Origin of the sequence: Duganella sp. 1411, assembly GCF_017833525.1 — a bacterium.
GTDB lineage: Bacteria > Pseudomonadota > Gammaproteobacteria > Burkholderiales > Burkholderiaceae_D > Rugamonas.
On the sequence record NZ_JAFICD010000001.1, the window covers coordinates 2,648,793 to 2,828,646 of the forward strand.

The window sequence follows — 179,854 nt, forward strand, 5'->3', positions numbered from 1 at the left end:
GTCGTACCCCGTTGGGTACGACCCCGCTTGGCGGTGCGGGTAAAAAAAAACCCCCACCCGCGCTGAACACGGTCTTAACCGGTTCAGGCTGGTGGGGGTTTTTTCATGCCGGGAACTAGCTTAGAACTGCATGTTGCCCGTCATGTAGAAGGTACGGCCGAAGGTGTCGGCGTAACGCGGATCGTAGCCGACCTGGTGGCCCGACGAGGCGCGCAGCGACAGCGGCGGCTCGCGGTCCAGCAGGTTCTTGAAGCCCACGCGCACCGACGTCATCTTGGTGAAGGCGTACTTGCCCTGCCAATCCAGGGTCAGGTACGACGGCACGTGCAGACGGATGGTCTCGTTCTTGCCGCTGTCGATGTTACGCACCGAGGTTTCCGCGTCCTGGTAACCGTTACGGTAGTTCAGCGTCAGCGTGTTGCTCAGGGCGCCCGTGTCCAGCGTGCCGGCCAGGCGCACGATGTGGCGGAAGGCGACCTTGTTGTCCACGCCGAAGATGTTCAGGTTGCTGGTCCAATCGGCGTCGGTGCCCGGACGGGTGTAGTCGGCCTTCATCAGGTAGGTGCCGTTCAGGTTGGCGGTGAACTTGCCGAACGAGAAGTTATGGCGACCGATCATGTCGTAGTCGATACCCTGGGTGTGGGTGCGGCCGATGTTGAGCGACAAATCCTTGGTCGCCCAGTAGGTGTTGCCCGTGGCCGGTTCGGTGTAGGTCGTGATCAGCTCGCGGAACTTGACCGGATCGGCGAAGATCTGCTGTTCGCTGACCGACGACACGGCGTCGGTCATGCGCACGTCCCACAGGTCGGCACCGAACGAGAACGACGGCACCGGTTCGATACGGAAGCCGATCGAGTACTGCTTGGACTTCTCCGGACGCAGGTTTTCATTGCCGCCGGAAATCACGTTGTACTGCGACTTGCCTGGACGGCAGAACTCGTTGCTGGCGATCGGGCAAGCGTAGCTGCCGGCCGTGAAGCCGGCGTTGACCAGCGGCTGGGCGACGTCGAGCATGCTCGGCGCCTTGAAGCCGGTGCCGTAGGAGCCGCGCAGCAGCACCGTCTTGACCGGCTGCCAGCGCGCCGACACCTTGTAGGTGCTGGCCGATTGCTTGTGGCCCATCTCGGTGCCGGTCAGCTTGTTGTCGATGGCGTCGATGCTGTCGTAGCGGCCGGCCAGGCTCAGTTCGAGCGACTTGACCACCGGCAGCAGCAGCTCGGAGAACACGCCATAGCTCGAGCGCGTCATGTCGTAGGCCGGCGGCGCGTTCAGGTTGTAGACCAGGTTGTTGACGGCCGCGTCCGACGGCGTCTGCTCGTAGGCGTACTCGCGGTAGTCGCCGCCCAGGCCCAGCACGGCGGCGCCGCCCGGCAAGGTGAACAGCTCGCGCGAACCGTGCGCGTCCACGCCCTTGAGCGTGGTCGACGCTTCGCGGATGGAACCGTGGAAGATCGAATTGTCGATCAGCTTTTTGGTGGCGTCGCTCTGGTTGCCGATCGGCGCGAACGGATCGAACGAACGGTTGGCCAGCATGTCGCGGAATTCCTTGGCCAGCACATAGCCGCCCACGTAGCGCTCGTCGAGCTTGTTCTGCGACCAGGTCAGGCCGGTGCCGAAGCTCCAGGCGCCGATCTCGCCCTCGGCGCCGACCACGATGTGGCGCGCGTCGGTGATGGTCTGGCTGTCGCGGGTGCCCCAGTCGTAGGTGCGGTAGTTGCCCGACACCTGCTTGACGTTGGCCGCCTGCGCCGGCGTCAGGTACGGCAGCACGTTGGCGTTGTAGGAGGCCGAGCCCGGCAGGATCGTGAACGGCGCGGTGTTCGGCGCGATGCGGGCCGTCAGGTCCAGGCGCGACAGCGCCACTTCGGTGAACAGCGTGATGTCGTTGGTGGCCTTGAACTGGGCCTTGGTGAAGAAGCTGTCGCGCTTGTTCTGTGGAATGATCTCAACCGAGGTCACGAAGTCGAACGCGCAGTTCTGCGTGGTCGGCGTGTTGTTCAGGCTGATGTAGTTCAGCGTCGGGCAGCTGCCGTTCTTTTTCAGGTACGGGCTGAAGCCGATCGCCGGCAGGCCGCCGTTGAAGGTCAGCGCGACGTTGGCCGGCACGGTCGCGGTGCTGGTGCGGTCGTACACATAGTTCTTGCCGTTGTAGCCGAACGGCACATAGGCGGTGTCGGCGAACGAACGGTCGGTCGCTTTGATCGGCTTTTGCTCGTCATGGCGATAGCTGGCCAGGATGTTGAAGCGGTCCGTTTCCAGGTCGCCGAAACCGTAGGTGATGCTGGCGTTCTGGGCGCGGCCGGCGCTGCTGGCGGTCGGCTGCGAGTAGGTGCCCTCGACCGACAGGCCCTGGGCGTTTTTCTTCAGGATGAAGTTGATCACGCCGGCGATCGCGTCCGAGCCGTACAGCGCCGAGGCGCCGTCGGTCAGGATCTCGACGCGCTCGACCGCGCTCATCGGGATCGAATTGAGGTTGATGGTGCTGCCCGAACCGGTCGGCGCGATGCGGCGGCCGTCCAGCAGGACCAGCGTGTAGCTCTCGCCGATGTTGTGGATCGACGCGGTGGCGATGCCGCCCGAGTTCGAGCCGGCGGCGGTGGCGGAGATGCTGAAGCCCTGCATCGCCGGCAGCGCCTGGATCAGGTCGGCGACGGTGGTGGCGCCGGTCTTGGCGATCTGTTCCTGGCTCAGGCGCTGCACCGGCAGCGCGCCTTCGACGGCGATACGCTTGATGCTCGAACCGGTGATCTCTACCTTTTGGATAGCTTCTTCTTGCGCAAAGGCGTGGCCGGTCATCAGTACCGTGCCGGTCAGTACGCTCAGGGCTATGCGCACCGAGCGCACGCCGATTTTTTCTTGAAATACCATTCAAACTCCCGATTTATGGACGTGAAAATCGCGAGCAATGTGAGGGGTGTACTTGTGGTACGGGGACTGTGAGACCATTGCGACAATGCTAACGCTCGCCGGGCCGGGCCACGGCATGCAGTCGCGTCGGATGCAAGGAAATTCAGGGAGCCGAAGTTATCAACATTGCTCTTCGATAATCAATTATCGTGGCAATCGGCAAGCTTGAAGAGAGTTAGTTACGACATTTCGCGGCGCCCGGCCCGCAAATTCGCCACAAACAGCACAAGTTCGCTTGATACAATACTTTACAAAATTTTATATCGCCCATCCACCCCTCCGACAGGAATAAAACGTCGGTTTTTTACAACGACAAACTTATAAAAATGCACAGATTTAGTGCGTTGTATTAACACGTCAATAATTAATCGAAAAAATGACGAGGTACGTCAATAAACGTCGCCACCGGGTCACATCCGCTCACCGCTTGTTGGTCACCGCCACCGCGCCGCCGGTGCCGCCAGGAATGGTGTGCGGGCTCGGCAGTCGCATTGTGCGCGCTCAAAGGGCCTCCCGATCGTGCGCCTACCATGGTTTGAGCGGGCTCAGAAGCCGCCCGCGATGAGATACCGATCTCACACTTTCCAAGGAGATGAAAATGGCTACCGTATTCAAACCCGGCGACGAGCAATTGCAACAACTGGTCGCCGCGCGACGCGACGAGGTCGTGCGTCTGCAGCAATCCGAAGCGCTGCAACTTCAGGACATCGCAACCAAGGGCGAGGCCCGCGTCAAGGAAATACATGACGGCTTGCCCGCGGAACTGGTCGCGTTCATGGACCAGCAGAGCAAGGCGCAGGATGACGCCAGCACCGAGGCCAGGCGCGAGGTGGAGGAGATCAAGAACCAGCTGATCGCCGCGCCCGTCGCCGCCGAAGGCGAAACCGCCGTCCACCCGGGTCTGGCCGGCAACCAGTTGCTCGCGGCCAGCGCGCTGGGCTGGTTCTCCCCGTACTATGGCGTCCTGCACTGGTCGGACGGCACGGTGGTCTGGGAAGGCTACAATCCCGGCGACATCGACTTGTGGGACTGGGCCGAGGGCGCCGGCACGGGCAACGGCGGAACCGGTGCCGCGTCCAGAACGCTGATCATGGATTGGTGGTTCACCTACATACCGAGCAGCAGCGGCTATTACAACCATTACGTCTCGGTGCCGTACCACGGCTTTTACATCGTCCGGGCCTTCGACGATTGGTTTACATCCAAGGAAGCGCAGGCTCGGATCGACTTGTCGGCCGTCGGCTACCAATATGGCTACAAGGCCACGAGCAGCGTCAACCTGTTCAACATGCGCGGCACGTATATCAACACCTCCGGTCGCTTCGATGGCTCGCGCACCATGATCTATACGGACATGCTGGCCGCCGACCGGGCGTATTTGAGGGTATCGTCGTCCTTCAACGTCTACGCCCGCGGTAGCGGCTCGTACGCGCAGTTGAACTTCAACGACGGCGCCGCCAACTACATCGGCGTACCGTGGGTCTATGTCTACTAAGGGCGAACAAACGGGGCTCGTGACGGGTCCCGTTTTTATCCAACCGGCGATCGACCATCGCTGGTCGCCAAATTGATTTAATACACATCACGTTGGCAACGCTTTTTCACGCGCCCTTGGATGGCGCAATGCTCAACCTGCCCCCTGGGCCTCGAATGTCAGCATTGAGCCGAACTACCTGCTGCCCCCCGTGCCGTGCGAGCTGGTCCCTAGCGTCCGAACCTCGCCCGGCGTACAACGCAACGATTTAGCTCGTCTATAGCACAGTCAAGCTCGAAAATACATACGAGTTGGTCGTCCGTGCAATGGAAAAGCCCGTGTGCGCCTTCGTCGGAATCTGAACTTGAGCCACTGTCCGCGAAAGACTCAGGGTCCTGAAAGTATAGAAGCGTATCTCCATGCTTCAGCGCATCGCGTCCTATGAAGATCAGTGTTCGCAAATCTGGGATAAGCAGTTTCTCGTCAAAGTAATTCAACATGAAATAGGCTTTCCCCACCTCAAGATCTAGCGCCACAACCGGAACTGGAAAAGTATTCGTAGTATTCATATTTACCCTATCGAGTTACCGCGCCGCCCACGACCAGCGCCGGGACTGTTATTTCCGGCGCTAATATCAATCCGCCGATCACCAGTAAGCATGCACCCGTAGTGCAAGTGGCAGAATTTCTTTGACAAAAATTTTTCTCGGGCCGTTGGCAGCTGCAGCTCACTGGACCATCGACCCAACCTCGACCGGAAAGCCCACCTGAACTGGACTGAATCTTAAATGTTTGTGGAACTACACAACTCTCAACTGGATCTGGAGAGCATTGCTGTGTACAAGCGTTTAGCTCTGGAGCAGTGCAAGCTCTGAAGCGACGCGCAGGGTACTCCTTCGGCGGCTCGAGTCCAAGTGGATCAGTAGAGGTCAAGGGGTTATTCGCAACATACGCGTAGGTGTTGATACCACCCGCAAGCCCGATCGGATCGCTTTGCACATAACGCCCCGTCTGCGGATCATAATCCCGATGATAATTGTAGTAAAGGCTGGTTTCCTTATCATAATATTGGCCAGGAAACCGTAGATTGTAAGAAAATCTACCCTGTCCCCGCGAGATGTCGTTGGGCGGCGATGTGCCAAACGGATCAGCCAAGTCCCAGCGCCAAACGATATCATTGTCTGTGGAGTTGGTTATGACGCGCGGCGTGTTTATTTGGTCATTGTAGATGTACTATACGCCGGAATTCATTGGTTCGCTTATATTCCCGCTTTTCAATATAGCTATCGGCAAGTTTCCAAGATATACCGTTTCCTCGATCATCGTTCCATCCGAGCCATATTCACCGATTAATTGACCAAACTCGTCATAAATGAAGTGCGTTGTTTCGCTGGGGGCCTTGTCGGAGGAGCCAATTTTAACTATTTTTGATGCACGTTGATCCAATCCATTGTGCCGATAAGTGCCGCTGACCGTGCCGGATTGCGCCGACTGCAACCGGCCCCGAGCGTTGTAAATATAGTTGATCGTGCCATCGGTGACGAGATTGCCCGCCGCGTCATAGACGTTGGTTTTGCTCGGCAGCGGGCCGGTGGTGTTTTGCAGTTGATTGCTCGACGGATTGATCGTATTGAGGATGGCTTGCCCGCCATACGCCAACTGCGTGCGGTTGCCACTGGCATCGTATTGATAGCGCGCGGTGGTGCCGTTCCCGATGAAGGTGGTCAAACGATCCAGATCGTCATAGGCGTAGCTTTGGTTAAGGCTCGCCGTCAAATCACCGGGAAGTCCGCTGCCGACGTGTTCGGTTTTCGTAATACGCCCGCCAGCATCGTATGTGATGGTACGAATCGCGCCGCCCTTGAGTACATTGCCAAGTGGGAAGCGCGTGAGGCGTCCGCTCAAATTAAACTCGCGGAAGTAGCGGTTCGGCATCGCGGCGCTATGATTGCCCCATTGCCATGACCGCACCGGGCCAAAGGGTTGGTATTCGATTTCGCTCAATAACGCCACAGGCGTGGTCGCGCCGGCCTTGAGCACTGACATGGCGGAGGCACGGCCATCCGCGCCATATTCGATGGCAACGTGGTTGCCGCTGGGGTAGGCGATGTCGACAACTTTGCCGTTGGCGGGGCCGCTCGCGCCGTAGACGTAGCCGACGATGAAAGACTTCTGGCTGCCCCCGCTGACGATCGCCGTTTTGCTGATCAGACGACCGGCGTTGTCGTACATGTAGCTCGTGTGCCCAGACTCATCGATCATTTTACTCAGGCGGCCGACCGCCCCGGCCGACCCCGCGTCGTATTCGAATGTACTTGGCACGCCGCTGGCGTAGGCGACGCGGGTAATACGGCCCAACGCGTCGTGGTCGAAGGTTGTCAGCTGTCCGCGCGCGTCCCTGGCGGACGTGAGGTTGCCCGCCGCGTCGAATGTTCTTGCGGTGACGCCCGTATCCGGGCTGGCCAAGCCCGTTTGATTGCCCAAACCGTCGACCGTGTACTGCGTCGACAAATTTCGTGGATCTCTTACGCCTGTGAGCTGATTGCTCGCATCGTGGCTGTATGCGATCACCGGCGGCGACGCCCCCGCGACAGGCGCGGGAAGCTGCCGCTGCACTAGACGATTCGATGTGTCGTAGCGCTGGGTGGTAACGCGGCCCAGCGGATCGATAATACGGGTGACGTTGCCGTTGGCGTCGTATTCATATCGGATGGTGGATGCTTGTGGTGTTTGCGCGGCCGCGTTCGCGCAATTCGTTGTCAGTGCCCAAACCGCCGTTGCCAGAAGGAGGAACAATCTCTTGAAATGACGCGCTATCGTTTTGAAGATGAATTTAGGTGTGCTGAACATATGCTTCCTTCGAATCCATGGATCGACCAGCCATGCAAAGCGGCTGGAGGTTCGCATCCGGGCGAGAAGGACAACCATCCCAACAATCAGATGCCAGGATAAGGCTAGATTTCTTTTCAGCGAGTATGTTGATTAAAGATTAATAAAAGTTAATTTACCACACACCGTTTGTTTATTATCAATCAATACAATATGCATTTATTTCTCAATAAATAATAATTGCTAGAGGCAATATTGCAGGCCATAAGTCAATAAACATCACGTTGGTAACGCTTTTCGGTTACCAATTCATCTAATTGCTCACGCCCTAAAATCGCCTCGAGCGCCTGATGGACGCCGGCCGCCATGCCCTGCAAGCTGCCGCAAACATAGATCGCGGCGCCGTCGGCCACCCAGGCGCGCAGCCGGTCGGCGCGGGCGGGCAGCAGGTCCTGCACATAGCGCGCGGCGCCGCCGTCGCGCGACCACGCCAGGTCCAGTTCGAGCAGGCCGTCGCGCGCCCACGCCTCCAGCTCGTCGCGGTAGTGGAAGTCGTGCGCGGCGTTGCGCTCGCCAAACAGCAGCCAGTTGCGGCCCTGCCCGGCCAGCGCCCGCGCCCGCAAATGCCCGCGCAGGCCGGCGATGCCGCTGCCGTTGCCGATCAAAATCAATGGCCGCGCCGCGTTGTCCTCGAGCCGGAAACGGCGGTGCTGGCGCAGCCGCAGCCGCACCGTCTGGCCCGGTTCGGCCTGCCGCGTCAGCCAGCCCGACGCCACGCCGTGGCAGCCGTCGGCGTGGCTGTGCAGGCGCACCAGCAGATGCACCTTGCCGTCGGCCGGAACCGAGGCGATCGAATATTCGCGCGGGCGCGCCGGCTCGGCCGGCGCGGCGATCTGCACCAGATCGCCCGACTCCCACGCCGGCGCCGCGCCGTCCGGCGGCGTCAGCTCCAGATGGTAGACCGGCGCGCCGGCGCTGCCCGGGTTGAGCGGCACGCGCGCGCTCAAGCGCCAATCCTCGAACGCCGGCGCGTCCCAGTCCGGCGCGTCGCTGGTGCCGGCCAGGTGGCTCAACTGCTGGCGCCAGCGCGCGATGGCGGCGTCGGCGCTGCGGTCGACCTCGACGCGCGGGAACAGGCTCTGCGCGCCCTGCCGCTGCAGCCAGCCGTCCAGCGCGCGGCCGAAGGCGCAGAACTGCGCGTAGGCGCTGTCGCCCAGCGCCAGCACGGCGTAGTGCAGGTGCGCCAGCGGCAGCGCGCCGGTCATCAGGCGCGCGGCGAAGGCGGCGGCGGCGTCCGGCGCGTCGCCCTCGCCGTAGGTGCTAACCAGGAACAGCACGCGCTCGGCGCGGCGCAGGTCGTCGGCGCCGAGCTCGGACAGCTCGCTCAGCTGGGCGGCGATGCCGGCCAGCCGCAAGGTCGCCAGGGTTTGCGCCGCCAGCGCCTCGGCGTTGCCGGTCTGGCTGGCGTAGGCGACGATCCATCCGGGCGCGGCCGCCGCCTCGGCGCGGGCGCGCAGCGTCGCCTGGCGTTTGCGGCGGTGGCGCAGCCACGGCATCAGGCACACCAGGCCGTAGCTCGCGCCCAGGGCGGCCACCAGCATCAACCGGGTCGGGTCGTCGGTCCAGATCATTCGTCGAGCATGCCGCGCAGATGGCTGGTCATGTGTTCGGTGTAGCCGCCGTCGGCGCCGCGCGCGACGAAGCGCGCCGCCAGCCCCTGGCGCTCGGCCAGCGCCAGGCCCTGCTCGGCGCCCAGCACCGTCAGCGCGGTGGACCAGGCGTCGGCGGCCATGCACTGGCCGTGCACCACGGTGACCGACGCCAGGTTGTTGGCGATCGGCATGCCGCTGCGCGGATCGATGGTGTGCGAATAACGCCGGCCGTCCAGTTCGAAGTAGCGGCGGTAGTCGCCCGAGGTGGCCACCGCCAGGCCGTGCAGCGCCAGCACCAGCGGCGCCGGCACTGATTCATGCGCGTCGGTCCCGGGCACCTCCTCCAGCGCCACCCACCACGGCTGGCCGTCCGGCTTGACGCCGGCGCCGCGCAACTCGCCGCCGACCTCGACCAGGTAATGGCCGACGCCCTGGGTCTTCAAATAATACGCCAGCCGGTCGACGCCGTAGCCCTTGGCCACGGCCGACAGGTCGAGCTGCGCGCCGCCCGGCTGCAAGGCCTTGCGCCCCTCGCGCTCGATCCGCACGCCGGCGGCGGCCAGCTGGGTGCGCGCGACGGCGATCTCGTCGCGCGACGGCGGCGTGAACGCGGGCTGGTCGAAGCGCCCGTACGGTCCGAAGCCCCACAGGTTGACCAGCGCGCCGGCGCACGGGTCGTAGGCGCCGCCGGAATCGCGCGCCACCTCCATCGCGAACGACAGCACGTCGAAAAACGCTGGCGGCAAGGCCTGCCAACTGCCGGCCTCGGCGCGGTTGAAGCGGCCCAGGTCGGAATCGGCTTCCCAGTGGCTCATCTCGGCCACGATGGCGTCGAGCTGCTGTTGCAGGCCGTACTGCAAATGGTCGAGCGCCTCGGCCGGCGCGGCCACCAGCCGCACCGACCAGCTGGTGCCCATGCTGCGGCCGGCGAAATCGCGGATGGCGCCGCCCGCCGGCGCCGGGTCGTCGGAAATATGATGAGGCAGGAGGACCCGGCGCATGCGTGCGGTTTATTCCGGCAGGATTTCAACCGTCGCCGCATAGGTGGCGCGGCGCGGCGCCATCTGCGGCGGCTGGCCCGGCACCTGCGGCGCGGCGGCCGGCCAGCTGGAGCTGACCATGTACATGCCGGCCGCCGGCAAGGTGAACGTCAGCTCGCCCTTGGCGTCGGTGTTCTGGCGGATCTCGCCCAGGGTGCCGCGATAGCGCACGCCGCCCGGGATCAGGCTCACGCCCTGGTTGGCGGCCGGTTTGCCGTCAAGCAGGAAACGCCAGGTCGCCTTCTCGCCGGCGCGCAGGTCGTTCGGATGGGTGACGGGCACCATCTCCAGGCCGACGCCGGTGGGCTTGAACACCGCCAGGTCCGGCTCGCCGGTCGAGACGAAGGTCTCCAGCCGGCTGTCGATGCGCGACAGCTTGACGTCGGTGGCGTCGGCCGGCACGTCCTTGGCCAGGCTTTCCTCGGTGCCGCGGAAGCGCTTCATGTCGCCGGCCTTGTCCTTGTAGCTGCCGAACACGCTCTTGGACACCAGCTCGATCTTGTAGGTGCCCGGCTTGGGCAGCTTGAGGTCGAAGCTGTTGCGCATCTTGCCGTTGGCGACGTTCTGCTTGTCCAGCTTGGCGCCGTCGGGACCGGTGATGACGACCGTGTCGATCTTCAGCGGCTGATGGTCGACGTCGAACAAGCCTTCCGAGATGGCGGCGTCGATGGTGACCCAGGCTTCCTTGCCTTCGACAATGGTCGACGACGGCAGCAGCCACGGCTTGTGCGCGTGCGCGCTCAGCGCCAGGCCGGCCAGCGCCAGCGCGACCAGCGATTTGTTTAGTGTAGACATGTCCCCTGCTTTCTTATGGTTTCAGTTGTACAACCACGGCGCCCAGTTCTTCCTTGCCCTGGCCGGTCAGGTTTTGCGCCGACTTCGGCGGCCACTGCAGCGGCACCTTGACCACCTCGCGGCCGCCGGCCTCGCGCGCGGCCTCCACCAGCAACGTGTAGTTGCCGGCAGGCAGCTTGTCAAGCGCGGCCTTCGCGCCCGGGAAGGTCAGCGCCACCTCGCCCGGCGCCTTGGTGGCGCCGCTGACGCCGTCCATCGGCATGGCGACGTCACGCCCGCTCTTGCGCCACCACTGGCGCATGTCCTTGAGCCACTTGGTGCCGGCGTTGTCCTTCTTCTTGGTGTCGTACAGCACGGCCAGGTTGGTCACCACCTTCTGGTCGGCGTTCTCCAGCCACGCGGCGATGTAGGGGCGGTGGTATTCGGCGACGTTCAATTGCGGCACGTCGAGTTTGAGGGCCAGGTCGGCGCCCATGGCCGAGGCGCTGGCCAGCGGCAGGCTCAACGCGATGGAATAACGTAATTTCATGGAGTACCCGAGGTTGTGCGGATTAATGGATGAACAGCAAAGCGATAACAAACGGAATCAAAATACCCAGGCCCACCATCGGCCAGGTGAACGGCCGGTTGGCGGCGTGGAACTTCAGTATCAATAAACCGGTGATGCAAAACACCAGGCAGGCGCCGGCGAAGATGTCGATGAACCAGTTCCAGGCGGCGCCCGTGTTGCGGCCCTTGTGGACGTCGTTGAGCCACGAGATCCAGCCGCGGTCGGTGTTTTCGAACTCGGCCGCGCCGTCCTCGAGCGCGATGCGCACCCAGGCGTCGCCGCCGGCCTTGGGCATCGGCAGATAGACCTCGTCGGCCGCCCACTCGGCGGCGCGGCCGCCGGCCTGCACCTTCCAGGTGTCGCGCAGCCATTGCTCGGCGGCGGCCGGCAGCGGCTCCTTGGCGCCGTCGTGGGCGCCGGCGTAGGCGCGCAACTGCGCCGTCAGCGCGGCCGGCAAGGTGGCTTGGCGGCGTTCCACCGACGGCTTGGCCTCGATCTGCGACGCATGGTTCAGGGTGATGCCGGTGATGCTGAACAAAAACATGCCAAGCAGGCACAAAGCCGAGCTGATCCAGTGCCACTGGTGCAGGTTCTTCAGCCACACCGCACGGCTGGCATTGCTGGCTTGTTGCGCGCCCATTCACGTCCTTGGTTAAAAATAATTGCCTTTGAGCCAGGCACGATGGCAAATGATAATAATTATCATTTGCGTTGTCAACCTGTCCAATGTAACGCCTGTGTAAAGTAGCTTGTGTAAGGTAGCGTGTGACCGCGTACAGAGTGCGCGTGGGCCGTGGGTTAAGCTCGACGCAACCTCAAACCCGCACCCCGAACCAGGGGTCGGACCCCGTGGGGTCCGACCCCGCCGACGGAGCGGGGTGCGGGTTTTCCGGGTCACCTTTTATCATGGAGGCGCATCATGCCGCTGTATTCGCAAGATCAAATCAACACCATCGCCGCCAAGATCAAGGATGTGCGGTTTGGCATGTTCACCACCTTCGACTCCGGCCACGCGCTCACCAGCCGGCCGCTGACCACCCAGCAGCTCGACAACGAGGGCAACCTGTGGTTCTTTGCCTCGGACGAGGCGGCCTTCATGTTCGACCTGCCCAAGCACCCGGACGTCAACATCAGCTACTCGGCCCCGGAGCGCAACCTGTACCTGTCGATTTCCGGCCGCGCCTACGTGCTCAAGGACCGCGCCAAGGCGCGCGAGCTGTGGAGCGCGGCCGCGCGCAGCTGGTTTCCCGAGGGCGTGGACGATCCGCACCTGACCCTGATCCGGGTGCGCATCGAGTCGGCCGAATACTGGGACGCCAGCTCGACCAAGATGAAACAGCTGGTGCAGATCGCCCGCTCGGCCATCACCGGCCGCGCCAACATGGCCATGACCCGCCACACCACCATCTGCCTCTAGCCCCTCCGCTGGGCCTTGGCGGGGCGCCGGAACCAAGCCGGCGCCGCGTGGTCTGAACCGGACGGGCGCGCGTGTGCGCCCCATGGGGAGGAACAATCATGGGCAAAACCATCGGTATCGATTTGGGCACCACCAACTCCTGCGTCGCCGTCATGGAGGGCGGCCAGGCCAAAGTGATTGAAAACGCCGAGGGCGCGCGCACCACGCCCTCGGTGGTGGCCTATCTGGACAACGAAATCCTGGTCGGCGCCACCGCCAAGCGGCAGGCCGTCACCAATCCGAAAAACACCCTGTACGCGGTCAAGCGGCTGATCGGACGCAAGTTCGACGAGGCCGAGGTGCAGAAGGACATCCACCTGATGCCCTACACCATCATCCGCGCCGACAACGGCGACGCCTGGATCGAGGCGCGCGGCAACAAGCTGGCGCCGCAGCAGGTCTCGGCCGAGGTGCTGCGCAAGATGAAGCAGACCGCCGAGGCCTACCTCGGCGAAAAGGTCGCCGACGCCGTCATCACCGTGCCGGCCTACTTCAACGACTCGCAACGGCAAGCCACCAAGGACGCCGGCCGCATCGCCGGGCTGGACGTCAAGCGCATCATCAACGAGCCCACCGCCGCCGCGCTGGCGTTCGGCCTCGACAAGACCACCCAGGGCGACCGCAAGATCGCCGTCTACGACCTGGGCGGAGGCACCTTCGACATCTCCATCATCGAGATCGCCGCCGTCGAGGGCGAAAAACAGTTCGAGGTGCTGTCGACCAACGGCGACACCTTCCTCGGCGGCGAGGACTTCGACCAGCGCATCGTCGACCACATCATCGGCGAGTTCCGCCAGATCAGCGGCGTCGACCTGGGACGCGACCCGATCGCCCTGCAGCGCATCAAGAGCGCCGCCGAGCGCGCCAAGATCGAGCTGTCGTCGACGCAGCAGACCGACATCAACGAACCATATATCGCCATGGCCAACGGCACGCCGGCGCACCTGGGCCTCAAGCTCACCCGCGCCAAACTCGAATCGCTGGTCGAGGACCTGATCGCCCGCACCGTCGCGCCGTGCCGCACCGCGCTCAAGGACGCCGGCCTGGAGGTCGGCCAGATCGACGACGTGATCCTGGTCGGCGGCATGACGCGCATGCCGCGCGTGCAGCAGGCCGTGCGCGAGCTGTTCGGCAAGGACGCGCGCAAGGACGTCAACCCGGACGAGGCGGTGGCGGTGGGCGCGGCGATCCAGGCGTCGGTGCTGTCGGGCGAGCGCAGCGACGTGCTGCTGATGGACGTCACCCCGCTGTCGCTGGGCATCGAGACGCTGGGCGGCGTGATGACCAAGATGATCCCGAAAAACACCACCATCCCCACCCGCCTCAGCCAGGTCTACACGACCGCCGACGACAACCAGCCGGCGGTGACGGTCAAGGTCTACCAGGGCGAGCGCGACATCGTCAGCGGCAACAAGCTGCTGGGCGAATTCAACCTGGTCGGCATACCGCCGGCGCCGCGCGGCACGCCGCAGATCGAGGTCAGCTTCGACATCGACGCCAACGGCATCCTGCACGTGGGCGCCAGGGACAAGGCCACCGGCAAGGAAAACCAGATCACCATCAAGGCCAACTCCGGCCTGACCGAGGCCGAGATCCGCAAGATGGTGCAGGACGCCGCCGCCCACGCCGACGAGGACCGCCGCGCGCGGCAGCTGGTCGAGGCCCGCAACGCCGCCGACGGCCTGCTGCACACCACGCGCAAGAGCCTGCGGGAACACGGCGACCAGCTGGCCGCGCCGGACCGCGAGCGCATCGACGCCGCCATCGCCGCGCTCGACGACGCGATGAAGGGCAACGACCAGGCCGATATCGAAGCGAAAGCGGCGGCGCTGTCGGCGGCGGCGCAAAAGCTCGGTGAGCAGGTCTACGCCCACGCCAACGGCGCCGGCGGCGCGGAAAGCGCGGCCGCGCCGGGTGCCGAGACGGGCACCGGCCAGCCGCCGGAGGACGTGGTCGACGCCGACTTCAAGGAAGTGCGCAAATAGTCGATCAACCCGTGTGCGGTGAGCGATATGCCAGCGCTACCTCTTAGGGGTCGTACCCCGTGGGGTACGACCCCGCGTGGCCATGCGGGTTAAAAAAAAAGATCCGCGGGCGCGGGCCCACGGATCCTAAAACGGCGCGGCCTCAGAGGATAAAACCGCGCCGCACATCAAGCGCCGCATCAAGATTTGGAGCCGGAGCTGCCGGAGGACCCGGAGCGGTTGCCGCCGCCGCCGCGGCCGGCCTTGGCGCCGCCCTCGTCCTCGCCGCGGGCACTGCCCTTGTTGCCGCCGCCGGAGCCGGAGCGCGAGCCGCCGGAAGCGCTCTGGCTGTTGGGATCGTTCTTGTGGCTCATCGCGCCGGCGCGCCGCGCCTCTTCGGAAGTGAATTCGTGGGCCGTGCCTTTTTCATGGGCCGCGCGGCCGCCTTCGGCCGCGATCTGGCGCTGCTGTTGCGGATCCATCGAAGCGAAGCCGCGTTTTTTAGGCTCGCTCTGTTCGTTGCCGGATTTTCCGCCCTGCTTGCTGCCGCTCTTGTCGTTCGTCGCCATGGTCGTCTCCTTGGATCAATCTGCATCATTGCTGGCATGCCGCGTGTGGCCGATGACGCTGCGCTCATCCGCCCCACGTGGTTCATCATCCTGCTTGCGTCACAGGTGGAGCCATCGTAGTGCACAGCACAGCCGCGTAATATAGGACATGCGCAGCAGCGCATGTAGGACCATTCCCTGTACCGATGGTCGGACCATTCACCCCGGCGTGGCATGCGTTTTGACAGGCACCTCGACCACGGTGTCACCGCTGCTGACGAACAGCCGCTCGCCCGGCTCCGGCAGCACCGGATGGCCGCCGGTGAAGGCGCCGAACGCCGGCAGCACCACCCGGCCCTCGCCGACCAGGAAGCACGGCAGCAGCAGCGAATCCCAGCCGGCGCGCAGCCGGTACACCGGATGCACGTGGCCGGCCATCAGGTAACCAGGCACCAGCAGGTCGGGATGGTGGCAGAACGCGAACGGCGCCTGCCGCAGCGGCTCGTCGACCATGTCGATGCCGAGCCGGGCCGGCGGATCGCCGGCATGCGCGTCGTGGTTACCGCGCACCACCGTCAGCTTCAACGACGGCCGCGCCAGGCGCCAGCCGTGGATCGCCGTCATCGTCACCTCGGCGTGCGCCGCCTTCGCGTGCAAAAAGTCGCCCAGGAACAGGATCTCGCGCACCGCGTGGCGCGCCAGCAGCGCGTCGAGCGCGTGCAGGTTGGCCGCCGTGGTCCCGCCCGGCACGGGCACGCCCAGCGCGCGGAACGAGGCCGCCTTGCCAAAGTGGATATCGGCGATGATCAGCATTTTTTCGCGCGGCCAGTACAGCGCCTTCTCCGGCAGCAGCAGCACCCGCTCGCCCGCCAGCTCGATCGCCAGCGTACCCTGCGTGCCGGCTTCTTCAACGTGTTGCGCCTTGTCGATTGCAATCCTCATGGTCCGGCCGCCTTTTCAAGTTCGCGCACCAGCCTGGCGACGCGATCCGACAGTTTTTCGGTACTGAGCTTTTCGCGGAAGCGCTCGACCATCAGCGCGAAGCCGAACGGCGTCGCCCGCTTGGTTCCATGATAACTGACTTGGCGCGACTGCAACGCCTCAAGTGTGGCGCGCAGCCGGTTCAATTCCAGTTCCTGTTCCAGCACCTCGCGCTGCGCCTGGGTGAGTAGCAAGTTGCCAGCGTCGTGGCGGCTGAAGACGGTGAAAAACAGCGACGACGACGCCTGCAGCTGGCGCGCGCTTTTGGGCTGGCCCGGGTAACCCTGGAACACCAGCCCGGCGATGCGGGCGATCTCGCGGAAGCGCCGCTGCGACAGCTCGGTCGCGTTCAGGCTGGCCAGCACGTCCTCCAGCAGATGCTCGGTGCTGAACAGGCCGACGGCCGCGCCGCTGCCGCCCGAGGCCGTGCCGATCAGCGCCGCCCAGTCGATCTCCTGCGGCGCCAGCAGCTCGAAGCCGTAGTCGTTGACGGCGATCGAGAATGTCGCCGGCGTCATGCGCCCGACCCGCCACGCCAGCAGCGACGCCAGCCCGATGTGCACCGAGCGCCCGGCGAACGGGAACATGAACAGGTGCCGGCCCTCGCGGCTGTGCATGCTCTCGACGACGGTGGTGTCGGGCGTCGGCAGCGCCGACCAGCGCCGCTGGATCTCCAGCAGCGGCTTGATCGCCTGCATCTCCGGGCCGTCGTAGCGGTCCAGGGTGGCCATCCGCAGCTGCTCGAGCGCCGCGTGCGCCAGCTCCGACGACATCGGCATCTTGCCGCCCTGCCAGCGCGGCACCGCGCCCTTGGCGCCGGTGGCGCGCCGCACATAGGCGGTCATCTCGTGCAGGCGGACGAATTCCAGCACGCGCCCGCCGAACAGGAAATGGTCGCCCTTGCGCAGGCGCGAGATGAACGATTCCTCGACGCTGCCGATGCGCCCGCCGGTGAGGAATTTGACCTGCAGCGAACTGTCGGAAACGATGGTGCCGATGCCCATGCGGTGGCGCCGTCCCAGCGCGGCGTCGGGCACGCGGTAGACGCCCTCCTCGTCGGGCAGCACGCGCCGGTATTCGGGATAGACGGCCAAGGTCTGGCCGCCGCGCGCGACGAAGTCCAGCGCCCACTGCCACTCCCCGGCGCTCAGGTCGCGGTAGGACCAGGCGCCGCGCACCTCCTCATACAGCGCCTCGGAGCGGAAGCCGCCGCCCAGCGCGATCGTCACCAGGTGCTGCACCAGCACGTCGAGCGGCTTGTCGGGCACCGGCCGCGCCTCGATGTCGCGCGCCGCCACCGCCTGGCGCGCGCCGGCCGCCTCCAGCAGCTCCATGCTTTGCGTCGGCACCAGGGTCAGGCGCGAGACGCGTCCCGGCGCGTGGCCGCTGCGCCCGGCCCGCTGCAGCAGGCGGGCGATGCCCTTGGCGCTGCCGATCTGCAGCACGCGCTCGACCGGCAAAAAGTCGACGCCCAGGTCCAGGCTCGAGGTGCACACCACCGCCTTCAGCCGTCCCTGTTTCAATCCCTGCTCGACCCAGTCGCGCACCTCCTTGTCGAGCGAGCCGTGGTGCAGCGCGATCAACCCTGCCCAGTCGGGACGGGCCTCGAGCATGTGCTGGTACCACAGCTCCGCCTGCGAACGGGTGTTGGTGAACACCAGGGTGGTGGCGTGCTGTTCGATCTCCGCGATGACCGGTCCGAGCATCTGGATGCCCAGGTGGCCGCCCCACGGAAAGCGCGACGGATGGTCGGGGATCAAGGTGTCGACCCGGATCTCCTTGGCCACGTGGCCCTCGACGGTGACGCCGCCGGGCATCAGCGCCTGTTTGGCCTGCGCCAGGTTGCCCAGCGTGGCCGACAGCCCCCACACCAGCAGCGCCGGATTCCACATGCGCAGGCGCGCCAGCGCCAGCTGCGTCTGCACGCCGCGCTTGTTGCCCATCAGCTCGTGCCACTCGTCGATGATGATCATGTCCAGCTGGGCGAACTGGACGGCCGCCTCGGCCTTGCTCAGCAGCAGGGTCAGGCTTTCCGGCGTGGTGATCAAGGTGTCGGGCAGCTTTTTGTTTTGCCGCGCGCGCTGGGCCGAGCTGGTGTCGCCGGTGCGCGCCTCGACCTGCCAAGCGGTCTTGCCATCGGGCGCCAGCGCCTGGGCCGACTCCTGCAAGGCGCGCAAGGTGTCGGCCGCCAGCGCCCGCATCGGCGTGATCCACAGCACCTTGAGTCCGGCCTTGGGCCGCGCGGGCGCCAGCGCGGCCGCGCGCTGCAGCGCCGCGAACCACACCGCGTAGGTCTTGCCGGCGCCGGTGCTCGCGTGCAGCAGCCCGGAGTGGCCGGCCGCCGCCGCCGCCCACACCTCGCGCTGGAACGGAAACACGCTCCAGCCGCGCGCGGCGAACCAGGCCTCGGTTTGCGCGACGGCCTTGGTGGCCTTCGGCGCCGCGCCCGGCCGCCCGCTCATGATGTCGCCAGCAGGCTTTTCAGCGAGTCCAGCGTGTCGGCCTCATCGATTGATTTGTCTTCGCGCTGGCGCAGGATGCGGGGGAAGCGCACCGCGATGCCCGACTTGTGGCGCGGCGAGCTGGCGATGCCCTCGAAGCCGATCTCGAACACCATGCTGGGCGTGACGCTGCGCACCGGGCCGAATTTCTCCACCGTGGTCTTGCGGATGGCCTGGTCGACCTTGGCGATCTCGGCGTCGGTCAGGCCGGAATAGGCCTTGGCGAACGGCACCAGCTTGCGCTCGCGGCCGTCGTCCTCCCATACGGCAAAGGTATAGTCGGTGTACAGCGAGGCCCGCCGGCCGTGGCCGCTCTGCGCGTAGATCAGCACCGCGTCGACGCTGAACGGATCGATCTTCCATTTCCACCAGGTGCCGACGTTCTTGGTGCGGCCGACGCCGTAACGGGCGTCGATGGCCTTGAGCATCATGCCCTCGACGCCGCGCTCGCGCGACTCGGTGCGGATCTGCGCCAGATGTTCCCAGCTGTCGGCGGTGATCAGCGGCGACAGGCGCAGCTGCGGCGCCGCATGCTGCGCGCGCAGCGTGCCCACCAATTGTTCCAGCATGCGCCGGCGCTCCGCCTGCGGCAACTCGCGCAGGTCGCGCCCGTCCATCTCCAGCAGGTCGTAGGCCACCAGCACGGCCGGCAACTCGCCCAGCAGGCGGGCCGACACCTGCTTGCGGCCCATGCGTTTTTGCAAGTCGGCAAACGGCGCCGGCGCGTTGCCGCCATGCCAGATCAGGATCTCGCCGTCGAGCACCACGCCGTCGGGCAGGCGCAGCGCGGCCAGTTCCGGGAAGCGCTCGGTGATCAAATCCTCGCCGCGCGACCACAGCCAGTTCTTGCCCTCGCGGCTGACCAGCTGCGCGCGCATGCCGTCGTACTTCCATTCGACCTGCCAGTCCGACAGCGGCCCCAGCGAGGCCGGCTCGCGGTCCAGCAGCGCGTGCGCCAGGAAGAACGGATACGGCTGGCCACCGCGCTGCGCGTGCTCCTCCGGCGTGTGGGCGGCGATCAGCTGCAGGAAGCCGGCCGCCGTCGGGCTGACGCTGCCGTCGGTCCAGCCCATCAGGCGCTGCGCCACCAGCTTGCTGTCGAGGCCGGCGATGGCGCTGAGCGCGCGCGTCACCAGCAGCCGCGAGACGCCGACCCGGAAGCCGCCACCGATCAGCTTGGTCAACAGGAAGCGCTCGCGCGTGTCGAGCTGGTCCCAGTACAGCAGCAGCGCCGACCGCACCGCCTCGGGCGCGGCGCCGCGCAACGGCGCGATGCCCAGCTCGATCCAATCGGCCAGGCCGATGTCGCTCGGCTGGCTCGGCGGCGGCAGGATGTGGGCGATGGTCTCGGCCAGGTCGCCGACCGCGTGGTAGCACTCGTCGAACAGCCAGTCGTCCAGGCCCGAGTATTCGATGGCGAACTGGCGCAGCAGCTTGGTCGGCACCGCCTGGCGCGGCTTGCCGCCGGCCAGGAAATACACGGCCCAGGCGGCGTCCTGCGGCGCCGCGCTGCTGAAGTACGCCTGCAGCGCCGCCAGCTTGCGGCTGGTGGAGGTGGTTTCGTCGAGTTCCGCGTAGAGACGGGCGAAATCACGCATCGGCGGCTCCTTCCGTTTCGGTGGCGCGGGCGGCGGCGGCGCTGGCCTCGGTATCGGCGGCGGGACCGGCCGCCGCCACTTCGTCGGCCTCGTCGTCGCCGTATTCGGTGTCGAAGCCGCTCGCCTGCAGGCCCTGCTGCTGCAACCAGCGCACCAGCACCGGGATCGAACCGTGGGTGACGATCACCCGCTCGGCACCGGTGGCGGCTATGGCCTGCATCAGCCCCGGCCAGTCCGCGTGGTCCGACAGCACGAAGCCGCGGTCGACGCCGCGCCGGCGGCGCGCGCCGCGCAGCTGCATCCAGCCGCTGGCGAAGGCGTCGCTGAAGTCGCCGAAGCGCTTGATCCACGGCGACCCGGCGGCCGACGGCGGCGCGATGACCATGGCGCGGCCGATGTCCTGCTTGTCGACCTCGCCCACCATGACGGTCGGCGGCAGCGGCACGCCCTCGTCGCGGTAGACCTGGTTCAAGGTTTGCACGGCGCCATGGCAGATGATCGGGCCGATCTCCGGGTCCAGCCCGCTCAGGATGCGCTGCGCCTTGCCGAAGCTGTAGCACTGCATGACGCTGGCGCGCCCCTGCGCGGCGTTGGCGCGCCACCAGTCGTTGATGTCGTCATACACCTCCTGCTGCGGCTGCCATTGGTAGATCGGCAGGCCGAAGGTCGACTCGGTGATGAAGGTATCGCAGCGCACCGGCTCGAACGGCGTGCAGGTGCTGTCCGCCTCGACCTTGTAGTCGCCGGACGCCACCCACACCTGGCCCTGGTACTCCATGCGCACCTGCGCCGAGCCCAGCACGTGGCCGGCCGGATGCAGCGAGATCGCCACGCCGTTGTGCACCACCCGCTCGCCGTAGGCCAGGCCCTCGATATGGACCGGGCCCAGGCGCGACTTGACCACGTTCACGCCGGTCTCGGCGGTCAGGTAGTGCTGGTGGCCGCCACGCGCGTGATCGCCGTGCGCGTGCGTGATGACGGCGCGCTCCACCGGCCGCCATGGGTCGATGTAGAACTGGCCGGGCACGCAATACAGGCCTTCCTTGCGGACTACCACCAAGTCGGATGCGGCGGATACGGGTGTGGACACTGGCAAAGACATAGGCAGGCTTTCAGAAACGGCTTTCAAAATACGATAGCCGATTCTGTCGCCGTCATATGCCTCCGTCTGTCAGGCAGCGCACCCTCATCATGGATCGATGAACTCCGCCATGAAGCTGACATTGTCATCTTCGTGGGCGTCGATGACGACGTGTTCGTCGCCTATCATCAACATGGCCGCGAGGTCGTTGGCCCTCACAGATGGGCTAGGCTGTGTCGGCTTGCCCTCGCTGCCGGTGTGTCGTTGCTGCGGTTGTTGCTTGTCATTGTTTTTTGGCTTGCCCTGACGCGGTAGGTCTGCGTTCTTTTTTCTGGTCGACATAAGTTTTCCGTTTAGATGGTAAAAGACGCGTCCCATAGAAGTCGTGACGCACTGCGACAAGAGTAGCCTGCATGGCGGGCGCGCGCCATCGGAGACTGCCTACATTTGGCGTAGGAGGGACGCGGCCCGGATCAGGCGTTTACGCCCCTGCCGCGCCCGCCTCGCCCCGCAATATCGGCCCCGCGCGGATGGGCCCGTCTATTCCCGGTGGCAAAACGGCGCTGTAGTTTGGCTCCACGCGCCAGCGATAAAGCGGGCGCGGCCGGCGCGGTTTTTGAAACCATGATACCTTTTCGGTATCATGAGAAAACTCGATACCCACGCGCTGCAGATGTTTGTCGCGGTCGCCCAGTGCCTCAATTTCCGCCAGGCGGCCGAACGGCTGCACATGACGCAGCCGCCGCTGAGCCGGGCCGTGCGGCAACTGGAGGAGCGGCTGGGCGTCAAACTGTTCGAGCGCGACACCCAGCGCGTGACGCCGACGGCCGCCGCCACCGCCCTGCTGCCGCGCGCGCTGCGCATCCTGGCGCTGCTGGACGAGGCCGAACTGGCGCTGCGCACGCTCAAGCCGGCGCCGCCCCGGCCGCTGCGCCTGGGCCTGACGCGGTCGATGGAGTCTGACCTGTTCCGCGGTTTCACCGAGGCGCTGTCGGCGCAGACCGGCGCCGCGCCCGACATCGTCGTCGACGACTCGCCCCGGCTGGTGGCGCGGTTGCGCGCGCGCCGGCTGGACGCCGCCGTCATCGCCCTGCCCACCAAGACTTTCGACCTGCAAGTGCAGGGTCTGGGCAGCCAGCCGATGCTGGTCGCCCTGCCCAGCCGCCACCCGCTGGCCCGCCGCCGCGCGCTGTCGCTGGCCGACCTGCGCGACCTGCCGGTGTACTGGTTCGAGCGCGCGCGCCAGCCGGCCTACTTCGACCACTGCCACGCGGTGTTCCGCGAGCACGGCTTCGCGCCGGCCTTCCTGCGCGAGCCGGCCGACCATCACGTGCTGCTGAGCGAAATAGCGGCCGGCTACGGCGTCGCGCTGCTGCCGGCGTCGTTCGCCGTCATCGCCCGCGCCGGCGTGGCCTACCGCAAGCTGGCCGAGGGCGAGCGCCTGGCCACCGGGCTGGGCCTGATCGTCGCCGACGAGCATCCCGCCGCCGGCACGCTGCGGCGCCTGGCGGCGGCCACGCTCGGCTGAGCCGCTGCGCGCGCGGCCCGCTTGGGCTACCATAGCGGCTTGGCCGCCGCCCGTCCGGGCCCGGCAACCACTCAATCACGCGAATATCATGACTTTCACCCTCAGCGACACCGCCTACAGCACCGACACCCCAGCAGCCAAGCGCGCCATGTTCGACGACCTGCGCTCGCAACTGACCGGTTTGGTGCACGGCGAGAGCGACTTGATCGCCAACACCGCCAACTTTAGTTCGCTGGTGTTCAACAGCATGCCGGGCCTGAACTGGGCCGGGTTTTATTTCCTCAAGGGCGATGAGCTGGTGCTGGGACCGTTCCAGGGCAAGCCGGCCTGCATCCGCATCAAGAAGGGACGCGGGGTGTGCGGCACCACCGTGGTCGAGGGTAGATCGATTGTCGTGCCGGATGTGCATGCGTTTCCGGGGCATATCGCCTGCGATGTCAATTCGCGCTCGGAGCTGGTGGTGCCGGTGCGCGGCGCCGGTGGCGAGATTGTTGGCGTGTTCGATTTGGACAGCCCGTTGCCGAACCGTTTCGACCAGACCGATGCCGATGGTATCGAGGCGCTGGTGAGGGTGTTGGAGGCGACGCTGGTGGGGGCGTAGGCGGCAATCGTTCAACCCGCAACCCGGCGAACGGGGGTCGTACCCCGTGGGTACGACCCCGGCCTTTTCGGGTTGCGACCCGGCTCAATCCACCAGCCCCAATCCGGCGGCGCGGGCCAGTAACAACGTCTTTTCGCGTTCGTTGCGCGTCAATCCGGCGGCGCGCTCCAGCTCCGCGCGCGCCTCTTCATTGCGTCCCAGCTTGGCCAGGAAATCGCCGCGCACGCTCGGCAGCAGGTGGTAATTCTTCAGCGCCGCCACCTCCAGCAGGCCGTCGACCACCTCCAGCCCCGCCTCCGGCCCGAACGCCATCGATACCGCCACCGCCCGGTTGAGCTCGACCACCGGCGACGGCGCCAGCTGCGACAACGCGTCGTACAGCGCGGCGATCCGGCCCCAGTCGGTCTGCTCCGCCAGCCGCGCGCGCGCGTGGCAGGCGGCGATCGCGGCCTGCACGCCGTACGGCCCCAGCCCCCGGCCGGTGCGCTCGGCGCGCGCCAGCGCCGCCAGCCCGCGCCGTATCAGCAACTGGTCCCAGCGCGACCGGTCCTGTTCCAGCAGCAGGATCGGCTCGCCGCTCGGTCCCACGCGGGCGCGCGCGCGCGACGACTGGATCTCCATCAGCGCCACCAGGCCGTGCACCTCCGGCTCGTCCGGCGCCAGCTCGGCCAGGATGCGTCCCAGCCGCAGCGCCTCGTCGCACAGCGCCGGCCGCATCCAGTCGGCGCCGGCGCTGGCCGAATACCCTTCGTTATAAATCAGATAGACCACCTGCAGCACCGACGCCAGCCGCTCGCCCAGCTCGTGCGCGCGCGGCGCCTCGAACGGCACCTTGGCCTCGGCCAGGGTGCGCTTGGCGCGCACGATGCGCTGTGCCACCGTGGCCTCCGGCACCAGGAAGGCGCGGGCGATCTCCTCGGTGCTGAGGCCGCCCAGCAGCCGCAGCGTCAATGCCACCCGGCCATCGGTCGGCAGCACCGGATGGCAGGCCACGAACACCAGCCGCAGCAAGTCGTCGCCGATGTCGTTTTCCAGCGCGTCGGCCACCGCCGCCTCCAGGTCCGGCGCGGCGTCCTGCAGCATGCCCTCGATCTCGTAGCCGAGCGCCGCTTCCTTTTCCTGGTGCAGCTGGCGCCGCCGCAGCACGTCCAGCGCGCGGTTCTTGGCGACCGTGGTCAGCCACGCGGCCGGCTGCTCGGGCACGCCCGCCTCGGGCCAGCGCTCCAGCGCCAGCACCAGCGCGTCCTGCGCCAGTTCCTCGGCCTGGCCGACGTCGCGCAGCATGCGCGCCAGCACGGCGATGATCTTGGCCGATTCCATCCGCCACACCGCTTCGACGATCCGGCTGACGTCAGAGGCCACGGTTTTTCTTGGCGAGGGCGCCGCGCAGGCCCGCTTCGAGCAGCTCGGCGCGCAGGCGCTCCTCGGCCGCGCGCATCTCGGGCGTGAATTCGCGGTGCTCGAGGCGCTCGCACGCCTCGCGGATTTCCAAGGTCAGGTCGCCCGGGTGCGGATACGGATAACCCTGGGCCCAGCCGATGGCGTCCTCGCGCGAGGCCGCCTGCACCATCCAGTAGCCGGCGATCAGTTCCTTGACCTCGGTGAACGGGCCGTCGACCACGGTGGTTTTGGAATTGGCGAAGTGCACGCGGGCGCCGGTGGCGGTGCCGCGCAGGCCGGAGCCGGCCAGCAGCACGCGCGCGCGCACGCCGGCCTCGTTGGTGTCGTTCATGCGGTCGATCACCTCCGGCGGCGGGATCAAATCGGCCTCCGCCTCCACGTCCGAGCGCAGGAACACGACGTAGCGCGTCAACGCCACGTCGCGCTGCGGCACGTTGCCCAGCACCGTGCCACGCTCGTCGAAGCTGTGGCACTCGCCGGCGCAGCCGGGATCGCGGATTTCATAGACCGCGCCGCTGTCGAACAGCGGCCACCAGCGCACCTGCTCGATGACGTCCTCGCGCGAGGCCGCCTCGACCAGCGTGAAGCCGGCGATCAGCTCCTTGGGCGGGAACGGGCCGGTGCTCTGCGACCAGACGCCGTCGCGGCGCGTCAGGCGCACCGCCTCGGTGCTCGGTCGCAGAAAAACACCGGGCTCCAGCGCCGGCGGCTGCTCGCCACGCTCCGTGCTCTGGTTGGCCCGGCGCAGTACCATGAATTCCATCACTTGCTCCTGATAAAGATTTAGCGTAAAGGTAGCAGCTTCACAGGCGTGCGCGCAAGGATTCTTCCATCGCCTTGACCTCCGGCGTGGCCGCCTCGCCGAAATCCTCCATCTCGAACACCTGGCGGATTTCGATCTCGGACGGGCCGTCGAACGGATTCGGGCAGCGCTTCATCCATTCGATCGCCTCCTCCTTGGACTTGACCTGGATCAGCCAGAAGCCGGCGATCAGCTCCTTGGTCTCCGAAAACGGGCCGTCGATGACGGTGCGCTTGCTGCCCTCGTAGCGGATGCGGGCGCCCTTGGAACTGGGCTGCAGGCCCTCGCCGGCCAGCAGCACGCCGGCGTTGACCAGCTCCTCGTTGAACTTGCCCATCGCCGTCAACAGCTCGGCGCTCGGCATCTTGCCCGCCTCGGAATCCTCGGTGGCTTTCACGATGATCATGAATCTCATGATTGTGGCCCGCATTCCGGTTTCATCGACGCCATCGCCTCTTTCATCTCTTCCGGCGTCATGTCCTTGACGTGGGTGGCCAGCGACCAGTGGTGGCCGAACGGGTCGATGACCTGGCCGTAGCGGTCGCCCCAAAACTGGTTTTCGACCGGCATCTTGACGGTGGCGCCGGCGGCCACCGCCTGCGCGAACACCTGGTCGACGTTCGGCACGTACACATGCAGCGTGACGGGGCTGCCGTTGAGCTTTTTGGGGCCGACGCTGCCATAGTCGGGGAACTCGTCGACCAGCATCACGTTCGAGTCGCCGATGCGCACCATCGCGTGCATGATCTTGCCGTCCGGCGTCTGCATGCGGGCCGCCTCGACGGCGTTGAAGGCGCGTTTATAAAATTCGATGGCGGCAGCAGCGCCGTCGCAGACCAGGTGCGGGGTGACGGTGTGCATGTCCTTGGGGATGGCTTCTACTGGTGCGCTCATGGTGATCTCCTTTGTGTGGGTTGAACCGAGTGAGTCGTCTCACTCTACCTCCACGACGAAGCGGCACAAACAAAATCGACAGCTTTTTTTAAATATTTTTGGATTTTTTAAACCACAGGAAAAAAGTGGTGCTCGCGCCCGGCACGCTGTCCACCCAGATTTTGCCATCATGCAATTCCATGATGGCGCGCACGATGGACAGGCCCAGCCCGGCCGAGTGGGCGTGGTCGGAGCGGGCCGGGTCGGCGCGGTAGTAACGGTCGAAGATATGGGGCAAGTGCTCGGCGGCGATCCCGGGACCGGTGTTGCTGACCGCCAATTCGACGCCGTCGGCCGTCGCCCGCGCCGACAAGCCCACCGCGCCGCCGGCCGGCGTGTGGCGGATCGCGTTCGACAGCAGGTTACCGACGGCGCGCTGCAACAGCACCGGGTCGAGTTCGGCCCGCAGCGGCGGCGCCGCCACCGTCAGCCGCACGCCGACGTCGTCGGCCAGGATCTCGAAATAGTCGTGGATGCGGCGCAACTCGGCCTCCAGGTCGACCGATTCGCGCCGCAGCGCCAGTTGGGCGTTGTCGACGCGCGCCAGGAACAGCGTGTTTTCGATCATGCGCGCCAGGCGCTCGTACTCCTCGGAGTTGGAGACCAGCAAGGCCTGGTACTCCTGCGCCGTGCGCGGGCGCGACAGCGCCACCTGGGTTTCCACCATCAAGGTGTTGACCGGCGTGCGCAGGTCGTGCGCCAGGTCGGCGGCAAAGCCGGACAGGCGCTGCACGCCATCCTCCAGGCGGTCGAGCATGGCGTTGAAGGCCTGGCCCAGCTCGCGCAGCTCGACCGGCGCGTCGTCCACCGACAGGCGCGTGTTCAGGCGGCTGGTGTTGATGTCGTTGGCCTTGCCGATGACCGAGCGCAGCCGGCGCATGCTGTGGCGCACGATCGCGTAGCCGAGCAAGGCCGCCAGGGTCGCGCCCACGCACAGGGCGACGAACAGGTCGACCGCGTAGTTGCGCATGATGCGCAGCCGGTCGGAGCGCTCGCGCGCCAGCGTGATGCGCACCGGCTGGCCGTCCGGGCCCACCAGCCCGTCGGCGCTGACCATGCGGCCGACGCCCACCGCCGGCGTCCAGTCGTGCACGTCGTCCAGGGTCGGCGCGCGCAGCGGCGGCACCCGCTCGACCTGCGGCAGCGGGCGCGACGTCAGCGAGGTGCGCAGCAGCGGCGCGCCGTCGGCGTCGCGCACGCTGAGCATGAAATCGTCGTGGCCGAACAGCGCGTCCGTCAGCGGACGGGGATTTTGCGCGATCGCCGCCGCCGACGGCAGCTCGGCCAGGATGCGGCGGATCTGCGTGACCTTGCCGATCAATTCGATATCGTCGCGCTGGGCCATCTGGCTGGCCAGGGTCTGGTACAGGTAGGCGCCGACGGCCAGGAAGGTCGCCACCGCCACCGCCGACAGCAGCAGCGCCACCCGCAGCGTCAGCGACAGCGGACGGCGCCGGCGCGCGGCCGCCTCGCCCATCAGGCGCGCTCCTCGACCAGGTAGCCGATGCCGCGCACCGTCTGGATCAGCTTGAGCGGATACGGGTCGTCGATCTTGGCGCGCAGCCGGCGGATCGCGACGTCGACCACGTTGGTGTCGGAATCGAAGTTCATGTCCCACACCATCGATGCGATCTGCGGGCGCGACAGCACCTCGCCCTGGCGCTTGGCCAGCAGGTGCAGCAGCGCGAACTCCTTGGCCGTCAGTTCGATGCGGCGGTCCTGGCGCGTCACGCGGCGGCGCGGCACGTCGATCTCCAGGTCGGCCACGCGCACCACGTCGGCCTCGCGCACCGGGCCGCGCCGCATCAGGGTCTTGATGCGCGCCAGCAGCTCGGCAAAGGCGAACGGCTTGACCAGGTAATCGTCGGCGCCCAGCTCCAGCCCCTTGACGCGGTCGGCCACGTCGTCGCGCGCGGTCAGGAACAGCACCGGCGTCTGCTTGCGCTCGCGCAGTTTGGCGAGCACCGCCCAGCCGTCCATTTGCGGCAGCATCACGTCCAGCACGATCAGGTCGTGGTCGTGCGCCAGCGCCTGCGCCAAGCCGTCGGCGCCGTTGCGCGCCAGCTCGGCCGCGTAGCCCGCCTCGCGCAAGCCCTTGATCAGATAGTCGCCCGCTTTGGGCTCGTCTTCCACCACCAGTATTTTCATGATGCCCATTGTCGGATGTTTGACGGCGGATGTGGATTACAAATCCGTCATTTACTGCACATGGCAAGGATACAGCATGCGCACACGGCTCAAGCCCCCGCCAGCGCGACGCCGTCCAGGCCCGGCGTGGCCGCGAACACCGCGGCGATATGGTCGATGAAGACCTCGGCGCGCAGCGGCAACAGGCGCGCCGCCGAATAGACGGCGTTGACCGGCGCCGGTGCGGTGGCATGCTCGGGCAGCACCGTCACCAGCGCGCCGTCGCGCAGCTGCCCGGCCACCATCCACATCGGCAGGTAGCCGATGCCCATGCCGTCCAGCGCGGCGTGGCGCACCGCCACCAGGCTGTTGACGCGCAGGCGTCCGCGCACGGCCACCTCGCCGTCCCTGAACGGCCAGGCGGCGCCGCCGCCCAACAGCGTGTAGAGGATGCACTCGTGCCGTGCCAAATCGGACGGTTGCAGCGGCGCGTCGTGCCGCGCCAGATACGCCGGGCTGGCGACGTACACGCGCTCCGAACTGCCGACACGGCGGGCGCGCAGCGCGCTGTCCTTCAGCGCCCCGCCGCGTATCGCCACGTCGATGCCCTCGGCGACCAGGTCGACATACTCGTCGCCCATGCGCAGCTCCACTTCGATGTCGGGATAGCGCGCCAGGAAGGCCGGCAAGGTGCCGAGGATGGTCTCCGTGCCCAGCGTCGGCGAACAGGCCACGCGCAGCAGGCCGCGCGGGTTGCGCTGCCCCAGCACGTCCGCCTCGGCCTGCGCGATCAGGTCGAGCGCCTGGCGCGCCTGGGCATAGTAGCGCTGCCCCTCGGGCGTGGGCACCAGCTGGCGCGTCGAGCGGTGCAGCAGCAGCGCGCCCAGGTCGGCCTCCAGCGAGGCGATATGCCGGCTGACGTTGGGCTGGCCGATGCCCAGCTCGCGCGCGACGGCGGAAAAGCTGCCCGTCTCGACCACCCGCACGAAACACCGCATCCATAGCAATTTATTCATTCCAAGACTCGCACATGAAGGTTTATGCAATTAAAGCATAAATCATATGCGCCGCGCCTGTCTTATCGCGGCGGCGGTCCGGGCGCACACTGGATTCCGTCGTCTTTTAACGAAATCAATCGCAAAGGAAAACATCATGTCTCAGAAACTCGCAGGAAAAATCGCCGTCGTCACCGGTGGCACCAGCGGCATCGGCCTGGCCGTCGCCAAGCGCTTCGCCAACGAGGGCGCGCACGTCTACGTCACCGGCCGCCGCCAGCCCGAGCTGGACGCGGCGGTGGACGCCATCGGCGCCGCCGCCAGCGGCGTGCGGGTCGACTCGGCCGACCCGGCGCAACTGGCGGCGCTGTTCGAGCGCGTCAAGGCCGAACACGGCCGGGTCGACGTGCTGGTGGCCAACGCCGGCGGCGGCTCGCTGCTGCCGCTGGGCCAGATCACCGAAGCGCACTTCGACGATACCTTCAACCGCAACGTCAAGGGCACCTTGTTCACGGTGCAGGCCGCGCTGCCGCTGCTGGGCGCCGGTGCGTCGGTGATCCTGACCGGCTCGACGGCGGCCAGCGGCGGCACCGAGGCGTTCAGCGTCTACGCCGCGTCGAAGGCGGCGGTGCGCGCCTTCGCCCGCAACTGGATACTCGACCTGAAGGGACGCGGCATCCGCGTCAACACCATCAGCCCCGGCCCGATCCGCACGCCCGGCCTGGTGGAGCTGGCCGGCCCGGACGCCGACAAGCAGCAGGGCCTGCTCGACTTCTTCGCCACGCAGATCCCGATGGGGCGCGTGGGCGAGCCCGACGAGATCGCCAAGGCGGCCGTGTTCCTGGCCTCCGACGACGCCAGTTTCGTCAACGGCATCGAGCTGTTCGTCGACGGCGGCCTGCAGCAGATCTGAGCGGCGGCGGGCCGCGCCTCAGCCCTCGAGCGGCCGCGGCTCGCCCAGCAGGTAGCCCTGCGCGTAGTCGACGCCGATCTCGGCCAGCTTGGCCAGGGTGTCGGCGTCGTTGACGAATTCGGCGATCGTGCGGCGCCCCATGATGTGGCTGATGTCGTTGGTGAAGCGCACCATCTCGAAATCGACCGTGCTGCTGGTCATCATCTGGATGAACGAGCCGTCGATCTTGACGTAGTTGACCGGCAGCTGCTTCAGGTAGGCGAACGAGGCCATGCCGGTGCCGAAGTCGTCCAGCGCGAAGCGGCAGCCCAGCCGCTGCAGCGCCAGCACGAACGACAGCGTGTTCTGCAGGTTGGCGAAGGCGCCGGTCTCGGTGATCTCGAAGCACAGCTTGTCGGCCGGCACCGACATCGCCTCGATGCGGCCGACCGCGTACTGCTTGAAGCCGGGATCGGCCAGCGCGCGCTGCGACAGGTTGATGGTGCACAGCTCGAGCTCGGCGACGTGGCCGGGATGGCCCTCCAGCCACGCCAGGCTGCGGTCGAGCACCCAGCGGTCGACCTCCTGCATGATGTCGTAGCGCTCGGCGGCCGGCAGGAAGCTGGTCGGCCCCACCGGGCCGGCGGCGCCGTCCTTCATGCGCAGCAAGATCTCGTAGTGCAGGCCGCCGCCGCCGGCGCCGAGCGCGCGGATCGGCTGGTGGTACAACTGCAGGTCGTCGTTGCGGAAGGCGTCGCCGAGCCGCTTGAACCAATACATGTCGTTACGCCGCTGCGCCATCTCGGCGCCGCCGCCCAGTTGCAGGAACACCCGGTTGCGCCCGCTCTCCTTGGCGATGTAGCAGGCGTGGTCGGCCTGGCGCAGCGCCTCCTCCATCGTCGTGGTGCTGCCGTCGAGCGGCGTCAGGCCGATGCTCACGCCCAGCCGGAACACCTGGTTCTTGCAGATGTAGCGGAAGTTGCGCGTGGTCTCGAGCAGTTTGTCGGCCACCACCCTGGCCTCCTGCACCGTGCAGTGCTCGACGATGAGCGCGAACTCGTCGCCGCCGATGCGCGCCAGCGTGTCGCGCTCGCGCACGTGGGCGCCGTAGGCCACCGACAGCTGGCGCAGCAGGTCGTCGCCGGCGCCGTGGCCGCAGGTGTCGTTGACGATCTTAAACTGGTCCAGGTCCAGGTACAGCAGCGCGCTGTTGCTGGCGCCGGGCTGGCCGGTGCGGTCGAGCGCGCGCTGCAGCCGGGCGCCGAACTCGCGCCGGTTCACCAGCCCGGTCAGCACGTCGTGGCTGGCCTGGTAGCTCAGGTTCTTGAGCAGCCCGCGCGACTCGGTGACGTCGTTGAGCACCAGCACGGCGCCGCTGCTGCGGTTGTCGGGCAGTTGCAGCGGCGTGGCCGCGTATTCGATCGTATGGCGGCCGCCGCTGCGCGAGTGCAGCACCGCCGGCGCGGCCGACGTCACGGTGCGGTTCTCGCGCATGCAGCGCAGCACCGGGTCGCAGCCCGCCGCCGGGGCCGGCTCGGAGGCCTCGGCCGCCGGCTCCGCCCGCAGCCGCAGCACCTCGTCGAGCGGCACGCCGAACGCCTGCCGCTCGCTCCAGCCGGTGAGCCGTTCGGCGGCCGTGTTCATGCTGTCGACGCGGCCGTCGAGGCCGGTGGTGATGACGCCGTTGCTGATCGCGCGCAAGGTCACCTCGGCGCGCTCCTTCTCGGCCCGCAGCGATTCCTGCGCGCGCTTCAAGTCATCGATGTCGTTGGCCACCGCGACGGCCAGCCGGTGCTGGTCGCCGTCGGCCAGCACCGGCGTGGCGCCGATGCGGAAATAGCGCGGCGCCGCGCCCGGCCGGTGGAACACCAGTTCGCGCGCCGGCACCGGCTCGCCCGTGATGATGGCCTGCGCCAGCGGAAACTCATGCGCCAGCAGGCGCCGGCCGTCCGGGTCGCGCAGGTCGACGCGGACGTAGTCGTGGTAGGTGGCCAGCTCGTCGAGCGGGGCGCCGAAGATGCGCCGGGCCTTGCGGTTTTGGTACAGCATTTTGCCCGACGGCACCTGCGCCACGAACACGCCGGACGGCATCTGGTCGATGATGGCGCGAAAGCGCAGGCGCATCAGTTGCAGCTCGTTGAGCAGGCGCTCGCGTTCCTCGGCCAGCAGGCGCATATCGTGGATGTCGACGCACACGCCGCTCAGCTCGCTTTGACCCTCGGCCGGGCGGGTCCAGTCGGCGCGCACGAAGAACCAGCGGCAGCTGCCGTCCTGGCGGCACAGCCGCAGCTCCAGCGCCAGCGGCTGCGCCGGCACGGCCGTCAGCGTGGCGCGCAGCCTGGCGCACACGGCCGGCACGTCGCGCCGATCGACCAGCGCGCGCCAGTCGCTGGCGTCGGGCGCGGCGCCGTTGCCGTCGTAGCCGAGCAATTGCTTGAGCGCGGGCGACAACGCCAGCCGGCGGCCGGCGACGTCCCATTTCCACGTGCCGGCGTTGGCGGCGGTCATGATGCGGCGGTTCTCCTCCTTTTCGTCCAGGCATTGTTCGAGCAGCTTGTGCCGCGTCAAGTCCATCGTCACCTTGGAAAAGCCGACCAGTTGGCCGTGCTCGTCGCGCAGCCCCGTCAGCGCGATGTGCGCCCAGAACAGGCTGCCGTCTTTTTTGCGGCGCCAGGTTTCCTCGCTGTAGAAGCCGTGCTTGGCGGCCTCGCCCAGATTGTGGTCGGCCCAGCCGCGCGCCCGGTCCTCCTCGCGGTACAGCAGCGACAGGTGCTGGCCGACCACCTCGTCGGCGCGGTAGCCCTTCATGACCTGGGCCGCGCGGTTCCAGCTGGTGATGACGCCGCGCGGGTCCATCAGGAAGATCGCGCATTCCTTGATCTCCTCGACCATCAGGCAGAACATCTCGGCGGCCTGGTGCGGCAGCGGTATCGATGGTTTGAAAGACGGCGGCATGGCTGGTCAACCGGATCGTGCGGCGCGACAAAATAAAGCCTATTTTGCCGGATTTTCGCCGCGCCGTTTGGCCGCGTTTCTACCGTATCACCCTTTTTTGACGGGGCAATACGGTAGCGTCGACCGCCCTCCCGCTCAGCGCGCCGACGCCAGCCTGCGCAGCACCGCGATCAAGCGGTCGATCTCGTCGAAGGTGTTGTAGAAAGCCAACGATGGCCGCACCGTCGTCTCCACGCCGAAGCGGCGCAGGATGGGCTGGGCGCAATGGTGGCCGGTGCGCACGGCGATGCCCTCGTCGTTGAGCGCGTGGCCGACCTCTTCCGTCGTGTAGCCGGCCAGCACGAACGACATCACGCTGGCCTTGTCGGCGGCGGTGCCGATCAGGCGCACGCCCCGGATCGCGCCCAGCTCGCGCATGCCGTACACCAGCAGGTCGTGCTCGTAGCGGGCGATGTTCTCGATGCCGACGCGCGTCACGTAATCGATCGCCGCGCCCAGGCCGACGGCGTCGGCGATGTTGCCGGTGCCCGCCTCGAACTTGTTGGGGATCGGCTGGAACACGGTTTTCTCGAACGTCACGTCGGCGATCATATTGCCGCCGCCCTGCCACGGCGGCATGTCCTCGAGCACCTCGCGCTTGCCCCACAAGACGCCGATGCCGGTCGGGCCGAACAGCTTGTGGCCGGAGAAGACGAAGAAGTCGGCGCCGATGTCCTGCACGTCGATGCGCATGTGCGAGACCGATTGGGCGCCGTCGACCAGGGTGCGGGCGCCGGCGCGCTTGGCGAGCTCGACGATTTCCTTGACCGGCGTGACGGTGCCCAGCGCGTTCGACACCTGGGTGACGGCGACGATTTTGGTGCGCTCGTTGAGCAGCTTGCGGTACTCGTCGAGCAGTACCTGGCCGGAGTCGTCGACCGGGATCACGCGCAGCTTGGCGCCCTTGGCGGCGGCCAGCTGCTGCCACGGCACGATGTTGGCGTGGTGCTCCAGCTGAGAGACGATGATCTCGTCGCCCTCGCCCACGTGCTGCCCGCCCCAGCTCTTGGCCACCAGGTTGATCGCCTCGGTGGTGCCGCGCACGAAAATGACCTCGTTGACGTCGGGCGCGTTGAGGAAGCGCCGCACGCGCTCGCGCGCGCCCTCGTAGGCGTCGGTCGCGCGCGCGGCCAGCTCGTGCGCCGCGCGGTGGATGTTGGAGTTCTCGTGCGCGTAGAAATACGCGATGCGGTCGATCACCGACTGCGGCTTGTGGGTGGTGGCGGCGTTGTCGAACCACACCAGCTGGCGGCCGTTGACCTTCTCTTGCAGGATGGGAAAGTCGCGCCGCACCGCGTGCACGTCGAACGGCGGATGGCGGTCGCCGCCGGCCAGCGGCACGGTGCCGTGCGGCGCCGGCTTGGCCGGGGTCACGTAGCCGCCTGGCAGCACCACCGCATCGACGAAATAATACTGCGGTGCCGACGGCGCGGCAGGCGCGGACGCGCCCGGCAAGCCGGTGGCGGCGGGCGCCAGCGACGGCTGGGCCACCAGCGGTGGCGCCGGCCACGATGCATCCTGTGGCGGCCGCTGCGGCGCGGGCGCGGCGGCGCCGGCCGGCTGGCCGTAGCGCTCGCCCAGGAAGTAGTACGACGACGCCTCGGCCGGCGGCTGCGCGCCGGCGGCCGCTTGCGGCACGCCGAGCACGGCGCCGCCGTTGCGCGGCTCGTAGGCGGACATCGCGCCGAACGCCTTGTCGGGCACGCCGTTGCCGGCCTGCGCGGCCGGCAGCAGCGCCGGCGCGCGGTTACCCAGCGACAGCACCTGGGTCGGCGACGCCGGGATCAGGTTGGTGCCGGGAATCTGGCCTTGCGGGATCGGCGTGCCGGGCACGCTGGGACCGAAGCCGGCCGGGCTGACCAGGGGCGAACCGGGCGGCGCGATGTTGGCCGGCGCCTGCACGCCCGGCACGCCGAGCTGGCGCGCGAACGGCGGCGCCGTGAAGAACTCGTTGGCCAGGCGCGCCAGCGCGGCCGGATCGAACGGCGCGCCCGACGGTTCGGGTGCGGGAACGCCGGCGGCGCGCCGCCGGCAGGGAGATGGGGGGCGAAAGAAGGCTCACGGCGCGGGCTTATTTGTAGGTGTCCGGATAGTCGTGGTACTTGCCGATCTCGACGTCGTCGAGCACGGCCAGCGCGTCGGAGGTCAGCACCGCCAGCGAGCAGTACAGCGAGATCAGGTACGACGAGATCGCATGGTTGTTGATCCCCATGAAGCGCACCGACAGCCCCGGGCTCTGCTCGCCCGGCAGGCCCGGCTGGAACAGCCCGACCACGCCCTGGCGCTTGTCGCCCACGCGCAGCAGCAGGATCTTGCTCTTGCCGTCGGCCACCGGCACCTTGTCCGACGGGATCAGCGGGATGCCGCGCCACGTGATGAACTGCGAGCCGAACAGGCTGATGGTGGGCGGCGGCGTACCGCGCCGGGTCGCCTCGCGGCCGAAGGCGGCGATCGCCAGCGGATGGGTCAGGAAGAAGGCCGGCTCCTTCCACACCTTGGTCAGCAGCTCGTCGAGGTCGTCCGGCGTCGGCGCGCCCGTCAGCGGGAAGATGCGCTGCTCGTCGCTCACCTGGGCCAGCAGGCCGTAGTCGGGATTGTTGATCAGCTCGCTTTCCTGGTTTTCCTTGATGGTCTCGATGGTCAGGCGCAGCTGTTCCTTGATCTGGTCGTGCGGGCTGCTGTACAGGTCGGACACGCGGGTGTGCACGTCGAGCACGGTCGAGACGGCGTTGAGGAAGTACTCGCGCGGATTCTCCTCGTAGTCGACATAGGTGCGCGGCAGCTGGTTCTCCTCCTGGCGCGCGGTGCAGGTGACCTTGATCGCCTCCGGATTCTTGACCTTGTTAAGGCGATAGATGCCCGCCTCGACCGGCACCCATTGCAGCAGGTGCGTCAGCCAGCGCGGGCTGATGGTCTCGAGTTGCGGAACGGTTTTTGTCGCGTTCGCTAATTGCCGTGCTGCGTTATCGCCCAGCGCCGTGGTACCGCCTACAGTTGCCGACATCGTGACTCCATTTCAGTAAGGTGAAAAAAAAAGGTTATGCGCTTGCGATGCCGTTGGCGAAGGCGCCCACGCGCGATTCGGCCTGGGCGATGCGTCCGCCCGGCGGCACGTCGTGCGTCAGCCAGACGTTGCCGCCGATGATGGCGCCCTTGCCGATCGTGATCAGCCCGAGCACCGTGGCGCCGGCGTAGATGACGACGTCGTCCTCGACCACCGGGTGGCGCGGCAAGCCCTTTTGCAGGTTGCCGTCGGCGTCCGTCGGGAAGCGCTTGGCGCCCAGCGTGACGGCCTGGTACAAGCGCACCCGGGCGCCGATGACGGCCGTCTCGCCGATCACCACGCCGGTGCCGTGGTCGATGAAGAAGCCGGCGCCGATGCGCGCGCCGGGATGGATGTCGATGCCGGTGGCGCCGTGCGCCAGTTCCGCGACGATGCGCGCCAGCAGCGTCAACCCCAGCGTGTAGAGCTGGTGCGCGATGCGGTAGTGGATCATCGCCAGCACGCCCGGGTAGCACAGCAGCACCTCGTCGACGCTGCGCGCGGCCGGGTCGCCCTGGTAGGCGGCCATGACGTCGCTGTCGAGCAGCGAGCGGATCGCCGGCAGCGCGGCGGCGAAGGCGCGCACCGCGGCCAGCGCGTCGTGGTCGATGTCGTTATCGACGCTGTGGTCGGCGGCCAGTCCGCGCAGGCCGGCGTTGTATTTCAACTCGCGCCGCACCTGCTTGAGCAGCGCGTGCAGCGCGCCGTCGAGCGCGTGGGCGACGTGGAAGTCCTCGCTTTCCTGGCGCAGGTCGGGCGGCCCCAGCCGCATCGGGAACAGCACGCCCTTGAGGCTGTCGATGATGGCCGCCAACGCGTTGCGCGACGGGAATTCCCGCCCGCCCGGCTCGCTGGCGCGGCTTTGCTCTTGGCGCCAGCGGTGGCGCGCGTCGTGCAGCGATTGCACGATGGTGGTGATGTCGAAGGTGGCCATGCCGTCAGTCCTGCAGCCACGGCAGGCCGTGGAAGCGCCAGCCGTCGGCCTTGCCGCGCTGTTGGCGCTCGTCGAGCTCGCCCTCGAAGCCTTCGAGCACGTTGAAGACGTTGCCCAGGCCGGCCTTGGCGGCCGCCTCGGCGGCCAGCGCCGAACGCTTGCCGCTGCGGCACAGCAGCAGGACCGGCGTGTCCTTGCCGCCGATTTTGCTTTCCAGCTCGCGCGCGAAACGCGGGTTGCGCGTCAGCGCGGTGCCGGTGGCCCAGGCCACGTGCAGGCTGTCGGGCACGTGGCCGACGAACTTGCGCTCCTCGCCGGTGCGCACGTCGACCAGCAGCACGTCGCCGGCGGAAAACAGTTGCCAGGCGACGGCCGGAGGCACGCCGCCGGCATACGGCAATTGGGACGCGGCCGCTTCGGCCTTGATCGATGCCAGCACGGGAGGCAGTGCCGGCGAGGGGACGTCAACTGACATAAAGAGACCTTATGGTGGCTTGAATGGCGGGAACTTGCGGACCGGTTGATGGCGATGGACATCAACGGCTTGCGGAATGAAATATACGTTTAGCTGAAGTGAAACAAAACGAATAAAAACAACTTCGCAAAGACGAAAACCGTCTATGCGACGGAAAGGATGACCTACACGGTCGACAGTTGGTCAGCGAGGGGAATGCGGAACCGGGGATGGAGGACGCCGCCGGAGCCGGCGGCGTCCTGTGCTGCAAAGGCCGCTAGGCGACCATCAAACCGCCGACGGCACGGCCTGGCGCCGGCGCAGCGCCGCGATGCCGGCCAGGCCGGCGCCGAACATCAGGTAGGCCGACGGTTCCGGCACGCTGGAGACGACCACCGTCGCCGGCCCGTATCCGACCGCGATATCGTTCAGGGCCGAATTCAAAAACAGCACGTCTCCAAAGTTGAGCACGGTGGTGCCGGCGCCGACGACGTTGAAGCTGAAATGCGCCAGGCTGCCGCCGCCGCTGGCGCCCGGCACCGCGCCGAGCAGCGAGGCGAAGGCGAACGAGATGGTGCCGGCGGCGTTGTCGACGGCGCCGCCGTCGGCAAAGACAGGCCCGGCAGCCGACAGGAAGCCGCCGGCGCCGTAGCCGCTGGCCTGCAACACGGCCGGATCGAACGACAGCGAGAACTGGTAGGCGTACAGGTCGGCGATGTCGGCCACGCGCACGTCCAGTTCCAGCGTGGCGCCGGGCTTGACCGGATCGGGCGTGGCGACGATCGACAGCGCCGGCGCGGCCAGCGCCGCCGACGCCGTGCCGGCCGCCAGCAGCACGGCGGCGGCCAGGCGCCGCGCCAGCGCCAGCGTGGCGTTGGAGTTGTTTCGGTATCGCTTATTCAAATTCAGCATGATGAGGTTCTCTCGGTTGGGGGTTATTGGCACACGCTGCCGGCGGGCAGGCCGCGCGATACGAGGGCGACGTCGCGCACGTCGACCACCTTGTCGCCGTTGACGTCGGCGCGCGCGTTAAAGCCGCCCTGGCCGCCGCGCTGGCCCAGCGCCGCCTTGGCCAGGGCCAGGTCGGCGCAGCCGACGCTGCCGTCGCCGTCGATGTCGCCGGCCAGGGCCGGCGCGGTGATCGTGAAGTCCGCGTCCGAGATGTCGAAGAACACGTTGCCGATCGCCTCGACCTTGACGCGCGCCTTGGTGGTCGCCAGCGCCGGCACGGTGACGGCGCGGCTGCCGGTGTTGGGCGCGCTGGCGGCGAGCACGATCGGATACGTCAGGCCGCCGTCGGTCGACAGGCTGATCTTGACGTTGGCCGTGCCCACCGGCGCGGCGCTGGTGTTGGCCACGTTCCAGGTCACGGTCTGGGTGCTGGCGCCGGCCCAGGTGACGGCCGTGTTGGGCGCCGTCACCAGGAACGGGCCGGCGCCGGCGGCCAGCAGCAGGCGCGTGGCGGCGCCGCCGACGCCGCCCCGGCCGTCGCGCGCGGTGAGCCTGAAGTTCAGCGCGGCCGGGCCGGCGTTGCCGCCGAAGCCGACATAGGCGGCCGTCGGCAGGAACTCGGCGTAGCACTCGGTGTTGGCCACCGTCGGCGCGCTCGTCACCGGGCAGGCGCCGCTGGCGGCGTTGGTGTTGTTGGCGATGATTTGCGCCAGGTCCGGGAACACCCGGGTCGGGTCGGTGCCGGTGTGGTTCTCGCCGGCCGAGTTGTACTCGATGCTGTCATCCTCGCTGACGGCGGCGCGCACGCCGAACTGGCGGAACAGCGGGCCGTCGACCTTGTTGTTGCTGATCAGGCCGGTGCCGTTGGCGCTGCCGCGGTCGTTCTGCTCCCACAGGTAGGTCAGCGCGTCGCCGTCGGCGTCGGTGGCCGTCCCGGTCAGCGCGAACGGCGTGCGCAGCGGGATGGTGTAGGCCGGCGCCACCGTCACCACGGGCGCGCTGTTGCCGCTGGCGGCGACGGCGCCGCCGCGGCGGGTCGGCCCGCCGGCGGCGATCTCGCCGATGTAGCCGCCGCAGCCGCCGCTGCAATTGACCAGCTCGAGCGGGGCGACGTTGGTGCCGGCCAGCGCGCCGCCGAACGTCAACGTGAAGGCGTTGTCGCTGACGGCGCTGGCGGTGACGGTGGCGCCGGACGGCCAGCCGGGGATGGCCTGCACGGCGGCGCGGATGCCGGCGGCCGTGTAGTTGGTGCCGCGCACGATGGCCGGCGAGGTGGCGCCGTTGTAGCGCAGCTGGAACTGGCGGCCGTTGGCGCTGAAGCCGGTCAGCGCGGCCACCTGCACCTCGTTGATATTGTTCTCGCCCGAGGAGGTGTAGGCGACGATCTCGTCGAAGCTGCGCTGCGACCAGTAGGCGTCGCTGTGCGGCTGCAGGTTGTCGCTGCCGCAGATGCCGGCGTAGGCCATGATCGACGAGCCGCTGCCCGGCTCGACCGAGGTTTCATCGTTGCGGTTGCCGCCCGAGCAGCTGCCCGTCACGCCGTTGAAGGTGTGGTTGCCGGCGAACTGGTGGCCCATCTCATGGGCCACGTAGTCGACCGCGAAGACGTCGCCGACCGGCGTCGGCACGCCGGTGCAGCCCTGCGCCTTGGCGCCGGTGCCGACCACGCCCAGGCTGGCCACGCCGCCGCCGTCGAGGCCGAAGGCAATGTGGCCGACGTCGAAGTTGCCGGCGCCGGCCAGCAGGCCGGTGACGATGCGGTTGCGGGTCAGCGTGGCGCCGCCGCAGCCGGCCGCCTGGCTGGTGGTGAAGCAGGCGGCGCCGCCGCAGGGGCCGTTGGCGCCGGTCATCTGGGCCGGCGTGTCGAGGTTGAGCGCGTCGGTGGCGTTGATCAGCACCAGCCGGATCGCCGTCTCGTCCTCGTACACCTGGGTGACGCGGTTGATCAAGGTGACCTTGGCGGCGGTGACGTTGGCCGGGCCGCCGAAGTAGCTGGCGTAGGACGGGTCGGTGACCAGCGCCAGCCGGTAGGTGCGCAGCTGCTCGCCGCTGGCGGCGGCCGGCTCGGCGGCGTCGTCGACGACCACGTAGTTGACGCTCGAGGTGGCGCGGCCGTCGCTGGCGCTGACCTCGTAGGCGCCGGTGTTGCCCGACGGGTCGGCCTTGAGCGAGGCGCGCACCACGCCCTCGGCGTCGGCCGTCACCACCACGCTCTGGCGCGCGGCGCCGTCGGCGGCGCGCACCGCCACGCTCACGCTGGCGCCCGGCGCGAAGCCGGCCCCGCGCACCTCGAGCGCGTCGGCGGCGTGGTAGAAGCCGCGCGGCAGCGCCAGCCGCGGCTCGCTCAGCGGCGCCTCGCGCAGCGGGCCGTGGACGTTGGGCAGGTCGCGCCGGTGGTAGCTGCGGTAGACGCTGTCGTCAAGCGCGGCCTGCGGATCGACGTACCACGCGCCGTTGGGCGAGCGCACCGACGCGTGCAGGCCGAGCGGGGTGATGTCCATGCGCAGGCTCGCGCCCGGGTCGTCGATGCCCTTGCCGGCGAAGGTTTTGATCTCGGGGTGCTTGGCCGCCAGGCCCGGCTCCATCACCGACGAATCGACGATGGCGAAGCGCTGGTAGCCGCCGTCCGGGTGCGGCAGCGAGATGATCAGCGGCGTGGCGGCGGCGCTGGCGCTGCGCTCGCGCGGCGCGCCGGCGGCCAGCGCCTGGATGCCGGCGCGGTTCAGTTTGGCCGCGTGGTAGCGCCGCGGCGCCGGCGTCGGCACGCGGCCGTCGGTGCGGGATGCCGCCGCGGCGGCGGTGGCGGCGTTGCGGTCGGCGGCCACGATCGGCGTCGCCGACAGGCTCTGCCAAAAGTCGCCGGTCGGCTGCACGGCCGGCGCGCCCTGGGCGGCGGCGGCGCCGCACAGGCTCCAGCCTAGCGCCAGGGACAACAACAGCAAGCGGGGTTTGAGACGGGGATGCTGGGGGGAAGTGGCCGGACGTTTCATGTGCGCGATACCCTTGTATGGTGGGAGAGATCACCAGCCGGCTGATACCGGCCGAACAAGATAGTTGCTGGGCGCCACCATTATCAAGTAGGCATGCAAAAATCTTAATTTAGTATCGAGCAATTATTTTAATTTAACAAGTTTTTTCTCCTCCGGTGCGCTCCGCCCCTGCGGCCGGCGTCACATGGCGTCCAGCGCCGCCACGGTGGCGGCGTCGAGGCGCAGCGCGCCGGCGGCGACGTTGTCGCGCAGATGCGCCACCGACGAGGTGCCGGGGATGACCAGCATGTTCGGCGCGCGCTGCAACAGCCACGCCAACGCGACCTGCATCGGCTGCGCGCCGAGGGCGGCGGCCACGCCGTTCAGCACATCGGACTGCAGCGGCGAGAAGCCGCCCAGCGGGAAGAACGGCACGTAAGCGATGCCCTGCGCCGCCAGCGCGTCGATCAGCGCGTCGTCGCCGCGATGGGCCAGGTTGTAATGGTTCTGCACGCAGACGATAGGGGCGATCGCCTGCGCCTCGGCCACTTGGCGCGCGCTGACGTTGCTCACGCCGATATGGCGGATCAGCCCCTCCTGCTTCAGGCGCAGCATCACCGCGATCGCCTCGCCGATCGGCGTATCGTCCGGGCCCTGCAGGCCCGGGGCGCGGTAGTTGACCACGTCGAGCGCCTCCAGTCCCAGGTTGCGCAGGTTGTCGTGGACGGCCTCGCGCAGTTGTTGGGCCGACGCCGCCGGCAGCCACGACTGGTCGGCGCCGCGCACGAAGCCGATCTTGGTGGTGATGGTCAGGCCGTCGCGGTAAGGGTGCAGCGCCTCGCGGATGATCTGGTTGGTCACGTGCGGGCCGTAAAAATCGGCGGTGTCGATGTGGTTGACGCCCAGCTCGATCGCCTCGCGCAGCACGGCCACGGCGGCGGCGCGGTCCTTCGGCGGCCCCCACACGTGCGGCCCGGCCAGCTGCATCGCACCGTAACCGACGCGGTTGAAAACGATGCCGCTGCCGGCGGGGGTGAACTGGTCGCTCGATGGGGAATAAGTGTTCATGTGTTGCTCCTGTTGAGTGATGGGGAAAGCGTGAACACATGGTAGCGGGGCCGGCGCTGTGTGATAATGGGGGCAATGCCGCACGGGCTGTACGAAATTTTGCACAATCGAAAGCACCGATGACCACCGACTCCCCCTCCATGGCCGACCTGGCCACGTTCGCGCTGGTGGCCCAGCACGGCGGCTTCCGGCAGGCGGCGCGCGCCGGCGGGCAATCGGCGTCGGCGCTGAGCGAGGCGCTGCGGCGGCTGGAAAACCAGCTCGGCATCCGCCTGCTGCTGCGCACCACCCGCAGCGTCACGCCGACCGAGGCCGGGGCGCTGCTGCTGGCGCGCCTGCAACCGGCGTTGAGCCAGGTGGCCGGCGCGCTCGACGTCCTCAACGAGCTGCGCGACAGCCCGCGCGGCACCCTGCGCCTCAACGTGCCGGTCAGCGCGGCGCGCTTTTTCCTACAGCCGCTGGTCGACCAGTTCATGGCCGCGTACCCGGACATCGTGCTCGACATCGTGATCGACAATAACTTCGTCGACGTCGTCGCCAGCGGCTGCGACGCCGGCATCCGCTACGGCGAGCGGCTGGAACAGGACATGATCGCCCTGCCGATCGGCCCGCGCACGCAGCGCTTCGCGGTGGCGGCCGCGCCGTCCTATCTGGCGCGGCGCGGCGTGCCGGCGCATCCGCGCGACCTGCTGCAACACGCCTGCCTGCGCGGCAAGTTCCTCAGCGGCGCCATCTATCCGTGGGATTTCGAGCGCGACGGCCAGACGCTGACCGTCGATCCGACCGGCCCGCTGATCGTCACGCCGACCGTGATCGACCTGGCCGTGAGCGCGGCGGTGGCCGGGCACGGCGTGATCTACCTGTTCGAGGAGTGGCTCGATCCCCACATCGCCTCGGGCGCGCTGCGGCCGATACTGCGGGACTGGTGGCCGAGTTTTCCCGGGCCGTTTTTATACTACTCGGGCCGGCGGCACCTGCCGGCGCCGCTGCGCGCGTTCGTCGACTTCGTGCGCGCGTCCGGGTCCGCGCCGGCCGCTTAGCCCTCGGGGCGGTAGATGGCGTATCGGGGCTGCTCTTGACGATAGACGGGACCGGGCCAGAAACCCAACTGGACGAAATCCGAGATCCAGTTTTTGCCATCATAGGCCTGGATGTGTCCCGACTTGCTGCCATTGGCGGTGGGCTGGATGACGACGATATCGCCCCTGGCCGGCACGTACGCCGCCAGCGACGGCGGCTTGAATTCGCAAAAGCCGTTCCGCAGCAGCGTCGGCCCGTAATCGCGCGCGTCGACCGGATGGCCGCTGGTGTCGGCGCCGCCGGCTTCCAGCGCCTGGCGAACGTAGGCCGCGCATTTGTGCGTGCTGCAGCTTGCCGCGTGTTGGCGCAGGTGGGTGGCAAAGCGCTCCGTATCGATACACATGATGTCCCTCTCCTATGCGGTTCGACCTGTTGCGGGATCACAAGCGACCATCGGACCGCCCCGGCGCCAAGTAGACGAAATGATTATTTATCCATGCGGGCCGGGCGGGTTTGTGGCCGCTCAAGCGGCGGCGGGCCGGGCGCCGACGACGCCCCACCTTAAAAAGAAACTAAAATCTCCATGGCATAATCGCCGGCAAGCCCGACCCACCAACCCAAACGCGCCCCATGCAACTCCTGCTTGTCGAAGACGACCCCATGCTGGGCGAGACCATCTGCGCCGGCGCCCGGCTGAGCGCCTGGCGCGTCGACCACGTGTGCGACGCGGCCTCGGCGCGCGCCGCGCTGGTCAACCACGCCTACTCGGTGGTGTTGCTCGACATCGGCCTGGCGGGCGAGTCCGGCCTGACGGTGCTGCGCGCGATGCGCGAGCACTACGACGCGACCCCGGTGTTGATCCTGACCGCGCGCGGCCAGTTGAGCGAGCGCATCGCCGGCCTCGACGCCGGCGCCGACGACTACCTGGTCAAGCCGTTCCAGTTCGACGAGCTGTGGGCGCGCGTGCGCTCGGTGATCCGCCGCAGCCAGGGCCGCGTGATTCCGGTGGTCACCTACGGCGACGTGCGGGTCGACCGCGGCCGCCGCGTGGTGCACCGGGGCGAGGCCGAGGTCGTGCTCAGCGCCAACGAGTACCGCACCTTGCTGGCGCTGATGGAGCGTCCCGGCCACGTGGTCACGCGCGACCACCTGCACGACCTGGTCTACGGCACCGCCAGCGCGGTCGAGAGCAACACCATCGCCGTGTTCATCCACCAGTTGCGGCGCAAGCTCGGCGACGATCTGATCCGCACGGTGCACGGCCTCGGCTACGTCATCGGCCAGCCCACGGCATGAAGCCGCGCTCGATCAACACGCAACTATTGCTCGTCATCCTGGGCGTCACCGTGCTGTGCTGGATCGTGGTGGCGACGGTGGTGGTGGCCTATTTGTCGCTCAACCGCGCCAGCACGTGGGACGAGAAACTGGAGGCGATCGCCACGCAGCTGCTGGTGACGATCCCCGCCAGCAGCCGCTTCGAGCGCAAGGCCGGTCCCGGCCTGACATTGCCGGCGCCGGCGCAGCGCGCGCACGATCCGCTGGTGTTCCAGATCTGGATAGCACGCGCCAGGCTGGTGGCGAACACGCCCGGTGCGCCACGGCTGCCGCTGCAACCGAGCTTCGTCGAAGGCGCCGCCTCGACCGTCGTCGAGGGCAAGAAGTGGCGCGTCTACAGCGTCTCCGACCGCGACGGCCGCGTCACCGTGCAGGTGGGCAATCTGCAAAGCGTCGTCGACGCCGACCTGCGGCACACGGCGTGGCACGCGCTGGGGCTGGCCACGGTGCTGCTGTTGCTCGCCGGCGTCATCATGTGGTTCGTGGTGCGCGGCTCGCTCCAACCGGTGCGGGCGTTGGGCGCGGCCATGCTCAAGCGGCGCAGTTTCGATCTGGCGCCGCTGCCGCTGGCGCGCCTGCCCAGCGAGCTGCATCCGCTGGTCACCTCGTTCAACCATGTTTTGAAGCAGCTCGATGACGCCATCGAGGGCGAGCGCCGCTTCATCGGCGACGCCGCCCACGAACTGCGCACCCCGCTGTCGGCGCTGCAGGCGCAAGTCGAGATCGCGCTGCGCGCCGACGATCCCCGCACCACGCGGGAGGCGCTGGAGAAACTGCTGCTGATGGCCAGGCGCAGCACCCGCCTGTCCGAGCAATTGCTCGACCTGGCCCGCCTCAACGCCGGCGCCAAGGCGCTCAAACAGGTGGAGACGGACTTGAGCCGGCTGGTGGAGCACGTCGCGCGCGAATTCGAGGTCTGCGCCGCGCAGAACCGGCGCGCCATCTATTTGAACCTGCGCGCCTGCCCGATCCGCTGCGACATCGACGAAATCGGCATCCTGCTGCGCAACCTGATCGACAACGCGCTGCGCTACACCGGCGCCGACGGCAAGGTGCTGGTCAGTTGCGGCCACCTGGCCGCCGCGGAACCCGGCGCGGCGCCGCAACCGTATCTTGAAGTGGCCGACGACGGGCCCGGCGTGCCGGTGTCGGAACGCGCGGCCATCTTCGTCCGCTTCCACCGGGTCGCGGGCAACCCGATGCGCGGCAGCGGCATCGGCTTGTCGCTGGTGGCCGGCATCGCCGACTTGCACCAGGCCGTCATCGAAACGGACGACGGCCTCGATGGCGCCGGCCTCAAGGTGCGGGTGTTGTTTCCCGCCGTCGCCGGCGCCGCTTAAAGAATTCCTAACAATTCTAAAATGCCGCTAATCCCCGCTTGCTAGCATCCGGTCCCGAGCCTGTCATTCGACCGGCCGTGAACAAGGACCAACTTATGTCGCAACTGCAAAACACCTCGCCGATCCGCCTGCCATCCCTCCACGGCTGGCTGTCGGCCATCGCGCTCGCCGCCGTCGCCGCCGCGCCGGCGTTCGCCCAATCCCAAGCCGAGCCCGGCCGCCCGGCATGGGCGGTGGGCGCCGGCGCGGCCTTGATCGACAAGCCGTACCGCGACGTCGACCGCGAGACGCGCGCGCTGCCCGTGATCGCCTACGAGAACAAATGGGTCGTGGTCGGCCTGCCGACGGCGGACGTCAAACTGTTTTCGACCGATGCCGTGTCGATCCGCTTGCGCGCGCGCTACGCCGGCGACGGCTACGAGGCCGGCGACGCGCCGGTGCTGGCAGGCATGGAAAAACGCAAGGGCAGCCTGTGGGGCGGCGGCGCGCTGATCTGGAAAACCGGCGTGGCCAATCTGTCGGCGGAATTACTGGCCGACACCATGGGCAACAGCAAGGGCACCCGTGCCCGCGCGCAGGTGGACCGGCGCTTCGCGGCGGGCAAGTTCGGCCTCACGCCACGCCTGGCGGTCGAGTGGGTCGACGATAAATACGTCGATTACTACTACGGCGTGCGGCGTTCGGAGGCCACCGCCAGCCGCGCCTTTTACGAAGGCAAGGCCACCACAGTCGTGCATGCCGGCCTGCGCGCTGACTATACGCTGTTCAACCGGCACACCATATTCACCGACCTGAACGTCAGCCGTTTCGGCAGCGCGGTCAAGGACAGCCCGCTGGTGGACAAGCCGAACCAGACCTTGGTGGCGGTGGGTTACATCTATCGTTTCTGATCCGGGCCAACCTGGATGATGGACCCGAATGGTCATGTCTTTCCTTTTCAGCGTTGGGTAGGTCGAAACGACCCCGATTTATAGCACACGGGGTGTTCGATAAGGAAAGTTGGCCGAATCCGCGCCGCCGCCTAAAACTGCTCCCATTCCTCCACGTCGTGTTTGAGCGCCGGTTTTTTCGCGTTGCGTGCGGCGGGCGCCTGTAGTGCGGTCGTGCGCCGCGCCCTCGCTGGTGAAGCGATCGCGCGCGCGGCCGGGGGCGAGGCGGTTTTACCGGCGGCATTGTGCGCCACCTTGAAAACGCTGACGACCTGGGACAAGTCCTTGGCCTGCTCCTGCATCGAGCTGGCGGCGGCGGACGCCTGCTCCACCAGCGCCGCGTTCTGCTGGGTCACCTCGTCCATCTGCGAAATCGCCGAATTGATCTGTTCGATGCCCATGGTTTGCTGCACGCTGGCCGAGGCGATTTCACTGACGATGTCGGTCACGCGGGTGATCGACTGCACGATATCGGCCATCGTCACGCCGGCGTGGTCGACCAACTTGCCGCCGGCATCGACCTTGGTGACGGAATCGTCGATCAGGGCCTTGATTTCCTTGGCGGCGGCGGCGGAACGGTGGGCCAGGTTGCGCACCTCGGTGGCGACCACCGCGAAGCCGCGGCCCTGCTCGCCGGCCCGCGCGGCTTCCACGGCGGCGTTGAGCGCCAGGATATTGGTCTGGAACGCGATGCTGTCGATGACGCCGATGATATCGACGATCTTCTTCGACGAATCGTTGATCGAGGCCATGGTTTCGACCACCTGCGCCACCACGGTGCCACCCTTGACCGCCACCTCCGCCGCCGAGACGGCGAGCTCGTTGGCCTGCCGCGCGTTGTCGGCGTTTTGCTTGACCGTGCTGGTGAGCTCTTCCATCGACGACGCCGTTTCCTCCAGCGAGCTGGCCTGCTCCTCCGTGCGGGCGGACAGGTCGAGGTTGCCCGCCGCGATCTGGTTCGAGGCGGTGGCGATGGTGTCGGTGCCGCTGCGGACCCGGCCGACGATTTCCGCCAGCTGGTTGCGCATCAATTTCATGGAGGACATCAGGTTGGTGTCATCGCCTTCCCGCACCTGGATGTCCGTATCCAAGTTACCGCTTGCAATTTCTTTTGCGACGGACATGGCGTAAGTGGGTTCGCCGCCCAATTGTTTCAAAATACTGCGGGCGATAGCGAAGCCGGCGGCGATCGAGGCCAGCACGCCAATGATGGAGATAATGATTATCAATATTCTGCTGGCGGCATATTGATTATGGGCATCGCTGGCCGTTTGATTGCTGGTTTTTATTTCGTAGTCTCGGAACTCGATCAGCGTATTCACCCATTTATCCAGGGCCGGCCCCGTCTCGCCCATCAATAAATCAGGCGCTTGGGGATCGTTGGCAAAGCCCAGCTCGAACGCCTTTTTAATCATGGGCAACGCGGCGGTTTTTGCTTCGGCCATTTTCACCAAATAGGCTTTTTCCTCGGCGCTCGTATTGGGATCTGCATCGAATATCTTATTAAGATCGGCGGTGTGTGCGTCGTACGTTTGCAAACTCTTTTCGAATGCCTCTTTCTCCTTGGTCATTCTCGGAACATCGGTCAGGACAATCACGTTGCGCATGGCGGTGGAGGCTTTTTGCGCCTCGCCCAGCGCCTGGGAGAGAAGGTTGGACTCCGTCCCGTTGAAATCCACCGTCACGATGAGCGACTCGTTTAAGGCCGCCAGTTTGCTGATGCTCAATACCGACACAATGATCAAAATCACAAGCCCGATACCGAAACCGACCATGAGGCGGGTTCGGATTGTTAATTTGGAAAATATCATGATAGTATTCCATGGAGTTAAACGGTCGTTGCACTGGATAAATGACATTCCAACGTATTCTATTTGGCATAAGCGTACTATGCCGGCCGTAATAACTGCAATGGTGAACTTCAAATGGATTGCCGGGCGCCGCGCGGGATAATTCTTTTATTTAAATATTTTTACGAAAAAGAAAATATTTACTGCGGTTGAAATGGAATGGACGGTGGCCTTGACTTTCCGTCCGGAGCCGGCCTTTTCCTTTGTCGCCTGATATGACTGAATGTCGGGGAAAGACTATTATTTTAAAAGGATAATTTAATAGTCTCTCCCGCCCACGCCTAGGCGCCGTTCGCATGGTTTCCGCTGAGGGACGATTCGGCAACATCCAGCGACGGCGATGCCACGGCATCGAACGGTTCCGGTGTGGCCGGCGCTGCCTTATGGGCAGACTGGCAACCGAGAGGCTGACAACTACCCGTTCCGCGTGAACCGGGCGCGCCGCATTTCAGCCCACTCGATCAGCGCTTGCATGGACGGGCCCAGCGCATAGCCCATGTCGGTGAGTTCATATTCAACCCGTGGCGGCACTTGCGCGAACACTGTCCGAAGCACGATACCGTCCTGCTCCAGCTGCTTGAGCTGCTGTATCAGCATCTTTTGGTTGACGCCAGCGATCAGCCGTTCGAGATCGGAAAACCGCAACGGTGCCTTGGCGGCAAAGAGTTGGCAGAGAATGATGCCGGCACCATGCGCGCCGCGCTCGCGGCCGCCGTCAAGGGTGATGCGGCCGGCAAGCGCGATCAGATGCCGGCGCGGTTCGCTGAACTCGGCCCAAGCCCCACCCATGCCGACATCATCGCAATGAATCGCAAGCTGAATTCCTCGACTAATAACTGAAGCTAATACCTCGTCGGCCGCTTTCAGTGCATTGCCACCGCCCCGGATGGCGCCGATTTCAACCGCTCTATCATCGCGTGAACGGCCTTCATTTGTGGACCATTCTTGAAGGCATAGCTGGGGCCTGTGTAGCCAACCCAGTCCCAGCAGCCTTTCGGATTCAGCGGCTCCGATTTGTTCACTTGGGGATATAACACGATAATGCCGTTGTTGTCGGCCCAGTCGTTATAGCTGCTCTTGCCGTAGAAGTCGTCTTGCACATACTGCGCCGACTGTAGGCATCCATGAAACGCCACGTGCACTTTGCAACTCGTCCCCGCCGAGCAGCTAGCCGGGACATAGACATAGGCGTCGTCTGCCATGCTAGTTGAGTCAGCCGCAAACTCTCGCTGATTGAAGGTCAACAGCTGGCCGGTGCGCGTCTTGGCCGGCGGATTGAGTTTCCCATAAATGTGCGTGAAGATTGCCCCGGGTTGGTCGTACGCCTGTTCCTTTACAGTACATCGGCTAATATAGGGCGTGTCATTTACAGCGCAGCGATTCCCGAATGCTGGAGTCAGCAAGGCATGTCCGGACGGGACTTTGTTTACATAGACCAGATTCGCACTCGCTACGCCTATGCCCTTAAGAAAAGCGACGGTCGAATTTACTGCTGGTTGATATACAACCTTGTCGTTGGTACCGCTGAAAACGTAGATGCGGCGCTTTTTCAGGTTCGCTATCGGGTCGATGTCGCCGTAAGCCGAGAAACTTCGCGTAACTGCCACCATCCATGGCGTGTAGAGTGGCGTGGTAAACGGCGTTCCCATGCAACTGCCGATATTGGCGATATTGCTATATACCTGGCCTGCCGCGCAGTAATACGGCCCGCCAGCCACTATTCCGGCCCCTATCACCGATGCCGAATAGGCGACTTGATATTGCTCCGCCATAAACGCACCTGACGACAGGCCAGAGACCGATGTGCCATCCGCACTCGCGCCCATTGCAAGTAGCGTGTTGCTTGCTTGAGCCCGTGCGGCAAGCGCGAAAATGACGACGACGGCTAGAGAAGAAAGTGGTTTCATTGCAACCCCTACGGCTTGGTTCATAGGAATGAAGGCCAGAATCAATGCCTTTCATTGTGGAATTGACGCACCGCACAATACGTGCATTTGCGATACTCCCACGGTTGAGATGCCTAATGTTCGACCTTTTGAGGAAGTTGTAAAAATACAAATACCCCTCGGAACCAGCCATTGCTGTCGCTGCCTCCTCCGCTGTGAAGCAACCCCTGTTCCGCCGGCCGCTCCGGCAGGATTCAGGACGATGCAACCGCTCCATCGACAAGGTGCGGCCGCATGAGGATGGCGCTGGCGATAACCTGGAACAGATGGTCGACGCGCGCGGCGAACGGCGGCTGGTCGTTGAGCCAGGCGACCATGCCTCGGGTGGCGCCGGGGGAAGTCCTGATCAAGGTGCACGCGGTCGGCGTCAATCCCCCCGACTGGTACCTGCGCGAGGGCTACAAGATGTTGCCGCCCGAGTGGCAGCCGCAGGTGTCCTTTCCGCTCATCCCGGGGACGGACGTCTCGGGCGTCATCGCGGCGGTCGCCGATGACGTGACGCACTTCCGCGTCGGCGACGACGTGTATGCGATGGTACGGTTCCCTTCCGGCCTGGCGGGCGATAGCCGGGCATACGCCGAATACGTCAGCGCGCCGGCGTCGGAGGTGGCGGTCAAGCCGGCCGGCATCGACCACGCGCACGCCGCCGCCGCGCCGATGTCCCTGCTCACCGCCTGGCAGTTCCTGGTCGAGCTTGGGCATGACGTCCAAAACCCGCTGCAGCCGAACCAGCACCAGCCTGTGCCGCTGAAGGACAAGACCGTCGTCGTCAACGGGGCGGCCGGTGGCGTCGGCCACTTCGCGCTGCAAATCGCGAAGCGGCAAGGCGCGCGCGTGATCGCCGTGGCCTCCGGCGAACACGCGCAACTGCTGCGCGATCTTGGCGCCGACCAATTCATCGACTACACCAAGACCGCCGCCGAGGATATCGTGCGCGACGTCGACCTGGTGGTCGACGCGGTTGGCGGCCCGAAGGCCGGCCGCTTCTTACGCACGCTCAAGCGCGGCGGCGCGCTCTTTCCGATCTTCCCGCTGGGCTTCTCCGGCGCCGACGAGGCCGCAAAGCTGGGCGTGACGGTGTCGTCGACGCAGGTACGTTCAAGCGGGCAACAGCTGGCGCAGCTCGCGCCGCTGCTCGATGCGGGCACGATCCGCGCTGTTATCGACAGCAGCTATCCGCTGGCCGACGCCCGGCGGGCACATGAGCGGGCCGCCGGCGGGCATATTCGCGGCAAGATCGTCCTCACGGTGGTTTGATAACGCTGGCGTGGGAGGCCTGAAGGCGCGGCTTATTGCGCGACATACCTCGATGCGAACTGCTTGGCTCGCGCCGCAAGATCTGCATCTTCCGCACGGGACAGGCGGTTCAACACATCATCCAGCCGCTGCGACCAGGGTAGACCCAAGTCCTCCAGCGCAACCAATAGCAAATCCAACCCGGGCGTGACAGTCCCTTCCAGCCGCGTAAGTATCGTCTGCCCCGCAGCCTCCGGATAAAACACTTTAATCAAATGCGCCACGCCGCCAAACCCGTATCCATGGCACTGCTGCCAAAGCTCGGTAAGGCGATCCAGCGAAACCGCCGGAAGAGCCGCCAGGATATTGCTTGCAGCAGCAACCACCCAGCGCGCCGGATGGGCAAGCGCCGCTTCCAATCGAGGTCGATTGATTTTCAGTCCGGGCGCCAGCCCCCAATCAGGGGCGATATCAAGCCCCATTCCAGGAATCCAACGGTAGGGATCACGCTCAGGCTGATTCAGAACTTGTTCGGCATCTGCTGCCAATTGCCCGCTGTCTATCCCCGACAGGGACAACAGAGCCTTGAGAACCTCCTCCACAGCATCCACATCGCTATGCGGCTCCAGCCAAGCCAAGCTATCGCCGCCGCTGGACTCCAGTAGCCCCGTGACCTGTACAAATGCACGCCAATATTGAAGCGATCGGCGCGGCGAGTGAGTCTGCGGTTGCGCCGCCGCGCGCTTCGATACCGCCACGCGCAAAAGCAGATTCATTTCAATCCGTTTGGCTGCAACATATTTCTGCGGCGGGCTCAAGCGGCGCATCAGCGCCTCCGGATCAAGCCAGGGCGAGCGCACCGTGAAGCCTTTATGTTCGGCATATGCTGCCACATCCATGGCGATACGCAAACTTAGCGTGGGATTGGCGGCCAGCGCCTCCAGATACGCCTGCGCATCTGCACGAGACCGGCTGGCGACTATCCTCGATACCATCCCCAGCCGCAGACGGTGCTCGATGTCATGGACCAGCGTGTCCTGTGCGCGCGTCGCCCCCGGATTTTTCAGTTGAAACGCTTGGCCGCCGGGAAGATCCAAGCGATCCAACACAAGTTCTATCTCATCTAGTATCTCGCCATCGCGGCCCGCTTCCAGCGCGCATAAACAGGCGATGGCCCGGGTCCAGCTCTGCCCGGACCTTCGTAAGGGCAGGAACCGCTCTTCCGCGACTGGCATGGCGCGGCAGACGTCACCGAGCGCAAGACCGATGGCATAAGTGTCCTCGTGGTACGGCGTTTGGACCAACAACTTCGTCCGCTCCAGAAGAGCTTCCTGCAAATGCGGGCTCACGTCGGCGCCATTGTCTGCAAGAATGAACAATGCGCGCTCAATTGCAGATGGACTAGCATCGGCACGCGCCAACAATGCAGCGACCAACTCGTTCGCTAAACCGAGTCCTGCCGCAAAACGGAACACCTCTACCCACGCAGGATCGTCGAGGGAACGTTCGATGGCCACTGCCCTCTGCTGGGGGGCCATGTCGGCCAGTCGCCTGGCCGCGCCAAACTCGGCGAAGGTTTGATGGCTGGCAGCGATCAACTCATTGAGGCCGTAATGCAGCGTCTCGAGGATGCCAAGCTGTTCCCAGTGCGCCAGGCATTTCACCGTTGCGTCCATCGCCTCAAGCCTCGCGCCCCTGAATTCAGGCGCCAGCGCGGCGGCGCAGCGCTGCTGGATATCGTCGGCACAGGCCATGGGATCGAGCGTGATTTCCCAGCATATCAAATCAAAAACCAGATTACGCAGCAAGCGCGGCTCGTGAATCTGCCCCGTCCTTGCGTTCATCTCTTTTTCCAGCAGGCTGAAGTAGTTCTTGTAGATTTGAACTTTTGTACGTCCAAGTTGGTATCCATGGCAAATCAATCCGGTCGCCATGCCAAGCAATTGCGGGGTGCTCAGCGTGTCAAGCACCGCCTCGCCTCCGCGCAAACTATCAGCGACACGGCTTTGTACCTCCTTCACGGTTTTAATGGCGGGATCCGCGGCACGCAGCAATTGGCAAAGATTGTCGATGCCCTCGCGTGCGTCCCACCGCAGCAACTCGTAATGAGACCATTCGGCCAACAGGCCGGTCGTATAGCCGATCGGACGCGAAGTCACCACGATGCGCGCCAGCGGATAGCCGGCGGCGAACTTGACCAACGCCTCCGCCAGCTCGCCCTGATGCGCGCGCGTTTCGTCCAAGCCGTCACACAGGATTACCCATTCGCGCAAGTCCGCGCGCAAGACGTCGTTCGCCAGCGACGACGGCATACCTTCCAACCCGAGATCAAACACACTGTCGGCAAAGTTTTTACCGTTTTTCATCTCGACCACAACCCGCTTGAGCGACACCTTCAATACCGGATAGCCTTCGGCCGCATAGCGGTGCGCCAGCCTGGTCATCAATGTGGTCTTGCCCATGCCCGGCCCCGCCAGCACAACGGCCCTGGGCCGGAAATAGGCTGTCCACTCCGCGTCAAACAGGGGCGCGCCGTCGTGCCTTGAGGGCCGCTCGCCAGTATCGCGATAGCGCTGCAAAAGCTGCGGCAAGTCGTTGGGATGATCGGCCCAGTCCGGAAAGTGCCGCATCTTCAAGCCTATCCACGCATCCCGAACCGACAAGGCGACGTTAGTGGCAGGAATGGAGAATTTATCGTTGCCCGCGGCTGTCCATTCCACCAGCCTGGCTAATATCGCCGATGCCGCGCTTGCATCTTGGGACAGCCTGACACCGGCGGCCATCAACACCCGCGATAACGATTCCAGCGTCCACCGCCCGCGCTTTTCGGGAATGAACGTGGCCTCGCGGTAAAGCCGATCCCATGCGGCCCCCTTGTGCTCACCGCACAATTGCGACAACATGAACTTGGCTGACACAACATGAGCACTATCATCGGCACGCGCATGAACGGTGACCACGCGCAAGCGCGCGCAGACATGTTCCGGGTCGAGGTTTTCCTTGCGCAGGCGATCCATGAATTCACTGGAAATGTCATGCACGCTATCCGTGCGCCCTTCGCCAATGCGGTGCACATCCGTCGCCAGCTCTTCAGTAATGGTTCCGCTACTGGTTCCCGACACCGCTAACGCACCGTAGTGTATCGACTTTGACGTGACGGCCCGGGCCAGACTAAGTAACGCATCCCAAAGGTGGGGGCCCCTTGTCAGCCCCTTCTTGACTTGGATTTCCGCGACCACGCCCCCGCTCAATTCGAGCCGCAAGTCATCGCCCGCTCCGCCGGTTTCGGACCACACCGCCAGAGGTTTGTCATCAACGATGCCGTCTAGCCAGTCTAAGGCATGCCCGGCCAACATATGTATGCCGGCAATCGCCGTCACGGCGGCCTGAAAATTCATGCCGCCAGCCGTTGCGGAGCCGCCGCCGGGGTCCCGTTGTCGTTTTACGCCTGGCGCCGCCGTCGAGGCCCGCTTCTTGCCGGTTTTTTGATTCACTCCGCACTCCCTATGCTCATAGGAAACATTCTATACACACAGCACATGGGGTGTCCATCGCAGCGGCAGGGGCATCTTGCGTCGTCAGCCCAACGTGGTTACAGCAAGCTTGGGATAGCAGATCGCGGGGAGCGCGCGCCGGATATGCCGGATCCGTCCCTAAAACCGGTAGAATGTCGGGTTACGCGCCGTGGTCGTTGTGCCCCGGCAAAACCAGACTCATCGCACCGCAAAAAAAGAACCAATGACCACCGTCCCCAACGAAATCAACGCCGCCGCCGTCAAGAACAGTCCCACCGAAAAAGTCACGCCGATGATGCAGCAGTACCTCAGCATCAAGGCCGAGTATCCCGACATGCTGGTGTTCTACCGCATGGGCGACTTCTACGAGCTGTTCCACACGGACGCGGAGAAAGCGGCGCGCATGCTCGGCATCACGCTGACGGCGCGCGGCTCGTCGGGCGGCCAGCCGATCAAGATGTGCGGCGTGCCGTTCCATTCGCTCGAGGGCTATCTGGCCAAGCTGGTCAAGATCGGCGAGTCGTGCGCGATCTGCGAGCAAATCGGCGACCCGGCCACCAGCAAAGGCCCGGTCGAGCGCAAGGTGATGCGCGTGGTCACGCCGGGCACCCTGACCGACGCCGACCTGCTGCCGGAAAAGGCCGAGCGCCCGCTGCTGGCGATGTGCATCATCAGCCAGCGCAAGGTGTGCACCGCCGGCCTGGCGTGGCTGTCGCTGGCCAGCGGTTCGCTCAAGCTGATGGAATTCTCCGGCGACAGCCGCACCGTCAACACCCGCATGCAGCAGGAACTAGAACGCATCGCGCCGGCCGAGATCCTGCGCGGCGATAACGCCGACCTGTTCGAGGAGGCCGTCAACTGCCACGTCAACCGCGTGCCGGACTGGCACTTCGACGTCGTCACCGGCCACAAGTCGCTGCTCGATCAATTGAGCGTGGCGACCTTGACCGGCTTCGGCGCCGACGGCCTGGGCGCGGCGTTCGGCGCGGCCGGCGCGCTGCTGCGCTACGCCCAGTCGACCCAGGGCCGCGGCCTGCAGCACGTGCGCAGCCTGAGCACCGAGACCGAGAGCGAGTTCATCGGCTTGGACGCGGCCACGCGCCGCAACCTGGAGCTGACCGAGACCATACGCGGCCAGGAGTCCCCCACGCTGTTCTCGCTGCTGGACCACTGCCGCACGGCGATGGGTTCGCGCCTGCTGCGCTACTGGCTGCACCACGCGCGCCGCGACCAGGCCATCGCCCGTTCGCGCCACGAGGCCATCGCCGCGCTGGCGCGGGCCGACGCCACCGGCGCCCTGTCGCACACCTTGGCGCAGGTGCCCGACATCGAACGCATCACCACGCGCATCGCGCTGCTGTCGGCGCGCCCGCGCGACCTGGCCAGCCTGCGCGACGGCGTCAAGCAGTTGCCGGCCTTGCGCCACGGCCTGCAGCGCGCGCTGTCCGATCCGGACGGCCTGCTCAACGCCATCAACACCGACCTGGCCTCGCCGGAGGAATGCCTGGACCTGCTGGTGCGCGCGGTGGCGCCGGAGCCGGCCAACATGGTGCGCGACGGCGGCGTGTTCGCGCGCGGCTTCGACGCGGAGCTCGACGAGCTGCGCGCGCTGTCCGAGAACGCCGGCCAGTTCCTGGTCGACCTGGAGACGCGCGAGCGCGCCCGCACCGGCATCGCCAACCTGCGCGTGGAGTACAACAAGGTGCACGGCTTCTACATCGAGGTCACGCACGGCCAGACCACCAAGGTGCCGGACGACTACCGCCGCCGCCAGACCCTGAAAAACGCCGAGCGTTACATCACGCCGGAACTGAAGGCGTTCGAGGACAAGGCGCTGTCGGCGCAGGACAAGGCGCTGGCGCGCGAGAAGATGCTGTACGACCAGCTGCTGGCCGACCTGGCGCCGTTCATCGGCTGCCTGCAGACGATCTCGAAGGCGCTGGCGCAGCTCGACGCGCTGGTGTCCTTGACCGACCACGCGCTGCGCCACAACTGGTGCGCGCCGCAGCTGGTCGACGGCCCGTGCATCAACATCGTCGAGGGCCGCCATCCGGTGGTGGAGAACCAGATCGAGCGCTTCATCGCCAACGATTGCCGCTTCGTCGACGACCGCCGCCTGCTGCTGATCACCGGCCCGAACATGGGCGGTAAGTCGACCTTCATGCGCCAGGTGGCGCTGATCACGCTGCTGGCCTACGTCGGCAGCTACGTGCCGGCCACCAGCGCGACGATCGGCCCGATCGACCGCATCTTCACCCGCATCGGCGCCACCGACGATCTGGCCGGCGGCCGCTCGACCTTCATGGTGGAGATGACCGAATCGGCGGCGATCCTCAACGGCGCCACCGAGCATTCGCTGGTGCTGATGGACGAGGTGGGACGCGGCACCTCGACCTTCGACGGCCTGGCGCTGGCGTGGGCGATCGCGCGCCACCTGATCGACACCAGCCGCAGCTTCTCGCTGTTCGCGACCCACTACTTCGAGCTGACGCAGCTGCCGGAAAGCCATCCGACGGCGGCCAACGTGCACCTGTCGGCGGTCGAGCACAAGGACAGCATCGTGTTCCTGCACGCGGTGCAGGACGGTCCGGCGTCGCAAAGCTACGGCTTGCAGGTGGCGCAGTTGGCCGGCGTGCCGCAGACGGTGATCAAGGCCGCGCGCAAGCATCTGGCGCGGCTCGAGGCGCAGGCGCTCGACGCCACGCCGCAACTCGATTTGTTCGCCGCCCCCACCGCCGACGCCAACGACGAGGTGCACGAGGTTCCGGCGACCGGCACCGCCGCCGGCCCGACGCCGGCCATGCGCGAGCTGCTCGACGCGCTCGACGATCTGGACCCGGACGCGCTCACGCCGCGCGAGGCGCTGGACCGGCTGTATCAGCTCAAGCGCCTGACGGAGACGGCACAGGCATGACGCGCGCCGCCTCCAGGTTGGCGGTCACGCTGTCGCTCGCGCTGGCCGTGGTGGCGGCGGGCGCGCACGCGGCGCCGAACGGCGGCGGCTTCCAGTTCGCCGTGATCGGCCATCCGTTCAAGAACGGCGCCGACGAGGCCACGCTCAAGCGCGCCATCGCCGCCGCCATGCAGGCCAATCCGGCCTTCATCGTCGCCACCGGCATCAAGGCCGTCAACGAGCCTTGCAGCGACAAGCTGTACGCGGCGCGCCACGCGCTGCTCGACGTCGCGGCCGCGCCGGTGATCGTCTCGCTGGCCGGCAGCGACTGGAGCGCCTGCCTCAATTCGGCCGGCCGCTCGAACGCCATCGAACGCTTGAACCGCCTGCGCGAACTGTATTACGGCGAGCCCGAATCGCTGGGCGCGAAACGCTTGCCGTTGACGCGCTTGTCGAGCACCGCCAAGTTCCGCAGCTACGCCGAGAACGCGCACTGGGAGTACGGCAAGGTGCTGTTCGCAACGATCAATCTGCCGGCCAACAACAACCACTTCCGGCCCGAGGCGGGCCGCAACAGCGAATACGAGGACCGCCTGGTGGCCAACCGCGCGTGGCTGCACCGGTTGTTCACCTTGGCCGCGCGCCAGAAGCTGCATGGCCTGGTGCTGTTCTCGGACGGCGCCGTCGGGCTGCAGGAGGAGGAAGGGTTTTCGCTGTTGCCGCGTTTCGAATCGAAACAGGATGGCTTCGCCGAGCCGCGCCGGCAGATCAAGACGCTGGCGGGTAAATTCAAGGGCAAGGTGCTGCTGGTGGACACCCAGGTGCTAAGCCCGGCCGCCGGCAGCGGCAAGTCCGAGCCGGCCATCGATTGGCGCGGCAACGTGGGGCATTTGAGCGTGGCCGCGGAATCGGCCGAGGTGCGCGTCAATCCCGACACCGCCGCCCTGTTCACCATCAAGGGCGGCGGCGCCGAGACGACGCCTTGATCGACTAGATTAGTGGATCGGGTGGATGGCGACGTGGTCGCCCTCGTCGCCTTCGTCGTCCTCGTCACCGTGGTGGTGGCCGTGGGCGCCGTGCACGTGGCCGTGGGCGATTTCCTCGTCCGACGCTTCGCGCACTTCGGTGACGTTGAGCGAGAAGCGCAGCGCCATGCCGGCCAGCGGATGGTTGCCGTCCAAAACGACCTTGTCGTCGGCGATGTCGGTGACGGTGAAGATCATCGCCTCGTCGGCGTCGTCGCCGTCCGGCATGCCTTCGAACTGCATGCCCACTTCCAGCGGCTCCGGCAGGCGGTTGCGCGGCTCGACCTTGACCAGCGCGGCGTCGTAATCGCCGAACGCGTCTTCCGGCTCGATCTGGATGATCGACGAATAGCCGACTTCCTTGCCATCCAGTTCTTCTTCGATTTTCGGCAGGGTGTTCTCGTAGCCACCGTGCAGGTAGACCATCGGTTGACGGCCGTCTTCGATCAGATTGTCCTGGGCATCGGACAGTTTGTAATTCACAGTCACGACCGTGTTCTTGGCAATCTTCATTGGAATTTCCTTTCTGTTATGAGCAGGCAGATTATACCTTTAATCGTGGGCGCGCCAGATCCGCACGGCGCACGCCCCCGGGGTCGGACCCTGTCGGGTCCGACCCCTCTGATTGGGGTGCGGGTTTATAATGCGGTATGAAAAAATTACCGCTCCTCGGCGACATCACGCCGGCGCAGTTTCTGCGCGACTACTGGCATAAAAAGCCACTCCTGATCCGTAACGCCATTCCCGGCTTCAAGTCACTGCTGAGCCTTGACGCCTTGACCAAGCTGGCCTCGACCAACCACGCCGAATCGCGCCTGATCGCCGCCGTCGACGGCGAGTGGTCGATGCAGCACGGCCCGCTGGAGACCCTGCCGCCGCTGACGCAAAAGGAATGGACCTTGCTGGTGCAAGGCGTCAACCTGTTCGACGCCAAGGCCGACGCGCTGCTGCGCCAGTTCCGCTTCATCCCCGACGCCCGCCTCGACGACCTGATGGTCAGCTTCGCCACCGACGGCGGCGGCGTCGGTCCGCACTTCGATTCCTACGACGTGTTCCTGTTGCAGGCGCAGGGGCAGCGCCGCTGGCGCATCGGCCCGCAGAAAGACCTGAGCCTGGTCGAGGGCCTGCCGCTGAAAATCCTCGCCAACTTCAAGCCCAACGAGGAGTTCATCCTCAATCCGGGCGACATGCTGTACCTGCCGCCCCACTACGCCCACGACGGCGTGGCCATCGGCGATTGCCAGACCTATTCGATCGGCTTCCGCTCGCCGTCGTACCAGGAGCTGGGCGAGGCCTTCCTGCAATTCATGGCCGATTCGATCGACCTGCCGGGCCGCTACGGCGATCCGGAGCTGGAAGCGACGTCCAAGCCGGCCGAGATCCCGCGCCACATGCTGAGCACGATCACCGAGGAGATCAACAAGGTCCGCTTCACCGAGGAGGACGTGACCATCTTCCTGGGCGAATACATGTCCGAGCCCAAGCACAACGTGTTCTTCACCGGGCCAGCCAAGCCGCTGGCGGTGGGCAAGTTCGGCGAGGCGGCCGCGAAAAAAGGCTTGTCGCTGTCGCGCAAGACGCAAATGCTGTATCGCGGCAAACACGTGTTCATCAACGGCGAGTCGTTCGGCGTCGGCCGCGCCGACAAGGTGGCGCTGGAATTGCTGGCCAACAATCGCGCGCTGAGCGGCGCCGAGCTGGCGCAGGCGTCCGACGACGTCATGGACGCGCTGTACACGTGGTACCAGGACGGCTGGGTCGAACTGGGCCAAGGCTAATCAACCTGCGGAGGCCAGATGGACAGGCAAGTGTTTCCCTTCACCACGAGGAGCGGGTTCGCCGGGCAACTGGCGGCCTGCCTGGCCCGCGCCGAGCACACGCTGCGCCTGTTCGATCCGGACTTCGCCGTCTGGGAGCTGGGCAGCAGCGCCAGCGACGCCACGCTGCGCCGCTTCCTCAAAGGCGGCGGCCGCCTGCAACTGGCCGCCCACGACGGCAAGCCGGTGGAACGGGACGCGCCCCGCTTCCTGCGTCTGCTGAAGGATTACGGCCACGCGATCGAGGTGCGCCGCACCAGCCAGCCGCTGCGCCAGTTGACCGACTCGTTCTGCATCGCCGACGAGCGCCATATCGTCCGGCGTTTCCATTCCGATCATTTCCGTGGTGAAGCGGTTTTCGACGGTCCGGCCGATTTAAAGACGTCTTTGGAACGTTTCCTTACAATTTGGGACGAATCCGGGCCCGGATTGTATGCAAACTCAACGGGATTATGAGCCGGATAGGGGTAGAATGCGGTGTTCGAAGCGAACGCCGGAGCCGCCGGCTCCACTAAACTGAAGTCGAAAGCGTAATGTTGCGATACCGCAAAATAGTTGTGAGAACGGCTCTTTGTCCTATTGCGACGCAGTAAAAATCGCTATAATATTCGGTTAGGAAGTTTCCGTTGTCTGGCAGGCACCATGTCAGGTACGAAAAGCCTTCGAAGACGACCTAATGAGCGATAATTACCGGTAATTATTAATCGCAACACTGTGTTCAATTTTGTATTAACTAAGGAAAATTCATGAAAAAATCCCTGCTGATCGTTTCCCTGCTGGCCGTTGCTGCTCTGACCGCTTGCTCGAAAAAAGAAGAAACCACCGTTACCCCAGCTCCAGTAGTTGCTCCAGAAGCCGCTCCAGCTGCTGCTCCAGCCGCTCCAGCCGCTGACGCTGCCGCTCCAGCCGCTCCAGCCGCTGACGCTGCTGCTCCAGCCGCTGCTCCAGCTGCTGACGCTGCTGCTCCAGCTGCTTCGGCACCTGCTGCTTCGAAGTAATCAGTAAGGAAAAGCCCGTCGGCGCCTCCGGCGCGGGCGGGTTTTTTTTCGCCTGACGCTTTTGCATCCAAATGGGAAATCCCCATTTATTTGCAGATATAAAAAAACCGGCGCGCGCCGGTTTTTTTATGCCCGGATATTCCCGGGGTATTAGAACGCGGCGCCATCGGCGCCGCTTTCGCTTATTTCAACTGCTCGTGCAGCAAGGTCAGGATCTTATCGCCGACCGGGCTCACTTCCGGTTTGCCGGCATTGCTCAGCACGGTGACGGTGCTGCTGTTACCGGCGCCGGCCTTGACGGAAATACGATAGCGCTGCGCTTCCTTATCCGCTTCCGACGACGAACCCCAGCTGAACAACTTGCTGAAGAAACCCTTGGTCTCGGCGCTATCGTCGATGTAGCGGACGAAATAGGTGCCGGTGGTGCGGTCGCGGTCCTCGACGGTGAAGCCGGCGCGGTCCAGCGCCAGGCCGACCCGGCGCCAGGCGCGGTCGAAGCCCTCGTCCACCTGCACGGCGCGCTCGGCGCCGGCGCCGACCAGCGACGCGTGCTGCGGCTGGACGATGGCCGAGTCGACGGCGGCCTTGGCCGGCGAGGTATCGTCGCCGCCGTTGCCCAGCTTGTTCATCATGCGCGCCAGGAATTCGGCCTCCAGGCCCGGATCGTTCGGGCGCGGGGTCCAGATCGTCGATTCCTTCTGGGCGCCGGTGACCACTTCCTGGGCGCCGCGGTGGCTGACGTAGATCTCGCTGGCGCCGTCGGCGCGGCGCTCGATGCGGGTGCGGAACTTGTCACGCTCGCCGCTCGAATAGACCGAGTCGAACACCTTGCCGATGGTGTTGCGGATGAAATCCTGCGGGATCTTGGCGCGGTTCTCGTTCCATTCGGTTTCCATGATGCCCGCCGTCGGCAGCTCCTGCGCCAGGGTGAAGCCCGAATCCTCCCAGAACTGCTTGAGCTGCGGCCACAGCTGCTCGGGCGTCTGCTTGACCACCAGCCAGCGCTGGTTGCCGTCGCGCTCGACCTTGATATCGTTGACCGTGGTCGGCACCACGGTGCCGGCGGCCGGCTGGCCCGGCACGACGATGGCGCCGGGACCGACGCCGGCGGCCGCCGCCGCGCCTTTGGCGGCGTTGTAGCCGGAGGCGGTGGCAACGCCGTTGTTCGAGTCCGGCAGCGAGTAGCGGTTGTCCTTCTGCAATTGCGTCAGATCCGGCGGCACGTCCAGGGTGCTGGCCTTCTTGGCGGACTTGTAGTCCACCTTGTCATTGCCGACGACGGAGCTGATCATGCCGCAACCGGTCAAACTGGCCATCAAGGCGCCCAGTACCACGGCGCGCTGCGAGGAAATAGAAGCTGTCTTGCGAATAGTCATGTCGTTACTGTTTAAGAAGCTGGAATGCAGCAAAATGTGATCCGATCGGGTCGGGGCTTGTTGCTCCTGCAGGCGCGCCTGCCGGGGTTTTACAGGACGCCGGCCTCGCGCAGGGCCGCGCGCACCGCGTCGTGGCAATCGGCGCCCAGCGGCACCAGCGGCAGGCGTATGCCGGCGGGCATCTTGCCCATTTCGGCCAGCGCCCATTTGACCGGGACCGGATTCGGCTCGATGAACAGCTTCTGGTGCAGCGGGAACATTTGATTGTTCAGCGCCACCGCCTTGGCGATATCGCCAGCCAACGCCGCCCGGCACATGTCGGCCATGGCGCGCGGCATGACGTTGGCGGTGACCGAGATGTTGCCGGCGCCGCCGCCGAGCATCAGCGCCATCGCGGTCGGATCGTCGCCAGAGTAGACCGCGAACGATTTCGGCGCCAGGCGCAGCAGGTCGTAGCCGCGGCCGATGTTGCCGGTCGCGTCCTTGACGCCGACGATGCCGGGCACGGCCGCCAGACGCAGGATGGTCTCGTTGCTCATGTCGGCCACGGTGCGGCCCGGCACGTTGTACAGGATCACCGGCAAGTCCACCGCCTCGGCGATGGCCTTGAAGTGCTGGAACATGCCTTCCTGGGTAGGACGGTTGTAGTAGGGAACCACTTGCAGCGTGGCGTCGGCGCCCGCTTCCTTGGCGAAGCGGGTCAGCTTGATCGCCTCGGCGGTCGAGTTGGCGCCGGCGCCGGCGATGATCGGGATGCGGCCGTTGGCGTGGGCCACGGTGGTCTTGATCAGCGCGCAATGCTCTTCGACGCTGACGGTGGCCGATTCGCCGGTGGTGCCGGCGATGACGATGCTGTCCGTGCCCTCGGCGATGTGCCAGTCGATCAGCCGGTTCAGGCCGTCGAAGTCCAGACTGCCGTCCGGGTGCATCGGAGTGACGATTGCTACTATGCTGCCCTTAATCATAGGAAACCACTGCATAAAGTATTAAAACAACGATTGTAGACGATGACTCGCGCTTATGGTGCATTCAGGCCGACAATTCCGGCCTCAAAATGGCGGCAACAGGGCCGCCACGCGGGGAAAATCGGCCTTTACGGCGCATATCCGTTGCACCATGGAAGTTTTAGGGGCGTCGACGACGCCCTCCTCGAACGCCACCACGCGCAGGCCGTGCTCGCGCGCCCAGTCCAGCAGCTCGCCCGGCCGCAGCAGGAAATCCGGATTCGACGGCTTGCCGAATTGGGCGTTCCCCTCGGCGAAGGTTTCGTAGATCAACACGCCGTCCGGCGCCAGGCTGGCGATCATCGCGGCCGTTAGCGGACGATGCAGGTAGTTTGTGACCACGATGCCGGCAAAACGGGCCGGCCCGAACGGCCACGCGGCGCCCTCCTCCTCCAGGTCGATGGCCGAGGTGGTGATGTCGGGGCCGGCCGCCAGCGCCAGCGCCTCGGTGTCGCGGTCGACCGCGACCACCGAATGGCCCAGCGAGGCCAGGTGGCGGCTGTGGCGGCCGGCGCCGCAAGCCAGGTCCAGCACCGCGCCGCCGGGGATCAGGGGCGCGTAGCGCCGCACCCAGGGAGAAATGGTATCGCTCATGATGTCTTTACCGGAATTTACGAAGGGTTACAAATTAGGTGTAGGCCAGGCCCATGGCCTCGCGCACGTCGCGCATGGTCTCCTGCGCCAGCCGGCGGGCGGCGTCGTTGCCGTCGGCGACGATGGCGCGCACCAGCGACGGGTCGTCCAGATACTGCTGGGCGCGCTCGTGCATCGGCTCCTGTTCCTTGACGATGGCGTCGATCACCGGCTGCTTGCACTCGATGCAGCCGATGCCGGCCGAGACGCAGCCGCGCTGGACCCAGGCCTGGGTCGGCGCGTCCGAGTACACCTGGTGGAATTGCCAGACCGGGCAACGGGCCGGATCGCCGGCGTCGGTGCGGCGCACGCGCGCCGGATCGGTCGGCATGGTGCGGATCTTCTTGCCCACCGATTCCTTGTCCTCGCGCAGCGCGATGGCGTTGCCGTAGCTCTTGGACATCTTGCGTCCGTCCAGGCCCGGCAGGCGCGCGGCCGCCGTCAGCCGCGCCTGCGGCTCGACCAGGATCAGCTTGCGGCTGCCTTCCAGATAGCCGAACAGGCGCTCGCGGTCGCCCAGCGACAGGTTCTGGGCGTCGTCCAGCATGGCCTTGGCCTGCTCGAGCGCCTCGTCCTTGCCGTCGCGCTGGTACTCGGTGCGCAGCTCGCTGTACAGTTTGGCGCGCTTGCTGCCCAGCTTTTTGACGGCCTTTTCGGCCTTCTCCTCGAAGCCTTTTTCCTTGCCGTACAAGTGATTGAAACGTCGCGCTATCTCGCGCATCATCTCGATATGCGGCACCTGGTCGTCGCCCACCGGCACCAGGCTGGCGCGGTAGATCAGCACGTCGGCCGCCTGCAGCAGCGGATAGCCGAGGAAGCCGTAGGTGGCCAGGTCCTTGTTCGACAGGTTCTCGATCTGGTCCTTGTAGGTCGGCACCCGTTCGAGCCAGCCCAGCGGCGTGGCCATCGACAGCAACAGGTGCAGCTCGGCGTGCTCGGGCACGCGCGACTGGATGAACAAGGTCGTCTGCGACGGATCGATGCCGGCGGCCAGCCAGTCGATCAGCATCTCCCACGTGCTGCGCTCGATCACGCCCGGGTCGTCGTAGTGCGTGGTCAGCGCGTGCCAGTCGGCCACGAAGAACAGGCACGGCTGCTCGGCCTGCAGCTTGATCCAGTTTTTCAATGCGCCGTGGTAGTGGCCCAAATGCATGGAGCCGGTCGGACGCATGCCGGAGACGACGCGGTCGGGATACATGGCCGGCTCAGCCCAACAGCATGATCAGCGGCTTCACCAGCATGTGGAACACGCCCTGCACCAGGTGCATGCCGCCGATCAGGAAGCCGGTCAGCATGCCGAACTGCATCATCAGGATCAGGGCGATGAAGACGTAGACGCCGTAGCGCTCGATCTGCGCGTACTTGCGCGCCAGCGGCATCGGCAGGATGCCGGTGACGATGCGCCCGCCGTCGAGCGGCGGCAGCGGAATCAAATTGAACACCAGCATGGCCGAATTGACGCCGATGCCGGCCTTGGCCATCAGGATGAAGAAGTCGTCCTGGTCGACGTGGAACACGAACGTCAGCAGCACCCACAGCACCATCCAGCCCAGCCCCATGGCGAAGTTGGCGGCCGGTCCGGCGGCGGCCACCAGGGCCATTTGTTTTTTCGGATTGCGCAGGCGGTTGTAATCGACCGGCACCGGCTTGGCGTAGCCCAGCGCCGGCAAGGTCAGCAGGCTCAGTATCAGCGGCAGCAATACCGTGCCGAACGGATCGATATGGCGCATCGGGTTGATGCTCAGCCGGCCCAGGTCGGCGGCGGTGGAATCGCCGAAATAGCGGGCGACATAGCCGTGCGCGGCTTCATGCAGCGAAATTGCGAAAAGAACCGGGATGGCGTAGACCGTGATGGTCTGGACGATGCTATCTATATCCATGATGGGGGGATTCTACCAGAGGCTGCTAAGTGATCTTGCGGCGCCGTCGAAGGCCGGCGCGCTTGCCTTGTCGCGAAAGGAATGGATCAAAGTCCGAACAAGGCGGCGTCGCCCCGGCCCTGGCGCACCAGCTCGGCGTCAGGCCCGGTCAGGTCGATCACGGTGGTCGGCTCCATGCTGCAGGCGCCGCCGTCGATGACCAGCTCGATTTGCTTGCCGAGCCTCTCGCAGATGGTGTCGGCGTCGTTGAGCGCGTCCTGCTCGCCCGGCATGATCAGGGTCGTGCCCAGCAGCGGCTGCTGCAATTGTTCCAGCAGCGCCAGCACGATTGGGTTTTCCGGCACCCGCAGGCCGATGGTCTTGCGCGACGGATGGCTGAGCCGGCGCGGCACCACCTTGGTCGCCTCGAGAATAAAAGTGTACGGCCCCGGCGTGGCCGACTTGAGCAGGCGGAACTGGCGGTTGTCGACGCGCGCGTAGACGCCGATCTCGCTCAGGTCGCGGCACAGCAGGGTCAGGTGGTGCTTTTCGTCGATGCCGCGTATCCGCCGCAGCCGCTCGACGGCGCCCTTGTCGTCCAGGTGGCACACCAGCGCGTAGCAGGAATCGGTCGGCACGGCGACGATGCCGCCGCTGTCGATGATCTGCGCCGCCTGCTTGATCAGGCGGATCTGCGGGTTGTCGGGATGGACCTGGAAAAATTGACTCATGGTTGGCTGGCCCGGCCCGGCTGCGGCTGAGGATGGCTACAGCCGGCCGAGACCGCTATTAATAACATCAGGATTGTACGCTACGCAAGGCGGCGATGCGCTGCTCGAAAGGCGGGTGGGTCGAGAACAGCGCGCCCCAGCCGCCGCGGTTGGTGATGCCGGCCGCCGCGATCGATTGCGGCAAGGCGCCCGGCTCCATGCCGTTCAGGCGCGCCAGCGCGTGCTGCATCGGCACGCTGCTGCCGAGCAGCTTGGCCGAGCCGGCGTCGGCGCGGAACTCGCGCTGGCGCGAGAACCAGGCCACGATCAGCGAGGCGACCAGGCCGAACACCAGCTCGCAGACGAACACGGTGGCCATGTAACCGATGCCGGTGCCCTGGCGCTCGTTCTTGAGCAGCACCTTGTCGACAAAGAAGCCCACCACGCGCGCCAGGAACACCACGAAGGTGTTGACCACGCCCTGGATCAAGGTCATCGTCACCATGTCGCCGTTGGCGATGTGGGCCACCTCGTGGCCCAGCACGGCCTCGACCTCGTCGCGGTTCATGTTTTGCAGCAAACCGGTCGACACGGCCACCATCGCCGAGTTCTTGAAGGCGCCGGTGGCGAACGCGTTCGGCTCGCCGTCGTAGACCGCCACCTCGGGCATGCCGATGCCGGCGCGCTCGGACAGCGCCTTGACGGTGTTGACCAGCCACAGCTCGGTGGACGACGACGGCGTCTCGATCACGCGCGCGCCGGTCGACCACTTGGCCATCGGCTTGCTGATCAGCAGCGAGAAGATCGCGCCGGTGAAGCCGACCACCAGCGAAAACGCCAGCAGGCTGCCCATTTCCAGGTTGCCGCCCGCGCCGGGACGGCCGATGCCCAGCAGCGACAGCACGATGGACAACACCAGCATGACGGCGAGGTTGGTGGCGATAAACAGGACGATGCGTTTCATTGAGTGGTCTCCGGTACGGACAAGTTTGCCCAAATCATAAGGTATGACCGGCTCGACGCAAAATCAAGATGGCAATAACACTTACCGGCGGTAATCGTAGAGGAAAATCACCGCTGGTCAAACCCGACAGCTTTCAGCGATACGCATGCGTCACCGCTTAGGGTCGTACCCCGTGCGGGGTACGACCCCGGTCGGCAATGCGGGTTGGGCGTGCGGCGGCGCGGCTCAAAACCAATCGTGCCACACCGGCTTGACGTTGGCCGGCAACGGCGGCAACAACGCGAAATCGACCCGCGATTCGCCCGGCGCGTGGAAATCGGTCCCGCGCGAGGCGAGAAAACCGTAACTATTCGCCAACTGCGCGTACACCGGATACTGGTCCGGCGTGTGGCTGCCGGTGACGACCTCGATCGCCTCCCCGCCCAGCTGCTTGAACTCGTCGAACAACTGCCCCTGCGCCAGCTGGCTGAAACGATAACGCCCCGGATGGGCGATGACGGCGATGCCGCCGGCGCCGCGTATCCATTCGACCGAATCGGCCAGGCTCGCCCAGCAATGCGGCACATAGCCCGGCTTGCCCTCGGACAGGTATTTCTTGAACACGTCAGAAATACTGGCGCAGGCGCCGATTTCCACCAGATAGCGGGCAAAGTGGGTGCGCGACATCAGGTCCGGATTGCCGACATAGGTCAGCGCGCCCTCGTAGGCGCCGCCGATGCCAACCGCTTCCAGCTGGCGCGCGATCTCGCGGCCGCGGTTGTCGCGGCCGGAGCGCGTGCAGGCCAGCCCATTCACCAGCGCGGCGTTGGTCTCGTCGATGCGCAGGCCGACGATGTGCACCGTTTCGTTGGCCCACGTGATCGAAATCTCGACGCCGGAGACGAACTCCATCCCCTGCTGCCTGGCGGCGGCGCGGGCGGCGGGGATGCCGCCGACCTCGTCGTGGTCGGTGAGCGCCCAGACGTCGACGCCGGCCTTGCGCGCGTGGGCGGCCACGGCGGCGGGGGCCAGAACGCCGTCCGAGACGTTGGAATGACAGTGCAGATCGACTTTTAACATGCTGTCATTGTATCGCGGATGCGCGCGCCCCTGCATAGCAACTCCGCAAAGCGCGCGGGGTCGATATTCGAGCCGCACACCAGCAGCGCCACGCGCTTGCCCGCCAAGCGCTCGCGCAGCGGCCCGAGCAGCGCGGCCGTCGCCACGGCGGCGGCCGGCTCGGCCACCAGCTTGGCATCGCGGAACAGATACAGCATGGCCTGGCAGATCTGGTCGTCGTCGACCCGCACCACCTCGTTGACGAAGCGGCGGCAGACGTTGAAGCTGTACTCCATCGCATACGGCGCGCACAGGCTGTCGGCCACGGTGTCGACCCGTTCCAACGTTTCCGGCGCGCCCGAGGCGAAGCTGCGGTACAGCGCGTCGGCGCCGAACGGCTCGACGCCATACACGGCGCAGTGCGGATTGAGCTGCTTGACGGCGGCGGCGATGCCACCGCACAAGCCGCCGCCGCCCACCGGCACCACCACCGCATCCAGGCCGGGCACCTGCGCCATCAGCTCCAGGCCGACGGTGCCGGTGCCCTGCGCCGTCAGCGGGCCGTCGTAGGGATGCAGCATGGTGCGGCCCTCGTCGCGCTCGATCTCGCGGCCGCGCGCGAACGCCTGGTGTACGTCGGGCATCAGCAGCACTTCGGCGCCGAACTCGCGGCAGGCGGCGATGCGCGCCGGGCTCGCGTGGGCCGGCATGACGACCTTGGCGCCGCAGCCGGCCAGCCGCGCCGTATAGGCCACGGCGATCGCATGGTTGCCGGCGCTGACGGCCACCACGCCGCGCCGGCGCGCCGCCGCGTCCAGCGCCTCGATGCAGTTGAGCGCGCCGCGCAGCTTGAAGGTGCCGGTCTTTTGAAACAGTTCCAGCTTGAGCCAGACCTCGGTGGTGGGCAATTGTTCTTCGATGACGCCGGTTTGCCAGCGCCACACGGGCGTGTGCAGGATCTTGCCGTCAAGGCGCGCGGCGGTATCGCGGATCTGGGCCAGCGAGGGATAGGAAGATGTCATGTGGGTGCTCCATTAAACTATTCGGGGGGGATCGCGGGCGTGGCCCGCGCGCGGGAAGCGCTGGGGCTGGGGGCGCCGAGCACCGGCGCAGCCGCAGCTCAGCGACCCTGAATAATTCGAATAATGGAGTAGGACTGCCCGCAACCGGCGAACGCGGCCCGGCCGGCGTCGGGAGCGGCGCGGCGGTGGTTCGTAACGGTGGTGTGGTGCGGTTTCATACGGTCAATGATGCCAAAGAAATATAGCGCTGGCAAGAAGTTCGTACTTCGTAGGGCGGATTAGGCGGAACGCCGTAATCGGCCATCTATGAGCCGCCGACCACGCATGCATGGCCGATTACGCTGCGCCAATCCGCCCTACGTCAAGAATTCCTCGATATATCCCGCCAGCTCGACCGGCTGGTCGTGATGCAGCATATGGCCGGCATCGTGCACCATCTTGCGGGTGACATCGCGCAAATGCCCGAGGCGGCGGTCCAGTTCGACACGCCCGCCCGGCTGCGAACCGAGCCAGTCCCACATATTGGTCTGATCGGCCTCGACCCATAACACCGGTGCCGCGATGGCTTTCCAGCACGCCATCACCTCGTCGACGTTGTACGGCAGCGGGCCTTGCTGCTTATGCACCGGATCACCGAGGATTTCCCATTCGCCCTGCTCGTTCTGCGCCGACCAGTGTTGCGACAGGAAGGCCGCGCGCTCGTCGCTCAGGCGCGGATTGGTCTTCTGCAAGCGCGCCGCCACCGCCTGTTGCGACGGGTAGGTGCGCAGCTCCGGCTTTTCCAGCAGGCCGTCCATCCATTTGGCGTAGCGGCCGGGCGCCTGCTCGGGCTTGGCGGCGCGCAGGCCGGCGCCCTCCAGGTTGACCAGCTTGCGGATGCGCTCGGGCCGCGCGCCCGCGTACAGCCCCAGGATGTTGCCGCCCATGCTGTGGCCGACGATGTCGACCGCCCGCTCCGGCGAATAGTGCCGCAGGATCGCGTCCAGGTCGGCCAGGTAGTCGGGGAACCAGTAGGTGTCGTCGCCGCTGCGCTCGGACAGGCCGAAGCCGCGCCAGTCCGGCGCGATCACGTGCCAGTCGCCCTTCAAGGCGTCGACGACGAACTGGAACGACGCGCCCACGTCCATCCAGCCGTGCAGCATGAAAATCTTGGGCGCGCCTTCCCTGCCCCAGTGGTGCAGGTGGCAACGCAAACCGCGTATGGTCAGGAATTCGGAGCGGGAAGGTGTCGGCGTCATCATCGTGTCCTTAATACATGTCCTAAATACATGCCTTGAAAATGGCGTGGCCGGCGCAATATCGGTACATTGCTGGCCGCAAAGCAAAATAATAGCACGACCGTTCGCCGGCTGTGCGAGCGTAAAATAGCGCCATCCCGCCGTTCTCATCAGTCAACCGAAGGTTTCCAATGTCTATTTATCAACTGGGCGAACACGCGCCAGAGATCGATGCATCGTCATTTGTCGCCGACAGCGCGACCCTGGTGGGCAAGGTCACCTTGCACGCCAACACGTCGGTGTGGTTTGGCGCGACCTTGCGCGGCGATAACGAACGCATCACCATCGGCGAGAACAGCAACGTGCAGGAAGGCACGGTGATGCACACGGACATGGGCTACCCGCTGACCGTGGGCAAGAACGTGACCATCGGCCACCAGGCGATGCTGCACGGCTGCACCATCGGCGACGGCGCCCTGATCGGCATCCAGGCGGTGATCCTGAACGGCGCCAGGATCGGCAACGGTTGCTTGGTCGGGGCCGGGGCGCTGGTCACAGAGGGCAAGGAATTCCCGGATAACTCGCTGATCATCGGTTCGCCGGCCAAGGCCGTGCGCACCCTGACCGCCGACGACACCGCGCGCCTGCTCGCCAGCGCCAACAGCTATGTGCAACGCGGCCAGCTGTTCAAGACGCAACTCAAAAAGATCGGATAACACATGAGTATTACCCTGACGCAGGACGTCCTGCAGAAATTCATCTTCGAGAACGCCGCCGTGCGCGGCGAGTTCATCGACGTTTCGGCCACGTGGCGCGACGTGCTGTCGCGCCACACCAGCTATCCGGCGCCGGTCAAGAAGCTGCTGGGGCAGATGGTCGGCGCGGCGGCGCTGCTGTCGGCCAACCTGAAGTTCAACGGGTCGATCATCATGCAAATCCACGGCGACGGTCCGGTGCAGTTGCTGGTGGTCGAGTGCGACGCCGACCTGCGCCTGCGCGCCACCGCCAAACTGGCCGAGGACGCGCTCATCGCCGACGACGCCAGCTTGCCGGCGCTGCTGAACGTACACGGCAAGGGCCGCTTCATCATCACGCTCGACCCGGCCGACAAGGTGCCGGGCCAGCAGCCGTACCAGGGCATCGTGCCGCTCGACGGCGACGACGTGGCCACGGTCATCGAAAACTACATGCTGCGATCGGAACAGCTGGACACCAAGCTGTGGCTGGCGGCGGACGACAACGTCTCGCGCGGGCTGCTGCTGCAAAAGCTGCCTGACCACGGCGGCAAGGCCGGCGTCGAGCCGCTGACGCCGGAAGAGGCGCTGGAGACGTGGAACCGGGCGGTGATCCTGGGGTCGACGTTGAAGGAACAGGAGTTGCTGGAGACGACGGTCGACGTGCTGATGCAGCGTTTGTTCTGGGAAGAGACGATACGCGTGTTCGATCCGTTGAGCCCGTCGTTCCATTGCACCTGCACGCGGGAGAAGGTCGGCAACATGCTCAAGATGCTGGGCCGCGAAGAGGTCGACAGCGTGCTGGCCGAACAGGGACATGTCGGCGTCAACTGCGATTTCTGCGGCCAGCATTACGACTACGACAAGGTCGATTGCGCGCAGTTGTTCGCCAGCGACGAGCCGGTCGCGGCGTTGATACCGGCCAGCGACGTCAAGCATTGATAACCCGCACCCCGCAGGCCGGGGTCGGACCCCTCGGGGTCCGACCCCTGTGTCCGCTTTGCGGGTTGGGGGTTTCCTCTACTCGGGCCGCCTAGCGTAACGCTGCGCCAGCACCGCGCACACCATCAGCTGCAACTGGTGGAACAGCATCAACGGCAACACCACCGCCCCCAGCGCCCCACCGGCAAACAACACCTTGGCCATCGGCACGCCGCTGGCCAAACTCTTCTTCGATCCGCAAAACACGATCGCGATCCGGTCCTCGCGGCTGAATCCCAACCGGCGGCTCAACCGCGCGCTGATCAGCATCACCAATCCCAGCAACACCACGTCGATCAGCAACAGCCCGCCCAGCGACGCCCACGACAGCTGGTGCCACAGCCCCTGCCCGACCGCCTCGCTGAACGCGGTGTACACCACCAATAGAATCGAACCCTGATCGACCATCCGGGTCAGCGGCTTGTTGCGCTCGACCCAGGCGCCGATCCAGCGCCGCGCCACCTGCCCGGCAATGAACGGCAACAGCAGCTGCAAGGCGATCTGCAGCGCCGACTCCCACGGCGAGCCGCCCGTCATCTTCGCCGCCGTCAACAGGCCGACCATCACCGGCGTCAGGAAAATCCCCAGCAAATTGGAGGCCGAGGCGCTGCAGATCGCCGCCGGCACGTTGCCGCGCGCGGCGGCCGTGAAGGCGATCGACGATTGCACCGTGGACGGCAGCATGCACAGGAACAGGATGCCCAGATACAGGTCGGGCGTCACCAGCGGCATCAGCAGCGGCTTGAGCGCCAGTCCCAGCAAGGGGAACAGCGCGAACGTGCACAACAGCACCAGCAAATGCAGGCGCCAGTGCGTGATGCCGGCCACCACCGCCTCGCGCGACAGCTTGGCGCCGTGCAGGAAGAACAGCAGGCACACGGCGCCATGCGTGACGCCGTTGAACACCACCGCGCCCTGGCCGGTGCACGGCAACAGGCTGGCCGCGACCACCGTCGCGATCATCGCCAGCGTGAAGTTATCCGGCAGGAAGCGGGGACGGGTCACCATGTTTTCGCACACTTGATTTCGAGGATGTCGACCGCGCCCACCACATTGGCCGACGACTGGCTGCGGATCAGATCGACCCGTTCGACGCAGGCGCCGCGCGCCAGGCGTTGCTGCGTGCGGGTGCAAATGGTCACGCTGCCGGCGCTGCTGGTGTTGCAAGAAAAGTCCTCGACCCGCAGGCGCGTCACCGCCTGCTCGAGCGGCATGCCCGGTTGCACGGTGTCGGCGACGAAGTTGCCGAGCTTCGCCTGGTTGACCGTGTAGCAGCCGGCCAGTGGCAACGCCAACGCCAGCATCAGAAGTGTGCGCATCGTGTTTTTCCTTCTTGTTTCCATACGGCAGTGTAACGCATGGCGGTCATCATCCGGTCACAAGCGGTCACTATCATGCGCAGCGTTGCTATTCCCGTCGTCACTCCACCGATTATCAAGGCAGAACATGAACAAGAAATTATCCGCAGTGTGCTTCGCCGCGCTGAGCTTCCCGATGCTGGCCATGGCCGCCAACGTTGCCGCCGCCGTCGCGGAAATGGCCGCGCCGGCCAATGCCGCCGAGGCGCCGGCCGCTGCTGATACGGTCGATACCGCCGCGGCCGCCGCCGTGCCGATGGCCACCGTGGAAATCGCCACCCGCAAAACCCGCTCGTCGGTCGCGATGACCAAGAGCGATATGCAGAAAATCCTGCCGGGCATCAATCCGCTGAAGGCGCTGCAGACCTTGCCGGGCGTGAGCTTCCAGACCGCCGACCCGTGGGGCAACAACGAACAAAACACCTCGCTGTTCATCCACGGCTTCAGCGGCCCGCAGCTGGGCTACACGATGGACGGCGTGCCGCTGGGCGACCAGCAGTACGGCAACTACAACGGCCTGTCGCCGCAGCGCGCCGTCATCAGCGAAAACGTCGGCAGCGTGATCCTGTCGTCCGGCGCCGGCGACCTGTCGACCGCGTCCACCAGCAACCTGGGCGGCACCATCGAGACCTTCTCCAGCGATCCGCTGCAGACCCGCAACGTGGCGCTGCAGCAAACCGTCGGCAGCTACAAGACCTCGCGTACCTTCCTGCGCTACGACACCGGCAGCTTCGGCGACGGCAACAGCGCCTACATCGCCGGCGTGCACCACGAGCAGCGCGCCTGGGACTTCAAGGGCCGCCAGGGCGGCGACCAGTTCAACGCCAAGTTCGTCAATCAATCGGGCCTGGGCAAGCTGACCTTGTTCGTCAACTACTCGGACAAGATCGAGCCGAACGAGGACAGCACCGTGCGCTCGGCCAGCGAAAAATACCAGCCGTACACCCGCCCCTTCCTGTATCCGAACTTCCAGCAGGCGCTGGCCTACCTGTCGCCGACCGGCGCCACCCCGGCCGCCGAGGGCAACAACTACCGCAACTACTACAGCGACGCCCAGCGCACCGACTGGCTGACGTACGCCAGGTTCGACATGAACCTGGGCGAATCGACCACCTGGTCCAACCAGGTCTACTACCACAACGACGACGGCGTCGGCGTGGTGGCCGGCCCGATCGGCGTGGCCGGCCTGCCGGGCCTGTTCGCGGTCTACTTCCCCGGCCAGAACCTGAAGCAAGTGTTCGGCAACTCCGGCTACGCCACCCGCACCACCGAATACGTCATCAACCGCAGCGGCTACCTGTCGAGCCTGACCACCGAACTGGGCGACCACAAGCTGCAGGCCAGCCTCTGGCTCGAAAGCAACCGCTCGTCGGCCTACCGCCGCTGGTACGCGCTCGACGTCAACAATCCGAGCTCGCCGTACGACCGTCCAGCCGATCCGCTGATCACGCAGTACGGCAGCAAGATCGACAACAAGGTCGCGCAAATCTCGCTGCAGGACGAATGGCGCGTGCGCGACGACCTGGCGCTGCAGGCGGGCGTCAAATCGAGCCTGCAATGGGCCGACGGCCAGTTCCCGGTGCAGCCCAAGGTCGGCGCCATCGCCAACGGCTCGACCGCCCTGCCGGTCGGTAAGATCACCACCAAGAAATGGCTGCTGCCGCAGATCGGCGCGCGCTGGGACATCACGCCGCACGACCAGCTGTTCGTCAACGTGCAAAAGAACATGCGCCAGTTCGTCACCTACGGCGGCGGCGGCGCCTCGCCGTGGAGCCTGGCGAGCCAGCAGGCGTTCGACCTGTTCCGCGACACCGCCAAGCCGGAAACCTCGATCACCTACGAGGCCGGCCTGCGCACCAGCCACCAGCTCGACCTCGGCGGCGTGACCGCCATCGACGGCCAGGTCAACGTCTACCACGTCGACTTCAAGGACCGCCTGCTGCAGATCAGCCCGACGCCGGTGATCTCCTCCATCATTGGCGGCAACCCGGTGCTGGCCAACGTCGGCAGCGTCAAGACCGACGGCATCGACCTGTCGGGCACCCTGCACTTCGGCCGCATGTTCTCGCTCTACAACGCGCTGTCGTACAACCGCTCGGAATACCAGGACAACTACAGCAACGGCGCCGCCGTCGTAGCGACCGCCGGCAAGGCCGTGCCGGGCAGCCCGGAGTGGATGAACAAGACGGTCGCCACGCTGACCGTCGCCGACACCGAGTTCCAGCTGATCGGCGACTACGTGGGCAAGCGCTACGCGACCTACACCAACGACCTGTCGGTGCCCAGCTACTTCCTGATGAGCCTGGGCGTATCGGGCAAGCTGCCCTTCCTCAACGGCGGCTTGATCAAGAACGCCCGCTACCGCGTCAACATCACCAACCTGGCCGACCGCGAGGGCAGCCTCAACGTTGTGGTCGGCGCGGCCAGCGGGACGTACAATACCTTTCCGATCGCACCCCGCCAGGGCTTCCTGACTTTGATGGCCGACTTCTGATGAACAAATCGCATTTGCCCAACCCGTTACCTTCGCGGCTGTCGCGCCGCGGCTTTATCCGGACGGCCGCGCTGACGGCGGGCGCGTCGCTGCTGCCGGCATCGTCGCTGCTGGCCGCGACCGCCGGCCTGGCCGACCAGTCCGGCCTGCCGGGCATCGCCCCGGTAGGCGCGGGCGGCATCGGCGGCGGCAAGACGCCGCTGGTGTTCGGCCACCGCGGCGCCAGCGCGCTGCGGCCCGAGCACACGCTGGCGTCGTACGCCAAGGCCATCGCCGACGGCGCCGACTACATCGAACCGGACCTGTGCAGCACCAAGGACGGCGTGCTGGTGGCGCGCCACGAAGCCTTCCTCAGCGAAACCACCGACGTCGCCAGCCGCCAGGAGTTCGCCGGCCGCAAGACGCGCAAAACCATCGACGGCGAGCCGCACGAAGGCTGGTTCGTCGACGACTTCACCTTGGCCGAACTGAAAACGCTGCGCGCGGTCGAACGCATCCCGGCGTACCGCCCGGGCAGCGCGCGCTACGACGGCATGTTCCAGGTGGCCACGTTCGAGGAGATCATCGACTTCGTCGCGGCCGAGGCGGCGGCGCGCGGGCGCATCATCGGCATCGTGCCCGAGCTGAAGCACTCGACCTACTTCGCCAGCGTCGGCCTGCCGCTGGAGGACCGTTTCCTGTCCATCCTGGATGCGCACGACTACACGCGCCGCAATCCGGTCGAGATCCAATCGTTCGAGGTGGCCAACCTGAAATACCTGCGCGGCAAGCTGGGGCGGCGCGCCAACCTGCGCCTGATGCAGCTGGTGATCGGCCAGGACGTGCGGCCGATGGACGTGGCGGCGGCCGGCGGCAAGCTGACGTTCGCGCAGATGTGCACGCCGGCCGGCCTGCGCGACATCGCGCAGTACGCCGACGTGGTGGCGCCGCCGACGCGCTCGATCATTCCGCTGAAAAAGGACGGCAGCCTCGACGCGCCAAGCTCGTTCGTCGACGACGCCCACCGGGCCGGGCTGCGCGTGGAGCCGTGGACATTCCGGCCCGAAAACCAGTTTCTGGCGACGGACTTCCGCGACGGCGGCAGCCTGCAGGCGCGCAACGAAGCGGGCTCGATCGCCGAGATGAAGCGCTACATCGCCGTCGGGCTGGACGGCTTCTTCACCGACGACCCGGCGCTGGGCCGCGCCGCCGTCGGCAGCTAAAGCAACTCCGGGGTCAGGTCCAACATTTCTACACGAACTGATGTGTGGTGGCGCCAAATCCCTGGTAACAGCTGAGCACGTGTAGAAATGGTGGACCTGACCCCGGAGTTTTGGAAATTAACGGCTGGCTTGGCGCGGGGCGTCGTCGGCTTTCGGTAAGGCCGCGGTCATGTTGAGCCAGCTTTCGGGTTGCGGTTTCTTCGGTTCGCGGACGCCGAAGAAGCTGACCACCTGGTCGCTGTTGTGGTCGTAGAACTCGACCGACGTGATGCCGGCACGCTTGACCACCCAGCCGCTGGCGAAGGCGCTGTCACGCAGGTGCAGATTGAACTCCGGGTCGAGCACGTTGAACCAGCCCGGCGAGGCGGCGACCTTGCCAACCTTGCCGCTGAAGATTTGGATTGTGGAGCCGTTGCCCAGGAAGACCATGATGTCGATCTTTTGTTTTGCCGTCTCTTCCAGCAGCTGGCGCACCGCTTGCGGCGTGATGCGCGTGGCGGCGCCGGCCGGCGCCAGACGCATCGCTTGCTGGCGCGTGACGCCAAATTCCGTCAACAGGCGGTTGAACTGGTGGACGTCGTTGATTTCGTTCCACGCCAGCTGGAATTCCTTGACGTCGATCTCGCTGTCCGGCTTTTCCTGGGCCTTGACCGGTTGCGCGGCCACCTTCAGGTCGGCGCTTTGCGACGGCGCGCGGAAGTCGGCCACCAGCTTGTCGAACACCGGTACGCCGGCGTCGTTCTTCAGGTATAGCTTGTGCACGGCGTTGCCGCTGGCGTCGAAGAATTGCAGGCTGCGCGTGACCACGCCGTCCTTGCCCGGCTGCGTCACCGCGAACGCGTATTTCCATTTGTCGAACGTGAAGCGCAGGTCGATCTCGCCACCCAGGTAGCCGCCGGCGATGTTGCGCAGCCGCGCTTCGCGTTCCTTTTGCTTGTCTTCCTCGAGGCCGACGATGTCGTCCTGCGACTTGAGCTTGCTGGCGACGCCGGTGCGCTCGAGCACGCCGTTTTCGTTGCGCGTCAGCGCCAGCACCTTGCCCAGCTCGAGCGCGCGGCGCATGATTTCACGCGGCACGGTGTCCCCTTCCTTGAGGCGGACCACGGTCTTGCCCATGCCCGTCGCCAGCAGGTCCGCTTCCGAGACGCTGAGCGTTTTGGCGGCGTCGCGCGCGGCCAGCTTGGGTTGCTCGGCGCGCAGCGTCTCCCAGCGCTCGGCCAGGCTGGCGGCGCCGCCCGGCAACGCGGTGAACAGCAAGGCGCCGGTCAGCGCCAGGGTGAATCGGTGGTGAGGTTTCATGGTGGCTCCGTGGGTTGTTTAGTAGATGACTTTGAGATTGACGGCGACGTTGCGGCCCGGACGCGCCTGGCGTTCGATGTCGGCCAAGGTGGCGGCCGTGCTGCCCGCGACCAGACTGCGCGACGAGGCGTAGTCCCAGTACTTGCGGTCGGCCAGGTTGTACAGGCCGCCGCTGAGGGTGGCGTGTTGGTTGATGTGCCAGTAGGCGCTCAGATCCATGACGGTGTAGCCGGGCACGGCGAACATGCCGGTCGTGGCGCTGGTGAAGACGTCGGCGGTGGCGCGCTTGCCGCGCACCGTGCTGACGATGAAGGCGCCGCCGCCGCGCTTGGCCGGGTCGTCGTAGGCGAACGTGGCGTTGGCCTTGTATGGTTGCACCGAGGCCAGTTCGGCCTTCCTGCCGCTGTCCTTGTTTTCGGCCGTGCCGCGCGACATGCCGGCGGCCAGCGCCAGGCTGTAGCCCCGCATCGGCTGCCACCATTGGCCCAGCGCGAAGCGGCTGCTGACTTCGCCGCCACGGATCTTGGCCTTGCCGACGTTTTCCGGACGGAACAGGCCTTGCGTGATGGTCGGGTAGTTGACCGGGTCGGCCGGCTGCGCGGCGTATTCGATGAAGTTGTCGTAGCTGGTGTGGAACAGCGAGAAGCTCAGCTCGACGCCCGGCGTCGGCGCGCCCTTCAGGCCCACTTCGAAGGCATTGCTGGTTTCCTTTTTGAGGTCGGGGTTGCCCAGCACCGCGTAGCCGTTGCCGGCGCCCGTGTAGCTGAACGAGTCGTAGGTGCCGGTGCGCTCGGCCGCGCTCGGCAGGCGGGTGCCGCGCGTGTATTGCGCGTAGGTGCTCAGCTGCGGGGTCAGCTCGACCGAGAAGTTCAGGCTCGGCGTGACGAAGGTGTCCTTGTCCTCGCGGATTTCCTTGGCCGCGCTCGGCACGGCGATGACGTAGTTTTGCAGGTTCTTCGGCGACAGCTTGCGTTGCTCGGCGCGCAGGCCCGGCGTCAACGTGGCCTGGTGGCCGGCCAGGTTGAAACCGAACTCGCCGCGCACGTAGGCGGCCAGCTTGTCGGTGTCCATGTCGGCCATGCGGTTCTTCAGCGTGATCTGGTGGGCGCCCGTGCGCACCACCGTGCGGTCCTCGCGCCACGGACGGCGGCTTTCCAGTTCCTCGTACAGCACGCCGTAGCCGATCAGCGTGGACAGGTTCAGCTGTTTGATGGCGTCGAGCGACAGGCCCTTGCTGTCGTTGAAGTAGCCGGTCGTGATGTCGCGGATGTAGGGCTGGCCGCCGGTGACGTAGTTGGCGTTGGTGGCGTCCTCGACCGAGGCGGTTTGTTTGTAGAGCCTGGTTTCGAGTTTGTCGAACAGCAGGCCGTTGGCCGGCGTGTAGCGGTGCTCGACGCTGTAGCGCGTGCGCTCGGTGTTGGAGTTCTGCGTGGCGCCGGCCGGGTACAGGGCGCCGACCTTGTTGTTGTAGACGCGGTCGTGCTCGGCCTTGTAGTGGTCGACGGTGAAGCGCAGTTCCTGCTCGCGCGTGAGCTTCCAGTTCAGCTTGGCCAGCACGGCGTCGGACGACCAGTCGTCCGGATTCGGGACGGCGTCGCCTTCGGTCTTGGTTTCGGCGCCGTCGCGGTGCACGGCGACGATCATGGCTTGCAGCTTGTCCCCCAGCGCGGTGGCGGCGGTGACGGCGTGCACGCGCGACGCCTGCTCGGACGCGTAGCCGAACTTGTAGTCGGCGTAGACCTTGCGGGTGCCGTCCAGGTACATTTCCGGCGATTTCGTGACGAACGAGACCGCGCCGCCCAGGCCCGGCGTGCCGCCGCCGGCCGGGCTGGCGCCGGCGCCGATGCCGATGTAGTGCAGGGTTTCCGGATCGATGTAGTCGCGGCCGATGCCGAACGAGTTCATCGACGTGCTTTCCGGACGCGGCGCGGCGTCCGGCAGCGAGATGCCGTCGACTTCCAGGCTGACGCGGTTGCCTTCGACGCCGCGGATGTTGATGCCGGTGTTGCCGGCGCCGTCCCAGACGTTGGCGGCGCCGCTGGCGGCGGCCGGCACGCTGATCAACGGCGAGTAGCGGGCGATCTTGGCCAGGTCGATGGCGTTGTTTTGTTCCAGTTGCTCGGCGCCGATGACGGTGGTGGTGCCGTTGCGGGTGGAGGCGGCTTCGTCGCGCTTGGCCTGGACCAGGATTTCGCCGAGGGCCGGGGCGGACGGGGCGGCGGCCGCGGCGGCTGCTTGCGCTTGCTGGGCTTGGGCCGGCAGCATGGCGGCGGCCATCAGCGTGATCAGCGCGGAGTGCACGGCGACGCCCATCAGGCGCGGGCGCGGGGTGTGGGAGTGCTTGGGCGCGGCCGGTTGCCGGGCGCACGTTGGGGTGGTGGCCATAGAGTTCCAAGAGAGAGTTGTGGACGGCTGGCTCTCGGGACTACGGCGATTGCTGGCAAAAACGCATACTAACAATAATGATTCTCATTTACAAGTGGTGAACATGTAAAGATTGATTATTGTTATAGCGGGTATTGCCGAAAACCTGGGGAAATTTTGGGGCGCGGGCGGAGCTTGGCGGATTACGCCGTGCCGGCTAATCCGCCCTACGTGGTTTAGACGTTACTTCGGGCTGGTGGCCTTTTTTTCGGTTTCCATGTGGTTGTTCTTTACGCGGACGTAGTGCTCGGCCGAGTATCTTAAATAGGCGATTTCTTCGGCGCTGAGCGCCCTGACCTTTTGCGCCGGACGCCCCACGTACAAATGGCCACTTTCCAGCACTTTGCCTGGCGACACCAAGCTGCCGGCGCCGACCATCACGCGGTCTTGCACCACAACGTCGTCCATGATGATGGAACCCATGCCGATCAGGCATTCATTGCCAATCGTGCAGCCGTGCAGCAGCACCGAGTGGCCGATTGTGACGAAGTCGCCGATGATCAGCGGCGAGCCGTCCGGCTTGCCCGGGTGCTTGTGGGCGACGTGGCCCATGGCGAAGTCCTGCACGTTGCTGCATTCGCCGATGACGATGCGGTTGACATCGCCACGCAGGACGGTGTTGCACCAGACCGAGCTGTCACGGCCGATGCGGACGTCGCCGATCACTTGCGCCGTGGCGTGCAGATAGATGTCGTCGCCGAGGACCGGGCTGGTGTCGAGATACGGGGATAAGGGCATGGTTGTCCGGAAAGTCAGTGGGGGGAATAGGTGCCGTCGCCATGCGGCGCGGCGGCGAAGGGCGGCAGCGCTTCAGCGCGGCGCGACAGCTCGCTCAACAGCGGGTAGTCTGCCGCCGCCACCACTTCGGGCAGCATTTCTTGCATGAAGTGCCAGGTGACGGCCGTCATGACGGCGCCGTGGTCGGTGCCCGGGCCGCCGAGCACCAGCGGCCGCGCGCGCTGTTCCGCTTCGAGCGCGTCGAACGCCGACAGCATTTGCAGGGTCACGCGTTCGACCCACGGCTGGTGCAGCTTTTCGGCCGGGCGCACCTTGCGTTCGTAGACGATCTGCACGCCCTTGTCGCAGGCGGCCAGCGCCAGCCCCAGCACGCGCAACGAGCGCAGCAGCGCGGCCGGGTCGGCCGGGGTCAGGCGCCGCTCCGGCGCGGCCAGGGTTTCGGCGTATTGCAGGATCAGCGTCGAGTCCATCAGCACGGTGCCGTCGGCGGCGACCAAGGTCGGCGCCTTGACCACCGGATTGATTTGGCGGAATTGGTCGAAGGTGCGGAACACCGACAGCGACTGGTGCTCGAACGGCACGTCGAGCAGTTGCAGCGAGACCGCGACGCGGCGCACGTAGGGGGAATCGAGCATGCCGATCAGTTTCATAGTTGCTCCTTGGGGTCTTGGCCGAGCGCGAATTCGGCGGCCGCGCGGGCGTGGATGGCGGTGGTGTCGAACAGCGGCACGGCGGCGTCCGACGAGCCGATCAGCAGCGAGATTTCGGTGCAGCCGAGGATGACGGCCTGCGCGCCCCGCGCCACCAGCGCGGCGATGATGCGGCGGTAGTCGTCGCGCGAGGCGTCGACCACGTTGCCGAGGCAGAGTTCTTCATAGATGACGCGGTGGACGATGTCGCGCTCGGCCGCTTCGGGGACGATGACGTCCAGCCCGTGCAGCGCGCTGAGGCGCTCCTTGTAGAACGCTTGCTCCATCGTGAAGCGCGTGCCGAGCAGGCCGATCGTCGTGTGGCCGGCGGCCTTGATGGCGGCGGCCGTCGGGTCGGCGATGTGCAACAGCGGGATGGCGACGGCCGCCTCGATGGCCGGCGCGACCTTGTGCATGGTGTTGGTGCACAGCACGATGAAGTCGGCGCCGGCGGCCTGCAGCGAGCGGGCGGCGCCGGCCAGCAGCGCGCCGGCCGCGTCCCAGTCGCCGGCGCGTTGCAGCCGTTCGACGTCGTGGAAGTCGACGCTGACCAGCGCCACCTTGGCCGAGTGCAGGCCGCCCAGGTGCTGCTTGACCGTTTGATTGACCTGCCGGTAATACGGCACCGTCGATTCCCAGCTCATGCCGCCGATTAAGCCGATGGTCTTCATTCGATGCGTCCGGGAATGAAGCTGAGGAAGGAGAACTCGGCCTGGTAGCCGGCCTCCTTGGGGCTGCACGCGTACAGGCCGCAGGCGACCGAATCGGCGCCGGCGCGCTCGTGCAGGTGGGCCACGCGGATCTGCGTCCATTGTTCGCCGTCGAGCGACGATTCGACGATGCAGTCGTTGGCCTCGGCGCGCACGCGCAGCCAGACGGTGTCGATGTCCTTGGCCAGCGGCTGGGTCGACCAGTCCGAATAGTGGCCGTTGGTGACGACGGCGCCGAGCCGGTTGTCGCCGTCCGGCTCGAACTCGACCGAGGTTTTCAGCCAGCAGCCGGACGACAGCCGCACCATCAGCCCGGCCTGGTCGTACTGGTGCGCCGGGCGCGAGGTGACCTTGGTGGTGAGCACGAAGTCGCCGGCGGCTTGCAGGTGCAGGAAGTGGCCGTTGTCGGCCTGGAAGCCGTAGTGGGTGCGCTGCCAGAAATCGGTGGCGGCGTCGGTCTCGATGCGCAGGCGGTTGGACGCGTAGTCGACCTGCCAGCGCGCCGGCTCGCAGTGCCAGCGCAGACGCGGGTCGAGCATGGCGTCGAAGGTTTCGTGCAGCGGGGTGTCGCTCATCCGGTGTCCTTGTCTGATGGTGGCCGCGCGCGCGCGGTACGCGCCTCCGGCGGCCATTGTAGATCAGCTTAGCGGCAATAGGCGCGGATATCGTTGGCGGCAACCTCGCGGTCGTGCTGGTCGAGCGGCAGGTCGTTGACGTGGCCGACCGCGCCATCGATGACGGCGCGCGCCAGCGCGCAGCGGGTGGCGTCGGTCTCGGGCTGGCCGCCGCGATGGCCGGCGTTGGCGACGGCGACGGCGCCGCCGCCGGCCTCGCGCGGACGGTAGCCGGGCGCCATCAGCTTGTGCTGCTGGCGGCGCTGGAACTCGGCCTCGCGCTGGCGCCAGTCGCCGCCCGCCTCCGCCGCCGGGGCCGCCGCCGTCTTGAGCAGCTGGACGCGGGCGCCGCCGGCCAGGTCGGGGTTGTCGGTGTAGTTGGCGACGCCGTTGGCGTCGATCCATTTATAGAGGTCGGCGCGGGCGGCGCCGCCGGCGCCCAGCAGCGCCAGCGCCAGCGGGACGGCGGCAAGCAGTTTGGTCATGGCAGATTGTTCTCATGGGGAATCGACCAGCCGATTCTACGGATTATTTCCGCTCAGAATCTATTGAAATGTCACTAACCTTGCAACAACACCACGGCGCCGCGCGAGATGGCGCGCGCCACGGTTTGCACGTCCCAGTTCGTCAGGCGGATGCAGCCGTGCGATTGGGTCTTGCCGATCTTGCCCGGCTCGGGGGTGCCGTGGATGCCGTAGTGTTCCTTGCTCAGCTGGATCCAGACGGCGCCGACCGGGTTGTTCGGTCCGGCGGCGATGCGGGCCTTGGCGTCGCCGGCCTTGGCGTCCCAGAACAGCTTGGGGTTGTAGCGGTATTCCGGGTTGGCGGCGATGCCGCGCACTTCCCAGCGCCCCTGCGGCAGCGGGTCGTGGGCGCTGCCGGTGCTGGCCGGGAATTGCGCGATCGGCATGCCGCCGCCGTCGAGCAGGGTCAGGGTGCCGTCCTTGGCGTCGACCAGGATCGAGGCCGCCTTGGGCAGCGGCTTGGCCGCCGCCACGTTGGGCACCAGCAATTGCTCGCCGGCGCGGGCCAGCGATTTGCCGGGATTGAGGCGGCGCAGCAGCGCCGGGCTGCAGTGGAATTTCTCGCCCAGCGCCTCGGCCAGGCTGGCGTAGCCGAGCGCGGGCAGCTTGGCCTTGCCGGCCATCGTGGCCGGCACCGGCTGGTAGGGCCCGGCCGCGTCCTGGGCGGTGACGGTGTAGACGTCGAGCACCGGCGCGGTGTCGGCCGCCAGCACGGCCCAGGTGGCCGCGTCGAGCGCGCCCGTCAGCGGCAGCTGGTGCAGCTTCTGGAAGCCGATGACGGCCTGGCGCAGGTTGCCGCCGACGCTGCCGTCGATCTCGCCGGAGGAGAAATGGGCGCGGTCGAGCAGCACCTGCGCGCGCAGCACGTCGTGGCCGCCGGTGCCGGTGGCGGGGTTGGCGGCGGCGGGGTTCTTGGCGGCGCCGGCGGCCGCCAGCGCGAGGGCGAAAATAAATGGCTTCAACAATTCAGGCGGGCCGGTGGATGGCCGCCACGCGGCGGCCGAAGAATAGGGGATGGCGCATCAAAAAACCGGGTCGGTGGACAGGACCCGGATTCTACCAAATCGGCGGCTTTCCAGCCTTCCGGCAGCAGGAGGTTGCTGCGATGGGGCGGCGCCCGCTAATCGGCCTTGCGGTATTTCCGCATGACGTAGCCGAGGCGGCCGCGGTTGACGTCGAGCCAGGTCCACAGCGCTTCGACGTGTTCGCGGTGGGCGCGGTAGTAGGTGTCGTTGAAGGCGAGCCAGACACGCGTGTTGATCAGCGGTTGCGGCAGTTGCACGACGGCGCCGTGGTAGCGCGCCAGCGCGGCCTTCAGGTGGGCCGGGGCGACGGCGGCGACCACCACGCCGTCGACGCGGCCGAGGCGCAGCTTTTCGATGTTGCGCTCGAGGTCGCGCGCGCCGTCGTCGATCGTCAGGCCGGCCTCGCGCAGGCGCCCGGCGTAGCTTTGCCCCTGGGCCACGCCCAGCAGCTTGCCCTTGAAATGTTGCATCGGCTGGGTGCTGGCCGGCAGCTTGTCGCTGGCGCGCACCAGCACGATCAGCGCGTTGTGCATGGCGCGGTCGAGGTCGATATTGCCGGCCTTGTCGCGCGGCAGCGCGATCTCCGGCGGGTAGCTGGGCAGCTCGCCCAGCGGCGACATGTCGATGTCGCCGGCCGCCAGCGCCAGGCGCAGGCGGGCGATCGGCAGGCGCACCCACACCGGCGGGCAGCCGAAGCCGGCGCCGAGCACGGCGTCGCGCATCAGGTCGACGGCGGCGCCGGGCGGGTCCGGCACCTCGGCGCCCTCGCCCATCCAGTAGGGCGGGCGGTGTTGGTCCATGTAGCCGACGCGCACGGGGATGCAGGGGGTGGCGGCGCTCGCTAGCGTGTGGATGGCGGCCAGCGTTAGCGCGGCCGCGCATGTCCATAGCGGGCCGGGGCGGCGGCGGGTTGGGTCTTGGCGGTGGTGCGGGGCGAGGGTGTGGGGCATGACGCTGCGGGCGGGTGGCTGGGGACTCGTCGCTATCATATAATTTATTTCCATAAGGAAATCTAACGAAATGTCACGGGTGGGGTTCGAGTCGCCGACGGAGCTTGGCGGATTACGCTGCGCTAATCCGCCCTACGTGTTTTAGAGTGGTTTAGATTGGAGTGGTTTAGATTGGGGTGGTTTAGATTGGGGTGGTTTAGATTGGGGTGGTTTAGATTGGGGTGGTTTGGTTGGGCGTTTTGAACCCGGCCGGGCTTACTGGTCGGCCGGTGCCGGCGGCGGCGACGCCAGCGGCACCGCCGGCGCGGCCTGGCCCTTGCCGACGATCTGGATGAAGATTTCGTTTTGTTTGATCATGCTGAGCTCGTAGCGCGCGCGTTCCTCGACGGCGCCGGTGCCGTCCTTGAGGTCGCGCACCTCGGAGTCGAGCTTGGCGTTCCGGGCCAGCAGTTCGGCGTTCTTCTTGTGGGCCGCGCCCACTTGCGCCTCGAAGTCGGCCACGCGCAGCCAGCCGCCCTTCCCCAGCCAGAGCGGGTACTGTATCAGCAGCAGCAGCGCTGCCAGGGCGAGGGTGATCAGGCGCATGGTCGACGGGCTCAAGGACGGCCGGCGCGGCGGGCAAACCGCCCGCCGCGCCGCACTACCTTACTTCAGGTTGTAGAACGCGTCGCGGCCTGGGTAGGAGGCGATGTCGCCCAGGTCTTCCTCGATGCGCAGCAGCTGGTTGTATTTCGCCATGCGGTCCGAACGCGACATCGAGCCGGTCTTGATCTGCAGCGCGTTCAGGCCGACGGCGATGTCGGCGATGGTCGAGTCCTCGGTCTCGCCCGAACGGTGCGAGATGACGGCCGTGTAGCCGGCGCGCTTGGCCATTTCGATGGCGGCGAAGGTTTCGGTCAGGGTGCCGATCTGGTTGATCTTGATCAGGATCGAGTTGGCGATGCCCTTCGAGATGCCTTCCTTGAGGATCTTGGTGTTGGTGACGTACAGGTCGTCGCCCACCAGCTGGATTTTCTTGCCCAGTTCCTTGGTCAGGATCGCCCAGCCGTCCCAGTCGCCCTCGTGCATCGCGTCCTCGATCGAGATGATCGGGTATTTGTCGCACCAGGTCGCCAACAGGTTGGTGAACTCGGTGGCCGTCAGCGACAGGCCCTCGCCTTCCAGTTCGTACTTGCCGTTCTTGTAGAACTCGGAGGCGGCGCAGTCGAGGCCGATGGCGATCTGCGTGCCCGGCTCGTAGCCGGCGTCCTCGATGGCCTGGATGATCAGCTTGATCGCCTCTTCATGGTTGGCCAAGGACGGGGCGAAGCCGCCCTCGTCGCCGACGGCCGTGCTCAGGCCCTTCTTGTGCAGGATCTTTTTGAGGGTGTGGAACACCTCGGCGCCATACCGGACGGCTTCCTTGAACGACGGCGCGCCGACCGGGATGATCATGAATTCCTGGATGTCGAGGTTGTTGTCGGCGTGGGCGCCGCCGTTGATGACGTTCATCATCGGCACCGGCAGTTGCATCGCGCCCGAGCCGCCGAAGTAGCGGTACAACGGCAGGCCGGCTTCCTCGGCGGCGGCCTTGGCCACGGCCATCGATACCGCCAGCATGGCGTTGGCGCCCAGGCGGCCCTTGTTTTCGGTGCCGTCCAGGTCGATCAGGGTGCGGTCCAGGAAGGCTTGCTCATTGGCGTCGAGGCCCATGATCGCTTCCGAGATTTCGGTGTTGATATTTTCGCAGGCTTGCAGCACGCCCTTGCCGAAGTAGCGCTTCGGGTCGCCGTCGCGCAGCTCGATCGCTTCGCGCGAGCCGGTCGAGGCGCCCGACGGCACGGCGGCGCGGCCCATGACGCCCGATTCGAGCAGGACGTCGCATTCGACGGTCGGATTGCCGCGCGAATCGATAATTTCACGGCCGATAATATCAACAATAGCACTCATGTCATTCTCCAAAGTTAGACGAAAACGTGTTTGCCCATCGTGTGTTGCATGATGGACAATTTAAGGATAACGGGAATATAACCCGGCACAGCTGTGTTTGCCAACGCGCGCCGGGTGTTTGCCTGCGATTGCTAGTTGAAGCTGTTTTCCAGGAAACCAGCTTTTTTGGTGATGCGGTCCAGTTCGATCAAGGTCGACAGCAGTTCCCGCATGCGGCCCAGCGGCACGGCGTTGGGGCCGTCCGACAGCGCCTCGGCCGGGTTCGGGTGGGTTTCCATGAACAGGCCGGCCACGCCGACCGCCACGGCCGCGCGCGACAGCACCGGCACCATCTCGCGCATGCCGCCCGACGAGGTGCCGTTGCCGCCCGGCAGCTGCACCGAGTGGGTGGCGTCGAACACGACCGGGCAGTTCGATTCGCGCATGATGGCCAGGGAGCGCATGTCGGACACCAGGTTGTTGTAGCCGAACGAGGCGCCGCGCTCGCACGCCATGAAGACGTCGTCCGGCAAGCCCTTGGCCTTGGCGGCCGCGCGCGCCTTGTCGATGACGTTTTTCATGTCGTGCGGGGCCAGGAACTGGCCCTTCTTGATGTTGACCGGCAGGCCGGACTGCGCGCAGGCCGTGATGAAGTCGGTCTGGCGGCACAGGAAGGCCGGCGTCTGCAGCACGTCGACGACGGCCGCCACTTCGGCGATCTCGTCGATCGAGTGGACGTCGGTCAGCACCGGCACGCCCAGCTCGCGCTTGACGTCGCCGAGGATCTCGAGGCCCTTGTCGCGGCCGGGACCGCGGTAGGACGTGCCCGACGAGCGGTTGGCCTTGTCGAACGACGACTTGTAGATGAACGGGATGCCCAGCGCGGCCGTCATTTCCTTGAGCGCGCCGGCGGTGTCGAACGCCATCTGGCGCGATTCGATCACGCAGGTGCCGGCGATCAGGAAGAACGGCTGGTCGAGGCCGGCTTCGAAGCCACAGAGTTTCATGCCGCATCTCCTTGCAACGCAGGCGATTCAGAAACGGCGTGCGGACGGTTGCCGCCCGCGGCCTTGTGGGCCAGTGCCGCCTTGATGTAGGACGTGAACAGCGGATGGCCGTCACGCGGGGTCGATTTGAATTCCGGGTGGTACTGCACGCCCATGTACCACGGGTGCGCATTGTCGCCGCTGCGCGGCAGTTCCATGATCTCGCACAGGTCCTCGGTCGGCGTGCGCGCGGCCACCACCAGGCCGGCCGCTTCGACGCGCGGCAGGTAGTGGTTGTTGGCCTCGTAGCGGTGGCGGTGGCGCTCGGTCACGACGGGGCCGTAGATCTCGGCCGCCAAGGTGCCCGGCTTGATCGCGCAGGTCTGCGCGCCCAGGCGCATGGTGCCGCCCAGGTCGGAGTTCTCGTCGCGCTTTTCGACCTTGCCGTCCTGGCCCTGCCACTGGTCGATCAGGGCCACCACCGGTTGCGAGGTTTCCAGGTCGAACTCGGTCGAGTTGGCGCTGGTCAGGCCGGCCATGTGGCGCGCGTACTCGATCAGCGCGACCTGCATGCCCAGGCAGATGCCCAGGTAGGGGATCTTGTTTTCGCGGGCGAACTGGGCCGCCATGATCTTGCCCTCGACGCCGCGCTTGCCGAAGCCGCCCGGCACCAGGATGGCGTCGTACTTGGCCAGGGCCGCGCAACCGGTGGTTTCGATCTCTTCCGAGTCGATGTACTCGATGTTGACCTTCGATTCGTTGTGGATGCCGGCGTGGCGCAGCGCCTCGGTCAGCGACTTGTACGATTCGGTCAGCTCGACATACTTGCCGACCATGCCGATCGACACTTCGCTCTTCGGATGCTCGAGCGTGTAGATCAGCTTGCTCCAGACGGACAGGTCGGCCGGCGCCGGGTTCAGGTCGAGCGCCTCGCAGATGATGGCGTCGAGGCCCTGGTCGTGCAGCATCTGCGGCACCTTGTAGATGGTGTCGACGTCCCACACGGAGATGACGGCCTGCTCTTCGATGTTGGAGAACAGCGAGATCTTGGCGCGCTCGTCCTCCGGGATGCGGCGGTCGGCGCGGCACAGCAGCGCGTTCGGCGAGATGCCGATCTCGCGCAGCTTCTGCACAGAGTGCTGGGTCGGCTTGGTCTTCAGCTCGCCGGCCGAGGCGATGTACGGCACCAGGGTCAGGTGGACGAAGGCGGTGTTTTTGCGGCCCGCGCGCAGGCTCAGCTGGCGTGCCGCCTCGAGGAACGGCAGCGACTCGATGTCGCCGACGGTGCCGCCGATTTCGCACAGGGCCACGTCGTAGCCCTCGGCGCCGCGGCGGATGTAGTCCTGGATCTCGTTGGTGATGTGGGGGATGACCTGCACCGTCTTGCCCAGGTACTCGCCGCGGCGTTCCTTGCGGATCACCGATTCGTAGATCTGGCCGGTGGTGAAGTTGTTCACCTTTTTCATGCGGGTCGAGATGAAGCGCTCGTAGTGGCCGAGGTCGAGGTCGGTCTCGGCGCCGTCGTCGGTGACGAACACTTCACCGTGTTGCATAGGGCTCATCGTGCCAGGATCGACGTTGATGTACGGGTCGAGCTTGAGCATGGTGACTTTGAGGCCGCGCGATTCGAGGATCGCGGCGAGGGAGGCGGCGGCGATCCCTTTACCAAGGGAAGACACAACGCCACCGGTGACGAAGACAAATTTGGTCATTGCGGATAGTGCCGAACGGCACGTGCGGGAAATTGAAATTATACCCTAAAACGGTTATTTCTTCAGCATTGCCCCCCGAAAATTGCGCTTCGGCCCGGAACATTCCGCATGGCAAAGCTGCCAAAATGGCCGCTTTGGCAATCCGCCGCGACTGTGTCTCAGCGTACAGACCGGCTGCGGCGCGGCGGCCAGAATGGCCACTCATTCTTAGAGGAGGCCATCATGAGCTACACAGAACGCGATGCTTACGGTATGTATGTCGACAACGGCAACAAGGGTCCCGGCCCGGAACTGATGGGCGCGGACACGCTGATCGGCGACCACGTCCACAACCTGAAGAACGAGCACCTGGGCGAGATCAAGGAAATCATGCTCGACATGCGCACCGGCAAAATCGCCTACGCGGTGATGTCGTCCGGCGGCATCCTGACGATCGGCGAGAAGCTGTTCGCCGTGCCGTGGGAGGCGTTGACCCTGGACACGGTCAACAAGCGCTTCACCTTGAACATCGACAAGGAGCGCATCGACAACGCGCCCGGCTTCGACACCGACCACTGGCCGAACATGGCCAACCAGACGTGGGCCAGCCAGATCCACAGCTACTACGGCACCCGCTACGACAACCTCGACAGCGGTCCGCTGTGATGTCGGCCGCCCTCCTGATGGCCGGCGCGGCCGCGCTGACGGCGACGTTGATGGTGCGGGTGGCGCGCCGGCGCCAGGCGCAGGCGCGGCCGCCGGCCGGCGTGCCGGTGACGCTGGCGAGCTGGTCGGACGGTCAGCAATATCAGCTGGCGGCCCACCTGCGGCGCGCGAAACGGTGAACCTGGCGGGATAGCCACGGCCCGAGTTCACCGATGTAGTACGGCTTCGGCCGCCCGCGCGAGTGGGCGGCCGAAGTCTTTTTGATCCGCGAATTAATGGATGTCTTCCAGCTCATCGTATTCGCGACGGCTCTTGGGCAGGCGGCGCTCCAGCGTATTGCGCGATTGCAGATCCACGTGTTCGATCAGGACCAAAGCGGCGTTCAACGCGTTGCTCATGGTCTTGGCGGCGTTGGCCATCGCCTCGACCGGGGTCGGCGGCGGGATCGCGGCGCGCTTTTGCAGGCGGGCGCGCAGTTGCGCGGCGCAGGCCCAGTTCCTTTCCCCAGGGAAGCGTATCCACAGGTCGCGCCAGGCGTTGCGGCCGTCGCCCGCCACCTCTTGGGTTAGCTGATGCGGCGAGACGGGACGGCCCTGATATATCAGGTCGTCACCCGCCACTTCGGCGCTGTGCCAGGTTTCGTCGTATTGCATCCGCACACGCGTACCCTCGGGCAAAAACAGCATTTTCCAGTGATAACCCCGGGTAGGCAGGGCCGCCGCCCGCTCACGTTCGATCCACAGGTTGACGGCGGCCACCAACACCTCTGTGACCGATAAAGTGTTGCCGCTCTTGTGCAAGAATTCTTCTAGCAGGAGCTCCGTGGCGGGAGGTAGTAAACGAGTCTGTGCGGGATTCATACTCTTTCTCCTTGCGGGTTTTGTCGGTTTTTGTCTCTTCCTGTCTCATTAGACCGTGAGGCCGAGCTGGAGTTCAAAAAAGACAAAAAGAGACGGAAACCGACAGTCAAAAGAGTACCGTTCCCGCACGGAGTGGTTTGGCCTCACCCCACACACACCCTCTCAGGGCGTGGCGGACAGCCGCATCGGAATATAGGCGATGCCGTCGAACGCGAAGCACGCGGCCATAACAGAACAATTGCGCACGATCGCGCACCGCCGGCGCCGTACGTTGGCGCAACCGCCGCCTGGCACGTCGATGACGCTGCCGAGCTGGCCCGACGGCCGGAAATATCAGCCGGAAGCCCACTTGCGGCGGGCAAAGCAGCCGAAGTCTTTTGTAGCGATTAGATAAGCAGCAAACCAAGCGATACCGGAAGCGCAATAATGCATAAGAGCCCTTCGGCACATCGGCCAAGGCGGCGACTTAAGGTGAAAATGCGAATGGCCCACCGAGGTGGGCCATTCTAACTCTCATGTTTCCGGGGGGAGGCTCGCGCCAACAAGTCCCGGAACTCACCGATAAATTATATACCTTTCAGGGAAGCAGTACAGAATTTTACAGACGGTGGCTTATGACACTCCCACAAGACCAAGCCGATGCTATCACCGTGGCCATTTCTCCTGCACGGATGGGCACTTACCTCAATGCTACCGGCTTTGGAACTAGGGCGACTGCTCTCGATATTTATGTCTGGAACGCCTTGGTGTCCAGCGCTTTCTTCTCGACCCTACATATCGCTGAGGTAGTTGTGCGAAACGCGATCGCGCAAGCCTTAGAACTGAAGTACGGCGGCAACTGGCCCTGGAATGCCGGTTTCGAGCGCTCACTGCCGAAATGGTCCAAAGTTGAACTGCAGTCGGCAAAGCGAGGCGTTCCCTTCGGCTCCACCGGCAAAGTTATCGCTGAGCTGAAGTTTGCCTTTTGGTGCGGATTATTCACGAAAGCCCAAGACCAGCACATATGGAACGCGCACTTACATACGGTGTTTCCATTCCTTCCATTTCCTTTGACTGTGGCGGCAGGCCGAAAGATGCTTTACGACGACATGGAGGCGCTACGCGGATTCCGTAATCGCATCGCACACCATGAACCCATCATTGCATACCCGCTAGCATGGTTCCAAAATCGCATACATCGCTTAGTCGCGGTGCGCTGCGAGAAAACAGCAGCTTGGCTTTCTCAATGGGAAGTTGTAAGCGTAGCGCTGGCTGCGCGCCCATAATCCCCCCTCACGGCGCGGCGGACAGCCGCATCGGAATGTAGGCGATGCCGTCGTGCTCGGCACGCGGGGCTGACGCCACGAATCCCAGATGGCGGTACATCTGCAGCGCGAACGGCGACGAGTTGACGGTGAAGACCCCGTCCGCGTTCCCCGCCAGCGCGCGCTTCCTGGCCGCCTGCCACAACAGACGGCCGAAGCCCCTGCCCTGCCACCTGGCCGCCACGAACAGATGGAACAAGTGCGCGTGGTCGCGCACCGCCACCACGCCGGCCAGCTCATCGTCCACATGGCCGAGCTGATAATCGTAGCGCTGGTCCGCCAGCACCCGCGCGATGGCCGGCGCTTGCATGCTCTCGATGAATTTGCCGGCGCCGGCGCCGTCCGGCTCCAGGGTCAGCAACGGCAACAGCGGCGCGATCAGCGCGCTGACGGCGGCGGCGTCGCCCGGCCGGGCCTGGCGGATGGTCAGAGTATTCATCGATCCATTGTGCCAGAACTTCCGCCTCAACAAAAATCGCGGCTGATGGTCGGCAGCCGCCCCAGCAGATGCGACATGTCGACCAGCCGCTTGGCCACCAGGTGGCGCACGATGCCCTCCTGCTGCCAGACGCCGTACACGCCCAGCAGCGGCGCGCTCAGCACCTCCCTGCGCTGCTCCTCGACCAGCTTGGGCCAGATGATGACGTTGACGTTGCCGGTCTCATCCTCGAGGGTGATGAACAGTACGCCCTTGGCCGTGCCGGGCCGCTGCCGCACCGTGACCATGCCGCAGGCGCGCGCCAGCATGCCGTTGGTGTAGGTGTTCAACGTGGCCGCCGGCAGGAAGCGGTGCTCCAGCAGCTTGGCGCGCAGCAGCGCCAGCGGGTGGCGGCCCAAGGTCAGGCCGTGCGAGCGGTAGTCGCCGAGGATGTCCTCGCCCTCGCTCGGCGGTTGCAGCACCGGCACCTCCTCGTCCGGCGTGGTCGGGCGCAGCAAGTCCTTGTGCGGCGTGGCGCCGACCGCCTGCCACAGCGCCTGGCGGCGGTTGCCCGCCAGCTGCGCCAGCGCGTTGCCGGCGGCCAGCACCTGCAGGTCGTGGCGGTCCAGGTCGGCGCGCCGCGCCAGGTCGGCCACGCTGGCGAACGGCGCCCGCGCGCGCGCCGCTTCGATGCGCTGGGCGGCGCCGTCGCGCATGCCCTTCATCATCGACAGGCCGAGCCGTACCGCCGGCTGGCCGGCCTTGCCCGCCGGCTCCTCCAGCGACGAATCCCAGCCGCTGACGGTGACGTCGATGTCGCGCACCACCACGCCGTGGCGCCTGGCGTCCTGCACCAGTTGCGACGGACTGTAGAAGCCCATCGGCTGGCTGTTGAGCAACGCGCACAGGAAGGCGGCCGGCTCGTGGCATTTGAGCCAGGAGCTGGCGTAGGTCAGCAGCGCGAAGCTGGCCGCGTGCGATTCGGGAAAGCCGTATTCGCCGAAGCCCTGGATCTGGCTGCAGATGGCGGCGGCGAAGTCCGCGTCGTAGCCGCGCTCGGCCATGCCGTCCATGATGCGCTGCTGGTATTTGTCGACGCCGCCCTTGCGCTTCCAGGCCGCCATCGCGCGCCGCAACTGGTCGGCCTCGCCCTCGCTGAAGCCGGCGGCGATGACGGCGATCTGCATCACCTGCTCCTGGAAGATCGGCACGCCCAGGGTGCGGCCCAGCGCCTCCTCCAGCCCGGGCGGATACTGGACCAGCCGCCGGTCCTGGCGCCGCTGCAAATACGGATGCACCATGCCGCCCTGGATCGGCCCGGGCCGCACCAGCGCCACCTCGATGACCAGGTCGTAAAACACCTTGGGCCGCAAGCGCGGCAGCATGCTCATCTGCGCGCGCGACTCGATCTGGAACACGCCGATGGTGTCGGCCTGGCACATCATCGCGTAGGTGGCGGCGTCCTCGGCCGGGATGTCCTGCATGCGGAACGGCACGCCACGGCGCGCGCCCACCATGTCGAGCGCGCGCCGCAGCGCCGACAACATGCCCAGCGCCAGCACGTCGACCTTCATCAGGCCGAGCTCTTCGAGGTCGTCCTTGTCCCACTGGATCACGCAGCGGCCCTCCATCGTGGCCGCCTCGATCGGCACCAGCCGCGACAATTTTTCGTGCGAGATGACGAAGCCGCCCGGATGCTGCGACAGGTGGCGCGGAAAGCCCAGCAGCATCATCGCCAAGGTGGCCCATTGCTGCGCCAGTTGCGAATCCGGGTCCAGCCCGCACTCGGCCAGGCGCCCGACCAGGTCGTGCCGGCTGTCGAACCAGTGGTGCGACTTGGCCACCTTCTCGACGATGGCCAGGTCGACGCCGAGCGCCTTGCCGCTGTCGCGCAGCGCGCTCTTGGGCCGGTAGCTGATGACGACGGCGGCCAGCGCGGCGCGGTCGGCGCCGTATTTGTTGTAGATGTACTGGATCACCTCCTCGCGCCGCTGGTGCTCGAAGTCGACGTCGATGTCGGGCGGCTCGTCGCGCTCGCGCGAGATGAAACGGCCCGTCAGCATGTTGCTGCGCTCGGGGTCGACCTCGGTCACGCCCAGGCAGAAACACACGACCGAGTTGGCCGCCGAGCCGCGCCCCTGGCACAGGATGCCCTGGCCGCGGGCGTAGCGCACGATGTCGTACACGGTCAGGAAATACGGCTCGTACTTCAATTCGGCGATCAGTTCGAGCTCCTTCTCGATCTGCCCGCGCACCTTGGCCGACACGCCGGCCGGGAAGCGCCCCCGCGCGCCCAGATACACCTGCTGGCGCAGATAGCTGGCCGGGGTGTGTCCCGGCGGCACCAGCTCGTGCGGATACTCGTAGCGCAGCTCGGTCAGCTGGAAGGTGCACTCCTGCATGATGCGCAAGGTCTCGAACAGGGCCGCCGGCGGATACAGGTTGGCCAGCCGCAGGCGCGGGCGCAGATGCTGCTCGGCGTTCTGCGCCAGCGCGTAGCCGCACTCGCCGACCGGCTTGCCCACCCGCACCGCCGTCAACGTGTCGTGCAGCGGCTTGCGCGAGCGCACGTGCATGCACACGTGGCCCACCGCCACCACCGCCATGTGGTGCTGCAGCGCCACCTCGTCGATGCTGACGCGGTGCGCCTCGTCGAAGGCGCGCTGCAGCAGGTTCAGCCCCATCCACGCGCGGCCGGGAAAGGTGGCTTCCATCCACGCCGCCTGCGCGTGCAGGCGGTCGACGTCGCCGGGCTGGTGCGCCGGGTAGTGCGGCAGCAATATCATCAAGCAGTCCGGCAAGCCCCGCAAATGGGCGTAGGCCGGCGCCGGCGCGGCCAGGTCGGCCGGCGTCAGCAGATAACTGCCCTTGGCCACGCGGTTGCGGGCGATGGTGATCAGTTCGCACAAATTGCCGTAGCCGGCGCGGTTTTTGGCCAGCGCGATCAACGACAGCGCCGGCGTGCCGTCCGGGTTTTTCAGGTGGAAATGGCTGCCGATGATCAGCGGCAGGCCGGCCTCCTTGGCGGCCGCGTGCGCGCGCACCACGCCGGCCAGCGAGCATTCGTCGGTGATCGCCAAGCCCGCATAATCGAGCTCGACCGCGCGCGCCACCAGCTCCTCGGCGCGCGAGGCGCCGTGCAGGAAGGAGAAGTTGGTCAGGCAAAACAGCTCGGCGTAAGCCGGCAATCCCTGCGATGATGGTGGCGCGCTCATGACGAATCAAACCCATGCGTACTGTGTTTATGTACAGTATTTTACACCCAACCGCTTCGCCACCCAATATGAAGATTCAGCAACTATTGTGCTTCGGCACCGTCCCCGGCGGCGGCAACGCCGCCCTGGTCGTCCAGCATGACCATTCCAGCGCCGACCAGCGCCAGCGGTTCGCCCGCGAACGCCAGCAGCCGGCCTGCGTGTTCATCGACGCCGCGGTTGACGGCGAAGGCGGGCCCGCCTTCGTGCCCAACTTCGTGCTCGACTATTACTATCCGCACGCGCGCAGCCCGTTATGCCTGCACGCGACCCTGGCGGCGGCGCGCGTGCTGCTGTCGCCGGCGCGCCCGACGCTGGCGGTGCGCACGGCCGTGCGCGGCCAGCCGCTGACGCTGGCATTGCGCGACGACGGCGTCTACATCGAACTGGCGCCGCAAGCGCCGCCGCCGGTGGCCATCGGCGCCGATCTGCCGGCGCGCCTGCTGGCCGCGCCCGGGCTGGCGCTGGCGTCGCCGCCGGCCATCGCCTCGGTCGGCAGCCCCAAGCTGTTGCTGCAGGTGGCCGACGGCGCCACGCTGGCCGCGCTGCGGCCGGACCTGCCCGCCATCGCCGCCTGGGGCCGGGAACACGGCGTCAGCGGCGTCTACGCCTGGTGCCGCCGCGCCGACGGCGCGCTCGAGGGCCGCAACTTCAACCACCTGGACCCGGCCATGGAGGACAGCGCCACCGGCGTGGCCGCCGGCGCCCTGGCCGTGCTGCTGGGCGCCGGGCTGACCCTGTACCAAGGCGCCGGGTTGGGCCGTCCGTGCCGCATCCACGCCCGCACCGGCGGCGAACACATATTAATAGGCGGCGCCGCCGACTTCACCTGAGCCGCGCCCGCCTGCGTACCAGTACGTAGCCCGGGGCCCGGTGTGGCGCGTCAAAACAACAGTAAATAGTGTTTAAACGCAAAATTGGCAGAAAACCCATTTCAATATTAATTATTTGAATAGAATCAGATTTTTCATGGGAGAGATACGTGCCAGCCAATAACACCTTACGTCAAGCCGTCTTGTTCAGCCTGTACGGCGCCGCCGCGCTCGGCTTCAGCCCCGCCGTCCACGCGCAAGCGACCACCGACACCGCCGCCGCTCCCATGCAAACGGTCACCTTGGTCGGCTCGCGCCGCGCCACCTCGTCGGCCACCGACACCGTGGTGCCGGTCGATATCATCCCGATGAACAAGGTGTCCGAACAGGGCGGCCAGTTCGACCTGGCGCAATCGCTGACCTACATCTCGCCGTCGTTCAACTCGACGCGCCAGAGCGGCGCCGACGGCGCCGACCTGGTCGACTCGGCCGCGCTGCGCGGCCTCGGCTCGGACCAGACCCTGGTGCTGGTCAACGGCAAGCGCCGCCACACCACCGCGCTGGTCAACCTGTTCGGCGCGCGCAACCGCGGCAACACCGGCTCGGACCTGAACGCCATCCCGCTGCTGGCCATCAAGGACGTGCAGGTGCTGCGCGACGGCGCCGCCGCCCAGTACGGCTCGGACGCGATCGCCGGCGTCATGGACATCGGCCTCAAGAAAAGCCTCGGCTGCGAGGCCATCGCCGGCTACAGCCAGTACTCGGCCGGCGACGGCAAGAACTACCTGGGCTCGGCCTACTGCGGCTTCGCCATCGGCAACGGCGGCGTCGTCGGCGTCACCGGCGAGTATCTCGACCGCGGGCGCTCGAACCGCGCCGAGGCCGACAACCCGCGCATCATCGGCGACACCAAGACCGAGAACCAGACCATTTATGTCAACGGCGAACTGCCGACCACCGGCAACGGCAAGCTGTACTTCACGGCCGGCGCGCAAAAGCGCGACGGCTCGTCGGCCGCGTTCGCGCGCGGCGGCGTCGGCTCGGACGACATCCCGAGCCGCAACTCGGCCGCCATGTACCCGAACGGCTTCGTGCCGTTCATCGACGCCCGCATCGACGACCGCTACGCCACCGTCGGCCACCGCATCAAGCTCGGCGAGTGGAACACCGACTTGTCGCAGACCTACGGCTACAACAAGATGATGTACAACATCAACAACACGATCAACGCCTCGATCGCCAACCAGGACTTGCTCGCCGGCGGCGCCGGCAGGAGCCCCAGCGCCTTCGACGCCGGCGGCTTCTCGTTCCAGCAGCTGACCACCAACGTCGACCTGAGCCGCTACTACGACGGCGTGCTCGGCGGCGGTCTGAACGTCGCCTTCGGCGCCGAATACCGCAGCGAGGAATTCAAGATCTTCGCCGGCGAGCCGGGCTCCTACATCGACGCCGACGGCGTCGGCAACGGCGGCAACGCCGGCAGCCAGGGCTTCCCCGGCTTCCAGCCGGGCGACCGGGTCAAGGCCAAGCGCCACAGCGACGCCGCCTACCTCGACCTCGAGGCCGACCTGACGCGCGACGTCAAGGCGCAGGCGGCGCTGCGCTACGAGAAATTCAGCGACTTCGGCTCGACCGTCACCGGCAAGCTGGCCGGCTCGGTGCGCGTGGCCGACGCCGTGCTGCTGCGCGGCTCGGCCAGCACCGGCTTCCGCGCGCCGTCGCTGCAGCAAAGCTACCTGTCGACCACCTTCACCGACTTCATCGGCGGCGTGCCCAAGGAAGTGGTGCTCGCGCCCAACGGCGGCGTCGTCGCCAACGCGGCCGGCATCCCCAAGCTCAAAGAGGAAAAGTCGACCAGCTACACCTTGGGCACGACGTGGACGCCGAACCAGGCGCTGTCGGTCACGGCCGATTTGTACCGCATCAAGATCAAGGACCGCATCGTGCTGTCGGGCCGCTTCAACGCCGACAACTACCCCGACCTGGCCGACCGCCTGGCCGCGCTGGGCGTGGGCGAGGCGCAATTCTTCGTCAACTCGGTCGACACCAAGACCCAGGGGCTGGACCTGACGGCCTCGCACAAGGCCAACTTCGGCGCCAACAAGCTGACCACCTTCCTGGCGCTCAACGTCAGCAAGACCGAAGTCACCGGCATCCACGCGCCGGCCTCGCTGCGCGGCTTCGAGGACGTGCTGCTGTCGGAGAAGGAGCGCCTGTACATCGAACAGGGGGCGCCCAAGTCGAAGGTCACGCTCGGCTTCAACTACGCCACCGGCCCGCTGGAGACGGACTTCAAGATCATCCACTTCGGCCCGCAGACCCTGGGCACCTTCGACGGCACCGCCAATGGCGTGCCGAACCAGCACTACGAATCGAAGACCTCGGCCGACCTGAGCTTCACGTACGCGCTCAGCAAGAACATGAAGGTCACCGTCGGCGGCAACAACATCTTCAACGTCAAGCCGACCGCGCAGGACGCCAACCAGACCGACAACGGTTTCAAGTATGAAAGCGTGCAGTTCGGGCTGAACGGCGCCTCCTACTTCGGCCGCCTGTGGGTGCGCTTCTAATCCACGTTGATACGGCGCCTGCGGGCGCCGTTTTTCCCTGGATTTACGTTTGCTTACACTTCGCTAACGCCGTTCAACCCGATCGCGCCCTACACTAGTCTTTATTCTAGGCAACGGAGCACGCCATGCGCCACGCGATCGCCCTCATGTTATTCCTCACGCTGCTGCAAGGGGCGCTGGCCTACGCCGCGCTCGGCGGCGCGCCGTCCGACTTCGGCGGCGCGCCGGCGGTGAGCGCGCGCCGCTTCGCCGCCGGCGCCGCCGCCAGCACCGCCACCAGCGCCGCCGACGCCGTCTACACCGTCAGCCAGAGCACGCTCGACAGCGGCACCGTGGTGCGCGAATACAGCGACGCGGCCGGCAAGGTGTTCGCCGTCAGCTGGCGCGGCCCGACCTTGCCCGACCTGCGCACCCTGCTCGGCGACAAGTTCGCCGCCATGACCGGCGCGGCCGCCAAGCGCGCCCAGGCCGGCCACTCGCAGCTGGCGCTCGAGCGCGCCGACGTGGTGCTGGTGTCGACCGGCCACATGCGCTCGTTCGCCGGCCACGCCTGGATCCCGAGCGCGCTGCCGCCCGGCTTCGACACCGCCACCATCGAATAAGGGCCGCCGATGACAGCTCCGACACCCCGCGCCGCGCCGCGCGCCACCGCCGCCGGCCCGCGCCGCGCCGTCCGCCGGGCCGCCGCGCTGCTGTGCCTGGCCTTGGCCGCCTGCGGCGGTGGCGGCGGCGGGTCCTCGTCCGCCACCGCGGCCGCGAGCGCCGAATCCGCCACGCCGGTGGTCAGCATCGGCGCCACGCCGACCGCCACCACCACCGGCCAGGTGGTCACCCTGACCTGGAGCGTGAGCAACGCGCCGGCCGCCGGCTGCGCCGCCTCGGGCGCCTGGAGCGGCGCCGTCGCCGCCAGCGGCACGCGCACGGTCACCGCCGGCGCCGCCGGCACCGCCAACTACACGCTCACCTGCGGCGGCGCCAGCGGCACCGCCGCGGTGGTCGTGAGCACCCCGCCGCCGTCGCCCAGCACCAGTTTGACGTTGGCGCCGGCCAGCATCACCACCGCGCAAACGTCGGTGCTGAGCTGGTCGTCGGCCAACGCCAGCGGCTGCACCGCCAGCGGCGCCTGGAGCGGCGCCAAGGCCACCTCCGGCGCGGTGACGGTGGCCCCGTCCACCGCCGGCAGCTACACCTACAGCCTGACCTGCAGCGGCGACGGCGGCAGCGCCAGCGCCAGCGCCGCGCTGAGCGTGACGCCGGCGCTGTCGAACACCGTCCCCATCACGGTCGACAGCGGCCCGGCCGGCGTGGGCGGCGTCATCAACGTGCCCTACGTCAGCGTCACCGTGTGCCGGCCCGGCACCACGGTCTGCCAGACGGTCGACCACGTGATGCTCGACACCGGCTCGTACGGCCTGCGGCTGCTGGCCTCGGCGCTGGACGACAGCCTGGCGCTGCCGGGAATCAAGACCGCGTCCGGCGCCGACGCCGCCGAATGCGGCAAGTTCGTCAGCGGCTACACGTGGGGCGCGGTGCGCCAGGCCGACGTCAAGCTGGCCGACGAGGAGGCGGCCGGCATCTCGATCCAGGTCATCGGCGACGCCGGCGCCAACTTCGCCGCCACGCCGGCCAGCTGCAGCAGCGCCGGCAACAACCTCGGCTCGCTCGACGCGGTGGGCGCCAAGGGCATCCTCGGCGTCGGCCTGTTCAAGCACGATTGCGGCGACGCCTGCGCGCGCGCGGCCATCAGCGGCGTCTACTACGCGTGCGGTGCCGGCGCCTGCAGCGCCAGCGCCATGCCGCTGGCGGTACAGATCACCAACCCGGTGGCGTCGTTCGCGGTCAACAACAACGGCGTGCTGGTGAGCCTGCCGGCGGTGGGCACGGCCGGGCTGACGTCGGTCAGCGGCACGTTGACGTTCGGCGTCAACACGCAGGCCAACAACACGCTGGCCGGCGAAAAGCTGTTCAAGACTGACGGCAACGGCGACTTCAGCACCGCCTACCAGGGCAAGACCTACGGCGCCAGCTTCATCGACAGCGGCTCGAACGGCTACTTCTTCACCGACGCGACGATCCGCACCTGTTCGGGGGGCGACTTCTTCTGTCCGGCGGCGCCGCTGGCGCTGAGCGCCACCAACAGCGCGGCCGACGGCAGCGCCAGCGGCGCGGTCGACTTCACCATCGTCAACCTGGTGCAACTGCCATCGACGATCCGGGCCGCGCAGGTGGGCGGCACGTTGACGGGCACGGCCGGCTCGAGCAGCAGCGACGCCTTCGACTGGGGGCTACCGTTCTTCTACGGCCGCCGCGTGTTCGTGGTCATGGAGGGCAACACCGTCAACGGCAAGACCGGCCCCCTCTGGGCCTATTAAAACCGGGGGGTCAAGTCTAACATTCATACACGGGCTGATGCAGGATACGGCTGTGCTGGTGTATGAATGTTAGACTTGACCCCCGGGGTTGATGGCGCTTGTCACGGTGCCGTCATGTAGGTTGGTTAAAGTCCCCACCTTGATTTTTATATATGTCGAGGGTGCGATGAGAACGAATTCGGTGATGGTGGCGGCGTTGACGGCGGCCGGCGTGATGGGCCTGGCCGGTTGCGGCGGGGAGTCCAACCCGGCGCCGGCCATTCCGGAGGGCACCACCGTGACCCTGGCGCTGATGGAGACCACCGACATCCACGCCAACGTGATGAGCTATAACTATTACGCGCTGGCCGAGGACACCAGCCTGGGCCTGGAGCGCACGTCGACGCTGGTCGCCGCCGCGCGCGCCGAAAACCCCAACAACGTGCTGCTCGACGACGGCGACACCATCCAGGGCACCTTGCTGGGCGACCTGCAGGCGGCCACCAAGCCGATCCCGTGCGCCGAGACGATGGCCGTGCACAAGGTCATGAACGCCATGAAATACGACGGCGGCGGCTTCGGCAACCACGAGTTCAACTACGGCTTGCCGCTGCTGAGTCAGATCACCAACACCGACTTCGGCATCCCCGGCGTGGCCAAGCCGTCGGGCACCTGCGGCGGCCCCGCCTTCCCGTTGACCCTGACCAACGTCACCGGCGTGGCCAGCGGCAAGCCCATCGTCCAGCCGTACGTGCTGCTGCCGCGCACCTTCTCGGCCACGACGCCCGACGGCGGCAAGCTCGACGTCAAGATGAACATCGGCCTGCTGAGCTTTGTGCCGCCGCAAATCCTCGAGTGGGACCAGAAGAACCTGGCCGGCAAGGTCGCCGTCACCGGCGTCCAGGAGGCGGCCAAGCAATACGTGCCGGAGCTGCGCGCCAAGGGCGCCGACCTGGTCGTGGCGCTGTCGCACGGCGGCCTCGACCCGAGCCCGTACAGCCCGAAAATGGAAAACGGCAGCTACCACCTGACCAGCACCGGCATCGACGCGCTGCTGATCGGCCATTCGCACTTGATCTTCCCGAAAGGCAAGGAAGCCGGCGCCGCCGCGCTCGACGCCTCGTTCGCCGCCTTCCCGGCCGGCGCCAAGATCGACGCCGTCAACGGCTTCGTCAACGGCGTGCCGACCGTCATGGCGCAAAGCTGGGGCCGGCGCCTGGGCATCATCAAGATGACCTTGGCCTACACCGGCGGCAAGTGGGTGGTGCGCCCGGCCGCCACGACGGTCGAGTCGCGCGGCTTCAAGTACACCGACGGCGCCACCGTCGTCAAGGCCGATCCGGCGGTGGCGCCGCTGGTGGCCGCCGAGCACGCCGCGACCATCGCCTACGCCAAGCAACCGCTGGGCGTGGCCACCGACTTCGAGATGTCGGCCTACTTCGCGCTGGCCGGCGACGTCAGCGCGATCCAGCTGGTCAACCAGGCGCAGCTCGACTACGTCAAGAAATTCATCGCCGCCAGCACCGACGCCACCCTCGCCTCCTACAAGAACATTCCGGTGATCTCGTGCAGCGCGCCGTTCAAGGCGGGCCGCAACGGGCCGTCCGACTTCACCGACGTCGCGCCCGGCGCCAGCGCGGCCGCGCCGGTCGGGCTGCAGGTGCGCAACCCGGGCGACCTTTACCTGTACAGCAACAACAACCTGCAGGCGGTCAAGATCAAGGGCAGCGACCTGAAGGCGTGGCTGGAGACGGCCGCCAAGCAGTTCGCCCAGATCGACCCGGCCAAAACGGCCGAGCAGGACCTGGTGCCGAGCTACGGCACGATCTACAACTACGACGTGTTCTACGCCGAGAACAACGCCTTGACCTACCAGATCGACGTCACCAAGCCGGTGGGCGCGCGCATCGTCAACCTGAGCTACCTGGGCAAGCCGGTGGCCGACGCGGACGACTTCATCGTCGCCACCAACGATTACCGCGCCGGCGGCGGCGGCGCCGTGCCCGGCATCGACGGCAGCAAGACCATCATCAAGTCGCCGGACGCCAACCAGACCGTGGTGAGCAACTATCTGGCGGCGCGCGGCGCGGCCAGCGGCAAGGTCACGCTGGCCGACAACGGCAGCGCGCGCAGCTGGAGCTTCGTCAAGGCGGCCACCGCCGGGCCGGTGATCCTGCGCTCGGCGCCGGGCCACCTGGCGCTGGCCAGGAGCGCCGGCATCACCGCCGTCACCGCCGAGGGCGCGCTGGACGCGAGCGGCTTCGCCAAGTACACGATCGACCTGAGCAAATAGGACGGCGCCATGACATTCTCCCGCAATGGCATGGTGGCGGCGGCGCTGGCGGCGGCGTTGCTGTCGGCCTGCCAGATCCAGCGCGAGCCGCCCGATGCGGCGCAGATCGAAACGGTGGGCATGCAGGCGCTGCAGCAGGCCGACGCCGGCGCCGAGCGCAAGCTGATGGCGTGGGCCGGACAGAACAGGCCGGTGGCGCAGCGCGAGCTGGGGCTGCTGTACCAGAGCCGGCCGCGCCAGCGCGCCGAGGCGCTGCCCTGGTTCGAGCGGGCCGCGCGCGGCGGCGATGCCGAGGCCGCGTTCCGGCTGGGCGAGATGCTGCGGCTGGGCGTCCCGGCGCAACCGGCGGCGGCCGCGCCGTGGTACCAGCTGGCCGCGCAACAGCGGCACGCGCGCGCGGCGCTGGTGCTGGGCCAGCTCTACAAGAATGGCGACGGCGTCGCGCGCGACGACGGGGTGGCCGCGCGCTGGCTGACGGCCGCCAGCGAAGGCGGCAACGCGCACGCGATGTTTTTGCTGTCGTACTTCTACAGCGAGGGGCGCGGCGTGGCGCGCGACCCGGCGCGGGCGCGCGCGCTGCTGGAGGAGTCGGCCGAGCACGAGTATCCGCCGGCGCTGCAGGAACTGGCGCTGACGGTGCAGCTGGGCGACGCGCACAGCGCCCGCGACGAGCGCCGCGCCGGCTACCTGTTGAAGGAGGCGACCGAGCACCGCCACAACAACTGGAACCGTTTTTGATGGAGGTTTGATCTCGCGCATGGCCGGCGGGGGCTGCGTTGAACAACGCACAGACGCTCGGTGTTGGCGGACGTACGGTCAGCATCACGTGTCCCCCGTCCGCATTTCATTCGCCATGCAAGGAGCCGAGATGAAACAAACCACCCCATCCCAGGGCAAGATGCCCAAACCCATCCCCACCGAGACCGATCCGCAGGACGCCATCAGCCTGCTGACCGAGGGTCACGAGCAGGTCCGCTCGCTGTTCGAGCAGTACGAGGAGCTGGGCGACCGCGCCCACGCCAGCAAGCAGAAACTGGCGCTGAAAATCTGCGAGGAGTTGACCCGGCACACGACCATCGAGGAGGAGATCTTCTATCCGGCGATGCGCAGGGCGGCCAAGGGCAACGAGGACCTGGTCGACCAATCGATCGTCGAGCACGCCTCGGCCAAGGAATTGATCGCCCAGCTGATGCAAATGGACGCCGGCGACGATTTGTTCGACGCCAAGGTCAAGGTCTTGGGCGAGCAGGTGCTGCACCATGTCGAGGAGGAAGAGGAACGGATGTTCCCGAAGGCGCGCGGCGCCAAGCTGGACCTGATGGAGCTGGGCATGCAGATGGCCCGGCGCAAGGAAGAGGTTGCGTTGCCGAAGGCGTGAGCCGTCCCGTCAAACACGTAGGGCGGATTAGGCGGCACGCCGTAATCGGCCATCGATGAGCCGTCGGCGGCGCACGCATTGGCGGATTACGCTGCGCTAATCCGCCCTACGTGGTTCCGTGGTGCCGTGGTGCCGTTATGGATCCGTCGTCCGCCCCCGCCGCCCGCCGTCACATGAAATTACGGGTGTGCAGCGACGACAGGTGCCGCGCCGCGTCCGTGTCGAACCCCAGCCGCTCCAGGCGCGCCTGGCGCCCTTCGGCCATGTCGCGCATCAACTGCTGCACCTTCACATAGCCGGCCGCCACCGCCTCCACCGTCAACCCGCCGGCCGCCAGCAGGATCAGCGCGTCGAACACCTCCTCGTTCAGGCCCGACGTCGCCGACAGCGCGTCGTTGCGCGACTGCACCGCGTTGGCCAGCCGCGCGCGAAAGCCCGGATCGTCCGCCAGCCGCGCGGCCAGGTGCGTCATGCCGAAGGCCACGTGGCGCGCTTCGTCGCGCGCGGCCAGCCGGGCGATTTGCCGCGTGACCGGGTCGGGCGCGTGCTCGTGCAGGAAGTGCAGCAGGCTGACGAAGGTGCCCTCGCCCAGCACCGACAACAAAAACTCGGCCACCGAGAAGTCCGGCTCGTCGAGCAAGGTCTTGAGCGAGGCCTGGCCGCCGGCCGTCGACAGGCCCGGCTCGCGCCCCTTGAGCCGCACGCGGCGCGTGAACACGTCGATGTGGCGCGCCTCGTCGGCCACCTGGATCGCCAGCACCGCCTGCACCTCGCGGTAATGCGGATGCAGCTGGCCGAGGAAGCGCGCCGGCACCACCAGCGCGGCCACTTCGTTTTCGATCATATAGGTCAGCACCTGCACCACGGCGTCCTCGACGATGTCGGGCAGCTCGAACGGCGCGGCCCAGTCGATCGCCGTCTGCGGGTCCCACTGCGCGGCGGCGGCCTGCGCGTACAGGTCGGCGGCGCGCTCGCCCCAGACCTCGTCGCGGCGGTCGAGGCGGAAGGCGATAGCCGGCGAGCCGGCCTCCACCGTCGCGCCGCGCGCGGCCAGGCCCCAGCGGGGGTCGGCGCGTTCGGCCAGCGCGTCCGGCAAGGCCGGGTCGGCGTGGCCGGTGCGCAAGGCGCCGCGCCAGCGTCCGCCGGCGCCGGACTGGCCGGCTGCGCCGGCGGGATCGGCCCGCCGGCGCAGCGTGGCGACGTCCTCCTCCCCGCGCCGCGCGAACGCGCAGTCGTGTCCCTGCGCGCGGCACCACGCCGCCAGCTGGCCTTGCCAGTCGGGGGCGCGGCCGCGCACCAGCAATGCGTCGCCGGGCGCCAGCGCCGCCAGCGCGTGCTTGACCAGCACGTGGGCGCCGGCGTCGAAGCCGAGTTGCTCAATATCGATAGTCGCTTGCAATGATGTTCCCCGCCTGGTCGTAGAAATGCTCATCGTCGGTGGCGCGGATCAGCGCGTCGTAGCCGCTGGTGCGGCCCGGCAGCCATTGCCGCAAACCCTCCATCTCCAGCAGCGGCCGCACGTCGGCGTCGTCCCAGCGCATCGCCAGCAGCAGCTCGGTGAAGCGGGCGATGGGCTCGGCCGGCGCGCCCGGGCTGACGGTGAAGTTGCAGTGGTCGTAAGGGCCGGTGCGCGCCAGGATGCGGGTGGCGCCGGCGGCCAGCAAGCCTTCGCGCGAAAACGCCATGTGGTTGCCGTCGATCATCCAGGCGGCGTCGATCTCGCCGGCCACCAGCGCCTGTGCGGCGTCGCGCTCGCCGCCGATGTGGTCGCCGTGCTTGCCGCCCAGCACGTCGAAGTGGCGCGCCATGAAATCGCGCCCGGCCAGCAGGCCGTGGTGGCGCAGGTGGTCGAGCGGGATCAGGCGCGCCTGCGGCGAATCGATGGCGCCGAAGCCGATCGTCTTGCCGGCCAGCCAGGCCAGCTCGGTCACCGGCGAATCGGCGCGCGTGACCAGCACCGACGTCAGGTCGCGGTCGGTGTCGCGCATGGCCACCGTGTCCAGGGCCAAGCCGCGGGCGGCGGCCATGCGCTCGGCGCGCACCCAGGCCAGCGGCGAGTTCCACGCCAGCGCGATGGTGCCGTCGAACTGCGCCTCGACCTGGCGCTCGTAGTTGGAATAGAGGATGTAGTCGAACGCCAGGCCGTGGCGGCGGAAGTATTCCTTGAAGCCTTCCCAGATCGTCACGACCTTGGGCGCGTAGGCGACCGCGCCCATCATCAGTGCTGCTGTTGTCATGTGTGTCCCTTGTTGATTGGCTGGTTAGCCGAAAACCGGCATGCCGCACACGGCCTTGCCGATGAAGTCGTACAGCACGTCCGAGGTCGGCGCCATCACCGACGCCGCGCGGGCGTCGCGGAAATAGCGCTCGATGCCCAGGTCCTTGCGGAAGGCGGCGCCGCCGCACACCCGCATGGCCGTGTCGGTCACCTCCAGCGCCGCCTCGGCGGCGGCGGCCTTGACCTGCATCACGCGCAGCATGGCGTCGGCGCGGCCGCCCGCCAGCGCGGCGACGGTGTCGTCGCGCAGGGTGCGCGCCATGTCGGCCTGGATGCGGGCGCGCGCCAGGTAGGCGCGGATGGTCGGCAGGTCGGCCAGCGCGCTGTCGAGGTGTTCGAGCTTGCTGGCGGTGACGTGGCCGCAGGCGGCCTCCAGCGCCGCGTCCATCAGGCCCAGCGAGCACGACGCGCTCAACGTGGCGAACACCGGCAACACCTTGCCGACCATGATGTCGAAGCCGCCGCCGTCGGTGCCCAGCAGCGCCTCGGCGGCCACCCGCACGCCCGTGGCCGTCAGCGGCGACGAGCGGTTGCCGCGCAGGCCCAGGCCGTCGAAGAACTTGGCCTCGCCGAGGCCGGCGGCGTCGCGCCCGACCAGCCACAGGCTGCTGGCGCCGGCGCCGTCGGCCGGGCCGGTGGACCACACGTAGGAATCGGCCTCGGCGGCCGAGGTGACCATGGTCTTGCTGCCGTCGATGACGACCTCGCCGCCGTCGCGGCGCGCGCTGCCCATCGGCGCCCAGAAGTGGCTGCGCGAGCCGCTGTCGGACCAGGCCAGGGTGCCCAGGTGGCGGCCGGCGGCGATCTCGCGGCGCGTGGCCTCGGCGCCGAACTCCTCGATGACGACGGTGGCGCAATAATGCATGCACACCACCATGGCCGTCGACGGGCAGGCGCGGGCGATGCGCTCGACCACCCGGGCCGCCTCGGCCAGCCCTTTGCCGGCGCCGCCGACGGCCTCGGCGCTGATCAGGCCGAGCAGGCCGGCCTGGCCCAGCGCGGCGATGGCCGCGCGCGGGAAGGCGGCGTCGCGGTCGGTGGCCTGCGCGGCCGGGGCGATGGTGGAGAGCACGATGGACTCGAGTGTTTGCAGATATGGCATGACATCCCTTTACAACGACAATACGATGGGGACGCGGCCGGCGGGCGGCAAACAGACAGGCGGATGACGGCCGCCGCGGCCGGGGGGCGGCTGCGGCAAGACGCGGCGTACCTCGCATGTTCGGCCGACCCGCACGATGGCGGCGCTTGGAAACGGTACTGCCGCCGGATCGCGGGCAAGCCAGCCTCGCGGGGCATGGGGATGCGCGGCCGTCGGACCCGCCCGCTCCTGCAGGAGACGGGATCGGCGTTACGGCGGACCGGCTTGCGACAATCGTGACGGCGCGGCAAGTGTAGCACTCCGGGGTCAGGTCCACCATTTCTACACGGCCTAGGCGGTAGAACGGCTGACGGACGATTTATCCGTCCTGACAGTTCAGCTCGTGTAGAAATGGTGGACCTGACCCTGGAGTTGCTGGCGTTGCTACGGTTGCGCTTGTGTAGAATTGGTGGACCTGACCCCGGAGTTGCCGTCGGCCAGCGCGGCCATCTCGCGCCGCATGTTGTCGATGGCGCGCTCGTTGTAGGTGTCGGAGAAGTAGGCGTCGCCGAACAGTTGCCCGGCCTCGGCCTTGCGGCACAGGTGCGCCAGCGCGCCGCCGCGGTCTTGCCGGTATTTGACGTCCGCCAGGTGGCTGTATTCGCGCCGGATGCCGCGCGCGTAATTCTGATACACCTCGTCGTCCTGGCCGAGGATGGCCAGGTCGACGCTGAGCATGACGTCCTTGAGCCGGTGCGTGATCGCGGCCTCCTGGAAGTGGTCGGTGGCCCGTATCAGTTGCGCGGCGTCGTCCATTTGCTGCGCCAGGTGGCTGCCCAGCCACAACTGCGCGCTGGCCTCTTCGTTGGTCAATTCGTCGGCGCCGCCGCGGCGCCCGTAGTCGGCGTCGTGGAACCAGAACGCTTGCTTGACGATGTCGACGTCGAGCGGGTCCGGCTGCGTGTTGGCGGCCCAGGCGCGGATCTCGCACAGCCCGTGCACCAGGTGGTCGAGGTTGTGGTAGTGGCGCGCGGCGCCGCCGTACGCGCCGGCCCCGGTCAGCCGCACGAACCATTGGTCGGCGTGGGCGATGGCCGGGGCGTCGGCGTGCGCGTAGTCCCACAAGGTTTCCCATTCCTTGCGCAGCCAGCTGAGCACCCAGGCGTGGTAGGCCGGCCCCGGCACGAATTTCTTCATGATCCAGTTCCAGCCGATCGGCCCCTCGAGCGCCTTGACAAAGCTCGAGCTGACCGACCCCAGGTCGCGCGGCGGCATGACGAAGATGGTCTTGGCGCCCTGCAGCACGTCGACGTTGGTTTGCTGGATCAGGTTTTCATAGTCGAAGTCGGCGGTGGTGCGGATGCCGCGGATGAGGCAGTCGGCGCCGTGCTTCTTGGCCGCGCGCGCCGTGTAGTCGCCCTTGACGATGACCACCTGCACGTTGTCCCAGCCCTGCTCGGCGCAGCTGAGCGCGATGATGCTCTTGCGCTCCTCGGCCGTGAACTTGGGCTTCTTGGCGGTGTTCTCCGACAGGAACACCACCACCTCGTCCGCGATGGAGCGGGCCTCGTTGATCACCCACATGTGGCCGTTGGTGATCGGGTCCAGGGTGCCCGAAAAGCCGATCTTCTTCATACTCGCTCCGCCGCCAATGTCAAACTGGCATTTTAGACCGGAGTGGCGCTTGCAGTCTCGGGAAAATCGACTTTCACTTGCAAGCCGCCCAGGCGCGCGGAGCGGTCCAGGGTCAACGTGGCGCCGTGCGCCTCGGCGATCGACTTGATGATGGCCAGTCCCAGGCCGCTGCCGCCGGCCGGACTGCCGGGCACGCGGTAGAAGCGGCTGAAGACGCGCTCGCGCTCCTCCGGCGGGATGCCGGGGCCGGAATCCTCGATGGCCAGCACCACGCGTCCGGGCCCGCCCTTGGCGCCGGCGATGCGGCGCAGGTCGATGTCGACCGTGCCGCCGGCCGGCGTGTACTTGATGGCGTTGTCGACCAGGTTGCGCAGCAGGATGATCAGCGCGTCCGGCTGGCCGGCGACGCTGGCCTGGTCGGCGTGGTGCAGGCCGAGGTCGATCTGGCGCGCCTGCGCCAGCCCGGCCAGGTCGCCCAAGGTGCGCTTGACCAGCTCGGACAGGTCGAGCGGCGCCAGCTTGCCGTCGGCGGCGCCCTCCTGGCGCGCCAGCACCAGCAGTTGCTCGACCAGCCGGGTGGCGCGCTCGATGCCGGCCGTGACGCGGCCGATGGCCACCGCGCGCGCGGCCTCGTCCTGCGCCCGCTCCAGGCTCAGCACCTGCAGCTTGAGCGCGGCCAGCGGCGAGCGCAGCTCGTGGGCGGCGTCGGCGACGAAATGTTGCTGGGCCTCGAAGGCGGTGCGCACGCGGCCGAACAGCAGGTTCAATTCGTGCACCAGCGGCAGCACCTCGTCGGGCAGGTCGTTCTCCGACACCGGCGACAGGTCGTCGGCCTGGCGCGCGGCCACTTGCCGCTTGACGCGCGAGACCGGCGCCAGCGAGCCGCTGACCACCCACCACACCACCAGCATCAGGATAGGCGCCATGACGGCGATCGGGCCGACGGTGCGCAGCGCCAGGGTGCCGGCCATGCGCTGGCGCACCGCCATGTCCTGCGCGACCTGCACCGTCTGGTTGCTGGTCTGCACCGAGAAGATGCGGTAGGTGGTGTTGTTGGCCTTGACGTTGGAAAAGCCGAGCACGGCGCGCTGGGGCAGCGCCGCGCGCGACAGCGAGCGGAACACCTGGGCGCCGTCGGGGGTCCACACCTGCACCACCAGGTCGTCGTTCTCGGGGTCGGCGGCCGAGTCGGCGGCCTTGTTGGTCAAGGTCGCGCTCGAGCGCAGCGACATGGCCATTTGCTGCATGTGGTAGTCGAAGATCTGGTCGGCGTCGCTGAGCGCGCTGCGGTAGGCGATCAGCGCCTGGGCGATGGCCGCCATCGTGATGGCCGCCAGCAGGAACCACAGCAGGCGCCCGCGCAGCGAGTGCGTGACGACCGGCACCCGCGGCAGCTTGACCTTCACTTTCATAGCTTGGGCACCATGTAGCCGAGGCCGCGCACGTTCTGGATCAGTTCGGCGCCGAGCTTCTTGCGCAGGCCGTGGATGTAGACTTCGACGGCGTTGCTGTTGACCTCGTCCTTCCAGCTGTACAACTTCTCTTCAAGCTGATGCCGCGACAGCACGATGCCGGGACGGGCGATCAGCGCCTCGAGCACGGCCCATTCGCGCGCCGACAGGTTGACCTGCTTGCCGTCGGCGATCACTTCGCGGGTTTGCGGATTGACCGAGACGTTGCCGTGCTCGAACACCGGCTCGGCGCGGCCGGCCGAGCGCCGCAGCAAGGCGCGGATGCGCGCCAGCAGCTCGTCGAGGTCGTAGGGTTTGAGCACGTAGTCGTCGGCGCCGGCATCGAGGCCGGCGATGCGCTGCTCCTTGGCGTCGCGCGCCGTGGCCACCAGCACCGGCGTCAGCTCCTTGCGCGCGCGCATCGAGCGCAGCACCTCGAGGCCGTCCTTGCGCGGCAGGCCCAGGTCGAGCAGCACCAGGTCGTAGGTCTGGGTCTGCAGCGCGGTGTCGGCCATGGCGCCGTCCTTGACCCAGTCCACCGCGTAGTGCTCGGCCCGCAGCAGGTCGAGCACCACCTCGCCGATCATCGTGTCGTCTTCCACCAGCAGAAGTCGCATATTGTGTTCCTTTCTTTTTGTTGTCGCGTTTCCGCCGGTCGGATGGTACGGCCTGGCTTAGCCCAGACGCACCGGGATGAAGATTCTCTCATCTCCGCGCTGGATCAGCAACGCCACCGACTTGCCGGACTTGCCGACCACCTGGCGCACCTGGTCGACGCTGTTGACCGCCAGCCCGTTGACCGACAGCAGCACGTCGCCCGGCTGGATGCCGGCGTTGGCCGCCGCGCCGGCCGCGTCCTCGATCACCAGGCCGCCGGGGATGCCGGACTGGCGCTTTTCCATCTGGTCGAGCGGACGCAGCGACAAGCCCAGCCGGAGCTTGGCCGCGCCCTGGTCGCCGCGCTCGGCGTCGACGGCGGCGACCTTGTCGCTGGCGTTGCCCAGGGTGGCGTTGAGCGACACCAGTTTGCCGTTGCGCCACACCTCCATGGCGATCCTAGAGCCCGGCTCGGCCAGGCCGACCATGGCCGGCAGGTCGATCGAGCTGACGATCTTCTGGCCGTTGACCGAGCGCACCACGTCGCCCGGACGCAGGCCGGCCTTGTCGCCCGGACCGCCGCGCTCGACGTTGGCCACCAGCGCGCCCTCGGGCGTGGCCAGGTTGAACGAATCGGCGAAGCTCTGGTCGATCTCCTGCACCGTCACGCCCAGCTTGGCGTGTTCGACCTTGCCCTTGGAGACGATCTGGTCCTTGATCTTGGTGGCGACGTCGATCGGGATCGCGAACGACAAGCCCTGGTAGCCGCCGGTCTGGCTGTAGATCTGCGAGTTGATGCCGACCACCTCGCCGCGGGTGTTGAACAGCGGCCCGCCCGAGTTGCCGGGGTTGACGGCGACGTCGGTCTGGATGAACGGCACGTACGAGTCGTCCGGCAGCGAGCGGCCCTTGGCGCTGACGACGCCGGCGGTGACGGTGTTGTCGAGGCCGTACGGCGAGCCGATGGCCAGCACCCACTCGCCCACCTTCAGGTTGTCGGTCTTGGCCAGCGGCACCACCGGCAGGTTCTTGGCGTCGATCTTGAGCACGGCGACGTCGGTCTTCGGATCGGAGCCGAGCACCTTGGCGCGGAATTCGCGGCGGTCGGTCAGCTTCACGGTCACCTCGCGGGCGTCGCGCACCACGTGGGCGTTGGTCAGGATGATGCCGTCGGCGCTGATGATGAAGCCCGAGCCGAGGCCGTGGGTCGGCATCTCGCGCTGGCCGCGCGGCTGCTGCTGGCCCTGGAAGCGGCGGAAGAATTCGAGGAACGGGTCGTCGCCGAAGGCGTCGCTGCGGCCCATGCCCTGCGGGCCGTTGCCGTCGTACGCGGTCTTGACGCTGCCGGTGACGTTGATGTTGACCACGGCCGGGCCGTTGTGGGCGGCCACCACGCTGAAGTCGGGCAGCGAGATCGGCGGCGCCGGCACCGCCGCGGGCGCGGGCTGGCTGGCGGCGGGGGCGCTGGCGGCGGCCACCGGGGCGCTGGCCGTGGCGTTGTTTTGGTGGACGACAACGGCACCTCCCGCGCCGATCGCGGCCAGCACGGCCACGGCGGCGACTGCGCGCTTGGCGGTCTTCGATCCGGAAGAAGTAGTTTGGGACATATGCACTCCTGATTGAATGAGGTTTTTGTAGATGTATTCAATATGAGGCAAAAAACTTAGATGCCACTTAACATGTGTTGCGGATACAAATGCTTACGTTTTTGGTGATTTTTGCAATTTTTTCCGGGGCCGGTGGCGGCGCTTTGGCGGATTACGCTGCGCTAATCCGCCCTACGTGGAACCGTGGTTTGCTTGGGTTTGTGGTGCTGCCCGCCGGCGGCGTGGACGTGCAACTGGCCGGATTACCGGCCAGTTGGTCCTACTCATGTGCCACCGAAGGCGCACACCCTACATCAGGATCACGCCGCTTGGCGCTGCTCCAGGGCGGCGACGTTGTCGCTGCCATCGATCACGATTTTACGTGGCTTCAGGGCTTCCGGCACTTCGCGCACCAGTTCGATGGTGAGCATGCCGTTGTCGAAGGACGCGCCGGTCACTTTGACGTGGTTGGCCAGCTGGAAGCGCTGCTCGAAGTCGCGCGCGGCGATGCCGCGGTGCAGATAGGTGCGCTCGGTGGCGTCCTTCTGCTTGCGGCCGACGACCTGCAGCGAATCGCGTTCGAAGGTGATGTCGATTTCCGACCGGCTGAAGCCGGCCAGCGCCATCACGATCCGGTACTTGTCTTCGGAGACGAGCTCGATGTTGTAAGGCGGGTAGCTTGGTGCGGAATCTCCCCGCTGGGCATCGTTCAGCAGTTGTGCCAGACGATCAAAACCGATAGCGGAACGATACAGAGGAGTCAGGTCAAAAGTACGCATGATAAATATCCTTTTCAAGTTAAGCGATATGGAATCGTGGCCCCCAATCTGGGCAACCACTGAGTCCGATATAGGTCGCTTTTGGCGGCTTTCAAGGCCTTGAAAAACGCCTTCAACATCCCCAGCGGCACACTTTTTTTGAACATTTTTGGATTTTTTTGCGGCGCCGTCGCCAGCTTCATCAATTGCCCCCGTGCTAAACTCTTTCTCTTGTCCAACCTTCGTACGCCGCCTCATGCCCCTTACCCGCGCCGCAATTGCCATCCTGTTGGCCACCGCCTTCAGCGCCCAGGCAGAAACGATCTCCGAGCAGCCCTACCCGGGCACCATCGTGCTCAAAGTCGACGCCAGCAACTTCGCCCAGCAAATCTTCCGCGTGCGCCAGACCATCCCGGCCAAGCCCGGCAAGCTGACCTTGCTCTATCCGCAATGGGTGGTGGCCAACCACGGCCCCAGCGGCGCGCTCAACCAGTTCGCCGGCCTCAAGGCCAGCGCCAACGGCAAGCCGCTCGAGTGGAAGCGCGATCCGCTCAACGTCTGGGCCTTCGCCATCGACGTGCCGGCCGACGCCGGCGCGGTGGAGGTGGAATTCCAGTACCTGTCGCCGATCGAGGCCAACCAGGGCCGCACCACCTTCACCGCCGACATCCTGGGCGTGCAGTGGCAATCGCTGGCGCTGTACCCGGCCGGCTACCGCAGCCGCGACATCACCGTGCAGCCGAACCTGACCGTGCCGCCCGGCTGGCAGTTCGGCAGCGCGCTGGAGACGGCCGCGCGCGTCGGCGACGAGATCGCCTTCAAGCCGCTCGACCTGGAAACGCTGCTCGATTCGCCGCTGTTCGCCGGCCGCTATTTCCGCCGCATCGACCTCGATCCGGGCGCCAGGGTGCCGGTGCACCTGAACGTGGTGGCCGACAGCGCCGAGCAACTGGCGGCGACGCCGGAACAGATCGCGCCGCACCGCGCGCTGGTCCAGCAAGCCTACAAGCTGTTCGATTCGAAACACTACCGGCACTACGACTTCCTGTTCGCCATCAGCGACGAATTCGGCGGCATCGGCCGCGAGCACCACGAGTCGAGCGAGAACGGCGTCAAGACCGGCTACTTCACCGAGTGGGCCAAGTACGAGGCGCGGCGCGAGTTGCTGGCGCACGAGTTCGCCCATTCGTGGAACGGCAAGTTCCGCCGCCCGGCCGGCCAGGACGTGCCCAACTTCAACACGCCGCTCGACAATTCGCTGCTGTGGGTGTACGAGGGCCAGACCCAGTACTGGGGCGCGGTGCTGGCCGCGCGCGCCGGCCTGATCTCGGCCGAGCACACGCGCGACCTGCTGGCGGCCTCGGCCGCGCGGCTGGACCACGTCAAGGGCCGCGAGTGGCGCGCGGTGCAGGATACCACCTACGATCCGATCGTCAACGCGCGCCGCCCGCAGGTGTGGAACAACTGGCAGCGCGGCGAGGATTATTACCAGGAAGGCCAACTGATCTGGCTCGACGCCGACACCAAGATCCGCGAGCTGTCCGGCGGCAAGCGCTCGCTCGACGATTTCGCGCGCGCCTTCTTCGGCGTCGACGACGGCGTCCATGTCGCCAAGCACTACACGTTCGACGACGTGGTGGCGGCGTTGAACGCGGTGCAGCCGTACGACTGGGCGCCGTTCCTGCGCAGCCGCGTCGACGGCCACGGCCCCGGCGCGCCGCTCGACGGCCTGGCGCGTTCGGGCTGGAAACTGGTCTACACCGACCAGCAAACGCCGTTCCTCAAGGCCCAGGAGGAGCAGGGCAAATCGGCCAACTTCCAGTATTCGCTGGGCTTTTCGGTCGGCGCCGAGGGCAAGCTCGAGGCGTTCCAGTGGGAAGGCGTCGGCTTCAAGGCCGGCATGTCGGGCGGCTCGACCTTGCTCGCCGTCAACGGCCGCGCCTACAAGCCGGAGCTGCTGCGCGCGGCCGTCAGCGACGCCAAGGAGGGCACGGCGCCGATCCAGCTGCTGGTCAAGAAGGGCGCGCTGTACCAGACCTACGCGCTCGACTACCACGGCGGCCTGAAGTACCCGCGCCTGGAACGGGTCAAGGGCGCGCCGGACCGGCTCGAGGCGATCCTGCGGCCGCTGAAGTAAGCGCGACGCCAGCCGGTGGCGGCGGCGTGTTTTTCCGCCGCCATCCCGGTTATACTGGGGCATCCCCTGCCTCCGATGGATGCCATGCCCGACACGATCGACAGCACCGACCCCGGCGGCGCCGCGCCGGCCGCCGTCTCCCCGGCCGAACTCGAACGGCTGCGCGCGTCCGACCGCGTGTTCCGCGCCCTGCTCGACCACGCGCCGATATTGATCTCCACCAAGGATTTGCAAGGCACCTTGCTGATGGCCAGCCGCCACTTCGAGATCCTCGACGGCTACGACCCGGCCAAGTTCATCGGCGCCAACGTGTTCGACCTGTTCCCGCCCGAGATCGCCGAGCAGCTGTGGCGCAACGACCGCAAGGCGGCGCTGGAAAAACGCGCGGTGCACGAGGAGGAAAGCGTCTACCACCGCGACAAGACCTTGCACACCTATACGACGGTGAAATTCCCGCTGTTCGACGACCACGGCGAGGTCTACGGCACCTGCGCCGTCTCGACCGACATCACCGAGGCCAAGGCGGCGCGCTACGACAGCGTGACCGACGAGTTGACCGGCCTGAAGAACCGGCGCTACTTCAACATCCGCTTCACCGAGGAACAAAAGCGCGCGCACCGCGACCGCCGCATGCTGACCCTGCTGCTGATCGACGTCGACCGCTTCAAGCAATACAACGACACCTACGGCCACCCGCAGGGCGACCAGGTGCTCAAGGCGGTGGCCGACACGATGCGCCGCTCGCTGAACCGGCCGGGCGACCTGTGCTTCCGCATCGGCGGCGACGAGTTCGCCTGCCTGTTCGCCAGCGGCGGGCCCGACGAGAGCGCCGCGCTGGCCGAGCAGATCCGCGCCGGCGTGGCCGCGCGCATGATCGTGCACGAGGGCAACCCGCCGTCGGGCCACGTGACGTTGTCGCTGGGGCTGGCGTTCATCGACCCCGACTCCACGCTCGGCCAGGGCGCCATCTACGAGCTGGCCGACCAGGCGCTGTACCGGGCCAAGCACAAGGGGCGCAACACCGTCTCGCGCTGACCCCGGACGGCGCGCGCGGGCGGTTTCGGACGGTTTTGGTGTATGCTGGCGATATGAACAAAGACACCGACATCCAACTGAGCGGGCCCTTCAAGGCCACCGACGGCGCCGGCCGCGCCCACGACGCCAAGGCGATCCGCATCTTCGACGAGGGCTACGGCGCGATCGACGTCTACGTCGACTTCGCCGCCCCGATCAGCGGCTTGCACAAGGACAAATCGCTGATCGACGCCGTCGTCGCGCAGCTGCGCACGGTCGGCTACAAGGGCCCGGCGCTGACGGCCGGCGACCCGGTGCTGCAGGAGAGCAAGTTGCTGGTGCTCGAATCGCCCGACGAATTCAACACCTTCGCCGCCGGCAAGGGCTGGAAAGACCTGGCCGAGGAATTCGGCGACGAGTGATCTGTTAAACACCCCCGGCGCCTTGGGCGGTACGCCAGCCACGGCGTTTTGGGGTCGTACCCCACGGGGTACGACCCCGCCCGGCCGTGCGGGTTTGCCGGCCGCTCAACCCAGGTAGCGCCGGCTCCACACGGCGATCAGGTCGGCCACGTAGACGGCGTCCTCGCGCCGGGTCAGCAGGTGGTCGGCGCTGTCGAGCGAAACGAAGCTTTTCGGATGCTTGGCGGCCGTGAAGATGTCGACGGCGTTGCCGATCGGCACCGTGTCGTCGCCCGGCGCGTGCATCACCAGCAACGCGCGCCGCAGCGCCGCGATCTTCCCTTTTAAATTGTGCTCGGCGGCGTCCTCGATGAATTGCCGCTTGATGCGGAACGGCCGCCCGGCCAGTTGCACCTGGGCCTCGCCGTCGCGCGCGATGCGCTCCAGGTGCTCGCCGAACAGGCCCGTCACATGGGACGGATCGCTGGGCGCGGCGACGGTGACGACGGCGGCCACCTCCGGCATGCGCCCGGCGGCGGCCAGCACGGCCGCGCCGCCGAGGCTGTGGCCGATCAGCAGGCGCGGCGCCGCGTGGTGGGCGCGCAGGAAATCGGCGGCGGCCACCAGGTCGGCCAAGTTGGACGAGAAATTGGTGTTGGCGAACTCGCCCTCGCTCGCGCCCAGGCCGGTGAAATCGAAGCGCAGCACGGCGATGCCGTGGCCGGTGAGCGCCTGGGCGATGCGACTGGCGGCGAACACGTCCTTGCCACACGTGAAGCAGTGGGCGAACAAGGCGTAGGCGTGGACGTCGCCGTCGGGCGCGTCGAGGCGCGCGGCCAGCATGGCGCCGTCGGCGCCGGGGAATTCCTGTCGTTGTGATCGCATATAAGTTCCTTCGGTTGGCAGTGCCAAGAATACCCGAAACCCTGCGCAATATCTGAAACGCCATGGAACACCACTGCAACACAAGGGCGGATTAGCGCAGCGTAATCCGCCAATGCATGCGTTTCGACGACGCACGCATTGGCGGATTACATGTCTACCCGGCGTACAACCTCCACATCACCCGAACAAGCCATGCAAATACCAGCGCGTGACGGCCTCGGGGTCGTTGCCGTCGCGTTCGCGGTACAACCAATAATGCGCGTGGTCCCTGCCCTCGGCCATGAAATAATCGCGCGTCTGCATCTCCGCCCACCAGCCGGCCTCGATCTTCTCGCCGGTCGACACGATCGTCAGCGGCGACCCATAGAACGGCCGGTGCTCGCGCATCAGCAAGGGAATCGGCTTGGCCAGCAGCCACGCCGGGCGCGGCAGGCTGGGCAGGTCCGGCGGCAACTGCGCGCGGGCGTCGGCCGGCCGTATCTTCTGCTGCACGCCGACCCAGGCGTTGGCGTGCTCGGGCCGGTAATCGGCGCGCGGCGCGGCCTGCAACACGTTCTCCGGCCCCAGCCGCGCGGTCAGCAACTCGAGCAGGCGCTGCCAGTCCTCCTTGCCGCCGCCCGGCTCGGGGAACAAGCAATCGCTCGGCGGCGTCATCGGCGTCACCCTGGGCGCCTCCAGGCACAGGCCGATCACCGGCGCCTCGAGCACCTGCTTGGCCAGCCGCTCCTTGAGCAGGCGCACCAGATGCTCGTCGCGCCAGGTCGGCTCGGCCAGCACCACCTCGATCGCGGTGGGCGCGCGCGCGACGCGGCCGCGCTCGTGCTCCAGCAACAACACGACGCGCTCGACGGCGAGCTGGCGCGCGCTGAGCCAGCCGGTCAGTTGCAGCAGCAGGCGGCGCGCGCCGGACAGCAGCGCCTCGGCGTTTTCGACGCGGTCGAACAACTCGAGCTTGGCGCGGAAGCTGGCCGGCGCCGCCAGCCACTGGTGCAATTCCGGCCGCTCGCCGTGGGCGTCGTCCAGCATGTCGAGCAAGGCGCGGCCGCAGCGCCGCTGCAGGCCCGGGCGCGGCAGCGCGCGCGCCTGGCCCAGGGTCAGGCAGCCGATCCCCTCGAACCAGTCCAGGTAGGGCCGCGCCGGCGGCAACAGCCCGACCGGCAGGCGGCGCAGGCGCCGCGTCAGCGCCGCCATCGTCAGCGCGCGCCCGGCGTTGGCGCGCGCCAGCAGCCAGGCGCCGCGCGCGGTCGGCGCGCAACTGAGCGCGGCGGTGAAGCCGAGCGCGCGCAGGCTGGCGGCGATGTCGCGGCACAGCGCGCGCACGCCGCCGAACAGGCGCAGGCTGGCGCCCACGTCGAGCAGCAAGGTGGCCTCCTCGGCCTGCGCCAGTTGCGGCGTGTAGCGCAGCAGCGCCAGCGCCACCGCCTGCAGCGCCTCGGCCTCCCGCTGCGGCGCGCGCTGCTGGAAGCGCGCCTGCGGCGCCAGCATCAGCGCGCCGCCGCGGCGCATGCCCGGCTCGACGCCGGCCGCGCGCGCCGCCTCCGACAGCGCCGCCACGCGCTCTTGCTCGAGCACGACGGTGCACAGATCCTCAGACCAGCGCGGGCAAAATACCTCGAGCGGGAGCCGTGGCAGGTGTAGGGCGATCCAGAGGCGCATGGCGTTGTAGCAAAGAAGGCGTTAAGGGTAAGAACAAGGGGGTGTCGCGCTGCGGCCCGCGGCGCTTGACGAAACCGATGTCGACGCCGCCGGCGGCCGCCGTCAGCGACAGGCGCAGCGGCGCCGGCGACGCCTCGCGCGCCGCCGCCAGCGGCCGCAGCAGGCAAAACAGGGTGTCCGCGCTTTGCGCGGCCAGGTGCAGCCGGCGCAGGGTTTCGCCGCGCGCGTGCTGCTGCCACAGCAGCAAGGCGCCGCAACAGCCGCTGCGCAGCACCTGCTCGGCCGCCCACAGGGCGTCGCCACTTTTGGCGCCGCCGCGGATCCAGATCAGCTGCGACGGCTCCAGCCCCAGCGCGGCCAGCGCCAGCGCCTGCGGCGCGTGCGGCGGCTGCGCCAGCACGATGGGACGCTTGCCCAGCCCGGCCAGCGCCGGACGCAACAAGCGCAACTCGCCGATGCCGTGTTGCTGCAGCAGCAACTCGACCAAGGTGCCCAGCGGCCAGCCGCCGCCCGGCAACTGCGCCGACAGCGCGGCGAAGCCGGTGTCGACGCAACGCGTGGCGCTGTGCGCCAGTTGCGAGGCGCGCCACAACGACGGGTGGACGGCTTCGGGCGCGGCAAGGACGGCGGCCTGGGCGGCTGTGACGGGTGTGGCGGGTGTGGCGAGGCGGTTCATGGTTTCACAAGCGCATTTTAGCTTAAACACTGTACAAATACACAGTACTATCTCGCTGCGCTTTTGGCAAGGCCCAATATGTTTGGCGCGCGGCATGCTGTAACATGGCGTCAAAGAAACAATCTTCGGGACATATTTTGCAAACAATACAACTGGTGGGCGCGGTCGTGTTCGGCCTGGCCCTGCTCCACACGTTCGCCGCAAAATCGTTCGAGGTGCTGTCGCACCGCTACCCGCGCCATGCCGGCCTGTTCCACTTGCTGGGCGAGGTCGAGGTGGTGTTCGGCTTCTGGGCGTTTGTGTTGATCGCCGCCATGGCCTTGCTCAACGGCGCCGGCGAGGCCATCGACTACGCCGAGACGCGCCACTACACCGAGCCGCTGTTCGTCTTCACCGTCATGGTGGTGGCGGCCTCCCGCCCGGTGCTCGACATCGTGCGGCGGGTGCTGCTGGCGCTCGCCCGGCTGCTGCCGGTGCGCACCGAACTGGCGCTGGCGTGGTTCGGCCTGGGGCTGGTGCCGCTGACCGGCTCGCTCATCACCGAGCCGGCCGCGATGACGCTGGCGGCGCTGATGCTGGCGCCGCTGGTGTTCCGCGACGGCATGCCCGAATGGCTCAAATACGGCGCGCTCGGCGTGCTGTTCGTCAACGTCTCGATCGGCGGCACCTTGACCGCGTACGCGGCGCCGCCGGTGCTGATGGTGGCCGCCACCTGGCAATGGGACACCCTGCATATGGCGAGCCACTTCGGCTGGAAGGCGGCGCTGGCCGTCGGCGTCAACGCCACCGTGGTCGGCTTCCTGCTGCGTCCGCACCTGCGGGCGCTGGCCGAGCGCGCGCCGGCCCCCGCGCAGGCCGGCGCCGCCGCCGGCGACATCGCGCTGCCGGTGCCGCTGGCGGTGACCCTGATCCATCTCGTCTTCCTGGCCGGCGTGGTCATGCTCAGCCACCATCCGGTGCTGTTCCTCGGCCTGTTCATGCTGTTCCTCGGCTTCACGTCGGCCTACCAGCGCTACCAGAACCCGTTGATCATCAAGGAGGGCTTGCTGGTGGGCTTCTTCCTGGCCGGCCTGGTGGTACTGGGCGGCATGCAGCAATGGTGGTTGCAGCCGATCGTCGCCAGCCTGTCGCCGGTGGCGCTGTTCTTCGGCGCGCTGGGGCTGACGGCGATCACCGACAACGCCGCGCTGACCTACCTCGGATCGCTCATCCAGGGCATCTCCGCCCAGTCGCAATACATGCTGATGGCCGGCGCCGTGGCCGGCGGCGGCCTGACGGTGATCGCCAACGCGCCCAATCCGGCCGGCGCGTCGCTGCTGCGCCGCGGCTTCAACGACGAATCGATCGGCGCCGTCGGCCTGCTGCTGGGCGCGCTGGCGCCGACCATCGTCGCGGCGGCCGCCTTCCTGCTGCTGTGAGCCGCAAGGTGGCGCATGACGCCACCTTGTTAAAAAATGATGCCAAATCACTAAAATCGTTCTAGTATTCAACTTCACGGGTGCAACCTTGTCACCTGACAAACTTTAGTGATGGGATCGATCATGAGAACGACGCACCTGGGCGGCATGTTGCTCGCCTTCGCCGCCTGCCTGCCGCCGGCGGCGGCCACCGACGCCGCCTTCGCCCAACCGCAACTGCGGGTCGACATCGGCGGGCGCAAGCTCAATCTGCACTGCGACGGCACCGGCCCGACCACGGTGCTGTTCGACAGCCAGGCCGGCGACGCCGGCTGGGCGTGGTTCAAGGTCCAACCCGAAGTGGCCAAGCACACCCGCGCATGCACGTTCGACCGCGCCGGCTACGGCTTCAGCGACCCGGCCGGCCGGCCCAACACGTCGCAAAACGTGGTCGAGGACTTGCACAAGGGCCTGGCGGCGGCCGGCATCAAACCGCCTTACCTCTTGGTGGGCAACTCGTTCGGCGGGGCCAACGTCCAGGTCTACGCCTATCGCTACCCGGACGAGGTCAAAGGACTGCTGCTGATCGAACCGCAGACCGAGGACGAGACCGCCCGTGCGGACCGCGCCTCCGGCGGCTTCATCAAGCAAGTCTACGCGATGGTGGCGCAACACAACCAGCAGTGTCTGAAGGAAGCGGCCAAAGGCTTCAAGGCCGGCGGCAAGGGCATGGCCGAGTGCATCGGCGATCCGGCGGACTTTTACGGCCCGGCGCTCGGTCCGCGCGTGCTGGCGGCGATGAAGAAGAGTTCGTACTGGCGCACGGTGGTGAACGAATACCGGGGCTTCGACGCCAGCGACGCGCAGCTGCGCGCGTTGCGCAAGCCGTTCGGCGATCTGCCGCTGCTGGTGCTCACGCGCGGCGTCAGTCCGTACGCGAACCCGGACCAGCCGCAAAGCGCGGCGAACAAGGCGATGGAAGACGAGAACGAAAAGATCCACCAAGAGCTGGCGGCGCTGTCGACCCAGGGCGCGCAACGGGTGGTGCCGGGCGCCCCGCACAACATCCAAAGCGCGCAGCCGGACGCCGTGACGGCGGCCGTGCTGGAGATGCTCAAGCGGATCGACTAGGGAACGGCGTCAGAACGGCGGATCCTGGCGCTTGCGGCGGCGCGCCACCAGGCCGACGCAGGCCAGGCCGGCCAGCATCATCGCATAGGTATCGGTTTCCGGCACGGCGGTGATGGTCACCTGGTGCAGGAAGGCGCCGCGGTTGTCGCCGCCGAGGTTGTGGAAGCTGACGTTATAGACGCCGGTGGTGGTCGGCATGAAGGTCATCGTCTTGGTGGTGATGGGATCGGACTGGCCGATCTTGAAGGTCTGGTGGGTGCTGCCGAACGTGACCTCGACCGTGTCCGTGCCCCAGTTGCGCTGGTTGCCGGCGATATCAAAGCTCAACGTATAGAGGCCCCAGGCGCCGGCGGTGAAGGTATTGCTCAACACGCCCGCGCGCAGCGTCGAGCCGTCGAGGTCGACGTAATGGCCGTGGCCCGGCATCTCGTTGTGCACGAAACCGGTGCCGTCGACGTCGACGGTGCCGTTGCTCACGGTCCAGCCGTGGACGAACTGGGTGGCGTTGTTGGTCGTCTTATCCGCATCGAAATTATCCGAGAAAACAGTGATGGCGGCGTGGGCGGAAACGGTGGCGCCGAGCAAGGCGGCAGCGGCGGCGAAATTGCGAATAGACATTGGCATCCTTATGGTTTTTAACAACATGACAATATGAGCGCGGTGGCGACCACAGAATCATTGTACCGAAAGGAAACTATTATTTCAATAAAATAACTAAAATGAACCCAAAACAACTTTTTGTGTTGTTTTCATCGTTTTGTTAGACGCGGTGGTGGCGGGCGAAAAACTCCATCATCATCTTGCTGGCGTCCGGGCCGGCCTTGGCGTTGTAGGCCAGCGCTTCGTCGCCGCCGCTCCACGCGTGATCCAGTTGCTCGATGCGGGCCACCCGCAGCAGCAGCTTGCGGCCGGCGTAGAAATCGTGGATGCGGTGGGCGTTGTGGCGCCCGCCCCGCCCCTGCGCCCGCTGCGTGATCTTCGGCTCGGCCACCGCGCCGAGGCCGTTCAGCGCCATGCTTTGTCTCGCCAGCTGGGCTTGATTGATGGGGCGCACCACGCTGTCGCCCTCGCCCTGGATCAGGATCGTCGGCATGCCGGGGAAATGCGGCTGGCGCGCCATCACCTCCCGCACCGCCATGTCGGCGCGCACGCCGCCGCCGTGCTGCATGACGCCCAACGCGCCCATCGTGCTGTGGCCGGCGCCGTAGACGGGGCCCGAATGCATGCCGACGGCGGCGAACAATCGCGGGTGGTTGAGCGCGACGATGTTGGCCATGCCGGCCCCCGCCGAAATGCCGGCGATGTAGACGCGCGAGCGGTCGATCCCGTACTCGGTCATGACCTTGTGGATCATGCCGACGATGACCGGCACGTCGCCGCCGCCCTCCTGCGTGGCGCGGTCGTACCACTTCCAGCAGCGCTGCGCGTGCGAGCTGACCGGTTGCTGCGGATAGAGCACCGCGCAGCCCATCCGCTCGGCCCAATGGTTCATCCGCGTGCCCTGCGCGAACTGGGTGGCGGTCTGCTGGCAGCCGTGCAGCATGACCACCAGCGGCAAGCCCTTGCGCGCCGCCTGCTCGGTTATCTGATTGGGAAGGTAGAGCCAGTAGCTCATGCGCTGCGCCGGCTTGCCGACCCCGGCCGGCACCGGGTAGTGCGACGCCAGCCATTTGCCGGGCGCCGGTGGGACGTGGGACGCGGGCGGGGCGGGTTTGGCGGCGCGGGCCGCACGTTGCACCCCGGCGCCCGGGATCGCCCGGGTCGCGGGTTTCGGGGTCGGACCCCGTACGGGGTCCGCCCCCTTTTTGGCGGCGGGTTTGGCCACCTTGGCCACCTTGGCCGCCGGCGCCCGCTTGCGCTTGGGCGCGGGCGGCGTGGCGGCCTTGAACAGCGCCGTCATCAGCTTGTTGACGGATTTACTCTGTCGTGTGCCGGTACGAACCAGACTACGCAGCAAACCAGCGGCACTCTTCATTGGATAGACCTCCTGTTGCCATAAAGTCTACCCCGAAACGCCCTTCCGCCTGCGTTCGCCAACGCGCTTAACGCAACATCGGCGCCATCGGCGGCATCAGCGCAACATCGATTCCCACACTTTTTGCAGCCGCTTGGCCGACACCGGCATCGGCGTGCGCAGCTCCTGGGCGAACAGCGACACGCGCAACTCCTCCAGCATCCAGCGGAACTCGACCATCTTCGGATCGGTGTTCTTGCCGGCCGATTTGTCCTTGTTGACGCGCTGGTAAGGCGCCGCCGCCGTCTGCCATTCGGCCATCAGCTTGGCGTCGCGCGCGGGGTCGCCGCGCAGCTTTTCGATGCGCACGTTGATCGCCTTCAGATAGCGCGGGAAGTGCGCCAGCTGGCTGTAGTCGTTGTCGGACAGGAAGCGCTTGTTGACCAGCGCCTGCAACTGGCTTTGCATGTCGGCCGCCGCCGCCGCCGGCAGCCCCTGCAGCCGCTTGGGCAGCCCGTGGAACTCGGTCAGCACCTGCGACAGCAGCCGTGCGATCTCGTTCACCAGCAGCACCAGGCGCGACTTGCCCTCGTCCTTGCGCTTGGCGAAACCGGCGGCGTCGACCGGCAACGGATCTTGCAGGCAGGCGATGTCGAGCGCCTTGTTGATGATCTGTTCGCGCAGTTCCTCCTGCGTGCCCATGCTCATGAACTGCATGCCCATCTGCTGCAGGCCGGGGATGCCCTTTTCAATGAACTTGATCTGGTCCTTCATCTGCAGCGCGAACAGCCGGCGCAGGCCGATCCGGTGCGTGCGCGCCGCCACCGTCGGGTCGTCGAACACCTCCAGGTCGCAGTGCGTGCCCTTGTCGACCAGCGCCGGGAAGCCGATCAGGGTCAGCTTGCCCTGGACGATCTCGAGCAGCTCCGGCAGCTCGCCGAAGGTCCAACTGGTCAGGCCCGTCAAGGTGATGCCGCTGGTGGCGCTGGCCGCTTCCTTGGGCGCGCCGCCCTTGCCGGACGCCGACACCGCCCCGGCGTTGCCGCCGGCGGAGCGCGACGGCGCCGCCGATGCCGACGGCGCGGCGCCCCCGGTGCCCAGCGCGCGCAAGGTCACCCCTTGCGTGCCCGAGGTCTCGGCCATCTTCTGGAAGCTCTCGCGCGCCTGCGCGCCGAATTCGGCCTGCAGCGTGGCCAGGTTGCGGCCCATCTCCAACTGGCGACCGTGTTCGTCGATCACCTTGAAGTTCATGAAGTGGTGGGCCGGCAGCGTCTCCGGCTTGAAGTCGGTGCTCAGCACCGAGATGGTGATTTGCGAGCGGATGTCGGCGATGATCGCGTCGATCAAATCGCCCCGGCCGAAGGTGCCCGCCTCGTGGACCCGCTCGCAGAACTTGGCCGCGTAGTCGGGCAGCGGCACGCAATGGCGGCGCAGCTTTTGCGGCAAGGACTTGAGCAGCAGGTGCACCTTCTCCTTCAGCATGCCCGGCACCAGCCACTCGCAGCGCTCGCGCGGCAGCTGGTTGAGCGCGAACAGCGGCACGGCCATCGTCACGCCGTCACGCACGCTGCCCGGTTCGAAGTGGTAGGTCAGCGCCATTTCCAGCCCCGTCACCGACATCGTCTTCGGGAACAGGTCGGTGGTGACGCCGGCCGCCTCGTGGCGCATCAATTCGTCGCGGTTCAGGTACAGCAGCTTCGGCTCGGCCGCCGTGGCGTCCTTGTGCCACTTCTCGAAACCGGCGCCGTTGACCACGTCGGCCGGGATCAGCTTGTCGTAGAAGGCGGCGATCAGCTCATCGTCGACCAGCACGTCGAGGCGGCGCGACTTGTGCTCGAGGTTCTCGATCTCCTTGATCAACTTGTGGTTGTGGGCGAAGAACGGCGCGCGGGTGTCGTAATCGCCGCCGACCAGCGCGTCGCGGATGAAGATCTCGCGCGCCTCGGCCGGGTTGTGCAGCGCGTAGTTGATGCGGCGCTGGCTGTACACCACCAGCCCGTACAGGGTGGCGCGCTCGGACGCGCTGACCTGCGCCGTGCGTTTTTCCCAGCGCGGCTCGCCCCACGATTTTTTCAGCAGGTGGCCGCCGACCTTCTCCAGCCATTCCGGCTCGATGCGGGCGACGCAGCGCGCGTACAGGCGCGTGGTGTCGACCAGTTCGGCCGCCATGATCCACTTGCCCGGCTTTTTCAGCAGCGAGGAACCGGGCCAGATGTTGAACTTGATGCCGCGCGCGCCCAGGTAGCCGGCGCCCGGCTCGTCCTCGCTCTTGAAGCCGATGTTGCCCAGCAGGCCGGTCAGCAGCGCCAGGTGCAGGTTCTCGTAGGTGGCCGGCGTCTCGTTGACGCGCCAGCCCTGCTCCTTGACGATGGTCAGCAGCTGCGAGTGCACGTCGCGCCACTCGCGCAGGCGCAGTTGCGACAGGAAGTTGGTGCGGCAGTTGTCCATCAGCTGGCGGTTGGTCTTCTTATGCTCGATGGCGTTCTCGAACCACTGCCAGATCTTGATGTAACTGAGGAATTCGGAGCGCTCGTCGGCGAACTTCTTGTGCGCCTCGTCGGCCGCCTGCTGGTGCTCCATCGGGCGGTCGCGCGGGTCCTGCACCGACAAGGCCGAGGCGATGATCAGCACCTCGTTCAGGCAGACGTTGTCCAGCGCGGCGAGGATCATGCGGCCCACGCGCGGGTCCAGCGGCAGCTTGGCCAGCTTGTTGCCCAGGGGCGTGAGCTGGTTGTATTCGTCGACCGCGCCCAGTTCCTGCAGCAGCTGGTAGCCGTCGGCGATGGCGCGCGCCAGCGGCGGCTCGATGAACGGGAAGGTCTCGACGTCGGTCAGGTGCAGGGACTTCATGCGCAGGATGACGGCGGCCAGCGACGAGCGCAGGATCTCCGGTTCCGTGAACTTGGGCCGCTGCAGGAAGTCCTGCTCCTCGTACAAGCGGATGCAGACGCCGTCGGCGACGCGGCCGCAGCGGCCGGCGCGCTGGTTGGCGGCCGATTGCGCGATCGGCTCGATCTGCAGCTGCTCGACCTTGTTGCGGTAGCTGTAGCGCTTGACGCGCGCCAGGCCGGCGTCGACCACGTAGCGGATGCCGGGCACCGTCAGCGAGGTTTCGGCGACGTTGGTGGCCAGCACGATGCGGCGCGCGTTGGTCAGCTTGAACACGCGCTCCTGCTCCTCGGCCGACAGGCGGGCGAACAGCGGCAGGATCTCCACGTGCGGCGGATGGTGCTTGCGCAGCGCCTCGGCGGCGTCGCGGATCTCGCGCTCGCCGGGCAGGAACACCAGCACGTCGCCCGAGCCCAGGCGGCTCAGTTCATCGACGCCGTCGATCACCGCGTCCATCAGGTCGCGCTTTTCGCGGGCGGCGGCGGTGCGCTGGCCCTTGCCCTCGGCGTTGGCGATGGCCGCCGCGTTGCCCACCCGCTGGACGTCGCTCTCGATCGGCCGGTAGCGCACCTCCACTTTATACAGGCGGCCGGAGACCTCGATCACCGGCGCCGGTTTCTCCGGCGTGCCGAAGTGGCGCGAAAAGCGCTCGGCGTCGATGGTGGCCGAGGTGATGATCACCTTCAGGTCCGGGCGGCGCGGTAGCAGCTGTTTCAGGTAGCCGAGCAGGAAGTCGATGTTCAGGCTGCGCTCGTGGGCCTCGTCGATGATGATGGTGTCGTAGGTCTTGAGCAGCGGGTCGGTCTGGGTCTCGGCCAGCAGGATACCGTCGGTCATCAGCTTGACCGAGGCGCCCTTCATCAGGGTGTCGGCGAAGCGCACCTTGAAGCCGACCGTCTCGCCCAGCGGCGTGCCCAGCTCCTGGGCGATGCGCTTGGCGGTGGACGAGGCGGCGATGCGGCGCGGCTGCGTGTGGCCGATCAGGCCCTTTTGGCCGCGTCCCAGCTCCAGGCAGATTTTCGGCAGCTGGGTGGTCTTGCCGGAGCCGGTTTCGCCCGAGACGATGATCACCTGGTGCTTTTGCAGCGCCTCGGCGATCTCGTGGCGGCGGCCGGAGACCGGCAGGTCCTCGGGGAAGGTAATCGGCGGCAGCGGGTTGCGGAACGCCCGCTCGGCCTCGCGCGCGGCCTGCTCCTCGGGTGTCAGACGCGGCTTGGGCTCGCGGCGCGGCTGGGCGCGCGAACCGCCCTCGCCGTCCGGGCGCGGCGCGCGGGCCTGCTGCGGACGCCCGCCCTGCCCCGGCTGGGTGCTCTGGCGAGCCTCTCCCTGCGGACGTGGCTGGCCCTGCCCCTGCCGGCCGCCGGGCGCTGGCGGCGTGCGGGACGGGGCGTTTTGCGGGCTGCGGGGCTTGCCAGAGGGGCTGGACGGGCGGTTGGCGGCGGTTTTCGGTTTATTGCTGGCTTCTGACATTGTTTTTTACAAGATTGGAGCGCGGAACTCGCGCACCGAATTATAATGCGGCTAATGGAAAACCCTACCCAATTCGTCCAATGGCTGCGTTCCGTCGCGCCGTACATCCACGCCTTCCGCGGCAAGACCTTCGTCGTCGCCTTCCCCGGTGAACTGGTCAGCGCCGGCGCGCTGCAGGTGCTGGCCCACGACCTGTCGCTGCTGCACGCGCTCGACATCAACGTCACCGTCGTCTACGGCTCGCGCCCGCAGGTGGCCGAGCAACTGGCGCTGCGCAACGTCGAGGGCCGCTTCCACAACGGCGTGCGCATCACCGACACGGCCGCCATGGAGTGCGCAAAGGAGGCCGCCGGCGAGCTGCGCCTCGACATCGAGGCCGCCTTCAGCCAGGGCTTGCCCAACACGCCGATGTCGAACGCGGCGATCCGTATCATTTCCGGCAACTTCATCACGGCCCGCCCGCTCGGCGTCATCGACGGCGTCGACCTCGAGCTGACCGGCGTCACCCGCAAGGTCGACGCCGAGACGATCCACTCGATCCTCGGCTCCGACGGCCTGGTGCTGCTGTCGCCGCTGGGCTTCTCGCCCACCGGCGAGGCGTTCAACCTGACGATGGAGGATGTCGCCTGCAGCGCCGCCATCGCGCTGCACGCCGACAAGCTGGTGTTCATCACCGAGACCGACATGATGGTCGACGCCGCCGGCGTCGAGATCCGCGAGCTGTCGTCGCACCAGGCCGAGGCCGTGCTGCAAGCCGGCTTCCTGCCCGACGCCACCGCGTTCTACCTGAAACACTGCGTCAAGGCCTGCGACAACGGCGTCGAACGCTCGCACATCGTGCCGTTCGCGATGGACGGCTCGGCGCTGCTCGAGCTGTTCACCCACGACGGCGTGGGCACCATGATCTCGCACGAGAACCTCGAATCGCTGCGCAAGGCCACCATCGAGGACGTCGGCGGCATCATCAAGCTGATCGAGCCGCTCGAGGCAGACGGCACGCTGGTCAAGCGCGGGCGCGAGCTGATCGAGCGCGAGATCGACTATTTCTCCGTCATCGAGCACGACGGCGTGATCTTCGGCTGCGCCGCGCTGTATCCGTTCCCGGAGCAGAAAATGGCCGAAATGGCATGCCTGACCGTCAACCCCGAGGTGCAGGCCCAGGGCGACGGCGAGCGCATTTTGAAGCACATGGAGAACCGCGCGCGCGCCATCGGCGTGACCAAGCTGTTCGTGCTGACCACGCGCACGTCGCACTGGTTCCAGAAGCGCGGCTTCGTGCCGACCACGGTCGACGCGCTGCCCAAGGACCGCCAGCGCATGTATAACTGGCAGCGCAAATCCCAGGTCCTGATTAAATCTTTATAATCACCGTTTTATCGACAGTTTTAGGAGCAACAGATGGCCCGCACCGTGCAATGCGTCAAACTCAACAAAGAAGCCGAAGGACTGGACTTCCCGCCGTATCCGGGCGAGCTGGGTAAGAAGATTTATGAGTCGGTGTCGAAGGAGGCGTGGGCCGCGTGGCTCAAGCACCAGACCATGCTGGTCAACGAGAACCGCCTGAACCTGGCCGACCAGCGCGCGCGCAAGTATCTGGCGCAGCAGATGGAAAAGCACTTCTTCGGCGACGGCGCCGACGCCGCCATGGGTTACGTGCCGCCGACCGAGTAAGCGTCAGCCCCCCAGATGCACCGTGGCCCGCGGCGGCCGCGGGTGTGGGGTCGTACCCCCCGGGGGACTCGGCGTCCCCGTACGACCCCGGTTTGGCCGGGGGTTTGTCTTTAAAACGTCAGCGTCTTCACGCCTTCCGCCGTGCCCAGCAGGCACACATCGGCGCCGCGCGCGGCAAACAAGCCCACCGCGATCACGCCCACGATCTGGTTGATCTTGGCCTCCAGCGCCACCGGATCGGTGATCGACAAGCCGGCCACATCAATCAACATGCCGCCGTTATCGGTGATGAACGCCTCGTCCGTGCCCGGCTTGAGGCGCAGCTTCGGCTGGCCGCCCAGCTTGGCCAGCTCGCGCGTGACGGCCGCGCGCGCCATCGGCAGCACCTCCACCGGCAGCGGGAACTTGCCCATCACGTCGACCAGCTTGGAGCCGTCGGCGATGCACACAAACCGTTTCGACACCGACGCCACGATCTTCTCGCGCGTGAGCGCCGCGCCGCCGCCCTTGATCATGGCGCCGGCCTGGGTGATCTCGTCGGCGCCGTCGATGTAGACGGCGATCTCGGCCACGTCGTTCAGGTCGAACACGGCGATGCCGTGGCCGCGCAGGCGGGCCGCGGTGGCCTCCGACGACGCCACCGCGCCCTGGATGCTGTCCTTGATCTTGGCCAGTTCATCGATGAAGAAATTGGCGGTCGAGCCGGTGCCGACGCCGATGATCTCGTTCTTCACCACGTAATCGATGGCGGCGCGCGCCACCGCTTGCTTCAGTTCGTCTTGGGTCATGATGTTGCCGTTTCTATCAAAAGGACCGCCATTTTAACGGATCGCCCCCGGACGACGGCGAATTCCGCTAAAAATTGCGTAGAGACAACATCGATCGCGCCGCGGTGTCGCACACTTGCACAAGCGCGGCCGGCACGCCACGAAGCGCGCCAGCGGCGCCGCCGATTGTGCGAGAATGAAGCCAGCAGATCCCATCCAACGTCCGTCCGGGGAGTTTCATGCCGCAAGCCAAAACCGTGTTGATCGTCGACGATAGCCGCGTCTCGCGCCTGATGGCGCGCCAATACATCATCAGCCTGCACGCCGACTGGATCGTCGAGGAGGCCGGCACCGGCGAGGAATCGCTGGTCAAGTCGCGCCACGTGCGGCCCGACCTGATCCTGATGGACGTCAACATGCCCGGCATGGGCGGCATCGCCGCCGCCGAGCAGCTGCGGCGCGAATTCCCCGACTTGCCGATCTCGCTGCTGACGGCCAACGTGCAGTCGGCCACGCGCGAGAAGGCCGAGGCGCTGGGCATCGGCTTCGTCGAAAAACCGATCACCGAGGCGCGCATCGCCCGCCTGCTCTCGCCGCTCGAGGCGCCGCGCCCATGATCGAGCTCACCGAACTGGAAAACGACGCCCTGATCGAGATCTTCAACATCGGCGTCGGCCAGGCGGCCGCCTCGATGAGCGCCATCGTCAACGAACCGGTGCGCATGTCGGTGCCGTCGATCACCTTCATCAACCGCGCCGACGCCGCCCGCCTGCTGGGCCACCGGGTGGCCGAACCGGAGCGCATCTGCGGCGTGAGCCAGCATTACCAGGGCGCCTTCGAGACCGAGGCGATCCTGATGTTCCCGGAGGATAAAAGCCTCGAGATCGTGCGCCTGATGGTCGGCGAGAGCGTGCCGCTGGCCGAGTTGACCGACATGGAGCAGGAGGCCCTGTGCGAGATCGGCAACATCATCCTCAACTCGTGCGTCGGCACGCTGGCCAACATCTTCCAGCGCGAGCTGCACGGTTCGCTGCCCGAATACCACGTGGGCACCAGCGACCAGATCCTGACCGCCTCCGGCAGCGAGCCCGAGGCCGTGGTGCTGATGCTGCACATCGACTTCGTGCTCGAGAAGCACCAGATCCAGGGCTATGTCGCCTTCGTGCTCGACCTGTCGGCGCTGCACGACCTCAAGGCGCAGATCAACCAGTACATCGCGCGCGCGATGGGCCAGGCGTGACCCCGTGAACGCCATGGACAGCAAGCTGCCCGATGGAGTCGACCGGCACCGGCTCAACCTGCTGCGCGCGGTGCTCGGCGCGGTCAACCTGGGCGCCGTCGTGCTCGACGCCGACGGCCGCGTGGTGCTGTGGAACGCGTGGATGGGCAGGTATTCGGGCCTGGCGCCGGAGCGCGTGGTCGGCGCCGACTTCTTCGCCGCCTGCCCCGAGCTGCGCGGCGGCCGGGTCGACGCCGCCATCGGGCAGGCGCTGCGCGACAACTTCTCGTCGGTGCTGTCGCAAAGCCTGAACAAGGCGCCGTTCGCGCTGCACGCCAACGCGGCGGCGGCCGCGCGCGGCGAGCGGCTGCAACAGGCGGTGGAGGTGACGCCGATCGCCGTCGACGGCGCGGCGCGCCACTGCCTGATCCAGATCAGCGACGTCAGCGTCGCCGTCGGGCGCGAGAAGCTGCTGCGCGAGCAAGCCATGGTGCTGCGCTCGCAAACCTTCGCCGACGGCCTGACCGGCATCGCCAACCGCCGCCATTTCGACGTCGCGCTGGAAAAGGAACACCGCCGCGCCAAGCGGGCCGGCACCGCGCTGTCGCTGCTGATGATCGACATCGACCATTTCAAGGCCTACAACGACCACTACGGCCACCAGAAGGGCGACCAGTGCCTGATCGCGGTGGCCGCCGGGCTGGCCGGCATGCTCAAGCGCCCGTGCGACCTGATGGCGCGCTACGGCGGCGAGGAGTTCGCCGTCATCCTGCCGGAGCTCGACATCGGCCAGGCCGGCCGGATCGCGGAGACCTTGCGCGCGCGCGTGCGGGAGCTGGCCATTCCGCACGAGCGCAGCGGCGGCGCCGAGCCCTACGTCACGGTCAGCATCGGCGTCACGTCGCAGCGGGTGGAAGCGCCGGCCGACGCCGCGGCACTGATCGGCGCGGCCGACCGCGCGCTCTACCAGGCCAAGCACCAGGGCCGCAACCGCAGCGCCGCGCAAGAGCCATAAGCAAGCGCGCCAAGGATCCACGTAGGGCGGATTAGCGGGCAATGCCCGCCAATCCGCCCCGGGGGCACATCGATGGCACGGCCTACCTGCCGGTAGGCCTAGAGAGGCGGAACGCCGTAATCCGCCAAGCGCCGCCAACAGCATCACATCCAAATACGATAAATCCAATACCGCTCATCGCCCGACGCCAGCGCGCGCGCCAGCTCCACCGGCGTATGACCGGTAACCTCGCGCGCCTCGCGGCAGAAATGCGCCTGGTCCGAATAACCGCCGCGCGCGGCCACGTCCGACCACACCACGGTGCCGGCCAAATAAGCGTCGCGCGCATCGAAAAACGACTGCTCCGCGCGCTGACGGCGCAGCAGCACGCGCAGCGGCTGGCCGGCGCGCGCCTTGATGCGCCGCTCGATGGTGCGCGCGCCGCGCGCCAGCGTGCTACCGGCGGCCTGCCAGGCCAGATGGCGCACCCAATCGCGCGCCATATCGGCCACGCCGGCCGGCCGCGTGGCCTGCCACAGCGGTTGCAAGAACGCCTCCAGCACCGCCAGGCGCGCCTCGTCGTCGGCGGCGGCCAGCACCGCGTCGGCCAGTTCGGCCCAGCGCGGGCCGAGCGCCTGCTCCACCGAGGCGTAGCGGTCGACCCAGGCGGCGACGTCGATCGCGCTGAGCGCGTGCAGCGCCTGCGGATAGAACAAGACCATGAACAACCGTACCGGGCCGGGGTTATAGGTCAGCATGGGCCGCGTTTGCGGACCGCAAAACACCGCGCGGGTCGGCTCTATGACCGGCTCCGCCGGCACCACCAGCTCTGCCTCGCCTTCGATATAAAAACTGATGGAGCACAGCGGCGTGGCGGGAAAATGGTTGAAACGGTCGTCGGCGTCCGCCAGCGGTGCCTCCACCGTGCTGCGAGTGACATAGGCGCGCACGCACGAGGCCAGCGCGAGCGGCGGCGCGATCAGGCGGGTCGGAGCGGGGACGGTGTTGGACATCGCCCAAGTTTATACTCAAAGCGCGGCGGCCGCGCGGCGATGTCGCAAACGTTCAATACGCGGCCGCGGCGCCGGGGCATAGTGGGGTATCGTTAGTGTGCGAAGATCGGAGAACGCCATGATGGAGAATACCTTGCAACTTGCCACGCGCGGGATCGACGAGCTGCCCGGCCCGGCCCCATGGCCGCTGCTCGGCAACCTGCCGCAGGTCAGGCCGCTGCGCATCCACCAGGATGTCGAAGCCTGGAGCCGCCAATACGGCCCGCTGTTCAAGATCCGCTTCGGCCGCACCGACATCGTGGTGCTGGCCAGCCATGAGCTGGTCGGCGCGGCGCTGCGCGACCGCCCCGAGGGCTTTCGCCGGCCCGCGATCACCAGCGACGTGGGCGAGGAGATGGGCGGGCGTCCCGGCGTGTTCGTGGCCGAGGGCGCGGCCTGGCGCGAGCAGCGCCGCATGGTGATGGCGGCGCTGTCGCCGCACGCGGTCAAGGCCTACTTCCCGGCGCTGGTGGGGGTGACCTTGCGCCTGCGCGAACACTGGCGGCGCGCCGCCGCCGGCGGCCACGCGATCGACCTGACCGAAGACCTGAAACGCTTCAGCGTCGACGTGATCGCCGGGCTGGCGTTCGGCACCGACGTCAACACCATCGACGGCGGCGAGGACGTCATCCAGCGCCACTTGGACATCATCCTGCCGGCGGTGGCGCGCCGCACGATCGCGTTGTTCCCGTACTGGCGCTACGTGCGCCTGCCGCAAGACCGGCGGCTCGACGCCAGCGTGGCCGCGCTCAACGGCTCGATCGACGCGCTCATCGCGTCGGCGCGCGCGCGGCTGGCCGCCGAGCCGGCGCGGCGCGAGCGTCCCGCCCATTTGCTCGAGGCGATGATCTGCGCGGCCGACCAGGACGGCAACGGCATCGACGACCGCATCATCGCCGGCAACGTCATGACGATGCTGCTGGCCGGCGAGGACACCACCAGCCACACGCTGGCGTGGATGCTGCACCTGCTGTGGCAAAACCCGGAAGCGCTGCGCAAGGCGCGCGACGAGGTGGCGCGGGTGGCGCCCGACCCGGCGGCGTTCACGATCGGGCAGATGGACGGCCTCGATTACCTGGACGCCTGCGCGCAGGAGGCGATGCGGCTCAAGCCGGTGGCGCCGTTCATACCGCTGGAAGCCTTGCGCGACAGCGTGATCGGCGACGTGCGCATCCCCAAGGGCGGCTTGGTCTGGTGCGTGATGCGCAACGACAGCGTCGACGAGGCGCACGTGGCGCGCGCCGGCGACTTCGAGCCGGAACGCTGGCTGCGCGGCGGCGACGGCGCGGTCGGCAAGCACCTGTCGATGCCGTTCGGCGCCGGCGTGCGCACCTGCCCGGGGCGCTATCTGGCGCTGCTGGAGATCAAACTGGCCAGCGCCATGCTGCTGAGCAGCTTCGACCTGCTGTCGATCGACACCGCCGACGGCGCGGAACCGCAGGAGTTGATGGGGTTTACCATGTCGCCGGTGGGATTACGCATGCGGCTCGGGCGGATCAATACACTCTAACCATCTTCAACATACCATTCCATGACTAACCAAAGCGCATGGAGGTACAGATGGGAAATTTTGCGGATCACGTTTTTTTGCGCGTAGAATCGTCCTATGCGCACCGTCGCTGAAACCAAGGTTTTCCGCCGGTACGCCGCCGAAATTTGGAGCGAAGAGGAATTGATGGAATTCATTTCCTGGATCGCAGAGAATCCGACAGCGGGGGATCTGATAACCGGAAGCGGCGGTTGTCGCAAGGTACGCTGGCCAGCGAAAGGCCAGGGCAAACGCGGCGGCGCGAGGGTTATTTATTTTTGTGCTTCCAACGAAATTATTTGGCTGCTGATTGCCTATACCAAAGCCAAGTTGGATACCTTGCCGGCGGCCTTTTTGTCGGAGCTGCGGAAAGGAATTGAAGATGTCCTCTGAAAAAGATCAGTTTCAACGAGACCTACTGGAATCGGTCAAACAAATGCGCGCCGGAGACGCCGCGCGGGTCACAGTCATCGATACGCCATCGGCAACGATGGAAATCTCCTTGCAACTGCCAAAGGCGGTGATCGACCGCTGGAAAGCAACGGGGCCAGACTGGCAAATCCGGATGGCGGAAGTTTTAAGCAATGCTTCCGTCTAGAGATGTCACAGCCAAAGGACGCGTCAGAGCACCCGGGTGACGGTGTTGTTGCGTGGCGTCGCGTCCTCGTGAAACAGGTCGAACAGGTATTCGCATAGTTCGTCGTCGGCGACATCGTCCGGGACGATGAAGTCCGCCGGGCGGCGCTTGCCCTCGGCGCCGAGGTCAAAAGCGCGCCGCGCGCCGGCCTCGCCATGGATCGCCACCAGCCGCCCGAATACGTTGAAACGCAGTTCCTTCATGCCTTCGCTCCCTTTCCGTTTTTCTTAGTATAGTCCGCGCTACGCCTTCCGGTGCGCGGCGAAGCCGATTAGGCCGGGCGCCACGTCGTCGCGCAAAGTCAGCTGCGGGATGTCGTAGGCGCCACCGTTCTGCGGACGGAAGGCGATCGGCGCGGCCGTCTCCAGCGTGTCGAGGCGCCGCCCCAGCTCCTCGCTGATCGTCTCGAAGCGCGCCTGGTCGACCCGGCTGGTGCGGTAGACCACGAACGGCGGCAGCACCTCGAAGCCAGGATAGTACAAAATGCCATGCTGGATCGGGAACAGGATGTCGTCGATCGGCCCGTTGATGCCGCGCGCGCTGTAGTGGGACTCCCATCCGCCGGTGGTCACGATCAGCATCGCGCGCTTGCCGGCCAAATTGCCCTCGCCGTAGCGGTTGCCCCAGCGCCGGTCCGAGTGCTCGCCCACGCCATAGGCGAAACCGTGGGCGTAGACGCGTTCGACCCAGCCCTTCAGAATCGCCGGCATCGAGAACCACCACATCGGAAACTGCAGGATCACGGTATCGGCCCACATCAGCTTTTCCTGTTCGAGGGCGATGTCCGCGCTCTGGCGGCCGCCTTCGAAGGCGCGCTTGGAATCGAGCGACGCGTCGAAACGGCCGGTGGCCGCGCCGTCAAGGCTGTCGGCGGCGTCGAGCGCCGGCTTCCAGTTCATCGCATACAGATCGGAGACCCGCACCGTGTGGCCGGCCGCCTGCAGACGCTCGACGGCGAAGGTTTTGATGGAGCCGTTCAGGGACAGCGGCTCGGGATGGGCGTAGACGAGAAGGACTTTCATGACTAACTCCTGGATGGAAAGCACTCAGCGTAGGCCTCCATCAGCTATATTGGAAATGAATTCCCAACATAGCAGGTATTACCCAGGATAATTGCGATGGATAATTTACGGCGGCTCGACCTCAACCTGCTGGTGACGCTCGACGTGCTGCTGTCGGAGCACAACGTCACTCGCGCGGCGCGCAAACTGAACTTCTCCCAGCCCTCGGTCAGCGTGCATCTGGCCAAACTGCGCGACATCTTCGGCGACCCGCTGCTGCTGCCCGGGCCGCGCGGCATGAAGCCGACCGCCAGGGCCGAGGCGCTGCGCGAACCTTTGCGGCAGGCGCTGGAAGCGCTCGGCCGCGCGGTATCGCCGTCGCATCCGTTCGAGCCATCCAAGGCGGATCAAACCTGGCGGATCGCCGCGACCGACTACGGCGAATCGACGATCCTGCTGCCGGCGCTGGCCGGCCTGCGCGCGGCGGCGCCGGGCACCCGGCTGGCGGTGGTGGAGATGATCCCGGCGCGCATCGCGAAGCAGGCGGAGCTAGGCGAGATCGACCTCGCCTTCCACACCAGCGAAGGCTCGCCGTCCGGAATGCGGCGACGCACGCTGTTCGCCGAGCGTTACGTGCTGGCGGGCCGCGCCGGGCATCCGCGCCTGGGGCGCAGGCCGACGCTCAAGCAGTTCTGCGCGCTGGAGCACGTGCTGATATCGCCCGACGGCGGCGGCTTCCACGGTGTCACCGACACGGCGCTGGCGCGCGTGGGGCTGGCGCGCCGGGTGACGCTATCGGTGCCGCACTTCCTGTTCATGGTATCGGTCCTGCACAGCACGGACCTGGTGGCGATGCTGCCGGCGCGCCTGGTGCGCGGCAATCCCGCGCTCAAAGCGGTCGAACCGCCGGTGGAGGTGCCCGGCTACGAAATGGCGATGCTGTGGAATGAACGCTCGCACCGCGACCCCGCACACCAATGGCTGCGGGAGCAGATCCAGAAATCGGTGCTGGAAGACGGGGTCAGGTCCACCATTTCTACACGAACGAGGCTGTAGGAGGCGCTGATGCGCGCGTTACAGCTCAGCCCGTGTAGAAATGGTGGACCTGACCCCGGAGTGTAGGGCGGATTAGGCGGAACGCCGCAATCGGCCATGCATCCGCTTAACCTCGCGGCTAGCGCAGGCCGCTGGCGGCTTTGGCCAGGTCGGTGATGCGGCCCCAGTCGCCGGCGGCGATGGCGTCCTTCGGCGTGAGCCACGAGCCGCCCACGCAGGCGACGTTTTTCAGCGCCAGGAATTGCGACGCCGTCTCCTGCGAAATGCCGCCGGTCGGGCAGAACATGACGTCCGGCAGCGGGCCGTTGATGGCGCTGAGCATGCCGATGCCGCCCGCCGGCACCGCCGGGAACAGCTTCAGTTGGCGGAAGCCCTGCTCGCGCGCGGCCATCACTTCCGACGGCGTCATCACGCCCGGCAGCAGCGGCAGGCCGCTGCTCTTGGCGGCGGCGATCAGCGCGGCCGTCAAGCCAGGCGAGACGCCGAACACCGCGCCGGCGTCGCGCGCGGCGGCGAATTCCTCCGGCTGCGTCAACGTGCCGACGCCGACGATCGCGCCTTCCACCTCCGACATGGCGCGGATCGCGCCCAGTCCGTGCTTGGTGCGCAGCGTGACTTCCAGCACGCGGATGCCGCCGGCCACCAGCGCCTTCGCCAGCGGAACCGCATGTTCAGGTTCGTCAATCGCGATCACCGGGATCACGGCCGAGGTACGCATAATGTCGAGCAGGGTCATAGCTGAATTGGTGGTCATGATTTACGCTTCTTTCTTCATCGAGAAATCTTCATCGGAACCCGGTACGGTGTTGCCGACCGGGTCTTTGTCGTGCAGGCCGACGATCGTCGGTATCGGCGACGGCAGCGCGAACGTGGTCGCGCCCTTCTCCGCTTCGCTCACGCTGTGGCGGAACATGGCGAACAGCTCGCGCCCCATACCGACGCCGTTCGGCGTCAGGTCGGCCGTGGCTTGCTCGCGGGCGTTCCAGACGGCCGGCTCCACCAGCGCCTCCAGGGTGCCGTTCTTGGCGCAGACGCGGATGAGGTCGCCGTCGCGCACCCGGCCCAGCGGACCGCCGGCCAAAATCTCCGGCGAGACGTGGATCGCCGCCGGCACCTTGCCCGACGCGCCCGACATGCGGCCGTCCGTCACCAGCGCGACGTGGCGGCCGGCGTCCTGCAGGTTGGCCAGCGCCGGCGTGAGCGCGTGCAGTTCCGGCATGCCGTTGGCGCGCGGACCCTGGAAGCGCAGCACGGCGACGAAGTCGCGATCGAGCTGGCCGGCCTTGTACGCGTCCATGAAATCCTCCTGCGAATTGAACACCAGCGCCGGCGCTTCCACCGTCTGGTGCTCCGGCTTGACGGCCGAGACCTTCATCACCGCGCGGCCCAGGTTACCCTTGACCAGCACCGTGCCGCCGTCCGGCGAGAACGGCGCGGTGATCTTGCGCAGCACCGCTTCGTCGCCCGATTCGGCCGGCGCGTCGCGCCACACCACGCCCTGGCCGCCCTCGCCCAGGAACGGCTCGGCGCAGTGCGCGCGCAGCCCTTTGCCCAGGATGGTGGTGACGTCGTCGTGCAGCAAGCCGCCGTTGAGCAGTTCGCGGATCACGAAGCCAGTGCCGCCGGCGGCGTGGAAGTGGTTGACGTCGGCGTTGCCGTTCGGGTAGATGCGCGTCAGCAGCGGCACCACCTTCGACAGCTCGTCGAAGTCGTCCCAGTCGATGACGATGCCGGCCGCCTTGGCGATGGCCACCAGGTGCAAGGTGTGGTTGGTCGAGCCGCCGGTCGTCAGCAGCGCGACGACGGCGTTGACGATGGCCTTTTCGTCGACCACGTGGCCGACCGGCAGGTACTCGTCCGATTGCGCGGTGATGACGGCGGCGCGGCGCGCGGCGGCCTTGGTCAATTCGTCGCGCAGCGGCGTGTTCGGGGTGATGAAGGCGGCGCCAGGCAGGTGCAGGCCCATGACCTCCATCAGCATCTGGTTGCTGTTGGCGGTGCCGTAGAAGGTGCAGGTGCCGGCGCCGTGGTAGGACTGCGATTCGCCTTCCAGCAGTTCGGCGCGGCCGACCTTGCCCTGCGCGTACAGCTGGCGGATCTTGGCCTTCTCGGAGTTCGACAAGCCGGTGGTCATCGGGCCGGCCGGCACGAACACCGCCGGCAGGTGGCCGAAGTGCAGCGCGCCGATCAACAGGCCCGGCACGATCTTGTCGCACACGCCCAGGTAGACGGCGGAGTCGAACATATTGTGCGACAGCGCGATGGCGGTCGACATGGCGATGGCGTCGCGCGAGAACAGCGACAGCTCCATGCCCGGCTGGCCCTGCGTGACGCCGTCGCACATGGCGGGCGTGCCGCCGGCGAATTGCGCCACCGCGCCGACGTCGCGCACGGCGTCCTTGATCAGCGCCGGGAAGCGTTCGAACGGCTGGTGCGCCGACAGCATGTCGTTGTAGGCCGAGACGATGGCCACCGACGGCTTTTTGAGTTCTTTCAACGACAGCTTGTCGTTGGCGGGGAAGGCGGCGAAGCCGTGCGCCAGGTTGGTGCACGCCAGCGTGCCGCGCTGCACGCCCTTGACGCGCGCCGCTTCAAGATGCGCCAGATACGCGCCGCGCGAAGGTTTGCTACGCTCGATGATGCGAGCGGTGACACTTTCCAGGACCGGATGCAACGCCATGATTGTTCCTTATGAATGAATTCCGTGAAATTTTACTACAAAATCTCAAAAGCGACTGGCTTTTCTACTTTTTAGCTGGCAAACGCTGGCTACCGCCGGCACCGGAAAATCATCCTGGCATGCAGGGAAAACCACCTCCGAGGCGCTAAAAATTCTATTCTTTCAACAGTGTCGTAGTGAATTTACCGGGTTTTCGGGTATTATTCACTAAGCCTTTAACTCCGCCCTCCCATCTTTCAGACGAAGACGCCAGACCATTATGCGCCAGCCCGCACTGACCACCACCGCCAGCTTCAAAGCCCTCGAATCCCACGCCGCCGACGCCAAACACTGGCAATTGCGCCAGCTGTTCGCGCACGACGCGCAGCGTTTTCCGACCCTGACGGTCGACGCGGCCGGCCTGTTCCTCGACTATTCGAAGAACCGGCTCACCAGCACCACGGTCGGCCTGCTGCTCGACCTGGCCCGCGAACGCGGCGTCGAAGCCCGGCGCGACGCCATGCTCAGTGGCGAGAAGATTAATCTTACAGAACATCGCGCCGTGCTGCACACAGCGCTGAGATTGCCGCGCGGCAAAAACCTGACCGTCGACGGCCAGGACGTCAGCGGCGACGTGCACGCGGTGCTCGACCACATCAAGGAATTCACCGACCAGGTCCGCTCCGGCGCCTGGCTGGGCCACACCGGCAAGCCGATCACCGACGTCGTCAACATCGGCATCGGCGGCTCGGACCTGGGACCGAAGATGGCCGTGCTGGCGCTGCGCTCGTACGCCCACCCGCGCCTGAAGATGCACTTCGTCTCCAACGTCGACGGCCACGACATGGACGCCGCGCTGGCGCTGGTCGATCCGGAGACCACCTTGTTCATCATCGCCTCCAAGACCTTCGTGACCGCCGAGACGATGCTCAACGCCGGCACCGCGCGCAACTGGTTCCTGCGAACGGCCAAGCCCGAGGACCTGGCGCGCCACTTCGTCGCCGTCTCCACCAACACCGAGGCGGTCAAAGCCTTCGGCATCGACCCGGCCAATATGTTCCCGTTCTGGGACTGGGTCGGCGGCCGCTATTCGGTGTGGTCGGCGATCGGCCTGGCGGTGGCGCTGGCGGTGGGCTTCGGCTACTTCAGCGACTTCCTGTCCGGCGCCCACGCCATGGACGAACACTTCCGCACCGCGCCGCTGGAGCAGAACATGCCGGTGCTGCTGGCCATGGTCGGCTTCTGGAACCGCCAGTTCCTCGGCGCCGGCTCGCTGTCGATCGCGCCGTACCACCAGGACCTGAACCGCTTCCCGGCCTACCTGCAGCAGCTCGACATGGAGAGCAACGGCAAGCGCGTCACCCGCGACGGCGCCGAAGTCGACACGCCGACCTGCCCGGTCGTTTGGGGCGAATGCGGCACCAACGCGCAGCACGCGTACTTCCAGCTGCTGCACCAGGGCACCGACGTCACGCCGATCGACTTCATCGCCACGCTGCGCGCCACGCACGACCTGCCGGGCCACCACGACTCGCTGCTGGCCAACTGCTTCGCGCAGTCGGAAGCGTTCATGACCGGCAAGACCGCCGACGAGGTGCGCGCCGACCTGACCGCGCAGAACCTGCCGGCCGAGGAGATCGAGGCGCTGGTGCCGCACAAGACCTTCCCCGGCAACCGGCCGTCGAACACGATTTTGATGGACCAGCTGACGCCATCGACCTTGGGCGCGCTGATCGCGCTGTACGAGCATAAAACCTTCGTGCAGGGCGTGGTCTGGGACGTCAACAGCTTCGACCAGTGGGGTGTGGAGCTGGGCAAGGTGCTGGCCAAGAACATCCACGCCGAACTGGCCGGCGAGGTGCAGCCGGAGCGCCACGACAGCTCGACCAATGGCCTGATCGTCATGGCCAAAGCGGCCCAGCACATTTGAGCACGAGGACGACCATGAGCGCACCGCACATCGAAGTGGCCTACGACGCCGTCATGCAAACCGGCGAATGCCCGCTGTGGCACGACGAGGAGCAGGCGCTTTACTGGGTCGACATCCCCGCCTTCACCGTGCACCGGCTCGATCCGGCCAGCGGCGCGCACCGCGCGTGGCGGCTCTCGAGCGAACCGGCCAGCCTGGCCGTCAGCGACAACGGCGGCTTGATCGTCGCCATGCGCGGCGGCTTTTACCACCTCGACACCGGCGCCGACGACGTCCGCATCACCGAGATCGCGCCGGCGCCGTACGACACCTCGGTGGCCCGTTTCAACGATGGCCGGGTCGATCCGGCCGGGCGGTTCTGGGTCGGCACCATCTACGAGCCGCGCGACCGGCCGGCGGCCGAGATGTTCGTGCTGGAGCGAGGCGAGATCCGCAAGGCCTGGTCGGGCGGCATGACCAATTCGAACGGCCTGGGTTTCAGCCCGGACGGCAAGACCATGTACCACGCCGACACCACGGCGCATCTGGTGCGGCGTTTCGATTTCGACGTCGATGGCGGCACGGTGGAGAATCAGCGGCCGTTCATGCAGTTCTCGGCGGACAAGGCCAACAATTATGGCGGACGGCCGGACGGCGCGGCGGTCGACAGCGAGGGCAATTATTGGAGCGCGTTGTTCGAGGGTGGGCGGCTGGTCAAGCTGTCGCCGGACGGTGAGTTGCTCGACGAGATAGCGCTGCCGCTGCGCTGTCCGACGATGCTGGCGTTTGGCGGAGCGGATTTGCGGACGTTATATGTGACCAGCGCGGGCGCGCGGCCGGAGGCGGAGTTGGCGCAGTATCCGCTCAGCGGCAAGTTGCTGGCGATCCGGGTCGATGTCGCCGGACGGGTGGAAACGGCGTACCGTAATTGAGCGCAAGCCGCCGATGGCTCATGGATGGCGGATTACGCTACGCTAATCCGCCCTACGTGTTTCAGAATGATTCCACCGGCGGCATGCGACGTCACCGAACCACGGTTCCACGTGGGCGTATCCGGCGGCACGCGACGTCACGAAACCACGGTTCCACGTGGGCGTATCCGGCGGCACGCGACGTGACCGAACCACGGTTCCACGTGGGCGCATCCGGCGGCACGCGACGTCACCGAACCACGGTTCCACGTGGGCGCATCCGGCGGCACGCGACGTCACCGAACCGCGGTTCCACGTGGGCGCATCCGGCGGCACGCGACGTGACCGAACCACGGTTCCACGTGGGCGCATCCGGCGGCACGCGACGTCACCGAACCACGGTTCCACGTAGGGCGGATTAGGCGGAACGCCGTAATCCGCCATGTTCGATCCGCCAACGGCTCACGCCTGCCACCCACAACGCCGTCCCCGGCAAAAACCCGCGCGACACGGTATAGTAGCTTCATGCCATAGTAGCGCGCAGCCCCTGAAACCACCCATCAAATGTAGTAAAATTTCTTGCATTTCACCGCTTATCGTAGTAAATTTACACAATGAAAAACCGCCTCCGGGTATAGTGTCAAACCGGTGGCGCCGCTGTGCAGCGACTTCCCTTTCCGGCACTACTTACTCTTGCGACGACTCTCAATTATGGCTCTTACCGATTTTGATCTGGTTCTGTTTGGCGGCAGCGGCGATCTGGCGATGCGCAAACTGCTGCCTGCGATGTACGCCCGCGACGTGGCCAACGACCTGCCCCCGACCGCCCGCATCATTTGCGTCGGCCGCGCGGACGCCAGCCAGGAAGACTTCCTGCACACCGTCGAGACCACCTCCAAACCCCACATCAAATCGCCGGCCGTCACGCCCGCCGCGTGGACCCGCTTCACCGCGCGCATCGTCTACGTCTCGCTCAACGCCACCGACAGCGCCAGCTACAAGAACCTGACCGAGGCGCTGCGCAAGGACGACGCCATCACCCGCGTCTACTACCTGGCCACGCCGCCGGCGATCTTCTCGCAGATCTGCGACAACCTCAAGGAAAACGGCCTGGTCACCAAGAACTCGCGCGTGGTGCTGGAAAAGCCGCTCGGGCGCGACCTCGCCTCGGCCAAGCAGATCAACGCCGAAGTGGGCAAGGTGTTCGAGGAATCGCAGATCTACCGGATCGACCATTACCTGGGCAAGGAGACCGTGCAGAACCTGCTGGCGCTGCGCTTCGGTAACATCCTGTTCGAGCCGCTGTGGCGCCGCGAGTGGATCTCCGACGTCCAGATCACCATCGCCGAAAAACTCGGCGTCGGCAACCGCATGGGCTATTACGACACCTCCGGCGCGCTGCGCGACATGCTGCAAAACCACCTGCTGCAACTGCTGTGCATCGTCGCCATGGAGCCGCCGACGTCGATCGCCCCGGACGCCGTGCGCGACGCCAAGCTGCAAGTGCTGCGCTCGCTCAAGAAATTCACGCCGACCACGCTGGCGCAAAACATCGTGCGCGGCCAGTACCGCGCCGGCCACGTCGACGGCAAGGCCGTGCCGAGCTACCGCGACGAGCCGGACGCGCCGGAACATTCGCGCACCGAGACCTTCGTCGCCATGAAGGCCGAGATCGACACGTGGCGCTGGGCCGGCGTGCCGTTCTACCTGCGCACCGGCAAGCGCATGGCCGACGGCCTGGCCGAGATCGTCGTGCGCTTCAAGCCGATCCCGCACTCGATCTTCGCCCAGCCGACCAACAGCTTCCAGCCGAACTCCCTGGTCATCCGCCTGCAGCCCGACGAGGGCCTGCGCATGAACCTGATGGCCAAGACGCCCGGCGACGGCATGCGCCTCAAGCAAGCCGAGCTCGAGCTGGACTTCCGCGAATCGTTCAAGTCGCCCCGCATGGACGCCTACGAGCGCCTGCTGCTCGACGTGCTGCGCGGCCAGCTGACCTTGTTCATGCGCGGCGACGAGCTGGAAGCGGCGTGGGAATGGGTCGAGCCTATCCTCAACAACTGGGAGAGCGACGACAGCTACCCGATCCCGTACGCCTCCGGCACCTGGGGTCCGGCGGCCGCCTCCGCGCTGATCGGCCGCGACGGCCTGCAGTGGCGCGAGGAAGCGCTGCCTGAAGATTAAAGACTGAAGACGCGCCGCAATGCTGCTTGACTCCATCCGCACCCAGCTCGACTCGCTCTCCAAATCGGAGCGCAAGGTCGCGCTGGCCGTGCTCGACCACCCGGGCCAGACGGTCAGCCAGAACATCACGGCGCTGGCCAAGAGCGCCCAGGTGTCCGAGCCGACCGTGGTGCGCTTCTGCCGCACCCTGGGCTACGACGGCTGGCACGAGTTCAAGCTCAAACTCGCGCAGGGGCTGGCGCTGGCCCTGCCGGGCCTGAACGAGCAGCCGACCCAGGACGACCTCGCGGCCGACCTGGTCAACAAGATCTGCAGCCGCTCGATCAACACCCTGCTCGACCTGCGCAACAACCTCGATCCGGACGCGATCCAAAAGGCGCTCGACATCCTGGCCAAGGCCAACAAGATCGAGTTCTACGGCCAGGGCACATCCGGCATCGTCGCCGCCGACGCCCAGCACAAGTTCTTCCGCTCCGGCGTGCCGACCGTGGCCTACGCCGACCCGCACATCCACAGCATCGCCGCCGCCCTGCTGCGCGCCGGCGACGCCGTGGTCGCCATCTCCCAGCGCGGCAACAGCCCGTCGCTGGTGCGCTCGATCAAGCTGGCCCGCCGCGGCGGCGCCGACGTCATCGTGCTGGCGCCGTCGGGCACGCCGCTGGCCGACCTGGCCACGGTGCTCATCCCGATCGACCTGATCTTCAACATCGACCCCTACACGCCGATCTCGGCGCGCCTGGCTTACCTGGTCGTCATCGACGTGCTGGCCGTCGGCCTGGCCCTGCAGCGCGGTCCGGAGTTCCGCAAGAAGATGCAGAACGCCCAGAAGGCCCTGCAGGAGTTCGACTTGCAATTCGACTCCTTCATCGGCTAAGCTCTCGCACTTACAAAAAAACCACTACCTGCCCGCGTGGGTGTGCTGGCGTACGTGGGCCGCGCGCCAGCCCTCCTATAATTGTCGCTGTGCTACAGTGTGTCTGTTTTTTACGCAGACGCAATATTGCTGTTTGCATATGCATTACGTTCGTTTGCCGACGAGCCCCCCCGAGAGTGGACATGACTACCTTTACCTCCTATAACGCCCAACCCGCAGTGCGCATCCCGCTGCTGCAGACCGGCGTGCCTGGCTTCGACCAGATCCTCGGCGGCGGTTTCCCCGCGCACAGCCTGTATCTGATCCAGGGCCTGGCCGGCAGCGGCAAGACCACGCTGGCCTGCCAGATCGGTTTCCAGCATGCGCACCAGGGCAAAAAGGTGCTGATCCTGACCCTGATCGCCGAAACCCACGGCAAAATGCTCAACCACCTGAGCAGCTTCTCGTTCTTCGACGAAAAACTGGTCGGCGAGCGCATCGTCTTTCTCGGCGCCTACAACGAACTGCTCAAGGGCGGCCTGCGCGAGTTGCTCAAGTCGATCGCCAGCACGCTGGCCGACCAGCGCCCCGACATCATGATCATCGACGGCTTCCGCACCGTGCGCGAGGCCAAGCCGTCGGACGTGGCGCTGTCCGAGTTCATGCTTTCGCTGAACTCGCTGGTGTCGACCATGCAGTGCACCACCTTCCTGCTCTCGCCCACCGAGGGCAACGTGGCCGATTCGGAAAACACGCTGGTCGACGGCTTGATCGAGCTGAGCCAATATGAGCAGGGCTTGCAGCTGATCCGCGAGATCAAGGTGTTTAAATTGCGCGGCAGCAAGCATCTGCTGGGCCGCCACGTGTTCGAGGTGGGCGAGGACGGCGTCGCCATCTACCCGCGCCTGGAGGCCGTCAGCACGGTGTCGGGCGCGACGCCGGCCGTGTCGCGCCAGCGCCTCGGCTTCGGCATCGAGGGCTGGGACAAGCTGACCAACGGCGGCGTGGCGCGCGGCTCGACCACCGCGCTGCTGGGCAACCCGGGCGTCGGCAAGACCTTGATGGGCCTGCATTTCGTCTTCGACGGCCTGCAGCGCGGTGAAAACTGCCTGATCGCCGGCTTCTACGAATCGCCGCTGCGGCTGCTGGAAAAATCGGCCAGCGTCGGCATGGACCTCAAGCCGTACTACGACAGCGGCGCGCTGGAGATCATCTGGCATCCGCCGCTGGAGGTGCTGGTCGACGCGCTGGCGCAGGAAATCCTGCGCAACGTCGAGCGGCGCGGCGTGTCGCGCCTGCTGATGGACGGCCTCGACGGCCTGCGCGAGATCGTCATCCACGACGGGCGCTCGCGCTCGTTCCTGGCCGCGCTGGTCAACGAGTTGCGCTGCCGCAACGTGACCAGTTTCTTCACCCAGGAACTGCCCTATTTCGGCACCGGGCCGGCACACAGCGAGGTGTCGGCCTCGATGTTGTTCGAAAACATCATCCTGTTGCGCTACGTCGACGTGCGCGGCATCAACCGGCGCCAGATCGGCGTGCTCAAGCTGCGCGAGAACAGCTACGACGCGGCCAACCACATCCTGCTCATCACCGACAACGGCATGACGATCGAGGGCGCCGTGTTCGGCCCGGTCGTGCCGCCGCAGACGCTATAGCGAGATGACATGAGCGACTCCCCAGCAATCATGGACGCCAACCCGGATGGAAAACTCATCCTGGTGGTCGACGACGAGTTCGACGTCCTGTCGGCGTACACGATGCTGTTCGAATACCGCGGCTACCGGGTGCGCACGGCCGGCAACGGCGCCGAGGCGCTGGCGCTGGCCGCGCGCGAGCGGCCCGACATCGTCGTCTCCGACTACATGATGCCGGTGATGGACGGCGCCCAGCTGTGCCTGCAATGGCGGGCCGACCCGGCGCTGCGCGCCATCCCGTTCATCCTGGCCAGCGCCGGCATCCCGCGCAAGGAAGAGATGATCCCGTACGACACCTTCTTCCGCAAGCCGATCCGTTTCGAGGTGCTGCTCGACGAGATCGCGCGGCTGATCGCCGCCGGCCCGAGCCGGGAAAACCACGCAAACCACGGAAACCACGGAAACACGTAGGGCGGATTAGCGCAGCGTAATCCGCCAATGCATGCGCCGCCGGCGGCTCGTCGATGGCGGATTACGGCGTTCCGCCTAATCCGCCCTACGCAAAACAAACACGGTTGAGTACAATAAGATAATCCTTTATTCCCCCTGACCGGCAGCGCACATGAACCAACTCGAACAGCTCAAGCAATTCACCACCGTCGTCGCCGACACCGGCGACTTCCAGTCGATCCAGGCCTACACCCCGCGCGACGCCACCACCAATCCGTCGCTGATCCTCAAGGCGGTCCAAAAGGACGAATACAAGCCGCTGCTGGAAAAAGCCGTGCGCGACAACCTCGACCGCTCGATCCCGGACACCATCGACCACCTGCTGGTGGCCTTCGGCAAGCAGATCCTGCGCATCATCCCGGGCCGCGTGTCGACCGAGATCGACGCCCGCCTGTCGTTCGACGTCGAAGGCTCGGTGGCCAAGGGCCGCGACCTGATCGCCCTGTACGAGGCGGCCGGCATCGAGCGCGAACGCGTGCTCATCAAGATGGCCGCCACCTGGGAGGGCATCCGCGCCGCCGAGATCCTCGAGAAGGAAGGCATCCGCTGCAACATGACCCTGCTGTTCTCGCTGGGCCAGGCGATCGCCTGCGCCGACGCCGGCGCCCAGCTGATCTCGCCGTTCGTCGGCCGCATCTACGACTGGTATAAAAAGTCCACCGGCCTCGACTACGTGGGCGCCGAGGACCCGGGCGTGCAGTCGGTCAAGCGCATCTACAACTACTACCGCAAGTTCGGCTACAAGACCGAGGTCATGGGCGCGAGCTTCCGCAACACCGGCCAGATCCTCGAACTGGCCGGCTGCGATCTGCTCACCATCAGCCCGGACCTGCTGCAAAAGCTGGCCGACAGCGACGCCCCGGTCGAGCGCAAGCTCAGCGCCGACAAGGTGCCGTCGTCGGGCATCATCAAGCTGACCCAGGACGAGAAGACCTTCCGCTTCCAGCTCAACGAGGACCAGATGGCGTCCGAGAAGCTGGCCGAGGGCATCCGCGCCTTCTGCGCCGACTCGGGCAAGCTCAAGCAAATCATCTCCGGCATGCGCTGAGCGCGCGCCAACACGGCTGAAAGGCAGGAGCACGGCGCGCCGTCCTCCTGCCTTTTTGACGTCTTAACAACACTTGTGCAACCGTTGAGCGTCAATTGCACCGTAACCGACATGTACAAAACGTTACATTTCTGACTGTATTACAATGTTGCAACTCAGTCGGCCCCGCGCCGGCCGGCGAACGTCCCATCATTCCCTTTTCAGAGACCATCCATGAGATCCGTCCCTCGCTCCACCACCCTTGCCTGCGCCGCCCTCACCCTCGCCGTGCTCGGCGCCTGCGGCAAAAAAGACACCGCGCCCGCCGCGCCGCCACCGCCCAAGGTGTCGGTCGTCACGGTCGCGCCGGCCAGCGTCACGCTCACCAGCGAGCTGCCGGGCCGCACCGAGGCCTCGCGCATCGCCGAGGTGCGCGCGCGCACCGCCGGCATCGTGCTCAAGCGGGTGTTCGAGGAGGGCGGCGACGTCAAGGCCGGCGAGGTGCTGTTCCGCATCGACCCGGCCAGCTTCCAGGCCTCGTTCGACAGCGCCCAGGCGGCCGTCGCCAAGGCCGAGGCCAACCTGGCCCAGGCCGACCTGAAGGTCAAGCGCTACAAGCCGCTGCTGGCCGCGCAAGCGGTCAGCCAGCAGGAATACGACGACGCCGTCACCGCGCAGAAGCAGGCCGCCGCCGACCTGGCCACCGCCAAGGCGGCGCGCACCAACGCCGGCCTGACCCTGGGCTACGCCACCGTCACCGCGCCGATCTCCGGGCGCATCGGCCGCGCGCTGGTGACCGAGGGCGCGCTGGTGGGCCAGGGCGAGGCCACGCCGATGGCCACCGTGCAGCAGCTCGACCCGATCTACGTCACCATCACGCAATCGTCGACCGAGCTGCTCAAGCTGCGGCGCGCGCTGGCCGAGGGTAAGCTCAAAAGCGCCGGTAAAGACCAGGCGCGCGTCTCGCTGGTCACCGAGGACGGCCAGGCCTACCCGCAGACGGGCAAGCTGCTGTTCGCCGACGTCTCGGTCGACCAGAACACCGGTTCGGTGTCGATGCGCGCCGAGTTCCCCAATCCGAAGCGCACGCTGTTGCCGGGCATGTACGTGCGCGCCCGGCTCGAACAGGGCGTCAACGAGGCCGCCATCACGGTGCCGCAGCAGGCCGTGGTGCGCACCCAGGACGGCGCCTCGGTGCTGATCGTCGGCAGCGACAACAAGGTGGTCTCGCAGCCGATCACCGCCACCGCCAACGAGGGCCAGAACTGGGTCGTCAGCAGCGGCCTCAAAGGCGGCGAGCGCATCATCGTCGAAGGCTTCCAGAAGGCCAAGCCGGGCCTGGCCGTCACGCCGCAACCGTGGGCCGGACCGGCCTCCCCCGCCCCCGCCGCCCCGGCGACGGCAGCCCCCGCCGCCCCCGCGGCCGCCAAATAACCTGGAGCTCAGATGGCCAAGTTCTTCATCGACCGCCCCGTCTTCGCGTGGGTGATCGCATTATTCATCCTGCTTGGCGGCGCGCTGGCGATCACGGTGCTGCCGGTGTCGCAGTATCCGACCATCGCGCCGCCGTCCATCGTCATCACCACCAGCTATCCGGGCGCCACCGCCCAGGTGCTCGACGACGCCGTCACCAGCGTCATCGAACAGGAAATGAACGGCGCCGACGGCCTGCAGTACGTCGAATCGCAAAGCGAAGCCAATGGCTCCGTGACCATCACCGTCACCTTCGTCCCCGGCACCAATCCGGACCTGGCGGCGGTCGACGTGCAAAACCGCATCAAGCGGGTCGAATCGCGCCTGCCCGCCTCGGTCACCCAGCAGGGCGTGCAGGTCAACAAGGCGCGCTCGAACATCCTGATGTTCGTCGGCCTGACCTCGACCGACGGCCGGCTCGATCCGACCGGCCTGGGCGACTACATGGCGCGCAACGTCGTCAACGAGATCAAGCGCATTCCCGGCGTCGGCCAGGCGCAGTTGTTCGGCACCGAGCGGGCCATGCGGGTCTGGGTCGACCCGGCCAAGCTGGTCGGCCTCAAGCTCACCATGGCCGACGTCACCGCCGCCATCCGCGCGCAAAACGCCCAGGTCACCTCCGGCACCCTGGGCGACCTGCCCAGCCCCGCGCAGCAAAGCTATTCGGCGCCGATCGTGGTCACCGGCCAGCTGTCGTCGACCACCGAATTCGGCGAGATCGTGCTGCGCTCGAACACCGCCGGCTCGGTGGTGCGCCTGAAGGACGTGGCCCGCGTTGAAATGGGCGGCGCCAACTTCAACATCAGCGCGCGCCTGAACGGCGCGCCGTTCGCCGCCGTCGCCGTGCAGCTGTCGCTGACCGGTAACGCGCTGCAGACGGCCACCTCGGTGCGCGCCAAGATGGACGAACTGGCCAAGTACTTCCCGCCGGGCGTGCAGTACACCATCCCGTACGACACCTCGACCTTCGTCAAGATCTCGATCGAGGAAGTGGTCAAGACCTTGCTCGAGGCGGTGCTGCTGGTGTTCATCGTCATGTACATCTTCCTGCAGAACATCCGCTACACCCTGATCCCGACCATCGTCGTGCCGATCGCGCTGATGGGCACCTTCGCCATGATGCAGCTGTTCGGCTTCTCGATCAACGTGCTCACCATGTTCGGCATGGTGCTGGCGATCGGCATCCTGGTCGACGACGCCATCGTGGTGGTGGAGAACGTCGAACGCATCATGAGCGAGGAAGGCCTGTCGCCGCGCGACGCCACCCGCAAGGCGATGTCGCAGATCACCGGCGCCATCATCGGCATCACGCTGGTGCTGGTGGCGGTGTTCATCCCGATGGCCTTCTTCGGCGGCGCCGTCGGCGCCATCTACCGCCAGTTCTCGCTGGCGATGGTGTCGGCCATGGGCTTCTCGGCGCTGATGGCGCTGACCCTGACGCCGGCGCTGTGCGCGACCATGCTCAAACCGGTGGAGGCCGGCCACCACCACGAGAAGAAAGGCTTCTTCGGCTGGTTCAACCGCCGCTTCGCCGTCACCGCCAGCGGCTACCAGGGCGTCATCGCCAAAATGCTCAAGCGCACCGGCCGCTACCTGGTGGTGTTCGCGCTGCTGTGCGGCGTGGTCGGCTGGCTGTACGTGCGCCTGCCGTCGTCGTTCCTGCCGAACGAGGACCAGGGCTACCTGATCGCCAACGTCCAGCTGCCGCCGGGCGCCTCGCGCAGCCGCGCGCAGGCGGTGCTGGCGCAGGCCGACGAGTACTTCCGCAAGCAGACGGCCGTGGCCCGCACCATCGCGGTGGCCGGCTTCAGCTTCTCGGGCAACGGCCAGAACGTCGGCCTGGTGTTCGTGCCGCTCAAGGACTGGAAGGAGCGCGGACCGCAGGACTCGGCGCAGGCCATCGCCGCGCGCGCCATGGGCGCGCTGTCGGGCATCCCGGACGCCATCATCTTCCCGCTCAGCCCTCCGCCCATCCGCGAGCTGGGCAACGCCACCGGCATCACCGCGCGCCTGCAGGACCGCAGCGCGCAAGGCCACGACGCGCTGATCGCCGCGCGCAACCAGCTGCTGGGCCTTGCCGCCAAGAGCGCCATCCTCAAGGGCGTGCGGCCCGAGGGGCTGGAGGACGCGCCGCAGCTGCAGCTCGACATCGACCGCGAGAAGGCCAACGCGCTGGGCGTCACCTTCGCCGACATCAACGCCATGCTGTCGACCGCGCTCGGCTCGTCGTACGTCAACGACTTCGCCAGCGCCGGCCGCCAGCAGCGCGTGATCGTGCAGGCCGACGCGCCGCGCCGCCTGCAGCCCGAGGACATCATGCAGCTCAACGTGCGCAGCGCCAGCGGCGCCATGGTGCCGTTCTCCTCGTTCGCCAAGTCGCGCTGGATCCAGGGCCCGGTGCAGCTGGTGCGCTACAACGGCTACCCCGCCATCAAGCTGACCGGCGACGCCGCGCCCGGCCGCTCGACCGGCGAGGCGATGGACGAACTGGAACGCCTGGCCGCGCAGCTGCCGCCCGGCTTCGGCGTCGAATGGACCGGCCAGTCGCTGGAGGAGAAAACCTCCGGCTCGCAGGCGCCGGCGCTGTTCGCGCTGTCGCTGCTGGCCGCCTTCCTGGTGCTGGCCGCGCTGTATGAAAGCGAATCGATCCCGATCGCCGTGCTGCTGGTGGTGCCGCTGGGGATCCTGGGCGCGCTGCTGGGCGCCCATATCCGCGACCTGCCCAACGACGTGTACTTCAAGGTGGGCCTGATCGCCATCATCGGCCTGTCGGCCAAGAACGCGATCCTGATCATCGAATTCGCCAAGGACCTGCAGGCCCAAGGCATGGGCCTGATCGAGGCGACCCTGGAGGCGGTGCACCTGCGCTTCCGCCCGATCATCATGACCTCGCTGGCCTTCATCCTTGGCGTGCTGCCGCTGGTGATCGCCACCGGCGCCGGGTCGGCCAGCCAGCGCGCCATCGGCACCGGCGTGATGGGCGGGATGATCACGGCGACCGTGCTGGCGGTGTTCCTGGTGCCGGTATTCTTCGTGGTGATCCGCAAAATCTTCAAGGGCAGCGAACGCCAGCGCAAACTGGCCGCTCACGAAATGGACGACAAAAAGCATGAGACCTATGACTAAGCGCTCCCGCCCCACCCCAAGCGCCGCGCGCGCGGCGCTGCTGGCCACGGCCGCGCTGCTGTCGGCCTGCTCGCTGGCGCCGACCTACCAGCGTCCCGACGCCCCGGTGGCCGCCGCCTATCCTGCCGACGGCGCCGGCGCCGCCGCCAAGACCGGCGTCGCGCCCGCCCCTGCAGGCGCCCGCGACGCCATCGATACCGGCTGGCGCGAGTACTTCAACGAGCCGCGCCTGCAACAGCTGATCGCCGCCGCGCTGGACAACAACCGCGACCTGCGCACCGCCGCCCTGCGCATCGAGGAGGCGCGCGCGCTGTACAACGTGCAGTCGGCCGACCGCCTGCCCAACGTCAACGCCAGCCTGGGCGCCACCCGCGCCCAGACCCCGGCCACGGTCTCGCCGAGCGGCCAGACCGTGATCGGCAGGCGGGTCGACGCCGGCCTGGCCATCTCCTCGTTCGAGCTCGATTTCTTCGGCCGCGTCAAAAGCCTCAACGACGCCGCGCTGGCGGCCTACCTGGCCACCGACGAGGCGCGCCAGGCGGCGCAAATCAGCCTGGTGGCGCAAGTGGCGCAGGCCTACTTCACCGAGCGCGCCTACGCCGAGCAGTACGCGCTGGCGCAGCAGACCTACGACGCGCGCGCCCGCACCTACAAGCTCACGCAGCAGCGCGCCGAAGTGGGCGCGTCGTCGCGCCTCGACCTGCGTTCGAATGAAACGCTGATGGAGACCGCGCGCGCCGCCGCGCTGACCCTGGCGCGCCAGCGCGCGCAAGCGGAAAACGCGTTGACCTTGCTGGTCGGCCAGCCGCCGGCGGGCGCCGCCAGCGGCGCCATGCCGAGCGACGCCCAGATCGACGCCCTCAGCGCGCTGCCGGCCGGGCTGCCATCCGACCTGCTGGCGCGCCGTCCCGACATCCGCGCCGCCGAACAGCGGCTCAAATCGGCCAACGCCAACATCGGCGCCGCGCGCGCGGCCTTCTTCCCGCGCATCAGCCTGACGGCGGCGATCGGCAGCACCAGCCCGACCCTGGGCGGGCTGTTCGACAGCGGCACCGGCAGCTGGTCGTTCGCGCCGCAACTGGTGCTGCCGATCTTCGACGCCGGCCGCAACCGCGCCAACCTGACGTTGACGGAGGTGCGCAAGAACATCGCCGTGGCCGACTACGAGAAGACCATCCAGACCGCGTTCCGCGAGGTGGCCGACGCGCTGGCGGCGCGCGACTACCTGGGCGAGCAGGTGGCGGCGCAGCGCGCGGTGCAGGACGCGCAGGCCGACCGGCTCAAGCTGCTGCAACTGCGCTTCGACAACGGCGTCGCCAGTTCGCTCGACGTGCTCGACGCGCAGCGCGAGCTGTTCAGCGCGCAGCAATCGCTGGTGCAGGCGCGCCTGCTGCGCACCACCAGCGCGATCGACCTGTATCGCGCGCTGGGTGGCGGCTTGAAGTAACACCCGGGCCCCCGGCACACCGGGGTCGTACGGGGGCGCCGAGCCCCCGCGGGGTACGACCCCATGCGGAGCATGCCGCGCGGGTTAACGCCAACCGAAACACACGCCATGTCCTCCCCCATCACCATCCGCCTGGGCCAACGCGCCCGCCGCCGCATCGCCGCCGAGGGCATGCTGGCTTCCGACATCGCCATCGTCCCGGCCGCCGCCGGCGGTCCCAAGGGCTTGATCCTCAACGGCCTCGATCTGTGGCTGTTCGGCTCCTGGCTCAAGAACGCGCCGCGACGGCGCAAACTGGTCGGCGCCTCGATCGGCGCCTGGCGCATGGCCACATCGGCCTTCGACGACCCGGTCGCCGCCCACAAACGCTTGGCCCACCTGTACGCCCACCAGCGCTATCCGGCCAAGGTCACCCCGGCCTACGTCAGCCAGACCTGCCGCGCGCTGCTCGACGAACTGCTCGACGGCCGCGCCGCCGAAGCGGCCGGCCATCCGCACCACCACGTCAGCATCCTGACCGCGCGCGGCACCGGCGCGCTGGCGCGGGCCAACGGCGTGCGCTGGCGCGAGCTGGCCGGCTTCCTGCTCGCCGCCGCCGGCAACGCCGTCTCGCGCCGCCGCCTGGCCGGCGCGATGGAGCGCGTGGTGTTCCACAACCGCCACGACGACGCGGCCTGGCTGCGTGAGCGCTTCGACGCCTTCGCCGGCCACTTCGTCGACCTGTCGCCGGCCAACCTGCGCGAGGCGCTGTTGGCCTCCGGCTCCATCCCGCTGGTGCTGGAGGCGGTGACGGCCATCGCCGGCGCGCCCGACGGCGCCTACTGGGACGGCGGCTTGATCGACTACCACCTGCACCTGCCCTACCAGCGCGACCCCGGCCTGGTGCTGTACCCGCACTTCAGCGACCATATCGTGCCCGGCTGGCTGGATAAATCGATGCCGTGGCGGCGCGCCGGCGCCGGCGATCCCGCGCTCGACAACGTGATCCTGGTCTCGCCGTCGGCGGCCTTCGTCGCCACGCTCCCCAACGGCAAACTGCCCGACCGCAAGGACTTCACCGCCTACGGCCAAAACCACACGGCCCGCATCCGCGACTGGACCCGCGCCATCGCCGAAAGCGAACGCATGGCCGAAGCGTTCGCCCGCTGGTGCGAAAAGCCAGACTTAAAGGCAACATTGTCGTTTTAGATAATACACATTGTTTCATATTTGCAACGGAACGTCACGCATCACATGACCGGCCGCAAGGCCGAGCGCATACTTGCGGCTATAAAGCCACGCCAAATTGGCTGCTTGCATTGGGGCCCACGCCCGTCGTCACCGGAGTAAATCATGAACTTTCTTTCGCACACGCGCATCGGCACCCGTCTCGCCATCGCGTTCGCCACCGTCCTGCTGCTGGCCGTGGTCGCCACCACCGTCGGGCTGGTCAACGCGCGCGGCAACGCCGCCGCCACCCGGCAAATGATGGAGCAGCCGCTGGCCAAGGAGCGCCTGGTGTCCGACTGGTACGTGCTGATTTACTCGGCCGTCGCGCGCACCGAACTGATCGCGCGCAGCAAGGACGACACGCTGCCGGTGGTGTTCGCCGACACCATCGCCGCCAGCACCAAGCGCGGCGGCGAATTGCTGGGCAAGGTCAAGGAGCTGCTGGCCAGCGACGACGAGCGCGCGCTGTTCGACGCCACCATCGCGCTGCGCACCGCCTACCAGAAGGCCAAGAACGACGTCGGCGAGATCCGCAAGGGTGGCGACGACGCGGCGGCCGAGGCGGCGTACCGGGACAAGTTCCTGCCCGCCGCCGAGGCGTACAAGAACAAGGTCAACGAGCTGCTGGCGTTCCAGCGCAAGGCCATCGACGACACCGCGCACGCGATCGACGCCGCCAACGAGCGCAGCAACACGCTGCTGCTGATCCTGACGGTGCTGATGGTGGCGATCGGCTCGGTGGCGGCGTGGATCATCTCGCGCTCGATCACGGGGCCGCTCAAATCGGCGGTCGACATCGCCGCCACGGTGGCCAACGGCGACCTGACCACGCGCTTCGACGGCCCCACCTCGCGCTCGGAGATCGGCGACCTGATGACCGCGCTGAAAGGCATGAACGACTCGCTGCGCAACGTCGTCAACCAGGTGCAGGTCGGCACCAAGACCATCGCCAGCGCCTCCAACGAAATCGCCGCCGGCAATATGGACCTGTCGCAGCGCACCGAGGAACAAGCCAGCTCGCTGGAGGAGACCGCGTCGTCGATGGAGGAACTGACGGCGACCGTGCGCCAGAACGCGGAAAACGCCCGGCAGGCCAACCAGCTGGCGCACGCCGCCTCGGACGTGGCCGAGCGCGGCGGCTCGATCGTCGGCCAGGTGGTCGACACCATGGGCACGATCAACGATTCGTCGCGCAAGATCTTCGACATCATCAGCGTCATCGACGGCATCGCCTTCCAGACCAACATCCTGGCCTTGAACGCGGCGGTGGAAGCGGCGCGCGCCGGCGAACAGGGGCGCGGTTTCGCGGTGGTCGCCTCCGAGGTGCGCAATCTGGCCCAGCGTTCGGCGGCGGCGGCCAAGGAGATCAAGGAATTGATCGGCAATTCGGTCGAGCAGGTCGACATCGGCTCGAAGCTGGTGCAGCAGGCCGGCAGCACGATGAACGAGGTGGTCGACAGCGTGCGCCGCGTGACCGACATCATGGGCGAGATCACCTCGGCCAGCAGCGAGCAAAGCATCGGCATCGACCAGGTCAACACGGCGATCACGCAGATGGACCAGGTCACGCAGCAGAACGCGGCGCTGGTCGAGGAGGCCGCAGCGGCGGCGGCCAGCATGCAGGAACAGGCCGAGCGCCTGGCCGACGTGGCAGCATCGTTCAAGCTCGATCAGGAAAGCATGCGGCAATCGTTGGCGGCGCCCGTCCCCGCGCGCAAGATCGCGGCCGCGCCGCCGGCCCGTGGCGCGCCGGCGCCCAAAAAACCGGTGGCCAAGCTGGCGCGCAAGCCCGCCACGGTCGGCAACGACAAGGAGTGGGAAGAGTTTTAAGTCCCGGGCGGCGCTCGGCGGATTACGCTGCGCTAATCCGCCCTACGTGGAACAACACCGGGACGCCGAACAACCACGGAGACACGTAGGGCGGATTAGGCGGAGCCGTAATCCGCCATGTATGAGCCGCCGACCACGATGACGACACATCAACCGGTCAAAAACATCTGCTGCAAATCATTCAGGAAGCGCTGCCCCAACTCGGTCGGCCTGATCACCTTGTAATCGCGATACAGCAAGCCCTTGGCCTCGGCCGCGTCGAGGCTCTTCCCAATCGCGTTCAAACTCAAGCCGGTGCGCTCGCTGAACAGGTTCGGATCGAAGCCGCCGTGCAGCCGCAATGTGTTGAGCATGAACTCGAAGCCCATATCCTCGCGCGCGATCTCGTACTCCTCCTGCACCGGCGCCCCCAGCCTGACCTGCTCCATATAAGCCTTGGGCTGCTTGTAGCGCGCCTGCCGCAGTATCCGGTGCGGGAACGACAGCTTCGAATGCGCGCCCGCGCCGATGCCCAGGTAATCGCCGAACTCCCAGTAATTCAAATTGTGCCGCGCGCGCCGGCCCTCCTTGGCATACGCCGACACCTCGTACTGCTGATAACCGTTGGCCGCGGTCAGCTCGGCGATCATGTCCTGCATGTCGGCGCTGGCGTCGTCGTCGGGCAGCGCCGGCGGATACTTGGCGAACAGCGTGTTCGGCTCCATCGTCAAATGGTACAGCGACAAGTGCGGCGGCTTGAACGACATCGCCGTCTCGACGTCTAGCCGCGCCTCCTCCAGCGTCTGCGACGGCAGCGCGTACATCAGATCCAGATTGAAGTTGTCGAAGTTGGCCAGCGCGATATCGACCGCGCGCCTGGCCTCGTTGTCGTCATGGATGCGCCCCAGCGCCTGCAAGTGGCGGGCGTTGAAACTCTGGATGCCGATCGACAGCCGGTTGACGCCGCTGGCGCGGTAGGACTTGAACTTCTCCGCCTCGAAGGTGCCCGGATTGGCCTCCATCGTGATCTCGACGTCGCTGTCGAGCGGCAGCAGGGTGCGCACGTCCGACAGCAGGCGGTCCAGCCCCGCCGCCGACATCAGGCTGGGCGTGCCGCCGCCGATGAAGATGGTGTAGATCTTGCGGCCCCAGATCAGCGGCAGCGCCATTTCCAGGTCGGCGCGCATGGCGTCCAGATACTCCTGCTCGGGGAAGGCGCCGCCCTGCTTCGCCTCGTGCGAGTTGAAGTCGCAGTACGGGCACTTCTTGACGCACCACGGGAAGTGGATGTACAGCGACAGCGGCGGCAGCGCCTGCAGGTTCAGCGCCCCGCCCTGCAGATACTTGGCGGCGACGCCGGCCGCTGCGCTGATGTCGGTGGCCGGCTTGGCCGCGGCGCTTTTGGCGCCGGCGATTTTGATCGGGATCATTTGAGCTTCTCGACCAGCGCGCGCAGGGCCTGGCCGCGATGCGACAGCGCGTTCTTTTCATCGGAGCTCAGCTCGGCCGCGCACTTGCCCAGCGCCGGGATGTAGAAGTGCGGATCGTAGCCGAAGCCGCCGGCGCCGCGCGGCGTGGCGATCATCTCGCCGTTCCAGCGGCCATCGGCGATGACCGGCTGCGGGTCGTCGGCGTGGCGCACGAACACCAGCACGCAGTAGTAATAGGCCGATTTGTCGGCGTGCGCGGCCAGGTCGGCGATCATTTTTTCATTGTTGCGGGCGTCCGATTTCGGCTCGCCGGCGAAACGCGCCGAATACACGCCGGGCGCGCCGCCGAGGGCGTTGACGCACACGCCGGAATCGTCCGCCAGCGCGGGCAAGCCGGTCAGGCGCGACGCGTGGCGCGCCTTTTGCAGTGCATTTTCGACAAAAGTGTGAAAAGGCTCATCGGCCTCCGGCACGCCGAACTCGCCCTGCGGGTGGACCGAAAAGCCCACGGTGGACAGCAATTCGTTGAATTCCTTGAGTTTGCCGGCGTTGTTGGAGGCGAGGATCAGGCGTTGAGTCATGGTGTGGGATCGAGTGGTGCGGAGAAGGCGACATTGTAAACCTTTTGCCGCCGCCCCACCCCGGCGCTACGGCACCAGCAGCGACTGGATCTCCGGCTTCAGGTAGTTTTCCAGCGTGACCATCACGGCGTCGGTGAGGATGTCGCGCTCCTTGACGGGCGCGCCCCTGGCCGCCGCGATCGCCGCCTTCATGCCGCGATAGCCCATCTGGCGCGGGTTCTGCAGCACCAGGCCGTGGATTTCCCGCTTCCTCAGGCCTTCGAGCAGGAAATCGCTGGTGTCGAAGCCGATCAACCTGGTCTTGCCGGCCTGGCCGCTCTGCCGCAGCGCGCGCAGCATGCCGTCGCTGGCCGACTCGTTGACGGCGAAGACGGCGTCGAGCCGGGGATATTTGGCCAGCGCCGCCACCCCGGCCCGCGACACCTTGCCACGGGTGCCGCCGCCGTATTCGTCGACGACTATGATGCGCGGCGCGTTCTTGGCAAGGTAGTTGACGAAGCCGTTGGCGCGGTCGTCGGTCGACCCGCTGCCGGAGACGGTGCGCATCACCAGCACCGTGCCCTGGCCGTTGAGCAGCGCCGCCATGCGCTCGGCGGCGAGCCGGCCGGCGGCGTGGTTGTCGGTGCCGACGAAGTTGCTGTGCCAGGAGCCGCCCAGCGCGGAGTCGACGACGACGATCTTCACGCCCAGCGCCGCCGCCTTGCGCACCGGGTCCATCAGGCGCACCCGGTCGGTCGGCACGATGATGATGGCGTCGATGTCCGCTCGCGAGTACAGGCGCAGGATATCGATCTGCGAATCGATATCGTCGTTGTGGGCCGGGCCGCGCCAGGTCAGGTGGACGGCGCCGTCCTCGGCGACCGCCTTGTCGACGCCCTGGCGCATGAAGGTCCAGAAATCCTGGTCGCGCGACTTCGGGATAAAGACGATGTTCAACTCTTTGCAAAACGCCGCCGGCGGCCAGCCGCCCAGGCAGATAACGCACAGTAGCAGCACGAACGGCCACTTTTTCATGAATGTCCCCTCCACCACGCCCCGCGTGCCGCGACGCTCTTTAAGCGATGCCCAGCACCTGCTTTTGCAGCTTGATCAAATCGGCGATGCCGCCCTGCGCCAGGTCGAGCAGCCGGTTCATGCCGGCGCGGTCGAAGGCCGCGCCCTCGGCCGTGCCCTGCACCTCGATGAAGTGGCCGGCCTCGTTCATCACCACGTTCATATCGGTATCGCAGCTCGAATCCTCGACATAGTCCAGGTCCAGCACCGGCACGCCCTGGTAGACGCCGACCGAAATCGCCGCCACGAACGCCTTGAGCGGAATGGCCGGCACGGCGCCGCGCTCGACCAGCTTGGAGAACGCGTCGTAGGCGGCGACCATGGCGCCGGTGATCGAGGCGGTGCGGGTGCCGCCGTCGGCCTGGATCACGTCGCAATCGAGGTGCAGGGTGCGCTCGCCGAACGCCTGCAGGTCGAAGGCGGCGCGCAGCGAACGGCCGATCAGGCGCTGGATTTCCTGCGTGCGGCCCGACTGCTTGCCGCGCGCGGCCTCGCGGTCCATGCGGGTGTGCGTCGAGCGCGGCAACATGCCGTATTCGGCCGTCATCCAGCCCTGGCCCTTGCCCTTCAGGAAGCCCGGCACCTTGTCCTCGATGCTGGCGGTGCAAATCACCTTGGTGTCGCCGCATTCGATCAACACCGAGCCTTCGGCGTGCTTGGTGTAGTCGCGCGTCAGGCGCAGCGTGCGCAGCGCGTCGACGGCGCGGCCGTCGTGACGGGCGATGGTGGGCGAGGCTAGGGTCATACGGTGTCCTTGTTGAAGATGGTTGGAGAGCTTACTTGTGGATTATCTGGGAATTACTTGAGTATGCGGGAGGATTTTTCGATAGCGCCGCGAATCTCCGCGATGGCCTTTTCGATTTCATCGTCGTCGAAGGCGGCGTCGGCGTCGGGCGCCTGCGCCGGCCGCGGCGCCACCGGCGCGCCCAGGATGGTGGTGCTGTGCAGGTCCTGCGGCAGCGCCTCGGTCGAGATCACCGTCGGCATCGCGCCCGCCGTCATGGCGTCCAGGCCGTCGACCACCGAACTGCCCTGCCACATGATGGCCAGCGCGGTGACGTTGTCGCCGCCGTCGCCGGCCGCCTCCAGCGCGGCGCGCAGCAGGTCGGGCACGGCCCGCGCCACCGGCTGGGCGTCCATGCGGCGCGCCATGTCGTCGTCCGGCAGCATGGACCACAACCCGTCGGAGCACAACAGCATGCGGTCGCCCGGCAGCACGCCCTCGGCGCCGCCCACCTCGACCTTCGGCAGGCTGTCGGCGCCCAGGCAGTTGTAAAGCTTGTTGCGGTCCGGGTGGGTGGCGCGCGCGGACGGCGGCACCAGGCCCTTGGCGATCAGGCTTTCGATATGCGAATGGTCGCGCGTGCGCGCCAGGATGCGGCCGTCGCGCATCCAGTACAGCCGCGAGTCGCCGCAATGGGCCCACGTGGCCGTGTTGTGCTGGATCAGGCAGGCGACGATGGTGGTGCGCGGCGTCTCCGGCATCTCGTGCGCCAGCCGGTAGGCGTGGATGTCGCGGTGCGCGGCCACGAAGGCCTCCTCGAGAAAGCGCCGCGGCTTTTTGACGTAGGGCGCGGCCTCGCGCTGGAACAGCGCCGAAATGGTTTGCAGCGCGACGGCGGCGGCCACCTCGCCGCGCGCGTGCCCGCCCATGCCGTCGGCCAGCACCAGCAACAGCGCGTCGCGGGTGAAGCTGTAGCCCATGCGGTCCTGGTTGACCTTGCGGCCGCCGATGTGGCTTTCCTGATACACGGAGAATTGCATTTTTGCCTATCCAGTTGGTCTTGCATACGGTCCGGCTCAGACCAGCGTGTCCGGCCCGGCCCTGGCCTTGGGCCGCGCCGCCCCGCCCAGCCGCCCCACCAGGCCGCGCAGGCCGCCGCCCAGCCTTGCCATGATGCCGCGCGGCGCTTGCGGTGGCGGCGGCGGCGCCGCCTGCAGCACCTTCTGCAGCGCGAACAGGCTTTGCGGGCGCTCGAGCGGGTCGACCCGCAGGCACCAACGCACCAGCTCCACCAGCTCCGGCGAATAGCCGCCCGCGAGTTTGTCGAAGTGGCCGGCCATTTTATCCTCGCTCTTGCGCTGGTCGGCCGGCTGCGGCGGCGAACCGACCATGCAGGCGAACATCGACGCGCCGATGCTGTACACGTCCGACCACGGCCCCAGGCCGCCGGTCTTGGCGTACAGCTCGGGCGGCGCGAAGCCCGGCGTGTACATCGGCGCCAGGGTCGGCATGTCGTTGTTGACGGTCTGGCGCGCTGCGCCAAAGTCTAACAGCATCGGCGTGCCGTCGGTGCGTAAATAGATGTTGGCCGGCTTCAGGTCCAGGTGCAGCAGCTTGCTGGCGTGGACCTCGCGCAGCCCCTTGAGCACCTGGATGAAGATCGTGCGGATGAAGGCCTCGCCCACTTTGCCGCCCTTGGCGCGCTGGCGCTGGATATGCTCCTGCAGCGAATGGCCCGATTCGTAGGCCATGACCATGTAGACGGTGTCGTGGGCGCGGAAGAAATTGAGCACGCTGACGACGTTGGGGTGGGCGATGCGGGCCAGCGCCCTGCCCTCCTCGAAGAAGCACTTCAGGCCGATGCGGAACACCGGCAGGTTGGCGCGCGAGACGGTCGGCACCAGCTCGCCGTCGCGGCGCAGCGCAAGCGAACTGGGCAAATACTCCTTGATGGCCACGGCCACCCCGTCCGGGTCGTACGCGAGGTAAACAATACTGAACCCACCGGACGCAATTTTCTTTACAATGCGATATCCAGCAATTTCCAGACCATCTGGCAACGGGGCGTTGTTTTGTGCAGCCATAGGATTCCTCGCCTCAACACACCGGATTGTGTGGATAAATCACTGTTTTGTAAAGATTAAATCGGGGATATCCATTGAGCATTTCCAGCATGACGGGCTACGCGGTCGCCACCAGTGAAAGCGCGGCGGGCACACTGACGATCGAAATCAAGAGCGTAAACTCGCGCTTTCTCGATCTGCAGTTTCGAATAAACGACGATTTGCGCGCGCTCGAACCCGATTTGCGCGCGGCGATCATGGCCGCCATCACCCGTGGCAAGGTCGAGCTGAGGCTCAGTTTCGGCCGCAAGGCGGCTACGGCCGGCACGCAGGCGCTCAACCTGCCGCTGCTGACCGAATTACAAAGATTGCAACTCGAAGTCGGCGCCCACTTCCCCTCCGCGCCGACCATGTCGGTGGCCGAGCTGCTGCGCTGGCCGGGCGTGATCGAGGAGGCGCAGATCGGCCAGGAGTCGCTGCAGGCTGACGTCGCCGCGCTGACCGCGCGCACGGTCGAGGCCTTCGTCGTCAGCCGCCAGCGCGAGGGCGCCGCGCTCGAGGCCATGCTGACCTCGCGCATCGAGGCGATGGAGGTGATCGTCAAGCGCATCACGCCGCTGATCCCGCAGGTGGTGGCGGCGTTCCAGCAAAAGGCCGTCGAGCGCATGCAGGACGCGCTGGGGCTGGCCTGCCAGGGCTCGAATTCGGCGCTGTCGCGCCAGGACGCGCTCGAGCGCATCCGCCAGGAGGTGATCCTGTACGGCATCCGCATCGACGTCGCCGAGGAGCTGGGCCGGCTGTCGGCGCACCTGGCCGAGACGCGCCACATCCTGAAAAAAGGCGGCCAGGTCGGCAAGCGCCTCGATTTCATGATGCAGGAGCTCAACCGCGAAGCGAACACGCTCGGCGCCAAGGCCTCGGTCAAGGAGCTGGCCGACGCCTCGATGGAACTCAAGCTGCTCATCGAGCAGATGCGCGAGCAGGTGCAGAACCTGGAGTAAGGTTCCCGCTTCGTCCCCCGAATCGATTTATTAAGCCCAACGGGCGACAAGTTGGACCGCTTGCGAAACGCGCTTGCGGCGCCTTACCGGCTGTAGTAATTTCATCGTATCCAGCCGGGACGAGGTGCCGCCATGACCGTCACAACCTTACCAATCCAGGATTTCATTCAAAACGCCGCCGAGGCGACAAGTGTGGCCAACAATGAGCCCGTGTTCATCACGGACCGGGGTCGCACCACACATGTTCTGCTTAAGTTTTCCGACTACCAACGTCTAATCCGAGAGCATCGGAACATGGCCGAACTGCTTGCCGTTCCGGACATGGCGGATATCGAGTTCGAACCGATCCGGTCGCGCGAAACCGCCAAGCCGGCGGATTTTTCGTGATGTACCTTGTCGATACCAATGTGGTATCGGAGTTGCGCAAAGCGCGGCAAGGCAAGGCCAACCGCAATGTCGTGCGTTGGCGGGTGGCTGCCGACTCAAGTACGCTCTATCTGTCGGTCGTCACGGTGCATGAACTGGAAATCGGCATCTTGTTATCGGAACGACGCAACGCCGCAAACGCCGTCGCCTTACGCGTTTGGATGGACGACCACATCATCCCGTCATATTCCGGCCGCATCCTGTGCCCCCTGGCTCTAAGACGCCAGCGCGCTGTCAACCGCCGGACGGGCGCGTCCCCGGTTACCTAATTTCATATGTTGTATTAACGCTTTTTGTAATTGCCGCAAGTATTTTCCCTCCACATAATAGCTTCCACAAGCATGGTCTTGCAGTTAACAAGTCATGCAAAATATAAAAGTGGGGAGACGATGCGAACATCAAAACTATCGGGAGCGCCGAGGCTTCGTGCCGCCTGTACGGCCGGTCTTCGGGCGCTGATCTTGGCCTCCGGCACAACCGCCACGCCCGACACTCCAGCAAACACTTCGACCCGATCGCCGACACGGCGGCCAACAACTACTTACTTCCACCACTAGTTCCAACTCGTCGGCGGCGCGGCCGGCGGCGAGCATCGTCAGCAAATGAAAAAGAAAGGAATAACTACAATGAGGGGACTATCCATGAGATTCCAAATGTCGGCCATCGGCGTGGTCTATGCAACGATGCTGGCCGCCTGCGGCGGGGGCGGCGGCGGCAGTGACGGCGGCGCGGTGCAGTCGATTTCCTTCCCGTTCGCGGGCGGGGGGACGGTCAGCGCGCCGCCCGCCGTCACGACCACCACGCTGAGGGCGACGGCCAGCTCCGGCGGGCCCATCACCTACACGTCGGAGACGCCGGCGGTTTGCAGCGTCAGCGGCAGCACCCTGTCGCTGCTCAAGGCGGGCGAGTGCGCGGTGACCGCCCGCCAGGCCGGTTTCGAAGGCTACGCGGCGGTCTCGCAGCGCCAGCTGTTCGTCGTGCCCAAAATGCCGCAAATGATCGTCTTCCGCAACCCGGGGGCGCAACCGCTGGATACGCACCCGGTCGCGCTGTCGGCCACCGCCGGCGCGGGCGGGGCCGTCACCTTCGCCTCCAGCACGCCCTCCGTGTGCACGGTCAGCGGCAGCGCCTTGACCAAGCTGGCCAACGGCCTGTGCACCGTCACCGGCACCCAGGACGGCGACGACATCTATGAAAAGGCGTCGGTGGTGAGGAACATCCCGATCGGCACCGAACAGGCGCCCGCGCTGACCTTCACGGCCGGCTTCAAGGACGCCACCACCACCAGGGACGGCGGCACCGTCGAAGGTTTCGCCGGCACCAGCGAGAACGGGTGGTGGTGCAACGGCGCGTGCGAGCAGGCCGCCTCCGCCGATGGCGGCAGCCTGACGTTCACGTTCAAGCTCAAGCTGGACCACCCCAGCGGCGGCGCGATCGGCGGCTACTACAGCCTCGGCCTGTACGCCGCCGGGCTGAAGGAGCTTTCCAAGTCCGGGCCCACGGCGGTCGGCGTGCGCATCGATTCCCAGGCGACGATGAAGTTCACCATCGCCCAGAACGCCGACTGGCTTAGCCCGGGCAACAACGGCGTCAGCGTCGATCTGGTGCTCGGCCACTTCGTCGTCAAGGCCGACGGCAAGCCGTGCAACGTGGCGCTGCGGGCGAAAGCCAAGCCGGTCGACACGACGGCCACCGCGTTCAGCCTCGGGCTGAAGGACTTCACCATCGGCGATGCCTGCGGACTGAGCGACCTCAACGCGTGGAACGAGCTGCAGGACTACCCGATCGCCAAGGTCGGCTTCAGCGCCGACAGCATGAACACCACGGTCTCGAGCACGCCGGCGGACAAACCGACCTACACCACCCAGCTCACGCTGACCGGCCCGATCACCTTCCAATAACCGCGAGCGCCGGCGACGGCCACCGCCGCGCGCGATGGCCGCCAGGGCATTTACCAGGGGACAAATACAATGAAAAAATTCAGGACCAAGAGCAACGCGGCGCCGTTCAAGATGACGGCGCTGGCCTTCGCCGCCGCGCAGCTCGCGCTGGTGTGCGGCAATGCCGCGCTGGCACAGACGGCGCCGGCGGCGACCACGGCCGGCGACGACGCGGGACCGACCAAGGTCGTCGTGACCGGCCAGCGCCGGCAACTGGAGACCGCGCAGCGCATCAAGCAGGAGGCCGACCAGATCGTCGACTCGGTCGTGGCCGACGAGGCCGGCAAGCTGCCGGACAAGTCGATCACCGAGGTGCTGCAACGGGTGGTGGGCCTGACCATGGACCGCAACCGCTCGCGCACCGGCGCCAACCTGGCCGCCAACGGCCTGGGCTTCGATGTCGAGGGGTCGGGCGTGCAGATTCGCGGCCTGTCCTGGGGCTCCTCCACACTGAACGGACGTGAAAGCTTTTCGGCCGGCTGGCCCGGGCGCGAATTGAGCTGGGGCGACGTGCCGCCGGAACTGATGGCGGGCGTGGACGTGTACAAGAATCCGTCCGCCGAGCTGGTCGAAGGCGGCATCAGCGGCCAGATCGACCTGCGCACGCGCCTGCCTTTCGACGCCAAGGGGCAATACGGCGCCTTTTCCGTCTCGGACAACTACGCGGTGCTGGGCAAGAAAAATTCGCCCGCCTTCTCCGGCCTGTACTCGAACCGCTGGTCGACCGACATGGGCGAAGTGGGCGTGCTGCTGGACCTCTCCTACGGCAACACCGCGAGCCGCGTCGACTCGATCGACCAATCCCCCTACTTCCCGCGCACCGACGTCGTGCCCGGCAAGACGGTGTGGCTGCCGAACGGCGCCAGCTGGGGCTCGAGCACGACCGATTCCAAACGCACCGGCATCTATGGCGCCCTGCAGTGGAAGAAGAACGACAAGCAGTCGTCGCTGACCTACTTCGATTCCAATTTCCGTTCAACCAACACCGGCAACAGCCTGTTCGCCGCCGCCGAAAATCCGTACATGGTCAAATACGGCGACGCCAGGTACGACAGCCGCGGCGTCTTCCAATCGGGCGTGCTGTCGTATCCGATCGGCGGGCAAGGCGCGAACCAGTTCGCCGACGGCGGCCTGGGCATGGGCACCACCCGCAATTACAGCAGCGTCAAAGGCCGCACCAGCGAACTGGCCTGGAACTTCAAGTGGCAGGCCAGCGAGCGCTGGTCGTTCCAGAACGATCTGCAGTGGGTGCATGCCACCAATAGCGGGGACAACGGCATGCTCAACCTGCAAACGTTCGTGCCCAGCATGGGCCTGGACGTCTCCGGCGCGCGCCCCGTGTTCAGTTTCGACGACAAGGCCCGCAAGTTCCTGGGCGACGCCGGCAATTACTTCTGGAGCGCCTCGCAGCCCGAGGTCAACAAGGCCAAGGCCGACCTGTATGCGTGGAAGGCCGACGCCAGGTTCATCTTCGACCACCCGGTGCTGCGCGACGTGCGCTTTGGCGTGCGCCTGACGGAGCGCTCGTCGACCAAATACAAGAACGCCGGCACCGGCTGGAAATCCTACGCCGATCCTTGGCAAGTGGCGTCCACCAAGGTCGCGGGGCAGTTGCCGAATCCGGCCGATCTGGGCTGGCAACGGAGTAACTTCGGCTACCTGAGCGACCCGCGGTATGCGGCCCTCGGCAGCGTCGAACAATTCTCGTTCCCGGACTTCTTCAACGGCCGTATCGCGGCGCCGCCGACGATCGTGTTGCCGACCATGGCCATGGTGATGAACAAGCCGGGCGCGTACCGGCAATTGTTGGCGGCACGTCTGCTCAATTGCGCGGACGAAAATGCGATCAAGGGCACGCCGGACCGCGATTGCCAGGTCGCCTCCGGCAATGCCGACTGGAAGCCGGATGGCTACGACACGTCCGATCCCAAGTACATCAGCAAGCACAACGAGGGCACCCAGGCCCTTTACGGCACCTTGCGCTTCGGCTTCGACAACTTGAAGTTCCCGGTGGACGGCAACGCCGGCATACGGGTGGTCAGGACCAGCACGGTGGCCCACGGCTACACGGTGTTCAAACCGACGTATGGCGCCACCACGCCGCCCAGCGTGCCCCGGTTCGGACCGATCGACGAGCCGATCGATGCCAAAAGCAGCCACGTCGACATCATCCCCAGCCTGAACCTGAAGACCAGCCTGACCGACAAGCTGCAGTCCCGGCTGGCGCTGTCGCGCGGCATTTACCGCCCCGGCTTCGACCAGTTGCAGGAGTACATCACCTTGGATCAGAAGGTGAATATGAACGCCACCAACACCGCCGTCATCGACTCGATCAGCTACACCGGCACCAACGACGGCAACGCGAAACTGAAGCCGCTCAAGTCGAACAACATCGACCTGTCGCTGGAATGGTATCCGCAGAGCGGGCAGTCGCTGACCGCCACGCTGTTCTACAAGAATGTCAAGGACGTTATCCTGACCAAATCGTACACCAGGACCGTCAAGGACCTGGCCGGCAACGACCAGGACTTCACGATCACCGGACCGGACAACGCGGCCAAGCTGTGGTTGGCCGGCATCGAAGTCGCCGGCGCGACCTACGTGGATAAGATTCCCGCGTTGGCCGAGTTGCTGCCCGACTGGGCGAAGGGCTTCGGCATCTCCGCGAACTACACCTACATCGACAACAAGCAGACGCTATACCACCCCTTCAAGATGGCTTATTGCCCCGCCGGAAAAAGCGGCACGGCCGCCAGCCTGTACGGCTGCGACACCAACGGCCTGCCCTTCAAGGACTTGCCGGTGGCGTACATGTCGAAGAATGCCCTCAACCTGGGCTTCATGTACGACCGCGGGCCGATTTCGGCACGCCTGGCGTATAACTGGCGCAGCCGCATGTTGCTGGCGACCGGCGTCTACGGCGCGTCCGGCGAAAACGGCACCAGCGCCGATCCGACCCGCGCCGCCGCCAATGGCGACATGCCGAAGGACGTGGGATGGTCGATTCCGGTTTGGCAGGAAGCCGTCGGCCAGTGGGATGCGGGCATCAACTACCGCTTCACCGAACACTTCTACGGCAGCTTCAATGTCAGCAACCTGACCCAGACGGTGACTAAGCAGACCAATCAGCACTCCATCGGCCAAACCGGCCGCAGCTGGTTCGATCCGGGTCGCAGCTTCCGGGTGTCGATGGGTTACACCTTCTGATCCCAAGCGCTTGGGTATCACGGGAAAGGCGGCGTTGGCCGCCTTTTTTTTGGGCGGGCCGCCCACGGAAAAAGCCGCCGCCCGCACGCGGCGGCCGATCGTAGTGTATTCTATGTATCCAATACATTCGACATCCATGGCCAAACTTCCCATCACCACCCGGCGCAGCATCAATCTTTTGCTGGACCACGCCGCCAACCATCTGGCGGTCGGCGACCCCTTGCCCACCGAAATGCGAATGGCAGAGATCGCCGCGAGCAGCCGCACCGCCGTGCGCAGCGCGCTGGCCCACTTGGCCGGGCACGGACTGATCGAGGGCATGAAGCAGCGCCACCTGCTGCGCAAGCCGCGCCCGGAAGACTACTTCGACGTGGCCGAACTGCACAGCGCCACCGAGCAGCTGCAGCAGGTGCTGATGGAGCGCATCTACGAGCGGGACCTGCCGCCGGGGGCGGAATTCACCGAGGTGGAGCTGTCGCGCGCGGCCGGCGTGAGCACGATCGCCGTGCGCGAGTTCCTGATTGGTTTTTCGCGCAACGGCATGATCGAGAAGAACCCGCGCGGCGGCTGGCGCCTGTGCGCCTTCGACACCAAATACGCCGAGGAGCTGGGCGAGGTGCGGGAGATGTTCGAACTAAGGGCGATCGAGCGCATCGGCGAGATGGCGCCGGACGACCCGGCGTTCGCCCGGTTGCGCGAGCTGCTGGCGCGCCACGAGGCGCTGGGCCGCGAGCCGGCCGAAAGCCACGCGGAATTCCCCGCGCTCGACCGCGAGTTCCATACTTTCCTGATCGGGCTGCTGGACAACCGCTTCGCCAAAAACCTCAACGACGTCGTGGCCATGGTCTACCACTACCACTATCAATGGGACAAGCGCGACGAGATCCCGCGCAACCAGTACGCGCTGCAGGAGCACCTGGCGATCCTGCGCCCGCTGGTCGACGGCGACGCGGCGGCCGCGCAGACGGCCATGCGGGCGCACCTGCGCTCGGCCCGCTCCACGATGCTGAGCGCGCTGCGCAAGCGCGATGCCGGGCACGCCCGGCCGGACGGCGCCAGCCGGACGACGTAAACCGGGGCGCCGCCATGGCGCCGCGCCTTGAATTAATAGGCGACGTCTTCCAGCCGATAGCGGAATTTTCTGCGCTCAGGCAAGTCCCATCCGGGCTCGCGGTCAGTATTGCGCGCTGGCTGGCCAGCTGTGGACGGGGCCTGCGGCGCGGGCAAGGTTGCCGTTGATCCAACCGCCAGCGGCGGGACTGCGGTGGACCCAGGCGGGATCGTACCGGTTGGCGTGGCGGCGGCCGGTTTCGCCGCCGCGAGCAGTTCATCGCGCAGTCGGCATGCTATTTTGAAGGTCTTGTCGCCCGGACGGCGGATGAATAAGTCCTGCCACGCATTGCGCGTCGAGCGGGCGAACGATTGCGCGAACTGGTTCGGCGATACCGCGCGGCCATTGTGGATGATCTGATCGCCTTCAACGCGCGCGTAGTTGTTTTCGCCGTAGCTCCACGATTTCAACACGGTGCCTGCGGGAAGGAACAGCGATTTCCATTGATAGCCGTGCATGTCCTCAGGGTCCGCGCCCGGCGCGAATCTGGCCGGGTCTTCCAGCCAGTATTCGATGGCGTTCGTGATGGCTTCCGAAATGTCTTGCGAACCGCCACGGTGGCGCAGCTTGTCGATGAGTTGGAGCAGGGTGTCGGTGGGCACCTGCACGGTCACTGTGTTATTCATCCGATTTTCTCCCCTATTTTGTTCTGCTTTTCCATATTTAGACGGGAAAGCGCGGCGATAGTTCAATCCCGGGAAAAATAGGAAAAAATAGGGAGGAAAATCGGGCTTTTGCTACACGGAGCTGCGCGGCCTACCCCCACTGCATACTCCTTGGGTGGGGTTCCCGCTCCCGCAGGAGGGACGAGGGGCGGGTTTGGGGCGGTAGCGCCCGGCGTGACAATGTGTGAACCTTTCAGATAAGCAAGCTGGTAAGCTGAGCAGCGTTGGCCGGGTTCGGCCAGAAGCTGCCGGAGGCCGTTTGGTTAGGCACAACAGAGCAGGCACTATCGCTTCAATTGGGAAAGAAAGTATGACCATCAATCTGGATGTCCATGAATCAGTTTATCGAGAGCGCCTGTTAGAGCATTTGTTGATCGGCGATCTGCTAAAACACTCGTGGTTATATGCGGGAGCTACGTTAGAGGTCTCACAGCCGTCAATCGACAGATCAGGCCATGACGTAGTCCTAGAGGCAAACGGTGTCACACGTCACGTCCAGTTAAAAACATCGTCCAAAGCTGCCACCACTGCTTCGCAGAAAGTGCATGTGGGGCTATCAAAAAAGCCTTCTGGATGCGTAATCTGGACTCGCTTCAATAGCGAGAGCATGGTCTTAGGTCCTTTCATGTTCTTCGGCGGCGAGCCGGGTTCTTCATTGCCATCCCTTGCTGACTTCCCGGTCGCTAAACACACAAAAGGGAATGCCGACGGCGTCAAAAAAGAACGTCCGAATCTACGTGTTGTTTCGATTTCCAAATTTCGGAAAATAGCAAATGTCCCTGCCTTATATGTTGCATTGTTTGGTACAGTCCATGAGGCACTGGCGTTATGAGATCAAGGATGCTTTGGGCTGAATGTGGTGGTCAAGTAAATTCGGACACGACGATAGGTTTTCTTGCTGCCATGTTCCGTTCGTAGACGGAGGGCGGCAGATTGCCCAGAACTGAATG

154 protein-coding genes are annotated in these 179,854 nt (G+C 66.6%); 63 read left to right on the forward strand and 91 right to left on the reverse strand.

Annotated features, from left to right (window positions below):
* Nucleotides 1–120: 120 nt before the first annotated feature.
* On the reverse strand, nt 121–2,868 hold the full coding sequence (locus JOD97_RS11090) for a TonB-dependent receptor (protein ID WP_209716552.1): 2,748 nt from the start codon (nt 2,866–2,868) through the stop codon (nt 121–123).
* Nucleotides 2,869–3,505: 637 nt separating this feature from the next.
* Here JOD97_RS11090 and JOD97_RS11095 point away from each other — a divergent pair.
* A complete protein-coding gene (locus tag JOD97_RS11095) occupies nt 3,506–4,402 on the forward strand; it encodes a hypothetical protein (RefSeq protein ID WP_209716555.1) in 897 nt (298 codons plus the stop codon).
* A gap of 555 nt (nt 4,403–4,957) precedes the next feature.
* On the opposite strand, the gene JOD97_RS33100 is transcribed toward JOD97_RS11095, so the two are convergent.
* The 7 genes from JOD97_RS33100 to JOD97_RS11130 form a co-directional block, all read right to left on the reverse strand.
* Nucleotides 4,958–5,536, reverse strand: a complete 579-nt coding sequence (locus JOD97_RS33100; protein WP_304511213.1) for an RHS repeat-associated core domain-containing protein — start codon at nt 5,534–5,536, stop codon at nt 4,958–4,960.
* 78 nt (nt 5,537–5,614) lie between these two features.
* The gene (locus JOD97_RS11105; RefSeq protein ID WP_209716558.1) at nt 5,615–7,309 is read right to left on the reverse strand and encodes an RHS repeat protein; all 1,695 of its coding nucleotides are present in this window, start codon (nt 7,307–7,309) and stop codon (nt 5,615–5,617) included.
* 170 nt (nt 7,310–7,479) lie between these two features.
* A complete protein-coding gene (locus tag JOD97_RS11110) occupies nt 7,480–8,841 on the reverse strand; it encodes a sulfite reductase subunit alpha (RefSeq protein WP_209716561.1) in 1,362 nt (453 codons plus the stop codon).
* Entirely contained in the window at nt 8,838–9,863 is a 1,026-nt protein-coding gene (locus JOD97_RS11115; RefSeq protein WP_209716564.1) for an FAD:protein FMN transferase, read from the reverse strand. The genes JOD97_RS11110 and JOD97_RS11115 overlap by 4 nt, the downstream gene beginning before the upstream one ends.
* Before the next feature lie 9 nt (nt 9,864–9,872).
* Nucleotides 9,873–10,697, reverse strand: coding sequence for a DUF4198 domain-containing protein (locus tag JOD97_RS11120; protein ID WP_209716567.1), 825 nt, complete (start codon nt 10,695–10,697; stop codon nt 9,873–9,875).
* A gap of 13 nt (nt 10,698–10,710) precedes the next feature.
* Nucleotides 10,711–11,226 (reverse strand): DUF2271 domain-containing protein, encoded by a 516-nt coding sequence (locus JOD97_RS11125; RefSeq protein WP_209716570.1) that lies wholly within the window; start codon nt 11,224–11,226, stop codon nt 10,711–10,713.
* A 22-nt stretch (nt 11,227–11,248) separates the two neighbouring features.
* Entirely contained in the window at nt 11,249–11,887 is a 639-nt protein-coding gene (locus JOD97_RS11130) for a PepSY-associated TM helix domain-containing protein (protein ID WP_209716573.1), read from the reverse strand.
* A gap of 279 nt (nt 11,888–12,166) precedes the next feature.
* Here JOD97_RS11130 and JOD97_RS11135 point away from each other — a divergent pair, with 279 nt between their 5' ends.
* Both JOD97_RS11135 and dnaK read left to right on the forward strand, forming a co-directional pair.
* Entirely contained in the window at nt 12,167–12,664 is a 498-nt protein-coding gene (locus JOD97_RS11135) for a pyridoxamine 5'-phosphate oxidase family protein (RefSeq protein ID WP_209716576.1), read from the forward strand.
* A 98-nt stretch (nt 12,665–12,762) separates the two neighbouring features.
* The gene (dnaK, locus tag JOD97_RS11140; RefSeq protein ID WP_209716580.1) at nt 12,763–14,688 is read left to right on the forward strand and encodes a molecular chaperone DnaK; all 1,926 of its coding nucleotides are present in this window, start codon (nt 12,763–12,765) and stop codon (nt 14,686–14,688) included.
* Between the two features lie 179 nt (nt 14,689–14,867).
* Here the strand turns inward: dnaK and JOD97_RS11145 are convergent, their stop codons facing one another.
* The 6 genes from JOD97_RS11145 to JOD97_RS11170 form a co-directional block, all read right to left on the reverse strand.
* Nucleotides 14,868–15,236 carry a KGG domain-containing protein gene (locus tag JOD97_RS11145; protein ID WP_209716583.1) on the reverse strand — a complete coding sequence of 123 codons (369 nt, stop codon included), beginning with the start codon at nt 15,234–15,236 and terminating at the stop codon, nt 14,868–14,870.
* Nucleotides 15,237–15,434: 198 nt separating this feature from the next.
* Nucleotides 15,435–16,157: a ligase-associated DNA damage response endonuclease PdeM gene (gene pdeM, locus JOD97_RS11150; protein ID WP_209716586.1), complete on the reverse strand. Its 723-nt coding sequence runs from the start codon at nt 16,155–16,157 to the stop codon at nt 15,435–15,437.
* A complete protein-coding gene (locus JOD97_RS11155; RefSeq protein ID WP_209716589.1) occupies nt 16,154–18,658 on the reverse strand; it encodes a ligase-associated DNA damage response DEXH box helicase in 2,505 nt (834 codons plus the stop codon). Before JOD97_RS11155 ends, pdeM begins: the two co-directional genes overlap by 4 nt.
* Nucleotides 18,655–20,295: an ATP-dependent DNA ligase gene (locus JOD97_RS11160; protein WP_209716592.1), complete on the reverse strand. Its 1,641-nt coding sequence runs from the start codon at nt 20,293–20,295 to the stop codon at nt 18,655–18,657. Before JOD97_RS11160 ends, JOD97_RS11155 begins: the two co-directional genes overlap by 4 nt.
* Nucleotides 20,288–21,397: a ligase-associated DNA damage response exonuclease gene (locus tag JOD97_RS11165; protein WP_209716595.1), complete on the reverse strand. Its 1,110-nt coding sequence runs from the start codon at nt 21,395–21,397 to the stop codon at nt 20,288–20,290. The genes JOD97_RS11160 and JOD97_RS11165 overlap by 8 nt, the downstream gene beginning before the upstream one ends.
* A gap of 87 nt (nt 21,398–21,484) precedes the next feature.
* A complete protein-coding gene (locus JOD97_RS11170) occupies nt 21,485–21,718 on the reverse strand; it encodes a hypothetical protein (protein WP_209716598.1) in 234 nt (77 codons plus the stop codon).
* A 301-nt stretch (nt 21,719–22,019) separates the two neighbouring features.
* Here JOD97_RS11170 and JOD97_RS11175 point away from each other — a divergent pair, with 301 nt between their 5' ends.
* Nucleotides 22,020–22,904 carry a LysR substrate-binding domain-containing protein gene (locus tag JOD97_RS11175; protein WP_209716600.1) on the forward strand — a complete coding sequence of 295 codons (885 nt, stop codon included), beginning with the start codon at nt 22,020–22,022 and terminating at the stop codon, nt 22,902–22,904.
* Between the two features lie 88 nt (nt 22,905–22,992).
* Complete coding sequence (locus JOD97_RS11180) at nt 22,993–23,505, forward strand: GAF domain-containing protein (protein WP_209716602.1); 513 nt, start codon at nt 22,993–22,995, stop codon at nt 23,503–23,505.
* 84 nt (nt 23,506–23,589) lie between these two features.
* Here JOD97_RS11180 and JOD97_RS11185 read toward each other — a convergent pair whose 3' ends face one another.
* The 7 genes from JOD97_RS11185 to JOD97_RS11215 all read right to left on the reverse strand — a co-directional run bounded on the left by JOD97_RS11185 (nt 23,590) and on the right by JOD97_RS11215 (nt 29,784).
* Nucleotides 23,590–24,825: an RNA polymerase sigma factor gene (locus JOD97_RS11185; RefSeq protein WP_209717480.1), complete on the reverse strand. Its 1,236-nt coding sequence runs from the start codon at nt 24,823–24,825 to the stop codon at nt 23,590–23,592.
* A gap of 31 nt (nt 24,826–24,856) precedes the next feature.
* Complete coding sequence (locus JOD97_RS11190) at nt 24,857–25,669, reverse strand: YciI family protein (protein WP_209716604.1); 813 nt, start codon at nt 25,667–25,669, stop codon at nt 24,857–24,859.
* A 40-nt stretch (nt 25,670–25,709) separates the two neighbouring features.
* Nucleotides 25,710–26,123 (reverse strand): YciI family protein, encoded by a 414-nt coding sequence (locus JOD97_RS11195; protein ID WP_209716605.1) that lies wholly within the window; start codon nt 26,121–26,123, stop codon nt 25,710–25,712.
* Nucleotides 26,120–26,602, reverse strand: coding sequence for a VOC family protein (locus JOD97_RS11200; RefSeq protein ID WP_209716607.1), 483 nt, complete (start codon nt 26,600–26,602; stop codon nt 26,120–26,122). The genes JOD97_RS11195 and JOD97_RS11200 overlap by 4 nt, the downstream gene beginning before the upstream one ends.
* Nucleotides 26,603–26,690: 88 nt before the next feature.
* The gene (locus JOD97_RS11205; RefSeq protein ID WP_209716610.1) at nt 26,691–28,118 is read right to left on the reverse strand and encodes a heavy metal sensor histidine kinase; all 1,428 of its coding nucleotides are present in this window, start codon (nt 28,116–28,118) and stop codon (nt 26,691–26,693) included.
* Nucleotides 28,118–28,789, reverse strand: a complete 672-nt coding sequence (locus JOD97_RS11210; protein ID WP_209717483.1) for a heavy metal response regulator transcription factor — start codon at nt 28,787–28,789, stop codon at nt 28,118–28,120. Before JOD97_RS11210 ends, JOD97_RS11205 begins: the two co-directional genes overlap by 1 nt.
* Nucleotides 28,790–28,878: 89 nt before the next feature.
* Nucleotides 28,879–29,784: a LysR family transcriptional regulator gene (locus JOD97_RS11215; RefSeq protein ID WP_209716613.1), complete on the reverse strand. Its 906-nt coding sequence runs from the start codon at nt 29,782–29,784 to the stop codon at nt 28,879–28,881.
* Between the two features lie 136 nt (nt 29,785–29,920).
* Here JOD97_RS11215 and JOD97_RS11220 point away from each other — a divergent pair, with 136 nt between their 5' ends.
* Nucleotides 29,921–30,676 carry an SDR family NAD(P)-dependent oxidoreductase gene (locus JOD97_RS11220; protein WP_209716616.1) on the forward strand — a complete coding sequence of 252 codons (756 nt, stop codon included), beginning with the start codon at nt 29,921–29,923 and terminating at the stop codon, nt 30,674–30,676.
* A gap of 18 nt (nt 30,677–30,694) precedes the next feature.
* Here JOD97_RS11220 and JOD97_RS11225 read toward each other — a convergent pair whose 3' ends face one another.
* The 8 genes from JOD97_RS11225 to JOD97_RS11260 all read right to left on the reverse strand — a co-directional run bounded on the left by JOD97_RS11225 (nt 30,695) and on the right by JOD97_RS11260 (nt 43,068).
* Entirely contained in the window at nt 30,695–33,610 is a 2,916-nt protein-coding gene (locus JOD97_RS11225; RefSeq protein WP_209716619.1) for an EAL domain-containing protein, read from the reverse strand.
* A gap of 135 nt (nt 33,611–33,745) precedes the next feature.
* Nucleotides 33,746–35,608, reverse strand: a complete 1,863-nt coding sequence (locus tag JOD97_RS11230) for a family 2A encapsulin nanocompartment cargo protein cysteine desulfurase (RefSeq protein ID WP_373999834.1) — start codon at nt 35,606–35,608, stop codon at nt 33,746–33,748.
* A gap of 112 nt (nt 35,609–35,720) precedes the next feature.
* Nucleotides 35,721–36,653 (reverse strand): family 2A encapsulin nanocompartment shell protein, encoded by a 933-nt coding sequence (locus JOD97_RS11235; RefSeq protein ID WP_209716622.1) that lies wholly within the window; start codon nt 36,651–36,653, stop codon nt 35,721–35,723.
* Between the two features lie 34 nt (nt 36,654–36,687).
* A complete protein-coding gene (gene epsC, locus JOD97_RS11240) occupies nt 36,688–37,626 on the reverse strand; it encodes a serine O-acetyltransferase EpsC (RefSeq protein WP_209716625.1) in 939 nt (312 codons plus the stop codon).
* Between the two features lie 4 nt (nt 37,627–37,630).
* On the reverse strand, nt 37,631–38,101 hold the full coding sequence (locus JOD97_RS11245; RefSeq protein WP_209716628.1) for a rhodanese-like domain-containing protein: 471 nt from the start codon (nt 38,099–38,101) through the stop codon (nt 37,631–37,633).
* Nucleotides 38,102–38,368: 267 nt separating this feature from the next.
* The gene (locus JOD97_RS11250) at nt 38,369–38,992 is read right to left on the reverse strand and encodes a cohesin domain-containing protein (protein WP_209716630.1); all 624 of its coding nucleotides are present in this window, start codon (nt 38,990–38,992) and stop codon (nt 38,369–38,371) included.
* 23 nt (nt 38,993–39,015) lie between these two features.
* On the reverse strand, nt 39,016–41,973 hold the full coding sequence (locus JOD97_RS11255) for a M12 family metallo-peptidase (protein ID WP_229264272.1): 2,958 nt from the start codon (nt 41,971–41,973) through the stop codon (nt 39,016–39,018).
* A gap of 228 nt (nt 41,974–42,201) precedes the next feature.
* Nucleotides 42,202–43,068 (reverse strand): oxidoreductase, encoded by an 867-nt coding sequence (locus tag JOD97_RS11260; protein WP_209716636.1) that lies wholly within the window; start codon nt 43,066–43,068, stop codon nt 42,202–42,204.
* Nucleotides 43,069–43,187: 119 nt separating this feature from the next.
* Between JOD97_RS11260 and JOD97_RS11265 the strand changes: the two genes are divergently transcribed.
* Nucleotides 43,188–44,108, forward strand: a complete 921-nt coding sequence (locus JOD97_RS11265) for a LysR family transcriptional regulator (protein WP_229264273.1) — start codon at nt 43,188–43,190, stop codon at nt 44,106–44,108.
* On the opposite strand, the gene JOD97_RS11270 is transcribed toward JOD97_RS11265, so the two are convergent.
* On the reverse strand, nt 44,105–44,491 hold the full coding sequence (locus JOD97_RS11270) for a hypothetical protein (RefSeq protein ID WP_209716639.1): 387 nt from the start codon (nt 44,489–44,491) through the stop codon (nt 44,105–44,107). The genes JOD97_RS11265 and JOD97_RS11270 overlap by 4 nt on opposite strands.
* A gap of 227 nt (nt 44,492–44,718) precedes the next feature.
* Between JOD97_RS11270 and JOD97_RS11275 the strand changes: the two genes are divergently transcribed.
* The 3 genes from JOD97_RS11275 to JOD97_RS11285 all read left to right on the forward strand — a co-directional run bounded on the left by JOD97_RS11275 (nt 44,719) and on the right by JOD97_RS11285 (nt 47,653).
* Complete coding sequence (locus JOD97_RS11275; protein WP_209716642.1) at nt 44,719–45,384, forward strand: response regulator transcription factor; 666 nt, start codon at nt 44,719–44,721, stop codon at nt 45,382–45,384.
* Nucleotides 45,381–46,763: a HAMP domain-containing sensor histidine kinase gene (locus tag JOD97_RS11280; protein ID WP_209716645.1), complete on the forward strand. Its 1,383-nt coding sequence runs from the start codon at nt 45,381–45,383 to the stop codon at nt 46,761–46,763. Before JOD97_RS11275 ends, JOD97_RS11280 begins: the two co-directional genes overlap by 4 nt.
* Before the next feature lie 95 nt (nt 46,764–46,858).
* Nucleotides 46,859–47,653 carry a MipA/OmpV family protein gene (locus JOD97_RS11285; protein ID WP_209716647.1) on the forward strand — a complete coding sequence of 265 codons (795 nt, stop codon included), beginning with the start codon at nt 46,859–46,861 and terminating at the stop codon, nt 47,651–47,653.
* 131 nt (nt 47,654–47,784) lie between these two features.
* On the opposite strand, the gene JOD97_RS33105 is transcribed toward JOD97_RS11285, so the two are convergent.
* The 3 genes from JOD97_RS33105 to JOD97_RS11300 all read right to left on the reverse strand — a co-directional run bounded on the left by JOD97_RS33105 (nt 47,785) and on the right by JOD97_RS11300 (nt 51,479).
* Entirely contained in the window at nt 47,785–49,503 is a 1,719-nt protein-coding gene (locus JOD97_RS33105; protein ID WP_209716650.1) for a methyl-accepting chemotaxis protein, read from the reverse strand.
* Nucleotides 49,504–49,956: 453 nt separating this feature from the next.
* A complete protein-coding gene (locus JOD97_RS11295) occupies nt 49,957–50,331 on the reverse strand; it encodes a helix-turn-helix domain-containing protein (protein WP_229264274.1) in 375 nt (124 codons plus the stop codon).
* A 74-nt stretch (nt 50,332–50,405) separates the two neighbouring features.
* Nucleotides 50,406–51,479, reverse strand: coding sequence for a depolymerase (locus JOD97_RS11300; RefSeq protein ID WP_373999835.1), 1,074 nt, complete (start codon nt 51,477–51,479; stop codon nt 50,406–50,408).
* A 243-nt stretch (nt 51,480–51,722) separates the two neighbouring features.
* Here JOD97_RS11300 and JOD97_RS11305 point away from each other — a divergent pair, with 243 nt between their 5' ends.
* The gene (locus JOD97_RS11305) at nt 51,723–52,745 is read left to right on the forward strand and encodes an NADP-dependent oxidoreductase (protein WP_229264275.1); all 1,023 of its coding nucleotides are present in this window, start codon (nt 51,723–51,725) and stop codon (nt 52,743–52,745) included.
* Nucleotides 52,746–52,777: 32 nt separating this feature from the next.
* Here the strand turns inward: JOD97_RS11305 and JOD97_RS11310 are convergent, their stop codons facing one another.
* Nucleotides 52,778–56,218 carry an NACHT domain-containing NTPase gene (locus JOD97_RS11310; protein WP_209716656.1) on the reverse strand — a complete coding sequence of 1,147 codons (3,441 nt, stop codon included), beginning with the start codon at nt 56,216–56,218 and terminating at the stop codon, nt 52,778–52,780.
* 244 nt (nt 56,219–56,462) lie between these two features.
* Between JOD97_RS11310 and mutS the strand changes: the two genes are divergently transcribed.
* Nucleotides 56,463–59,153 (forward strand): DNA mismatch repair protein MutS, encoded by a 2,691-nt coding sequence (gene mutS / locus JOD97_RS11315; protein WP_209716659.1) that lies wholly within the window; start codon nt 56,463–56,465, stop codon nt 59,151–59,153.
* A complete protein-coding gene (locus JOD97_RS11320) occupies nt 59,150–60,118 on the forward strand; it encodes a hypothetical protein (RefSeq protein ID WP_209716662.1) in 969 nt (322 codons plus the stop codon). The genes mutS and JOD97_RS11320 overlap by 4 nt, the downstream gene beginning before the upstream one ends.
* 9 nt (nt 60,119–60,127) lie before the next feature.
* On the opposite strand, the gene JOD97_RS11325 is transcribed toward JOD97_RS11320, so the two are convergent.
* On the reverse strand, nt 60,128–60,670 hold the full coding sequence (locus tag JOD97_RS11325; RefSeq protein ID WP_209716665.1) for a peptidylprolyl isomerase: 543 nt from the start codon (nt 60,668–60,670) through the stop codon (nt 60,128–60,130).
* Nucleotides 60,671–60,807: 137 nt separating this feature from the next.
* Here JOD97_RS11325 and JOD97_RS11330 point away from each other — a divergent pair, with 137 nt between their 5' ends.
* The 3 genes from JOD97_RS11330 (at nt 60,808) to JOD97_RS32655 (ending at nt 62,972) form a co-directional block, all read left to right on the forward strand.
* Complete coding sequence (locus JOD97_RS11330) at nt 60,808–61,935, forward strand: cupin domain-containing protein (RefSeq protein ID WP_209716668.1); 1,128 nt, start codon at nt 60,808–60,810, stop codon at nt 61,933–61,935.
* Between the two features lie 18 nt (nt 61,936–61,953).
* The gene (locus tag JOD97_RS11335; RefSeq protein WP_209716671.1) at nt 61,954–62,430 is read left to right on the forward strand and encodes a hypothetical protein; all 477 of its coding nucleotides are present in this window, start codon (nt 61,954–61,956) and stop codon (nt 62,428–62,430) included.
* Nucleotides 62,431–62,720: 290 nt separating this feature from the next.
* Complete coding sequence (locus JOD97_RS32655; protein WP_229264276.1) at nt 62,721–62,972, forward strand: hypothetical protein; 252 nt, start codon at nt 62,721–62,723, stop codon at nt 62,970–62,972.
* Nucleotides 62,973–63,154: 182 nt separating this feature from the next.
* On the opposite strand, the gene bamC is transcribed toward JOD97_RS32655, so the two are convergent.
* The 10 genes from bamC to JOD97_RS11390 form a co-directional block, all read right to left on the reverse strand.
* Nucleotides 63,155–64,348: an outer membrane protein assembly factor BamC gene (bamC, locus tag JOD97_RS11345; RefSeq protein ID WP_229264277.1), complete on the reverse strand. Its 1,194-nt coding sequence runs from the start codon at nt 64,346–64,348 to the stop codon at nt 63,155–63,157.
* 89 nt (nt 64,349–64,437) lie between these two features.
* The gene (gene dapA, locus JOD97_RS11350; protein ID WP_209716677.1) at nt 64,438–65,313 is read right to left on the reverse strand and encodes a 4-hydroxy-tetrahydrodipicolinate synthase; all 876 of its coding nucleotides are present in this window, start codon (nt 65,311–65,313) and stop codon (nt 64,438–64,440) included.
* Between the two features lie 84 nt (nt 65,314–65,397).
* The gene (locus JOD97_RS11355) at nt 65,398–65,946 is read right to left on the reverse strand and encodes a bifunctional 2-polyprenyl-6-hydroxyphenol methylase/3-demethylubiquinol 3-O-methyltransferase UbiG (protein ID WP_209716680.1); all 549 of its coding nucleotides are present in this window, start codon (nt 65,944–65,946) and stop codon (nt 65,398–65,400) included.
* Nucleotides 65,947–65,980: 34 nt separating this feature from the next.
* A complete protein-coding gene (locus JOD97_RS11360; protein WP_209716683.1) occupies nt 65,981–67,183 on the reverse strand; it encodes a tryptophan--tRNA ligase in 1,203 nt (400 codons plus the stop codon).
* 7 nt (nt 67,184–67,190) lie between these two features.
* On the reverse strand, nt 67,191–67,868 hold the full coding sequence (locus JOD97_RS11365; RefSeq protein WP_209717497.1) for a site-2 protease family protein: 678 nt from the start codon (nt 67,866–67,868) through the stop codon (nt 67,191–67,193).
* A gap of 83 nt (nt 67,869–67,951) precedes the next feature.
* Nucleotides 67,952–68,575 (reverse strand): L-threonylcarbamoyladenylate synthase, encoded by a 624-nt coding sequence (locus JOD97_RS11370; RefSeq protein WP_209716686.1) that lies wholly within the window; start codon nt 68,573–68,575, stop codon nt 67,952–67,954.
* 67 nt (nt 68,576–68,642) lie between these two features.
* Entirely contained in the window at nt 68,643–69,518 is an 876-nt protein-coding gene (htpX, locus tag JOD97_RS11375; RefSeq protein ID WP_209716689.1) for a protease HtpX, read from the reverse strand.
* 225 nt (nt 69,519–69,743) lie between these two features.
* Nucleotides 69,744–70,577 (reverse strand): 3',5'-nucleoside bisphosphate phosphatase, encoded by an 834-nt coding sequence (locus tag JOD97_RS11380; protein WP_209716691.1) that lies wholly within the window; start codon nt 70,575–70,577, stop codon nt 69,744–69,746.
* Complete coding sequence (locus JOD97_RS11385; protein ID WP_209716693.1) at nt 70,571–71,578, reverse strand: threonine/serine dehydratase; 1,008 nt, start codon at nt 71,576–71,578, stop codon at nt 70,571–70,573. Before JOD97_RS11385 ends, JOD97_RS11380 begins: the two co-directional genes overlap by 7 nt.
* A gap of 356 nt (nt 71,579–71,934) precedes the next feature.
* Entirely contained in the window at nt 71,935–72,816 is an 882-nt protein-coding gene (locus tag JOD97_RS11390; protein ID WP_209716697.1) for an alpha/beta fold hydrolase, read from the reverse strand.
* A 170-nt stretch (nt 72,817–72,986) separates the two neighbouring features.
* On the opposite strand from JOD97_RS11390, the gene JOD97_RS11395 reads away from it, so the two are divergent.
* Nucleotides 72,987–73,511 (forward strand): gamma carbonic anhydrase family protein, encoded by a 525-nt coding sequence (locus JOD97_RS11395; RefSeq protein ID WP_209716700.1) that lies wholly within the window; start codon nt 72,987–72,989, stop codon nt 73,509–73,511.
* A 3-nt stretch (nt 73,512–73,514) separates the two neighbouring features.
* Nucleotides 73,515–74,471 (forward strand): Hsp33 family molecular chaperone HslO, encoded by a 957-nt coding sequence (locus tag JOD97_RS11400; protein WP_209716703.1) that lies wholly within the window; start codon nt 73,515–73,517, stop codon nt 74,469–74,471.
* A gap of 78 nt (nt 74,472–74,549) precedes the next feature.
* Here the strand turns inward: JOD97_RS11400 and JOD97_RS11405 are convergent, their stop codons facing one another.
* Together JOD97_RS11405 and JOD97_RS11410 are read right to left on the reverse strand one after the other, a co-directional pair.
* Nucleotides 74,550–75,515, reverse strand: coding sequence for a bile acid:sodium symporter family protein (locus JOD97_RS11405; RefSeq protein ID WP_209717499.1), 966 nt, complete (start codon nt 75,513–75,515; stop codon nt 74,550–74,552).
* Nucleotides 75,512–75,829, reverse strand: a complete 318-nt coding sequence (locus JOD97_RS11410) for a hypothetical protein (protein ID WP_209716706.1) — start codon at nt 75,827–75,829, stop codon at nt 75,512–75,514. Before JOD97_RS11410 ends, JOD97_RS11405 begins: the two co-directional genes overlap by 4 nt.
* Before the next feature lie 127 nt (nt 75,830–75,956).
* Between JOD97_RS11410 and JOD97_RS11415 the strand changes: the two genes are divergently transcribed.
* Nucleotides 75,957–78,362: a TonB-dependent receptor gene (locus tag JOD97_RS11415; RefSeq protein ID WP_209716709.1), complete on the forward strand. Its 2,406-nt coding sequence runs from the start codon at nt 75,957–75,959 to the stop codon at nt 78,360–78,362.
* Nucleotides 78,362–79,564 carry a glycerophosphodiester phosphodiesterase gene (locus tag JOD97_RS11420; protein WP_209716713.1) on the forward strand — a complete coding sequence of 401 codons (1,203 nt, stop codon included), beginning with the start codon at nt 78,362–78,364 and terminating at the stop codon, nt 79,562–79,564. Before JOD97_RS11415 ends, JOD97_RS11420 begins: the two co-directional genes overlap by 1 nt.
* 117 nt (nt 79,565–79,681) lie before the next feature.
* On the opposite strand, the gene JOD97_RS11425 is transcribed toward JOD97_RS11420, so the two are convergent.
* From JOD97_RS11425 to JOD97_RS11485, 13 genes are all read right to left on the reverse strand, one after another.
* Entirely contained in the window at nt 79,682–80,863 is a 1,182-nt protein-coding gene (locus tag JOD97_RS11425; RefSeq protein WP_209716716.1) for a hemin-degrading factor, read from the reverse strand.
* 18 nt (nt 80,864–80,881) lie between these two features.
* A complete protein-coding gene (locus JOD97_RS11430) occupies nt 80,882–83,248 on the reverse strand; it encodes a TonB-dependent receptor domain-containing protein (protein WP_229264280.1) in 2,367 nt (788 codons plus the stop codon).
* A 222-nt stretch (nt 83,249–83,470) separates the two neighbouring features.
* Nucleotides 83,471–84,025: a gamma carbonic anhydrase family protein gene (locus tag JOD97_RS11435; RefSeq protein WP_209716718.1), complete on the reverse strand. Its 555-nt coding sequence runs from the start codon at nt 84,023–84,025 to the stop codon at nt 83,471–83,473.
* A 14-nt stretch (nt 84,026–84,039) separates the two neighbouring features.
* Nucleotides 84,040–84,675, reverse strand: coding sequence for a glutathione S-transferase (locus JOD97_RS11440; RefSeq protein WP_209716721.1), 636 nt, complete (start codon nt 84,673–84,675; stop codon nt 84,040–84,042).
* Nucleotides 84,672–85,385 (reverse strand): aspartate/glutamate racemase family protein, encoded by a 714-nt coding sequence (locus tag JOD97_RS11445; protein WP_209716723.1) that lies wholly within the window; start codon nt 85,383–85,385, stop codon nt 84,672–84,674. Before JOD97_RS11445 ends, JOD97_RS11440 begins: the two co-directional genes overlap by 4 nt.
* A complete protein-coding gene (locus JOD97_RS11450; RefSeq protein ID WP_209716725.1) occupies nt 85,382–85,999 on the reverse strand; it encodes a DUF1349 domain-containing protein in 618 nt (205 codons plus the stop codon). Before JOD97_RS11450 ends, JOD97_RS11445 begins: the two co-directional genes overlap by 4 nt.
* A 68-nt stretch (nt 86,000–86,067) precedes the next feature.
* Nucleotides 86,068–86,523: a DUF4124 domain-containing protein gene (locus tag JOD97_RS11455; RefSeq protein ID WP_209716728.1), complete on the reverse strand. Its 456-nt coding sequence runs from the start codon at nt 86,521–86,523 to the stop codon at nt 86,068–86,070.
* Between the two features lie 74 nt (nt 86,524–86,597).
* Nucleotides 86,598–87,524, reverse strand: a complete 927-nt coding sequence (locus JOD97_RS11460) for a L,D-transpeptidase (RefSeq protein ID WP_229264281.1) — start codon at nt 87,522–87,524, stop codon at nt 86,598–86,600.
* Between the two features lie 158 nt (nt 87,525–87,682).
* Entirely contained in the window at nt 87,683–88,537 is an 855-nt protein-coding gene (locus JOD97_RS11465; RefSeq protein WP_229264282.1) for a hypothetical protein, read from the reverse strand.
* A gap of 255 nt (nt 88,538–88,792) precedes the next feature.
* On the reverse strand, nt 88,793–89,122 hold the full coding sequence (gene ftsB / locus JOD97_RS11470; protein ID WP_209716731.1) for a cell division protein FtsB: 330 nt from the start codon (nt 89,120–89,122) through the stop codon (nt 88,793–88,795).
* A gap of 60 nt (nt 89,123–89,182) precedes the next feature.
* On the reverse strand, nt 89,183–90,466 hold the full coding sequence (eno, locus tag JOD97_RS11475) for a phosphopyruvate hydratase (RefSeq protein WP_209716734.1): 1,284 nt from the start codon (nt 90,464–90,466) through the stop codon (nt 89,183–89,185).
* Between the two features lie 131 nt (nt 90,467–90,597).
* Entirely contained in the window at nt 90,598–91,452 is an 855-nt protein-coding gene (gene kdsA, locus JOD97_RS11480) for a 3-deoxy-8-phosphooctulonate synthase (RefSeq protein WP_209716736.1), read from the reverse strand.
* On the reverse strand, nt 91,449–93,143 hold the full coding sequence (locus JOD97_RS11485) for a CTP synthase (protein ID WP_209716740.1): 1,695 nt from the start codon (nt 93,141–93,143) through the stop codon (nt 91,449–91,451). Before JOD97_RS11485 ends, kdsA begins: the two co-directional genes overlap by 4 nt.
* A gap of 222 nt (nt 93,144–93,365) precedes the next feature.
* On the opposite strand from JOD97_RS11485, the gene JOD97_RS11490 reads away from it, so the two are divergent.
* Entirely contained in the window at nt 93,366–93,788 is a 423-nt protein-coding gene (locus tag JOD97_RS11490; protein ID WP_209716743.1) for a PRC-barrel domain-containing protein, read from the forward strand.
* Nucleotides 93,788–93,967, forward strand: a complete 180-nt coding sequence (locus tag JOD97_RS11495) for a hypothetical protein (protein WP_209716746.1) — start codon at nt 93,788–93,790, stop codon at nt 93,965–93,967. Before JOD97_RS11490 ends, JOD97_RS11495 begins: the two co-directional genes overlap by 1 nt.
* A gap of 93 nt (nt 93,968–94,060) precedes the next feature.
* Here JOD97_RS11495 and JOD97_RS11500 read toward each other — a convergent pair whose 3' ends face one another.
* Nucleotides 94,061–94,648 (reverse strand): hypothetical protein, encoded by a 588-nt coding sequence (locus JOD97_RS11500; RefSeq protein WP_209716749.1) that lies wholly within the window; start codon nt 94,646–94,648, stop codon nt 94,061–94,063.
* A 614-nt stretch (nt 94,649–95,262) separates the two neighbouring features.
* Between JOD97_RS11500 and JOD97_RS11505 the strand changes: the two genes are divergently transcribed.
* Nucleotides 95,263–95,913, forward strand: a complete 651-nt coding sequence (locus JOD97_RS11505; RefSeq protein ID WP_209716752.1) for a hypothetical protein — start codon at nt 95,263–95,265, stop codon at nt 95,911–95,913.
* Between the two features lie 7 nt (nt 95,914–95,920).
* On the opposite strand, the gene JOD97_RS11510 is transcribed toward JOD97_RS11505, so the two are convergent.
* On the reverse strand, nt 95,921–96,391 hold the full coding sequence (locus JOD97_RS11510; protein WP_209716755.1) for a GNAT family N-acetyltransferase: 471 nt from the start codon (nt 96,389–96,391) through the stop codon (nt 95,921–95,923).
* 26 nt (nt 96,392–96,417) lie between these two features.
* Nucleotides 96,418–99,585 carry an error-prone DNA polymerase gene (locus JOD97_RS11515; RefSeq protein ID WP_209716758.1) on the reverse strand — a complete coding sequence of 1,056 codons (3,168 nt, stop codon included), beginning with the start codon at nt 99,583–99,585 and terminating at the stop codon, nt 96,418–96,420.
* 68 nt (nt 99,586–99,653) lie between these two features.
* Between JOD97_RS11515 and JOD97_RS11520 the strand changes: the two genes are divergently transcribed.
* The 7 genes from JOD97_RS11520 (at nt 99,654) to JOD97_RS11550 (ending at nt 109,028) form a co-directional block, all read left to right on the forward strand.
* On the forward strand, nt 99,654–100,457 hold the full coding sequence (locus JOD97_RS11520) for a PhzF family phenazine biosynthesis protein (RefSeq protein WP_209716761.1): 804 nt from the start codon (nt 99,654–99,656) through the stop codon (nt 100,455–100,457).
* A gap of 149 nt (nt 100,458–100,606) precedes the next feature.
* The gene (locus JOD97_RS11525) at nt 100,607–103,006 is read left to right on the forward strand and encodes a TonB-dependent receptor domain-containing protein (RefSeq protein WP_209716764.1); all 2,400 of its coding nucleotides are present in this window, start codon (nt 100,607–100,609) and stop codon (nt 103,004–103,006) included.
* Between the two features lie 125 nt (nt 103,007–103,131).
* A complete protein-coding gene (locus JOD97_RS11530) occupies nt 103,132–103,608 on the forward strand; it encodes a DUF2844 domain-containing protein (RefSeq protein ID WP_209716766.1) in 477 nt (158 codons plus the stop codon).
* Nucleotides 103,609–103,617: 9 nt separating this feature from the next.
* The gene (locus JOD97_RS11535) at nt 103,618–105,378 is read left to right on the forward strand and encodes a DUF3443 domain-containing protein (RefSeq protein ID WP_209716768.1); all 1,761 of its coding nucleotides are present in this window, start codon (nt 103,618–103,620) and stop codon (nt 105,376–105,378) included.
* A gap of 166 nt (nt 105,379–105,544) precedes the next feature.
* Nucleotides 105,545–107,650, forward strand: coding sequence for a bifunctional 2',3'-cyclic-nucleotide 2'-phosphodiesterase/3'-nucleotidase (locus tag JOD97_RS11540; protein WP_209716770.1), 2,106 nt, complete (start codon nt 105,545–105,547; stop codon nt 107,648–107,650).
* A 9-nt stretch (nt 107,651–107,659) separates the two neighbouring features.
* Nucleotides 107,660–108,388: a tetratricopeptide repeat protein gene (locus tag JOD97_RS11545; RefSeq protein ID WP_229264283.1), complete on the forward strand. Its 729-nt coding sequence runs from the start codon at nt 107,660–107,662 to the stop codon at nt 108,386–108,388.
* Between the two features lie 130 nt (nt 108,389–108,518).
* Entirely contained in the window at nt 108,519–109,028 is a 510-nt protein-coding gene (locus tag JOD97_RS11550; RefSeq protein ID WP_209716772.1) for a hemerythrin domain-containing protein, read from the forward strand.
* 169 nt (nt 109,029–109,197) lie between these two features.
* Here JOD97_RS11550 and JOD97_RS11555 read toward each other — a convergent pair whose 3' ends face one another.
* The 9 genes from JOD97_RS11555 to JOD97_RS11595 all read right to left on the reverse strand — a co-directional run bounded on the left by JOD97_RS11555 (nt 109,198) and on the right by JOD97_RS11595 (nt 118,617).
* Nucleotides 109,198–110,427: a ferritin-like domain-containing protein gene (locus tag JOD97_RS11555; protein WP_209716774.1), complete on the reverse strand. Its 1,230-nt coding sequence runs from the start codon at nt 110,425–110,427 to the stop codon at nt 109,198–109,200.
* Nucleotides 110,405–111,265, reverse strand: coding sequence for a phosphate/phosphite/phosphonate ABC transporter substrate-binding protein (locus JOD97_RS11560; RefSeq protein ID WP_209716776.1), 861 nt, complete (start codon nt 111,263–111,265; stop codon nt 110,405–110,407). Before JOD97_RS11560 ends, JOD97_RS11555 begins: the two co-directional genes overlap by 23 nt.
* A 24-nt stretch (nt 111,266–111,289) precedes the next feature.
* Nucleotides 111,290–112,408, reverse strand: coding sequence for an acyl-CoA dehydrogenase family protein (locus JOD97_RS11565; RefSeq protein WP_209716779.1), 1,119 nt, complete (start codon nt 112,406–112,408; stop codon nt 111,290–111,292).
* A 423-nt stretch (nt 112,409–112,831) separates the two neighbouring features.
* On the reverse strand, nt 112,832–114,022 hold the full coding sequence (gene coaD, locus JOD97_RS11570; protein WP_209716782.1) for a pantetheine-phosphate adenylyltransferase: 1,191 nt from the start codon (nt 114,020–114,022) through the stop codon (nt 112,832–112,834).
* Nucleotides 114,023–114,054: 32 nt separating this feature from the next.
* Complete coding sequence (locus JOD97_RS11575; protein ID WP_209716786.1) at nt 114,055–115,434, reverse strand: ATP-binding protein; 1,380 nt, start codon at nt 115,432–115,434, stop codon at nt 114,055–114,057.
* Nucleotides 115,431–116,090, reverse strand: a complete 660-nt coding sequence (locus JOD97_RS11580) for a response regulator transcription factor (protein WP_209716789.1) — start codon at nt 116,088–116,090, stop codon at nt 115,431–115,433. Before JOD97_RS11580 ends, JOD97_RS11575 begins: the two co-directional genes overlap by 4 nt.
* A 57-nt stretch (nt 116,091–116,147) precedes the next feature.
* Entirely contained in the window at nt 116,148–117,677 is a 1,530-nt protein-coding gene (locus JOD97_RS11585; RefSeq protein WP_209716792.1) for a DegQ family serine endoprotease, read from the reverse strand.
* A 299-nt stretch (nt 117,678–117,976) separates the two neighbouring features.
* Nucleotides 117,977–118,435: an Hsp20 family protein gene (locus JOD97_RS11590; protein ID WP_209716795.1), complete on the reverse strand. Its 459-nt coding sequence runs from the start codon at nt 118,433–118,435 to the stop codon at nt 117,977–117,979.
* A 14-nt stretch (nt 118,436–118,449) separates the two neighbouring features.
* Nucleotides 118,450–118,617: a hypothetical protein gene (locus JOD97_RS11595; protein ID WP_209716798.1), complete on the reverse strand. Its 168-nt coding sequence runs from the start codon at nt 118,615–118,617 to the stop codon at nt 118,450–118,452.
* Nucleotides 118,618–118,670: 53 nt separating this feature from the next.
* On the opposite strand from JOD97_RS11595, the gene JOD97_RS11600 reads away from it, so the two are divergent.
* The 3 genes from JOD97_RS11600 (at nt 118,671) to JOD97_RS11610 (ending at nt 121,987) form a co-directional block, all read left to right on the forward strand.
* Nucleotides 118,671–120,551 carry a M61 family metallopeptidase gene (locus JOD97_RS11600; protein WP_209716801.1) on the forward strand — a complete coding sequence of 627 codons (1,881 nt, stop codon included), beginning with the start codon at nt 118,671–118,673 and terminating at the stop codon, nt 120,549–120,551.
* Nucleotides 120,552–120,635: 84 nt separating this feature from the next.
* Nucleotides 120,636–121,586, forward strand: a complete 951-nt coding sequence (locus JOD97_RS11605) for a sensor domain-containing diguanylate cyclase (protein ID WP_209716805.1) — start codon at nt 120,636–120,638, stop codon at nt 121,584–121,586.
* Nucleotides 121,587–121,639: 53 nt separating this feature from the next.
* Nucleotides 121,640–121,987: a hypothetical protein gene (locus tag JOD97_RS11610; RefSeq protein WP_209716807.1), complete on the forward strand. Its 348-nt coding sequence runs from the start codon at nt 121,640–121,642 to the stop codon at nt 121,985–121,987.
* Between the two features lie 105 nt (nt 121,988–122,092).
* Here JOD97_RS11610 and JOD97_RS11615 read toward each other — a convergent pair whose 3' ends face one another.
* The 3 genes from JOD97_RS11615 to imuA all read right to left on the reverse strand — a co-directional run bounded on the left by JOD97_RS11615 (nt 122,093) and on the right by imuA (nt 125,183).
* Nucleotides 122,093–122,851: a S9 family peptidase gene (locus JOD97_RS11615; RefSeq protein ID WP_209716810.1), complete on the reverse strand. Its 759-nt coding sequence runs from the start codon at nt 122,849–122,851 to the stop codon at nt 122,093–122,095.
* A gap of 177 nt (nt 122,852–123,028) precedes the next feature.
* Nucleotides 123,029–124,507, reverse strand: a complete 1,479-nt coding sequence (locus tag JOD97_RS11620) for a DNA polymerase Y family protein (RefSeq protein WP_209716813.1) — start codon at nt 124,505–124,507, stop codon at nt 123,029–123,031.
* Nucleotides 124,440–125,183, reverse strand: coding sequence for a translesion DNA synthesis-associated protein ImuA (gene imuA, locus JOD97_RS11625; RefSeq protein WP_209716817.1), 744 nt, complete (start codon nt 125,181–125,183; stop codon nt 124,440–124,442). The genes JOD97_RS11620 and imuA overlap by 68 nt, the downstream gene beginning before the upstream one ends.
* 137 nt (nt 125,184–125,320) lie before the next feature.
* Here imuA and JOD97_RS11630 point away from each other — a divergent pair, with 137 nt between their 5' ends.
* The gene (locus JOD97_RS11630; RefSeq protein WP_209716820.1) at nt 125,321–126,601 is read left to right on the forward strand and encodes a putative Na+/H+ antiporter; all 1,281 of its coding nucleotides are present in this window, start codon (nt 125,321–125,323) and stop codon (nt 126,599–126,601) included.
* A gap of 123 nt (nt 126,602–126,724) precedes the next feature.
* The gene (locus JOD97_RS11635; RefSeq protein ID WP_209716822.1) at nt 126,725–127,711 is read left to right on the forward strand and encodes an alpha/beta fold hydrolase; all 987 of its coding nucleotides are present in this window, start codon (nt 126,725–126,727) and stop codon (nt 127,709–127,711) included.
* A gap of 9 nt (nt 127,712–127,720) precedes the next feature.
* Here JOD97_RS11635 and JOD97_RS11640 read toward each other — a convergent pair whose 3' ends face one another.
* The 3 genes from JOD97_RS11640 to hrpA all read right to left on the reverse strand — a co-directional run bounded on the left by JOD97_RS11640 (nt 127,721) and on the right by hrpA (nt 134,024).
* A complete protein-coding gene (locus tag JOD97_RS11640) occupies nt 127,721–128,329 on the reverse strand; it encodes a pyruvate-binding protein (protein ID WP_209716825.1) in 609 nt (202 codons plus the stop codon).
* Nucleotides 128,330–128,471: 142 nt separating this feature from the next.
* Nucleotides 128,472–129,686, reverse strand: coding sequence for a PHB depolymerase family esterase (locus JOD97_RS11645; RefSeq protein WP_209716828.1), 1,215 nt, complete (start codon nt 129,684–129,686; stop codon nt 128,472–128,474).
* Between the two features lie 96 nt (nt 129,687–129,782).
* Nucleotides 129,783–134,024, reverse strand: a complete 4,242-nt coding sequence (gene hrpA / locus JOD97_RS11650; protein ID WP_209716831.1) for an ATP-dependent RNA helicase HrpA — start codon at nt 134,022–134,024, stop codon at nt 129,783–129,785.
* Nucleotides 134,025–134,078: 54 nt separating this feature from the next.
* On the opposite strand from hrpA, the gene argA reads away from it, so the two are divergent.
* Nucleotides 134,079–135,389: an amino-acid N-acetyltransferase gene (gene argA / locus JOD97_RS11655; RefSeq protein ID WP_209716834.1), complete on the forward strand. Its 1,311-nt coding sequence runs from the start codon at nt 134,079–134,081 to the stop codon at nt 135,387–135,389.
* 33 nt (nt 135,390–135,422) lie between these two features.
* Nucleotides 135,423–135,695: an oxidative damage protection protein gene (locus JOD97_RS11660; protein WP_090315007.1), complete on the forward strand. Its 273-nt coding sequence runs from the start codon at nt 135,423–135,425 to the stop codon at nt 135,693–135,695.
* 110 nt (nt 135,696–135,805) lie between these two features.
* On the opposite strand, the gene rpiA is transcribed toward JOD97_RS11660, so the two are convergent.
* Complete coding sequence (gene rpiA, locus JOD97_RS11665; RefSeq protein WP_209716836.1) at nt 135,806–136,483, reverse strand: ribose-5-phosphate isomerase RpiA; 678 nt, start codon at nt 136,481–136,483, stop codon at nt 135,806–135,808.
* A 218-nt stretch (nt 136,484–136,701) separates the two neighbouring features.
* Here rpiA and JOD97_RS11670 point away from each other — a divergent pair, with 218 nt between their 5' ends.
* Genes JOD97_RS11670 through JOD97_RS11680 form a run of 3 tightly spaced genes read left to right on the forward strand, consistent with a single transcriptional unit; the run spans nt 136,702 to nt 138,696 of the window.
* Nucleotides 136,702–137,079 carry a response regulator gene (locus tag JOD97_RS11670; RefSeq protein ID WP_209716839.1) on the forward strand — a complete coding sequence of 126 codons (378 nt, stop codon included), beginning with the start codon at nt 136,702–136,704 and terminating at the stop codon, nt 137,077–137,079.
* On the forward strand, nt 137,076–137,702 hold the full coding sequence (locus JOD97_RS11675; protein WP_209716842.1) for a chemotaxis protein CheC: 627 nt from the start codon (nt 137,076–137,078) through the stop codon (nt 137,700–137,702). The genes JOD97_RS11670 and JOD97_RS11675 overlap by 4 nt, the downstream gene beginning before the upstream one ends.
* 13 nt (nt 137,703–137,715) lie before the next feature.
* The gene (locus tag JOD97_RS11680) at nt 137,716–138,696 is read left to right on the forward strand and encodes a sensor domain-containing diguanylate cyclase (protein ID WP_209717515.1); all 981 of its coding nucleotides are present in this window, start codon (nt 137,716–137,718) and stop codon (nt 138,694–138,696) included.
* A 143-nt stretch (nt 138,697–138,839) separates the two neighbouring features.
* On the opposite strand, the gene JOD97_RS11685 is transcribed toward JOD97_RS11680, so the two are convergent.
* Nucleotides 138,840–139,688, reverse strand: coding sequence for a helix-turn-helix domain-containing protein (locus JOD97_RS11685; RefSeq protein ID WP_209716845.1), 849 nt, complete (start codon nt 139,686–139,688; stop codon nt 138,840–138,842).
* Between the two features lie 118 nt (nt 139,689–139,806).
* Here JOD97_RS11685 and JOD97_RS11690 point away from each other — a divergent pair, with 118 nt between their 5' ends.
* From JOD97_RS11690 to JOD97_RS11700, 3 genes are all read left to right on the forward strand, one after another.
* Nucleotides 139,807–141,237 carry a cytochrome P450 gene (locus tag JOD97_RS11690; RefSeq protein WP_308937230.1) on the forward strand — a complete coding sequence of 477 codons (1,431 nt, stop codon included), beginning with the start codon at nt 139,807–139,809 and terminating at the stop codon, nt 141,235–141,237.
* Between the two features lie 96 nt (nt 141,238–141,333).
* Nucleotides 141,334–141,648, forward strand: coding sequence for a type II toxin-antitoxin system RelE/ParE family toxin (locus JOD97_RS11695; protein WP_209716848.1), 315 nt, complete (start codon nt 141,334–141,336; stop codon nt 141,646–141,648).
* Nucleotides 141,638–141,853 carry a BrnA antitoxin family protein gene (locus JOD97_RS11700; protein WP_209716851.1) on the forward strand — a complete coding sequence of 72 codons (216 nt, stop codon included), beginning with the start codon at nt 141,638–141,640 and terminating at the stop codon, nt 141,851–141,853. Before JOD97_RS11695 ends, JOD97_RS11700 begins: the two co-directional genes overlap by 11 nt.
* Before the next feature lie 23 nt (nt 141,854–141,876).
* On the opposite strand, the gene JOD97_RS11705 is transcribed toward JOD97_RS11700, so the two are convergent.
* Entirely contained in the window at nt 141,877–142,095 is a 219-nt protein-coding gene (locus JOD97_RS11705; RefSeq protein ID WP_209716854.1) for a hypothetical protein, read from the reverse strand.
* Nucleotides 142,096–142,134: 39 nt separating this feature from the next.
* Nucleotides 142,135–142,914: an NAD(P)H-dependent oxidoreductase gene (locus JOD97_RS11710; RefSeq protein ID WP_209716857.1), complete on the reverse strand. Its 780-nt coding sequence runs from the start codon at nt 142,912–142,914 to the stop codon at nt 142,135–142,137.
* Between the two features lie 96 nt (nt 142,915–143,010).
* Between JOD97_RS11710 and JOD97_RS11715 the strand changes: the two genes are divergently transcribed.
* Nucleotides 143,011–143,949 (forward strand): LysR family transcriptional regulator, encoded by a 939-nt coding sequence (locus JOD97_RS11715; protein ID WP_209716860.1) that lies wholly within the window; start codon nt 143,011–143,013, stop codon nt 143,947–143,949.
* Between the two features lie 118 nt (nt 143,950–144,067).
* Here JOD97_RS11715 and eda read toward each other — a convergent pair whose 3' ends face one another.
* Both eda and edd read right to left on the reverse strand, forming a co-directional pair.
* Nucleotides 144,068–144,685, reverse strand: a complete 618-nt coding sequence (gene eda / locus JOD97_RS11720) for a bifunctional 4-hydroxy-2-oxoglutarate aldolase/2-dehydro-3-deoxy-phosphogluconate aldolase (RefSeq protein ID WP_209717521.1) — start codon at nt 144,683–144,685, stop codon at nt 144,068–144,070.
* Between the two features lie 21 nt (nt 144,686–144,706).
* Complete coding sequence (gene edd, locus JOD97_RS11725; RefSeq protein ID WP_209716863.1) at nt 144,707–146,629, reverse strand: phosphogluconate dehydratase; 1,923 nt, start codon at nt 146,627–146,629, stop codon at nt 144,707–144,709.
* Between the two features lie 259 nt (nt 146,630–146,888).
* On the opposite strand from edd, the gene pgi reads away from it, so the two are divergent.
* The 12 genes from pgi (at nt 146,889) to JOD97_RS11785 (ending at nt 164,724) form a co-directional block, all read left to right on the forward strand.
* The gene (pgi, locus tag JOD97_RS11730; RefSeq protein WP_209716865.1) at nt 146,889–148,538 is read left to right on the forward strand and encodes a glucose-6-phosphate isomerase; all 1,650 of its coding nucleotides are present in this window, start codon (nt 146,889–146,891) and stop codon (nt 148,536–148,538) included.
* 14 nt (nt 148,539–148,552) lie between these two features.
* Entirely contained in the window at nt 148,553–149,449 is an 897-nt protein-coding gene (locus JOD97_RS11735; RefSeq protein ID WP_209716867.1) for an SMP-30/gluconolactonase/LRE family protein, read from the forward strand.
* 690 nt (nt 149,450–150,139) lie between these two features.
* A complete protein-coding gene (gene zwf / locus JOD97_RS11740; protein WP_209716869.1) occupies nt 150,140–151,612 on the forward strand; it encodes a glucose-6-phosphate dehydrogenase in 1,473 nt (490 codons plus the stop codon).
* A gap of 19 nt (nt 151,613–151,631) precedes the next feature.
* A complete protein-coding gene (locus tag JOD97_RS11745; protein ID WP_209716871.1) occupies nt 151,632–152,486 on the forward strand; it encodes an SIS domain-containing protein in 855 nt (284 codons plus the stop codon).
* Between the two features lie 182 nt (nt 152,487–152,668).
* Complete coding sequence (locus JOD97_RS11750; protein ID WP_209716873.1) at nt 152,669–154,123, forward strand: ATPase domain-containing protein; 1,455 nt, start codon at nt 152,669–152,671, stop codon at nt 154,121–154,123.
* 9 nt (nt 154,124–154,132) lie between these two features.
* A complete protein-coding gene (locus tag JOD97_RS11755) occupies nt 154,133–154,573 on the forward strand; it encodes a response regulator (RefSeq protein ID WP_209716876.1) in 441 nt (146 codons plus the stop codon).
* Nucleotides 154,574–154,724: 151 nt separating this feature from the next.
* A complete protein-coding gene (gene tal, locus JOD97_RS11760; protein WP_209716879.1) occupies nt 154,725–155,660 on the forward strand; it encodes a transaldolase in 936 nt (311 codons plus the stop codon).
* Nucleotides 155,661–155,873: 213 nt separating this feature from the next.
* Nucleotides 155,874–157,073: an efflux RND transporter periplasmic adaptor subunit gene (locus tag JOD97_RS11765; RefSeq protein WP_209716882.1), complete on the forward strand. Its 1,200-nt coding sequence runs from the start codon at nt 155,874–155,876 to the stop codon at nt 157,071–157,073.
* A 12-nt stretch (nt 157,074–157,085) separates the two neighbouring features.
* Nucleotides 157,086–160,238 carry an efflux RND transporter permease subunit gene (locus JOD97_RS11770; protein ID WP_209716884.1) on the forward strand — a complete coding sequence of 1,051 codons (3,153 nt, stop codon included), beginning with the start codon at nt 157,086–157,088 and terminating at the stop codon, nt 160,236–160,238.
* The gene (locus tag JOD97_RS11775; protein WP_209716887.1) at nt 160,231–161,685 is read left to right on the forward strand and encodes an efflux transporter outer membrane subunit; all 1,455 of its coding nucleotides are present in this window, start codon (nt 160,231–160,233) and stop codon (nt 161,683–161,685) included. The genes JOD97_RS11770 and JOD97_RS11775 overlap by 8 nt, the downstream gene beginning before the upstream one ends.
* 108 nt (nt 161,686–161,793) lie before the next feature.
* Nucleotides 161,794–162,873, forward strand: coding sequence for a patatin-like phospholipase family protein (locus tag JOD97_RS11780; RefSeq protein WP_209716890.1), 1,080 nt, complete (start codon nt 161,794–161,796; stop codon nt 162,871–162,873).
* Nucleotides 162,874–163,017: 144 nt separating this feature from the next.
* On the forward strand, nt 163,018–164,724 hold the full coding sequence (locus JOD97_RS11785) for a methyl-accepting chemotaxis protein (protein WP_209716893.1): 1,707 nt from the start codon (nt 163,018–163,020) through the stop codon (nt 164,722–164,724).
* Between the two features lie 149 nt (nt 164,725–164,873).
* On the opposite strand, the gene hemW is transcribed toward JOD97_RS11785, so the two are convergent.
* The 6 genes from hemW to JOD97_RS11815 all read right to left on the reverse strand — a co-directional run bounded on the left by hemW (nt 164,874) and on the right by JOD97_RS11815 (nt 170,575).
* Nucleotides 164,874–166,133 carry a radical SAM family heme chaperone HemW gene (gene hemW, locus JOD97_RS11790; protein ID WP_209716896.1) on the reverse strand — a complete coding sequence of 420 codons (1,260 nt, stop codon included), beginning with the start codon at nt 166,131–166,133 and terminating at the stop codon, nt 164,874–164,876.
* Nucleotides 166,130–166,714: an RdgB/HAM1 family non-canonical purine NTP pyrophosphatase gene (rdgB, locus tag JOD97_RS11795; protein WP_209716898.1), complete on the reverse strand. Its 585-nt coding sequence runs from the start codon at nt 166,712–166,714 to the stop codon at nt 166,130–166,132. The genes hemW and rdgB overlap by 4 nt, the downstream gene beginning before the upstream one ends.
* A gap of 66 nt (nt 166,715–166,780) precedes the next feature.
* Nucleotides 166,781–167,728, reverse strand: coding sequence for a substrate-binding domain-containing protein (locus JOD97_RS11800; protein WP_209716901.1), 948 nt, complete (start codon nt 167,726–167,728; stop codon nt 166,781–166,783).
* A gap of 40 nt (nt 167,729–167,768) precedes the next feature.
* On the reverse strand, nt 167,769–168,512 hold the full coding sequence (rph, locus tag JOD97_RS11805) for a ribonuclease PH (RefSeq protein WP_209716904.1): 744 nt from the start codon (nt 168,510–168,512) through the stop codon (nt 167,769–167,771).
* 53 nt (nt 168,513–168,565) lie between these two features.
* Nucleotides 168,566–169,531 (reverse strand): PP2C family serine/threonine-protein phosphatase, encoded by a 966-nt coding sequence (locus JOD97_RS11810; RefSeq protein ID WP_209716908.1) that lies wholly within the window; start codon nt 169,529–169,531, stop codon nt 168,566–168,568.
* A gap of 36 nt (nt 169,532–169,567) precedes the next feature.
* Nucleotides 169,568–170,575, reverse strand: a complete 1,008-nt coding sequence (locus JOD97_RS11815) for a serine/threonine-protein kinase (protein ID WP_209716911.1) — start codon at nt 170,573–170,575, stop codon at nt 169,568–169,570.
* An 89-nt stretch (nt 170,576–170,664) separates the two neighbouring features.
* On the opposite strand from JOD97_RS11815, the gene JOD97_RS11820 reads away from it, so the two are divergent.
* From JOD97_RS11820 to JOD97_RS11845, 6 genes are all read left to right on the forward strand, one after another.
* Nucleotides 170,665–171,555, forward strand: coding sequence for a YicC/YloC family endoribonuclease (locus JOD97_RS11820; RefSeq protein WP_209717524.1), 891 nt, complete (start codon nt 170,665–170,667; stop codon nt 171,553–171,555).
* A 132-nt stretch (nt 171,556–171,687) separates the two neighbouring features.
* Nucleotides 171,688–171,942 (forward strand): type II toxin-antitoxin system Phd/YefM family antitoxin, encoded by a 255-nt coding sequence (locus JOD97_RS11825; RefSeq protein WP_209716914.1) that lies wholly within the window; start codon nt 171,688–171,690, stop codon nt 171,940–171,942.
* The gene (locus tag JOD97_RS11830) at nt 171,939–172,250 is read left to right on the forward strand and encodes a PIN domain-containing protein (RefSeq protein WP_209716916.1); all 312 of its coding nucleotides are present in this window, start codon (nt 171,939–171,941) and stop codon (nt 172,248–172,250) included. The genes JOD97_RS11825 and JOD97_RS11830 overlap by 4 nt, the downstream gene beginning before the upstream one ends.
* Nucleotides 172,251–172,622: 372 nt before the next feature.
* Nucleotides 172,623–173,882: a hypothetical protein gene (locus JOD97_RS11835; RefSeq protein ID WP_209716919.1), complete on the forward strand. Its 1,260-nt coding sequence runs from the start codon at nt 172,623–172,625 to the stop codon at nt 173,880–173,882.
* Nucleotides 173,883–173,951: 69 nt separating this feature from the next.
* Nucleotides 173,952–177,128 (forward strand): TonB-dependent receptor, encoded by a 3,177-nt coding sequence (locus JOD97_RS11840; protein ID WP_209716922.1) that lies wholly within the window; start codon nt 173,952–173,954, stop codon nt 177,126–177,128.
* A gap of 136 nt (nt 177,129–177,264) precedes the next feature.
* Entirely contained in the window at nt 177,265–178,200 is a 936-nt protein-coding gene (locus JOD97_RS11845) for a GntR family transcriptional regulator (protein WP_209716924.1), read from the forward strand.
* 32 nt (nt 178,201–178,232) lie between these two features.
* Here JOD97_RS11845 and JOD97_RS11850 read toward each other — a convergent pair whose 3' ends face one another.
* A complete protein-coding gene (locus JOD97_RS11850) occupies nt 178,233–178,865 on the reverse strand; it encodes a ribbon-helix-helix domain-containing protein (RefSeq protein ID WP_209716927.1) in 633 nt (210 codons plus the stop codon).
* A 349-nt stretch (nt 178,866–179,214) separates the two neighbouring features.
* Between JOD97_RS11850 and JOD97_RS11855 the strand changes: the two genes are divergently transcribed.
* The gene (locus JOD97_RS11855; protein ID WP_209716930.1) at nt 179,215–179,736 is read left to right on the forward strand and encodes a hypothetical protein; all 522 of its coding nucleotides are present in this window, start codon (nt 179,215–179,217) and stop codon (nt 179,734–179,736) included.
* The last annotated feature ends 118 nt before the right edge of the window (nt 179,737–179,854 follow it).

Bases quoted from the DNA above. Each gene is read 5' to 3' on its own strand.
- JOD97_RS11090 (WP_209716552.1), bottom strand. From the start codon at position 2,868: ATGGTATTTCAAGAAAAAATCGGCGTGCGCTCGGTGCGCATAGCCCTG.
- JOD97_RS11095 (WP_209716555.1), top strand. From the start codon at position 3,506: ATGGCTACCGTATTCAAACCCGGCGACGAGCAATTGCAACAACTGGTC.
- JOD97_RS11105 (WP_209716558.1), bottom strand. From the start codon at position 7,309: ATGGTTGTCCTTCTCGCCCGGATGCGAACCTCCAGCCGCTTTGCATGG.
- JOD97_RS11110 (WP_209716561.1), bottom strand. From the start codon at position 8,841: ATGATCTGGACCGACGACCCGACCCGGTTGATGCTGGTGGCCGCCCTG.
- JOD97_RS11115 (WP_209716564.1), bottom strand. From the start codon at position 9,863: ATGCGCCGGGTCCTCCTGCCTCATCATATTTCCGACGACCCGGCGCCG.
- JOD97_RS11120 (WP_209716567.1), bottom strand. From the start codon at position 10,697: ATGTCTACACTAAACAAATCGCTGGTCGCGCTGGCGCTGGCCGGCCTG.
- JOD97_RS11125 (WP_209716570.1), bottom strand. From the start codon at position 11,226: ATGAAATTACGTTATTCCATCGCGTTGAGCCTGCCGCTGGCCAGCGCC.
- JOD97_RS11130 (WP_209716573.1), bottom strand. From the start codon at position 11,887: ATGGGCGCGCAACAAGCCAGCAATGCCAGCCGTGCGGTGTGGCTGAAG.
- JOD97_RS11135 (WP_209716576.1), top strand. From the start codon at position 12,167: ATGCCGCTGTATTCGCAAGATCAAATCAACACCATCGCCGCCAAGATC.
- dnaK (WP_209716580.1), top strand. From the start codon at position 12,763: ATGGGCAAAACCATCGGTATCGATTTGGGCACCACCAACTCCTGCGTC.
- JOD97_RS11145 (WP_209716583.1), bottom strand. From the start codon at position 15,236: ATGGCGACGAACGACAAGAGCGGCAGCAAGCAGGGCGGAAAATCCGGC.
- pdeM (WP_209716586.1), bottom strand. From the start codon at position 16,157: ATGAGGATTGCAATCGACAAGGCGCAACACGTTGAAGAAGCCGGCACG.
- JOD97_RS11155 (WP_209716589.1), bottom strand. From the start codon at position 18,658: ATGAGCGGGCGGCCGGGCGCGGCGCCGAAGGCCACCAAGGCCGTCGCG.
- JOD97_RS11160 (WP_209716592.1), bottom strand. From the start codon at position 20,295: ATGCGTGATTTCGCCCGTCTCTACGCGGAACTCGACGAAACCACCTCC.
- JOD97_RS11165 (WP_209716595.1), bottom strand. From the start codon at position 21,397: ATGTCTTTGCCAGTGTCCACACCCGTATCCGCCGCATCCGACTTGGTG.
- JOD97_RS11170 (WP_209716598.1), bottom strand. From the start codon at position 21,718: ATGTCGACCAGAAAAAAGAACGCAGACCTACCGCGTCAGGGCAAGCCA.
- JOD97_RS11175 (WP_209716600.1), top strand. From the start codon at position 22,020: ATGAGAAAACTCGATACCCACGCGCTGCAGATGTTTGTCGCGGTCGCC.
- JOD97_RS11180 (WP_209716602.1), top strand. From the start codon at position 22,993: ATGACTTTCACCCTCAGCGACACCGCCTACAGCACCGACACCCCAGCA.
- JOD97_RS11185 (WP_209717480.1), bottom strand. From the start codon at position 24,825: ATGGAATCGGCCAAGATCATCGCCGTGCTGGCGCGCATGCTGCGCGAC.
- JOD97_RS11190 (WP_209716604.1), bottom strand. From the start codon at position 25,669: ATGGAATTCATGGTACTGCGCCGGGCCAACCAGAGCACGGAGCGTGGC.
- JOD97_RS11195 (WP_209716605.1), bottom strand. From the start codon at position 26,123: ATGAGATTCATGATCATCGTGAAAGCCACCGAGGATTCCGAGGCGGGC.
- JOD97_RS11200 (WP_209716607.1), bottom strand. From the start codon at position 26,602: ATGAGCGCACCAGTAGAAGCCATCCCCAAGGACATGCACACCGTCACC.
- JOD97_RS11205 (WP_209716610.1), bottom strand. From the start codon at position 28,118: ATGGGCGAGGCGGCCGCGCGCCGGCGCCGTCCGCTGTCGCTGACGCTG.
- JOD97_RS11210 (WP_209717483.1), bottom strand. From the start codon at position 28,789: ATGAAAATACTGGTGGTGGAAGACGAGCCCAAAGCGGGCGACTATCTG.
- JOD97_RS11215 (WP_209716613.1), bottom strand. From the start codon at position 29,784: ATGAATAAATTGCTATGGATGCGGTGTTTCGTGCGGGTGGTCGAGACG.
- JOD97_RS11220 (WP_209716616.1), top strand. From the start codon at position 29,921: ATGTCTCAGAAACTCGCAGGAAAAATCGCCGTCGTCACCGGTGGCACC.
- JOD97_RS11225 (WP_209716619.1), bottom strand. From the start codon at position 33,610: ATGCCGCCGTCTTTCAAACCATCGATACCGCTGCCGCACCAGGCCGCC.
- JOD97_RS11235 (WP_209716622.1), bottom strand. From the start codon at position 36,653: ATGTCGGCAACTGTAGGCGGTACCACGGCGCTGGGCGATAACGCAGCA.
- epsC (WP_209716625.1), bottom strand. From the start codon at position 37,626: ATGGCCACCTTCGACATCACCACCATCGTGCAATCGCTGCACGACGCG.
- JOD97_RS11245 (WP_209716628.1), bottom strand. From the start codon at position 38,101: ATGTCAGTTGACGTCCCCTCGCCGGCACTGCCTCCCGTGCTGGCATCG.
- JOD97_RS11250 (WP_209716630.1), bottom strand. From the start codon at position 38,992: ATGCTGAATTTGAATAAGCGATACCGAAACAACTCCAACGCCACGCTG.
- JOD97_RS11260 (WP_209716636.1), bottom strand. From the start codon at position 43,068: ATGAACACTTATTCCCCATCGAGCGACCAGTTCACCCCCGCCGGCAGC.
- JOD97_RS11265 (WP_229264273.1), top strand. From the start codon at position 43,188: ATGACCACCGACTCCCCCTCCATGGCCGACCTGGCCACGTTCGCGCTG.
- JOD97_RS11270 (WP_209716639.1), bottom strand. From the start codon at position 44,491: ATGTGTATCGATACGGAGCGCTTTGCCACCCACCTGCGCCAACACGCG.
- JOD97_RS11275 (WP_209716642.1), top strand. From the start codon at position 44,719: ATGCAACTCCTGCTTGTCGAAGACGACCCCATGCTGGGCGAGACCATC.
- JOD97_RS11280 (WP_209716645.1), top strand. From the start codon at position 45,381: ATGAAGCCGCGCTCGATCAACACGCAACTATTGCTCGTCATCCTGGGC.
- JOD97_RS11285 (WP_209716647.1), top strand. From the start codon at position 46,859: ATGTCGCAACTGCAAAACACCTCGCCGATCCGCCTGCCATCCCTCCAC.
- JOD97_RS33105 (WP_209716650.1), bottom strand. From the start codon at position 49,503: ATGATATTTTCCAAATTAACAATCCGAACCCGCCTCATGGTCGGTTTC.
- JOD97_RS11295 (WP_229264274.1), bottom strand. From the start codon at position 50,331: ATGGGTGGGGCTTGGGCCGAGTTCAGCGAACCGCGCCGGCATCTGATC.
- JOD97_RS11305 (WP_229264275.1), top strand. From the start codon at position 51,723: ATGAGGATGGCGCTGGCGATAACCTGGAACAGATGGTCGACGCGCGCG.
- mutS (WP_209716659.1), top strand. From the start codon at position 56,463: ATGACCACCGTCCCCAACGAAATCAACGCCGCCGCCGTCAAGAACAGT.
- JOD97_RS11320 (WP_209716662.1), top strand. From the start codon at position 59,150: ATGACGCGCGCCGCCTCCAGGTTGGCGGTCACGCTGTCGCTCGCGCTG.
- JOD97_RS11325 (WP_209716665.1), bottom strand. From the start codon at position 60,670: ATGAAGATTGCCAAGAACACGGTCGTGACTGTGAATTACAAACTGTCC.
- JOD97_RS11330 (WP_209716668.1), top strand. From the start codon at position 60,808: ATGAAAAAATTACCGCTCCTCGGCGACATCACGCCGGCGCAGTTTCTG.
- JOD97_RS11335 (WP_209716671.1), top strand. From the start codon at position 61,954: ATGGACAGGCAAGTGTTTCCCTTCACCACGAGGAGCGGGTTCGCCGGG.
- JOD97_RS32655 (WP_229264276.1), top strand. From the start codon at position 62,721: ATGAAAAAATCCCTGCTGATCGTTTCCCTGCTGGCCGTTGCTGCTCTG.
- bamC (WP_229264277.1), bottom strand. From the start codon at position 64,348: ATGACTATTCGCAAGACAGCTTCTATTTCCTCGCAGCGCGCCGTGGTA.
- dapA (WP_209716677.1), bottom strand. From the start codon at position 65,313: ATGATTAAGGGCAGCATAGTAGCAATCGTCACTCCGATGCACCCGGAC.
- JOD97_RS11355 (WP_209716680.1), bottom strand. From the start codon at position 65,946: ATGAGCGATACCATTTCTCCCTGGGTGCGGCGCTACGCGCCCCTGATC.
- JOD97_RS11360 (WP_209716683.1), bottom strand. From the start codon at position 67,183: ATGTATCCCGACCGCGTCGTCTCCGGCATGCGTCCGACCGGCTCCATG.
- JOD97_RS11370 (WP_209716686.1), bottom strand. From the start codon at position 68,575: ATGAGTCAATTTTTCCAGGTCCATCCCGACAACCCGCAGATCCGCCTG.
- htpX (WP_209716689.1), bottom strand. From the start codon at position 69,518: ATGAAACGCATCGTCCTGTTTATCGCCACCAACCTCGCCGTCATGCTG.
- JOD97_RS11380 (WP_209716691.1), bottom strand. From the start codon at position 70,577: ATGTTAAAAGTCGATCTGCACTGTCATTCCAACGTCTCGGACGGCGTT.
- JOD97_RS11385 (WP_209716693.1), bottom strand. From the start codon at position 71,578: ATGACATCTTCCTATCCCTCGCTGGCCCAGATCCGCGATACCGCCGCG.
- JOD97_RS11390 (WP_209716697.1), bottom strand. From the start codon at position 72,816: ATGACGCCGACACCTTCCCGCTCCGAATTCCTGACCATACGCGGTTTG.
- JOD97_RS11395 (WP_209716700.1), top strand. From the start codon at position 72,987: ATGTCTATTTATCAACTGGGCGAACACGCGCCAGAGATCGATGCATCG.
- JOD97_RS11400 (WP_209716703.1), top strand. From the start codon at position 73,515: ATGAGTATTACCCTGACGCAGGACGTCCTGCAGAAATTCATCTTCGAG.
- JOD97_RS11410 (WP_209716706.1), bottom strand. From the start codon at position 75,829: ATGCGCACACTTCTGATGCTGGCGTTGGCGTTGCCACTGGCCGGCTGC.
- JOD97_RS11415 (WP_209716709.1), top strand. From the start codon at position 75,957: ATGAACAAGAAATTATCCGCAGTGTGCTTCGCCGCGCTGAGCTTCCCG.
- JOD97_RS11420 (WP_209716713.1), top strand. From the start codon at position 78,362: ATGAACAAATCGCATTTGCCCAACCCGTTACCTTCGCGGCTGTCGCGC.
- JOD97_RS11425 (WP_209716716.1), bottom strand. From the start codon at position 80,863: ATGAAACCTCACCACCGATTCACCCTGGCGCTGACCGGCGCCTTGCTG.
- JOD97_RS11430 (WP_229264280.1), bottom strand. From the start codon at position 83,248: ATGGCCACCACCCCAACGTGCGCCCGGCAACCGGCCGCGCCCAAGCAC.
- JOD97_RS11435 (WP_209716718.1), bottom strand. From the start codon at position 84,025: ATGCCCTTATCCCCGTATCTCGACACCAGCCCGGTCCTCGGCGACGAC.
- JOD97_RS11440 (WP_209716721.1), bottom strand. From the start codon at position 84,675: ATGAAACTGATCGGCATGCTCGATTCCCCCTACGTGCGCCGCGTCGCG.
- JOD97_RS11445 (WP_209716723.1), bottom strand. From the start codon at position 85,385: ATGAAGACCATCGGCTTAATCGGCGGCATGAGCTGGGAATCGACGGTG.
- JOD97_RS11450 (WP_209716725.1), bottom strand. From the start codon at position 85,999: ATGAGCGACACCCCGCTGCACGAAACCTTCGACGCCATGCTCGACCCG.
- JOD97_RS11455 (WP_209716728.1), bottom strand. From the start codon at position 86,523: ATGACCAAACTGCTTGCCGCCGTCCCGCTGGCGCTGGCGCTGCTGGGC.
- JOD97_RS11465 (WP_229264282.1), bottom strand. From the start codon at position 88,537: ATGCCCCACACCCTCGCCCCGCACCACCGCCAAGACCCAACCCGCCGC.
- ftsB (WP_209716731.1), bottom strand. From the start codon at position 89,122: ATGCGCCTGATCACCCTCGCCCTGGCAGCGCTGCTGCTGCTGATACAG.
- eno (WP_209716734.1), bottom strand. From the start codon at position 90,466: ATGAGTGCTATTGTTGATATTATCGGCCGTGAAATTATCGATTCGCGC.
- kdsA (WP_209716736.1), bottom strand. From the start codon at position 91,452: ATGAAACTCTGTGGCTTCGAAGCCGGCCTCGACCAGCCGTTCTTCCTG.
- JOD97_RS11485 (WP_209716740.1), bottom strand. From the start codon at position 93,143: ATGACCAAATTTGTCTTCGTCACCGGTGGCGTTGTGTCTTCCCTTGGT.
- JOD97_RS11490 (WP_209716743.1), top strand. From the start codon at position 93,366: ATGAGCTACACAGAACGCGATGCTTACGGTATGTATGTCGACAACGGC.
- JOD97_RS11495 (WP_209716746.1), top strand. From the start codon at position 93,788: ATGTCGGCCGCCCTCCTGATGGCCGGCGCGGCCGCGCTGACGGCGACG.
- JOD97_RS11500 (WP_209716749.1), bottom strand. From the start codon at position 94,648: ATGAATCCCGCACAGACTCGTTTACTACCTCCCGCCACGGAGCTCCTG.
- JOD97_RS11505 (WP_209716752.1), top strand. From the start codon at position 95,263: ATGACACTCCCACAAGACCAAGCCGATGCTATCACCGTGGCCATTTCT.
- JOD97_RS11510 (WP_209716755.1), bottom strand. From the start codon at position 96,391: ATGAATACTCTGACCATCCGCCAGGCCCGGCCGGGCGACGCCGCCGCC.
- JOD97_RS11515 (WP_209716758.1), bottom strand. From the start codon at position 99,585: ATGAGCGCGCCACCATCATCGCAGGGATTGCCGGCTTACGCCGAGCTG.
- JOD97_RS11520 (WP_209716761.1), top strand. From the start codon at position 99,654: ATGAAGATTCAGCAACTATTGTGCTTCGGCACCGTCCCCGGCGGCGGC.
- JOD97_RS11530 (WP_209716766.1), top strand. From the start codon at position 103,132: ATGCGCCACGCGATCGCCCTCATGTTATTCCTCACGCTGCTGCAAGGG.
- JOD97_RS11535 (WP_209716768.1), top strand. From the start codon at position 103,618: ATGACAGCTCCGACACCCCGCGCCGCGCCGCGCGCCACCGCCGCCGGC.
- JOD97_RS11540 (WP_209716770.1), top strand. From the start codon at position 105,545: ATGAGAACGAATTCGGTGATGGTGGCGGCGTTGACGGCGGCCGGCGTG.
- JOD97_RS11545 (WP_229264283.1), top strand. From the start codon at position 107,660: ATGACATTCTCCCGCAATGGCATGGTGGCGGCGGCGCTGGCGGCGGCG.
- JOD97_RS11550 (WP_209716772.1), top strand. From the start codon at position 108,519: ATGAAACAAACCACCCCATCCCAGGGCAAGATGCCCAAACCCATCCCC.
- JOD97_RS11560 (WP_209716776.1), bottom strand. From the start codon at position 111,265: ATGACAACAGCAGCACTGATGATGGGCGCGGTCGCCTACGCGCCCAAG.
- JOD97_RS11565 (WP_209716779.1), bottom strand. From the start codon at position 112,408: ATGCCATATCTGCAAACACTCGAGTCCATCGTGCTCTCCACCATCGCC.
- coaD (WP_209716782.1), bottom strand. From the start codon at position 114,022: ATGAAGAAGATCGGCTTTTCGGGCACCCTGGACCCGATCACCAACGGC.
- JOD97_RS11575 (WP_209716786.1), bottom strand. From the start codon at position 115,434: ATGAAAGTGAAGGTCAAGCTGCCGCGGGTGCCGGTCGTCACGCACTCG.
- JOD97_RS11580 (WP_209716789.1), bottom strand. From the start codon at position 116,090: ATGCGACTTCTGCTGGTGGAAGACGACACGATGATCGGCGAGGTGGTG.
- JOD97_RS11585 (WP_209716792.1), bottom strand. From the start codon at position 117,677: ATGTCCCAAACTACTTCTTCCGGATCGAAGACCGCCAAGCGCGCAGTC.
- JOD97_RS11590 (WP_209716795.1), bottom strand. From the start codon at position 118,435: ATGCGTACTTTTGACCTGACTCCTCTGTATCGTTCCGCTATCGGTTTT.
- JOD97_RS11595 (WP_209716798.1), bottom strand. From the start codon at position 118,617: ATGAAGCTGGCGACGGCGCCGCAAAAAAATCCAAAAATGTTCAAAAAA.
- JOD97_RS11600 (WP_209716801.1), top strand. From the start codon at position 118,671: ATGCCCCTTACCCGCGCCGCAATTGCCATCCTGTTGGCCACCGCCTTC.
- JOD97_RS11605 (WP_209716805.1), top strand. From the start codon at position 120,636: ATGCCCGACACGATCGACAGCACCGACCCCGGCGGCGCCGCGCCGGCC.
- JOD97_RS11610 (WP_209716807.1), top strand. From the start codon at position 121,640: ATGAACAAAGACACCGACATCCAACTGAGCGGGCCCTTCAAGGCCACC.
- JOD97_RS11615 (WP_209716810.1), bottom strand. From the start codon at position 122,851: ATGCGATCACAACGACAGGAATTCCCCGGCGCCGACGGCGCCATGCTG.
- JOD97_RS11620 (WP_209716813.1), bottom strand. From the start codon at position 124,507: ATGCGCCTCTGGATCGCCCTACACCTGCCACGGCTCCCGCTCGAGGTA.
- imuA (WP_209716817.1), bottom strand. From the start codon at position 125,183: ATGAACCGCCTCGCCACACCCGCCACACCCGTCACAGCCGCCCAGGCC.
- JOD97_RS11635 (WP_209716822.1), top strand. From the start codon at position 126,725: ATGAGAACGACGCACCTGGGCGGCATGTTGCTCGCCTTCGCCGCCTGC.
- JOD97_RS11640 (WP_209716825.1), bottom strand. From the start codon at position 128,329: ATGTCTATTCGCAATTTCGCCGCCGCTGCCGCCTTGCTCGGCGCCACC.
- JOD97_RS11645 (WP_209716828.1), bottom strand. From the start codon at position 129,686: ATGAAGAGTGCCGCTGGTTTGCTGCGTAGTCTGGTTCGTACCGGCACA.
- hrpA (WP_209716831.1), bottom strand. From the start codon at position 134,024: ATGTCAGAAGCCAGCAATAAACCGAAAACCGCCGCCAACCGCCCGTCC.
- argA (WP_209716834.1), top strand. From the start codon at position 134,079: ATGGAAAACCCTACCCAATTCGTCCAATGGCTGCGTTCCGTCGCGCCG.
- JOD97_RS11660 (WP_090315007.1), top strand. From the start codon at position 135,423: ATGGCCCGCACCGTGCAATGCGTCAAACTCAACAAAGAAGCCGAAGGA.
- rpiA (WP_209716836.1), bottom strand. From the start codon at position 136,483: ATGACCCAAGACGAACTGAAGCAAGCGGTGGCGCGCGCCGCCATCGAT.
- JOD97_RS11670 (WP_209716839.1), top strand. From the start codon at position 136,702: ATGCCGCAAGCCAAAACCGTGTTGATCGTCGACGATAGCCGCGTCTCG.
- JOD97_RS11675 (WP_209716842.1), top strand. From the start codon at position 137,076: ATGATCGAGCTCACCGAACTGGAAAACGACGCCCTGATCGAGATCTTC.
- JOD97_RS11680 (WP_209717515.1), top strand. From the start codon at position 137,716: ATGGACAGCAAGCTGCCCGATGGAGTCGACCGGCACCGGCTCAACCTG.
- JOD97_RS11685 (WP_209716845.1), bottom strand. From the start codon at position 139,688: ATGTCCAACACCGTCCCCGCTCCGACCCGCCTGATCGCGCCGCCGCTC.
- JOD97_RS11690 (WP_308937230.1), top strand. From the start codon at position 139,807: ATGATGGAGAATACCTTGCAACTTGCCACGCGCGGGATCGACGAGCTG.
- JOD97_RS11695 (WP_209716848.1), top strand. From the start codon at position 141,334: ATGCGCACCGTCGCTGAAACCAAGGTTTTCCGCCGGTACGCCGCCGAA.
- JOD97_RS11700 (WP_209716851.1), top strand. From the start codon at position 141,638: ATGTCCTCTGAAAAAGATCAGTTTCAACGAGACCTACTGGAATCGGTC.
- JOD97_RS11705 (WP_209716854.1), bottom strand. From the start codon at position 142,095: ATGAAGGAACTGCGTTTCAACGTATTCGGGCGGCTGGTGGCGATCCAT.
- JOD97_RS11710 (WP_209716857.1), bottom strand. From the start codon at position 142,914: ATGAAAGTCCTTCTCGTCTACGCCCATCCCGAGCCGCTGTCCCTGAAC.
- JOD97_RS11715 (WP_209716860.1), top strand. From the start codon at position 143,011: ATGGATAATTTACGGCGGCTCGACCTCAACCTGCTGGTGACGCTCGAC.
- eda (WP_209717521.1), bottom strand. From the start codon at position 144,685: ATGACCCTGCTCGACATTATGCGTACCTCGGCCGTGATCCCGGTGATC.
- edd (WP_209716863.1), bottom strand. From the start codon at position 146,629: ATGGCGTTGCATCCGGTCCTGGAAAGTGTCACCGCTCGCATCATCGAG.
- pgi (WP_209716865.1), top strand. From the start codon at position 146,889: ATGCGCCAGCCCGCACTGACCACCACCGCCAGCTTCAAAGCCCTCGAA.
- JOD97_RS11735 (WP_209716867.1), top strand. From the start codon at position 148,553: ATGAGCGCACCGCACATCGAAGTGGCCTACGACGCCGTCATGCAAACC.
- zwf (WP_209716869.1), top strand. From the start codon at position 150,140: ATGGCTCTTACCGATTTTGATCTGGTTCTGTTTGGCGGCAGCGGCGAT.
- JOD97_RS11745 (WP_209716871.1), top strand. From the start codon at position 151,632: ATGCTGCTTGACTCCATCCGCACCCAGCTCGACTCGCTCTCCAAATCG.
- JOD97_RS11750 (WP_209716873.1), top strand. From the start codon at position 152,669: ATGACTACCTTTACCTCCTATAACGCCCAACCCGCAGTGCGCATCCCG.
- JOD97_RS11755 (WP_209716876.1), top strand. From the start codon at position 154,133: ATGAGCGACTCCCCAGCAATCATGGACGCCAACCCGGATGGAAAACTC.
- tal (WP_209716879.1), top strand. From the start codon at position 154,725: ATGAACCAACTCGAACAGCTCAAGCAATTCACCACCGTCGTCGCCGAC.
- JOD97_RS11765 (WP_209716882.1), top strand. From the start codon at position 155,874: ATGAGATCCGTCCCTCGCTCCACCACCCTTGCCTGCGCCGCCCTCACC.
- JOD97_RS11770 (WP_209716884.1), top strand. From the start codon at position 157,086: ATGGCCAAGTTCTTCATCGACCGCCCCGTCTTCGCGTGGGTGATCGCA.
- JOD97_RS11775 (WP_209716887.1), top strand. From the start codon at position 160,231: ATGACTAAGCGCTCCCGCCCCACCCCAAGCGCCGCGCGCGCGGCGCTG.
- JOD97_RS11780 (WP_209716890.1), top strand. From the start codon at position 161,794: ATGTCCTCCCCCATCACCATCCGCCTGGGCCAACGCGCCCGCCGCCGC.
- JOD97_RS11785 (WP_209716893.1), top strand. From the start codon at position 163,018: ATGAACTTTCTTTCGCACACGCGCATCGGCACCCGTCTCGCCATCGCG.
- hemW (WP_209716896.1), bottom strand. From the start codon at position 166,133: ATGATCCCGATCAAAATCGCCGGCGCCAAAAGCGCCGCGGCCAAGCCG.
- rdgB (WP_209716898.1), bottom strand. From the start codon at position 166,714: ATGACTCAACGCCTGATCCTCGCCTCCAACAACGCCGGCAAACTCAAG.
- JOD97_RS11800 (WP_209716901.1), bottom strand. From the start codon at position 167,728: ATGAAAAAGTGGCCGTTCGTGCTGCTACTGTGCGTTATCTGCCTGGGC.
- rph (WP_209716904.1), bottom strand. From the start codon at position 168,512: ATGACCCTAGCCTCGCCCACCATCGCCCGTCACGACGGCCGCGCCGTC.
- JOD97_RS11810 (WP_209716908.1), bottom strand. From the start codon at position 169,531: ATGCAATTCTCCGTGTATCAGGAAAGCCACATCGGCGGCCGCAAGGTC.
- JOD97_RS11815 (WP_209716911.1), bottom strand. From the start codon at position 170,575: ATGGCTGCACAAAACAACGCCCCGTTGCCAGATGGTCTGGAAATTGCT.
- JOD97_RS11820 (WP_209717524.1), top strand. From the start codon at position 170,665: ATGACGGGCTACGCGGTCGCCACCAGTGAAAGCGCGGCGGGCACACTG.
- JOD97_RS11825 (WP_209716914.1), top strand. From the start codon at position 171,688: ATGACCGTCACAACCTTACCAATCCAGGATTTCATTCAAAACGCCGCC.
- JOD97_RS11835 (WP_209716919.1), top strand. From the start codon at position 172,623: ATGAGATTCCAAATGTCGGCCATCGGCGTGGTCTATGCAACGATGCTG.
- JOD97_RS11840 (WP_209716922.1), top strand. From the start codon at position 173,952: ATGAAAAAATTCAGGACCAAGAGCAACGCGGCGCCGTTCAAGATGACG.
- JOD97_RS11845 (WP_209716924.1), top strand. From the start codon at position 177,265: ATGGCCAAACTTCCCATCACCACCCGGCGCAGCATCAATCTTTTGCTG.
- JOD97_RS11850 (WP_209716927.1), bottom strand. From the start codon at position 178,865: ATGAATAACACAGTGACCGTGCAGGTGCCCACCGACACCCTGCTCCAA.
- JOD97_RS11855 (WP_209716930.1), top strand. From the start codon at position 179,215: ATGACCATCAATCTGGATGTCCATGAATCAGTTTATCGAGAGCGCCTG.